The following is a 230,686-nucleotide window of genomic DNA, read 5'->3' on the forward strand; positions in this document are numbered from 1 at the left end:
CGGCTTGATGTCGGTGGTCCCGGTAGAGGTGTTCGTACCGGTCGTGCCGCCGGCCTCTCCCTCGCCGGTGATCACATTGGCCTCGCGGTCGGCCAGGCGGCGCTGCTCGTCCTTCTTGCAGGCCGATGCCTGGGTGGCGAGTTCCTCGATCTTGTCGCGTCCATTGCCCAGGCTGCCCTCGGCGATGGTGGCCTCCACCTGCTTGCGCTGGTAGGGCGGGAGGTACTTGAGTTCGATCTCGGGGTGGTCCTTCTCGACCTTCGAGAGGGAGACCCAGGCCAGATCCTGGCTGATGCCCCGGTAGAGGGCGACGTGCTTCTCGTTGGCGCCCACGTAGTACTGGGTCTGGGTCCAGCGGTAGCCGCCGTACAGACCGCCGCCGACGACGGCCAGCGCGAGGACGAGGTAGAACGACCTCTTGAGCCACTTGCGGCCCGGGCGCGGCTTGACGAAGTCCTCGTCGCTGTAGGCCCCGAAGCCGCCCTCGGGGGGCATGCCGCCGTAGCCGCCGTCGCCGCCGCTGCCGGGCGGGCCGAAGCCGCCGGCGCTCTGCTGCGGTACGGCGCGGCCGAGGCCGGCCGCGCGGCCCGCGGGGGTCTGCATCGCGGCGGCGTTCTCGGCGGAGCTCAGCGGGAGCTGGTTCTCGGCGACCGCGCCGACGACGACCGGGGTGTCGTTGAGCTGCCCGGCGAGGGTGTCGTTGGACTCGACGTCCAGGACGTCGGCCACGATGCAGGTGATGTTGTCGGGTCCGCCGCCGCGCAGGGCGAGCTGGATGAGCGCCTGGATGGTCTCCTGCGGGCCCTGGTAGCTGGCGAGCGTCTCTTCCATCGTCTGGTGGGAGACGACGCCGGAGAGGCCGTCCGAGCAGATCAAGTAGCGGTCGCCGACGCGGACTTCGCGGATCGAGAGGTCGGGCTCGACATGGTCGCCGCTGCCCAGCGCGCGCATCAGCAGGGAGCGCTGCGGGTGGGTGGTGGCTTCTTCCTCGGTGATCCGGCCCTCGTCGACCAGCCGCTGCACCCAGGTGTGGTCCTGGGTGATCTGGCTCAGTACGCCGTCGCGCAGCAAGTAGGCGCGGGAGTCGCCGACATGGACGAGGCCGAGCCGCTGGCCGGTCCAGAGAAGGGCGGTGAGCGTGGTGCCCATGCCCTCCAGCTGGGGGTCCTCCTCGACCATCAGCCGCAGTTGGTCGTTGGCGCGCTGGACGGTGGTTCCGAGCGAGGTGAGGATGTCCGATCCCGGCACGTCGTCGTCGAGCTGCACGAGGGTGGAGATCACCTCGGAGGAGGCGACCTCACCGGCGGCCTGGCCGCCCATGCCGTCGGCGATGGCCAGCAGCCGGGGGCCGGCGTAGCCGGAGTCCTCGTTTCCTTCCCGGATCATGCCCTTGTGCGATCCGGCGGCGAAACGCAGAGACAGACTCATGCGCACCTCACCCGTCGGCTCGGGGTACAGCCGGTCTCGAGCCACACTGCCCACCCTCCCGTCGGGAGCCTGCTCCGGTCCGCTGTCCGGACCGCTGCGGCTCGCTCGCTCCGCTCGCTCATTGTCGTACTACTTCCGCAGCTCGATGACGGTCTTGCCGATGCGAATCGGAGAGCCCAGCGGAATCGGTGTCGGGGTGGTGAGTCGGGTCCGGTCGAGATACGTGCCGTTGGTGGACCCGAGATCCTCGACGATCCACTGGCCGTCACGGTCCGGGTAGATCCTGGCATGCCTGCTGGACGCGTAGTCGTCGTCCAGCACGATCGTTGAATCGTGCGCGCGGCCCAGGGTGATGGTCTGTCCCTGGAGCGCCACCGTGGTGCCGGTGAGGGTGCCCTCGGAGACGACCAGCTTGGTGGGTGCCCCGCGGCGCTGGCGGCTTCCCTGCTGCTGGCGCTGGGCGGGCGGTGCCGCGTTCTGGCGGGCCTGCTGCGGGCGGGCCTCGCCGCTGCGGCGTGAGCCGCGCTGCGTGACGCGTGTTCCGAACAGATCGCTGCGGATGACCTGGACGGCCACGATCACGAACAGCCACAGAACGGCCAGAAAACCTAGCCGCATGACCGTCAGGGTCAGCTCTGACATTGCCCCCGCTTCACCCTTCGGCTTGCCTGTAAACGATGGTGGTATTGCCCACGACGATCCGCGAGCCGTCGCGGAGCGTAGCGCGGGTGGTGTGCTGTCCGTCTACCACGATGCCGTTGGTGGACCCGAGGTCCTGGATCGTCGAGGGCGTTCCGGTCCGGATCTCGCAGTGGCGGCGCGATACGCCGGGGTCGTCGATCCGGACGTCGGCGTCGGTGCTGCGCCCCATGACCAGCGTCGCACGGGAGATCTGGTGGCGGGTGCCGTTGATCTCGATCCAGCGGCGTACCTGGCCGTGTGTCATCGGGCCGGCGCCGTGGCCCGGGGGCGGTGTGTGGCCCGCGGAGGGCCCGTGGCCGCCGGGCGGCGGGGCGGCGGGCATGGGGGGTACCGCGGCGGGCGGGTAGCCGTATCCGTCGGGGGCACCGCCCCGGGGGGAAGCGGGTGCGGAGACAGGGCCGCGCTCGGGCGCCTGTGACGAACTCGACGCCAGGGTGCGGCTGCGCACCCGGTACAGACCGGTGTCGAGGTCCTCGGCCTTCTCCAGATGGACCTTGATCGGGCCCATGAACGTGTAGCGCTGCTGCTTCGCGTAATCGCGGACCAGCCCGGACAGTTCGTCGCCGAGTTGGCCGGAGTACGGGCTGAGGCGCTCGTAGTCGGGCGTGCTCAGCTCCACGATGAAGTCATTGGGGACGACGGTCCGCTCGCGGTTCCAGATCGTTGCGTTGTTGTCGCATTCACGCTGCAGGGCGCCCGCGATCTCGACGGGCTGGACCTCGGACTTGAACACCTTCGCGAAGGTGCCGTTGACCAGACCTTCGAGACGCTGCTCGAAACGCTTCATGACTCCCATGGGGCACCTCCTCCGTCGTTGCCGTCCTGGTACTGCTTACTGATCGTATCCACGCGTCGGGAAATCGGCTGGTTCCCCTTGTCTGCCCCGTCGATGAGTGTCCCCTCTCACAGGGATCGTAGAGGCGGCCTCATGACAGTGTCCCGCACGCCGGGTGCACTCAGGAGGAGTGGGGGGCGGCCGTTGTTCGTTCCCTGTTCCGCGGTCGGGTCGCCCAAACAACGGATGTGAATCCACCCTCCCCATCGTGCTAATCTTCTCGATGTCGCCAGGAGCACACACCAGCAGGTGAGGCACCGAACGGCACACCCAATGCGCGGGTGGCGGAATAGGCAGACGCGCTGGATTCAGGTTCCAGTGCCCGAAAGGGCGTGGGGGTTCAACTCCCCCCTCGCGCACAGATGGAAGCCCCGTAGGTCATCGACCTACGGGGCTTCTTCGTTGTGTCTTCGCGTCCGGATCGTGTCCTGATTGTGCCCTGCTGTCCGGAGCGCTGCGATGTGAGACATATCTCCCGTGAGGCCGGGCCTGCGGGGAGATATGCCTCTGCTCGCGAGGGTGTGTGAGGCTCAGGCGGCGAGGCGCGCGGCCAGGGCCTTGGCCTTCTGGGTGGCCTCTTCGCGGGCCTTGGTGCGGGACGCCTCGGCGAGCGGGATGAACTCGGCCATTTCCGGCCTGGAATGGGCCAGGGTCAGCTCGGGAACGATGAAGTCGATCTCGGTGGCGCCGAACATGCCCGTCAGCACCTTCTCCAGGTAGTTCTGGACGAACTCGAAGTCCTCGCGCGGGGTGCCGGGGGCGTACGAACCGCCGCGGCTGGCGACGATCGTGAACGGGGTGGCGCCCACCGTGCTGTCGGGGCCCGCGTTGTGGCCGACGATGATCACCTGGTCCAGCCATGCCTTCAGCGTGGACGGGATCGTGAAGTTGTACATCGGGGCGCCGATCAGTACGGCGTCCGCCTCCGCCAGCTCGGCCGCGAGTTCGGCGCGCAGCGCGTTCTCCGGGCCGGCGACGACGGCGGTGATGTCGAGGTGCGGCAGCGGGGTGGCGGCGAGATCGCGGTAGACGACCTTGCCCTCCGGGTGCTGCTCCAGCCAGGACTCGACGAACGCGGCGGTGATGTCGCGTGAGGCGGAGCCTTCGGGGAAGACGGCGGAGTCGATGTGCAGAAGCGTGGCCATGACGGTCTCCATAAGGGGGCGCTGGGACGGCGTAGGGGCGACGTAGGACGACGCGGGACGACGTATGGACGGAAGTTCCGTTCGTACCTATAGATAACATAGTCGCTTACTTTTTTTCATCCCTCCCTCGGAAACCAGTACTCTGTGGATATGGCGGACCCCGGCGAGCACGTGTGCAAGAAGGTCGACATCGGCATCACGCGCGTCTTCGAGCTGCTCGGCAAGCGGTGGACCGGCCTGATCATTTCCGTACTCATGGAACGGGCGGTCTACTTCGCGGAGCTGCGGCGGGCGATCCCGGGCATCAGCGAGCGCATGCTCTCGGACCGGCTGACCGAGCTGGCGGCGGCGGGCCTGGTCGTCCGCGAGGTCGACGAGGGGCCGCCACTGCGGGTCGCGTACCGGTTGACGGCGGCCGGGACGGCGATGGAGCCCGCGCTGAAGGAACTGTCCCTGTGGGCCGAGTCCCATCTGCGGGCGACGCCGGAAGACAGCTGCTAGCCAGGGCGTATCCGCAGTGGTCCAGTGGTCCAGTTGTTCACAGTTGTCCAGTTGTCCACAGGGGGAGACGGCTGTCCGGGCCCGGCGGTACCGTCGTCGGCAGTTGATGTTGCGCGAGTACGGGCGAGTACGGGGGAGGCAGCACGCCATGGGCGATGTCGGGTCGGTGGGGGCAGGGCGGCGGACGGATCCCGGAGCGGAGCGCGTTCCGGCGGTGCCGGGCTTCGCGCCGCGGGCGGCCATGGACGCTCCGGGGCGGACGCCCAAGGCGCTGGGGAAGGCACTGCGGGCCCGGGTGCCGCGTTCCTCGCACGACTCGCTGGTGCTCGCCGCGAGCCGGCCCGACGCCGTGCGGGCCGTCGAGGAGTCGAGCCGGGGCCGGGTGCCCGAGCTGACGCCGATCCGGGTGGGCCGGATGGCCGCGACCCCCTTCGCCTTTCTGCGCGGCGCTGCCGGGCTGATGGCCCAGGACCTCACGGGCACCCCGGTCACCGGGGTCGGCGCGCAGATCTGCGGGGACGCCCACGCGGCGAACTTCGGCCTGTACGGGGACGCGCGCGGCCGGCTCGTCATCGATCTGAACGACTTCGACGAGACCGTGGTCGGCCCCTGGGAGTGGGACGTCAAGCGGCTCGCCACCTCGCTGGTGCTGGCCGGCCGTGAGGCGGGCGCGGACGAGGACACCTGCCGGCGCGGGGCGTGCGACGCGGTGGGCGCCTACCGGCGCACGATGCGGCTGCTGGCGAAGCTTCCCGCGCTCGACGCGTGGAACGCGATTGCCGACGAGGAGCTCGTCTCGCACGCGGACGCCCGCGATCTGGCCGGCACGCTGGAGCGCGTCTCGGAGAAGGCCCGAAACAACACGAGCGCGCGGTTCGCGGCCAGGTCGACCGAGGCGGTGTCCGAGGAGGGCGGGGCCGGCGGGGGAGCCGCGCAGCGGCGCTTCGTCGACGCGCCGCCCGTTCTGCGGCGGGTGCCCGACGAGGAGGCGGCGGCGGTGGCCGCCTCGCTCGAGGAGTATCTGAGCACGCTCTCGGAGGACCGGCTGCCGCTGCTCGCGCGGTACGCGGTCCACGATGTGGCGTTCCGGGTGGTCGGCACCGGCAGCGTCGGGACGCGCTCGTATGTGGTGCTGCTGCTCGATCACCGGGGCGAGGCGCTGGTGCTGCAGGTGAAGGAGGCACGGGCCTCCGCCCTGCTGCCCCATCTGCCGGCCGTCGGCTTCGAGGAGCCCGCCGTGGTGCACGAGGGGCGCCGTGTGGTGCTCGGGCAGAAGCGGATGCAGGTGGTGAGCGACAACCTGCTGGGCTGGACGACGGTCCGGGGCAGGCCGTACCAGGTGCGTCAGTTCAGGAACCGCAAGGGGAGCGTGGATCCGGCGGCGCTGCCGGCCGACCAGATCGACGACTACGGCCGGATGACCGCCGCGCTGCTGGCCAGGGCCCACGCGCACAGCGTGGACCCGCGCCTGATCGCCGGATACTGCGGCAAGAACGAGGAGCTGGATGTGGCCGTGGCGGCCTTCGCCGTGGCGTACGCGGACCGTACGGAGGCGGACCACGCCGCGCTGGTGGCGGCCGTCAGGAGCGGGCGGATAGCGGCCGAGCTCGGGGTGTGACGGCCCGGGCCGGGGCGGAGGCCGCCGGTATCACCCGTACGCTGGACGGGTGATGCACGACGCCCCCGGGGAGCCGACGATCCGTAACGACGACGAGCAGGACGTACGAGACGTGCCTGATGCGACGGAAGCCACGGTGGCGTCGGGCGGGGGTGAGGCGGCGGACGCGCTGCGGCCCGAGGCGCGGCTGGACAAGGCCGTGCGCGCCGCTGAGCAGGCGCTGATCGAGTTCGAGATCGCGCTGGAGACCTTCCGGATCGAGGTGGAGAACTTCTCCCGGCTGCACCACCAGCGGCTCGGCCCGATGTACTCCCGGCTGGACGAGCTGGACGCGATGATCGCCGAGGCCCGGGCGGCGCGCACCGGCGACGCCGAGGATCTGCGCAAGGCGCGCGAGGCCCGCGCGCTGGTGCAGCCGATGCCGGGGGTGGAGGAGCTCTTCCACGACTGGCTCGACTCCGAGGGTCTGTCGCCGGAGGCGGCGGCGATGCTGACCGATCGGCCGGTCCGGCCGCCGAAGCGGGTGCGGCCGAGTGACGAGGCCCGCAAGCTCTACCGCGATCTGGTGCGCAAGGCGCATCCGGATCTGGCGCGGGACGACAAGGAGCGGGCGCGGCGTGAGGAGTTCCTCACGCGGGTCAATGCCGCGTACGGGCGCGGGGACGAGCCGCTGCTGCGGGAGCTGGTGGAGGAGTGGGCGGCCGGGCCCGCGCCGCAGGCGCCCCGGCTGAGCGAGAGCGAGGAGCTCTACGCCCGCCTGGAGTGGCTGTCGCAGCGCAAGGAAATGCTGGCGGTGGTCGCGCAGGAGCTGGAGGAGAGCGCGATCGGCGCGATGCTCAGGATGGCGCCCGAGGACCCGGACCGGCTGCTGGAGGAGATCGCCGAGCAGCTGCTCGCCGAGGTCTCCGAGCGTGAGACGGAACTGGCCAAGCTGGTGCAGTAGGTTTTCCGGAGTCCAGTCCGGCAGTCCTGCCGCGGTTCCGGTCACGGTTTCAGTCACGGTTTCGGTTCCGGCCAGGGCGCCGGCCCCGGTCCCGGTCGGCCCCCGGTCCGCCCGGTCACGTACGAGAGAAGGCACCACCCATGAACTTCGCCCCGCTGCCCTCGGTCGATGTCGCGGCGGTTCCGTCCGACGGCCTGGTGCTGGATGTCCGGGAGGACGACGAGTGGGCGGCCGGTCATGTCGAGGGCGCGCTGCATGTCCCGATGAGTGACTTCGTGGCGCGCTTCGCGGAGGTGACCGAGGCGGTGGCCGGGGGCCGGAAGGCCTATGTGATGTGCCGGGTCGGCGGCCGCTCCGCACAGGTCACCCAGTATCTGGTGCAGCAGGGCGTCGACGCGGTGAACGTGGAGGGCGGCATGCTCGCCTGGGACGGTGCCGGGCGTCCGATGGTCGCCGGCGACGGCACCGCGGCGTTCGTCCTCTGAGCCCCGGCCCGCGCCTCTGTCCGAGGCGCGGATCCGGGACCGGCTCAGCGGTCGAAGTCCAACTCCACTTCCGCGGTGGCCGGGTGGGACTGACAGGCCAGGACGTAGCCCGCGTCCGTCTCTTCCGGTTCGAGCGCGAAGTTACGGTCCATCCTGACCTCGCCCGAGACCAGGAACGCCCGACAGGTCCCGCACACCCCGCCCTTGCACGCGTACGGCGCGTCCGAGCGGCTGCGCAGCACGGTCTCCAGCAGTGATTCGCCTTCCTGGACCGGCCAGTTGCCGGACCGGCCGTCGAGGGTCGCGGTGAGGGTGCTGTGCGCGGGGGCGCGCGCGGCGGCCGTGGCAAAGGCAGCTGTCGCCGCGGGGTCGGCCACTCCGTCGTCGACGTGGAAGATCTCCTGGTGGATACGGCCACGGGGCACCCCGAGGCCGCGCAGCGCGCGGTCGGCGCCGACCACCAGACCCAGCGGGCCGCAGAGGAACCAGCCGTCGACCTCGGCCACCGGGAGAAGCGCGGGCAGCAGCCCGGTCAGCCGCTCCTGGTCCAGCCGCCCGGACGGCAGGCCCGCCTGCTGTTCCTCCCGGGAGACCACCGTGACCAGCTGAAAGCGGTCCGGATAGCGGTCCTTGAGGTCGGCGACCTCTTCCAGGAACATCGTCGAGGCCACGGTGCGGTCGCTGCGGATCAGACAGAACCGGGCGGCCGGCTCCCGCGCCAGCAGGGTGGCCGCGATCGACAGCACCGGGGTGATGCCGCTGCCGCCGACGACCGCCGCGAAATGTCCCGCGCGCGGTTCGAGCACGAAGCGGCCCGTCGGTTCCATGACGTCGACCGTGTCGCCCACGGCGAGTTCCTTGAGGGCGTACGTCGAGAACTCGCCGCCCTCGACCAGCCTGATGCCTACGCGCAGCACGGGATCGGCGCCGGCGGGCGCGCTGATCGAGTACGTACGCCTGATCTCCTCACCCTGTGCGGTGCGGCGCAGGGCGATGTGCTGGCCGGGGGTGTGCCGGAACGCCTCGCGGAGCTCGGGCGGCACGGCGAAGGTGACGGCCACCGCGTCGTCCGTGAGCCGCTCGACCTCGCTGACCCGGAGCGGATGGAACATCTACAACTCCTTGAAGTGGTCGAACGGTTCGCCGCAGGCTGCACAGCGGCGCAGCGCCTTGCACGCGGTGGAGGAGAACCTGCTCAGCAGCTCGGTGTCGGTCGAGTCGCAGTGCGGGCAGCGGATGGCGAGCGTGAGCGCCACCGGCCCGTCGGCGTGGTGCGGGCGGGGCGGGGCTATGCCGAACTCCGCGAGCTTGCGCCGGCCCTCGGCGCTGATGTCGTCCGTCGACCAGGCCGGGGAGAGGACCGTGACGACCGAGACCTCCGGGATGCCGCGCTCGTGCAGCACGCGCTCGATGTCCGAGGACATCGCCTCGATCGCCGGACAGCCGGTGTAGGTGGGGGTCAGTTCGACCCGGACCGTGCCGGGGCCCGACATCCGGACGGTGCGCAGCACGCCCAGCTCCTCCAGCGTCACCACCGGCAGCTCGGGGTCGGGCACGGCGCCGGCCAGGCCGCGCAGCTCCGCCTCCAGCGCCGTCGTGGGCACGGCGGCGGCCGGGGCGTCCGGAGCGCCTGTGCCGGTCACCATGACGCTCCCGGGTGGCTGCGGTGCAGATGCTGCATCTCGGCGAGCATCCGCCCGAACGGCTCGGTGTGCAGTCCCTGCCGGCCGGCGCCCGCCGCCCAGGCCCCGGACCGCGGTCCGTCCGGCACGGCCAGCGTCGCCTTCTCCAGCACGGAGGTGACGGAGTCGAGCCAACTGCTCTCCAGTCCCTGCCAGTCGACGTCGAGCCCTTCGACGGGCTGGAACATCTCGCCGGTGAAGCGCCAGAGCGCCCCGCAGGCCAGCCGCATCCGGTCATGGCTCTCGGCCGTGCCGTCGCCGAGCCGCAGTGTCCAGTGCTCGGCGTGGTCCTGGTGGTACGCGACCTCCTTGACCGCCTTGGCCGCGAGCCCGGTGAATTCGTTGTCCCCGGAGGCCAGTTGCCGGTAGAGGAACAGCTGGTAGGTGGAGAAGTAGAGCTGGCGGGCGATGGTGTGCGCGAAGTCGCCGTTCGGCTGCTCGACCAGCTGGAGATTGCGGAAGGACCGCTCCTCGCGGAGGTAGGCCAGCTCGTCCTCGTCCCCGACGAGGGACAGCAGGATCCGCGCCTGCCCGAGCAGATCCAGCGCGATATTGGCGAGCGCGACCTCTTCCTCCAGCACGGGGGCGTGGCCCGCCCACTCCCCCAGCCGGTGCGAGAGCACCAGGGCGTCGTCGCCCAGGGCCAGCGCTGCGGCGGTGGCGGGGGTGGGGGTGGTGGCGTGGGCGGAGAGCGTCACCGGTACGTCGTTCACAGGTGCTTCACCCCCTCCGGGATCTCGTAGAAGGTCGGGTGGCGGTACGGCTTGTCGGCGGCCGAAGCGAAGAAGGGGTCCTTCTCGTCGGGCGAGGAAGCGGTGATCGCCGAGGACGGCACCACCCAGATCGATACGCCCTCACTGCGCCGGGTGTAGAGATCGCGGGCATTGCGGAGCGCCATCTCCGCGTCGGGGGCGTGCAGGCTGCCCGCGTGGGTGTGGGACAGCCCACGGCGGGAGCGCACGAACACCTCCCACAGCGGCCAGTCGGTCGAGCTGCTCATGCCGTCGCCTCCCTGCGCGTCGTGTCTTCCCGCGTCCCGCTGTCGTGCGGTGCCCGGGCGGGGCTGTGCTTCGTCGCGTATGCGGCGGCCGCCTCCCGCACCCAGGCTCCTTCTTCGTGCGCCCTGCGGCGCTGGGTGATCCGCTGTTCGTTGCAGGGCCCGTTGCCCTTCAGCACATCCCGGAACTCGGCCCAGTCGATGGCTCCGAAGTCATGCCGGCCCCGCTCCTCGTTCCACCGGAGGTCCGGGTCGGGGAGGACCAGTCCGAGGGCCTCGGCCTGCGGGACACAGATGTCCACGAAGCGCTGGCGCAGCTCGTCGTTGGAATGCCGCTTGATGTTCCAGGCCATGGACTGCGCGGAGTGCGCCGACTCGTCGTCCGGCGGGCCGAACATCATCAGCGACGGCCACCACCAGCGGTTCACCGCGTCCTGCGCCATGTCGTGCTGGGCGGGCGTCCCGTTGCTGAGGGCGAGCAGCAGCTCGTACCCCTGCCGCTGGTGGAAGGACTCCTCCTTGCAGATCCTGACCATCGCCCGCGCGTACGGGCCGTAGGAGCAGCGGCACAGCGGGACCTGGTTGGTGATCGCCGCGCCGTCCACCAGCCAGCCGATCGCGCCGACGTCGGCCCAGGTCAGCGTCGGATAGTTGAAGATCGACGAATACTTCTGGCGGCCGGAGTGGAGCTTGTCCAGCAGCTCGTCGCGGCCGGTGCCCAGGGTCTCGGCCGCGCTGTACAGATACAGGCCGTGGCCGGCTTCGTCCTGCACCTTGGCGATCAGGATCGCCTTGCGGCGCAGCGACGGCGCGCGCGAGATCCAGTTCGCCTCGGGCTGCATGCCGATGATCTCGGAGTGGGCGTGCTGCGCCATCTGGCGGACCAGCGAGGCGCGGTACGCGTCCGGCATCCAGTCACGCGGCTCGATGCGCTCGTCGGCGGCCACAGCCGCGTCGAACGCCGCCTCGAACGCCTCCACCGTGGTCTCCATCGTCGCCTCCGCAGCTGTCCCCGCGGTCACTGCCGTCATCCGGGCCCCCTACCGACCGATCGTTCGGTTCATCGACTTCAATGGTGAGTCGGCGGCCCGTAGGGTGTCAACCCTGTGGATAACTGAGGCGCACCAACGGGGATCGGGGCGGGATGGATTCGTACGACGACAAGGGTGTGAAAGCCGGGCCGCCACCCGGCGCCGGGATATCCGGCCTCTCCCTCCCCTATCAGGTGGTGGCCGCGGTCGCCCTCGCCGTCATCGGGCTGCTGGCCTGCGGTCATGTGGCCATGGTGTTCCTGCATGTCGCCCCGTCCAACACGCTGACCAAGCTGCACGGCGAGGCCGTCGACGACTGGATATATCCCGAGTTCGAGCAGAACTGGAAGCTCTTCGCGCCCAACCCTCTCCAGCAGAATGCCGCCGTTCAGGTGCGCGCCCAGGTGGAGATGTCCGACGGCGTACGGAAGACCACCGGCTGGATCGATCTCTCCGCCGCGGACGGCGAAGCGATCCGGGGCAATCCGCTCCCCAGCCATGTCGACCAGAACGAACTGCGCCGCGGCTGGGACTTCTACCTCGGCTCGCATGACAGCGAGAACCGCCCCAACGGACTGCGCGGACAGCTCTCGGAAGGCTATGTCCGCCGCATAGTGATGCTGCGCCTGGAGCGCCACGACCTGGGCGGTCCCGTGGAACGCGTCCAGATCAGGTCCGCCACCAGCGCGGTCGCGGCGCCCGTGTGGAGCAAGGAGAAGATCAACACCCGGCCCGCCTACCGGCTCTTCCCCTGGTGGACGGTGAACGCCGGGGACCTTCCCCGGGGCGTACGGAACGGCCGCACGGAGGCGGGCGAGTGAGCGAGCAATCGGTCGAGCGGCCGAGCACGGACCGGCGGGCGGCACGGGCCATCGAGCGCGTGACATCCACGGCCCTCGGCCCGTACCAGAGCGCGGTCGTCCGGATCGGGTTCGCCGGCACCTGGCTGCTGTTCCTGCTGTGGGAGCTGCCCCACCGCCGTGAGCTGTACGGGCCCGAGGGCCCCTGGAGCTGGGACATGGCCCAGCAGCTGATCGCGAAGAACGGTGCCTTCACCGGACTGATGTGGTCGGACAGCATGGTGTGGTTCGAGATCGTGTTCGCCCTCGCCGTACTGTCCAGCGCCTTGCTGTTGCTGGGCTGGCGCACCCGCACGATGTCCGTGGTCTTCATGTTCGGTGTGCTGTCGCTGCAGAACCGCAGCATCTTCATGGGCGACGGCGGAGACAACGTCATCCATCTCATGGCGATCTATCTCGTGCTGACCCGCTGCGGCCAGGTCTGGTCGCTGGACGCCAGGCGCGCGGCGCGTGCCGCGGCCCAGACCGGGGCCGGCGCCGAGGCTCCGGACGGCGCCGGGGCTCCGGACGGCGCCGATACCGTCGGCGGGGTCATGCGGGACCGGGTCGGGCCCGTCCTGTGGGCCGTCCTGGGCGTTTTCCTGCTCATCGGTACGGTGACGGACCGGGTCCAGGTCGAGACCTGGCTGATGGTCCTGTTCTGGGGGCTGTGGATCGGGCAGGGGCTGTGGTGGGCGGCGAACCGCTTCGCGCCCGGCGGTGAGCCCCGCGCCCTGCTGAACGTTCTCGCCAACCTCATCCACAATGCCGGACTCGCGGTCATCATGGCCGAGGTCTGTCTCGTGTACGCCACCGCCGGCTGGTACAAGATCCAGGGCTCGCGCTGGCAGGACGGCACCGCCCTGTACTACCCGCTCAAGCTGGACTACTTCACCCCCTGGCCGGATCTCTCCGACCTTCTCGCGTCCAGCGCGATCATGGTGATGCTGCTGACCTACGGCACGGTCATCGTGCAGGTCGCCTTCCCGTTCACGCTGTTCAACCGGCGCGTCAAGAATGTCCTGCTGATCGCGATGATCCTGGAGCACGCCGGTATCGCCGTGCTGCTCGGGCTGCCGTTCTTCTCGCTCGCGATGATCGCCGCCGACGCGGTGTTCCTGCCGACGATCTTCCTGACCTGGCTCGGCGGCCAGGTCGCGCGCCGGTGGGAGAGGCTCCAGCCGCGTCGCCGGAAGGATGTGCCGAAGCAGCGGAGCGACAGTACGGAGCACCCCCCTGCCCTCGTCGGGTGAGCGGCGGGGCTCGGCCGAGACGCGGGGATCTGGCGCCCAGGGCGCGGGGCGCGCGGAATGCGCACCTGGATGCCGACGTTGTCGCAGCATGAACGATTCGTCACGGAACGCCGCTTTTCCGTCCGCCGAACATGAGTCCGTCCGTGAGCGGCTGGCGGACGAACGTGCCGGCACGCACGCGCAGATCGCGGCACTGAGCCGTGACTTCGACGCGATCGTCGAGGCGAACGCTCTGGTGGCGGTCGACGACGAGCACGACCCGGAGGGGTCGAGCACCGCCTTCGAGCGGGCCCATGTGGCCGCCATGCTCGGACAGGCACGTGACCATCTGGTCGAGCTGGACCGGACACTCGAACGGCTGGATCGAGGGGACTACGGGCGGTGCGAGGGGTGCGGCGAGCCGATCCCCGCGGAACGTCTGGAGGCGCGGCCGGCGGCGCGGACCTGCGTGCGCTGTGCCGCCATCCACCCCCGCTGACCGGGGGCCCGGAACGAAGTGCCTGGTGAACGCGGGCAAGCCGTACGCTGAGGCGATGAACGACGCTGATGCCGCCCTCGCCGTACGGCAGTGGCGCGAGGCCGGCCCCGACCTGGTGGTGCTCGACGGCTTCCACGCTCTGAAGCACGCGCTCCGGTTCGGCGCGGACGTACGGTCGGCTGTCACGAGCGACAAGGATTCCGCCCTGGCTCTGGCCGCGGAACTCGCAGACGACATGACCGACGCGATCAGGGAATCCGTCGTTGAGGTACCGGCCGAGGTCCTGCGCGAACTGGTGCCGAGAGTCCATGCCACCCGGATGGCCGCCCTGGCGGTCAGGCGTGGCCGGCGGACCAATCTGGACGCGCTGTCGGCGCAGCCGCGTCAGTCACCCGTCGTGGTCCTGGACAACCCGCGCAATCTGGGGAACGTCGGGGCTGTGGTGCGGCTGGCCGCCGGATTCGGGGCGACCGGTGTGATCACTACCGGCGACATGGACCCGTGGCACGCGAACGCCGTGCGCTCGGGGGCCGGTCTCCACTTCGCCACCGCCGTCGAGCGGCTGTCTCCCGAGGAGTTTCCGCCGGGGCCGCTGTACGCGCTGGACCCGGAGGGGGACGACATCAGGTCCGTGGACATCCCGGATGACGCGTTGCTCGCCTTCGGCTCCGAGCGGCACGGGCTCTCGGCGGAGATACGGAGCCGGGCCACCAAGCTGCTGTCGCTCCCGATGCGTCCCCAGGTGTCCAGCTACAACCTCGCGACCAGCGTGGCCATGACGTTGTTCCACTGGGGCGGCCCGGCCGGAACCCCGAGCGGGCCGGCCGAGGGCGGCTCCTCCGCGCGGTCCGCGGACATCCCGGCGCCGCCCGCCCTGTGACGAGAGGCGCCGGGGACTCGGTCCCGACAGGCTCTCAGGCCTGGCGCCGCACTTCCACCACCCGGAAGCGGTTCGCCACGAACGCCGCGTCGCACAGAGCGGCGTTCGCCGCGGGGTTGCCCCCGGAGCCGTGGAAGTCCGAGAAGGCCGCCGTCTGGTTCACGTACACCCCGCCCGTGAGATTCAGCGAGAGCTGAGCGGACTCCTCCAGGCAGACGTCCTCGATCGCGCGCTCCGTCTCCTGCGAGGTGGTGTACGCGCCGACGGTCATCGCGCCCTTGTCGCGCACGGTCCGCCGCAGCAGCTCCAGCGCTTCCGGAGTCGAGTCCACGGCCACCGCGAACGACACGGGGCCGAAGCACTCGGCGAGATACGGCACCTCGGTGTCGCTCGCCGCCCCGCCCTCCCAGGCCTTCTCCCAGACCTTGCGGGCGCCGTCAGCCTTCACGATCGCGGGCGTGCGGACCACGGCGTCCGGGAAGTCCGGGTTGGCCACCTCACGCGAGGGGAGCGCGACGTCCCCGAGCCCGGCGGCCGCCTCCAGGCGGGCCTTCACATCGGGGTTGACCAGCGCGCCCAGCAGCGCGTTGGCGCGGGCGTCGTCGCCCAGCAGCCCGGCCACCGAGGCCGCGAGATCGGCGACCACCTCGTCGTACGACTTCTCGCCGGCGTCCGTCGCGATGCCGTCCCGGGGGATGAGCAGATTCTGCGGGGTGGTGCACATCTGGCCGCTGTACAGCGAGAGCGAGAAGGCCAGGTTGGAGAGCATCCCCTTGTAGTTGTCGGTGGAGTCGATGACGACCGTGTTGACGCCGGCCTTCTCCGTGTACACCTGGGCCTGGCGGGCGTGGGTCTCCAGCCAGTCGCCGAAGGCGGTCGACCCGGTGTAGTCGATGATCCGGATCTCGGGGCGCACGGCCAGCGACTTGGCGATGCCCTCGCCCGGCCGTTCCACGGCCAGGGCGACCAGATTCTGGTCGAAGCCGGCCTCGGCGAGCACCTCACGGGCCACCCGTACCGTCAGGGCGAGCGGCAGGACCGCGCGCGGGTGCGGCTTGACCAGGACCGGGTTGCCGGTGGCCAGGGAGGCGAACAGGCCCGGGTAGCCGTTCCAGGTCGGGAAGGTGTTGCAGCCGATCAGCAGCGAGATGCCGCGCGGCGCGGCGGTGAAGGACTTCCGCAGGTCAAGAGGGTCGCGCTTGCCCTGCGGCTTGGACCAGTCGGCGACGGCGGGCGTACGGGTCTGTTCCTGGTACGCGTACGCCACGGCCTCCAGGCCGCGGTCCTGGGCGTGCGGCCCGCCCGCCTGGAACGCCATCATGAAGGCCTGGCCGCTGGTGTGCATGACCGCGTGCGCGAACTCGTGCGTACGGGCGCTGATCCGCGCCAGGATCTCCAGACAGACCAGGGCGCGGGCCTCGGGCCCCGCCTCGCGCCACGCGCCCATGCCGGCCCGCATGGCGGGCAGCAGGACGTCCATGTCCGCGTGCGGATACTCGATGTCGAGCGCCGGGCCGTAGGGCGAGATCTCGCCGCCCGTCCAGCCGTCGGCGCCGGGCTGGTCCAGCTCGAAGCGCGTCCCGCGCAGGGCCTGGAAGGCGCCGAGCCCATCGGCCGGCGCGCTCTCGCCGTACGCCTTGGGGTGCTCGGGATGCGGGGACCAGTAGGCGCGGGTGCGGATCGCGTCGAGGGCCTGGTCGAGCGTGGGCCGGTGCTTCTCGGAGAGCTGCTGGGGGCTGAGCTGGGCGGCCATCACGGACCAACTCCTCGGTCGGGCTGAGCATCGGGGGGCACAGGCAGGGACATGAACTGACAGACAGAGTTAGAGTAACCGAACGATCGGTCGGGACAAGAGGGCTCGGTCAACCTGTGCATAACTCACCCGTGCACGCTCACCTGTGGACAACTCATACGGGAGAATTGCGTCCATGACAGCAATCGAGCCGGACCGCGTCGTCGCGGTCGTCGGCACCGGCACGATGGGCCAGGGCATAGCCCAGGTGGCGCTGGTCGCCGGCCATCCCGTACGGCTCTACGACGCGGCGCCCGGCCGCGTGGAGCAGGCCGCCGCGTCCATCGGGGGGCGCCTCGACCGGCTGGTCGAGAAGGGCCGGCTCGACCCGGCGGAGCGCGACGCCGCGCTGGCCCGGCTGCACCCGGCGGCGGAACTCGCCGAGCTGGCCGACGCGGCGCTCGTGGTCGAAGCCGTTCTGGAGCGGCTCTCCGTCAAACAGGAACTGTTCGCGGCGCTGGAGGACATCGTCGCCGACGACTGTCTGCTGGCCACCAACACCTCCTCCCTGTCCGTCACCGCCGTCGCGGGCGCGCTGCGCCGCCCCGGCCGCTTCGTGGGACTGCACTTCTTCAATCCGGCGCCCCTCCTGCCGCTCGTCGAGGTCGTCAGCGGCTTCGCGACGGACGAGGCGGCCGCGGAGCGCGCGTACGGGACGGCGCGATCCTGGGGCAAGACACCGGTGCGCTGCGCCGACACCCCCGGCTTCGTCGTCAACCGCGTCGCGCGCCCCTTCTACGCCGAGGCGCTGCGGGTGTACGAGGAGCGGGCCGCCGACCCCGCCACCATCGACGCGGTCCTGCGTGAGTGCGGCGGCTTCCGGATGGGCCCCTTCGAGCTGACCGATCTGATCGGACAGGACGTCAACGAGGCCGTCACCCGGTCCGTCTGGGAGTCCTTCTTCCAGGATCCGAAGTTCACGCCGTCGCTCGCACAGCGCAGGCTGGTGGAGTCGGGGCGCCTGGGCCGCAAGTCGGGCCAGGGGTGGTTCCCGTACGGCGAGGGGCTCGAGGCGCCCTCGGCGCAGACCGCGGAGCCCTGCGAGGCACCCGACGCAGTCGGGCTGCACGCGGACCTCGGGGCCGGCCGCCGTGTTGCGCGAGATGATCGAGGAAGCGGGGATCAAGGTCACCCGCGACCGAACGCCGTACGTCTCCGGAGGCTTCATCGGGCTGCCGGCCGGCACGCGGCTGAGCCTGACCGACGGGATGACCGCCACGGGAGACTTCTCCGGGGCGTACATCCACTTCGATCTCGCCCTGGACTACCGCTCCTGCACCCGCATCGCGCTCGCGCCCGGAGCCGACGCGGACCCGGACGATGTGCGAGCGGCCATCGGCCTCTTCCAAAGGCTCGGCAAGCAGGTCAGCGTCATCGGCGAGACGCCCGGCATGATCGTCGGGCGTACGGTCGCCATGCTGATCGACTTCGCCGCCGACGCCGCCGGTCGCGGGGTGGCGAGCGCCGAGGACATCGACACCGCCATGAAGCTCGGCGTGAACTACCCCGGCGGCCCCGGCGAGTGGTGCGGCCGGCTCGGCGCCCTGTGGGCGTACCACTTCCTGTCCACCCTGGACGGTGCGTATCCGGGTGGCCGCTACGCCTCGTCCCCGGCGCTGCGACACCGTGCCGACCTCGAAGCCAAGGAGGTGCGTTCATGACGACCGCCAAGCGCGACACATACACGCCCGAGACCCTGCTGACCGTCGCGGTCCGCGTCTTCAACGAACGCGGCTACGACGGCACGTCCATGGAGCATCTCTCCAAGGCCGCCGGGATCTCCAAGTCCTCGATATACCACCATGTCGTCGGTAAGGAGGAGCTGCTGCGCCGGGCGGTCAGCCGCGCCCTGGACGGCCTGTTCGGGATCCTCGAAGAGGAGGGCGCGACGCGCGGACGGGCTGTCGAGCGGGTCGAGTATGTGACCCGCCGTACGGTCGAGGTGCTGATGGCCGAGCTGCCGTACGTGACGCTGCTGCTGCGGGTCAGGGGCAATACGCAGACCGAGCGCTGGGCGATGGAACGGCGCCGGGAGTTCGACCAGCGGGTCGCCGATCTGCTCAAGGCGGCCGCGGCGGACGGGGATCTGCGGGCCGACATGGACATCAGGCTGGCGACCCGGCTGCTCTTCGGCATGGTCAACTCCCTGGTGGAGTGGTACCGGCCGCTGGCGCCCGGCGGCTATGACCACGACCAGGTGGCGGAGGCGGTCGTACGGCTGGCCTTCGACGGCCTGCGTACGGACCCCCGGCACGCCGGGCAGGACGTTGAGCCGGAGGCGTTCTAGGTCCGCACACCCCCTAGACCGTCGGACCCACCGTCGGTCCCGCGGCCGGCCCCGGGGCGAGGTCCGTCTCCTCGAACACCAGCAGCGTGCGGGTCGAGAGCACCTCGGGAATGGCCTGAAGTCTGGTCAGGACCAGTTCGCGCAGGGAGCGGTTGTCCGGGGCGTGCACCAGCAGCAGGACATCGAAGTCGCCGCTGACGAGCGCGATATGGGTGGCCCCCGGCAGCTCCTGGAGCTGTTCGCGCACGGTGCGCCAGGAGTTCTGCACGATCTTCAGGGTGATATAGGCGGATGCGCCCTGACCTGCGCGTTCATGGTCGATCCTGGCGCTGAAACCGCGGATCACCCCGTCGTCGATCAGCCGGTTGATCCGGGCGTACGCGTTGGCGCGCGAGACATGGACCCGGTCGGCCACGGACCGTACCGAGGCGCGGCCGTCCGTCTGCAGGATGCGGAGGATGTCCCGGTCGATGGCGTCCAGAGGACGCGGCGGAGGAACCCGCTCCGCACCCTCGCCGCCGAAGCCGCCGGCCCAGCCGCTCTCCTCGGGCCCCCGGTCCGTTCCATCGGCCATTTGTTCAGCTCTCATGTCTCCCCGCCTCTCCGCCATGGACGACCTGCGTCCATCCCAGGCTGTGGAGAACCGTTTGTCCACAGGCTGGAGGCGCATGTAGCCAAAATGCCGCCGCGACCGAACAATCGGTAGGTGAGGCGTGCCACATCCGGGCACCCCGTTGCCCGCTCCCACGAGGAGGTGCACGCGTGAAGAAGAGCAGTACATCGGTCCAGGAGCTGCCTGGTGGCGCCTACCGGCCCACCCAGCCCCCGGCGTGGCAGCCGCGTACCGACCCCGCACCGCTGCTCCCCGACCCCGAGCCGTACCGCGTGCTGGGTACGGACGCCGCGGCGGGGGCCGATCCCGCGCTGATGCTGCGTTTGTACGCCGAGCTGGTCCGCGGCCGCAGGTACAACGCGCAGGCCACGGCCCTCACCAAGCAGGGCCGGCTCGCCGTCTACCCGTCGAGCACCGGTCAGGAGGCCTGCGAGGTCGCCGCCGCGCTCGTCCTGCGGGAGCAGGACTGGCTCTTCCCCAGCTATCGCGACACCCTCGCGGCCGTGGTGCGCGGGCTCGATCCCGTCCAGGCGCTCACGCTGCTGCGCGGCGACTGGCACACCGGCTACGACCCGCACGAGCACCGCATCGCGCCGCTGTCCACGCCGCTCGCCACCCAGCTGCCGCACGCCGTCGGCCTGGCGCACGCCGCCCGGCTCAAGGGCGACGACGTGGTCGCGCTCGCCCTGGTGGGCGACGGCGGCACCAGCGAGGGTGACTTCCACGAGGCGTTGAACTTCGCCGCCGTATGGCGGGCCCCGGTCGTCTTCCTGGTGCAGAACAACGGCTTCGCGATCTCCGTGCCGCTCGCCAAGCAGAGCGCGGCGCCCTCCCTCGCCCACAAGGCCGTCGGATACGGCATGCCGGGCCGGCTGGTCGACGGGAACGACGCGGTGGCCGTGCACTCGGTGCTCGGCGAGGCCATGGCACGGGCCAGGCGCGGCGAGGGGCCGACGCTGGTCGAGGCCGTCACGTACCGCATCGACGCCCACACGAACGCCGATGACGCGACGCGCTACCGCGTCGCGGACGAGGTCGAGGCATGGCGTGCGCACGACCCGGTCAAGCTGCTGGAGCGCGAGCTGACGGAGCGCGGGGTGCTGGACGAGGACGGCATCAGGAACGCCGCCGAGGCCGCCGAGACGATGGCCGCGCGACTGCGCGAACGGATGAACGCCGAGGCGGTGCTCGAACCCATGGATCTCTTCGCGCATGTCTATGCCGAGCAGACCCCCCAGCTGCGTGAGCAGGCGGCCCAGCTCCGTGCCGAGCTGGAGGCGTCGGCCGAGGAAGGACCGGGTGAGTCGCGATGACCACGGTCGCGGTGAAACCCGCCACCATGGCGCAGGCCCTCCAGCGTGCCCTGCGCGACGCGATGGCCGAGGATCCGACCGTCCATGTCCTCGGTGAGGACGTGGGCACGCTCGGCGGGGTCTTCCGGATCACCGACGGGCTCGCCGCGGAGTTCGGGGACGACCGCTGTACGGACACCCCGCTCGCCGAGGCGGGCATCCTGGGGGCGGCCGTCGGGATGGCGATGTACGGGCTGCGGCCCGTCGTGGAGATGCAGTTCGACGCCTTCGCCTACCCGTCGTTCGAGCAGCTGATCAGCCATGTGGCGAAGATGCGGAACCGCACGCGCGGTGCGATGCCGCTGCCGATCACCGTGCGGGTGCCGTACGGCGGCGGAATCGGCGGGGTCGAGCATCACAGTGACTCCTCCGAGGCCTACTACATGGCGACTCCCGGCCTTCATGTCGTCACGCCCGCGACCGTCGACGACGCGTACGGGCTGCTGCGGGCCGCCATCGCCTCCGACGACCCGGTGATCTTCCTGGAGCCGAAGCGGCTCTACTGGTCGAAGGCTCAGTGGTCGCCCGACGCGCCGGCCTCCGTGGAGCCGATCGGGCGGGCCGTCGTGCGGCGCCGGGGCAGCAGTGCCACCCTCATCACCTACGGTCCTTCCGTGCCGGTCTGTATGGAGGCGGCGGAGGCGGCCCGTGCCGAGGGCTGGGACCTGGAGGTCGTCGACCTGCGCTCGCTGGTGCCGTTCGACGACGAGACGGTCGCGGCATCCGTGCGGCGTACCGGCCGGGCGGTCGTCGTCCATGAGTCCACCGGCTTCGGCGGGCCCGGCGGGGAGATCGCCGCCCGGGTCACCGAGCGCTGCTTCCACCACCTGGAGGCACCGGTGCTGCGGGTAGCGGGATTTGATATTCCGTATCCACCGCCGATGCTGGAGAGGCACCATCTTCCAGGAGTGGACCGGGTGCTGGACGCGGTCGCGCGGCTCCAGTGGGAGACGGAGAGCTGATGGCCCAGGTGCTCGAATTCAAACTGCCCGACCTCGGTGAAGGGCTGACCGAGGCGGAGATCGTCCGCTGGCTGGTGTCGGTGGGGGATGTCGTCGCCATCGACCAGCCGGTGGTCGAGGTCGAGACGGCCAAGGCGTTGGTCGAAGTCCCCTGCCCCTACGGGGGTGTGGTGACGGCGCGCTATGGCGAGGAGGGCACTGAGCTGCCGGTCGGGGCGCCGCTGCTGACTGTGGCGGTGGGGGCGTCCGAGCCGGCCGACCTGCCGGCTTCGGGCACGTCGCCCGGCCTGTCCTCCCCGGCCGGGCCGGATGCGGCCCCGGGTCCGTCGGCGAGTTCGGCCTCGGACGAGGCGTCGGGCAATGTGCTGGTCGGGTACGGCACGGGTGCGCCGGCGGCGCGCAGGCGCCGGGTCCGCCGGGCGTCGGTGGCCGATCCCGTGGCGGTCGGCGCGGTCTCCGTGCCCGCTCCCGTCGTTCAGCCGGTGAACGGCACGCTCGGGCCGGTCCCGGTCGTCTCGCCACTGGTCCGCAGGCTGGCCCGGGAGAACGGTCTTGATCTGCGGGAGCTGACCGGCTCGGGACGGGACGGCCTGATCCTGCGGTCCGATGTCGAGCAGGCAATCCGGCAAGGGGTCACGCAGACGCAGCCCGCGACCCCCGCTCCCGCGGCCGCTCCGGTGGGCCTGTCCGCCTCTTCGACAGCGTCTTCGACCGCCTCTTCGTCCGCTTCTCCCTCCGCGTCCTCCCGGATCGGCGCCGAGCGGGTGCCGCTGCGGGGTGTACGGGGCGCGGTCGCGGACAAGCTCGCCCGCAGCCGGCACGAAATCCCGGACGCGACCTGCTGGGTCGACGCGGACGCGACGGAACTCATGGTCGCGCGGGCCGCGATGAACGCGGCAGGCGGCCCGAAGATCTCGCTTCTCGCCGTGCTCGCCCGGATCTGCACAGCGGCTCTCGCCCGCCATCCGGAGCTGAACTCCACGGTGGACATGGCCGCCAGGGAGATCGTGCGGCTGCCCGAGGTCCATCTGGGATTCGCCGCGCAGACCGACCGCGGTCTTGTCGTCCCGGTCGTCCGGGACGCGCACACCCGCTCCGCGGAGTCGCTGAGCGCCGAGCTCGCGCGTCTGACGGAGGCGGGCAGGTCCGGGAGGCTGACGCCGGGCGATCTGACCGGCGGGACGTTCACGCTCAACAACTACGGGGTGTTCGGCGTCGACGGTTCCACGCCGATCATCAACCACCCCGAGGCGGCGATGCTCGGCGTCGGCCGGATCATTCCCAAGCCATGGGTCCACCAGGGGGAGCTGGCCGTCCGGCAGGTCGTCCAGCTGTCGCTGACCTTCGATCACCGTGTCTGTGACGGCGGTACGGCGGGCGGCTTCCTGAGATTTGTGGCGGACTGCGTCGAACAGCCGGCGGTGCTGCTGCGCACGTTGTAGCGGGCGTTCCTCGCGCCGGGGAGCCGGGAGACAGCCGAGGAGTTCGAAGTGCGCGGGCACCCGGCGTGCTTCGAACGGCCGATCGCGGACCATACTTCAGCCATGACCGCGTATGACGCCATCGTGCTCGCCGGAGGAGCCGCCAAGCGGCTCGGTGGGGCCGACAAGCCAGGGGTGCGTGTCGGGGGCCGGGCGCTGATCGACCGGGTGCTGACGGCCTGCGAAGGGGCCGCCCGCACCGTTGTCGTGGGCGGCCGAAGGCCCACGGTGCGGCCGGTGCACTGGGCGCGCGAGGAGCCGCCGGGCGGCGGACCGCTCGCCGCGCTCGGCGCGGGTATGCGGTGCGTCGAAGCCGGCACCGTGCTCGTGCTCTCGGCGGATCTGCCGTTCCTGGGGGAGCCGACGGTGCGCAGACTGGTCGACGCGCTGGCCGACACCGGTCGGGAGGCGGCTCTGCTCATCGACGCGGACGGCCGTGACCAACCGCTGGTCGCCGCCTATCGCGCCGAGCCGCTGCGCCGTGAACTCGCCCTTCTCGCCACCGAGTACGGCAGTCTCGCCGGTCTGCCGCTGCGTCTGCTGTCACATGAACTCGACCTCGCCCGGGTCGATGCCGATCCCCTCGCCTCCTTCGACTGCGACACCTGGGAAGACATCTCCACAGCCCGGGCCCGTATCAGAGAGCATGGCACCGTGCTGGACGAATGGATCACCGCAGTCAAGGACGAACTCGGCATCGAGCTGGATGTCGACATCCATACCCTCCTCGATCTCGCTCGCGACGCCGCGCACGGCGTCGCCAGGCCCGCCGCACCGCTGACGACCTTCCTGGTCGGTTACGCGGCGGCCAAGGCCGGTGGCGACGGCCCCGAAGCCGTCGCCGAAGCGGCCCGCAAGGCCGCGGCGCTCGCCGTGCGCTGGGCGGAGGAGGCGGAGGGCACCGACGGAGCCGGGGCCAAGGGGGCCGACGCCGGATGACGGCCCAGGACCGCGAGGTCGACGGAGTCGAGGACGCACTGGCCCTGGTCGCCAGAGCGCCGGCCGCGACGCACGACCCGGGCGGGGAGCGCGGCGCCGGCCGGGGCCACGACGCGGGCGAGGGGCACGGAGCCGCCGCCGAGGAGGACCGGCACCGGGCCGAGCCATGGGCAGCGGCCCGGGCCCTCGCGGCACGTTCAGCGGCTTCCGCACGGTCGGCGGCTTCCGCACGTTCAGCGGGTTCCGCGCGCTCGACGGCTTCCGCACCGTCGGCGGCGGTTGCCCGGACTCACCGCGTGCCCCTCGGCAAGGCCTTGGGGCAGGCGCTCGCCGAGCCGCTGGCCGCACTCACCGATCTGCCGTCCTTCGACACCTCCGCCATGGACGGCTGGGCGGTCTCAGGACCGGGCCCCTGGTCCGTCCGGCACCCGCAGGGCGCCAGCGGCATCCTCGCCGGATACGGGGCGGCCGACCCGCTCCCCGACGGTGTGGCTGTCCGGATCGCGACCGGCGCGCGTGTCCCGCCCGACACGACCGCGGTGATCCGCAGCGAGCACGCCCGCACGGACGGCGTCGGCCACCTTCACGCCGAGCGCGAGGTCATCCCCGGACAGGACATCAGGCCGCGCGGCCAGGAATGCCGCGCCGGCGACCGGCTCCTGCCTGCCGGTTCGCTCGTGACCCCCGCCGTACTGGGCCTCGCGGCGGCGGCCGGGTACGACGAGCTGCCCACCGTCCCGCGCCCGCGCGTCGAGGTGCTTGTCCTCGGCGACGAACTGCTGGTCGAGGGAGTTCCCCACGACGGGCTGATCCGCGACGCGCTCGGGCCGATGCTCGCGCCCTGGCTGCGCACCCTCGGCGCCGAGGTGATCGCCACCCGCCGGATCGGCGACGACGCCGACGCTCTGTGCCGTGCCATCACCAAGTCGCGGGCGGATCTCGTCATCACCACGGGCGGTACGGCCGCCGGACCGGTCGACCATGTCCATCCGGTGCTCCGGAAGGTGGGCGCCGAGCTGCTGGTGGACGGTGTCGCCGTACGCCCCGGACATCCCATGCTGCTGGCCCGGCTGGCGTCAGGACGTCATCTGGTGGGGCTGCCCGGCAATCCGCTCGCGGCGGTCTCCGGGCTGCTGACGCTGGCCGAGCCGCTGCTGCGTACGCTGGCGGGGCGGGCGCCTCAGATCCCGTATCACGCGCCCCTGCGCGACGCCGTGCACGGCCATCCGCACGACACGCGTCTGGTGCCCGTCGTCCACCGCGACGAGGGGCTCGTACCACTGCACTTCAACGGCCCGGCCATGCTGCGCGGTATCGCCACCGCGGACGGGCTCGCCGTCGTGCCGCCGGGCGGCGCACGCTCCGGTGAAGAGCTGGAAGTTCTCGACCTGCCGTGGACGGCCTCGGACGAAGGAGGGTGTTTCACGTGAAACTTCCCGGTAGTGATGCGATGGCGAGACATGCCGACGAATATCTGGTCACCGCTCGGGTGAAGCTTCCGCGCCGCCAGGTCCAACGGCCACTGCGCCAGGTCAGCAGGCGGCTGTTGATGGCCCTGTTCGTCCTGGCCCTCACGGTGTTCATCGTCTATATCGACAGAGAGGGCTATCACGACAACGCGGATAATTCGGTCGATCTCCTCGACGCCGTCTACTACGCGACCGTCACGCTCTCCACGACGGGCTACGGCGACATCGTCCCGTACAGCGACAGCGCACGGCTCGTCAATGTGCTGCTGGTGACCCCGCTGCGGGTGCTCTTCCTCATCATCCTGGTCGGTACCACTCTCGAGGTGCTCACGGAGCGCACCCGGGAGGAGTGGCGGCTGAACCGCTGGAGGTCCAACTTGCGCGACCACACCGTCATCGTCGGCTACGGCACCAAGGGGCGATCGGCGATGCAGACCCTCTGCGCCACGGGCCTCGGGAAAGACCAGATCGTCATTGTCGACCCGTCCAGCAAGGTGATCGAAGCGGCCAACGCGGAAGGCTTCGTAGGGGTGGTCGGCGATGCGACCCGCAGTGATGTGCTGCTGCGAGCCGAGCTCCAGCGGGCACGCCAGATAGTTATCGCCACCCAGCGCGACGACACGGCGGTGCTGGTAGCGCTGACCGCGCGTCAGCTCAACCGCAAGGCGAAGATCGTCGCCGCGGTGCGTGAGGAGGAGAACGCGCCGCTGCTGCGCCAGTCCGGAGCCGACGCGGTCATCACCAGCGCCAGCGCGGCCGGCCGGCTGCTCGGACTCTCCGTACTCAGCCCGAGTGCCGGCACGGTGATGGAGGACCTGATCCAGCAGGGCAGCGGCCTCGACCTCATCGAGCGGCCGGTCATAAAGGCCGAGGTCGGCCGGAATGTGCGGGAGACGGACGATCTGGTGGTGAGCGTGCTGCGCGGGCACCGGCTGCTCGGTTACGACGATCCTGCCGCGAGCCCGCTCCAGCTGACCGACCGTCTGATCACCATCATCCGGGCCCAGAGCCCTTCGGACGCGGCCAACTCAAGCTGACGCGGGGATTGTTGGCATCAGGTTTGCGGACATCTCACCGAAGCCGCAGCGGACCCCCGCTGAAGGCGCCCCGGACGGCCGTCGCGGAGTAGCCTCGCGGCCATGCATGCGATCACGATTCCGGAACCCGGTGGCCCCGAGGCGCTTGTATGGGCCGAGGTGCCCGATCCCGTACCCGGCGAGGGGGAGGTGCTCGTCGAGGTCGTGGCGAGCGCCGTCAACCGCGCCGATCTGTTGCAGCGGCAGGGCTTCTACGATCCGCCGCCCGGCGCCTCCGTGTACCCCGGCCTGGAGTGCGCGGGCAGGATCACCGAGCTGGGCCCGGGGGTCTCGGGCTGGGCCGTCGGTGACGAGGTATGTGCGCTGCTGAGCGGCGGGGGGTACGCCGAGAAGGTCGCCGTACCGGCGGGGCAGCTGCTGCCCGTGCCGGAGGGGCTCGACCTGGCCGCGGCCGCGGCGCTCCCCGAGGTGGCCTGCACGGTCTGGTCGAACGTTTTCATGATCTCCCACCTGCGACCGGGCGAGACGCTGCTGGTGCACGGAGGGGCGAGCGGTATCGGCACGATGGCGATCCAGCTCGCCAAGGCGGTCGGCGCGCGGGTCGCGGTCACGGCGGGCGGTCCGGACAAGCTGGCGCGCTGCGCCGAGCTGGGCGCGGACATCCTGATCGACTACCGCGAGCAGGACTTCGTCGAGGAGATCCGTAAGGCCACCGACGGCGCCGGTGCGGACGTCATCCTCGACATCGTCGGCGCGAAGTATCTGGAACGGAATGTGAAGGCCCTGGCCGTGAACGGCCGGCTCGCGGTGATCGGTCTCCAGGGCGGGGTGAAGGCCGAGCTCAATCTGAACGCCCTGCTGCACAAGCGCGGCGCCATCACGGCGACCTCGCTGCGAGCCCGCCCGCTGAGTGAGAAGGCGTCGATCGTCGCGGCCGTACGGGAGCATGTCTGGCCGCTGGTCGCCAACGGCCAGGTCCGGCCGATCGTGGACCAGACGCTGCCGCTGCCGGAGGCGGCCGAGGCGCACCGCGCCCTGGAAGCGGGCGCTCATGTCGGCAAGCTGCTGCTGCTCGCGCCCGCGGCCGGCTGACCAGGACCGGATCAAGAGCCGGCTGACCAGGACCGGGCCAGGCCCGGACCACGACCGGACCAGGACCGGACGGTTCAAGGCCCGCGGCTCGGTACACCCCACGGTGTGCCGGGCCGCAGAGGGCGTCTACGGGGACCTACAGGTACGGGCCGGAGCGGATCGCGCCGTGCCCCTGGTCGCCCTCGTCATCCTGGACCGAGCCCGGCGGGAGCGCGCGGCGCATCTGTTCCAGCTGGGCCCTGGCCGCCATCTGCTGCGCGAACAGCGCCGTCTGGATCCCGTGGAAGAGGCCCTCCAGCCAGCCCACCAACTGGGCCTGCGCGATGCGCAGTTCCGCCTCGGAGGGGATCGTCTCGTCGGTGAAGGGGAGCGAGAGCCGCTCCAGTTCCTCGACCAGCTCGGGAGCGAGGCCGTCCTCCAGCTCCTTCACCGAGCTGGCGTGGATCTCCTTGAGCCGTACCCGGCTCGCCTCGTCCAGAGGGGCTGCCCGCACCTCCTCCAGAAGTTGCTTGATCATGCTGCCGATGCGCATGACTTTCGCGGGCTGTTCGACCATTTCCGTCACCGGGATCTCCCGCGCCTCGTCGTCGGCTGCACCGCCGCCGAGCGCCATCCCGTCCTGCCCCACCACCAGGACATGGGGGCTCTCCTGCGACCGTTCGTTCCTCGGCATCTCCATGCGGCCATTGTCTCGCACATGTACGTCACCACGTGGTGTGCCCCCGTATGAAGGTGATCCACCTTCGTACGGGGGCACGGATCCGCCGAGGACACCGGGCGCGGACGCGGACTACGTGGCCGCGCGGCGGCCCAGCGTCCGGTGCGAGCGGGTGACGAGGGCCGCCAGCACCGCGGCGCCGACCGGCACCGCGATCAGCAGGGCGGCCAGCGTTCCCCAGGGGACGACGATGGGCACGTACGGCAGTGATACGGCGCCCAGGCCCTCGTCGAGCGCCTCGCGGTACCAGGCCAGCTCCTCACGGCGCTGGGTCATCCGTAGCCCGATCGCGGGGAGCACGCCCGCCGCCGAGCCGAGCAGCACACCCATCACGGCCACCACCCCGCACTGGAATCCGCTGAGGGTCCTGCGGACCCGCTCAGGGGCGCCGACCGCGGCGAGCGTCTTGAGGTCGGCCTCCGCGTCCGCCTGGGCCAGACCCGTGGCGATACCGGCCGCGCCGATGGTGATCAGTCCGGCGAAGATCGTCAGCGCCAGCAGCATGATGTCGCTCTCGCTGACATAGCCCTTCTCGATATGAAGGCTGACGGCGGTGCCGGTCTTGTCGATCTCGGCGTCCAGCTTCTGCTGCTGCGCGCTGCTCGGCATGGCGCTGGTCGAGTAGTACGCGCCGAACGGGACGGTGCTGATGCCGGCGGCCTTGGCCGCGGCCGGCGTCAGGATCATCGAGAGGCCGTAGGCGTTCTGCTCCCCCGGGACCTGGTGCGCCGGGAGCGACTTGACGGTGCCCGGCGGCTCCTCGCCCTTCTCCGTGGCCTCGTCCGCCTTGGCGATGTCGGTGATCAGCCTGATGCCGATCTTCCCGTTCGTGTCGAGATTGCGCTTGTCGAACGAGACGATCCGGCCGTCCGCCAGAGCCTTCTCGGCCGCCGGATCCTTGATGCCGAGGACCGTCAGGACCTTGGCGTCACCGATCAGCACACCGCTTTCGACGCCGCTGTAGATGTTCTTCTCCTCGCAGCGCCAGTCCTTGACGAGCTTGCGGCGCTCGGCCTTGCTGAACCTCTCCGAGGGGTCTTCCTGGCTCGTGCTCCACAGCGGGCACCGGTTGGCCTTGGGCACGACGACTTCGAAACGGCCGCAGCCTTCCTCGCCGCCGTACATCGAGCAGCTGGCCTTCCCGACGGAGATACGGCCCACATCGGCCCGTACGTCGACGGGCAGATTCTGCTGGACCGCCGTGCGCACGGCCGGCACATCCCGGCCGCCCTCTTCGTCGATCATGACGGAGACCGCGCCGTGCGGCAGCTGGGGCTCGTAACTGGCCCGGCTCTGGGCATCGCTGCTCGCCGCGTACGTGGACACCGCCACCGTGCCCGCGACCGCGGCCAGCACCGCGGCCACGGCAGGGGCCGTGCGCCCCCGGTTGCGTACGGCGTCGCGCAGCGCGAGCCGGGGGGAGAGCGGCAGCCAGCGGCCGATCCGGCCGAACAGACCCACCAGGGCGGGGGTCAGCGCGACCACGCCCAGCTCGGCGATGGCGCTGCCGCCCGCGACGACCGCGAACTGATCGGTCAGCGTCGAGCCGTACAGCGCGATCACCGCACCCAGGGCGAACGCGATCAGCCCCAGGACCGGCAGCACCCTGCTGCCCTTGCGCACCCCGCGGCGGCCGGTGAGCGAGGCCAGGACGGTCTGGCGGGAGGCGGTGATCGCCGGGACGATCGCGGCCAGCAGCCCCGTGAGCACCGCGAGCAGCGCGATACCGAGCAGTTCCAGCGGCCGGACGTCGAAGCTGCCGAAGCGCTGCCCCATGTAGTCCTCGAGGAGGGGCCGCAGGGCGTAGGTGAGAGCGAGGCCGAGAACCGTACCGACGACGGCCGCCGCGACACCGATCACCAGACCGCCGCCGAGGACGATGGCCCGGATATGGCGCCGGTCGCCGCCATTGGCACCGACCAGGCCGAGCTGGCGGCGCGAGCGCCGGGCGCCGACGGCGAAGGCGGGTCCTGCCAGCAGGCAGATTTCCAGCATGGCGAGGCCGACGACGGTGCCGACCACCGCGAGCTCCGCGGTCTTGGAGGCAGCGCTCTGCTCGTAGACGCCCCAGCCGTCCTGCTGGTAGAGCGGAATGTCCGCCTGGGCGGGCGGGTTCAGGGCCACGGCGCGGGAAGCCACCGTGACGCCATGGGTGTTGGCCTGTTGGACCATGTTCCACGTGAAACCACCGCGAACGCTCACCAGCAGGGTGGTGGTCGTGTCGGAGCCGGCCAGTCCGTCGGCCTTCAGCGCCTTGTCGAGCGGGGCCAGAAACGCGCCGGGAAGCGCGGTGACCTGATCGGTCTTGAGCGAGTCGGGCAGTTCGTACGCACCGACGATCCGGTAGTCGGCGTCGAGTCCGCGGGCCGTGAGCTTCGATCCCACCCGCAGACCGCTGGCCTCCAGGAAGTGGGTGGTCGCGGCGACCTCGCCGGCCTTCTCGGGGAAGCGGCCGCGGTCGAGGCGCATGATGCCCCGGGCCATCGGGTCAGCGGCCTTCAGCTCGCGGATCTCGGTGTGCAGCAGTCCGTGCGTGGTGCGGAGCTTTCCGGACCCCAGGGTGTCTTCCAGGGAGGTCGCGCCCGCCGGTATGGCCTTCGTGAGGTCGGTGGCCCCCTCGGGCCAGGGCTCCTCGTCGAAGTTCCCCACCGGTGCGTAGCCCTCGCCCTGCGGGTCCTGGAGGAGGGGCACACCGCCCAGCGAGGGATCGGTGAGCCGCGCGTCGGCCTGCCCGAGGGTTCGGTCCAGGCTCTCCTCGGTGGAGAGGTCCGCGCTGCGCACGGTCAGGTCCGCGGCGCTCACGCCGAGGATGGGGAGCGCGATCATGGCCAGGACGAGGAAGCTGCGTCCCTTGAAGCGCCAGGCGTCGCGGCGGGCGATCCGCACCGCGGCCCGCCAGGAATGGAACCAGGTCTTCACAGCTCGGCCGCCTGGCCGGTGAGGAGCGAGTCCGCCTGGCTGCGGATGGTCTGGTCGACGACCGCGCCGTCACGCAGGAAGACCACCCGGTCCGCCCAGGCCGCGAAGCGCGGCTCATGGGTGACCAGGATGCCGGCCGCGCCCGCGTCGCAGCGGGTGCGCAGCAGGGCGAGCACGGACTCACCGGTCTCGGAGTCGAGGGCGCCGGTCGGTTCGTCCGCGAGCACCAGGCGCCGGTCGCCGATGAGCGCGCGGGCGATGGCCACGCGCTGCTGCTGGCCGCCGGACATCTCGTCGGGGAAGCGGTCGGCGAGCTGATCGAGGCCCATCTCCGTCAGCGCGGCCAGGGCCTCGACGCGTGCCTTACGGGCGGAGGTGCCGTCCAGTTCGCGGGGGAGGGCGATGTTCTCGGCGGCGGTGAGGGCGGGGATGAGGTTGTAGTCCTGGAAGACATAGCCGATGCTGCGGCGGCGCAGGGCCGCGAGCTGCTTGCGGTCGGCGGTGGTCATGTCGGTGCCTTCGACGATCGCTCGGCCCGAGGTGGGGTTGTCGAGGCCGCCCGCGATGGTGAGCAGTGTGGACTTGCCGGAGCCCGACGGACCCATGACGGCGACGAGCTCGCCGGGGAACACATCGAGATTGATGCCGCGCAGGGCGTGCACCTCGGTGGCGCCGCTGCCGTGCACCCGGGTGAGTTCCTGGAGCTGCAGCACGGGCTGCCGCTGTGACCGCTGTGGCGTGAGTGACTGATGTGGCTGGTGTGACTGATCGGGCATGAGAAGTCCCCCTTGGGCGTGCGCGCAGGCACGAGTGGATGTGCGGAAGAGTGAGGTGGGGCGGGAGCCGCCGCGGTCAGCGCCGTGGTGCCCGGCGGGCGCCGCCCCTCGGTCCTGGCGCCGACGCGGGTGCCGATACCGCGGCCGGGGCCCCCGGCCCGTCCGCCGTCGGTCCCCCAGCCGTCGGGCCGTCGGCCGAGTCGCCGGTCGGTGCTTCCGTGCTCGCCGCCGGCATCAGCGAGAGGCGGATCAGCCGGGACTCGCAGTGGTCGAGCCAGCGGGCCTCCGCCTCGGTCTGGAAGATGAGCTGTTCCAGGACGAGCAGCCAGGCCACCTCGTCCCGGTTGGCCGGGGCGACTTCGAGAGCCTGGGCCTTGAGCCGTGTGTAGTCCTGCATCGCCTGAATGGTGTGGCGCCGCTGCGACTGGATGACCTCCCGGATGTCGACCCCCGGCGCGCCCACCGCCATGGCGAGCTTGATCGCCAGCTCGTCCCGGGGCGGGCTGGTGCGGTCGACGGGCGTACGGAACCAGGACCGCAGTTCGGCACGGCCGGGCTCGGTGATCGCGTAGAGCGCATGGCCCGCGTCGTCCTCACCGTCCTGCGCGACCATGCCGTCGCGCTCCAGACGGCTCAGGGTCGTATAGACCTGCCCGACGTTGAGGGGCCAGGTGGCACCGGTGCGGGACTCGAACTCCGTACGGAGCTGAGAGCCGTAGCGCGGGCCACGTTCCAGCAGGGCGAGAAGCCCATGGCGAATCGACATACTCAGTATGTATACCGAGTAAGTCGTGTCCCGCAAGCGACCTGAGGCTGACCTGAAAAGTACGCCGTAAGGATGAGGGGGGGCCGTCAGCGGCGCCGGAGCCGCACTCCGAGGAACCCCAGCCCGAGGCCGATCAGCATGATTCCGGCGCCGAGCGTCAGTACGGGGACGGGCCGCGTGACGCCCTCCGAGAGGGCACGCGCGGCCGGTTTGCGGGCGGCGTCGGGCGGCTGATCCGCGGGCGCGGTGGGCGCTTCCGGGGTGTACGCGGGCTTTCCCGGCTCCTTCTCCGCGTCGCCCGTTCCCTCGTCCGTTCCCTCTCCTGTTCCCTCGCCCGTTGCTTCTCCCGTTCCTTCTGATGTGCCGTCTTTCGTTCCCCGCCTCGTCGCGTCTCTCCTTCCCTCGCCCGTGCCCTCGGTCTCGTCCCACTCGTCCGTGCTGTCGTCGGGCGACCAGTCGGGCGCGGACGGCTCCGTAAGGGAGTCGGAAGAGTCGGAAGAGGAAGGGGCATCGGAGACCGAGGGCGGCCGGCCGGGACGCGTGGAAGGGTGGTGGCCCGCCTCACCGCTCTCGTCAGGGGGCATCGCGTCCGGCCGGGGGGCGGACCCACGGGCCCGCTCCTGGGACGCCGTCGGAGCGGTGGAGGGGGGAGGGGGGTCCTCGGCATAGACGACAGGCGCGGCCAGCAACAGGGACGCGACCGCGGTGGCGCAGTGGATGCCGAGCGTTGGGCTCACCGACTCAGCGTCACATGGGGCGGCGACTCCGGCATCTCGGATGCCGCGGATGAGACCCGTACGAGGGACGCGAAAAAAGAGACCGGGTCCAGACCGGGTCCTACCTGAGGACTACGCACCCCTCAGGAGCAGGAGCAGGAGCAGGAGACAGGAGCAGCAGGACCGGAAGCAGGAGCAGGACCGGGCCTACTCCGGGTCACCCGTGGAGATCGTCAGCTCGAACCGCTGGTCCTTGGGCACGACGCCGGAGCCCTGACGCGGGTACTGGTCGATCACGGTGTCCTCCGCGTACTGCCCGTTGTCCACTTCCCGCACCTCCCAGGTCCACTGCGCGGCGTTGAGGCACTTCTTCACCGAGAGGACGTCCTTGTAGCGCAGGTCGGGAGCTTCCACCTTTGTCGGGTCGGAGGCGTCCTCAGAGGCCTCGGAGCACTCCGTGGACTCCATGGTGCGGTTCCGCTCCGGCGCCCGGTGACCCGCCACCGGGGAGTCGCTGGTACCCGGATCGGTGGTCCCGGGGCTGTCGTCCCCTCTCAGCGAGAGCGCGGTTATCAGACCGCCGATCGCCACGATCGCGATCACGATCGAGCCCACGATGACGGGCATGTTCCGCCTGCCGCCGCCACCGCGGCCGCTGCCCCGCCCGCCGTGGCCGCCATGGCCGCCGTGGGTGGGACCGGCCGCCGTCTGGGGCGAGAGGGAGTACGCGTTCGGCATCGGCATCGGAGCCGGGGTCTGGTATCCCGGAGGCGTCTGCGGATAGCCGTACCCGGGACCGGGCGTCTGCATCGGGGCGGACGTCGGCGGGCCGTACGGTCCCGGCTGGTACGGCGTCTGGACGCTCTGCGGCGCCGGGTGCGCCTGATCCACCGGCGGGAAGACTGCCGAGCCCACGCCCGTGCCGCTGTTGTGCGGAGCACCCTGCACGATCACCGGGGCGCCCGTCTGCCCGGCCGGCATCACACGCGCGCATTCGTCGCGCATGGCGGCCGCGCTCGGGAAGCGCTCGTTCGGGTTCTTCTTCAGCGCCCGCGCGACCAGCGCGTCCATCGCCGGGGTGACCGAGCGGTTGATGGAGGACGGAGCGACGGGCTCCTCCTGCACATGCGCGTACGCGATGGCCAGCGGCGAGTCCGCCTGGAACGGCAGCCGGCCGGTCAGCAACTGGAAGAGCATGATGCCGACCGAGTACAGGTCGGCGCGGGCATCGACGCCGCGCCCGAGTGCCTGCTCGGGCGACAGATACTGCGGCGTTCCGACGACCATGCCGGTCTGCGTCATCGACGTGACGCCCGACTGCATGGCGCGCGCGATGCCGAAGTCCATCACCTTGACGACGCCGCGCTTGGTCATCATCACGTTGCCGGGCTTGATGTCCCGGTGGACCAGGCCCATTTCATGGCTCGTCTCCAGGGCGGCCAGCACATCGGCCGTCACCTTGAGCGCCTTGTCGGCGGGCATCGCGCCGTACTGCCTGATGTCCGACTGCAGCACGGAGCCGAGCGGCTGCCCCTCGACGTACTCCATGACGATGTACGGCATCAGCGCGCCGTCCAGCTCGTCCTCGCCCGTGTCGAAGACGGAGACAATATTCGTGTGCGACAGTTTGGCGACGGCTTGGGCCTCGCGCCGGAACCGCTCGCGGAACGACTGCTCGCGCCCCAGCTCCGTGTGGAGGGTCTTGATCGCCACCTGCCGGTCGAGCGCCGCGTCGTACGCCAGATATACGGACGCCATACCGCCTTCGCCGAGCAGGTCGCGAAGTTGGTACCGGCCGCCCGCGACCGAACCGCCCGCATGGCGGCCCTGTGCGCCGTCCTGGCTCATGACTGTGCTTCCCCCTCGGCGCGCTGACGCGGTGCTGCTGACGCGGTCACGCTGACGCAGTGATCCCGTATTTACGCGCCAAGTCTGCCCCAGGGCACTGACACGTCAAGCCGGGTGCCCGTTCCGTGACCGTAAGCACAACAAGCGTCTCGGAAGCGTTACAGGAACACCATGGGATTTGCGTGCGTCCAGGGGCAGCCGGTTTGATGGCCGGTCCATCCTGGACCGGCGTGTCATACGAAGCCTGTAGCGTGACATGGCATAGCCACCCCTGAGACACACAGAGACACCGCGTACCGCGCCCGCGGTCATCACGCGGACAGAAACGACGGCGAGGACTGATGGCACCCGATCCCGAAGCTGCCGGCGGCGTGTCGGATGCTGCGGACTCCTGGGGCGACAACGGACTGGTCGGCGGGCTGGTCGGAGACGGCCGCTACCGGATGACCCACCGTCTCGGCCGCGGCGGTATGGCCGAGGTGTTCGCGGCCGAGGACGTACGGCTCGGACGCACCGTCGCCGTCAAGCTCCTCCGGGCCGATCTCGCCGAGGACCCGGTCTCCAAGGCCCGCTTCACCCGTGAGGCACAGTCGGTCGCCGGCCTCAACCACCACGCGGTGGTGGCGGTGTACGACTCCGGCGAGGACACCGTCAACGGCCGGACCGTGCCGTACATCGTCATGGAGCTGGTCGAGGGCCGCACCATCCGCGACCTGCTGGTCAGCGCCGAGGCACCGCCGCCCGAGCAGGCCCTGATCATCGTCTCCGGTGTGCTGGAGGCGCTCGCCTACTCGCACCAGCACGGCATCGTGCACCGTGACATCAAGCCCGCGAACGTGATCATCACCGACGCCGGCGCCGTGAAGGTGATGGACTTCGGCATCGCGCGCGCCCTGCACGGCGCGCAGTCGACGATGACCCAGACCGGCATGGTCATGGGCACGCCGCAGTACCTCTCCCCGGAGCAGGCGCTCGGCAAGGCCGTCGACCACCGCAGCGACCTGTACGCGACGGGCTGTCTGCTCTACGAGCTTCTTGCCCTGCGCCCGCCGTTCACCGGCGAGACCCCGCTCTCCGTCGTCTACCAGCATGTCCAGGACATCCCGGTCCCGCCGTCCGAGGTCTTGGACGCGGCGCCGCCGGAGCTGGACGGCCTGGTCATGCGCTCGCTCGCGAAGGAGCCCGACGACCGGTTCCAGAGCGCCGAGGAGATGCGCGGGCTGATCCAGTACGGCATGCAGATGCTGCAGCAGCAGGGCAGCCACACCGGCGTCTGGAACACCGGACCGGTCGAGGCGCACGCCGGGGGCAGCACCCCGGCGATGGGCATGGCCGCGACGACCGCGCTGGGGCACCCGCCGCACGGCGACACCTCGCAGGGCCCGATCCTGCCGCCGATGAACCCGGACGACGGCGGGTACGACGGCCATCATCAGGGCGGCGAGCGCGGCCGCGGCAAGATGTGGCTGTTCGTCGCGCTGGCCCTGATCGCGATAGTGGCAGGCGTGGCCTACGCGGTGCAGGGCATGGGCGGTGGCACCGGCGGCGGTACGACGGACGACAAGAAGTCCCAGTCCCCGAGCCAGCCGACGCCGAGCGACGATACGACGCCTTCGGACGAGCAGTCCTCGGAGGACGACCAGCCGGACACCTCCACCGGGGGCAACCAGCAGCCGGAGTTCCCGCCCAGCGAGACACCGTCCGAGACGCCGAGCCACTCCGAGGAGCCGTCCGAGACGCCGTCCACCTCCGACACGGGTACGACGGACGGTGGCGCGAACAACGGAGGGGGCAACGGCGACACGTCGGGCGATCCGTCCACCCCGCCGAGCGGCGGGGACGGCGACCCCACCGGCGGGACCGCCGACGGCGGTGCCAACGGTGAACCCGGCGGGGAACCCGCCGGGGGCGCGCTCGGTGGTGTTCCCGGCGGCAGCGGCTGAATCCCCGTACCGGGCGTCCCGCCGGTGAAGGTGATCAACCCGTGAAGGCGATCACCCCCTGACGGCGATCACCCCGTGAAGGCCTCGCACACCGCCTCGTACTCCCGCGTCCACCACACCGCCAGGGCCGACACCGCAGCGAACTGCGGGTCGGCCCTTCGGTCGTTCCGCTGGTAGCGCCAGCGCAGTATCCAGAAGTCGTTGAGCCGCTCCCACCACACCCGGTGCACCGCCGCGGCCAGTTCCGAGGGCTCCGCGCCGGCCGCGCGGCGGTAGGCGCGGGCGTACGCCCGTACCTTCGCCAGCTCCAGTTCGCCGGTCGGCCGGACGAAGAAGATCGCCGCGGCCCGTACCGCCTCCTCCGCGCGCGGCTGTACGGCGAGCCGGTCCCAGTCGACGATGGCGGCCGGCTCCGCGCCCCGGTAGAGCAGATTCAGCGGGTGGAAGTCGCCGTGCACCCAGCCGGTGGCGGGCTCGGCGCCCCGGGGCGGACGGCGGTGGGCATGGCGCTCCAGCAGGACACGGCGTTCCACGAGACGGTGCTCGGCCAGCGCGTCGAAGGTGGCCCGGGGGGTGTGGGCGCGGGCCAGGGCCAGCAGTTCGTCGATGAGCGCGAAGGTGTCCGCGGGGTCGGGGCTGTCGTACGCGAGGCCCGCGGGGTCCGGCGCCATCACGCGGTCCAGACAGACGTGCACGAGCCCGAGGAGCCCCCCGAGACGCCGGGATTCGAGGGTCGTCAGCTGCGCGCCGTCGCGGTGGCGCCCCTCGACCCAGGGGTGCAGGGCGTAGCAACGGCCGCCGATGACGGCGACGGTGTCGCCCGCGGTGTTCTCGACGGGCGGGGCGACGGGCAGACCGAGCGCCTGGAGCCGCTGGGTGGCCCGGTGCTGGCGAGAGATCGCCAGATGGTCGCCGTCGAGATGGTGCTTGAGGAAATATGAACCGCGGGTGGTGGCAAGCCGGTAGCCGCGGTTGAGCAGTCCTTGGGCGACGGGCTCGCAGGACAGCGGCTCGCCCGCGTTCCGGTAGCGGCGGAGCAGCGTGCGAACGGGTGGAGCGGACAGCGAAGCCGAAGCAGGCATCGAAGCCGAAGCAGACAGAGAAGCCGAAGCAGGCAGAGAAGCAGCACGCGAGGCGTGCGAAGGGGAGGTGGGCAGGGGGATCAGCGTAATCGCGGCAGGCGCAGCGAGTTCAGATGAGCGCGGCACCTGCCAGATGTTAGATCACGCAACGTGTTGGCTTTGTCGCTCTCGGGAGTGGTCGAGCATGTGTACGGTGACGAACTGCGGCACAAGCCGCATATAGACAGGATCGAACGGTTTTCCGTCCACGTGGCGGGGGCCGCGACCGAACAGATCCCGTTCGAACGGCGTCGGCTCGACGATCTCGGCCGTGCCGGTGCACTGGACGGACCAGAGGTCGTCCGCACCGCTGCTGAAGTTGTCCGCGCCATAGGCCACGACCCCGCCGCCGCATGCGCGGTGGTAGCCGAGACCCGCGTGCATCCGCAGCAGCACGTGGCCGTCCGTCACGACATGGCAGGCGGGTACGACGAAGGGCATCGCGCGCATACTGGTCGCCACCCGTCCGTATGACACGTGGCTGAGCAGTTCGATCGCGCGGCGCTCCTCGGAGAACATGCGTCCACTCTCCGTCGGCGCTGCCGCCCGCCACCAGAGGAGGCGGCCCCGGAATCAGGGGACGTTGGTCCCGATTAGAACCGGGCCCATCACGGTACGTATGCGGCCTCAGCGCTTCTCGGCCTGGCGCCGTGCCACATACGCGGCCGCCTGCGACCGGCGCTCCATCCCCAGCTTGGAGAGCAGGCTGGAGACATAGTTCTTGATCGTCTTCTCGGCGAGATGCAGTCGCTCGCCGATGGCGCGGTTGGTCATGCCCTCGCCGATCAGATCCAGGATCCTGCGCTCCTGGTCGGTGAGGCCGGCCAGCTTGTCGTCGGCCTTGGGGCCGGCGCCGTCACGCAGCCGCTCCAGCACCCGGGCCGTCGCCACCGGGTCGAGCAGCGACCGGCCGGCCGCCACGTCCCGTACCGCCGTCAGCAGCTCATTGCCGCGGATCGCTTTGAGCACATACCCGGAGGCCCCAGCCATGATCGCGTCGAAAAGCGCTTCGTCGTCGGCGAACGAGGTGAGCATCAGGCACTTGATGCTCTCGTCCCGCGAACGGATCTCCCGGCACACCTCGACCCCACTGCCGTCCGGCAGCCGGACGTCGAGCACGGCCACATCGGGGTGCGTCGCGGGGATCCTGGCCATAGCGTCCCCGGCCGTGCCCGCCTCTCCGACGACTTCGATGTCATCCTCGACAGAGAGCAGTTCGTACACGCCCCGGCGGACGACTTCATGGTCATCAACCAGAAATACCGTGATTTTTCCCTCTTCACGCACAGAATTCAGTCTCACACACTCACCCCTTCCCTGTCGCAGATCAGCGGGATAACGTGCCGTTGTTCCGGCGGCCTGCAAGGCTGTGACCAGTGGTTGTTCCCGACTTTGCCGATTTACTTGGAAATCCAAGCAAAATTGCAGGTCAAGTGGGGTTTCGCAGTAATGCGGTGCACTGGGTAACGTGCCTGTGACAGGGCGCTCGCCGGGGCACCTGTCACGCCTGTCCCGACCGTGTCGCACCCACCCCGTGCACGCGGCGGTAACAGGCGAGCCGCACTGGTTCCCGGCGGATCCCGGGGGCCGGACAGACGGAGGAGCACGCACGTGACCGTGGAGAGCACTGCAGCGCGCAAACCGCGACGCAGCAGCGGCGCCAAGCGCGCCAGCGCGAAGAGGACGCCGCAGCCGCAGAGTTCCGAGCCCCCGCTCGTACAACTGCTCAGCCCTGAGGGCGAGCGCGTCGAGCACCCGGACTACTCGATCGACCTGACCCCGGAGGAACTGCGCGGGCTGTACCGGGACATGGTCCTGACCCGCCGCTTCGACGCCGAGGCCACGGCGCTCCAGCGCCAGGGCGAGCTCGGGCTGTGGGCATCACTGCTGGGCCAGGAGGCCGCCCAGATCGGGTCGGGCCGCGCGCTGCGCGACGACGACTATGTCTTCCCGACCTACCGGGAGCACGGCGTCGCCTGGTGCCGCGGGGTCGACCCGACCAACCTGCTGGGCATGTTCCGCGGTGTGAACCACGGTGGCTGGGATCCCAACAGCAACAATTTCCATCTGTACACGATCGTCATCGGCTCGCAGACGCTGCACGCCACCGGCTACGCCATGGGCGTGGCCAAGGACGGCGCGGACTCCGCCGTGATCGCGTACTTCGGGGACGGCGCCTCCAGCCAGGGCGATGTCGCCGAGTCGTTCACCTTCTCCGCGGTCTACAACGCGCCGGTGGTCTTCTTCTGCCAGAACAACCAGTGGGCGATCTCCGAGCCGACCGAGAAGCAGACCCGGGTGCCGCTCTACCAGCGCGCCCAGGGCTTCGGCTTCCCGGGCGTCCGGGTCGACGGCAATGACGTCCTGGCCTGCCTGGCCGTGACCCGCTCCGCGCTGGAGCGGGCCCGCCGGGGCGAGGGACCGACGCTGGTCGAGGCGTTCACGTACCGGATGGGCGCGCACACCACCTCCGACGACCCGACCAAGTACCGCGCCGACGAGGAGCGGGAGGCCTGGGAGGCCAAGGACCCGATCCTGCGGCTGCGCAGGTATCTGGAGAACGAGGGCCAGGCCGACGAGGCGTACTTCACGGCCCTGGACGAGGAGAGCGAGACGCTCGGCAAGCGGGTGCGCGAGGCGGTACGGGCCATGCCCGACCCGGACCACATGGCGATCTTCGACCATGTCTACGCGGACGGGCACGCGCTCGTCGACGAGGAGCGCGCGCAGTTCGCCGCGTACCAGGCGTCGTTCGCCGACGCGGACGCTCAGACCGCGGAGGGCAAGTAGCCATGGCCGTACAGAAGCTCCCGCTCGCGAAGGCGATCAACGAATCGCTCCGCAAGGCCCTGGAGACCGACCCCAAGGTCCTGATCATGGGCGAGGACGTCGGCAAGCTCGGCGGCGTCTTCCGCGTCACGGACGGACTCCAGAAGGACTTCGGCGAGGACCGGGTCATCGACACCCCGCTCGCCGAGTCGGGCATCGTCGGCACGGCCATCGGTCTCGCGCTGCGCGGCTACCGGCCGGTCGTGGAGATCCAGTTCGACGGGTTCGTCTTCCCCGCGTACGACCAGATCGTCACGCAGCTCGCGAAGATGCACGCCCGTGCGCTCGGCAAGATCAAGATGCCCGTCGTGATCCGTATCCCGTACGGCGGCGGCATCGGCGCGGTCGAGCACCACAGCGAGTCCCCGGAGGCGCTCTTCGCGCATGTCGCGGGCCTCAAGATCGTCTCGCCGTCCACGCCGGCGGACGCGTACTGGATGATGCAGCAGGCCATCCAGAGCGACGACCCGGTGATCTTCTTCGAGCCCAAGCGGCGCTACTGGGACAAGGGCGAGGTCAACGACGAGGCCATCCCGGGACCGCTGCACAAGGCGCGGGTCGCCCGGGAGGGCTCCGACCTCACGCTCGCCGCGTACGGCCCGATGGTGAAGGTCTGTCTGGAGGCCGCCGCGGCGGCCGCCGAGGAGGGCAAGTCGCTGGAGGTCGTCGATCTCCGCTCGATGTCCCCGATCGACTTCGACACGATCCAGACGTCGGTGGAGAAGACGCGCCGGCTGGTCGTCGTGCACGAGGCGCCGGTCTTCTTCGGCTCCGGCGCGGAGATCGCCGCGCGCGTCACGGAGCGGTGCTTCTATCATCTGGAGGCCCCGGTGCTCCGGGTTGGCGGCTACCACGCGCCGTATCCGCCGGCCCGCCTGGAGGACGAATACCTCCCGGGCCTGGACCGAGTGCTCGACGCCGTCGACCGCTCGCTCGCGTACTGAGGAGTGCCGTGACCATGACTGCTGACACTTCCACTCGCTATCGAGAGTTCAAGATGCCCGATGTGGGCGAGGGACTCACCGAGGCCGAGATCCTCAAGTGGTACGTAAAGCCGGGCGATTCCGTCACCGACGGCCAGGTCGTGTGCGAGGTCGAGACCGCGAAGGCGGCCGTCGAGCTGCCCATTCCGTATGACGGGGTGGTGCACGAGCTGCGCTTCGGGGAGGGCACGACGGTCGATGTCGGCGTGTCCATCATCACGGTGGACGTGGCGCCGGGCAGCGCGGAGCCGGAGCCGCCGGCTGCGGCCGCGCCGGTCGCCCCCGCTGCCGGACCCTCCGAACCGACCGAACCCTCCGGACCCTCGGAACCGGCGACCCGTACGCCGGTCCTCGTCGGGTACGGAGTGGCCGAGGCGTCCACGAAGCGCCGCCCGCGCAGGGGTGCTTCGGTACCCGAGCAGGCGACGGCGCAGGTGGCCGCCGCGCTTCAGGGTGAGATGAACGGGCAGTCGGGCACGCTGCCCCCGTCCCAGCCCGCCGCGCAGTCCCAGCCCTCCGGACAGTCCGGACAGTCTGGGCAGTCCGCGCTGTCCCGGCCGCTGGCCAAGCCGCCGGTACGGAAGCTCGCCAAAGACCTCGGGGTGGATCTGACGACGATCACCCCGACCGGCCCCGACGGGATCATCACCCGCGAGGACGTCCACGCGGCGACGGCCCCGGCTCCGGCTCCCGCTGCCGCCGAGGCCGGGGCTCCGGCGCCGGCCGCGGCCGCTCCTGCCGCCGTCGCACCGGTGGCGGTCCAGGGCGACGGCCGGGAGACCCGTATCCCCGTCAAGGGCGTACGGAAGGCCACGGCCGCCGCGATGGTGGGCAGCGCCTTCACCGCGCCGCATGTCACGGAGTTCATCACCGTCGACGTGACGCGCACGATGAAGCTGGTCGAGGAGCTCAAGTCCGACAAGGACATGGCGGGCCAGCGGGTCAACCCGCTGCTCCTCATCGCCAAGGCGCTGCTGGTCGCCATCAAGCGCAACCCCGAGGTCAACGCGACCTGGGACGAGGCCAACCAGGAGATCGTGCTCAAGCACTACGTCAACCTGGGCATCGCGGCCGCGACCCCGCGCGGGCTGATCGTCCCGAACATCAAGGACGCGCACGACAAGACCCTGCCCCAACTGGCGGGAGCACTGGGAGAGCTGGTGTCCACGGCCCGCGAGGGCAGGACGACGCCGGCGGCCATGCAGGGCGGCACGGTGACCATCACCAACGTCGGCGTCTTCGGCGTCGACACCGGTACGCCGATCCTCAACCCGGGCGAGTCCGCGATCCTGGCGGTCGGCGCGATCAAGCTCCAGCCCTGGGTCCACAAGGGCAAGGTCAAGCCGCGTCAGGTCACCACCCTGGCGCTCTCCTTCGACCACCGGCTGGTCGACGGCGCGCTGGGCTCCAAGGTCCTGGCGGACATCGCCGCGGTCCTGGAACAGCCGAAGCGCCTGATCACCTGGGCGTAACAGCCCGACGTCACCTGGGCTTAACAGCCTGACGAGTGAGCCCCGCGACCATGCAGACGGTCGCGGGGCTCACTCATGAGCGAGTGCGAGCGGTACGGACGGGACGGCTTCGGGCCGCGCCGGGATGGCGAGCACCACCAGGGCCGCCAGGAGCGCCACCCCCGCGCCGATCATGAAGGTGGCCCGGAAGCCTGCCTCGGAGGGCACCGTGACCGCGCCCAGATCGGTGGTCATCCGTGCCAGGACCAGTCCCACGACCGCGCTGGCGGTGGCGGTACCGAGCGAACGCGACAGGCTGTTGAGACCGTTGGCCGCGGCGCTTTCGGAGGCGGGGACCGCGCCCATGATCAGCGCGGGCATGGCGGCGTACGCGAAACCGACGCCGGCGCTGATGACCGCCGCGAAGACCAGCACCCCCCAGACACTGCCCATCAGCGCGAGCGCCGCCCCGTACCCGCACGCGATGACGAGCGCGCCCACCAGCAGGGAGGTTCGGGGGCCATGGGCGGCGGAGAGCTTCGCCGCGAAGGGCGAGACGGCCATCATCACCAGCCCGGCGGGGACCATCCACAGCCCGGCCGCGAGCATCGACTGCCCCAGTCCGTAACCAGTGGTCGCGGGCGACTGGAGCAGCTGCGGGGCGACCAGGGACACCGCGTACATCGCGAAACCGATCACGACGGACGCGAGGTTGGTCATCAGGACCGGCCGGCGGGAGCCGGCGCGCAGGTCGACCAGGGGGGAGGGGTGCCGCAGTTCCCAGCCGCCCCACAGCAGCAGGATCACGGCGGACACGGTGAGCAGGCCGAGCGTGGTCCCGCTTCCCCAGCCCCAGTCGCCGCCCTTCGAGACGGGCAGCAGCAGGGTGATCAGACCGGCGGACAGACCGAGCGCACCGACGGCGTCGAACCGGCCGCCCGAGCCTGCCGACGGCTCGGGGACGTACCGCAGGATGAGCCCACCGAGCAGGAGCCCCATGCCCGCCGAGCCCCAGAACAGCACATGCCAGTCGGTGCTCTGCGCCACCGCGGCGGACAGCGGCAGGCCGACCGCGCCGCCCACGCCGAGCGAGGAACTCATCATGGCCACGCCCGAGCCGAGCCGCTCGGGCGGCAGCACCTCACGCATGATGCTGATGCCGAGCGGGATCACTCCCATGCCGAAGCCCTGGAGCGCCCGGCCGATCACCAGGGGAATGAGTGAGTCGGCGGGTGCGCACACGAGCGAGCCGAGGACCAGCAGCGCGGTGCTGACCAGCAGCAGGCGGCGCTTTCCGTAGAGGTCGCCGAGCCGTCCGATGACCGGTACGGCGACGGAGGCGCCGAGCAGGGTGGCGGTGACGGCCCATGAGGCGTTGGACGCGGAGGTGTTCAGCAGCCGCGGCAGGTCGGGTATCAGCGGTACGACCAGTGTCTGCATCACCGCCACCATGATCCCGGCGGCTGCCAGCACACCCGTGAGGGGACCGCTGCGCGGCCGCGGGGATATGGCGGTGTTCATGCCTTCATCTATTCCTTGCCGGAGAAGCCTGGGCCCGAGAGAACCTAGGACTGCTCCGCCATGTCGAGGACGAACCGGTAGCGGACGTCGTTGCGTGCGAGCCGGTCGAGGGCCTCGTTGACCTGGTCGGGCCGCATGTGTTCGACGTCGGCGGTGATGCCGTGCTCCGCGCAGAAGTCGAGCATCTCCCGGGTCTCCAGCGTCCCGCCGCTGCCGGCGCCCGCCAGGTTCTTCGCCCCCACGATCAGGCTGAGGGGGTCGACCGTCCAGTTGCCTTCGGGGATCCCCACCATGCAGAGCGTTCCGTCGATGGCGAGCGCGGCAAGGTAGGGCTCCAACGCGTGCGGTGCGCCGACCGTGTCGAGGATGAGGTCGAACCGGCCGGCCTGAGCGGCCATCTGCTTCTCGTCCGTGGACAGGACGACGTCGTCGGCGCCCAGCGCCCGAGCCTCCGCCGCCTTGTCCATCGTCCGGGTGAACTGGACGACCTCGGCCCCCAGCGCGTGGGCGATCTTCAGCGCGATGTGGCCCAGGCCGCCGAGTCCGACGATGCCGACCGTCTTGCCGGGGCCTGCTCCCCAGCGGCGGAGCGGCGCGTACGTCGTGATGCCGGCGCACATCAACGGCGCGGCCCCGGCCGGGTCGAGCCCTTCCGGCAGGGCGTAGACGAAGCGCTGGTCGAGGACGTACTCAGAGGAGAAGCCGCCACGGGTGGGGTTGCCGTCCTTCCGGTCGGCGCCGCCGTAGGTGAGGGTCGGGTACGCGAAGCACCAGTTCTCGCGGTCGGCCAGACAGGCCGGGCACTCCCGGCAGGAGTCGATGATGTTGCCCACCGCGACCTTGTCGCCGACGGCGAAGCGGGAAACCCGGTCGCCGACCGCCGTGACCTCCCCGGTCATCTCGTGGCCGGGCACCAGCGGGAATGCGCCGCCGTGGCGGATCGCGGAAATGTCGCTGGAGCAGACACCGCAGTACTCGATCCGGATGGCCACGTCCTCGCTGAGCACGTCGCGCCGCTGGAAGTCCCAGGGTTTCAGGGGGCCTCCCGGTTCGGTGGCCGCCCATCCACTGACATTCCGCATGGTCTTGTCCCTCTCGTTCACTGATCTTCTGGGTGCGGTCCGGTCCTTCAGAACTGGACCATGACGGTCTTGGTCTCCGTAAAGGCGTCGAGTCCGTCCATGCCGTGCTCGCGGCCGATGCCGGACTGCTTGAACCCGCCGAACGGGAGGATGCCCGCGGACATGTCGCCGTAGGTGTTGACCCAGACGGTGCCGGCCTCCAGCGCGGCGGCGACCCGGTGGGCGCGGGCGAGGTCCTTGGTCCATACCGCGGACGCGAGGCCGTATTCGGTGTCGTTGGCCGCGCGAATGACCTCGGCCTCGTCGCTGAAGGACATCAGGGCCGCGACCGGTCCGAAGATCTCCTCCTGGGCGACACGCATGTCATTGGTGACGTCGTCGATGAGCGTCGGTGACACGAACAGCCCGGTGTTGCCCTCCAGTTCACCGCCGACGCGCACGGTGGCACCCTCCTCGCGGGCGATGTCGAAGTACGAGGAGACACGCTCGAAGTGCTGACGGGAGGCGAGCGGGCCCATCCGGGTGTCGGGGTGGAACGGGTCGCCGACGGTCCACGTCGCCATCTCCTCGCGAAGCAGTCCGGCGAACTCCTCGCGGACGGACTCCTCGACGAAGATGCGGGTGCCCGCGACGCAGCCCTGACCGGCGCCCGCGAGGAAGCCGGTCGCGGAGGCGACAGCGGCGGCCTTCAGGTCGGCGTCGGCGAAGATGATGTTCGGGGACTTGCCGCCGAGCTCCAGCGTGACGCGCTTGAGGTTGCCGGTGGACGATTCCAGGATGTGCTTGCCCACGGCGGTCGAGCCGGTGAAGCTCACCTTGTTGACGCCCGGGTGGGTGATGACCGCCTCGCCCGCGGTGCGGCCGTCGCCGGTGATGATGTTGACGACGCCGCGCGGCAGGTCCGTCTCCTGCAGGAGTTCTCCCAGCCGCAGGACGCTGAGAGGCGACGTCTGGGCGGGCTTGAGGATCAGCGTGTTGCCGGTGGCGAGGGCGGGACCGAGCTTCCAGGCGGCCTGCAGCAGCGGGCCGTTCCAGGCGGTGATCCCCGCGACGACGCCCAGCGGCTGGCGCAGCGTGTAGCTGAACTGCGAGGGGTCCGACGGGGCGGTCTGGCCGTAGTGCTTGGTGGGCCAGCCGGCGTAGTGGCGGATGACGTCGACGGAGTGGTCGATCATCCAGCGGGTGAGCCCGATCGTGCCGCCCATGTCGAGGGAGTCCAGCGTCGCCAGCTCCTGGGCGTTCGCCTCCATGACATCGGCGATCTGGAGCAGGATGCGACTGCGCCGGTGGGGCGTGATGGCGGACCAGGACGGATCCTCGAACGCTCGCCGCGCTGCGGCCACCGCGAGATCGACGTCCTCGTAGCCGGCCAGGGCGACGCTGGTCAGCACCTGCTCCGTGGTCGGGTCGACCGTTTCGAGGGTCTTGCCGGACTGCGCGGGCACCCAGGCGCCGTCGATCAGCAGCTTCTTCGGACCGCCCTGGAGGAAGGCCGGGGCGGGGCGCGAGGCCGGGTCGAGCAGGAGAAGAGAAGACACGATGAACCTCCGTGGGAGAACAAACTAGTTTGTTTGTTCTTGTGTCACGAACGTAAGCCCTTCGTCGGTGGCTGTCAAACAAACTAGTTGGTTATAGTGGTGGCATGAATGCTGGAGAGGCTACGAAGCGCCGTTTGCTGGACGCCGCCACCGCTGAATTCGCCACTTACGGGATCGCCGGGGCGCGCGTGGACCGGATCTCGGCCGCGGCCCGGGCGAACAAGGCGCAGCTCTACGCGTACTTCAAGAGCAAGGAGGGGCTCTTCGACGCGGTCTTCGGCGAGCACCTCGACATGATCGTCAATACGGTGCCGCTGGACGCCCGGGATCTTCCCGGCTACGCCGTCGGTCTGTACGACGCGTACCTCGTACACCCGGAACTGGTCCGTCTCGCGACCTGGTCCCGGCTCGAGCGTGTCCCTGCCGGTGACCTGATCACCGACCTTCCGGGACACGACGCGCTCAAGCTCCAGGCCATCGCGGAGGCGCAGGGCGGCGGGCACATCAACCCCGCGTTCGCCCCCGACGACGTGCTGTCGCTCGTCACCGCGATGTCCATGACCTGGTCACCGGCGAGCGCCACCATCGCCGCCGCCAAGGACGACCCCGAAACCGAGCACACCCGGCGCCGCGAGGCACTGGCCGAGGTCGTACGCCGCGCGTTCACCCCCTGACCTGCGCGCTCAGGTGCGTACGGGGCCTTTCACGTGGACGGCACGGGCGGGCGCCAGGTCCCCGTCGTGAGCTGGTGCAGGAGTTCCCGGCTCGCCACGGTGAAGGGATGACCGACCCCCAGGCCGCGCGTCCGTCGCGCGACGACATCAGTCATGAGTTCGATTCCCACGTCGGTGCGGCCGAGCGCCGACTGCGTGCGGGCCAGTAACTGCTGAGCGGAGAGCGCGATCGGGTAGTCCGGGCCGAAGCGCAGCTGATACGCGTCGGCGACGAGCCGGATCGCTTCGTCGGCTTCCCCGAAACGCCCCTGTACGTACAGCGCCCAGGCGTAGTTGTGACGGGCCCCCAGCGTGACCGTGTGGTCGGGGCCGAGGTGACGGGCGCACTCCTCGGGCAGGGAGAGCAGCGCGACGTCATCCGCGCTGCTGATCTCGGAGGCGCGCAGCATGGCCAGCAGGCTGGCGCGCGAGCGCAGGGTCAGCGGATGCGTGGCCCCGAGCGCCGCCTCTCGGCCCGCGACGGTGGAGCGCAGGAGCGAGAGGGCTTCCTCGCGTCGGCCGAGGTTTCCGAGTACGAGCTGAAGCCCGTGGCACGTGTCCAGTACGTCAGGGTCGTGGGCCCCGTACAGGTGTTCCTGCGTGATGCGTACGCGCCGCAGCAGCTCCTCGGCCTCGGCGTACTGCCCCAGCCGGAACAGCGACCGGCCGGTACGCGACTGCGCGGCCAGGACGAGCCGGTGCTCGGAGCCCAGGGTTCGTTCGGCGAGGGCGGCTGCCGCCTGGGCGGTCTCCCAGGCGGAGAGGTAGTCGCCCGTACGGTGCAGAGCGACGGACAGCCGGGTCGCGGCGCTCAGCGCACCGGCCGCGGCAGCCGGGTCCGCGGCCCGCCGCAGTACAGCGAGGGCGTGGGGCGCGAGCAGGCGCAGCTGCGGGTCGTAGGGGCCGGCGTCCGGAAGGGCCGGGACTTCCGCGTCGAGCAACTCGATGGCCGTCGTGTCGAGGACGGCGAGCTTCTCCCGCGGCGTGGCCGCGGCGACACTGTCGAGCAGCACCCCGTGCGTCTGCGCACAGCGCACTCCAAGGTCGACCAGTTCGGTCAGTGACTGGTCGAGCAGCGCTCTCAGCGCCGTCTCGCAGCGGGCGTGGGGCAGGACGGCGTCGATTGCGCGATGGCTGAGGAGCGACAGGGGCAGTGGGTCGGGGGCGAAGCGGGCCAGCAGCCTCAGCAGCGCGGCCGCCTCCGGCAGCCCGCGTGCCTCGAACGCGTCGAGTGTCAGCTGCCAGGTCCTGCCCACCAGGTGGCGGGGATCCTCATCGGACAAGACGTCAGCTCCTCGGTCAATGAGTTCAACACGCTCGCCCTCGTCGAGGTGGCGTCCGTAGACGTCCATCGTCCAGGGGGCGATCACTTGGTGGGACAGGAAACCGCCGGCGAGAGTGAGGGCCAAGGGCAGCCGTCCGAGCCGGTCGGCGACCTCCGCGGCCTGTTCCATCGTCCCGCTGTGCGGTGCGAGATCGCACAGCACACGCGCGGCGTCCTCGCGCGGCAGCACTCCTATGTGCTGGAGTTCGGCGCCGGGCCACCAGCGAGCGGCCGACCGGCGGGTGGTGATGGCGACCGTGCCGCGGGGGCTGGTGCGCAACCAGCTCCCGTCGCGCAGGATCTCGGGCTCGTCGGCGTTGTCGAGCACGAGGAGCCAGGGCTCGGCGGAGCGGTCGAGATGGCCCCATACGAGATCGGCGGCAGGGCGCAGTCCGTTGCGCGCGGCCAGCAGTTCGCCGTCGTCGGCCCCTCGGTCCGCCGCGACGGCGAGCATGCCGGCGCGCAGGCTGGCCCGGTCCGAGGCGTTGACCCACAGGCCGACGCGGCGGCCCACGTCGGTGGCGAACTGGAAGAACGCATGGGCGACGGCTGTCTTGCCGCACCCGCCCATGCCGTGCAGGACGAAGACCTCGCCGCCGCGCCGCTGGGTGACGCTTGCCTGTAAGCGTCGCAGTACCTCGGCGCGGTCCCGCAGTACCGCGGGCGCTCTGCCGATCGCAGGCCGGCGGACGGAGTCCGGGCCGGCCGCCTCCGATGCACCGCCGTTGTGGTGGTGATGCTCACTGATGTGCTGGTCGCCCGATGCCTGGCGTCCGGACGCGGAACCGTGCTGGGTGACCGTGGGGGCGATGGCAGCGGCGGACGGGCGCAGCTCCTGGAGCCAGACTGCGCAGCTCGCCGGGGGCGTCGGGCTGAGCGGCCAACAGCCGTCGGAGTTGGCCCTGCCATTGCGTACGCAGCTCATTCAACGTCCCCTGGTCATCTACCGTAAGGGCGGCCGGCGCCTCTTCACGGCTGGTCTCCAATTCAGCGGCGAGTATTTCCGCCCGGTGCGGTTGCGATCGTTGCCATAGCTGAATGATGCCCTCGCGGGTGCGCTGCCAGACGTTGGTCGCCATGAGAGTTACCGAAGCGGCCCGAGCGAAGGCAACTCAGATTCCTGACAAGGGATCATACAATTGGAGTGTGTGATGATCCGATGTTCCGCGCATACGGCCAAGCAGGGCTGCACACAGCCCTGGTGCGCCTGTCTCCTCGGCTGCTACGCTCGTAAGATTGCGGGCCGACAAGGGGGCATGTCCATGATCAGGCCATGGGAAGCTGATCCTACGACGGGTTTCAAAAGGCGTCTGGGGAAATCGCCCCAGGAATTAGGAAACACCACCGACACCCCCGACTGCCCGGACATCTGGGAACTCGACAACGGGGATGTCGCGGTCATCGGCAGGGACCTGACGGACTCGCTGAGAAAATCTCTGCCGGCGGGAGTTTCCATCGGAGCAGATGAACGGCTCGTAGTTATTCCGAGAAACATGATGGTCGCGGCGAAACCGGATATCCCCAGTGTTTGACTTGTTCCACAGCGGTTCGTCCGAGCGCTTGAGCCGCCCTAAGTACCACGAGGATTTCCGGCGGATCTACGAGAGCGGCATCACGTTCGTGAACAAACTCGAACGCGGGCAGCACTTCCAAGAGCGGGGATTCGCCAGCTGGGAAGCCTTCGCCGCCGGAGAGTGGGATCGGGCGCTTTCCCTCGTCGAAGAGAAGCGCGACGTCTACGCCGGACAGTTCGAGAAGGCGGCCCGGCTCGGAGTCCACGAACGACGCCTGCGCGTCGTCGAGTTTCCGGTGACCCCGTACGTCCAGTGGGAGTTCTTCGTGCTCCGCCTGCGCGTGGAGCTGGGCGACGACATCACGGTGATGGACGCCCGCCAGATCTCGGACATCGAGAGCACAGGCCGCGCCCCCGAGGCCGTCATCCTCGGTGACACGGTCATGTACGAGGTCGTCTACGACGGCGACGGAAACGCGGACGGCGCGAACCGATTCGCCGATCCGGCGCTGATCAAGGAGACATCAGAGGGGTTCGACGCGCTGTATGCGCGGGCAGAGCCCTTCTCCGACTTCTTCGAACGAGAGATCGCCCCACTCCCCCCGCCCGCGTCGCCACGTAGCTGAAGACGATCGATCCGGCAGCCTTCGACGGCGACAGCCAGTGGTCCAGGACGTCGTCGTTGCCCGGGTGCGCGCGGTCCGGCCAAGCCGGTAGGTGGCCGGCACGGGGTACGACAAGCTCGCGGTCCGTGTCGGTGCTCTACGAGTTGGACCAGACACGGGTGGACAGCACCAGCCGATAGCCGTCCGGGTCCTGGAGAGTCACACCCCAGGTGTCCCAGTACGGATTATGAGCCGGTACCCGACTCCCGCCGTGCCGTGCGAGCCGTTCCACCAGGGAGTCGGGCACTGGTTCACCGAGGTAGATCACCAGCAGGTCTTCGGGGGTCGGGCGCGGATCCAGCGGAGCGGCGGGATCGTGAACGAGTTCCAGATGCCAGCCGGCACCGGGCCGGCCGACCATGAGAAGTGAGCTCCGGCCAGGGGTGCCATCCGCAGCATGCTGGTACAGGACATCCAGGCCGAGGCCCGAAACCCAGAAATGTTCTGCTGCTCGGAGGTCACGTGAGGGCCGGGCTATGCGGATGTGAGCTGTGGCATCAGCCGGCATCGTGCTACCTCCCGATGGGGACCTGCCCAGCAAGTGCCACTGGGTGGCACAGAGCCTAGATATCGAGCGACCAAGTGCCATCGGGCGCTGGTCCTAGGTCTGGCCACCGAGATAGCGCAGGGCCTGACCTGCACTTTCGATACACGCCCCAGTGCCGCATCAGGCGACGTTCGCCCGGTCGTGTTGCGCGGGCCGAGCTGCTCCGGACCCAACGGGCGTGGGCGGCAGCGTCGGCATGTCCCGGGGCCTGGGACAGGTTCGAGCATGCGATCTCGAACAGGCGGCATGCGGTAGTGAGCACGCGCGAGCTGCTACACGCTCCCCGCTCTTGGCGGGTTGAGTGGCTGGTCTGGCTGCCTGCCAGGGAGGCGCTGCGCGCTGCTAAACCGATCCGCAGGCGGTGGCGGCTACCGTCCATCCGGATGATCCCCCACCCGAGAACAGGACATCGCTTATGAGCACCGCCGACTCCCTGGTTGGTAAGCACGTTGTCGTGATTGGCGGCACCTCCGGTATCGGCCTCGCCATCGCCGAGCACGCCATGGCCGCCGGGGCCCGGGTCACGGCAGCCAGTCGCAATCCCGCGCGTCACGCGGGCAAGGTGCCCGCCGGTATAGCGACCGAGCAGGTCGACATCACCTCCCCGGCCTCGATCGAGGCCATGCTCGACCGCGTCGGCTCCTTCGACCACCTGGCAATATCGGCGGGTGCCACTGCCCTCGGCACTGTGCGGGAACTGGACTCCATCGCTGCCCGACGATTCATGGACACCAAGTTCTGGGGCGCTTACGACGGGGTGCGGGCCGCAGCCGACCGTATTGCGAAAGACGGCTCGATCGTCCTGATCGGAGGCATCGCGAGCCGCAAGCACGGCCCCGGGCGCCCGACGATGGCCGCGATCAATGCTGCCCTGGAGGCCTTCGGCAAGGCCAACGCCGTCGACCTGGCCCCGGTGCGGGTCAACATCATCGCCCCCGGCCTGGTCGAGACTCCCGCCTTCGACGACGTCCCGGTGGACGTGCGGACGCGCTTGCTGACCCAGTACGTCGCCAGCGTGCCCGTCGGACGCGTCGGCCTGCCCGAGGACATCGCTTCGACCGCCGTGTTCCTGATGACCAACGGCTACGCCACCGGATCCGTGGTCGACGTCGACGGCGGCGTCCAGCTGACCTGACCCGCGCGGCTGTCGCCGGTCGCGGACTTCCTGCTGCGGCCCGTCGTCTGCTCGCGCACGGGCTTGGCGCCCGGGCACCTGAGGTGCTTTCGCGACGGGTCCAGCCGGGACCGGCGCCGCGGGAGATTCGGCTCAGGCCCCACCGGTAGATCCAGTATCCCAGCGCGCGGACGGGCCTGTCGCCATTCTCCGGAATGATCTTTGTGTGCCGTATGCCCCTTTAGGGTTGCGTACGACCAGCACGACAGCCGGAACTGACCTGGGAGTTGAGAGTGGCGCACGACGTTGCCGCACTGGCGGCGGAGCTGTTGGGCATGGCCGCGGCGGATCAGCAGACCTCGGTGCACGCGAACAGCGATGACCCGACCGCGCAGTTGGCGTGGCGCCGGCTGACCGCGCGGCACGGTGACCGGCTGAACGAGATCATGGATGCGTTCGGCTGGCAGACGGCGGACCTGGTCGGAGAGGACGCCGCACGCGCGGCGTGGCTGGTCGCGCAGCACGCCGACCGGCAGCTCGATGTTCAGCGGCGCGCGCTTCAGCTGATGCGGCAGGCGGTGAAGGACGGTTCGGCCGGCCCGCGCGAGCTGGCGTTCCTTCGCGACCGCACGCTGGTCAACGAAGGACGCAAGCAGGTGTACGGCACGCAGATCGCCGGCGTGAAGGACGGTTCGCCCATCCCGTGGCCCTGTGAAGAACCGGAGCGGATGGACGAACTGCGCGTGGAAGTCGGCATCGAGCCCTTCGACGAGTACGTCGCCAAGTTCGCGGTGGCCTGACGCGCCTGCCCCGGCCCTCTCCGCCGTGATCAGCGCGTCGAATGTCCGAGTCAGGGCGAAAAGGTACATAAAATCCTTGGCGGACAGGTCGTCGAGGAAGGGCAGGACGTGCCATGAAGGTCGCAGTCATCGGCGGAACCGGGCTGATCGGGTCGCAGGTCGTCCAGAACCTGGCCGCGGCCGGGCATGAGGCGGTGCCGCACTCGCTGTCCACCGGGGTCGACGTCCTCACCGGTCAGGGTGTGGACGCGGCGCTGGCCGGCGCCGACGTGGTCGTCAACCTGACCAACTCCCCGACCTTCGACGACGCCTCCCCCGCGTTCTTCCAGACCTCGATGGACAACCTCCTGGCCGCGGCCCAGCGGGCAGGCGCCGGGCACTTCGTCATCCTGTCCATCGTCGGCGTCGACCACGTACCCGAGCTCGACTACTACCGCGCCAAGACCCTCCAGGAAGACATCCTCAAGGCCGGCCCCGTCCCCTACTCCATCGTCCGCGCCACCCAGTTCATGGAGTTCATGGACGCCGTCCTGTCCTTGACCGCCGACAGCCACACCGTCCGCCTGCCCCGCACGCCCCTCCAGCCGGTCGCCGCTGCGGACGTAGCCGCCACCGTCGCCGACGTCGCGGCCGGATCGCCCCTGGGCGGCACGCTCGACCTGGCCGGGCCCGACACGTACCCGCTGGACGAACTGGGCCGGATCACCCTCGCCTCCCAGGGCGACAAGCGCTCGGTGACCATCGACGACACCGCCGGAATGTTCGCCGTCGTCCACGGAGACGTCCTCACCGCCAAGAACGGCGCCCTCATCGCTCCCACCCGCTACACCGACTGGCTGAAGCTGAAGTAGAACCACCCCGGGCCGGCGGTCAGCCGCCGTACGTTGTGCCACCCCGGCCCCCGGTCGGCCGGACGGCGGAGAACCGTGGTGTCATGGCGCCGTGAGCCGCGCCGCAGAAGACACCAACCGCCGCATGCTTCGGGCCCGGGACGCGATGGACCGCGCCTACGCGCAGCCGCTGGACGTCCCCGCCCTGGCCCGGATCGCCCATGTGTCGCAGGCGCACTTCACACGCACCTTCCGGGCCACGTTCGGCGAGACGCCGCACCGCTACCTGCAGCGCCGCCGTGTCGAGCGCGCGATGTTCCTGCTGCGGGATACCGACCGCAGCGTGACGGACATCTGCTTCCAGGTCGGCTTCGGAAGTCCTGGAACCTTCAGCCGCACGTTCCGCGAGATCGTCGGCCGGTCGCCGAGGACGTACCGCAAGGAAGCCCCGGCCATGGACGTACCGACCTGCTTCGCGATGGCGTGGCTGCGGCCGAACGCCTGACCACCGACTGAGCAGTTTTGGACAAGTTTTCGTCCGGCTTGCCCAGTAACGTGACGCACATGTTCAACGCCATCACGCACTCACAGATGTACGTCCTCGACCAGGACGAAGCCCTCGACTTCTACGTAGGCAAGCTCGGCCTGGAGGTCAACGCCGACGTCGACATGGGCTTCATGCGCTGGCTGACCGTCAGCCTCCCTGGCCACCCGGAGCGCCAGATCATGCTGGAAAAGCCGGGCGGTCCGCAGATGTCCGAGGAGACGGTGCAGCAGGTCCGCGAGCTGGTGACCAAGGGCGCGATGGGCGGCTCGGTCATCTTCAGTACGGACAACTGCCGCCAGACGTACGAGACGCTGCTGTCCCGGGGCGTCGAGTTCACCGAGGAACCCACCGATCGTCCGTACGGAATCGACTGCGGCCTCCGCGACCCCTTCGGCAACAACATCCGCTTCACCCAGCTGAAAGCCTGAGCGTTACGCGCCTCGGTCGGCTTCCCGAGCCGCACGCTCCAGCCGGGCTCGATAGTCCTCCCACGACGCCGAGTCGCCCGTTCCCATGGCGTCGTTGCCCTTGTTCATCCCCACGGCGCCGTCAATGAGCTCCCGGACGATATCGGCGTGCCCGGCATGCCGGTGCGTGTCAGCGATCACGCGCACCACGGCATGGTTCAACGTCACCTCGTTTCGGCTGCTCGGCCACCACGGCACCGTGCCGACCGTGTCCAGCGCCAGCGCGTCGATCGTCGCGTCCGCGTGCGCCCAGGCCCGGCGGTAGAGCTCCACGATGTACTCGCGTGACTCGTCGGCGGTGGCCCACATGTCGTTGGACTCAGCCCCGTCCTCGAGCCACGCCAGCGACTCACCGGACGGCCGCCCGAAGGTGTCCCCGAGGTAGCCCAGCTCCACGCCGGCCACGTGTTTCACCAGGCCCAGGAGGTTGGTGCCGGTCGGCGTCAGCGGGCGGCGGACGTCGTACTCCGAGAGCCCTTCGAGCTTCCACAGCAGGGCGTCGCGGGCGGCCTGCAGATAAAAGTGCAGGTCAGTCTTGGGATCCGATGCGGTCATAGGGCCAGTCTGCCGTCGGCCGCTGAGCCGGTGGGGGTAGGGGTGCGGGTGCCGGGCCGGCCGTGCGGTCGTACGGCGATCTCGGCGAACACCGTCTTGCCGACGGTCCGCGGCTCGATGCCCCACCGGTCCGCCAGTTGCGTGACGATGAGCAGCCCGCGCCCGAAGCACTCGTCGTCATCGGCGACGCGCATGGCGGGCAGCCGTTCCCCGCGCGGATCCGTCACCTCGATACGGAGCACGGTGGTGGTGAGGACGATCCGTACCCGGAAGAGCCGATCCCGCAGACAGCCGTGCAGCAGCGCGTTCGTCGCGAGCTCGCTGACCAGGAGGGTCGCCGACCAGGCGAGTTCGGGATGCCCCCACTGGGTGACGAGGCGGCCGGTGCGGTGACGGGCGAGGGTGACGCTGCCGGCGGTGGGGGTGTAGTCGAGGCGGTCCTCCCGGATGACGGGCTCGGACGTGGATGCCTCTTGGGCTGCGGTCATGGACGCGCACCTCCGTGTGCGGTCGGGATGCCCGTACGGCGTGCGCTTGGCGTTGGCGGGGGCATGCCGCGGCCGCGCCTGTTTCGTCGCAGGGCGGGGCGGCGCACTTCCGCCAACTGGCGCCGCTGTGCGAGCGGTTGAATGCCGACCGTAGTGAGACAGTTTCTTGGGTGCAAGTGAAACGGAGCCAATTGTCCCCAACGGGTGAAGGCAGTCGACTGGTCGGCGCCATCGGGGCGACACTTGGGCCGTGAATGGATCGGCTCAACAAGGGAATCGGGCGTCAACCGTTCTGGGGCGCAGGCTCGGACGTGAGCTGCTACGCCTGCGCGAAACGGCGGACAAGACCCAGCAACAGGTCGCTCGAGTGATCAGCGCGACCAACTCGAAGATCGCGAAGATGGAGCGCGGCTGGGTTCCAATGAGGGATCCGGATATTCGGGCGATGTGCGAGTTCTACGGTGTGCACGACCCGAAGGTGCTGGGGCGTCTCCTGGAGCTGGCGCGGTTGGACCGGGAGCGTCGCAAGGCGAAGGGGTGGTGGCAGCACTCGCCGCAGGCGGGAGCTCTGGCGGAGTACATCGCCATGGAGGATGTGGCCCGCCGCCTGCGGACGTGGCAACTCTCCCTGATCCCGGGCCTGTTCCAGACGTCGGAGTATGCGCGATCACTTGCCGTCAGCGATGGAGTCTGGGAAGACCCGGACGATATCGAGCGGATCGTGGAAGTGCGGATGAAGCGACAGGCCCGGCTTGTCGGGGAGAATCCGCTGGAGGTGTACGCGGTGGTCTGGGAAGCCGCGCTTCGCCAGCAGGTGGGCGGCCCAAGGGTGATGCGAAACCAGCTGGAGCATCTGCTGGAGGTGGCTCAGCTGCCGAACGTACGGCTCCAGGTGATGCCGTTCCAGTCCGGAGGGCACCCGTGCGTGGTCGGTTCCTTCAACATCGTCTCGTTCGCAGAGACCGAGGCGGTGGACGTGGTTCATACCGACACGATCGTCTCTACTGTGTGGGTGGAGAACGACGAAGAGGGTGCTGTGTACAGCTCGTTCTTCGACCGAACGGCCCGGCTGAGTCTCGCCCCCAAGGATTCGGTAACCCTGATCGACAGCATCTGCAAGGGGATGTATCCGTGATCGATTTCGTCTTCGTGAAGTCCAGCTACAGCGGGTCCGGTGGTGAGTGCGTCGAGGTTGCCGTCAACGTGCCTCGCACCGTTGCTATACGCGACTCCAAGAACCTGACCGGCCCCGTCCTGCGCGTCGCCCCCGCCGCCTGGGGTGCCTTCCAGGCCGGTCTGCGGCGACCGTAAATGCGAAAAGCGGGGGTACGGCCACCACCTGTGGCCGTACCCCCGCCCGTACCCCGCGCCTGATCAGTCGCGCTGCGCGTCCGCCGGGAGCGGGCGCAGTTGCATCGTCTTCGCCGACGTGGAGCCGAAGCCGTAGTCCAGCACCTTCGCCGCGTCCTTGTAGCGGTCGGAGCCGTTCAGGATGACGCCCACGAGAGTCTTGCTGCCGCGGGTGGCGGCGAAGACCAGGCAAGGCCCCGCCGACGTACCCGTGCCGGTCTTGATGCCGATGGCGCCCTTGTAGGAGCCGAGCAGCTTGTTCGTGTTGTACCAGGTGTACGTGCGCTTGCCGCCCGTGCTGGTCGGCGCCGTGCCCTTGTAGCTCGTGGCCTTGACGACCGTGCGGAAGCTCGTGTTCTTCATGGCGTACTGGGCGATCTTCGCCAGGTCGCGCGGGGTCGTGTAGTTGTTGCCCGCCTTCGATATACCGTCGAAGGAGTCGAACTTGGTGTTCTTGAGCTTGAGTTCGCCGGCCTTCGCGTTCATCTTCGAGATGAACGACTTGGTGCGGGCAGCGCTGGTGGAGCCGGTGCCGAACGTGTCGGCCAAGGCGTACGCCGCGTCGCAGCCGGAGGGCAGCATCGTCCCGTACAGCAGTTGGCGGACGGTTACCTTGTCGCCGGTGCGCAGATCGGCGGTGCTCGCGCCCTGCTTGGCGACGTAGTCGCGGTAGGCCTGCTTGACGGTGACCTTGCGGTCGAGGTTCACGCCCTTGGTGCTGAGGACCACGGCGGCCGTCATGATCTTCGTCGTGCTGGCCATCTGGCGCCTGGTGTCAGCCGACTTGCTGTAGACCGTGGCGCCGGACGCGTTGTTCAGCAGGAACGCGCCCTTGCCGCTGACGGACGGAGCGGCGGCCGCCTGGGCGGGAGCGGCCAGGGCGGAGGCGGTCAGCAGGGTGCCGGCGGTGGCGAGGGCGACCACAGCCGCTCTTCGCGCGCCCGGGAGGGTAAGTGTCAAGGGAAACGCTCCGATTCGGCGAATGCATTGGTTTGTGTTGCGATGCGCCTAAATGAGACCACGTCGGGAAAGGCGTCTCCATATAGGACGCGCGAGCATACCCAAGGGATGTACGAGGAGTTAAGGGGTGCACGGCAAGCAGCGCCGCCATCGACGCGCGACGCGCGGCTCGGGAGGGGATCTCGTCCGACGGTGCTCAGGCGTAGGACGCGAGCAGTTCGTCGAGGGTCCAGATGGCCGCGGTCACGCCGGAGGTCCGCGCCAGGTAGCGGTCGCGTTCGACCAGGATGTTCAGGTCGCCGCAGCCGAGTCTGTTGCACGCGTGCTCGATCAGGCTGGCGCCGGTGCTCCCGCCGTCCACCAGTGCACGCAGATGGGCCGCGTTCCACTCGACCTCGTTGAGGGCCCAGGGCGCGGTTCCCTCGATCACGGTGACCAGCACCCCGGACAGGCGTTCAGCGCATAACCGCCGGTAGTAGCCGTCAGAGAGCTGGGCGATGTGGTTTCCCGTTTCGATGATCGCGGTGACAGGCAGCAGCAGATCGGCCTCCCGAAGCTCCCGCTTGCGCTTCAACTCCGCGATTGCCTTCTCGCGGTCCTGGGATTTTCCGGGGACTCCAGAAGGTTGCACAGGATTGACGTGTCGACGAACTCCACCCCACGCGCCACCGCTTCACCCGATCCCGAGAAGGCGGTCGAACTCCGAGTAGTCCTGCTTACCCGGACGTGAATCCATCAGACGGCCGTTGGTGACCACATCGCCCAGTGGCCCGGCGCTCATGGCTGTGGCGTAGCCGTCCAGCTCGGTGAGACGAGTCAGCGTGCTCGCGCCGGTCTCGCGGTCGCGCGAGCAGACGATCACGCCCCTGTGGTCGTCGCCGCTGAGTGCGGAGAGCAGGGCCGGGCTGTGTGTGGTGATCAGCACCTGGGTGCTGTTCTCGGCGGCCGACTGCCGGACGAGCCGCAGGACTTCCGATGCCTGTGAGGGGTGCAGGCCGTTCTCCAGTTCCTCGATGACCAGCATCAGCGAGCCGTTGGGAGTGCCCCAGCCGACGCGCCCCAGATCCAGCCCCTCGTCTCCGGTGAGCAGTGATGTGGTGATGGCGAGGAAGCGGAGCATTCCATCGCTCATCTCGCGGGCGGGTGTGAGTCCCAGCCGGCCTTCATCGAGGGCGAGCATCACATCGCCCAGCTCCGACTTGGTGACGGCGAGCCGCTCGATGTCATGGTCGGCCAGACCACGCAGCAGCGAGACAAGGTGGTGAAAAAGGTCTTCGTTGCTTCGCTGGATCCCGCCAATGGCGGCCGAGAGGTTCTCCGCCGTGCGCCGGAGACGGTCGTCGCGTGCGGGCACGTACTGCCGCATCAGATGCGGAACAGGATCGAGGTGGAATGAACCGGTGAGGGCGGAGAGCATGGCTTCTGCCGCCCACAGGGTGTCTTCCTCGCCGCCGGTCGCACTGGTGAGCCGTAGTGGCACCTGCGAGGTGAGTAGTCGGGTATTGCGGAAAGGGCCACTCGGATTGCGGCCAGGTCTGCCGTTGTGCCACGACGCGGTGATGTCTCCGACGTGCGGGCTGGCCTCACCACTGGTCAGAAGCGGCTTGTGGCCGCCCGCCGTGGGGCCGGTCAGGCGCTCATCGATGATCCGCAGTTCGGGTTCCACCAGGATGGTCACATCGAGGTCGACGGGGCCGTGCTCGGTGTTGACCGTACAGCCCAGTGAGAATCGGTCGGAGCCGTGCGGCACGCATCCGATCAGTCCGCCCCGCACCGGTCCCGAGGCGCTGCGCCGACTCTCGACAGCTTCACCGATGTCGTCTCCGCGAGCCAGCCGGGAGAGGACTTCCAGTCCGTCCAGGGCGTTGGACTTGCCGCTGCTGTTGCGTCCGATCAGCACCGTCAGCGGGGCCAGGCTGAGTGCCGCGTCGCGAAAGCTCTTGAACGCGGTGAGACGTACCTCTGCGATTGCGTGGCCGGTCACGCCCCACAACCTAGGCCCTGTCCGGGATGCGGACCGGGGATGCTGTTGTACCTCTGTTGTATCTAAGCTGTGCGCATGCCTTCCGCCCCCGCCCCCGCCATGAAGCAACCGCCTGCCGCGGACCGCGTGTACCGCCATATCAAGAAGGCCGTGCTCGACCGTGACTACGAGGGCGGCACGCTCCTCACCGAAGGGGAGTTGGCGGAGGCCGTGGGGGTGTCGCGTACGCCCGTGCGGGAGGCGTTGCTCAAGCTGGAGGTCGAGGGGCTGGTCAAGCTCTATCCGAAGAAGGGCGCGCTCGTGCTCGCCGTCTCCGCGCAGGAGATCGCGGATGTCGTCGAGACCCGGCTGCTGATCGAGGAGTTCGCCGTACGGAAGGTGATTCCGGCGTCCGGGCGGATGATAGAGCGGCTGGAAGAGCTGCTGGAGGAGCAGCGGCGGCGGGCCGGAGACGGGGATCTGGCCGCCGTCGCGGCGACCGACCGCTGCTTCCACGCCGAGATCGTGCGCAGCGCGGGCAACGAGATCCTCGCCAAGCTGTACGACCAGCTCAGGGACCGGCAGCTGCGGATGGGGGTCGCCGTGATGGAGGCGCACCCCGACCGGATCGCCGCGAACATCACCGAGCACGGCGAACTGCTCGAAGCCATCAGGACGGGCGACGCCGACGGCGCGGCCGCGTGCGTCCGCCGGCATGTCAGCCGCGTCAAAGTGCTGGTCAGGGGTGAGGACCGGTGAGCGCAGTCTCGATCACGCTGCCCGGTGATCCACCCGGCGGCCGCCGGGCCACCTGGGTCTGGGGCATCGGCGTCGCCGTGTACTTCGTGGCCGTCATCTTCCGTACGAGCCTGGGCGTGGCCGGTCTCGACGCCGCCGACCGCTTCGGTGTCAACGCCTCGGCCCTGTCGACGTTCTCGATACTCCAGCTGCTCGTCTACGCGGGCATGCAGATACCCGTCGGCCTGATGGTCGACCGGCTCGGCACGAAGAAGGTCCTCACCTTCGGCGTGGTGCTGTTCACCGTCGGGCAGCTGGGCTTCGCGTTCTCCCCTTCGTACGGCGCGGCCCTCGCCTCCCGTGCCCTGCTCGGCTGCGGCGACGCGATGACGTTCATCAGCGTGCTGCGGCTCGGCACCCGCTGGTTCCCGGCCCGGCGCGGGCCGATGATCGCGCAGATCGCCGCGCTCTTCGGAATGGCGGGCAACCTCGTCTCCACCATCTTCATCTCCCGCACCCTGCACAGCCTCGGCTGGACCGCGACCTTCGCGGGCAGCGCGATGGCCGGCGTCCTCGTACTCGTGCTGATGCTGCTCTTCCTCAAGGACCACCCGGAAGGCCATGAGCCGCCGCCCGCCGAGCACGCGGGCGCCGCCTACGTACGGAAGCAGCTCGCCGCGTCCTGGCGGGAACCCGGCACCAAGCTCGGTCTGTGGGTGCACTTCACCACGCAGTTCCCCGCGATGTTCTTCCTGCTGCTGTGGGGGCTGCCGTTCCTCGTCGAGGCGCAGGGCCTGTCCAGGGCCGTCGCGGGCGAGCTGCTCACCCTCGTCGTGCTCTCCAACATGGCCATCGGGCTGGTGTACGGGCAGGTCATCGGCCGCCATCACGCGGCCAGGGCCCCGCTGGCCCTCGGCACGGTCGGCGCGACGGCGCTGGTCTGGGCGGCGACGCTGGCGTACCCCGGCGACCGTGCCCCGATGTGGCTGCTGATCACGCTCTGCGCGGTTCTGGGCGCCTGCGGACCCGCGTCGATGATCGGCTTCGACTTCGCCAGGCCGGCGAACCCGCCCGAGCGTCAGGGCACGGCCTCCGGAATCGTCAACATGGGCGGTTTCACGGCCTCGATGACGACACTGCTCGCGGTCGGCGTCCTGCTGGACATGACCGGCGACAACTACCGGATCGCCTTCTCCTCCCTCTTCGTCCTCCAAGTGGTCGGGACCGTGCAGATCCTGCGGCTGCGGGCGCGCACGGCGCGGCGGGAGCGGGAGCGGCTGGTGGCGAGCCGGGTGGAGGCCGTGCACGTACCGGCGTGAGAGCCGGGGGCGTACGGACGTGAGAGCCGGGGGCGTACGGACGTGAGAGCCGGGGGCGTACGGACGTGAGGGTGGCAGCGTACGGATCGAGGCCGTGGAGCCTGGCGGGGCAGGGCGGCGTAACGAGGTCCGGCCTGTGCGGGTGTGCGGCCGGCCCCGGAGCGCCCTAGCGCCTAACGCGCCCGACGCGTCACGGCGTTACCGCGAACTCGCGCAGGATCGCCGTCCCCAGCTCCTGATCGCCGTCGAGCTTGATCCGGTCCGCGACCGCCGCGGGCCGCACCCGGCCGCAGGCCAGCCTGAAGTACGTCTCCCAGTCCATCGCCAGCGTCAGCAGGGGGCCGAGCGAGGGCGAGCCGTCGACCGAGCCGCGGCCGTCCGCGTTCACGCGGACCGTACGGAGGAACTCCACGGGGCCGTGCACATCGATGACGATCGCCGAGTTCGGCGGCGCGCCCGCGTCCTTGGCGACGACCTTCGGCAGGGCCGCCAGCAGCGCGTCGCGGGTGATCAGGGCGCCGGGGGAGTCGAGATTGCCGGGCTTGTTCAACGTCGTGCGCAGATCCTGCTCGTGCACCCATATGTCGAACGCGCGCGCCCGCATGGCGGCTTCGAGGGTCTGCTCGGTGCCGAGGGGGGCACGGACCATGGTGTCGGGGGAGCGGTTCTCGTTCCGCAGCTGACGGTTGCGGCGGATGATCGTGTACTCCAGCTCGGAGGTCATCTCCGGCGCGGTGTGGTGCCGCCGTACATCGACCTGCATCTCCATGTAGCGGGCGATCTCGCTCTGTACGTGGTAGAGATCACGCGGCAGTGAGTGGATCGGACGTGGATCCCCGAGCATCTCGCATTCCATGCCGATGACATGCGAGACGATGTCTCGTACGGACCAGCCTGGACACGGCGTGCGCCAACTCCACTCACCTTCGACGAGCGGCTGCACCAGCTCGGCTATGGCCTCGACGGAGTGGGTCCAGGCATCGGCGTAGTTTTGAAGGCTGGGATGGACGGTCACGGGACCCCTCGGCGGTTCTGCGGTACGCGGGCTGGCTTGCTGGCTGGCTGCGGGCTGCGTGGGAGGTTCGGCAGCTAAGTTACGCTGCCCGGTGGCACCCCGGCAGTGCTTTCGTGTGACGATCGTAGGCCCGTGTTGACGGCTCGAATGCCAGGACGGTGGTACTGTGCGCGCCTCTCTGATCCAGATCGCAGTAGAACCGGATGAATCGGTCGAAGCTCGCAGGGGGCGTGCCGCCGCGCTGGTACGGGAGCAGCGGGGCGCCGATCTGGTGGTCCTGCCGGAGCTGTGGCCGGTCGGGGCATTCGCGTACGAATCCTTCGCCGCCGAGGCGGAGACGACCGACGGCCCGACCTTCGAAGCGATGTCGGGGGCGGCGAGCGACGCCGGGGTCTGGCTGCACGCCGGCTCCATCGTGGAGCGCGACGCGGACGGGACGCTCTACAACACCTCGCTCGTCCTCTCCCCCGCCGGTGAGCTGGTCCGTACGTACCGCAAGATCCACCGCTTCGGCTTCGACCGGGGCGAGGCGACGCTGATGGGAGCGGGCGACGAACTCGTCACGGTCGCGCTCCCCGGGACCACCCTCGGGCTCGCCACCTGCTACGACCTGCGCTTCCCCGAGCTGTTCCGGGGGCTGATCGACGCGGGCGCGGAGCTGCTCGTCGTCCCGGCCGGCTGGCCGGCCCGCCGGCGCGCGCACTGGACGCTGCTCGCCCAGGCCCGCGCGGTGGAGAACCAGGCGTATGTCCTGGCGTGCTCCACCGCGGGCACCCACGCGGGGGTGGAGCAGTCGGGCCACAGCATCGTCGTGGACCCGTGGGGCGAGGTGCTCGCCGAGGCGGGCACGGCCGAGGAGGTTCTGACGGTCGATCTCGACCCGGGGAAGGTCGCGACGACGCGTGAGCAGTTCCCGGCGCTGAAGGACCGGCTGCTGGGGCTGGAGACGCCGCCGCGCCGCTGACGCCGATGCCGATGCCGCTGACGCCGCTGAATGTGCGCGTCGCGGCCAAGCGCCTGGTGCCGGGTGCCCATCCCTCGCGCGACCAGTGTCCCCGGCGCCCTCAGTCGTGGTCGCGCTCCTTCTCCGCCATCCGGATCACGCACACCGCCACGGCGATGAGCAGCGCGTGGTCCGTGTCCTCCCGTACGACGTCCACGCCGTACGTCTCCCGCACCCGCAGCCAGCGCCGTGAGATGTGCGCGAGCAGCTCGCCGTCGTACTCGATCGCGAACTCCCGGTCCAGGATCCGCCCGCTCACATCCAGCTCGGTGCCGTCGACCAGGGTCACCCGGTAGTGATTGCGCAGCAGCGAGAGCCGCTTCTTGCGAATGGTCGCCAGCGGCTGGTCACCGCGCTCGATGGTCATCGCGCCGCGCAGGCTCAGCAGCTTCTGGCGCAGCGTGATCAGCACCTGCCCGGTGGGATCCTTCAGCTCCAGGGTGTCGCGCAGCCGGAGCGCCTTGCCGTCGACGAGGAAGGCCTTCTTACGGTGTTCGTCCTCGATCCAGTAGTCGTCGCCGATCGCGAAGATCTTGTCGCGCACGAGATATTTCATGGAAAACGGGTACCCCGGCGGTCCGGCGGGCCGGCGGTCCGGACGTAGGTGCACGCGTACGGGTGGCGCTTTTCGGCCGATGCCCGGCCGGCCGGTGCCGACCCGAGTCGCCGCCCACCTCGCTACCCCTCCACCGGCCATCCCGGTCGATGGGGACGATCCCGCTGGTGGCACCCTTGATTCATGAACGATGCTTCTCCCGCGTCCCGCCGCGCCCGCGTCCGCGCCCCTGAGCTCGTCGGCAAGGGTGGCTGGATCAACACAGGCGGCAAGGAACTGAGCCTCGCGGATCTGCGCGGCAGTATCGCAATTGTCGATTTCTGGACCTTTTGCTGTGTGAACTGCCTGCATGTGCTGGACGAGTTGCGGGAGCTGGAGGAGAAGCACCGCGACACCGTGGTGATCATCGGCGTCCACTCGCCGAAGTTCGTGCACGAGGCCGAGCACCAGTCCGTCGTCGACGCCGTCGAGCGGTACGAGGTGCATCACCCCGTCCTGGACGACCCCGAGCTGGCGACCTGGAAGCAGTACGCCGTACGGGCCTGGCCCACGCTCGTCGTGATCGATCCCGAGGGGTATGTCGTCGCCCAGCACGCGGGCGAGGGGCATGCGCACGCCATCGAGAAGCTGGTCGAGGAGCTGGAGGCCGAGCACGCCGCGAAGGGCACGCTGCGGCGCGGGGACGGGCCGTACGTGCCGCCGGAGCCGGTCGCGACCGATCTGCGGTTCCCCGGCAAGGCGCTGGTGCTGGAGAACGGGCACTTCCTCGTCTCGGACTCCACCCGCCATCAGCTGGTCGAGCTGGCGGCGGACGGGGAGACGGTCGTCCGGCGGATCGGCTCCGGCGAGCGCGGCTTCGGCCGGGACTCCTTCAGCGAGCCGCAGGGGCTGGCGCTGCTGCCCGACGGCAAGGTGATCGTCGCGGACACCGTAAACCACGCGCTGCGGACGTACGACCCGGTCAGCGGCGCGATCGAGACCGTCGCCGGGACCGGCAGGCAGTGGTGGCAGGGCTCACCGGCCTCGGGGCCCGCCCTCGAAGTGGATCTCTCCTCGCCGTGGGACGTGGCGTGGTGGGCCGACCGGGTGTGGATCGCGATGGCCGGTGTCCACCAGCTCTGGACGTACGACCCGGCCACCGGCACGGTCGAGGCCGCGGCCGGCACCACCAACGAGGGCCTGGTGGACGGGCCCGCCGCGGAGGCGTGGTTCGCGCAGCCGTCGGGGCTCGCCGCGGCCGGGGACCGGCTCTGGGTCGCCGACTCGGAGACCAGTTCGCTGCGTTACGTGGAGAGGGACGCGAGGGACGGCGCCCAGCAGGACGGCGATCGTTTTGTCGTCCGTACGGCCGTCGGCACCGGGCTCTTCGACTTCGGGCACCGCGACGGCGCCGCCGGACAGGCCCTGCTCCAGCATCCGCTGGGTGTCACCGCGCTGCCCGACGGGTCCGTCGCCGTCTCGGACACGTACAACCACGCGCTGCGCCGCTACACGCCTCCGACGCACGAGGGCGCGACCGGTGAGGTGACCACCCTGGCCACGGATCTGCGGGAGCCGAGCGACGCCGTGCTCGTCGGTGAGGACATCGTCGTGGTCGAGTCCGCGCGCCACCGGCTGACCCGGCTGCGGCTGCCCGACGAGGCCGTGCGCGTCGAGGCCGTCGCCCACCGCACCCAGCGGGCCGCGACCGAGGTCGCCCCCGGCGCGCTCCGGCTGGACATCGTCTTCACCGCGCCGACCGGGCAGAAGCTCGACACCCGCTACGGCCCCTCGACCCGGCTGCTGGTCTCCGCCACCCCGCCGGAACTGCTGGCGGACGGCGGCGGCGCCGGCTCGGACCTGAGCCGTGAACTGGTGCTGGCCGACGGTGTCACGGAGGGCGTGCTGCATGTCTCCGCGATGGCGGCCTCCTGCGACGACGACCCGGCGAACGAGTACCCGGCCTGCCATGTGCATCAGCAGGACTGGGGCGTTCCCGTCCGTGTCACGGAGGCGGGAACGCCCCGGCTCGGGCTCGTACTCGCCGGGCTCGACGCGTAGACGTGTAACGACGCGTAGCCGACAAACAACGGTGCCGACGCGCGTGGACGCGCGCTGATCAGAAGCCCGTGCCCCGGTCGTTCCTGTCCACGACGGTCGGGGCGACCGGGGTGACGATCGCTCGCCGGCGACGGGCGATGCTGGTGAAGGTGGCGATGCCGATGATGCCGACCGCCATCATGATCAGACCGACCAGGTCGAGGTTGACGCTGTCGACTTCCCAGTCGGTCGCGAAGGTGAGGATCGCCCCCACCGCGATAAGAACGATGCATCCGCCTATGCCCATGAATCCCGCCTCCTGATACGAGTGGTGGCCGTTCCGGGCCATTGGGTCGGGTACCCCGGTCCGGAACAGCCATGCGGGCGGCGGAGGTTCGGCGGACCTGGGCCCGCCGAGGGCGGGTCGGGCCCCTCAGCCCTCCAGGAACGCCACCAGGGAGTTCGCCAGCAGGTACGGGTCGTCCGCGCCGCACAGCTCCCGCGCGCTGTGCATCGACAGGATCGCCACGCCGATGTCGACGGTCTGGATGCCGTGCCGCGCGGCGGTGATCGGGCCGATCGTCGTGCCGCAGGGCATCGAGTTGTTGGAGACGAACGACTGCCAGGGCACGCCGGCCTTCTCGCAGGCCGCGGCGAAGACGGCCCGGCCGCTGCCGTCCGTCGCGTACCGCATATTGACGTTGACCTTGAGGATCGGGCCGCCGTTGGCGCGCGGGTGGTGCGTCGGGTCGTGGCGGTCGCCGTAGTTCGGGTGCACGGCGTGGCCGGTGTCCGACGACAGACAGACCGTGCCCGCGAAGGCCCGCGCCCGGTCCTCGTACGTACCGCCACGGGAGAGCACCGAGCGCTCCAGCACCGTGCCGAGCAGCGGCCCGTCCGCGCCGGTGTCCGACTGCGAGCCGTTCTCCTCGTGGTCGAAGGCGGCGAGCACCGGGATGTACGGGAGGGGTCCGCCGGCGACCGCGGCCAGCGCGGCCGTGCCCGCGTGCACCGACAGCAGGTTGTCCATCCGGGGCCCGGCCAGCAGCTCGCGGTCCCGGCCCAGGTAGGAGGGCGCCTCGATGGCGTGCGGCATCAGGTCCCAGCCGGTGACATCCTCGGCCTCGACACCCGCCTCCTCGGCCACGAAGCGGATCAGATCGCCCTCCTCGGGCTCTCCGAGGCCCCAGATCGGCTGCATGTGCCGCTGCCGGTCCAGCTTGAGGCCGTCGGTGTTGACCGAGCGGTCGAGATGTACGGCCAGCTGCGGGACGCGCAGCAGCGCGCGGTCGATGTTGACCAGCCGGTTCGAGCCGTCGCGCAGGGTGATGCGGCCCGCGAGCCCCAGATCGCGGTCGAGCCAGGTGTTGAGCAGCGTCCCGCCGTAGATCTCGACGGCGATCTGCCGCCAGCCGTACGAGCCGGTGTCCGGCAGCGGCTTCACCCGCAGATTGGGCGAGTCCGTGTGCGCGCCGATGATCCGGAACGGGGTATGCGGCTCGGCGCCCTCAGGTACGTACCAGGCGATGATCGCCCCGCCGCGCAGCACGAACCGCCCACCCGCCGAACCGTCCCAGGCGTCCGTCTCCAGCACCTGCCGGAACCCCGCCTTCTCCAGGCGCTCCGCGGCATTTGCCACCGCGTGGTACGGCGATGGGCTGGCCGCGAGGAAGGACATGAGGTCGTCGGTGTGGCCGCGGTCGAAGCGGGCGGAAGTGCTCATGGGGTTCACCATAACGACGGGGCAGGACACCGGTCCCGTCACCGGTTGCAACGGCATGGGCCGGGTCGGGACAAGCTCCGCACATGGGTAGATCAGGCACGGGCGGCGGGGCGGAAGGCGAGGAGACGGCGGTCGGAAGGCGGAGGGACGGCGGGCGGACGGCGGGCGGACAAGCGGCAGGACACCTCTCCCCGAGAGATGCCCTGCCGATGCGGAAGCCGTGACGCGAGTGCCGCAGGCTAGAACGCGGCCTCGTCCAGCTCCATGAGGGAGTTGTCGACGGACTCGGCGAGCGCGCGCTGCGCCGAGACGTCCGGCAGCACGTTCGCCGCGAAGAACTTCGCGGCCGCGATCTTGCCCTGGTAGAACGCGACGTCCTTCGCGGCGGCCGTCTCCAGCTTCTCGGTGGCCACGGCGGCGCCGCGCAGCAGCAGGTAGCCGACGACCACATCGCCCGAGGCCATCAGCAGGCGCGTGGTGTTGAGGCCGACCTTGTAGATGTTCTTGACGTCCTCGCCGGTGGCCGTGAGGTCGGTCAGCATCCGGCCGACGATCGCCTCCAGGTCGACGGCGGCCTTGGCGAGCGCGTCGCGGGCCGGGGCCAGCTCCGTACCGCCGGTGCCGACCGCGAGGAACTGCTTGATCTCCTCGGCGAGGGTGTTCAGCGCCTGGCCCTGGTCGCGGACGATCTTCCGGAAGAAGTAGTCCTGGCCCTGGATGGCCGTGGTGCCCTCGTAGAGGGTGTCGATCTTGGCGTCCCTGATGTACTGCTCGATCGGGTACTCCTGCAGATAGCCGGAGCCGCCGAGGATCTGGAGCGACTGCGCCAGCTGCTCGTACGACCGCTCGGAGCCGTAGCCCTTCACTATCGGCAGCAGCAGGTCGTTCAGCCCGTTGAGCGCCTTGACGTCCTCGCCCCCGGCCTCCTTGACGGCGATCTCGTCCTGGACCGAGGCGGTGTACATGACGAGGGCGCGCATGCCCTCCGCGTACGCCTTCTGCGTCATCAGCGAGCGGCGCACGTCGGGGTGGTGCGTGATGGTGACCTTGGGCGCGGCCTTGTCCATGAACTGCGCCAGGTCGGGGCCCTGGACGCGCTCCTTGGCGTACTCCAGCGCGTTCAGATAGCCGGTGGAGAGGGTGGCGATGGCCTTCGTGCCGACCATCATCCGGGCGAACTCGATGATGCGGAACATCTGGCGGATGCCCTCGTGCTTGTCGCCGATCAGCCAGCCCTTGGCGGGGTGGCGGTCGCCGAAGGTCATCTCGCAGGTGTTGGACGCCTTGAGGCCCATCTTGTGCTCGACGTTCGTCGCGTAGACGCCGTTGCGCGCGCCCAGCTCGCCGGTCTCCCAGTCGAACTCGTACTTCGGCACGAGGAACAGGGACAGGCCCTTCGTGCCCGGTCCCGCGCCCTCGGGGCGGGCGAGGACGTAATGAAGGATGTTCTCCGACATGTCGTGCTCACCGGAGGTGATGAAGCGCTTCACGCCCTCGATGTGCCAGGTGCCGTCGGGCTGCTCGACCGCCTTCGTACGGCCCGCGCCGACATCCGAGCCGGCGTCCGGCTCGGTGAGGACCATCGTGGAGCCCCAGCGCTTCTCGACGGCTATCGCGGCGGCCTTCTTCTGCGCCTCGTTGCCCTCCTCATAGAGGATGCCGGCGAAGGCCGGACCCGAGGCATACATCCAGACGGCGGGGTTGGCGCCGAGGAGCAGCTCCGCGTAGGCCCAGATCAGGGAGCGGGGTGAGGTCGTGCCGCCGATCTCCTCGGGCAGGCCCAGACGCCAGTACTCGGAGTCCATGTAGGCCTGGAAGCTCTTCTTGAAGGCCGCGGGCACCGGCGCCGTGTTGGTCTCGGGGTCGAACACCGGCGGGGTGCGGTCGGCTTCCGTGAACGACTCGGCGAGGTCGGTCTCCGCGAGGCGGACCACCTCTTCGAGGATGCTCTTGGCGGTCTCCACGTCCATCTCCGCGAACGGACCCGTGCCGTAGAGCTTGTCGCGCCCGAGGACCTCGAAGAGGTTGAACTCGATGTCGCGGAGATTCGACTTGTAGTGCCCCATGGCGACGACTCCGTAAGGATCGGGGGAGGCAGATTCCTCATCCATTTACCGGTAAGTAGCTCCGATGATGCTACCCATGGGTAATAAGATGCAACCCCTTCCGGGCATCTGTGACGAGGCTCCCCCCGGCGGCATTCCTCAGTACTCTTGCGCTCATGTACGGCTACGACCAGAACCCGGGCGCTCAGCAGCAGTACCCGCACCCCCAGCAGCAGCCGCAGCAGCCGATGGGCGGCGTCGGCGCGGGCGGGTACGGAGAGCAGCCGCTGTACCCGGAGCCGTCGCCTCCGTCGCTCGGGGACGCCGTGCGGGCGTTCACGACGGGGTCGCTGGCGGCTGAGGACTTCCAGCAGATCTTCGCGACGTCGAAGGTCTACTGCCCGCGGGGCGACAACCCCGGATTCCTGGCGCTGCACAACACCCAGCAGCCGGTGATCCCCATGTTCAGCACGCTCAAGGAGCTTCGGCGGTACGCGGGCAAGGAGTCGAAGTACTTCGTGATCACGGGCGCGGAGGTGATCGACCTGCTGCCGACGGGGTACGGCTTCGTGCTCGACATGGAGGGCGACCACCGGATGGTGTTCGACGCGAAGGCGGTCGAGCAGATGGTGGACTTCGCGATGCGCCGTATGTACGGCTGACCTGTACGGCTGACCGTTTTCTCACAGCTGGGGCCCGTACCTGTCGTATCGGTACGGGCCCCGGAGCTGTGCCGGCGGGCGGATCTCAGGCGCAGTGCTCGGCCTTCTCCTGATCCGTCATCGCCCGGGTGTGCTGCGTCTTGGTGCTCGACGCGTCGGGCAGCGGACCGGTCGCGTCGAACGGCACGTACCAGTAGTAGTGGCCGTAGAAGCGGTCCGGGAAGTGCAGCTCGTACGTACCGCTGACGCGCTGCATCTGGGCCTCGCGGGTCACCCAGCCGACCTCACCGGGGCGCACGTCGACGTTCGTCTGCTCCGACTCGGTGTGTGAGCTCTCCCACGTGTGCTGGTAGCTGGTCTCGATGGTCATCTTGAAGACGAGCGAGAAGCCGTACTCCGCGCTCAGCGAGACCCCGACGCTGCTCGACTCGCCGGTGGTGTCGGACCAGCCGACGGTGGAGCGCTGGAGGTCCGCGGTGCAGTTGAAGGCGCTGTCGCCGACCTGGTGGGCCTCGCCCATGGACACCTGGGGCGGCCCGTCGGGATGGAAGACGCACACGTCGGTGCCGTTGTCGCACTTGTCGAGCAGCTCGCGGATGGTGGGCTGCTCCTCCGCCTGTGCGGCGGTGGGGGCCATGAGGACGGCGCTTCCCGCGGTGGCGAGAGCTGCCAGGAAGACGGGGAGCCGGACTCTTGTGGTCATGGCGACCTCCGAGGGGTGTGGGGGGATTCTTGTGGGGGGAAGCCGGCCGGGGCCGACGGTCAGCTGAAGCCGATGGACTGGGCGCGGTCGTTCATGAACGAGCCGACGTCCGGGCTGTTCTCCTTGAACGGGCCGTCCCTGTCGCCGCCGAGGCCGGGCTCCGGGTAGAGCCAGAGCCAGCAGTCGGCCCACGGCTGTACGGAGGAGACCCGGTTCTTCCAGTCGTCGGGAAGGTCGTACTGGTAGTTCACCCAGCCGTCCTTCTTGCACGGCTCGGCGCCGTAGATGGTCAGTGAGGACCCGCCGTACTGGCCGTCCTCGAAGAAGGTGCCCTGGACGACCTCATCGGCCTGGAGGGCCTTCATCTCCGTACGGAAGGCCCTGCCCAGGTCGCCCTGGGCGGCAGTCCGTGGGGAGGACGGCACGTCGGTGACCTGGCCGCCGGTGGCTGCCGCGATGGCCTGGGGGAAGCTCGCGAAGCAGCTCTCGGTGCCGGTGCGGGTGTCCATGACGCAGTGCGGGAGGTCCGCGGCGGCGCCTTCTATGTCTTCGGTGGCACCGGCCGAGGGTGCGGCCACGGCGCCGGCCAGTAGCAGTGCCGCAGTGAGGATCCCGCTGGTGCGGGCGGTTCTTGCAGCCATGCGCAACTCCACTTCCGGGAAAGGTAGTTGATCGCGACTCGCCTGCTCGAAACGAGCATGACAAAACCGGATGCCCGCGATTGCCCGCTATCCGGGGCGTCGCCGCTGGTGGCGCTCTCCGGCGTGCCCGGAACGGGCGGGGTTCCGGGCACGGGAATGGATGCCGCCTTGCAGGATGTTCACTGTTCAACTAAATTGAGAGCAGAACAATCCGAGGAGGCCCTCATGCCCGCAGTGACCGTCGAAAACCCGCTGACCCTGCCCCGGGTGGTGGCTCCGGCCGACGCCGTGGCCCGTCCCGTGCTCACCGTGACGACCGCGCCCAGCGGGTTCGAGGGCGAGGGCTTCCCGGTACGCCGCGCGTTCGCGGGGATCAACTACCAGCACCTCGACCCGTTCATCATGATGGACCAGATGGGTGAGGTGGAGTACGCGCCGGGCGAGCCCAAGGGCACGCCGTGGCACCCGCACCGCGGCTTCGAGACCGTCACGTACCTGATCGACGGAACCTTCATCCACCAGGACAGCAACGGTGGTGGCGGGACCATCCAGAACGGTGACACCCAGTGGATGACGGCCGGCTCCGGCCTGCTGCACATCGAGGCTCCGCCGGAGTCGCTGGTCACGTCCGGCGGGCTGTTCCACGGTCTGCAGCTGTGGGTGAACCTGCCGGCGTCCGACAAGATGATGGACCCCCGGTACCAGGACATCCGCGGCGGCCAGGTGCAGCTGCTGACGTCGCCGGACGGCGGTGCGCTGCTGCGGGTGATCGCGGGCGAGCTGGACGGGCACGAGGGTCCTGGCGTCACGCACACCCCGATCACGATGATCCACGCGACGCTGCGGCCGGGGGCCGAGATCACGCTGCCGTGGCGCGAGGACTTCAACGGCCTCGCGTACGTCCTGGCGGGACGCGGCTCGGTCGGTGCGGAGCGGCGGCCGGTGCGCATGGGGCAGACGGCGGTGTTCGGCGCGGGCGGCACGATGACCGTACGGGCGGACGAGTCCCAGGACTCGCACACGCCGGACCTGGAGGTCGTGCTGCTGGGCGGGCGCCCGATCCGTGAGCCGATGGCGCACTACGGTCCGTTCGTGATGAACAGCCACGCGGAGCTTCAGCAGGCGTTCGACGACTTCCAGGCGGGCCGCCTGGGCACGGTGCCGGCGTAGTCGCCGTCCGGCTAGGGGTACGGGTACGGGGTCGTTCGTCGTGGTGCGGGTGCGGGTCGCCGTCCGGCGGGGGGTGCGGGGTCGTTCGTCGTGGTGCGGGTGCCGGGGGTTCCGGAGGCGCGTGTCCGGACTGCATGATTTACGGCGCCCTGCGGGTGCGTTGCTGGGTGACAGGTGATCGTGCGCCACAAATCACGCTTTACGTCCGGACACGCACCTCCTGCACCCCCGCCCCCCTCCCGCCGGTGGCCCCGCGCCCGGCTTGGGGTGGGGTGGGGGTGGGGGGTCTGTGCGGGTGGTGGAGGGGGACGGGTAGGGGTGGTGTCCAGGACGTAGAGCGTGATTTGTGGCGCTCGACAATCCCGCACCCGGGATCCGGTCCGCACGCGCCGTAAATCATGCAGTCCAGGACACCACCCCTACCCGGCACCCGGCGACAACCCGCACTCGGACAAGACCACCGCACCCCGCCGGACGGCGCCCCGCACCCGGCGACAACCCGCACGCAAGCACCGGCCCCCGCCCAAGACAAGCCGTACCCCCCGCCGGACGGCGACCGCGCGAACAGACCACGCGCGCAAGACAAGCGTTCCGCCGCGTGGTCGGGTAAGAGCGTGCCGTCGACCGTCCTTCTTCCCGAGAGCGCTCGGCGCCTCGCCGCCTGGTGCGTGGTGGTGCTGCTCATCTCCGGCGTCGGCGCCGTCGCGATCTGGCTCTGCGTCACCTTCAAGCCCGCCGTCACCCCCGTACTGCTCGCCATCCTCGGCACCGCCCTGCTCGGCCCCCTGCACCGGCGGCTCGTCGCGATGAAGCTCAACCGGTCGCTCGCCGCCGCGCTGACCTGTGTCGCCGTCGTGGCCGTGGTCGGTGGCGCGGGGTACATCGTGGTCAACGCGCTGGTCGACTCCGGGGACCAGATCCTGGCCTCGCTGCGACAGGCGGCGAAGGATCTGACCAAGCACTTCGGCGCCGCCGGGACCTCGCTGGACGATCTGGCGAAGAACGCCAGGTCACTGATCGGGAAGTTCGGCGCCACCGCCGCGTCCGGGGTGATTACCGGACTGAGCGTCGTCGGCGAGCTGATCGCCACCGCCGTGCTCGCGCTGCTGCTGATGTTCTTCTTCCTGCGCGACTCGAACAGGGTGGCCGGCGGGCTCAGGTCGCTCGCGCCGCACGCGACCGGGGAGATCGTCGAGGCCATGGCGCGTCGCGCCTTCGGGGCCGTCGAGGGCTTCATGCGCGGCACCACGGTCATCGCCTTCATCGACGCGGTCTGCATCACCGTCGGCCTGCTGATCCTGCGGGTGCCCGGCGCCGTCGGGCTCGGCGCGCTGGTGTTCGTGGGCGCGTACATCCCGTACCTCGGCGCGTTCATCTCCGGCGCCGTCGCCGTGCTCGTCGCGCTCGCCGACCGGGGCTGGGTGATCGGGCTGTGGGCGCTCGGGGTGGTCCTTGCTGTGCAGGTACTGGAGGGACATGTGCTCCAGCCGGTGATCCAGAGCCGTACGGTCCAGATGCACCCGGCCGTGGTGATACTGGCGATCACGGCGGGGGCCAGCGTCGCCGGGATCCTGGGCATGCTGCTCGCCGTACCGCTGACGGCCGCCGCGTTCGGCGTGCTCTCCGAGCTGCGGCGCCGCTACGGTCACAACGACGACGCGTCCGGCTCCGGTCCCGGCCTCCCGCACTCGTAGAGCTCGAACCAGATCGACTTGCCGTCGCCACGGGGGTTCACCCCCCACGCGTCCGCCAGTACCTCCATCAGCACCAGCCCGCGCCCGCTGGACGCCAGCTCCCCCGGGCTGCGGCGGTGCGGCAGGTCGTCGCTGGTGTCCGCGACCTCGACCCGCAGCCGCCGGTTCCCGCGCTCGCCGCCCGCCTCCGCGACCAGCAGCGCGTCGCCGTCCGTGTGGACCAGCACATTGGTGACCATCTCCGAGACCATCAGCTCCGCGGAGTCGATCTGCTCCGCGTCCGACCAGTCGTGCAGCAGATCGCGCAGCTGCTGCCGGGCGCCCGCGAGCCGCTCCGGCTCGGCCTGGGCGACGGTCACCGCGGTGCGCCGCGTCGTGCGGCGGTCCGTACGGGCGGGCGCAGTGTCGCGGGCGAGCAGCAGGAGCGCGATGTCGTCCTCGCGGCGGTCCGCGAGCGGTCCTGTCGTGTAGTACGAGGAGGGCCCGTGCACGGCCTGCACCAGCGCGTCGGCGAGCTTCTCCAGCGATGCGCCGCCCTCCTTCTCCAGGACGGGCCGCAGCCGCTTCCAGCCGGACATGAGATCGTGCCCGCCGGTCTCGAGCAGCCCGTCCGTGAACAGCATCAGCGTCTCGCCGGGCCCCAGCTCCAGCCGGGTCGTCGGATAGTCGGAGTCGGCCTCGACGCCGAGCGGCAGCCCGCCCGCGGTCTGCCGGATCATCGCCGTCCCGTCGGCCGTACGGATCACCGGGTTGGGATGGCCCGCGCGGGCCATCTCGAGCGTTCCGCTCTCCGGGTCGACCTCCAGATAGAGGCAGGTCGCGAAGCGCGGACCGGACACGATGAAATCGTCGACGGCCCAGCCCGCCCGCGCCGCGGCCCCGCTCGGGGAGCCCGCGACCACACCGCCCACCGCGCCCGCGCCGGCCGCGGAGCCGTTCCCGCCGTCCCGCCCCGGGTAGTGCTGGAGCCCGGCAAGGAAGCGCGAGGCCCGCGAGAGCACCGCGTCCGGCCGGTGCCCCTCGGAGGCGTACGCGCGCAGGGCGATCCGCAGCTGCCCCATCAGGCCGGCCGCCCGTACGTCATGCCCCTGGACGTCCCCGATGACCAGCGCGAACCGTCCGCCCCCGGTGCCGTCCGCCTGGGCCGCGCCGCCCGGCAGCGGGATCATGTCGTACCAGTCGCCGCCGACCTGGAGGCCGCCGCCGGTCGGCACGTACCGCGCCGCCACCGTCATCCCCGGGATCCCGTGCCCGAGCTTGGGCATCATCCCGCGCCGCGGACCGAGGGACAGTTCGCGCTCGGACTCGGCGACCTCCGCGCGGTCCAGCGCCTGCGCCAGCATGCGCGCCACCGTCGTCAGCACGGACCGCTCGTCGGGGGAGAACGCGACCCGGTGCTTGAAGGCGGCCATCCAGGTGCCCAGCGTGCGGCCCGACACGGTCAGCGGGAGGAAGGCCCAGGAGTGGCGGTCGAAGCGCTGGACGTACTGCCAGGTGGAGGGGTAGCGGGCGTGGTAGGACTCCGGCGTCGGCAGATAGACGGCCTGGCCGGTCCGCACGACCTCGGCCGCCGGATAGTCGGTCTCGACCGCCATGTCCTCGAACGGACCCACGTCCCCGGCGTCGTGCCCGTGGTGCCCGATGATCCTGAGCCGCTCGCCGGTGAGGCTGAAGACCGCGAGTCCGTCGGGCGAGAAGCCGGGCATGGACAGGGACGCGGCGACCCGCAGCACCTCGGCGGTGGAGCGGGCCTCGGCCAGCGCCCGGCCCGCGTCGAGCAGGAAGGCCTCGCGGGAGCGGCGCCAGTCCCCGGTGATCGAGGTCCCCTCGACCACGGTCCCGGGGGGCGGCTCGGTGACCTCCTGGAGCGTGCCGAACAGCTCGTACTCCCGGTGTCCGCCGGGCCGGGACCTGATGACCGGCTTGGCTCGGGCCCGTACGGTACGGAGCACCCGGCCGTCCTCGTCCACGATCCGCAGCCGTGCCTCGGCGAGGGTGTCGTTGGTGAGCGCGAGCCGCACGACGCCGTCGATCTCGTTCCGGTCGACGGGGTGGAAACGGGCGCGCGCCGCGGCCTCGGTGACATTCACGGATCCGGCGGGCAGCCCGAGGAGCCGGGCCGCCTCCGTGTCGAGGGTGACCGTTCCGGACACGCTGTCCCAGCGCCACAGCCCGGTCGCGAGTGCGGCCAGGACATCCTCGGTGCGCATTTCCCCACCTTATGGATAGGCGAGGACCAATCGCCACCGAGAACGCGGCCACGGCCGGACGGTAGCCTTAGGCCGGACGACATAACCCCGACTTGCTAAGACTGGATGAACGACGATGCATCGGTACAGGTCTCACACCTGCGGCGAGCTCCGCGCCTCTGACGTCGGCGCCGACGTCCGACTGAGCGGCTGGCTGCACAATCGCAGGGACCTGGGCGGCATCCTCTTCATCGATCTGCGCGACCACTACGGTCTGGTCCAGCTTGTCGCCCGCCCCGGCACCGCCGCCAACGAGGCGCTCTCGAAGCTCACGAAGGAGACCGTCGTCCGTATCGACGGCACGGTCTCCGCGCGCGGTACGGAGAACGTCAACCCGGAGCTGCCGACCGGCGAGATCGAGATCGAGGTCTCCGAGGTCGAGGTCCTCGGCGCGGCCGGCCCGCTGCCGTTCACGATCAACGCCGAGGACGGCGTCAACGAGGAACGGCGCCTGGAGTACCGCTTCCTCGACCTGCGCCGTGAGCGCATGCACCGCAACATCATGCTGCGTACGGCCGTCATCTCCGCCATCCGGCACAAGATGACCGCGCTCGGCTTCAACGAGATGGCCACCCCGATCCTCACCGCGACCTCCCCCGAGGGCGCCCGTGACTTCGTGGTCCCCTCCCGCCTGAACCCCGGCAAGTTCTACGCGCTGCCGCAGGCGCCGCAGCAGTTCAAGCAGCTGCTGATGATCTCGGGCTTCGACCGCTACTTCCAGATCGCACCGTGCTTCCGCGACGAGGACGCCCGCGCCGACCGCTCGCCGGGCGAGTTCTACCAGCTCGACGTCGAGATGAGCTTCGTCGAGCAGGAGGACGTCTTCCGGCCGATCGAGAAGCTGATGACCGAGCTCTTCGAGGAGTTCGGCAACGGCCGCCATGTCACCTCCCCCTTCCCGCGCATTCCGTTCCGCGAGTCGATGCTGAAGTACGGCAACGACAAGCCGGACCTGCGGGCCAAGCTGGAACTGGTCGACATCTCGGACGTCTTCGCGGACTCCGAGTTCAAGGCGTTCGCCGGCAAGCACGTCCGCGCCCTGCCGGTGCCCGACACCGCGGGACAGTCGCGCAAGTTCTTCGACGGGCTCGGTGACTTCGCCGTCGAGCACGGCGCGAAGGGCCTGGCCTGGGTGCGGGTCGGCGAGGACGGGACGCTGAGCGGCCCGATCGCCAAGTTCCTCACCGAGGAGAACGTCAAGGACCTCACCGCGCGTCTCGCACTCGCCCCCGGCCACGCGATCTTCTTCGGCGCGGGCGAGTTCGACGAGGTCTCCAAGATCATGAGCGCGGTCCGCGTCGAAACCGCCAAGCGCGCGGGGCACTTCGAGGAAGGCGTCTTCCGGTTCTGCTGGATCGTCGACTTCCCGATGTACGAGAAGGACGAGGAGACCGGGAAGATCGACTTCTCGCACAACCCGTTCTCGATGCCCCAGGGCGGCCTTGACGACCTGGAGACCAAGGACCCGCTGGACATCCTCGCCTGGCAGTACGACATCGTCTGCAACGGCATCGAGCTGTCCTCCGGCGCGATCCGTAACCACGAGCCCGAGCTGATGCTCAAGGCGTTCGAGATCGCCGGATACGACCGCGAGACCGTCGAGCACGAATTCGCGGGCATGCTCCGCGCGTTCCGCCTCGGCGCCCCGCCGCACGGCGGTATCGCCCCGGGCGTCGACCGCATCGTGATGCTGCTGGCCGACGAGCCGAACATCCGCGAGACGATCGCCTTCCCGCTCAACGGCAACGCGCAGGACCTGATGATGGGCGCGCCGACCGAACTGGACGAGACCCGCCTGCGCGAACTGAACATCGCCCTCCGCAAGCCGGTAGCCAAATCCGGCGAATAACGACGCCGTTGGAGCCCCCAAGAGGCCCGTAACCGACAAGAGGCCCGCAACCAAAAGGTTCCGGGCCTCTTCTCGTGCGGCGCGGCTGAATCAGCTCAGCGTCCTTGCTAACGGGCTTTGAGGCGCTCCATGAATTCGGGTACGCCGGCGACTTGCCGGTAGGGCGTGAAGGCCGACGCGAGTTCGCGGACCAGGGTGACGCACCGCCCGGCACCAATCCGCTCGGCCAGGTCGAGCGACTCGGTGGTGACGGCGAGGGCTTGCTCAACCTCACGTGAGCGCAGGAGGCTGCGGGCCTCGTAGGTGAGGAAGATCCCTCGCGTCTTGTCCCGTGCGCGGGGCAGCAGGCCCATTCCCTCGTCGATACGGGCATGGGCCTCTTCGGTGCGGCCGAGGTCGAGCAGGCATTGGCCGGAGTCGACGGCCAGGTCCGCGGTGCTCATCCATGCGCACCACCCGGGCGCCGGGTCGGTGGCATCGGCCAGCAGCTCGGTCTCGGCGGCGGACAGGTCGCGGTAGCAGGCGGCGCGCTCGCCGAGCGCGGCGTGCGCGCGAGCCCGGCGAAGGAACAGGAGGGACCGGGCGGTCGGGTGCTGGGTGTGGATCAGAGCCTGGCTGAGTGGTTCGACCGCGGCGGAAGGCTCGCTGAGCCAGATGGACTGGTACGCGAAGTCGGACAGGACTCCGGCGCCCAGGTCACGGTCGCGGGCGGCGTGCGCGCTCGTCAGGGCGGCGTTCCAGAGTTTGCCCGCCGCGTAGTGCCGGCCTTGGTCAAAGCGGTGCCAGCCGCAGGTGCTGGCCAGCGATGCGGCCAGGAGGTGCAGCCGCCTGCCGGTGACCTCGGTGTAGTTGTCGCCGTCGATGAGATCGGTGACCGTCTCGAGGTGGGCGTCCATCAGCTTCGCAGTGTGCTGGCGCTGTTCGGTCGGCAGGGTGGTCAGCTTGGCACTGGTGTCCTCCAGCCAGTCGACCAGTTTCGTGTCGACGGTCTTGCCGTTCAGGGCGGTGGTGAGCCGTTCAGGCTCGATCGCGGCCCACTGGGCAGAGAGGCCGGCCAGCGCGATTGCGCTGTAGGCCATGAAATTGCGGCGGTCCATCGCGGTTCTCTGGGCCTCTCGAAGTGCTTGGACGGTGAACGCGGAGCCCAGGGGCAGCGGAGTGTCGTAGCCCGGGAGCCAGCAGGGCCAGCCCAGCAGCTCGACTTCCTCGATGGGGACTTCGAGGGCTTCGGCGATCCAGAACTGAGAGTCCTGGTTCGGCTCCTTGATCCAGTTCTCCCACTTGCTGATGGCCTGCTTGTCCGCGCCGGACCGGAGCCCGTGCCTGCGGGCGGCCTTGTCCATGCGTAGGGCCAGGCCGGTCTGGGACAGGTTGCCGCGCAGTTGCCGGGCGTACACGAGAGGGTGCCGGATCGGGTCGTCCACGCCTCAATTCCATCATCGACAGTAACCGAAAGCCTACTGCGCGCACAGGCAGACCACCCCGGGACTACAGACAATGCCTGTCCGACTACGGGCAGTTGGGCTGTACTCGACACGCATCGACAAGTCCCCTCACGAAGCGGAAGAAGTCTGCTCATGAAGCGACGCGCGGCAGTCATCGGCCTCGGCCACCAGGCACTCGAAGACCACCTGCCCGGCCTGCTCGGCTCCAGCAGGGCCGAGCTCGTCGCGGTCTGCGACAACGACCCGGGCGCCCTTCGCGCCCATCAGGAAGCCCACCAGGTCCCGGCCTTCGCCAGAGCCGCCGACCTGCTGGACGCTGTGGAGCCGGACTTCGTGATCGTCGCGGTCCCGCACCACGCGGGCCGGGCCGTGACCGAGGAGTGCGCGTCCCGGGGCGTGCACATCCTCAAGGAGAAGCCGTTCGCGACCTCCCCGGAGGAGGCCCGCGAGCTCGCGGCGATCTGCGAAACGGGCGGGGTGGAGCTGATGGTCACGCTCCAGCGGCGGTTCAACCCGATCTATACCTCCGTGGTGCAGTTCCTCGACCAGATCGGCACCCCATTCCTGATCGACGGTCAGTACACCTTCCACACGGATGACCCCGGCGCCGGGTGGCGCGGGGACGTGAAGCAGGCCGGCGGCGGCTGCATCATCGACATGGGCTACCACCTGGTCGACCTGCTGCTGTGGTACTTCGGCATGCCCAACCGCGTCATGGCCGACTTCTCCACGGCCGCGCTGCCCGACGGCGGCTACGACGCCGAGGACACCGCCGTCATCCAGCTTGGCTACGACTCCGACCTCTACGGCACGGTGCTGCTGTCGCGCTGGATGGCCCCGAAGACCGAGAGACTGCACGTCGTCGGTACGCGAGGCTCCGTGCTGCTGACGAAGGGCCAGGTCCAGCGGCTCGCCCTGGACGGCTCGGTGGTCGAGAAGCTGACCCGCCCGCAGGCGCCCGCGAGTGCTGCCACCGCCCAGATCGACTACTTCTGCCGGGTCCTGGACGGCGAACGCCCCAACACCTCCGGCCCTGAGCAGCACCTCGCCCATGCTGCCTTCATCGCCTCCTGCTACCGGTCCAAGGCGGTCGGGCGCTACATCGACCCGAAGGAGATGTTGTGACCAACACCCTCGCCCTGCTCGGTGGCGACGCCGTGGTGACTGCCGACGGCCCGCACTTCGAATGGCCGCCGATCGACGACACCACCCGGGCCAAGGTCGCCGCCCAGCTCGACACCGCGATCTCCATCCCCGGCCGGAGCGGCATCGTGGCCGAGCTGGAGGACGCCCTGCAGGAGTACTTCGGCGTCCGGCACGCGGTCACCACCAGCTCCGGCACCGCCGCCCTGCACGCTGCCTACTCGGCCGCGCGGATCACGGCCGGCGACGAGGTGATCGTCCCGGCCTGGACCTTCCACGCCACCGCCTCACCACTGTTCCACCTGTGCGCGGTGCCGGTGCTCTGCGAGACCGGCCCGGACGGCAACATCGACCCGACCCGGGTCGAAGAGCTGATCACCCGGCGCACCCGGGCCATCATGGTCACCCACCTGTGGGGCAGGCCGGCCGCCATGCTCTCCCTGCGGTCCATCGCCAAGGGCCACAATCTGGCCTTGCTGGAGGACTGCTCGCACGCCCACGGCGCGTCCCACGGCGGCCAGAAGGTCGGCACTTTCGGCCTTGCCGGTGCCTTCTCCCTCAACGGCCCCAAGCCGCTTTCCGGCGGTGAGGGCGGGTTTGTCCTCACCGATGACGACGACACGTACTACCGGTTGCTGACCTTCGCCCACTACAACAAGCGGGCCAAGTCCGAGATCCCGGCCGAGCACCCGCTGGCCAAGTACGCGGTCACCGGGTCCGGCCTCAAACTCCGCATTCACCCGCTGGCCGCAGCCCTTGCGCACGACCAGCTCAGCCGCCTCGACAGCTACCTCGCCGGCCGGGCCGAGATGGCCGCCTATCTCACCGCGGAGTTCGCGCGTATCCCCGGGTTCGAGGTCATGCCGATGCCCGACGGGGTGGTCTCGTCCTGGTATGGATTGACGCTCACCTACCACCCCGGCGAGCTCGACGGCTTGAGCATCGAACGCTTCCACCAGGCTCTGGTGGCCGAGGGCGCGACCGAGTTCGACCGGCCCGGCTCCACCTGTCCCATGAACCAGCTCCCGCTCTACCAGCACCCGGCGATGCTGTTCCCCGGCCATCCGCGCTCCCACCGCCGGTACGGGGCAGGGGACTTCCCGATCGCCGAGCGCGCCCACGCGCACACGATCAAGCTCCCGGTCTGGCATCGTGAGGAGGATCGTCCGCTGGCAGCGAGTTACGTCCGCGCGGCCCTCAAGGTGAGCGACCGCCACAAGGAGCTGTTGTGATCTCCCCCTTCTCCGATCCCGCCTTCGCCCCGGGCCTGCTGTTCGACGCCCAGGAGGCCGGGGTCACCCGATTCGTTGTTGCCGCAGTCATCACGGACGGGGCCCGCGTGCTCCTCCTGCGCAGGCCCGCCGACGACTTCATGCCGGGTCTGTGGGAGTTGCCGTCCGGGAAGGTCGAGCCGGGTGAGGAGTTCGAGAAGGCTTTGCCGCGGGAGACGCAGGAGGAGACCGGCCTCAGGATCGACCAGATCACCGCCTACCTCGGGTGTTTCGACTACACCTCCAAGAGTGGCGCTCTCACCCGCCAGCTCACCTTCGAGGTCACGGTCGAGAAGGCCGTGCTGGTCACCCTCACCGAGCACGACGACCACACCTGGGCCGACCGCAGCGAGCTACCCGGCGTCAGCGACGCGGTGCGGGAACTGATCACTCGCTGACCGGGCAGTTATACGGCGGTATCCGTCACCCGCTGCGTCGCCGGCGGCGCGCTCGCGTACGTACGCGGCTAAGGGCCCGGGACCGTGGCTGGGTCCGGGCCCTTTCCGTGGTGCTTCGTGCGCTCGCGCCTATGCGGTGGGCTTTTCCTCCAGGCGGGGGAACAGCACCGCGCCCTTCGTTACCGTCGCGCCTGCGGGGAGCTGGCCCCAGACGCCCGCGTTCTGGACCTTCTGGTCCGCGAGTGCGCCCAGCGACTCCGCCGCGCCCAGTGAGTCCCACAGCTTCTGCGAGGTCTCCGGCATCACCGCGTTGAGCAGGACGGCGACCGCGCGCAGCGACTCGGAGGCCGTGTAGAGGATCGTCGCCAGCCGTGCCTGGCCCTCGGCCGACTCGTCCTTCGCGACCTTCCAGGGCTCCTGCTCGGTCAGATAGCCGTTGACCCGCTTCACGAAGTCGAAGACCGCCGCGATACCGCCCGCGAAGTCCAGCTCCTCGCCGATCTTCCGGTCCGCCTCGGCGACCGCCGCGGCCAGTGCGTCCCGTACGGCCTGCTCGGCGTCGCCCGCCGCCGTGTCCGCGGGCAGCGCGCCGCCGAAGTACTTGCCGACCATCGCCGCGACGCGCGAGGCGAGGTTGCCGAAGTCGTTGGCCAGCTCGGAGGTGTAGCGGGCGCTGAAGTCCTCCCACGAGAACGAGCCGTCCTGCCCGAAGGCGATGGCCCGCAGGAAGTACCAGCGGTACGCGTCGACGCCGAAGTGCGAGGTCAGGTCCTGCGGCTTGATGCCGGTCAGATTCGACTTCGACATCTTCTCGCCGCCGACCATCAGCCAGCCGTTGGCGGCGACCCTGCCGGGCACGGGCAGACCCTGGGCCATCAGCATGGCGGGCCAGATGATCGTGTGGAAGCGCAGGATGTCCTTGCCGATGAGGTGGACGTCCGCGGGGAAGGTCGAGTCGAACTTCGCCTGGTTGGCGCCGTAGCCGACGGCCGTTGCGTAGTTGAGGAGCGCGTCGATCCACACATAGATGACGTGCTTCTCGTCCCACGGCACCGGGACGCCCCAGTCGAAGGTCGAGCGCGAGATCGACAGGTCCTGGAGGCCCTGCTTGACGAAGTTCACGACCTCGTTGCGGGCGGACTCGGGCTGGATGAAGCCGGGGTTGGCCTCGTAGTGCTCCAGCAGCTTCGTGGCGTACGCGCTGAGCTTGAAGAAGTAGTTCTCCTCCTTGAGGATCTCCACCGGCGTCTTGTGGATCGCGCACAGCTTGACGCCGTTGTCGTCCTCGATCAGCTCGCCGGGGAGTTTGTACTCCTCGCAGCCCACGCAGTACGGGCCTTCGTAGCCGCCCTTGTAGATCTCGTCCTTGTCGTACAGGTCCTGCACGAACTCCTGCACACGGTCGGTGTGCCGCTTCTCCGTCGTCCGGATGAAGTCGTCGTTCGCGATGTTCAGGTGCTCCCAGAGGGGCTTCCAGGACTCCTCGACGAGCTTGTCGCACCACTCCTGCGGGGTGACCCCGTTCGCTTCCGCGGTGCGCATGATCTTCTGACCGTGCTCGTCCGTGCCGGTGAGGTACCACACCTTCTCGCCGCGCTGGCGATGCCAGCGGGAGAGCACGTCGCCTGCGACGGTCGTGTAGGCGTGGCCCAGGTGAGGAGCGTCGTTGACGTAGTAAATGGGGGTGGTGACGTAGTACGCCTTCCCACCCTGCTCTTCGGATCCAGTGGCCGCCATGGTCGAAATGGTATAGGCCCGGCGATGGTCCCTTCACATCGATAAAGGGTGGTGGACGGCGGTGGGCAGCCTTCGACAGCGGTGAGGCCGGCGGCGGGGCCCGGGGGGTGGGGCGCGGTGCTGGAGAGCTTTGCGAAACACCCTTTGCCGTAGACAGGCCCATCCTGGGAGGAGAAGGGCATCATGAACGAAGAGGGACAGGGGCTCACGGTAGAGCGCCGGGCGGGGCACGAGGCGGGGGACGAGGGTATGCGGGTACTGGTCGCCGAGGACGAGGAGGTCCTGGCCGAGCTGGTGGCCACCGGGCTGCGGCGGGCGGGATTCGCCGTCGACACGGTGTACAGCGGTGACGCGGCCCTCGCCTATCTGGGACTGCACGACTACGACGTGGTCGTCCTCGACCGCGATCTGCCGCGCGTCCACGGCGACGACGTCGCGCGCAAGCTGGTCGCCGAGTCGTCCCGTACGCGCATTCTGATGCTCACCGCGTCCGCGTCCATGGAGGAGCGGGTCGCGGGCCTCGACCTGGGCGCGGACGACTATCTGGGCAAGCCCTTCGAGTTCCCCGAGCTGGTCTCCCGGGTGCGCGCCCTGCGGCGGCGCAGCGCCAGGCCCGTACCGCCGCAGCTGGAGCGGCACGGGGTGCGGCTCGATTCCGTACGGCGGACGGCTTCGCGGGACGGGCAGCCGCTGGATCTCTCGCCCAAGGAGTTCTCCGTCCTGCAGATCCTGCTGGAGGCGGACGGGGCGCCGGTCTCGGCGGAAGAGCTGCTGGAGCGGGCCTGGGACGCGCACGCGGATCCGTTCACGGGCGCCGTCCGGGTCTGTCTGAGCAAGCTGCGGGGCAAGCTCGGCGATCCGCCGCTGATCCGTACGGTGCAGGGCGTGGGATACGCCCTGTGATGCGGCCGATAGGCGCGATACGCGCGGGCACGTGGCCCGCGCCGATCGCCGGCTCCACCATCCGTACCCGCATCGCGCTCATCTACGGCGGGGTCTTCGTCGTGCTCGGCGGCTGTCTGCTGACCGTGGTCAATCTGCTCTCCAACGCCGGTACGGAGAACGAGGCCGCGGCCATCGCCGCCCGGGTGGCGCCGGTCCCGGTGGCGCCCGCGCTGCCCGCCGCATCGGTGCGCGGGCTGATCACCGGGCGGCAGATCGCGCCGGTCACGGTCTACCAGGTCACCGACAACGTCAGCGACGCCGCCTCCCACGAGATGCTGTTCTGGTCGATCGCCGCGCTGCTGGTGATGGCGGCGTGCGCGGTGGGGGTCGGCTGGTGGACGGCGGGGCGGGTGCTGCGGCCGGTGCACGCGATGACGGCCAAGGCCCGTCGGCTCTCCGAGCGCAATCTCCATGAGCGGATCGGGGCGAGCGGTCCCGACGACGAGCTGAAGGAACTGGGCGACACGCTGGACGCGCTGCTGGCGCGGCTGCAGAAGGCCTTCGACAGCCAGCGCAGGTTCATCGCGAACGCCTCGCACGAGCTGCGGACCCCGCTGGCGACGCAGCGCGCCGCGATCCAGGTCGGTCTTGAGGACCTCTGCTCACCGGAGGAGCTGGCCCGTACGAAGCAGACCCTGCTCGACAACAACCGGCGCAGTGAGCAGCTCATCGAGGGACTGCTCGTGCTGGCGCGGAGCGAGCGCGAGGTCGAGGACCAGGAGCTGGTCGATCTGGGCGAGACGGTGGCGGAGGAGGCGGCTCGGTACGGCCTGTCCGCGTCCGGCGTGGACGGGGGCGCCGGCGCCGGTGCGGACGCGGGTGCCGGTGGGGACGCGGACGCGGACGCGGGTGCGGGTGCAGGTGCTGGTGCCGGTGGTTGCGTGGTGCGGGGGAACCGGCTGTTAATCGGTCAGTTGGTGGGAAACCTGCTGGCCAACGCGGTCTCGTACAACGTGCCCGGCGGGGCGGTGGAGATCTCCGTCCGCGGGTGCGTGCTCGTGGTGCGTAACAACGGTCCCGAGGTCGCCGAGGCGGACATCCCCGCGCTGTTCGAACCGTTCAGACGGGGTGAGGGCCGCGATCGGATGGGCCCGGGGGCGGGGCTCGGTCTCTCCATCGTGCGCTCGATCGCGGTGGCGCACGGGGGGACGGTCACGGCGGCGCCGGGCGGGCCCGGCGGGGGTCTGACGGTGACAGTGACGCTGCCGCCGGCCGCGCGTGACTGACGCGGGCCGACGGCAGCGGTCGGTTCATCTCGGTGCTTGTCGTTTGGTGCGTTACGGCTTCCAGCCGGCGAGCAGCTCGCGGTAGAGATCGGCGTCCGCGACCTCGCGGGGCGCCGGTCCCGCGTGGGTGAACCCGACGTTGTCCATCCCCAGCTTGCGCAGGAAGTCGAACGCCTTGGAGTCGTGCTCCCCGAACGCCACGAACGACCAGTAGAACGGCTTGCCCGCCACATCGATGAGCGCCTGCTTCGCGGGCTGCTTGGCGTCGGGCGCCCCGTCCGTCTGGAAGACGACGAGCACCGGCCCTTCGGCCCCCGACTTCTCGTGGTGCTCGACGACCTCTTCGACGGCCCGGTGGTAGCTGGTACGGCCCATGCGCCCGAAGCCGGCGTGCGCCGTGTCCACGACGCTCTCGTACGCGGTGAGAGCGAGGTCGGCCGTGCCGTCGATGTCGGTGGAGAAGAACACCGTGTGGACGACGGCCTTCTCGTCGAGGTGGGCGGCGAGGGCGAGCGTCTGCTCGGCGAGGTGCTGGGCGCTGCCGTCCTTGTAGTACGGCCGCATGGAGCCCGACCGGTCGAGAACGAGATACACGCTGGCGCGCTGCCCGTCGATCCCCCGGCCCTTGAGCGCGTCCCCGGCGGCTGCGTAGTGGTCGACGAGCCCGGGGGCGATGGCCTCCGGGCTCGGGGTGGACAGGGGCGCGGTCGCGGCGGCGGTCGCCGCTACGGGTACGGGCTCGGGCGCGGGTACGGGCTCGGGCGTGGGTACCGGCGTGGGTACGGGCTCGGGTTCGGCCGCCTCCGTGGTGTCGTCCGCGATGACCGGCTCGGGTGCCGGCGTGGCCACGGGCTCGGGCGCGATCTCCCGAGCCGCGGCGTTGTCGGCCTCAGCCGCGGTCTCCGCCTCAGGCGCAGCCTCGTCCGTGTCAGCAGCCACGACCTCAGGCTCGGTCTCGGCCACGACCTCAGCCACGACCTCAGGCTCGGTCTCGGCCACGACCTCAGCCACGACCTCAGGCTCGGTCTCGGCCACGACCTCAGGCTCGGTCTCAGGCTCGGTCTCGGCCACGACCTCAGGCTCGGTCTCGGCCTCCGGCGTCGTGGGGGCCGGAACGGCCGCCTCTGACGTGGTGGTTGGCTCCGGCGTGCTCTCCGGCTCGTTCTCCGGCTCGCTCTCCGGCGCCGGGGCGACCGGGTCCTCGGCGTCCGCCGGGACGACCGGGTCGGCCTCCGCCTGCGGGTTGTTCCTCGGGGCCGTAACGTCCACCGGCGGTACGGGCGTTGCCTCCGGCTCGGCGTCCGTCGCCGTCGTGTCAGCGGCAGTGTCTGCGGCGGCGGCAGCAGCAGCGTCAGCGTCAGCGTCTGCGGCAGCGGCCGGTTCCGGCTCCGCCGTCGTCTGTGCCGGGACCGTCGCTGACGGTGCGTCGTCGGTCGAGCGCGTCGTCTGCGCCGGGACGGTTCCGTCCTGCGCGGCCGGGCGGGGGTTGTCGAACGCCGCGGCCACCAGGTCCGCGGCCCCCTCCGCCGAGGACGACGCGCGGGCCGGCGCCGGCACGGTCACGCCCGAGTCGGCCGCAGCCGTACCCGTAGCCGTCGCCGTAGCGGTGCCCGCCGTTGTCTTCGTCGTCGTCTCCGTGGCCGCGACCGTCTCCGTGCCCGTACCCGTCTCCGGGTCCTTGGGCGCCGGCTTCGCCGACTCCGTACGGTCGGCCTGGGGCGGTACGGAGGCTGCCACCGACTCGTTGCGGTCCTCCGCACGGTCGCGTCCGAACACCTTGCGCAGCAAGCTCCGAATGCCCATATGCGAGGCCTTTCAGATGAGTTGGGTGCGGTGTCCGCCCCGCCGCCGGAGAGTCACGAAAAACGCGGCATCCCTGGCCAGGGCGGATACGTAAGGTTAGCGGCCGCTCGGAGTGATCTCCGGCAGGGGCGGCCAACGCGCACCCGGGCAGGTCAAGGGCCGACGACCGCCCCGCCGTCGTACGAGCCCTGCCCCGCCGTCGTACGAGCCCCGCGCCGGCCGCCGTACGAGCCCCGCTCCCCGGTCGCCCCACATTCATCGCCCGTTCACCCGGACGCCTCCGCCGTGCTGGGATCTCCACCTAGCGTCACCGCCGAGACATCCCGACACCCTGTCGGCTGTGTCGGCGCGGGGCGCGCGCCGAAACCACCCCATTCTCGGAGGCGAAAGTGCGCAAACTGCTGCCGCTGCTCAACTCTCACCCAGGCGGACGCTCCGCTCTGACCTGCCGCTACCGCTGCGGCGATGCCTGTTTCCACGAAGTACCCAACAAGAGTGACAACGAGTACGTCGGCGACGTCATCGCCGGTGCGCTGTCCCGCCGTTCCATGATGCGAGCCGCCGCCGTCGTGACGGTCGCCGCCGCCGCGGGCACCGCCGTCATCGGTGGCCCCGGTGACTCCCCGGCCGTCGCCGCCCCGCTCGGCACAGACGCCCACGCCAAGGGCAAGACCCCCACGGTGGACGGCGCCCGCGGCCTCCGCTTCACCCCCGTCGCCCCCAACACCGCCGACCAGGTGACCATCCCCTCCGGCTACAGCCAGAACGTCGTCATCCGCTGGGGTGACCCCATCCTGCGCGGTGCGCCGGACTTCAACCCGGACAAGCAGACCGCCAAGGCGCAGGCCGGCCAGTTCGGCTACAACAACGACTTCCTGAGCCTGCTCCCCCTCAAGGGCGAGCGCGGCCGCCAGGTCCTCGTGGCCAACCACGAGTACACCGACGAAATCCTCATGTTCAAGGGGTACGACCCCGCGAAGCCGACCCGCGAGCAGGTGGAGATCGCCTGGGCCGCCCACGGCCTCTCCGTCGTCGTGGTCGAGGAGGACCGCAAGAGCGGCAAGCTCACCGCCGTCACCCGCCACCAGCTCAACCGCCGTCTGACCGTCACCAGTGAGTTCGTTCTCACCGGACCGGCCGCGGGCAGCGACCTGCTGCGCACCTCGGCGGACCGTACGGGCAGCAGGGTCCGCGGCACGCTCAACAACTGCGGCGGCGGTACGACCCCCTGGGGCACCACGCTGCACGGCGAGGAGAACTTCAACCAGTACTTCGCCAACGGATCGAGCGCGACGGACCTGCGTTACGGCATCGGCACCGCCGCCACCGAGCGCAAGTGGGAGCTGTTCGACAAGCGCTTCGACCTCAAGCAGGAGCCCAACGAGGCCCACCGCTTCGGCTGGATCGTCGAACTGGACCCGTACGACCCGGACTCCACGCCCAAGAAGCGCACCGCCCTCGGCCGCTTCAAGCACGAGGCCGCGCAGCCGCGTCTCACCGCCGACGGCCGCCCCGTCGTGTACATGGGTGACGACGAGCGCTTCGACTACCTGTACAAGTTCGTCTCGTCGAAGCAGATGAAGAAGGGCAGCGGCCGCGCCGCCCACGAGCACAACCTCACGCTGCTCGACGAGGGCACGCTGTATGTCGCCAAGCTCACCGGTGACAGCCCGGCCGGCGAGTTCGACGGCACCGGCAAGCTCCCGAACGACGGCGAGTTCGACGGTTCCGGCGTCTGGATCCCGCTCGCCACCGGCGATGTGTCGCACGTTCCCGGCATGACCGCCGACGAGGTGTACGTCTTCACGCGCCTCGCGGGCGACAAGGTCGGCGCCACCAAGATGGACCGTCCCGAGGACGTCGAGCCGTCGCCGCGCACCGGCCGGGTCTACGTCGCGCTGACGAACAACACCGACCGCGGCAAGGCGGGCAAGGCGGGCGCCGACGAGGCCAACCCCCGTAACGCCAACAAGCACGGCCACATCCTGGAGCTCGCCGAGAACTGGGACGACCCGGCCGGCGACGGCTTCGCCTGGCGGCTCTTCCTGGTCGCGGGCGACCCGAAGGACCCCGCCACCTACTTCGCGGGCTTCCCCAAGGAGAAGGTCAGCCCGATCTCCTGCCCCGACAACGTCGCCTTCGACCCGCACGGCAACCTGTGGATCTCGACGGACGGCAATCAGCTCGGCACGCACGACGGCCTGTTCGGTGTCGCAACGCAGGGTGACCGGCGTGGTGAGCTCAAGCAGTTCCTGACCATGCCGAACGGTGCGGAGACCTGCGGGCCGATCGTTCAGGACCGCCGGGTCCTGGTCGCCGTGCAGCACCCGGGTGAGATCGACGGCGCGACCGTCGAGAAGCCGGCGAGCGCGTGGCCGGACGGACCGGGGAAGATCGTCCGCCCGTCGGTGGTCTCGGTCTGGCGCAAGGACGGCAGCGACATCGGCGTCTGACGCGCGAGGGTCGCGGGGTGGCGCCGACTCGGACCGGCGTCACCCCCCGTTGCTCCGACTCGGACGGGCGTCACCCCCCCCGTTCCTCCGACTCGGACGGGCGTCACCCCGTTCCTCCGGCCGATTCGCGTCTACCCTCGATACATGGCTTCTGACGCTGAGGTTCCGGGCAGTGGGACGGTACGGGTCGACAGCTGGATCTGGTCCGTACGGCTCACCAAGACACGCTCCCAGGCGGCCGCCGCCTGCCGCGCGGGCCATGTCCGCGTCAACGGTGACCGGGTCAAGCCCGCGCACACGCTCAAGTCCGGCGACGAGGTGCGCCTGCGGCACGCGGGCCGGGACAGGATCGTGGTGGTCTCGCGCATCGTACGGAAGCGGGTGGGCCCGCCGGTGGCGGTGGAGTGCTACGTGGACAACAGTCCCCCGCCCCCGCCGCGCGAACTGGTGACCCCCATCGCCCTGCGCGACCGAGGGGCCGGCCGCCCGACCAAGCGCGACCGCAGGGACCTGGACCGATTGCAGGATCGCCTGCTGGGGAGGTCCGACTGACGGTCCGGCCGAGGGTCCGACTGACGGTCCGACTGAGGGGTGCTCTTAAATCGCTCACAGTCATCTCTGCTGTACGGACAGTAAAAGTCCGTGCGGCAGGGAAGGTCAGTTCCATGAGCCACGACGGTGAACAGTGCGACCGGTACGACCAGTATGACCAGCGGCAACAGCGCGAACAGCACCAGCAGAACCAGCAGCGTGACCAGGACGCGCGGCATGTGACGTTCCGGCTGCCCTGTCACCCCCGTAGCGTGGGACGGGCGCGTGAGGTCCTCTGCCGGGACATGGACCTGCCCGGGGACTCCGGCGCGACCGCCGCTCTTCTTCTGTCGGAGCTCGTCACCAACGCCCTGCGCCACGGCAGTCCGCCCGGCCGGGAGATCGCCGTCAGCCTGCACCGTGCCGACGGGCTCCTCCGGCTGGAGGTCGAGGACGCCGGGGACTATCTGCCGCGGCCGCGGACCCCCGGTCTGGACGAGGAGTGCGGGCGGGGCCTCGCTCTTGTCTCCGCGCTCGCCGACGACTGGGGGGTGGCGCCCCGTCAGGGGCCGGGGAAGCGGGTCTGGGTGACGCTCAAGGTGTTCGGCCGGTGAGTCCGGTGGGCCCGGTGGGCCCGGTGAGGCCGGTCCGCCGTTGCGGGGACGCGATGGCCCGCGCCGCTTTCACCTCCTGGCGCAGCGGAGCGAGTACGCCCTTCTCGTCGCCCGCCAGCTCCGTCCGTACCTCGACCAGGACCTCGCTCGACCGCAGCGCGGCCGCCATGTCGCGCAGTTGGCGTTCGATGTCGGCGATCTCCGCCGGGGCGGGCGGCGGGGCTCCGTGGTTGACGCGGACGCGGGCCGCCGTCGTCGTGTCGACGATGCGTTCCACCGCGACGACCAGTGGCCACCAGGCCGCCGCCCGCGCTCCCATGGGCGGCGGCTCGGTCAGGGCCCGCTGGAATTCGGTGCGTACGACCGACAGATCGCGGTAGATACGGCGGCGCCTGCGCACCCGTTCGGCCTGGTCCGCCCGTTCGGCCCGGCGTGCCCGCCCACTCGTGACGCCGTCACCCGTGACGCCGTCACCCGTGGTGCCGAACGCGTACCGCGCGTACTCCGCCGCGTCCTCGACCGCGTCCGCGAGCCGGTCCCCGATCCGGGTGTGCCAGCTCTCCGGCCAGAGCAGATAGCCCGCGATCAGTGCGATCCCGCAGCCGATCATGCTGTCGATGAACCGGGTGAGGATCAGGCCGACGCCCTGGTGGCTGAGGAAATCGGAGAGCAGCAGGATGACCGGTGTGACGGCCGCCGTCTGGAAGGCGTACCCCTTCGCGGACACGGCGGGGACGATCGCGGCGAGGACGAGCATGGCCGGCACGTCCCACCAGCCGAGCGGTACTTCCGCCAGGACCGCCGCGGCGACGACGAGCCCCGCCACCGTGCCCACCGCGCGCAGTACGGCGCGCGAGAAGACCGAACCGAAGTCCGGTTTGAGGACGAAGGTGACCGTGAGGGTGATCCAGTACGAGCGTGGCACCGGCACCAGCGACACCAGCGCCTGCGCCAGTCCGATGCAGAGCGCGAGGCGCAGCCCGTACCGCCAGGAAGCCTCGGAGAGCAGGACATTGCGCGCCGCGCGGCGGGCGCGGATCCGCAGGGCGGCGGGGCGGCCGAGCCGGTCGTCGACGTTGTTGGGGTCGGGTTCGGCCTGGTACACGACGGACGCGGCGTGCCGGATCGCGCTGTCGACGGCGCGTTCGGAAGGGGTGCCCGGCGCGGGCAGGTCCAGCGCGGGATCGCCCGTACGGCCCTCGGCGACCGCGTCCGCCAACTCCCGTACGGCGGCCGGGACCGCGGCGAGCAGCGGGCGGCCGCGCAGATGGGCGGCGGGTGCTGCCTCGACCAGCGGGATGATCACATTCAGCTGGGTGAGCAGCCGTACGAGAGAACTGCGCCGGCCGTGGTCGCGGGCGCGCCGGGCGAGGACGACGTCGTACGCCTCGTTGAGGGAGAGGGTGACGGCCTGCCTTTTGGTGTCGTAGTCCGGACCGCCGGCGGCCTCCAGCAGATCGGCCAGTGCGCGGTACGTCCCGGCGACGGCGGCCCGTTCCTGCATCCGGCCGCGCACCGGCCAGGCCAGCAGCGTCATGACGAGGACGAACAGCCCGCCGACGCCGAGCAGCAGCGGGGCCGTCCACCACGGCTTCGGCAACGGAAGTCCCGCGCCCAGTACGGCGGTGAGCAGGAGCAGCAGACCGGAGGACGAGGCCACCGCGCCGATCGAGGAGATCATCCCGGAGATGAGCGCGATCAGGGTCAGTACCGCCACGGTCAGCCAGCCCTGCCCGAAGACGAGCGTGCCGAGCGTGATGCCTAGGGCGCCGAAGAACTGGGAGACGGCGATGGTGAGGAGCCGCATCCGGTACGCGTCGGCGGTGTCGCTTATGACGCCGTACAGCGCGCCCATCGACACGAGCGCGCCGTAGGCGGGCCGGTCGACGGCGAGGCCGGCCGCGAGGGGTACGGCCAGGGCGACGGAGGCGCGGGCGGCGGCGGCCCAGGGGATGGGGGCGGGCTTCGGGCGCAGACTCGCGAGCAGCCACTCGGGCGGGGACAGCCGGCCCGCCTGCCGGCGCCGGCCTTTGTCGCGCGGCGATCGGTCGCCGTCGCGCGGGTCCTCAGGTTCTCCCATGGGCGACACACTGACGTATGGGGTGGAGAAACGTCAGCTCTGTCCGCCGTGGGTGACCGGGTCTGTCCGCCGTGGGTGACCGGGCGGCTCAGCCTTGGTATCCCTCGACCTCGCTCGGCGGGCGGACCGCCGCCTCGTCCGGGTTCTCGCCGAACTCCGACTTGGCGCGGCGCTGCCGCAGCAGGTCCCAGCACTGGTCGAGCCGGACTTCGACGGAGCGCAGCCGCGCCTGCTCCTCGTCCGCGAGGCCGAGATGCTGGGTCGAGCGTTCGCGCAGATGGCGTTCTTCGGCGACGAGGGCGCCGATGTCGTCGAGGATCTCGTCGTTGTTGCCGGTGGCGTTCATGACTGCTCGGCCTCCCTTGCGACGGTATGGGCCTTTGGGGACAGCAGCGGTGGCTGCTGTCCCCAAAGGCCCATAGCGTGTCGTCGGGTTGAACCCGTTCGTATGCGGATTGCGGTTCGGGACGTCTAGGTTCGGGCTGTATGGGACGTTACGCGGTCGGTGGTCAGCGCCCAGATCACGAACGCCGAGAGGGCCATGCCGACGACCGCCCAGACGGGCTGGTAGGGCAGGTAGAGGAACTGAGCCACGAGGTTCAGCGCCGCGAATGCGATACCTGCGTACCGTGCCCAGGGGACGCGCATGAGAATGGCCAGACCGGTGACGGCGACCAGGACGCCTATCGCCAGATGGATCCAGCCCCACGACGTCAGGTTGAAGGTGTAGGCGTAGCCGGTGACGCGGTTGAGGAAGGCGTCATGGCTGATGGCGACTATGCCCTGAAGGATGTTCGTGACCCCAGAGACCAGCATGAGGACACCGGCGAAGAACGCTCCGCCTGTGGCCCAGGCTGCCTTCTTTCCCATGTGAGCTCCGGTGCCTGCGCCAGTGCCGGTGCCCATGTTCATGCCTGCGCCGGCTCCTTGTCCGGTACCGCCGGTTCCTGCGCCTGTGCCCATGCCCGTTCCGGGGGGCCGATGTGTTGTGTTCTGGCTCATAACCCCATGGTGCTCCAAATGACACAAAAGGGACATTCGACCGGGTGGGATCGGTATAAAGATTCAGTAAAGTCCGGTGAGGGATGCCCGTGGCGCCGCGTTGAACCGGTCCGGATGTTCCAGGTGCGGCAGCTGGGCCGCCGTCAGGAGCGGTCCGGCGCACCCGCCCCCGCGGACACCGGGGTACGCCCCGGGGGAGCCGGCCGGCCCCGCCGCAGCAGGCCCGTGAGCCCGGCGGCCAGAGCGAGGACGAGCCCGACGGCGAGGACGATCCAGGCCGTCGCGCGGAGCGAGTCGGTCAGCGCGTTGTAGATCGCGGCGGCCGCCGACCGGTCACCGTTGTCCGGCAGTTCTTCGAGGATGGTCCCGCGCGCCACCATGACGACGACGGCCAGCAGAACCGCGCCGACCGCGAGGGCGAGCCCGACGCCGATCAGCGCCCGGCGCCGGCGCACCGCGAGCAGCACGGCGAGGGCCGTGAGCACCACCGTCCCCACGGCCAGCCAGATCCCGGCCGCGCGGAGCCCCTGGATGACATCGCGCCAGACCCCGAGCCCGTTGGCCTCCAGGACCGTGATGGTGCTGTGCCGCACGGGGATCCGGTTGGCGAACGGCACCGAGTCCTTGATCAGCTGCGCCTTCACCTGTTCGGTGATGGGCGCCAGATCGATGGTCACCCTGCTGCCGCCGCCGTTGGTCAGAACCTGCTCGGCGGCGGTGTGCGCGGCGCGGCTCGCGGTCTTCCACGCGGACTTGAATGCCTCGGTGGTGGAGAAGGACAGCACGGCCTCGTGCAGCAGAGTACGGACCTGGTCCTGGAGCGGCCCCAGGTCGATCTGCGTCATGACCCCGTCGGTGATCCGTTTGGCGACGGCGGTCTGTACGTCGGTGTCGGAGGCGAGCGGTGCCATGGCGGAGACGAAGCGGTCGGCGTTGTTGATCTCCAGATCGGCCCAGGCCGCGATGGCGCTCAACGGAGTGAGGACCGCCAGCAGGGCGATCAGCGCCGTGGAAAGGAAGGTCCGCACGTCTCCAGGGAACGCGGAGCGGGCGGTGGGCGCGAGCGGTGCGCCGCCGACCCGGTGAGGGGCCACGGGTTGCCGCGCGTGACGGGCGGGTGTGCCCTGGAGAAGAGGGGGATGTGAGGGAAGGAGTTCCCCGCCATGGCTACACATGCGCCGATGCCCGCGCGGCACCACGCCCCTCCACGCATCCGTCCACGCGCCTCACGGCCCGTCTCACGGCGCGCTTCTCCACTCACCTTGGGGCTGGCTGTCCTGCTGGGCCTCATCTACGGCGCGTACGCGGCCTTCATCGCCCGCGGCGGCGGAGCGGCCACGTACGGACAGCTCGCCCTGGGTCTGATCTCCGCGGCGGCGATGGGCATACTGATCTACGGCCTCGTCCAGATGGGCCGCATGCTGCCCAGGGAACTGCGCGCCGGAGCCTGGGGGCTCCTGGTCGGCGGGTCGATGGGGTTCCTCTACAGCCTCACCGGACACAGCGTGCTGCTGTCGTCGGGAATCGGCCTGGCCATCGGTGCCGGCGCCATCATCGTGACGTTCTACGTCTTCTACACGAGAGACACCTGACCAGACGCCCCCCGCCCCCCACCGTGCGGCCCGCCGGATCGTATCCCGCGGGCCGCTCCTCCGCGTGTGACCTCTCTCAGCCTCTGCGTAGAGTCGCCGATCGCGCTCGTGCTTGACCTTCCTCCCTGGGGAAGCGCCAGCATCGGTCGGGCCGGGCGAGGTGCCCGGCATGAGGAGGAAGCATGGGTTCGCTGACGATCGGTGCGTTCGCCCGTGCGTCCAGGCTGTCCGCGAAGGCGCTGCGCCGCTACGACGAGCTGGGGTTGCTGCGGCCGGCTCGCGTCGACCCGTACACCGGCTACCGGTACTACGACGAGACGCAGTTGGAGCGTGCCCGGCTGGTGGCGTGGCTCCGGCGCATCGGGATGCCGCTGGCCCGTATCGGCGACGTGTGCGATCTCTACGAGACGGACGCGGCCGCGGCGGGCCGGGATGTCCGGGCGTACTGGGCTCGGGTGGAGGCGGAGACCGCCGCCCGCCGGGACCTGGCGACCTTCCTCATCGACCATCTGTCGGGGCTTCCGGCAGGGAAGGACGCTGCTGCCATGTCATCTGATGGGAACGCTCCCCTCGGGATCCGTTACGCGGCTCGCTCGGACCGAGGTCTGGTCCGGGAGACCAACCAGGACGCGGCGTATGCCGGGTCGCGGCTGCTCGCCGTCGCGGACGGCTACGGGGGCGAGGGGGCGCACGCCAGTACGGCCGCGATCGAGGCGCTGAAGTCGCTGGCGGGTCCGTCGCCGGCGGGTCCGGATTGGGGCTCGGACACGGGGTCGTCGGGCTCGGGGCGGGGAGTGGGCCCGCTGCCGGGCGGGGATCTGCTCAACGCGCTGGCGGAGTCCGTGGAAGGGGTGAACCGAGCCGTGAACGGCCTGGCCGATTCCGGTACGACGCTCACCGCCATGCTGTGGACCGGCTCGCAGCTGGCGCTGGTCCATATCGGCGACACGCGCGCGTATCTGCTGCGGGACGGGGAGTTCTTCCAGATCACGCACGACCACTCGGTAGTGCAGTCGATGATCGACGAAGGCACTCTCAGCGCCGAGGAGGCAGCCTCGCACCCGCAGCGGGCCATGCTGCTGAGGGCGCTGGACGGCAGTGCGGGCCTCGCCCGCCCCGATCTGCGGCTGCATGACGCGCGGGCGGGCGACCGCTATCTGCTCTGCTCCGACGGACTCTTCGCGGCGGTGCCTCCGGAGGCGATCCGGGACGTCGTCACCACGGCCGACGGCCCCGAACCAGCGGTCCGGGACCTGATCGACCTGGCTCGACGCGCGGGCGGGCCGGACAATATCGCCTGCGTCGTCGCCGACGTGTCGGCGCTCTGACGGCGCCCCGCGGCGGGGTGCGGCCCCTGCTCCACCACGCCCACCCAGGAGCCGGTGTCAGTCTTCGGTGGCTTCTCCGCGGACCACGACCACCGGGCAGGTCGCGTGCTGGGTGACGTGGAGGCTGACCGAGCCCAGTAGGGCCGCGCGGAAGCCGCTGTAGCCGCGGTCGCCGACCACCAGGAGGGCCGCTCCCTCGGCGGTTTCCAGCAGGGCCTGGGCGGCGGGGCCGCCGACGACGTGGCGCTCGACCGCGGCCGCGACGTCCGGGGCCAGGGTCTTTTCCAGCGCCTCGTCCAGGATCTGCCGGGCCAGCTGCTCCGGGTCGAACTCCGGCGGGGTGCCCGGCATCATCGCCGCCCAGCCGGTCGCCGGGTACTCCCAGCCGATCACGGCGCTCACCTGGTCGCCGGTCAGCCTCGCCTGCCGTACGGCCCAGCGCAGCGCCTTCAGGGAAGGTTCCGAGCCGTCGACGCCGACCACGATCCTGCTGCTCATGACGCTCCTCCTGCTGATCGTTCATCTCGTGCCACTGCGGACAAACCTACGCAAGGTCCGCGAGGAGCCGTTCGAAGGGCACCACATCGTCCCCCTCTTCGCTCTCCTGTCCCTTCTGCCCCGTAGGGGTGGTCTCAGGCGCCCGCCCCCGCAGCAGCGCGGCGAACTCGCCGCCGGCCCGGTCGATCCTGGCCGGCAGCCCGCCCGCGTACGCGTCGGCGCCCGCGCCCCAGTCGTCGGTCGCGGCGAAGACTGCGGTCGGCAGCGTCAGCGCGTGCAGATACGAGAACAGCGGGCGCATCGCGTGCTCCACCGCGAGCGAGTGACGCGCGGTGCCGCCGGTCGCCGCGAGCAGTACGGGCGTACCGCGCAGCGCGTCCGGCTCGACCAGGTCGAAGAACGACTTGAACAGTCCGCTGTACGAAGCCGCGAAGACCGGGCTCACGACGATCAGGCCGTCCGCCCCGGTCACCGTCTCCAGCGCCGCGCGCAGCGCGGCCGCCGGGAAGCCGGTGACCAGGTTGTTCGCTATGTCGACGGCCAGATCGCGCAGTTCGACGACTGTGACCTCCGCCTTGCGGTCCTCGGCGGCCAGCTCCCGTACGGTCGCCTCCGCCAGCCGGCCGGCCAGCAGCCTGGTCGACGACGGCTTGCTCAGCCCGGCCGAGACGGCGACGAGCTTCAAGGGCTCCATGGTCAGACCTCCTTCGAGACGATGTCCGGCGTCGACGCGACCGCGGCCGGGTGGACAGGTCCTGCCGGGACTCCGGCCGGCCGCAGCGCCGCGAACTCCTTGCGCAGCACCGGTACGACCTCCTCGCCGAGCAGGTCCAGCTGCTCGAGCACGGTCTTCAGCGGCAGCCCCGCGTGGTCCATCAGGAACAGCTGGCGCTGGTAGTCGCCGAAGGAGTCACGGAAGGCCAGGGTCTTCTCGATGACCTCCTGCGGACTGCCCACGACCAGGGGCGTCTGCTCGGTGAACTCCTCCAGCGAGGGCCCGTGCCCGTACACCGGCGCGTTGTCGAAGTACGGACGGAATTCCCGTACCGCGTCCTGCGAGTTCTTACGGATGAACGCCTGGCCGCCCAGGCCGACGATCGCCTGCTCGGGCGTGCCGTGTCCGTAGTGCGCGTACCGCTTCCGGTAGAGGCGGATCAGCTTCTGGAAGTGCTCCTTGGGCCAGAAGATGTTGTTGGCGAAGAAGCCGTCTCCGTAGTACGCGGCCTGCTCGGCGATCTCGGGCGAGCGGATCGAGCCGTGCCAGACGAACGGCGGGGTGCCGTCCAGCGGCCGGGGCGTGGAGGTGAAGCCCTGGAGCGGCGTACGGAACTTGCCCTCCCAGTCGACGACGTCCTCCCGCCACAGCTTGTGCAGCAGCGCGTACTTCTCGATGGCGAGCGGTATGCCCTGGCGGATGTCCTCGCCGAACCACGGATAGACCGGCCCGGTGTTCCCGCGCCCCATCATCAGGTCGACGCGCCCGTCGGCCAGGTGCTGGAGCATCGCGAAGTCCTCGGCGATCTTCACCGGGTCGTTGGTGGTGATCAGCGTGGTGGAGGTGGAGAGGATCAGCCGCTCGGTGGTGGCCGCGATGTAGCCGAGCATGGTGGTGGGGGAGGAGGGGACGAAGGGCGGGTTGTGGTGCTCGCCGGTGGCGAAGACGTCCAGTCCGACTTCCTCCGCCTTCTGCGCGATGGCGACCATCGCCTTGATCCGCTCGTGCTCGGTCGGCGTACGTCCGGTGGTCGGGTCGGCCGTGACATCACCGACGCTGAAGATCCCGAACTGCATCGCGCTCACCCCTCGAATTCCAGATAGTTGAAACTTGAACTGTCCGCTACAACGGTAAGCCCCCGACCGCTATTCCCGGGCCCCGGGGCGTACGGGGAAACGACGAAGCGGCACTACCTCGCGCCAGTGGTTCATGGAGGCGCTGAACGAGGTAGTGCCGCGATATCGGAATCTGACAGGGCTCGAAGCCCGGGACAGGGGCCTGGGGCCCGGGACAGGGGCCCAGTACGGCAGGGCTTAGTACGGCTTGGCCCGCTTCGCGAAGGCCGGCGCCATATTGTCCTGCGAGGCGCGGGGGAAGGCGACCGTGTTCGGATCCCCGTCCGAGACGTACCAGCTCTTCCCGGCGGCGAGCTTGTCCAGCCACCGGGACGAACCGAACTCGGCGTCCGCGTCCTTCGGCCCCGCCGAGCGGATCCGCGGGATCGCGTCGGGCGTGAACGCCTTGGCGAACGGCGAGACCGAGGGGTTGGCCCCCACGAGGTACACCCCGTCGTAGCGGTAGCCCGTTCCCCGCGCGGCGACCTCGGCCGGCTGGGGCATGGCCCCGAAGGGCAGGGCGAGGGACGTGACCTGGTTTCCGGGCGCGGACTTCAGGATCGCCTGCTGTCCGGCAGCGATGGCCTGCGTGGCGCCCGCCTGGTCCAGGGAGCGCAGGTTCTGGTGGCGGTCGGTGTGGTTGCCGACCTCGCACCCGTGCTCCTTCAGCCAGGTCAGCGCCTTGGCGGAACCGGTGGCCGAGAAGGCGTCCGCGTTGACGAAGAAGGTCGCCACCGGCTTGAACGTGGGGTACTTCTTCGCCGTCTCCGTGAGGATGGCGATGGCCGTGTCCGGCGCCGGGGTGCCGTCCTGGGCCAGGCGCACCTGACTGTTGGTCGAGTCGTCGAACGTGAGGACCACCGGGTGTGTTCCGGCCGGGATGTCGATGCGGCCCGTCTGGAAGTCCCGGGCGGTGACCGGTACGTACTTCTCCCGGGCGAGGCGCTCCAGCTCGGCCCGGAAATCGGCCGGGGTGCGGTCATAGACGCTGGCCGGCTTCGCGGTGAGCTGGTGGTACATCAGCACCGGCACCTGGCCGAGCTCGTCGGCGCCGACCTCCGCCGGATCTTTCGCGGCGGCGGGGCTGGCGGCGGCCGAGGCGGCGGCCTGCCCTTCCCCGGCGGACGGTGACGACCCCGGGGAACAGCCCGAGGCGAGCAGGGCGGCGCCTGCCAGGGCGCAGAGCGGGACGAGCGGGTGGCGCATGAGGGACCTCCAAGGCGAACGTGTCGCGCCATCCCTACCGGCGGCGGGAGCCCCCGTACCGCACCGTCCCCTGGATGGCGCAGTCACCACGCCGGGGCCGCACGGGGCCGTTCGTGTGAAATCCGGTCAGAACAGGAGGACCGGCACGCCGTACGGCAATCAATGGAAGGACCCACCCGGCACAGCCCGAAGGACGTCATGATGGCCACGAGACACATATCGAACTACGCCTCCTCCTACCGTCCCCGCCGTCGTTCCCGCCAGCGCGCCCTGATAGTCACGGCCGGCGCGCTCGCACTGGCCGGAGTGGGCTGGACCTTCCTCGCGCCGGGACCGGGCGTGCAGGGTCTCACCGACGGCGCCGTCCTCGACGGGCGCAAGGCCGCCCAGGTCAGCGTCTACCTCAACGCCAAGGACGCCGGCAGTCCGGACAAGGTGCGCGCCACCTTCAACGGCGCGCGGGTTCCCGTCACAGCGGAGGGCGCCCGTCTGAAGGTCGCCCTCCCGCGGCTGGCCGAGGGCAAGCACTCCCTGGTGGTGGAGGGCGACAGCAGCCTCCCCTTCGCCTCCTACCGGGAGGTCGTGGACTTCACCGTGGACGCCACCGCTCCCGACCTGAAGGTGACCGACCCCGAGGTCAAGGACGCCGCCGGCCCCGTGACCATCGCCGGCAAGGCCGCCACCGACGCCCAGGTGACCGTCGACGGCAAGAAGGTCTCCGTCGACAAGGCCGGGGCCTTCAAGATCACGGTGCCCAAGGGCACCCCCCTCGTGACGGTCACCGCCGTGGACCGCGCCGGAAACACCACCACCAAGGCCGTGTCAGCCCGGGGCCGTCGCCCCATGATCCGTGCCGCGCACATCACCGCCATCGGCTGGGGCAACGACACCCTGCGCGGCAACATCCTCGCCCTGGTCCGCAGCGGCAAGCTCAACGCCGTACAGCTGGACGTCAAGGACGAGGACGGCGAGGTCGGTTACGCCTCCCAGGTGCCGCTGGCCCGTCAGATCGGCGCGGCCAAGGGCTACTACGACGCCCGCAAGGCGATAGCCGAAATCCACGCGGCCGGCGCCCAGGTCATCGGCCGCATCGTCGCCTTCCGCGACCACAAGCTCGCCGCGGCGGCCTGGAAGTCCGGCAAGCGCGACCAGATCGTGCTGACCCCCGCCGGAGAGCCCTACGGCGGCGGCCAGTACGGAGCCCTGTCCTTCACCAACTTCGCCAACCCCACGGTCCGCAAGTACAACCAGGACCTCGCCGTCGAAGCGTCTCAGCTCGGCTTCGACGACATCCTCTACGACTACGTGCGCCGCCCCGACGGCCCGCTGGCGCAGATGCGCTTCCCGGGCATCGGGTCCGCCACGCCCGAGCAGTCCATCACCTCGTTCGTCGCCGACACCCGGACCGCGATGCGCCCGCACGCCAAGTACCTCGGTGTCTCGGTCTTCGGCATAGCCGCCACCCGGCCCACCGAGATCGCCCAGGACATCGCGGCCCTGGTCAAGGTCAGCGACTACATCGCGCCGATGGTCTACCCGTCCCACTGGGGACCGGGGGAGTACGGCGTCGCCAACCCCGACACCGCCCCGTACGCGATCGTGCAGCGCTCGCTCGCCGACTTCGCCCGCCAGACGAAGGGCACCCAGACCGAGGTCGTCCCGTGGCTCCAGGACTTCTCGATGGGCAGCACCTACGGGCCGGCCCAGGTGGCCGAACAGATCAAGGGCGCGGCGGCCAACAAGATGAACTCCTTCATCCTCTGGAACGCCGGCGCCCGCTACCAGGGTGCGGCGCTCCAGCAGATCGCCGCGCGCTGACGCGGCGCGTCGAGGAGGTGTAGTTCCTGGTGGCAGAGGCGAACTGGCGGCAGACCGCCGGTTCGCCTCTGCCCGGTCGGCGGGGCGGGGGTTTTAACAGGTGATCGACCGACTGGATGACTATGACCCGTAAATATATGGTTGATAACGCTTTGTGCCTGATCATGGAGATTCCTTGCCATTCGTATGAGAGGGACATCCATGGCGGACAATCAGCTCGACCGGGCCAAGCAGGCCGTTGGACCGATCGGCCTCGTCACCCCGGTGGGCGCCACGGCCGCCACCCGGGCGCCGGCGCCGGACGAGGAGTGGGAGCTGCCGAACGGCAGTGCCAGGGTCTACTACGGCGAGGGAAGTGACGGGATCTCCGCCCCGGTCCTTCTGGCCGACGGGTTCAACCTGGGGCCGACCGACCACGACTGGCTGTGGGCCGGGCTGGAGAACGGGCAGTTCCCGTTCATCAGCCGGCTTCGGGCCCGGGGGCGGACCGTCGTCCTCCTGGGGTTCGACGAGCGCAGCGCGTCGATCCTGGACAACGCCCAGACCATGATCGCGGCCATCCAGCGCACCAACGCCGAGCAGCGCGGCGACACCCCGCTGCTGGTCGGCGGCTTCAGCATGGGCGGCATGGTCGCCCGGTACGCGCTCGCCAAGCTGGAGCACGAGGGAATCGACCACCGCACGCAGGTGTACCTCTCCTACGACACCCCGCACCGTGGTGCGTGGGTGCCGATCGGGCTCCAGGCGTTCGCGCAGTACGTGGCGCCGCTCGACGACACCTACGCCCGGCAGATCAACAGTGACGCCTCCCAGCAGATGCTGTGGCGTCATCTGGACGCGGTCGACGGCACCCCGCGGGAGAGCGTGAAGCGCACCGAATTCCTGCGCGCGCTCCATGATGTCGGCGGGTGGCCCCGCAGGCCGCGCACGCTGGGCATCGCCAACGGCGCCGGGAACGGGCAGGGCAACCAGGTCCCGGCCGGAAAGGACGCGCTCAGCTGCGCCGGGCCGTTCTTCGACCAGACACGGCTGATCACCCAGGCGCGTGGCAGCAAGGTGACGGTCGGGGAGCTGGCCGGCGTGCTGGGCGGCCCGCACACGGTGACCACCAGCGGATTCCCCGAGCTCGACGGTGCGCCGGGCGGCACGCTGGAGTCCTTCGGGATCCTCGGCGACACCCTGGAGTCCTTCGGGGAGAAGATCGACCTGCCCTACCGTTCGGCGTGCTTCGTGCCGTCCGTCAGCGCGGTCGCGGTACGCGATCTCGACCGGCAGGAGGACCTGTACGTCGACATCGACAGCCTGTCGCCGGAGGAGAGCGAGCTGGACGAGTTCGTCCTCTCCGCGACCAATGACCCGCACACCCTGATGACCGAAGAGCTCGGTAACTGGATCCTGGAGCGCCTGCCGAGCTGATTGTGTGATCCCGCGGGCTTGAAGCCGACGGCGTTCCTGGGGCGGGAGACCGGATTGACGGTCGTACCCAGGAACGTCCGGCCACTACCACCACCGCCGGTCCGGCATAAGCCATAAGCTCGCCGCATGGTGCGGAGCGAGGCAGAAGATGTCGACGGTTACCTGGCCGAGGTCCCGGAAGAACGCAAGGACGCGCTGACCGGGCTGCGGGCGCTGTGCCGCGCGGAGCTCAAGGGGTTCAGCGAGGTCATGGCGTACGGGATGCCCGCGTACGAGCGGGACGGAGTCACCGAGATCGCCTTCGCGAGCCAGAAGCAGTACGTCTCCTTCTACCTCATGCGGAGCGACGTCCGCGAGGCGTTCGACGAGCGGCTCGCCGGGCAGGACATGGGCAAGGGCTGTCTCCGTTTCCGTAAGCCGGAGAAGATCGACTTCGATCTGGTACGGGATCTGCTGAGGGCCACCGCGGCCCGCCCGGGCACGATCTGCTGAGATCATGAGCGGCAACACGCTTACAGACCAGCTGGAGTGATGCCGCCGTGAGCCCCGTTCCCCCCGACCCCTCCGTGCTCAACCCGATACCCGGACAGTCGCGTGTGGTGCTCCTGAAGCCTCTGGTGACGTCCCCGCTGATCGAGGTGGGTGAGTACTCCTACTACGACGATCCCGATGAGCCGACGGCTTTCGAGACCCGCAACGTGCTCTACCACTACGGTCCGGAAAAGCTGGTCATCGGGAAGTTCTGCGCGCTGGGCACCGGGGTGCGGTTCCTCATGAACGGCGCCAACCACCGTATGGACGGCCCCTCGACGTTCCCCTTCCCCATCATGGGCGGCGCCTGGGCCGAGCACGTCGACCTCATCACCGGCCTGCCCGGCCGCGGGGACACCGTGGTCGGCAACGACGTCTGGTTCGGCTACCGCGCCATGGTGATGCCGGGAGTCACCATCGGCCACGGCGCGATCATCGCCTCCGGCGCGGTCGTCGTCGACGACGTCCCCGACTACGGCATCGCCGGCGGCAACCCGGCCAAGCTCATCCGTACCCGCTACAGCGAGCAGGACATCGCCCGCCTGCTCGCTCTGGCCTGGTGGGACTGGCCCGCCGAGCACCTCACCACGCATCTGCGCACCCTCATGTCCGGCAGTGTCGACGCCCTCGAAGCCGCCGCCCCGGCCGGCAGGTGACAGCCCGGCACCCGTCCGGCCGGCGTCAGGGGCTGGTGAGGATGACGAGTTGCTGGGTCGCCCGGGTCATCGCGACATAGCGGTCGACCGCTCCTTCGACGCCCTCGCCGAACGCCTCCGGGTCGATGAGGACGACCAGGTCGAATTCGAGCCCCTTCGACAGTTCCGGGGTCAGCGACCGGACGCGGGACGTCGTCCGGAAGGTGGGATCGCCGATGACGCAGGCGATCCCGTCGGCATGTGCGGCGAGCCAGGTGTCGAGGACCGCGCTCAGATCCGCGGCGGATCCGTGGACGACGGGGACGCCGCCGCTGCGGATCGAGGTCGGCACGTTGGCGTCCGGGAGTACGGCCCGGATGACCGGCTCGGCCTCCGCCATGATCTCTTCCGGCGTCCGGTAGTTGATGCTCAGGGAGGCCAGGGTGATCCGGCCGAGCCCGATCCGTTCGAGCCGTTCCCGCCACGACTCCGTGAACCCGTGCCTGGCCTGGGCACGGTCCCCGACGATGGTGAAGCTCCGGGACGGGCACCGGAGCAGCAGCATCTGCCACTCCGCGTCGGTCAGTTCCTGGGCCTCATCCACGACGATGTGCGCGAACGGGCCGGCGAGCAGGTCCGGTTCGGCGCTGGGCGATGCGCTCTCGTCGACCAGGGAGTCCTTCATGTCCTGTCCGTGCAGCATCGTCAGCACACCTTCACCGTCGTCATCCGCCTGCAGCAGGACATCGACGACCTTGGCCATCTGCTCGCGTTCGGCGGCGACAAAGGCGTGATGCCGGCGCTTACGTCGTGACTCCTCCGGGTCGCCGAGCCGCTGCCGGGCCGCGTCCAGGAGCGGCAGGTCGGACACCGTCCAGGCCTGGGCGTCCGCGCGCCGCAGCAGCGCTACGTCATCGGGGCCGAGCCAGGGAGCGCACTTGCGCAGGTAGGCGGGTACCGACCACAGGTCTCCGACGAGGTCTGCCGCTTCGAGCAGCGGCCACGCGTGGTTGAAGGCCGTGAGCAGTTCCCTGTTCCGCGGCAGCGACTTACGGAGCGGGCCGGCCGAGGCGTCGTCGTCGTGCTTGTCCACCAGGATCGTGAGCAGCTCCTCCCAGACCTGGTCGCGCGCCTCGTTGTGCGGAGTACCGGCTTCCGCCGCTTCGAACGCCACGGCCCAGTCGTCGGCGCTCAGCCAGATGTCGGACCAGTGGGTCGTGACCGTCATCCCCTTGGTGGGCGGCTCCTCGTAGAACCTGACGGCCGTCTCGATCGCCTTCACCAGATTCGCGGACGACTTCAGGCGGGCCACGTCCGGGTCGGTCTCGACCGCTGCCGCCGCTCCCTCGGCGACGAGGTCCCGCAGGGTGCAGGTCTGCACGCCCTCCTCCCCGAGGCTGGGGAGCACGTCGGCGACATAGCCCAGGTAGGGCTGGTGCGGACCGACGAACAGCACGCCGCCCCGGCGGTGACCGAGACGGGGGTCGGAGTAGAGGAGGTAGGCGGAGCGGTGCAGAGCGACGACGGTCTTCCCCGTACCCGGACCGCCGTCGACGACGAGAGCGCCACGGGATCCCGCGCGGATGATGGCGTCCTGGTCGGCCTGGATGGTGCCGAGCACGTCTCGCATCCGCGGCGACCGGTTGCTGCCCAGGCCGGCGATGAAGGCGGACTGGTCGTCGAGCGCGGCGTGCCCGGCGAACCCGTCCGAGGTGAACACCTCGTCCCAGTAGTCGCTGATCTGGCCGCGGGTCCAGCGATACCTGCGGCGGCTCGCCAGCTCCATCGGGTTGGCGTGGGTGGCTCCGAAGAACGGCTCGGCCGCGGGGGAGCGCCAGTCGAGCAGCAGCCGGCGGCCCGTGCTGTCCGTAAGGCCGAGTCGTCCGACGTACACGGGCTCGGGGCTGTCCGCGCCGACCATGTGTCCGAGGCACAGGTCCAGACCGAAGCGACGCAGGGCGCGCAGGCGAGCGGTCAGCCGGTGGATCTCCACGTCCCGGTCCATCGCCTGCCGGCCTGCGCCGCCGGGCGCCCTGCGCTCGGCATCGAGGAGGTCGGACAGCTCGGCGATCGACTGTTCGAGGCACTCCGCGATGGCCGCGAAGTGCTGCTCGTCGCCGGCGATCAGTGTCGGGTCGGCCTTGGGGGAGAGGCGGTCGGGAAGGTCGAACGCGCTGGTGGTCAGGGGGTTCATGTCCAGTGGGTTCATGTCCTCAGCTCCGATTGACCGCAGCTCCGATTGACCGCGTCGAGCAGCAGCTTCGCAGCCACCGCCGCCCCGTCGGTGCGGATCGTGCCGGCCACGGCGGTCGCTCGTGCGCGGGTTTCCGGGGTCAGGGTCGTTCTGAGCGCGGCTGACAGGGACTCGGTGGTCGGAGTCGGACCGTCGTGTGCCGCGCCGATGCCCAGGTCGGCCACCCGGTCCGCCCAGTACAGCTGGTCCCCGGCCTGGGGTACCACCACCTGAGGAGCGCCGGCCCGGCCGGCCGTCGTGGTCGTCCCCGCGCCGCCGTGGTGCACGACGGCGGCCACCCGGCCGAACAGTGCCTGCTGGTTGACCTCGCCGACGACGAAGCAGTCGTCCTGGTTGTCGATCAGGGCCAGGCCCGCCCAGCCGCGCCCGACGAGTGCGCGGCGGCCCTGCGCGCGGATCGCCTCGACGGCCACCCGGGTGACCTCCTGCGAGACGAGGCACATGCTGCCGAAGCCGACGTACACCGGTGGGGCGCCGGCGTCCAGGAACGCCACCAGCTCGTCAGGGAGCGGGCGTTCGTCCGGCAGGATCCACGCACCGGTGTGTACGACATCGAGGTCCGAGGTCTCCGGCCACGGGCCCAGGGTCGGGTCCGCCACCAGCCACGGCTGGTCGGTGAGCATGAAGGTGCGGACGTCGTCCACCGGCGGCAGACCGATCGAGGCCCGGTGGGTGTTGAGCGCCGGGCCGTGCAGCGTGTTGAAGCTCTGGGCGTTCAGCTCCCACAGCGCCCGGTTGTCGGTCACCTCCGGCGGAAACGGCCCGTCCGGCAGCAGCCCCGCCGGCGGCGCGTGGTGCGGCGACGGCAGAATGAACGGGCAGAAGGTCGCGTACACATAAGGAATGCCCAGCTTCTCGGCCGCCGACCGCGAGGCGAAAAGCGCTAACCCGGTCGCCACGAGGGCGTCACATCCCTCGGCCGCCGCGGTGATGGGGTCGAACTGCGCGGCCAGCTCGGCCACGCGCCGGGAGGCGTCCGCCGCCGATGACGGTCGCACCATCGAGCCCATCGGCCGGCCGATCGGCACCAGCGGCACACCGGCACCGGCCAGCAGCTCCACGAACTCCTGGTCCGGCGGCGCGCACATCCGCGCCTCCGCGCCGAGCTCCCGCAACCGCACCGCGAGTCCCACCATCGGCTCGACGTCCCCGCGCGACCCGTACGTCGACAACAGCACACGCATTTCGCGATTCCCATTTCCGTAAATTCTGGCCTCGATGGGAGATTCTGCGGTACGACCAGGGTCTTGCCGCAAGCCCCCCGGTGCGCTATAAGTTAAGAGTGGAAAGGAGTGGGTACTCCTCTTTTCCCTCCTCGTCCGCTCTGGACGGCCACCTTCCTCGCGAATCGGCAGCGCGCCGCGTACGGCGGTTTTGCCCGCGCCGCAGCCGATATCGAGCGCGTCTATCCGCGATCGGTCAGGAATGGAGAAGCGAAAGCTGCCCCCCCGCCCGTAGCGTGAAACGCGTGCAATCAAGCTTTCCCAGTGCTTCGTCGCCGGCGACGACCACGACCAGGCGCTCTCAGATGGAGACACGATGAACAGGCCCACGAGGACGGACACGCCGTCGCCCGCGTCGCACGCTGCCGACCGCCACGATCTGATCCGCGTGCACGGCACGCGCGTGAACAACCTCAAGGACGTCAGCGTCGAGATCCCGAAGCGCCGGCTGACGGTGTTCACCGGTGTCTCCGGCTCGGGCAAGAGCTCGCTGGTCTTCAACACGATCGCCGCCGAGTCGCAGCGGCTGATCAACGAGACGTACAGCGCCTTCGTGCAGGGCTTCATGCCGACGCTGGCGCGGCCCGAGGTCGACGTACTCGAAGGGCTGACGACCGCGATCATCGTCGACCAGCAGCGGATGGCCGCCGACGCCCGCTCCACGGTCGGCACCGCCACCGACGCCAACGCGATGCTGCGCATCCTCTTCAGCCGGCTCGGGCAGCCGCACATCGGCTCGCCCAACGCGTTCGCCTTCAACGTCCCCTCGGTCCGGGCGAGCGGCGCGATCACGATCGAACGCGGCGCCGGCAAGACCGTGAAACAGACCTTCACCCGCACCGGCGGCATGTGTCCGCGCTGCGAGGGCCGGGGCACGGTCTCCGACATCGACCTCACCCAGCTCTTCGACGACTCCAAGTCGATCGCCGAGGGCGCCATCACCATCCCCGGCTACAAGGTGGACGGCTGGTGGACCGTGGGGATCTACATCGAGTCGGGCTTCCTCGACCCGGACAAGCCGATCCGCGACTACACCGAGACCGAGCTGTACGACTTCCTCCACAAGGAACCGGTCAAGGTGAAGGTCAACGGCGTCAACCTCACCTATGAGGGGCTGATCCCCAAGGTGCAGAAGTCGATGCTGTCCAAGGACCGGGAGGCGCTGCAGCCGCATATCCGGGCGTTCGTGGACCGGGCGGTCACCTTCACCGCCTGTCCCGAGTGCGGCGGCACCCGGCTCAGCGAGGCGGCCCGGTCGTCGCGGGTCGACGGGATCAGCATCGCCGACGCCTGCGCGATGCAGATCAGCGACCTGGCCGAATGGGTCCGCGGTCTCGACGAACCGTCGGTGGCGCCGCTGCTCTCCACGCTGCGACAGACCCTCGACTCCTTCGCGGAGATCGGTCTCGGCTACCTCTCGCTCGACCGGCCGTCGGGCACGCTGTCGGGCGGCGAGGCGCAGCGCGTCAAGATGATCCGCCACCTCGGCTCCTCGCTGACCGATGTCACCTATGTCTTCGACGAGCCCACCACGGGCCTGCACCCCCATGACATCCAGCGGATGAACGCCCTGCTGCTGCGGCTGCGGGACAAGGGCAACACGGTGCTCGTCGTGGAGCACAAGCCGGAGACGATCGCTATCGCCGACCACGTCGTCGACCTCGGCCCCGGCGCCGGTACGGCGGGCGGCACCGTCTGCTTCGAGGGCACCGTCGAGGGGCTGCGGGCCGGCGGCACCCTCACCGGCCGCCATTTCGACGACCGGGCCGTCCTCAAGGAGACGGTGCGGACGCCCACCGGCACGCTGGAGATCCGGGGCGCCACCGCGAACAACCTGCGCGACGTCGATGTCGACATCCCGCTCGGGGTGCTGGCCGTCGTCACCGGCGTCGCCGGTTCCGGCAAGAGCTCGCTCGTACACGGGTCACTGCCCCACCAGCCGGGGGCCGCCGGCGCGGGTGTGGTGTCGATCGACCAGGGCGCGATCCGCGGCTCGCGACGGAGCAACCCGGCGACGTACACCGGGCTGCTCGACCCGATCCGCAAGGCGTTCGCGAAGGTCAACGGCGTGAAGCCGGCGCTGTTCAGCGCCAACTCCGAGGGCGCCTGCCCCAATTGCAACGGCGCCGGTGTCGTCTTCACCGACCTGGCGATGATGGCCGGTGTCGCCAGCGTCTGCGAGGAGTGCGAGGGGAAGCGGTTCCAGGCAGCGGTGCTGGACCATCACCTCGGCGGCCGCGACATCAGCGAGGTGCTCGCGATGTCGGTGACCGAGGCCGAGGAGTTCTTCGGCGCGGGCGAGGCACGCACGCCGGCCGCGCACCGCATCCTCGACCGGCTCGCCGACGTCGGGCTCGGCTACCTCAGCCTCGGCCAGCCGCTCACCACGCTGTCCGGCGGCGAGCGGCAGCGGCTCAAGCTGGCCACCCACATGACCGACAAGGGCGGCGTCTACATCCTCGACGAGCCGACCACCGGCCTTCACCTCGCCGACGTCGAGCAGCTGCTCGGCCTGCTCGACCGGCTCGTCGACTCCGGCAAGTCGGTCATCGTCATCGAGCACCACCAGGCGGTCATGGCGCACGCCGACTGGATCATCGACCTCGGCCCCGGGGCCGGTCACGACGGCGGCCGGATCGTCTTCGAGGGCACCCCCACCGACCTCGTCGCCGCCCGCTCCACCCTCACCGGCGAGCACCTCGCGGCCTACGTCGGCACCTGACCGAGGCCCGTGTCCTGGTCCCAACTGAGGCCGGGGCCAGGGACGTTCGTGAGGAACCGCCGTCGGCGCCCGAGGCGTCTCCTGGTCATAGCGATTCCGATCGGGGGGAACCTTCATGCAGCGACGTCTCAGGTCTACGGCAGGTCTGGCACTGGTGATGACGGCCGCACTTGTGGCCTTGTCCGGGTGTTCGAAGGACTACAGCGACGAGCGCGGCAAGGGCGACGCTCCCGTCAAGGGCAAGCAGGGCGACAGCTCTCCCGCCGAGGTGTTCAACTTCCCCGACGGGTTCGGCAACATCGCCACCAAGTGCGTGGGCCATGGCAACCGGGCGTACGTCACGACGAATGCCACCGGCCCGTCCAACGTGCAGATAGTCCAGGACAGCACCTGCGGAGGGGGAGAGTGAGGCGGAAGGCCCTCGCCGCCGCTGTGCTTCTCTCCCTCGCGCTTACGGTCGGCTGCTCCCAGCAGCACTATGAGGAGCGGGGCAAGGCCGACTCACCGGTGAGTGGACGCAAGGGGGAGGACACCGCCGCCGAGGTCTACAACTTTCCCGACGGCTTCGGCAACCTCGCCACCAAATGCGTCGGCAAGGGCAAGCGCGGCTACGCCACCACGCGCTCCGACCAGAGCACCGACGACGAGGTGATCATCATCCCGGCCAACGCGGTCATTGTGGACGACCCGCGGTGCACGGCCGGTTCCTGACCATCGCCGTACGTGGCGTCGTCACCGTACGCCGGGCCGCTCGCGTCGTCCGTCAGATCTCGTCGTCGTGCAGCAGGGCCGAGCCCTGGCGCAGACCGCGGTTCGGGTTCGGCGACGCGGACGGGTGGCCGATATCCACGGTGAGGTGCAGCCTGGTCCCGCCCCGCCGCCGGTCGGCGGGGTAGCTGCGCGGCTCGGTGGCGGCGAAGACGGTACGGAGGACATCCGCGACGAGCTGCGCCGTGTCCGGGGACGCGGCGATGACGCGTACCTCCGCGAGATCCGGCGGCGGCAGGGTCCGTACGGACAGCCTCTTCGGCGCCACACGGGACGACGGCACCGAGTCCGCCGACGGTACGCGGTCCGACGGTGCGCGGTCGCCGGAGGGGAGATCCGAGCGGGAGCGCGAGCGCGTCATGGGCGCTCGCCCTGCCCCGCACCGGTCCCGGTCCCCGCTTCTGCCGCCGTCCGGGTTCCCGTATCGGTCCCCGTACCGGTTCCAGTTCCGCCGTGGCCTCTGCCCCGGCCCCGGATCCGCAGATGCTGCCGGAAGTGGCCGCGTCCCCAGGTCCGGTGATCATGGGGATCGCCGCGGTCACTGCGACGGACCACGCGGTTCCGCGGATCCCAGAGGGTCTTGCCGAAGGTGTACGTGGCCATGCGCCGCCGGTGCTGTCCGTTGACCAGGTGGATCAGCAGGACTCCCACCGCGATCATGCCCAGGATCACCACCACGCTGATCCAGCCGCCCATCACACGTTCGCCTCCTTCACTTCTCCCGTCTCGTCGGCCTCGCCGGCTTCCTCCACCAGGGCTTCCCGTGCCACCAGAGCGCTCGCGGTCAACAGGTTCCTCGGGTCGGCCGCCGCCTTCATCAGCCGGGCGGCCGCCGCCGCCGACGTCTCGGGCGGGATCACCAGCAGATCCCAGCGGCCCACCGAGTAGGAGAGCAGGATTACCTTGTGCGGGTCCTGCTCCGCCGCGAACCAGCCCACGTGCAGCACGCGGGCCGCCAACTGCACCTTGCGCGGAACCACCGGCCAGTGGGCGGGGTTCACCAGGGCCCGGGTGATCCGGCCCCAGGTGTCGTCCATGGCCGCCACCAGCGGGGGAAGTTCGAGCGCGAGATCACGGGACCTGGGCCACCAGGCGCCGTCCAGCGCCCCCGAACTCCGGCCTCCCGGCGCCAGCGTCAGCCGGACCGGCCGCGCCGACTCGTCAGGCTGTGCCGGGATCTTCCCCGCTTCTGATGCTGCTGCGAGGTCGAGAGTGGTCGTCATATGACTGACCCGCCTCCGGGCGCGTGTTTAGCCGCCCGGGTGTCGTGAGAATCCGGGAACGACACCGGCATGGAAGCGGGTGTACGAAATGCCCTCGGTTACTCCAGCCTACTCCGAAGCTGTCGGTGGCGTAGGGGCGTGCGCGGGCCCGGAAACGCGTGTACGGGCCCGGAAAAAACCAGTTGCCACACGAGGGCGTTGCCCGGAGGCTGGGTCGGGTGAGCGAGGACGAACACCGTGGATTCGATGATCAACCGGCTGCGCCGGCCTTCCCGACGATTGACGCGGCACTGGCCCGGCGATTGATCGACGCGCAGTTCCCGCAGTGGGCCGATCTCCCCGTGGGATCCGTCGCGGTCGGCGGAGTGGACAACCGGACCTTTCATCTCGGCGACGCCATGACGGTGCGGCTGCCCAGCGGCCCGGGGTACGACGGGCAGGTCGACAAGGAACAGCGGTGGCTGCCGTCCCTCGCCGCCCATCTGCCGCTCCCCATCCCCGCCCCTGTGGCGAAGGGGGTGCCCGGCGAGGGCTACCCCCTCAACTGGTCCGTCTACCGGTGGATCAAGGGGGAGACCGCGAGTGACGAGTCCATCGGCGACCTGACCGAGTTCGCCACCGACCTGGCCGGCTTCCTCGTAGCCCTGCAGCGGATCGACCCGGCCGACGGACCGCCGCCCGCGGGGCACGCCGGCTTCCGTGGCGGGCCGCTGACGACGTACGACGACGAGACCCGGCGCACGATCGAGGCGCTGGGCGACCGGATCGCGGGCGAGGCGGCGACCGAGGCGTGGGAGACGGCCCTCCGGGCCACCTGGAACGACAAGCCGGTCTGGTTCCATGGCGATATCGCCTCCGGGAACCTGCTGGTCAGGGACGGGCGGTTGGCCGCTGTCATCGATTTCGGCTGCTCGGGCGTCGGCGATCCCGCGTGTGACACGGTCATCGCGTGGACGCTCCTGTCGGGCGAGAGCCGGCACGCGTTCCGGGACGCGCTGTCCGTCGATCCCGCGACCTGGGCGCGTGGCCGCGGCTGGGCGCTGTGGAAGGCCCTCATCACCTACGCCGAGGGTCTCGACGGCGACCCGGGCAAGGCAGCCGCGGCGAAGCGGGTCCTCGACGAGGTCCTCCGCGAGTGCGGGCAGCCGGCCTGAAGCCGAGTGCGGGCAGCCGGCCTGACGCTCCTCCGGCCGGGCCGTGGAGGGAGCGGGTGCCGGCAGTAGGCTGGAAGAGGCACGAGAACCACGCATAACCATCCGAACTCCTTGCGCTCCTCGCGCGAGCACCACCCGAGGTCTCTCGTACGCCGGTAGTCGCATCGACGTCGCCCCGGACGATCAGCGGGCCCCGCTTCCACAGGACGTCCGCGGACGGGCGGCACGTCATGACGGCCGACTCCTCTTCCACCCACACTTCTTCCACCCACACGTCCACCCATCCGTTTTCCGTACTCACCGCGCATCCCGCGGGGCTGCTGCCGGACACCCTGCACCGCCGGGTGGCGCCGGGGACGGTGCTGCTGCGGCTACGGACCACCTCGGCCCGTGAGGGCCCGCTCGACGGCGCCTGGTGGCCGCACTCCCGGGAGACGGAGGTCGAACTCCCCGCCCTGGTCACGGCCCTGACGGAGCATCTCGGTCCGCTGACCCGGATCGGCCTCGACACGGTCGCCTGGGACGAAGCCCCGGGGCGGCTGATCATTGACGGCCGTGCGGTCCGTATCGACTGGTCGCCGACCGGCGACGACACGGTGCTCGTCACCCGTGGTGAGAACGATCACTTCGCGCTGCTCGTCGTGCCGCCCCGGGCGACCCGGGACGCCGCACGTGAGGCGATGGCGAAGGCCGTACTCGCGGGCAACAGCACGGAAGCGCGACAGATCCTCATCGACACCGGCATCAACCCCGAGCGCGCGGAACGGCGGGCCAAGTGGCACCCGCGTCCGTGAACACGTAATGGCCCCATGGTCGTTGTAGTGAGGGGCGGTAGGAAATGTTCCGCGGCCGTTCTGGCGCGTTTGGCGTTCGCACCGGAAATCATTTGGTTAGGCTCACCTAAGTATCTGGCCGGATCCGATGAGCCGGATCCGATGAGGTTGTCGACCGCTCTATCCATTCAGGGGGGATCATGCCGACACCCAACGCCGTCCTCACCGCCGCACTGGAGGGGGACGAGGTGGCCGGCTTCCGCTACGGCTGCACGCTGCCCGAGGACTCCCTGTGGTGGGACGGCCTGACGCCCGACCGGGGACCGGAGTAGCCGTGTCCGTCCGGTTTCCGCCCTCCGTCGCGCCGCGGTTCGGCGAACTGGCCGCGGAGATACAGTCCTCGGCCGGCGTGAAGGCCGTCCTCGAAGCCGGCCGGTTCCTTGTCGCGGACCACGCCTTTCTCGGCCACCCTGTCGCCGAGCGCCCTCTGCTCTGAGCCTCCCTCCTCATACTCCGGAGCCGCTTCATGACCGTGCCCCCCATTACCCTGCCCGCGCACGCGCGGTCCGCCGTGGACGCGACCGCCGACGCCGAAGGCATCCTGCGCCGGCAGCGTGCCAGGGAGTCCTCGGCACGCACCTACGCCCGTTCGTTCCCGATCGTCCCGGCCCGCGCCAAGGGCATGACGATCGAGGGGACGGACGGCCGCCGCTACCTCGACTGCCTCTCCGGGGCCGGGACGCTGGCACTTGGGCACAACCACCCCGTCGTGCTGGAGGCCGTGCGCCGCACGATGGACAGCGGGGCGCCGCTGCATGTCCTCGACCTGGCGACGCCGGAGAAGGACGACTTCACCGACGCGCTCTTCGCGACGCTCCCGAAGCCCTTCGCCGACCGCGCCAGGATCCACTTCTGCGGTCCCGCGGGCACGGACGCGGTGGAGGCGGCGCTGAAGCTGATGCAGACCGCGACCGGGCGGCGCGGCACGCTCGCGTTCACCGGCGCGTACCACGGCATGACCGCGGGCGCGCTGGCGGCGACCGGCAGTGTCGCGATCAGGGAGCAGGTCGCGGGGAGCGGGTCCGAGGTGACCCGGCTGCCCTATCCGTACGCGTACCGCTGCCCGTTCGGGGTCGGCGGCGAGCGGGGCGCCGAGCTGTCCGCGACGTACACCGAGCGGCTGCTCGACGATCCGTCGGGCGGGGTTGTACGGCCCGCCGCGATGATCCTCGAAGCGGTGCAGGGCGAGGGCGGCGCGGTGCCCGCGCCGGACGGCTGGCTGCGTGCGATGCGGCGGATCACCCGTGAGCGGGAGATCCCGCTGATCGTGGACGAGGTGCAGACGGGTGTCGGGCGCACCGGTGCGTTCTGGGCCATCGAGCACAGCGGGATCGTGCCGGACGCGATCGTGATGTCGAAGGCGATCGGCGGCAGTCTGCCGCTGGCCGTGATCGTCTACGACCAGGACTACGACGGGTGGCTGCCCGGCGCCCACACGGGCACGTTCCGCGGCAACACCCTGGCGATGGCCACGGGTGCGGCGACGCTGCGGTACGTGGCGGGTGAGGGCCTGGTCGAGCGCGCCGCGATTGTCGGCGCGCGGATGACCGCCCGGCTGGAGGGGCTGCGCTCCGAACTGCCGGTGATCGGTGACGTACGGGGCCGCGGCCTGATGATCGGCGTCGAACTGGTCGACCCGGAGGGGCCTTTGGACTCCTGCGGCGCCCACCCGGTCGCGCCGGAGCTGGCGGACCGGGTCCGCTCGGCGTGCCTCGACCGCGGCCTGATCGTCGAGCTGGGCGGCCGCTTCGGCTCCACGCTGCGCCTCCTTCCGCCGCTGGTCATCACGGACGAAGAGGCGGAAGCGGTCCTGGACCGTCTGACGGACGCGATCGTCGAGGCCGCGATCGTCGAGGCCGCGATCGTCGAGGCCGCGGCGGCCGGGCGGCGCTCATGACGACGGAGGCGGAAGCGCTGGTCACGGCGGTGGACGAGGCGCTGCGCGTGGCCGCTCCTCGCGGGATCGATGCCGGCACCGCGCTGTCCGGCGGGGTCGACGGGCCGCAGGCGCTGGAGCCGCTGGTAGCGACCGTCCTGGGCGCGCTCGCCGAGGGCGCCGGGCGGCGTGGCGGGCCCATCGCCGCCGGCCGGCCGGGCGAGACGGCGGCGGCGGTCGCCGAGGTGTTCGGCGGCGCGAGTGCCGTCACCGGCGCCGCCGCGCTCGACCGGCTCACCGTCCTGCTCGCCCAGGGCAGCGCCGATCCGGCCGACGCGTCCTGCGCGGCCCATCTGCACTGCCCGCCCCTCGCCGTCGCGGTCGCGGCCGATCTCGCCGTCTCCGCCCTCAACCCCTCCCAGGACTCCTGGGACCAGGCACCCGCCGCGACCGCCCTGGAGACCCTGCTGCTCCAGGAGCTGGCGCGGCTCGTCGGGTACGACTCCGAGCGGGCCGCGGGGGTGCTCACCTCCGGTGGTACGGAGTCCAATCTGATGGGCCTGATGCTGGCCAGGGACCGCGTGCTCGGCGCGGCGGCCGGGCGGCAGATCGAGCTGGCGGGCGTACCGGGCGCGGGTTCCGGAGCGGGTTCCGGTAGGGGCACCGGCCACGCGGCTCGGCCGCGCATCCTCGCATCCGCCGCCGGGCACTTCTCCGTACAGCGCGCGGCCGCGCTCCTCGGGCTCGGCGAGGACGCGGTGCTGCCGGTTCCCGTCGACCACCAACTGCGCATGGATCCCGAGGCGTTGGCGGCGGCGCTCGACGGCTGCGCCGAGCGCGGGGAACTGCCGCTCGCCATCGTGGCCACGGCGGGAAACACCGACACCGGTGCGATCGACCCGCTGCGCGCGTGCGCGGCGCTCGCCGCCGAGCACGGCGCCTGGCTGCACGTGGACGCCGCGTACGGCGGCGGGGCCCTGCTGTCCGACCGGCTCGCGCCGCTGCTCGACGGCCTCGGACTCGCCGACTCCGTCTCCCTCGACTGGCACAAGCTCGGCTGGCAGCCGGCCGCCGCAGGCATCTTCCTGGTGCGGCACTCGGAGACGTACGCCTCGCTCGCGCGGCGGGCGGTCTATCTCAACCCCGCCGACGACGAGGAGGCCGGTTATCCGAGCCTGCTCGGGCTGTCGCTGCGTACGACGCGCCGCGCCGACGCCTTCAAGATCGCGGTCACGCTGCGGACGCTGGGCCGGGAGGGCCTGGGCCGGCTCGTCGACGCCTGCCGTGAGCTGGCGGAGTCGGGGGCGCGGACCGTACGGGACCATCCGGGGCTGGAGCTGTACTCCGAACCGGTGCTGACGGCCTTCCTGTTCCGCTATCTGCCCGCCGACGAGGCGCGCAGCGACGAGATCAACGCCGAGCTGCGGCGCAGGCTGCTGCGCGAGGGCCGGGCCGTGGTGGGGCGTACGGAACTCCCCGGCGAAGGTCCGGGGCGCGTACGGCTCAAGCTCACCCTGCTCAACCCGCACACCACGCCCGCCGAGGTGGAGCGGCTGCTGCACGCCGTCGTGGCGGCGGGGCGCGCGGAGGAGGACGCGCTGTGACGCGGCCCGTATCGATCCCTGATTCGCCCGACCCGCCGGACCACCCGGACATGCGTCTCGGCGTGCGCGCCGCCCGGGTCGGGTACTACCTGGGCATCGACAGCCTTCTCGGCCTGGTGGGCGCGTTAGGCGCGCTCGGCCTCGCCGACGAGGGTGAGCCGCTGCGCGTCCCGCGCGCCCGTCTGGAGCGGCTGCGTGCCACCCCGTCTACATCGACCTTCCCCATCCCCTCGCGGAGGCCCAGCGGTGACCGAGCACAGCAAGCCCGACGAACGTCACGACTCCACCGGGTCCAGTGGGTCCAGTGGGTCCATGGGGTCCACGGGGTCCGCTGGGGTGTACGACCTGGTCGGCGTCGGCATCGGCCCGTTCAACCTCTCGCTGGCGGCGCTCTCCGACGGCGCTCCCGGTCTGCGCACGCTCTTCCTCGACGCCAAGCCCGCCTTCTCCTGGCACCCGGGGCTGCTGCTGGAAGGGACCGCCCTCCAAGTCCCCTTCCTCGCCGACCTGGTGACGATGGCGGACCCGACCAGCCCCTGGTCGTACCTGAACTATCTGCGGGAGCACGACCGGATGTTCCCGTTCTTCTTCTCGGAGCGCTTCCACATCCCGCGCCGTGAGTACGACCACTACTGCCGCTGGGTCGCCGAACACCTGCCGTCGTGCCGCTTCGACGCGCGCGTCATGGAGCTGGAGTGGGACGAGAGCGCCGACGCGTTCGCCGTCACCCACCGCTCGGCGGGGGGCGCGGTGGCGCGCGTGCTGGCGCGGCGGATCGTGCTGGGTGTCGGCACGCTCCCGGTCGTCCCGGAGCCGCTGCGCCCGCTGTTCGCCCCCGCGCACGCGGGGCGCGTCCTGCACAGCGCCGACTACCGCACGCACCGGGCGCGGCTGGCCGGGCTCGACGATGTCACGGTCGTCGGGGCCGGCCAGTCCGGCGCCGAGGTCGCCCTCGACCTGCTGCGCCACCAGGACGGCGACGGCGTGGGCGGCCCGTACGTCCGCTGGCTGGCCCGTACCCCCGCCTTCGCGCCGATGGAGTACTCCAAGATCGGCCTGGAGCACTTCACGCCCGACTACATCCGCTACTTCCGCGCCCTGCCCGAGGAGCGGCGCGAGCGGCTCGTACGGGAGCAGTGGCAGCTGTACAAGGGCGTGAGCGAGGAGACGCTCGGGGAGATCCACGACGAGCTGTACGAGCGGACGATAGGCGGCACGGAACCGCGCGCCGCGCTTCACCCGGGGGTGGCGATCGTGGGTGTGGAGTCCGACGGGGACGGCTATCTGCTGACGTGCCGGCACACGGAGCAGGACGAGCTGTTCGAGGTGCGTACGTCAGCGATCGTGTCGGCCACCGGGTACGCGGCGGCGCGTCCGGCCTTCCTGGACACCATGGCGGAGCTCGTGGACTGGGACGACAAGGGCCGCTACCAGATCGACGGGGACTACCGGGTCGCCCTCGACCCTCGGGTGTCGGGCGCGCTGTACGTCCAGAACGCCGAGCTGCACACGCACGGTATCGGCGCACCCGACCTCACGCTCGGCGCGTGGCGCGCGGCGACGATTCTCAACGCGGTCGCGGGGCGGACGGTGCTGCGGGTGCCGGAGCGGGCGGCCTGGACGACGTTCGGGGCGCCGGGGGTCACGGCGGCGGGCATGACGGACGCCGTCCCGGCGGTCGTGCACCCGTGACAACAGGGGACGCGCTGGGCGCTTGTGACGGGGCGTACGGCTTCGAGCCTGCCGCACGACCGGGCCCCGCACGGATATCCGTGCGGGGCCCGGTCGTTGTGCCGTAGGTCGCTGTGCCGTACGGGGTCCTACCGGGTGGCGGAGGAGTAGCTCTTCTCCATCGCGTCCAGCACCTGGCCCGCACCGGTGTAGCCGATGCCGAGCATCCACAGGTTGTCGTCGACCTTGAAGGTCATGCCCTTCTTCACCGCGGCGAGGTTCTTCCACAGCGGACCGCCGGTGGTGTCGGTCTCCTTGGCCTTCTTCGGGTCTCCGTAGGTGGAGTAGAAGATGACGTCCGCGTCGGCCTTGTCGATCTGCTCCGGGCTGACGTCGAGGGAGAAGCCGGTGGTGTCCTGGTTGGCGGGCCGGCCGACCTTGAGGTCCGTGAAGATGGACCCGACGAACGTGTCGTTCAGGTAGAGCCGGGTGTCCGCGCCCTCCACGAACCGTACGAAGCCGACCTTGGTCTTCTTCGCCGCCTCGGCTCCGCCCAGCGCCTCGGTCAGCCGGTTGACGTGCGCGTCGTAGTCGGCGACGACCTTCTTCGCCTCGTCCGCCTTGCCGAGGGCGTCGGCGTGCAGGCCGAAGTTCTTGCGCCAGGTCGGCCCGGTGGTGTCGGAGAACACGGTCGGGGCGATCTCGGAGAGCGCCTTGTAGTTCTTCTCGTCGCGGACCTTGCTGCTCAGGATCAGGTCGGGCTTGAGCGCGGCGATGGCTTCGAGGTTGGGCTCGGCGATCAGGCCGACGGGCTCGATGCCCTTGAGCTTGTCCTCGGGCAGGTAGGTGGAGAAGGGCGCCTTGTCGACAACGGTGGTGGCGCCGACCGGGGTTATCCCGAGGGTGACGGCCGAGTCGAGCGAATCCGTGTCCAGCACGACGACCCGCTTGGGGGCGTGCGTGACCTTCACATCACCCATGACCGTCGTGACCGTGTGCGTCGAGGCACCACCGTCGGACGCCTTGTCCACGGGCTCGTCGTTACCGCTGCCGCACGCCGTGAGCGAGACGGCGAACGCGGTGGCGGCGGCAGCCACGGTGATACGGCGAGTGAAGGTTCTGGACACGGTGAGGAGGCCTCCCTGACGGCAGCCCGGACTCTTCCCGGACCTAAGTAAGGCAAACCTATTCGGACGCCGAAGCCGACCCGCTCCGGGGATGGGGTGGGGTTGTCGTCTGCGGGTCAGAACCGAGAGGTACCCGGGGTGGTCCGGGTCGTTCGATGACGGGTGGGGCCGCCCCTTTCTGTGTGAGTGTCGCGGCTCCGGGCCGGGCGTCAAGGGCGCTCCTCCGTCGCGTCGGCTACGCCGATTCCGCTGCGCTCCACCCTTGACCCCCGTCCCTCCACCGCAAGTGAAGGCAGTGGGGGGCGGCCGGGGGGAGGGTTCCCCGGAGGGCTTGGTTCTGGGCCCGGGCCCTTTGCCGTCTTCGGGTCGGTGGTTGGTCTGCGCGGCAGTGGAATGGGGCGGCCCGGCAGGGCTTAGCGACTGACCCTTATCAGCTGTCTGAGGCACAAGCAGGTGTCTGAGCTGGGATTGTCGTCTGCGAGTCAGAAGCTGGCATTCGGGATGGGTCGGGTTGTGTGGTTCGGGTGGGGCCGCCCCTTTCTGTTTGAGTGTCGCGGTTGCGGGTCGGGCGTCAAGGGCGCTCCTGCGTCGCGTCGGCTACGCCGATTCCGCTGCGCTCCACCCTTGACCCCCGTCCCTCCACCGCAAGTGACTCTTTGAGGGGGGGCGGCCGGGGGAGGGGTTCCCCGGGAAGCCAGGATCGCGGCGGATGTCCTCTGCCGTCCTCGGGTCGGTGGGTGTGTGCGCGGCAGTGGAATGGGGCGGCCCGGCTCGGCTAAGCGACCGACCACCGTCCGTGGCCGAGGCACAAGCTGGTGTCTGAGCTGGGTGGGTGGTGGGGTGGGTGTGACCTGGGGGACGGAAGTGGGTCGGTAGAGGCCCCGTTAGTGTCTGGAAGTCCCCTCAATGCACTTCCTGACGCATGGTCGCCTTCCCGGGGCCCCAAATGGCCAGGTATATGGGGCATATCGGGCGCCTGGAGGGGGCTTGCCGCCTCGGTCGGATTTCCACTGCACATGCGGCCCGTCTTCACCCACCGGGCCGGGAGGTGGTGGGCGCGCGGGCGGGGGTGAGAGCGGCGGGTCGACATGATGCCCTGTATATCCCTATTTGCCTGGCCTTTCGGGCCCCTCGCTGATCGGCTATGCGTCAGGGGGTGCGTTAGGCGGGTTCCCGGGCACATGCGAGCCCTCACCGGCCCACTCCCGTCCCTCAGATCACACCCACCCCACCACCCACCCAGCTCAGACACCTGCTTGTGCCTCTGACAGCTGATGAGGGTTTGCCGCTTAGCCGGTGCCGGGCCGCCCCATTCCACTGCTGCGCACACCACCCACCCACCCCAGGACGGCAAAGCGCCCCGACTAATTGCGAACCTTCCCGGGGAACCCTCCCCCGGCCGCCCCCCACTGCCTTCACTTGCGGTGGAGGGGCGGGGGTCAAGGGTGGAGCGGAGCGGAATCGGCGTAGCCGACGCGACGCAGGAGCGCCCTTGATGCCCGGCCCGGAGCCGCGACACTCAAACAGAAAGGGGCGGCCCCACGGTGCTCAACACGACCCGGCCCACCCCGAATACCTCTCGGTCGTGGGCGGGGCGCCCGTCAGGGGCGCGGTGCCTTATCGCCGTGCACGGCTGTGTATTCGGCCGCGAGCCAAGGACCGAGGTCGTCGATGAGCATCCCGAGTACGGCCGGATCGGCCGAGGGTGCGCGGCCGGTGGCTGCGGCGATGCGCATCTGCTCAATGCGCTCGGGGTAGTAGCGGCCGAAGAGTTCGGCGCACTCGTTGAGGTCGCTGGTCCAGCCGCCCCATCGAGGCATGACCAGGGTGAATCCTGTGCGCACGATACGGCGGGCGACGACGCGGCTGAGGTTCTTGTGGTCGGCGTCCGTGACGGCTTCGGCGGCTCGGGTGCGCCAGCGCGGAAGCGCGAGGGCGAGATCGCCGTTCGTTTCGCGGGCGAGCAAGGCTGTTGGGCGGTAGCGGGGTAGTTGTTCCGCGAGGTCGGTGCCGAGGAGGGGTGTGCAGAGGCTGGCAAGGAAGAAGCCGAGATCGTGGCGTTCGAGGTCGCTGAGCACAGTGCGCGTGCCGACCAGCAGGATGCCGACGCCGTCGATCTGGGGGAATGAGTGGTCGAGCGTCGTCTCGATCGTCTTGGCGTCGGTGCGGTCGGCTTCGGTGGGCTCGTCGTGGAGGGCGAGCAGCAGGTCGAGGTCGGAGATGCCGGGAGTGGCGGTGCCACGGGGGATACTGCCGTAGAGGTAGGCACTGTGCAGCCGCGCGCTGCCGAAAGTCCCGGTGATTTGAGCGCGGGTGGCATCGACGACGGGGGCGAATGCTGCCGGAACACGGTCCAGTGCGCCTTCGCGAGTGATCGTTCCGTCGTCGTCCAGCCCTTGCCCGTTCATGGGGTCACTGTGCCGTGTGCTGCTGCGCGCTGCCGAGCGGATTTCCCGAGGCGGCATCCTCGAACCGCACCGCCCACACATCCGCAAGCGGGCGCCGCAGCTCAGACCCGCCAGGGCCTGCCGCCAACGAGTACATGGAGAACGGCCACACCCTGGACAAGCATGTCGGCAAGACGGACGAGCAGCTCGCGCAGCGCTTGCGTGACCAGCAGTCGAACGGCCCGACGCAGGCATGGCCGTACGGCAAGCCGATGCCCAGCGGCTCTTCGGCCTTCCCGAACTACCAGCGGGCGGAGGAGCTGACCGAGCACAACCTCAACAAGAACAAGGCCGCCATCGAGGCGTGGATCAAGGGCCCGCCCCCGCCGCCCGACGGTGATGTTAAGTCGTTCTACGCGACGGCGCCCAACGGCGAGACCAGCGGCCGCAGCGTGAGCAAGCAGCCGACGGACCCCAACGACCCGCTGTCGGGGTACAAGCAGGGCGGCCTGAACGCCAAGGCGTCCGACGTGAACGGCATCGACACGCGGATCCGGTACGACAGCAGCCGCACCCCGCCATTCACCGTCATGACGTCGATGCCCTCCAAGTCCTAGCACCCCGCCGAGAAAGGCCAGCACCACATGTCCGTCGACCAGACGTCCTGGGAAGCCGCGGTACGCCACCTGTACGAGGACGCGTACCCGTACGACGCCACGGGCCCGCGTCGCCACCAGGACTGGATCCTCGACGTCCTCGCGCTGATGGCCCGGATCCCGGACCCGCGGGGCTGGGCCGGTCTCGACGATGCGGCGCGGGATCCGGAACGCGAGGGGTTCCCCACGTATCCCTTCGCCGTCCACCCCCCGGAGTACGTCGCGGAGCGTCTCCAGGAGATCGACCGGAAGAGCGCCGAGAACCTGCTCCTGGCCCTCACGGACGACAGGTGCACCCTGTCCAACCTGGCGCGCTTCACGGAGAGCGAGGAGGAGCTGCGGGCGATGGCGCGCACGATCCTCGCGCGTTACGGGGACGGGGCCGGCTATCACACCAACATCAAGATGCCCGGCCACGTGCGCGGCACGCTCGACTTCACGACGTCCAGCTGGGCGTACAGCCCGCTGAGCGTCTACTCGGAGGACTGCGGCCTCGTCATCGTGTCGGACACCGAGGTGGGCATGTTCTGGAATTTCTCCGACTACTGATCCGCCTGCCGATCCGTACGAGCGCGGCTCCAGAGCAGGCGATTTGGGAGGATGCCCCCGTGCTGACCCGTTCCGCTTCCTATCCCGACCGGGAGACCGCCCAATGGGCCACCCAGCAGGTGGTGACCACCAACGAGCAGGTCATCCACCGTTGGCTCGCCCAGCACCGGGTACCCCTCGGTCCCGGCCCGCAGGCCCAGGACCTAGATGACCGGGGGGCGGCCCAGGGCTGTCATGCGGCGGACTGTGCGCCAGCGCATGGGGCGGCGGGAGCCGCAGGCTGTTCTTACGCCCTCGAAGAATCCGCCGAACCAGGCCCGTAGTCCGCTCGCCGAGCGCGTGCGGGCCACCGTGAGCAGGATCCAGGTGCCGAGGTAGACCGGCACGAGGAGCGCGGGGAGGTGGCGGCGGGCCAGCCAGACTCGGTTGCGGGCGGTCATCCGGTAGAACTCGGCGTGCCGGGCGGGGGAGGTCCTGGGGTGCTGGAGCACGAGCTCCGGCTCGTAACGGATCTTCCAGCCCGCGTCCAGCGCGCGCCACGCGAGGTCGGTCTCCTCGTGCGTGAAGAAGAACGCGTCGGGCCAGCCGCCGGTCTCTTCCAGCATCGGCATGGACAGCGCGTGTCCGCCGCCGAGGAAGGTCGTCACTTCCCCGCCGCGCATCGGGTCGTCGACGCGCAGCCGGGGTACGTGCCGCCGCTGGGTGAAGCCGGTCTCGTCGGCGATACGGAAGCTGACGATGCCGAGCCGGGGGTCGGCCTCGTACAGATCGGCGATCCGGCCGATGACGTCGGACTCGATGAGCAGGCCGTCGTCGTCCAGGTCCACGAGGATGTCCACGTCGCCGTACTCACGGAGCTTCTCCATGGCGACATTGCGCCCGCCGGAGACCCCGAGGTTCTTCTCCAGCTCCACCCCGATGACCCCGTCGGGCAGATTGGGCAGCGGCGAGCCGTTGCCGACCACCACGACGCGCGCGGCGGCCTCCTGCTGCCCGGCCACGGAGTCGAGCAGGGCTCGCAGCTCGACGGGCCGGGTTCCCATGGTCAGCACGGCCACACCCACACGCGGTCGGGACACGTCCAGAACACTCCAGCTCTCATCGGCGGCGGATGATCGATGCTAACCGGCGGTCGCCATCCGCTGGTCACTGGAAGGTATCCCTATAGATGCCATGGGTTCACCTTTACGCTCCGTAGTGGCGCGACCCCGGGGCCTGTCGTGCGCGGGAGCGTGGGGCGGGAGCGCTCCCGTACGGCGCGTGGCCGGAACGCATCGTGTGATCCAGAACTACCGGCTGCGGCGTACACGTGTCACAGCGCTTGTGGCAGACTGCCCGGATGGTGGTGCTCGGAGGTGGCGCGTGAGTGAGCCGCGTTCTGCTCCGACGATCGGTCAACTCGTCCTCAGCAGACAGCTCCAGGCCCTTCGCGAGCGCGCGGGCCTCAGCCGTGAGCAGGCGGGGAAGCTGCTCCGGGTGGCCGCCGCGACCGTCCGCCGGATGGAGATGGCCGAGGTCGGGCTGAAGATCCCGTACATACAGATACTTCTGCCCGCGTACGGCTTACCCGAGGACGAGGCCGCCACCTTCCTCGCCATGGCCGACGAGGCCCGTAAACCCGGCTGGTGGCAGAGCTATCACGACGTCCTGCCGGACTGGTTCGGCGGCCATGTCAGCCTCGAACAGGCCGCCAAGACCATCCGGGCCTACGAGCCGCACTTCGTGCCGGGACTGCTCCAGACCGAGGACTACGCCCACGCGATCCTCACCTTCGGCGAGGTCGGACGGCACGATCCCGCCCGGATCGACCGCTTGGTCGCGCTGCGGATGGAGCGTCAGGCGCTGCTCGTCCGCTCCAGACCTCCGGCCTTCTGGGCCGTGATCGACGAAACCGTGCTGCGCCGCCAGGCCGGCTCGACCGCCATCATGCGGGAGCAGATCGATCATCTGCTGAACATGACCGAACTGCCGAACGTGACGCTTCAGATCGCCGAGTTCGCCTCAGGCCATCACCCGGGCACCTACAGCCCGTTCGTCCTGTTCCGCTTCGCCGTCCCCGAACTGCCCGACATGGTCTATGTCGAATACCTGACGGGCGCGCTCTACCTCGACAACACGCGCGAGGTATGGGAGCACATGGAGGCGATGGACCGCATGGTGGCCCACGCGGAGACCGCACGCCGCACCCGAGAGATCCTCATCGACTTCCGTAAAGAGCTGTGAGTACACGCCCACGGCCGCTTACGGCGGTGCCCCACTTGTTCGGACACGCAACGGAGTTCCCCATGACGGCAGCCAGCCCCAAGCCCCAGGTCGACACCAGCAAGCCGCACCCGGCGCGGGTGTACGACTATCTCCTCGGCGGCAAGGACAACTACCCGGTCGACCACGAGGTGGCGCTGAAGCTGCCCGAGGCCTCCAAGATGGACGCCCGGCTGAACCGGGCCTTCATGCACCGCGCCGTCGCCTGGGTGGCGCGTAGCGGCATCGACCAGTACCTCGACATCGGTACGGGAATCCCCACCGAGCCGAACCTGCACCAGATCGTCCAGGGCATCGCACCCGCGTCCCGCGTGGTCTACACGGACAACGACCCCATCGTCCTGCGCCACGCGGAAGCCCTGCTGATCAGCACGCCGGAGGGCGTCACCGACTACATCGAGGCGGATGTACGCGCGCCGCAGGAGATCCTCGACCACGCCCGCGGCCTGCTGGACTTCGACCGGCCCATCGCGCTGTCCCTGATCGCCCTCATGCACTTCCTCCCCGACGACGACGACCCGTACACGATCACCCGCACCCTGGTGGACGCGCTGCCGTCCGGCAGCTGTCTGGTGTTCTCGCACGGGACCGCCGACTTCCAGCCGGAGAACCTGGTGGGCCGGGTCACCGGCGCGTACGGAAAGGGCGGCATATCGCTGCGGCTCCGTACCCGCGCCGAGGTCCAGCGGTTCTTCGAGGGCCTGGACATGGTCGACCCCGGGCTGGTGACGGCCCCGCGGTGGTACAAGGAGTCGCCGGCCCCCGCGAACGAGCACAGCTCCTTCTACGTGGGAGTGGGCCGCGTCCGCTGAGACCGGTCCCGGCCGCCCGGAGCGGTGCGCGCGGGGTCGAGAGCGGTGTGGTCCTGCGGCCGCTCCTTGACCAGTACGTCGAAGAGGGCGCGGCCGGCGACCATGGCGCTCCGCATGGTCTCGGCGTCGGCCGTGCCCGCCGCGGCCTGCTGGGCCGCCTCGTGCAGCCGGCGGCCGCCCTCCACCTGCTCCGGGTGGTGCACGGACAGGGCCTCGAACTGGAGGTCCCGGGACTCGGCCGGGAAACCGCGGCCGGTCGCCAGATGGCTCAGCAGCTGATTCGCCTTGGCCGCGACCGCGCCGGGGCAGTCGATGAACTGCTCCTGGAGGCCGTCCCACTGGGCCGCGTACTGCTCACGCTCCTGTACGGACAGGCTCTTGACGCGCAGACCACGGAAGCGCCGCAGGCGCCGGTTCAGCTCCCGCCCTGCCGCCTTGCTGTTCCCGCCGTGCCGGGCGGTGACCCGGTCGAACTCGGATCCGAAGCGGCGGCGTACGTCGCGGGTTCCGGCCTCCTTCACCGGTCGCGCGAGCAGCAGCGCGATGACGATCGCCACCGCCACTCCCAGGATGGCGAGGGTGGTCACGGACATGGTCCCGCCTTTCGCAGTGCCTTCCTCACGCGCGCTCACACGGCCTCACGCGAGGCTTCTGTCTGCTACAGCGGGTTACCGCCGGGCGGGATCGTAAACGCTTTCCGTGATCTCCGGTGTGACGAAGCGGTCCGCCCGGGTCGTGCCCGGGTGGGCCGCTTCGCCGTGCGGCGCGGGTACGGGTGTTACGCCCGGTGGAGCTTCCAGTCGGCCACGTTCTCCGCGCGGTTGTAGTACGCGTTGGTGCACACGTCGTACTTGCCGCCGGCCGGGCCGTGCCCGTTGGTCTCCAGGAAGCCGCCGTTGTCGGCGTACGTGTTCCACAGGTGGATCACGTCGCCGATGCGGATGTTCTGGTCGCCGGGGCTGGAGGTCTGGGCGAAGACCCGCCAGCGGCCGGTGCCGCTGCCGGGGGCGCGGTCCCTGTCCTTGGAGGTGGAGACGTTGTACTTGGCGCCCGCGGTCTTCTGGTCGGCGCCCGCGTGCCCGTTGGTGTCGAGGTACCCGCCGTCGCCGCCGTAGAGGTTGCGCAGCTGGATCAGGTCCCCGCTCGCCACGGGGGTGCCGGCGGCCTTGTCGGTGGCGGAGAGGACCTCCCAGGTGCCGGTGCCGGCTCCGCGGGTAGGTGAGTCCGCGGTGGAGACCGCGTACTTGCCGCCGGAGTCGCTGCTGTGCCCGTTGGTATCCAGATAGCCGCCTGCCCAGTTGTTGTACGCGTTCTGCAGGTGGATCCGGTCGCCGTACTTCAGCTCATTGGCCATCGATACTCCCCTTGATCAGTTGCAGCCGTGTGCGGGCAGCGGCAGACCGATTGCGCTGGTCAAAGCGCCGCTGCTGGTGATCCTCACGGTCCGCACCGGTGACACGCCCGGCCCGACGGCTCACACCGCCCGATCGGGTGGGCGTGGGAGCGGGAAGTTGACCTTCCACGCGCGCTCCTCGAAGGGCGACCCGGGAGACAGCACGGAGGGGGCCCGGCCGGCTCTTCGCCGACCGGGCCCCCTCCGTGCCACATACGTCTACGTCCCAGCGCGTCAGCGCGTCAGCGCGTCAGCGCGTCAGCGCGTCAGCGCATCAACGCGTCAGGCCGTTAGTCCGTGACCTCGACCCGGCCGTTGCCCACGCCGCCCTTGGGCTCCGGGGCCGCCACGGCCGCCGCCGCGGGTACGGCCGTCCTGCCCGCCGTCATGCCCTTCAGCAGCGCCGCGAGGTCGACTCCCGTGGTGGAGCTGAGGAGTTCGACGCCCTGGGCGACGTTGTCCGCGACGGTACGGGCCAGCTGCCCGGCGCCGTCCGTGGAGATCACCGTCATCTTGTCCACCGCGCTCAGCGGCTCGGACGCCTTCGCCACCACCTGCGGCAGCACCTCGACCAGCATCTGCAGCACGGCCGCGTCGCCGTACCGCGCGAACGCGTCGGCCTTCTTGTGCATCGCGTCCGCCTCGGCCGCACCCCTCGCGGCGATGGCGTCGGCCTCCGCCTCGCCCTCGATCCGTACCGCCTCGGCGAGCGCCGCGCGGTGCGCCTTCTCGCCCTCACCGGTCAGCCGGGACCGTTCCGCGTCGGCCTCGGCCTGCTTGACCAGCGCGATACGCCGGGCCTCGGCCTCCTGCTCGGCCTGGTAGCGCGCCGCGTCGGCGGGCTTACGGACCTTGGTGTCGAGCTCGCGGTCGGTCAGCGCGGCCTGGCGCTGGGCGACCTTCTCCTGCTCCATGAGCACGTCCTGCTCGCGCGCCGCCTGGGCCAGCGGCCCCGCGGCGGCCGCACGCGCCGCGGCCTCGTCCGTCTCGGCCTTGATCTCGGCCTGCTTCAGATAGAAGGTCCGCTGCGCGATGGCGATCTCTTCCTCGGCCTTCAGCCGGGCCTGCTCGGCGGCGCGGCGCGCCACCGCCTCGGCGATATCGGCTTCCTGCTTGGCCCGTGCGGCCTCGGGACGGCCGAGGTCCTCCAGATACGAGCCCTCGGTGGTGATGTCCTGGATCTGGAAGGCGTCCAGCACCAGCCCCTGCCCGGACAGGCTCGCCTCGGCCTCCTCCGCGACCTGCCCGGCGAAGGCCGCCCGGTCGCGGATGATGTCCTCGACCGACATACGGCCGACGATGGAGCGCAGCGCGCCCGACAGCACTTCCTGGGTGAAGCCGACGATGCCGCCCTGCTGCTGGAGGAACCGCTGGGCCGCGGCCCTGATGGAGTCCTCCGTGCCGCCGACCTTGACGATGGCGACGCCTTCGAGATTGGCCTTCACCCCGCGCAGCGTGACCGCGCCGCGCACGGCGACCGGAATGTGCCGGCTGGACAGGTCGAGCGTGAACTTCTGCTGGACGAAGGGCACGACGAAGACTCCGCCGCCCACCACGACCTTCTGGCCGCTGGTGTCCATGGACACCCGGCCGGTGGTCGGGTCGGTCGACTGCTTGCCGCGCCGGCCGGTGACGATGAACGCCTCGCTGGGCCCGGCGACCTTGTAGCGCGTGATGACGACGAGTGCCAGCAGGACGACGAGTACGACGACCCCCAGCACGGCTATGACGACTGGACTCATGGGCTCTCTCCTTTGCCTTCCGGCGGACGGCCGAATGCCTTCCGGGGGACGGCGGATCAAATGGTTCAGCGCTGGACGGGGCGCACCGAGACGGAGGTCGCCGACAGCGTGGCTTCCACCCAGATCTCGGCGCCGTACTCCACAGGCTGTGCGCACTTGGCGGCGAACTTCACCGGCTGGCCGCCGAGTCGCAGCAGCACCTCGCCGTACCCGACGGCCGGTATCGCGGTGACCACGGTGCCCGCGGTGCCCACGAGGTCGTCGCCCCGCGGTGTCGCCACGGTCTGGTCGCGCATCAGTGCCCGGCTGAACTTCCAGGTCAGCCACGCGGCCCCGGCACCGGCCGCCGCCCCCGTGACGGCGGCCGGTCCGGCGCCGAGATCCGTCGTACCCAGCACGATCGCTCCGCCGAAACCGAGCATCGAGACAAATCCGGCGATCACCGGCAGTGACAGCAGACCGTCGAAGAGCCCGTCCAGCACCCCTACCCCGTCGAAAAGCCCTTCGAGTATCCCGTCGAAGACCAGCGACAGGGCGAGCAAGACGATGCCCGCGATGCCGAGACCGAGAAACAAGGTCATCGGATCCCCCTCCCCCGCTGCGGCCGATCCCCTCGGCCAAGGTGATGATCCCACCCATATGCGTCATCGCACATTGCCGGTTTCCGGCAGTCTTAACGCGTTCTTAATGCCGACCCGCTGTCGGCCACCGGCACGGCAGCGGGCAGGTCAGAACGTGGTGGCGGGCCAGCCCAGCAGCCTGGCCCCGATCACCGCCGTCTGCAGGGTGTAGCGGTGTACGGGATCGGCGGGGTCGGCGCCGGTGAGCCGGTGGATTCTCTCCAGGCGGTACGTCAGGGCCCGTACGCTCAAGGACAGCCGCCGCGCGGCCTCCGCGGCCACACACCCCGCGTCGAAGTAGGTGGTGAGTGTGTCGATGAGCGGCTGGGCGCCGCCGCGCGCCGCCTCCAGCGGGCCGAGCGCGCTGAGCACCAGCTCCGTCATGGCCTGCCGGTCACGGGTGAGGACGGGGTAGACGAGCAGGTCGGAGGCGCGCAGTACGGGATCGTCCAGGTCCAGCCGCTCGGCGAGGTCGAGGACGTTCAGCGCCTCTTCGTACGACTGGACGACCCCGCCCACCCCGGGCCGCGGGCGGCCGATGGCGACCCGGCCGCCGTCGGTGGCGGCGAACGCCTGCTTGGCGAAGTAGCTGAGCACCTCGTCGTCCTGGTCCCCCGGCGCGACGCACACCAGCCGGCCGGTCTTGGTGGTGAGCAGAATGCTGCGGTCGCCGAACCTGCTGATCAGGGCCTGTTCCACGGCGCGCGGTACGGCGTCCCCCTCGTCGTACGCCGCCGCGCCCTCGGCCACCGCCACCGCATGCGTGTGGGCGAGCCGCAGCCCGAACCGCTCGGCACGCTCCGCCAGCCGTCCCAGATCACTGCGCCCGTACAACAGGTCGTCGATGAACTCCCGGCGCGCGGCCGCCTCCTGATGTACGGCCACGCGCTGCGCCCGCTCGTACCCTTCGGCGAACGCGTCGACGGCCTGCTCCATGGCGGCGAGCACGCTGTCGGCCGAGTCCGTGCCGGGCCAGTGGGCACGGGCCGCGGCGAGATGCGCGCCGACCAGGGCGCGCAGTCCGTAGCCGGCTTCCGCGGCCTGCTCGCCGAGTGTCCTGCGGTCCTGGATCTCGTCCCGGGTGAGCCGGCGGCCGGTGGCGGCGACGGCTTCGAGGAGGTGCGCGTACCCCGACAGATAGTCGTCGGGTATGCCGTGCCCGTGCCCGTGCCCCGTCATGCCCGCCCCCGGATTGCCGCCGAACCGATGGCTCATTTCTAACGTATGGCGTGCGCGCGACTGTCCCCGGCGGGCACCGCGGGTACGGGGGGTACGGCGGGCACCGCGACGGCGGTGACGGCGAGGCCGTCGCCGACCCGCCAGCGGCCGGTGAAACCGGTGAGCGGGATACCGGCCACGGTGGGTCCTGGGACCAGCAGGGCGGCGGTGAAGGTGCCGTCGGGGTCCAGGGCGACCCGGGCCTCATGGAAACCCAGCCACTGCCGGGTGAGCGGATACCAGGTCTTGTAGACGGACTCCTTGGCGCTGAACAGCAGCCGGTCCCAGGGGATGTCAGGATGCCCGGCCGCCAGCTCGTCGAGTGCGGCGCGTTCACCCGTGTCGGCGATCATCGCCAGCACATCGGGATCGCGCAGCGGCTCGGCCGGCTCGGCGTCGATTCCGAGGGCCGCCACCGCGCTGGTTTCGGCCACCGCCGCCGCGCGGTAGCCGACGCAGTGCGTGAGGCTGCCGACGATCCCTTCGGGCCAGCCCGGTGCGCCACGCGGGTCGGGCAGGATCGGCGCGGGCGGTAGGCCCAGCCGGGCCAGCGCGGCGCGGGCGCAGTGCCGCGCGGTGGTGAACTCCTGCCGCCGCTTGGGTACGGCCCTCGTCAGCAGGGCCTCCTCCGCCGGGAACAGGACGGCCCCGGCGCTGTCGTGGAAGGTGTCGACGACGGTGACCCGCGCGGGGAGCAGCGGTGCCAGCAGGCCCGCGCCGACCGGAGCAGGTGGGGGAAGCGAGGTCATGACCGCTCACCGTACCGGCGGTGAGGGGCTCCGCGACGGCCTTGCTGGAGACCGTATAGGCCACGTATAGCCGCCAAACGCACGCTCGACCCATTCGAACGAATGGAGGGCGGCATGTCCGACCAAGAGGCACAGGTCGCACTGGTGACCGGCGGCTCGCGCGGCATCGGCCGGGCGGTGGCGACCCGGCTCGCGCGAGACGGTTTCGACGTGGCGATCTGCTACCGGTCGGACGAAGCCGCCGCGGAGATGGTGGAGAAGGAGATCAGGGCCGTGGGGCGGCGGGCGCTGATCCGCCGGGTCGATGTCGGCGACCGGACCGAGGTCAGGGGCTTCGTGGCCGACACCGAGTCGGAGCTCGGCCCGGTGTCGGCGGTGGTGACCTCCGCCGGTATCACCCGTGACCGGCCGCTGGCACTGATGTCGGACGACGACTGGGACTCGGTGCTGCGTACCAATCTCGACGGTACGTACAACGTGCTCCGCTCCGTGGTCCGCGCGATGATCCGGCGCCGGTCGGGAACGGTGGTCACCCTCTCGTCCGTGGCCGGGGTCGTCGGGAACGCGGGACAGACCAACTACTCCGCCTCCAAGGCCGGGATCATCGGCCTGACCCAGGCGCTGGCCAAGGAGTTCGGCCGGTTCGGCGTGCGGGCCAACGCGGTGGCGCCCGGGTTCATCGACACCGAGATGGTGGCGGGCGTGCCGGAGGCGGTGGCGAAGGAGGCCCTGACCCGGATCCCGCTCGGGCGGTTCGGTACGCCCGGCGAGGTGGCCGCGCTCGTGTCCTATCTGGCCTCCCCGCAGGCCGAGTACATCACCGGCCAGGTCTTCCGTATCGACGGAGGCATGGCGCTGTGAGTGCTCCGGAGATCTGGTTCCGCAGGTACGCGCGGACGGACCGGCCGCGGCTGCGGCTGGTCTGCTTCCCGCACGCCGGCGGCAACGCCCAGCTCTTCCACGGCTGGCCCGCGCGGCTGCCCGCGGACATCGAGGTGCTCGCCGTCCGCTACCCGGGCCGGCAGGAGCGGCTGTCCGAGCCGTGCGTCGAGTCGATGGACGAGCTGGCCGGCCGGATCTCCGGGGCACTCACCCCGTACCGCGATCTGCCGCTGGTGTTCTTCGGGCACAGCATGGGCGCCGCGGTGGCCTACGAGGTGGCGGCGCGGCTGGAGGCGGGCGAGGGCGCGGCGCGGCTGGAGGCGGGCGAGGGCGCGGGCCCGGTCCTGGTCATGCTCTCCGGCCGTAACGCACCGCACCGCACGCCCCGTACGGCCCTGCACCGGGCCGCCGACGAGGTGCTGGTCGCCGGGGTGTCCCGGCTGGGCACCCTGGGGGGCGACCCGTACGCCGTCCCCGAACTGCGCGAACTGCTGCTGCCGGTGCTGCGCTCCGACTACCGGCTGATCGAGACGTACCACCCGGAGAACCCGGTGCGGCTGCGCGCTCCGGTCGTCGCGTACCAGGGGGACCGGGATTACGGCTGCTCCCGCGAACAGGTGCTGGCCTGGCGGGAGCTGACCACGGGCGGCTTCGCCCTGCGGTCCTTCCCGGGAGACCACTTCTATCTCGCCCCCCGGGAGGCGGAGCTGACCGCCGACATCGCCGGGCGGCTGGCGGACATCCCGTCCGGACTGACGATCTGACCACTGACGGCACGACCGAGAGGAGCAGCCCCGTGACGCATTCCGAGACATGGGCGCCACTGGAGATCGAGGCGAAGGGCGAGGGCGGGACAGCCGAGCTGCTGACCCGGCTGGCGGAACTGGAGCTCGGCCTGTCCGGGACTCTGGTGAAGGAGAAGGGGCTCGTCTTCCGCGGGTTCGGCATCACCCCGGACACCCTGGACGCGGCGCTGGACCGGCTGCTGCCGAACCGGCTCGCCTATGTGCACGGAAACTCCCCGCGCACCAAGGTCGGGGGCAACGTCTACACGTCGACGGAGTACCCGCGCGAGTTCACCATCTCCATGCACAACGAGATGAGCTACGCGCACGCCTGGCCGGCCCGGCTGGCGTTCTTCTGCCAGATACAGCCCGGTGGCGGCGGCGCCACCCCCGTGCTGGACGCCGCCCGCTGGCTGGCCGTACTGGACCAGGAGGTGCGCGACGCCTTCGCCGACGGCGTCCGCTACGTACAGAACCTGCACGACGGCTATGGCCTCGGCAAGAGCTGGCAGGACACCTTCGAGACCTCGGAGCGCGCGGAGGTCGAGGCCTTCCTGAAGAACGCCGGCGCGGAGTGGGCCTGGCGGCGCGACGGCAGTCTGCGCGTCGAGTCCCACCGCCCCTCCACCACCAGGCACCCGGTCACCGGCACCGAGGTCTGGTTCAACCAGGCCGATCAGTGGCACCCGGCGGGGCTCGGCGACGAGACCGCGGCCGAGCTCGCCACGATCCTGTCCGAGGACGAGCTGCCGCAGTCGGTGACCTTCGCCGACGGCAGCGCGATCCCCGCCGAGTACGTCGCTCAGATCCGCGACCGGGGCCTGGAGGCCGCTGTCGACGTCGACTGGCGAGCCGGCGATCTGCTGCTCATCGACAACGTGCTGCTGGCGCACGGCCGCCGGCCCTTCACCGGCGACCGCCGCGTCCTGGTGGCGATGTCCGACTAGGTCCTGTCCTGACTCGAGCCCCGCCCGCTGCGCCGACTCCCCGACGACACCCCGAGACTCCCCGACGACAGAGCGAGTTGATCATGACCATCACCTCGGAAGAGGTACCCGCCGGCTGGGCGGGGAGCGGCACCGTACCGGGAGTGCGCCGGCCCGACGCTCCCGGCACCGGGATCCACGGCTACATCGCCGAGCACCGCGCCGAGCTGCGCGAGCTGCTCGCCGCGCGCGGCGCGCTGCTGCTGCGCGGGTTCGGGGTCGGCGGCGTGGACGGCTTCGACGGAGTCGTCCGGGCCTACTCCGGTACGCCGCCGCTGGTCTACGCGGAGCGCTCGTCGCCCCGCAGCACCATCAAGGGACAGGTCTACACCTCGACCGACTATCCGCAGAACGAGGAGATCTTCCTCCACAACGAGAACTCCTACCAGGCGGTCTGGCCGCGGACGCTGTACTTCTACTGCGTCGAGCCGCCGGCCACCCGGGGCGCCACTCCGCTCGCCGACATCCGGCAGGTGCTCGGGGCCATCGACCCGCAGGTGCGCGAGGACTTCGAGCGGCGCGGGTGGCAGGTCGTACGGAACTTCCACGCCGGGTTCGGAGTGCCCTGGCAGGAGGCGTTCAACACCTCCGACAAGGACGCCGTGGTGGCGTACTGCAAAGAACGCAGGATCGAGGCCGAATGGCGGCCCGACGGCGGTCTGCGCACCACCGCGGTCCGGCAGGCGGTGCACCGCCACCCCGTCAGCGGCGAAGAGGTGTGGTTCAACCACGCCACCTTCTTCCACGTCAGCACGCTCGCCCCGGAGGTGGGTGCCGGGCTGCGCGCGATCTTCGCCGATGAGGACCTGCCCACGAACACCTTCTACGGCGACGGCGAGGCCATCCCGGACGAGGTGACGGACCATCTGCGCGCCACGTACCGGTCGGCGGCCGTCCGCTTCGACTGGCAGCGCGACGACGTGCTGGTCGTCGACAACATGCTGGCCGCGCACGCGCGCGAGCCGTACACCGGGCCGCGGCGGATCGCCGTGGCCATGGCGGAGCCGTCGGAGGCCTGACGGCTCAGGGAAGTTGAGGGAGACATGACCGAGATCTACGGATCACGTATCTCCGGAATCGCCGCCTACCGGCCCAGCCGGCTGGTGTCCAACGAGGAGCTGTCGCCGCTGACGACGGTCTCCCCGCAGTGGATCGAGGGGCGGACCGGCATCAAGACCCGGCACCACGCGAACGACCAGGAGGACCTGGTCACCATGTCGGTGGCCGCGGGCGAGAAGGCCCTCGTGACGGCCGATGTCGACCCGGCCGAGCTGGACCTGACGATCGTCGCCACCGCCACCCGCCGCCGCAGGATGCCCGGCATCGCCCCGGAGGTGGCCAGCCGTATCGGACTGCCCAACTCGGGTGCGTACGACCTGAACGCGGTCTGCGCCGGCTTCACCTACTCGCTGGCGATGGCCTCCAACGCCGTCCGGCTCGGCGAGGCACGCCATGTGCTCGTCATCGGCGCCGAGCGCACCAGTGACTGGATCGACCCCGAGGACCCCGACACCTTCGTCATCTTCGGCGACGGCGCCGGCGCCGCCGTGGTCTCCCGCTCGCAGGAGCCGGGCATCGGCCCGGCGGTCTGGGGCAGCGACGGCGCGCGGCACAACGTACTCGGCATCACCGAGAAGGCGGACGGCCGGGAGTACGTCGCGATGAACGGCCCGCTCGTCTACAAGTGGTCGACGGCCACCATGCCGGACGTCGCCCACCGCGCCTGCGCGGCCGCCGGGATCAGCCTGCAGGACATCGACTGGTTCGTTCCGCACCAGGCCAACAACCGCATCATCAAGACGCTCACCGAGAACCTGGGACTCCCGCCGGAGCGCGTGGTCAACGACGTCGTCGACACCGGCAACACCTCGGCGGCGTCCGTCCCGCTGGCACTGAGCCGGCTCCGCGAGAGCGGCCGCAGCACGCCCGGCGAGAAGGTGCTGCTCCTCGGATTCGGCGCCGGCCTGACGTACGCCGGCCAGGTCGTCCGTATGCCGTAGCCCGGCCGCCGCACAGCCGCACAGCCGCACCCCGATACACCCGCTCGCCCGCGCACCCGCGCACCCGCGCACCTTCCTTTCAGAAGAAACGGAACGTCATGACCAGAGACGAACTGACCGCCGAGATCATCAGCCTGACCGTCCGCACCGCGCCGGATCTGGAGGCCGAGGTCACCGCCGAGTCGAGCTTCGAGGAGCTCGGCATGGACTCCCTCACCCGGATCGACCTGCTGGCCGCCGTGGAGAAGAACTTCGGCCAGTCGGTGCCCGACGAGAAGGTCGGCGACCTGCTCCGCGTCACCGACGTCGTCGACTTCCTGACCGCGAGCAAGGCAGGAGTCTGACCCATGGACCACACGGATCCCGGAAGCGGGGCGATGCCCCTGTCGGTGGGCCAGGAGGGGCTATGGCTGCTCCACAAACTGGCCCCCGACAGCGCGACGTACAACCTCGCGGGCGGTGTCCGCATGGAGCCCGCGCCGGATCCCGAGGTCCTGGCGCGGGCGGTACGTGCGCTCACCGGACGGCACCCCATGCTGCGCTCGGTCTACGTCGAGGCCGACGGTCACCCCCGGAGGCTGCTCCGGAAGCCGGGGGAGATCGGCGAGCTGACCGTACGTGACGTACCGGACGTGGACGACGAGGAGCTGGAGCGGCTCACCGAGGCGGAGGCCGGCAAGCCCTTCCGGCTCTCGGAGGACGGACCGTTCCGCGCGGTGATGCTGCGCCGCCGTACCGACGCGGTGGTGGTGGTCATCACCCACCACATCGCCACCGACGCCATCTCGCAGTGGCTGCTCTGGCGCGACCTGCTGACCGCGTACCAGGCGTACGCCGACGGCAAGGAGCCCGGCTGGTGGCCGGTCACCGCCTCGTACGAGACCTTCGTCGAGACGGAGCGGGCGCTGCTCGACTCGCCCCGGGGAGAGCGGCAGGCGGAGTACTGGCGTGAGCAGTGCGCGGGTTCCGTACCCGCCGAACTGCCCACCGACCGGCCCCGGCCGCTCACACCGGCGAACACCGGCGCCAGCCTGCTGCGCCGGCTGCCCGATCAGCTCTCGGAACGGGTCAGGCGCACCGCGGCCGAACAGGGCGTGTCGCAGTTCGCCCTGGCGCTCGGCGCCCTCCAGGCGCTGCTGAACCGCTGCACCGGCCAGACCGACTTCCTGATCGCCTGCCCGGCCTCGGTCCGCCGGTCCGCGGCCGCCGATGTCGTCGGGTACTTCGTCAACCCGCTCATCATCAGGGGCCGGTTCGACCGGGACACCACCCTCAGCGACGCGATGAAGGCGGCCAACGAGCGGATCCGGCAGGCGACGGCACGGGCCACGTACCCGTTCCCGCTCGTCGCGCAGGACGCACCGGTCGCCGGGCCGCTGTTCCGGATCTCCATGACCATGGTCACCACGGACCGCTTCGGTCCCGGCCTGGAGGGGATGGTCTCCGGCGAGCCCATCGAGGTGGCCGGTCTGACCACCACCTATCTGGAGATCCCGCACCTCGAGGGGCAGTGCGATGTGGCGCTGGAGGTCACCCGCGATGTGTACGGGCTGACCATGGCCCTGCGCTACGACACGGCGCTCTTCGAACGGGACACCGTGGAGCGGCTGTTCGACCAGTTCATCCGCTTCCTGGAGGCGGCCGCCGACGCGCCGCACCGCCGGATCGCCCGGATCCCGCTGACGGACGACGCGGAGAAGCGTTCGCTGCTGGCCCTCAGCGGCAGTACCGGCGACGGCTCATGACGCGGCCGGTGCTCCCGGGGATCCTCGACGCCGTCGGCCACACCCATCTGGTGGAGCTGAGCGGGCTGCTGCCCCGCTTCCCCTCGCGGGTGTTCGCCAAGCTGGAGGCCTTCAACCCCGGCGGCAGCGTCAAGGACAGATCGGCGCTGTCGATGCTCCTCGGCAAGATCCGTAACGGCGAGCTGGTACCCGGCCGGTCCACGGTGGTGGAGTCCAGCTCCGGCAACCTGGCCATCGGAATCGCGCAGATCTGCCGCTACTTCGGGCTGGACTTCATCTGTGTGGTGGATCCCAAGACCACCCAGCAGAACCTGGCCATCCTGCGGGCCTACCAGGTCACGGTCGACATGGTGACCGCACTCGACCCGGACACCGGCGCGTATCTGCCCACGCGGGTCAAGCGGGTGCGCGAGCTGGTGGACTCCACACCCGGCGCGTACTGGCCCAACCAGTACGCGAACCCGCTCAATCCGCAGGCGCACGTACAGACCATGCGGGAGATCGACCAGGCGCTGGACGGCCGGGTGGACTATCTCTTCTGCTCCACCGGCACCGGCGGCACGATGACCGGCTGCGCCCGGTACATCCGTGAGCGCGGGCTCTCCACCACCCTGGTGGGGGTCGACGCGATGGGCAGTGTGCTGTTCGGCGGCCCGTCGGGACCACGGCTGCTCCCGGGGCACGGCGCGGCCGTACGCCCCGAGCTGTTCGATCCGACGCTGGCCGACGAGGTCGTACTCGTCTCCGACCTCGACTGCGTCGTGGGCTGCCGGACGCTGACGCAGCGCGAGGCGATCCTCGCCGGCGGCTCGTCCGGCGCGGTGACCGCCGCCCTGGGGAAGCTCGCCGACCGTATCCCGGCCGGGAGCAACTGCGTGCTGATCTTCCCCGACCGCGGTGACCGCTATCTCGACACGATCTACTCCGACGACTGGGTCCGCGCCCAGTTCGGGGAGGTTTCGCACCTTTGGAAAGAACCCGAACACACAGGGGCGGTGGGGGCATGCTGATCATCAGGCACCGTGAGGTGGCCGGAGTGCTGGCCGGACGCGAGAAGGAGGTCATCGATCTCGTCGCCGACGCCTACCAGCGGCACGACGAGGGACGCACCAGCCTTCCGCACTCCGTCTTCCTGCGCTTCCCCGGCCGGCCGAGGGACCGGATCATCGGGCTGCCCGGCTATCTCGGCGGAAAGACCGACGGCAGCCCCGACGAGGTCGCCGGCATGAAATGGATCTCCTCCTTCCCCGGCAATGTCGCGGCCGGCAGCCAGCGCGCCAGCGCCGCCATCCTGCTGAACTCGCTGGAGAACGGCCATCCCGAGGCGCTCATCGAGGGCTCGCTGATCTCGGCGCAGCGCACCGCCGCCTCGGCCGCGCTCGGCGCCCGGCTGCTCCTCGGCGGCCGCAGGCCGTCCGGGGTCACGCTCATCGGCTGCGGCGTCATCAACCGCGAGATCCTGCGCTTCCTCGCCGCCGAGCGGCCCGAGCTCGGTTCCCTCGCGGTGTACGACACCGACCCGGAGCGCGCCAGGCGCTTCACCGCCGAGCACGCGCGGCTGCTGCCGAACGCGGAGGTACGCCACTGCGCCTCCCTCGACGAGGCGCTCGGCGCCCACGACCTGGTGTCCTTCGCGACCACGGCCGCCACTCCGTACACCGGTCTCGGGGCCTGCCCGCCCGGCGCGGTCGTGCTGCACATCTCGCTGCGCGACCTCACCGTGCCGGCGGTCCTCAGCCAGCACAACGTCGTCGACGACCCCGGCCATGTCTGCCGTGAGAACACCTCGCTGCATCTCGCCGAGCGGGAGACGGGCGGGCGCGACTTCATCGACGCCGGTATCGGCGCGCTGCTGCGCGGCACCGCGCGGCTGAACCCGGAGCCCGGGAAGCCGCTGGTGTTCTCGCCGTTCGGCCTCGGCGTCCTCGACCTGGCACTGGCCCGCTTCGCCCGGGACGAGGCACGGCGCAGCGGCATGGGCACCTTGATCGACGGATTCCTGCCGGCGCCCGCTCCGTAGCCGAGCACGCCGGGCCACCACCCCTCACAGCCTGCGAAGTTCACCACTCTGGAGAAGAGATGTCTGTCCCGCTGCCCGAACTGATCGCCCGTCAGGCCGTCCGTACCCCCGAAGCCACCGCGGTCGACGACTCCCAGGGGGCGATGACGTACGCGCGGCTCGACCGGCGCGCGAACCAGATCGCGAGACTGCTCCTGGCCCGCGGCGCCGGCCCGGAGTCACGGGTGGCCGTGTGCCTGCCGCGCGGGCGCGAGCTCGTCGCGGCGCTGCTCGGGGTGTGGCGGGCCGGTGCGGCCTATGTGCCTCTGGACGCGGGACACCCCGCCGAGCGCATCGCCTGGGTCCTCGCGGACAGTGGCGCCCAGACGGTGCTGACCGTCGCCGCCACGGCCGCGGAGTTCGACAGCGCCGTGCCGGGCGACGGCGCGCTGCCGGGCGGGGTCGTCCTGCTGGACGGTCCCGACAGCGGGCTCGACACCATGCCGGAGAGCGCGCCGGAGCCGAGCGGTATCGGCCAGGACCACGCCGCGTATCTCGCCTACACCTCCGGCTCGACGGGCCGCCCCAAGGGCGTGCTCGTCCAGCACGGCGGAATAGCCAACCGGGTGGCCTGGACGCTGAACCGCCAGGAACTGAGCGCGGACGACCGGGTGTTGCAGAAGACCGTGCTCACCTTCGACGCGGCGGCGCTGGAGATCTTCGCGCCGCTGGCCGCCGGCGGCACCGTGGTGATGGCCCCTGAGGGCGCCGAGTCGGACCCCGCACTGCTGGTGCGGACCGTGGCCGAACAGCGCGTCTCCGTACTGCAGGGCGTGCCGTCCGTACTGCGGCTGCTGGTCGACGAGCCGGGCTGGGCCGAGTGCACCGGGCTGCGGCTGGTCTTCTCCGCCGGTGAGGCGCTGGACGCCGAGCTGTGCCGCCGGCTCAGCGAGCCCACCGGCGCCACGGTGTGGAACACCTACGGTCCCACCGAGTGCTCCATCGATGTCGCCGGCCAGGAATTCGACCCGGAGCGGCACACCGAGGCGGTGCCGATCGGCCGGCCGATCGACCACATGCGGGTGTACGTGCTGGACGAGGAGCTCGACCCGGTGCCGATCGGCGTGGTGGGCGAGCTGTACGCGGCGGGCATCGGCACCGCGCGCGGCTACGTCGGCAAGCCGGGCCAGACCGCCGAGCGCTTCATACCGGACCCGCACGGCCCCGCGGGCAGCCGGATGTACCGGACGGGCGACCTCGCCCGCTGGCGCTCCGACGGCACGCTGGGCTTCCTCGGCCGGGTGGACCACCAGGTCAAGGTGAACGGCGTACGGATCGAACCGGCCGAGGTGGAAGCCGCGTTGACCGCGCACCCCGATGTCCGGGGCGCCGTGGTCACCGCCGCGCGCGCCATCGGCGGCGGGAAGCGGCTGGTGGCCCATCTGACAGCCGCCAGGCGCATCCCCAGGGACGAGCTGCGCAGCTTCCTGCGCAAGCGGCTCCCCGAGCCGATGATCCCGGCCCTCTTCGTACCGCTGGACGCCTTCCCGCTGACCAGCAGCGGAAAGGTGGACCGCAACGCGCTGCCGGAACCAGTCGCGCCCGGCTCGGCGGAAGCGGCGACCGCCGAGGGGCCCGCGCACATCGGGCCCCGTACCCCCGCCGAGCGGCTGGTCGCGCAGGTGTGGGAGCAACTGCTCCAGGTGGAGCGGGTCGGCGCCCACGACGACTTCTTCGCCCTCGGCGGCTCCTCGTTGGTCCTCACCCGCCTCGCGGACGCGCTGCGCAAGGCGTCCGGGGACGACATCCAGCTGCGTGGACTCTTCGGCGCGTCCACCGTCGAGGCCCAGGCGCGGCTGCTGGAGGAGGCCAGGCCCGCCGTTCCCGAGGTGGTGCCCGTACGGCGCGACGGAGCGCTGCCGCTCTCCTTCGGACAGCACCGGCTGTGGTTCCTCGACCGGATGCACCCGGGCAGCGCGGAATGGGTGGCGCCGCTCTTCCTGCGGCTGCCCGCCGGCACGACCGGCGCCGCCGTGCAGGCCGCGCTGGACACGCTGGAGGCGCGGCACGAGGCGCTGCGCACCCGGTACGTACTGGAAGGGGACGAGCCCCGGCAGCTGATCGCCGAGCCGCGGCCGGTGGAGCTGCGGGTGGAGGACGCGAGCGAGGCGGACTTGGAGGAGCTGTTCGGCGAGCAGTTCGGCCGGGGATTCGACCTGGCAGGGGGACCGCTGTGGCGGGCCCTGCTGGTGCGGGTGCCGAAGGGCGGCCCCGTACTGCTCGTGACGACGCATCACATCGCCACCGACGGCTGGTCGACCGTGCTGCTGGAGCGGGAGCTGCGCGAGCTGTGCGCGGTGGCCCTGGAGGACCGCGCGCCGGACCTCGAACCGCTGCCGGTGCAGTACGCGGACTACGCCGCCTGGCAGGCGGCCCGCTCGGACGACACGGTCCTCGACCGCGAACTCGACTACTGGAAGGCCACGCTGGACGGACTGCCCGAGCTGCGGCTGCACACGGACCGAACCCGCCCCGCCCAGCGCGACGGGCGAGGCGCGGGCGTGCGGTTCTCCGTGCCGGCCGGTCTCGCCGACGCCCTCAGCGGCATCGGGCGGCAGCACGGCGCGACGCCGTACGTCACGCTGCTGGCCGGGCTCGCGGCGCTGCTCTCGCGCCACAGCGGCCAGGACGACTTCGGCATCGGCAGCCCGGTGACCGGCCGGCTCAGGCCGGAGACCCGGAACACGGTCGGCTTCTTCCTCAACTCGCTGGTCATGCGGTGCGATCTGACCGGTGACCCCACGTTCGCGGAGCTGCTGAAGCGCACCAAGAACACGGCGATGGCCGGCTTCGCGCACCAGGAGCTGCCGTTCGAGCGGCTGGTGGACGAGCTACAGCCGGTCCGTGACCTGTCGCGTACCCCGCTGTACCAGGTGGCATTCGACCTCCAGGACGAGGGAACGACGGCGGTGGCCGCCGACGGTGTGCTGATGGACGCCTTCCAGGGCGCCTGGCGGGTGGCCAAGACCGACCTGACGCTGTTCATCTGGCGCCAGGCGGACGGCTCGCTGGTCGGCGCGCTGGAGTACGCGACGTCGCTGTTCGACCAGGCCACCGTGGAGCGGCTGGCGGACCACTTCGTACGGCTGCTGAAAGGCGTCGCGGCCGAGCCGGAGGTCCCGCTGTCGGCCATCGACATCTCCTCGGTTCACGAGCGCCGGCTGCTGCGGGTCTGGAACGACTCTGCGGTGTTGGTGCCGGAGGTGTCGGTGCCGGAGTTGGTGGCGCGTCGGGTTGTGGAGTCGCCGGGTGCGGTGGCGGTGGAGTGCGGCGAGGAGCGGTTGTCGTTCGCGGAGTTGGATGTGCGGGCGAATCGGCTGGCGCGTCGGCTGCGTGAGGCGGGGGTGGGTCCTGGTTCGACGGTGGCGGTGTTGCTGGATCGTTCGGTTGATCTGGTGGCGGCGCTGTTGGGTGTGTGGCGTGCGGGTGCGGGGTTTGTTCCGATGGATCCGGTGCTGCCGGCCAACCGGATCGCGGGGATGGTCGCCGATGCCCGGGTGGGTGTGGCACTGACCTCCTCCGCCTATGCGGATCGTTTCCCTGAGGTGGAGAAGGTGCTGGTCGGGGAGGATCTGTCGTCGTTCCCGGCGGTCGCGCCCGCTGGTTCGGTGGATCTGGATTCGGTGGCGTACACGATCTTCACGTCGGGTTCGACGGGTCGGCCGAAGGGTGTGCAGGTCTCGCACCGCAGTCTGGTGAACCACATCGACTGGGCTGTAAGGGAGTTGGCCGGCTCCGGGCAGGGTGGTGTGCCGGTGTTCTCGTCGGTGGCCTTCGACCTGGTGGTCCCGAACGTCTGGGCGCCGCTCGCCGCCGGGCAGCGGACTTGGCTGTGGGACGGAGAGCTGACCGAGCTGGGTGAAAGCCTTGCCGCGGCAGGTCCGTTCTCCTTTATGAAGCTCACTCCGGGGCATCTGGAGGTGCTCTCCGGCCAGTTGTCCGACGCGCAGATCCAGGCGCTCACCTCGCGCGTGGTGGTGGCCGGTGAGGCGCTTCCGGGTGGGCTGGTGGAGCGCTGGCGCGCGCTGCTCGGCGCCGGTCGGGTGATGAATGAGTACGGTCCGACCGAGGCGACCGTGGGGACCTGCGTCTTCCCGCTGGAGGAAGCGTTCGAGGGTGTGGTGCCGATCGGGCGCCCGCTGCCGAACATGACCATGCGCGTCCTGGACGCGGGGATGCGGCCGGCTCCGGTGGGTGTGGTGGGTGAGCTGTTCGTGGGGGGCACGGGCGTCGCGCGAGGTTATGCGTACCGTCCGGCCGCCACGGCGGAGAAGTTCCTGCCCGACCCGTACGGCCCGGCGGGCGCCCGGCTCTATCGCACCGGTGATCTGGTGCGCTGGCGCGGCGACGGCGCGGTGGAGTTCGTGGGCCGTAGCGACGATCAGGTGAAGATCCGGGGCTACCGCATCGAGCTCGGTGAGATCCGCGCCGCGCTCATCGCTCATCCGCAGGTGACGGATGCCGCCGTCGTGGTCTCCGACGACCAGCGGCTGGTGGCCTATGTCGTCGGTGACGCGGAGGATCTGGCGGACCGGCTGGCCGGTTCACTGCCCGCGTACATGGTGCCTTCGGTGTTCGTGCGGATCGACAAGGTCCCGCTGACGGCGAACGGAAAGCTCGACCACCGCGCTCTGCCCGACCCGGACGAGTCCGCCGCGGACACCTTCGTAGCACCGCGCAATCCCACCGAGGAGCGCATCGCCGCCGTCTGGCAGGAGCTGCTGGGCAAGGAGGCGAGCATGCAGGACAGCTTCTTCGAGCTCGGTGGCCACTCGATCCTCGCCGTCCGGCTGATCTCCCGGCTGCAGAACGAGTTCGACCTCGACCTGCCGATGCGGATCGCCTTCGAGAGCCCGACGATCGCGCAGCTCGCCGTGGAGATCGAGGACCGGGTACGGGCCGAGGTCGACGCGCTGCTCAATGACGCGTACTGACTCCCACCGACGACAGGAAGGACAAGCCCATGCGACACCTCATCTCCATCAATGACCTGACCGACGACGACCTGCGCGGCATCGTCGAACGAGGGGCCGAGTTCGCCGCGGGGGCGCGGGAGAAGCCCCTGCGGGACGCGGTCGTCGGCGTCTACTTCCGCCGTACGTCCACCCGTACCCGTACCGCCTTCACCGTCGGCGCGCTGCGGCTCGGCGCGCAGACCGTCACCTTCGGGCCCGACGACCTCCAGCTGAACACGGGGGAGACCACCGAGGACACCGGCAGGGTGCTGGCCGGGATGCTGGACGTGCTGGTGGCCCGTACCGCGGATGCCACCGCGGAGCTGCGGACCTGGGCGGCCGGCGGACAGATGTCCGTCGTCAACGCGATGAGCGCCGAGGAGCACCCGACGCAGGGGCTCACCGATCTCACCACGCTGTACAGCCACTTCGGCCGGCTCGAAGGTCTCCGTCTGATGTATGTCGGCGAGGGCAACAACAGCGCGGCCGCGCTGGCCCTGGCCCTGACCCGGTTCCCCGGGACCGAGCTGGAGCTGCGCACGCCGGCCGGCTACGGGCTGGCCCCTGCCATCCTCGCCACCGCGGCGGAACAGGCCGCGCGCAGCGGCTCGAAGCTGACCGAGCGGCACGACATGACCGCACTGCCCACCGGGCTCGACGCCATCTACACCACCCGCTGGCAGACCACCGGAACCAGTAAGCCGACCGCCGACTGGCGGGACGTCTTCGCGCCGTTCCAGGTCACCGAGCGGCTGTGGCAGGACAGCCCGAAGGCCGTCTTCCTGCACGACCTGCCCGCGCACCGCGGGGAGGAGGTCACGGCCGAGGTGCTCGACGGCCCGGCGAGCATCGCGTTCACCCAGGCCACGCACAAGCTGCACAGCGCGATGGCCGTCCTGGAATGGTGCTGGGCCGACCGCCCATGAGTACCGACGGGCCGAGGCATGCGCTGCCGACGCTCCGCAGCTACCGCGACTTCCGGCTGTTGTGGACCGGTTCGGCGATGTCGGTCATGGCGGAGCGCTGCTCCGGCATGGCCTTCACGCTGCTCGTGCTGTGGCACACCGGATCGAAGAGCGCCGCCGGCCTGGTGGGCTTCGCCTCATTGCTGCCGGCGCTGCTGGTGCAGCTGCCGGCGGGGGTCCTGGTCGACCGCCTGAACCGGCGGCGGGTGATGATGACGTGCCTGATCGTCCGCATGCTGGCCGTCGCCACGGTCGTCGTCTCGCTCCTGGGGGACGAGGTGAGGGTCGCGCACATCGCCGCGGTCGCCTTCATCCAGAGCAGCATGACCGTCTTCTACCAGCTGTCCGAGCGCGCCATGGTCCGCAACGTGGTGCCGTCCAGACAGCTGGGCGCCGCGATGGCGTCGAACGAGGCCCGCTCCCGAGGGGTCAACTTCGTCGGGCATCCGGTGAGCGGGGCGCTGTTCGGACTCTCGGCGTGGGTGCCCTTTCTGTCCAGCGTCGGGCTCTATCTGCTCTCCCTGATCACGCTCGTACGGCTACGGGGGGAGAAGGAGCCGCCGCCCCGGAAGGACAAGAAGCGCCGCTCGATGCGCGCCGATATCGCCGTCGGGCTGCGCTGGGTGTGGGACCGGGCCTTCTTCCGTACGGCGCTGCTGATCATCGCGGGCAGCAACCTGGTCTTCCAGGGGCTCATCCTCACCGTGGCCGTGGTGGTCAGGGAGGACGGCGGAGCGGCGGGGACCGTGGGCCTGATCATGGCGGCCGGCGGTCTGGGCGGACTGCTGGGCGCGTTCACCGGCGGCTGGCTGAACAAGCGGCTGGCGATGCGCCACGTCATGATCCTCGCGCACACGGCATGGGCCTTGGTCATGCCCGCAACAGTCTTTTTCAGACATCCTTTGGCGCTTGGGGCGCTCTTCCTTATAACGTCTCATATAGGAGCCGCTGTTACCGTCTCAGGCATGTCCTACCAGGTGCGTATTACACCCAACAACATGCAGGGGCGGGTCGGCAGTGTCGTCATGCTCCTGGTGTCGGGTGCGAGTTCGCTCGGCGCGCTCGGTACCGGATATCTGCTGGAGGCGGTCGGCACCCGACAGGCGCTGATGGTCGTGTCGGGGGTGATGGCCGTACTCGCCGTCGTGGCGGCGGTTGTCTTCACCCGTCGCGGGGCAGCGCTAGAGGACCAGCAGGACAACGAGCCTCCCGCGAAGCCAGTGCCATCAGCGGCGGACAACGGGTCGCCCGGCGACTCCCTTACGACCATGAGATTGCGGAGAATCGATGGATGACGCGGTGCGGCTCGAGTCGCTGACCAAGACTTATGGCTCCGGCGACAGTGTGACGGTCGCTCTGCGCGAGATCGAGCTGTCCTTACCCAGAGGGAGCTTCACGGCGATCATGGGGCCTTCGGGCTCCGGGAAGTCGACTCTGCTCCAGTGCGCCGCGGGCCTCGACCGGCCCACGTCGGGCCGGGTCTTCATCGACGGTACGGACATCGTCGGACTGAGCGAGACCCAACTCACCGAATTACGCCGTGAGTCGACCGGCTTCATCTTTCAGTCGTTCAATCTGCTGCCGTCGCTGACCGCCGAGCAGAACGTGGCGCTGCCGATGCGGCTGGCCGGGCGCAAGCCCGACCGGCGAACCGTACAGCAGGCACTCGCCCAGGTGGGCCTTGAGAACAAGGCCGGCAGCCGTCCGAGCCAGCTCTCCGGGGGCCAGCAGCAGCGCGTCGCCATCGCCCGCGCACTGGTGACCCGGCCCGCCGTGCTCTTCGCCGACGAACCCACCGGCGCGCTCGACCTCAGTACCGGCCGGGAGCTCCTCGAGACCCTGCGGCAGCTGGCCGGCGGCGGCCCCGGGACGGAGCTGTACGAGACGCCCGCCGCCGCCCCCGCGGAGGCTGCGGCCCCGCCGACCACGATCGTGATGGTCACGCACGATCCGAACGTGGCCTCGTACGCGGACCGCGTGCTGTTCCTCGCCGACGGCAGCCTCGTCGGCGAACTGGTCTCGCCCACGCCGGAAGCGGTCGCCGCTCGGATGACGGACCTGGCGGTGTCCCGGTGATCAGGGTGGCTTTCCAGACCCTGCGGGCGCGTTGGGTGTCGTTCCTCGGCACGGTGGTGGCGCTGGTGCTCGGGGTCGCGCAGGTCGCGGCCATGGGCGTACTGCTGATGACCATGCTCGATCTGCCGGACCGGCCCGCTGAGCGGTTCGCGCGGGCGCCTGCGGTGGTGCTGCCCTCCGACCCGACCTGGAATCCCGCCCACCACGACCTCGGGATCCGTTCGCTGGCGGAGGCCAAGGGCGTCTCCCCGGAGCTGCGGCAGAAGGTCGAAGCCACCGGCGGGACCGTGGTGGACCGGTCCTTCTACGCCCAGCTCGAAGGCGGTTCCAAGGACCAGGTGGGCCATCCCTGGCCGGTGGCGCGGTTCGGCGGCTACGTGTTGGCGGACGGCAAGCAGCCGTCCTCCGACAAGGAGATCGTCGTCCCCTCCGACCAGGCGCGCACCGGCGACGAGGTGACCGTGCTGACCGCCGCCGGCGTCGCGCGGTACACCGTGAGCGGCACCGTCCCGCCGGTCGGCTGGGAGGACGCGGTCTTCTTCAGCGACACGGAAGCTGCCCGGCTGTCCCCGCGCGTCGAGGCCCTGGTGGCACTCGGCCCGGCCGACACGGTGCGCGAGGCCGTCGGCAGGGACGCCGAGGTGCTCACCGGCAAGGACCGCCACAAGGCGGACGCCAGTGAGGACCAGGACCGCGAGACGCTGGACAACACCATCACGCTGGTGCCGGTGATGGCCGGCGTGGCGGGCACCACCGCGATCTTCGTGGTGGCCTCCACCTTCGCGTTCGCGGTGATCCAGCGCCGCCGCGAGGTCGCTCTGCTCCGTGCCGTGGGCGCCACGCCCAAGCAGGCGCGGAAGATGGTACGGAACGAGGCGCTGCTCGTCGGCATCTTCGCGTCGGCCGTCGGCACGGTGCTCGGCCTGCTCGGTGCGCAGCTGCTCGCCGACATGCTCATCGCCATGGACATCTCACCGCCCTGGTTCACGGTCGAGCCCTCGCTGCACTGGACGGTGCTCGCCCCGCTCGCCGGCGCCTTCCTGGTCGGCATCCTGGTGGCGCTCGCGGGCGCGGCAGCCGCCGCACGGCGCGCCGGGAACATCCGGCCCATCGAGGCGCTGCGCGAGGCGGCGGTCGACGACACCGGCATGACGCGCGGCCGGTTCTGGCTCGGCGCGGCCGGGCTGGTCGGCGGCGTCGGATGGACCGCCTGGATCGCCGTCGGTTCCCCGGCCAGTGTCCTCTCGCCGAACACCTATGTTCTCTCGCTGATGGTTCCCGTGCTGGCCGCCGCGGTGCTCGCCCCGCTCGCCGTCGGACCGCTCGCCAAGCTGCTGATGGCGCCGTTCAGCCGCTCCTCGGGGCCCACCGCCATGCTCGTACGGGAGAGCGTGCTGACCTCGCGGCGGCGCACAGCCGCCACCGCGGCGCCGGTCCTGCTCACCGTCGGTCTCGCGTTCTCGCTGCTCGCCGCCACCGACTCGCTCGGTGCCGCACGCGACAACGGGCTGCAGAACCAGGTGCGGTCGGAGTACGCGCTCGCCCCCGACGGCACTCCCGGGATCAGCCCGCAGGTGATCGACCGGGTCGCCCGTATCGACGGAGTGCAGATCGCGGCGCCCATCCTGACCACCATCTACACCCATGACGAGGACCGTCTCGAAGAGAACGACGGGCTCGTCGTGGACCCCGCCGCGCTGAAGCGGACGATGGACCTGAAGGTGCTCGACGGCTCGCTGGACGACCTGGACGACAACAGCACCGCCGTGGCCGATCTGTGGGGCATGGACGTGGGCTCGACGCTCAAGGTGCTGATGGCGGACGGCCAGGAAGTCGACCTGCGGATCGCGGCGACCTACAAGGCGATGCGCGGCGAGGACGTCGCGTATCTGCCCCCGCGGTTCGCCAAGACCGCCGGCTACGCCCGCGACGGACTGGCGCGGCGGGCGTATATCTCGCTGGACCCCGGCACCGACCGGGCCGCCGCCACCGCGGCGATCCGCGAGGCGGTCGCCGGCACCGGCGCGAACTTCATGACGAGGGACCAACTGGTCGCCTCGGAGAGCGCGTATGCCCGTCATCTCATCGAGGTGCGGCAGCGCTCCACCGCCGTGATCATCCTGCTGTTCTGCTTCATCGCGATCCTCAACACCCTGCTCATGGCGACCTCCGACCGGAAGCGCGATCTGGCGGTGCTCCGGATGGCCGGGGCCACGCCGAGACAGGTCGTGCGGTTCTTCGTCGCGGAATCGGTGCTGGTGGCCGCCATCGGGGTGGTACTGGCGCTGGTGGCGACCGCGGTCAACCTGGCCGGGCTGTGGGGCGCGCTGCTCCAGCTGTTCGGTACGACGCCCATCGTGGTGCCGTACGCGGTGGTGGTCGTCGTCGCGGTCGTCTCCACGCTGCTCGCCGTGATCGGCACCGTGCTGCCCGTCGGCGCGGCGCTGCGCGCCAGGACGGTGCAGCTCGTCGGCGCCCGCGAATAGCGCGCCGGCGGCAGAGCCGCGGCTCCGCAGCAACACGGCTCCGCAGCAACACGGCTCCACAGCACCACCACTGAGACCCACGCGGTCCGGTCCCGCCCCCCGTCGGGACCGGGCCGCGTGCTGCGTTGTGCCAAAAGGGCCCTGGTAGAGGGCCGGTATAGACGCCCGCCCGAAGCTGAGTGCGAATCCGATCACCGAAGGGATACCGACATGGCTGACGAGCAGACCGACAACCGCGTCTACCGGGTCGTCCTCAACGACGAGGAGCAGTACTCGATCTGGGACGCGGACCGGGAGCTGCCGGCGGGCTGGCGCGCCGAGGGCACCGAAGGCGCCCGGCAGGCGTGCCTCGACCGGATCGACGAGGTGTGGACGGACATGCGGCCGGCGAGCCTGCGCCGCCGTATGGAGCAGACGAGCGCCTGAGCACCGGCCGCCGGCCGGCGGCCCGGATCGGCGGTAAGGGACAGGCGCGTGACATGCGGTCGACGTACGGAAACACAGGGTCGGGAGGAGCGCTCAGCATGAGCACTGGCGGAGTTCGGACGAACCGGCAGGCCGAGGAGAGCCGCGAGGAACTGGTGCGCGCCCGACTCGCCGGGGGCCGCGGCGGGCGGCGTGCCGCGGTGGTGCCGGTGGACCGGGACGGCCCGCAGGCGCTCTCCCACGGCCAGCAGCAGATGTGGTTCCTGAGTAGGCTGGACCCGGAGAGCTGGGAGTACAGCGTCCCGGTCGTGCTCCGGCTGCGCGGAGCGCTCGACGCGGACACGCTGCGCCGCGGCTTCGAGGAGCTGGTGGCCCGGCACGAGATCCTGCGTACCCGCTACCGCCTCGACGGCGCCGAGCCGGTCCAGCTGATCGACCCTCCCGGCCCGTTCGCGCTACCCGTGGACGACCTCACCGGGGTGGCGGACGCCGCGGAGCGGGAGCGGCGAGCCACCGCGCTGGCCGAGGCCGAGCCCGGCCGGCCCTTCGATCTGGAGAACGGGCTGCCGCTGCGCGCCCGGCTGATCCGGATCGCCGACGACCACCATCTGCTGGCCGTGGTCTTCCACCATGTGGCCTGTGACGAATGGTCCGTCGGACTGTTCCTGTCCGAACTCTCCGCTGTGTACGGTGCCTTCCTCGACGGCGAGCCGTCACCGCTGGCCCCGCTGCGGGTGCAGTACGCCGACTACGCGGCCTGGCAGCGCGAGCGGCTCTCCGGCGACGCGCTGGCCGGACAACTCGACTACTGGCGTGACCGGCTGGGCGGCAGCACCCCCCTTGAGGTGCCCACCGACCGGCGCCGTCCCGCCACCCGCAGCTGGGCCGGCGACGCGGTGCCGGTCGACCTGCCCGCCCCGCTGGCCGAGCGGCTGCGCGCCCTCGGCGCCGAGCACGGCGCCACCCCGTTCCAGACCCTGCTGGCCGGCTATCAGGCGCTGCTCGCCCGCTACACCGGGCGCAGCGACATCTCGGTCGGCACCGTGGTGTCGGGGCGCGGCCGCCCCGAGCTGGAACAGCTCATCGGCTACGGCATCAACACCCTGGTGATGCGTAGCCGCTGGGACGGCGATCCGTCGTTCCGCACGCTGCTCACCGGCGCCCGTGAGACCGTCCTGGACGCCTTCGACCACCAGGAATTCCCGTTCGCCAGGATCGTGGACGAACTCCAGCCGGAGCGGGACATGTCCCGTACCCCGCTGTGCCAGGTGGCCTTCACCATGCACCAGGAGCGCACCCGCGACGTCCGGCTGCCCGGCGTGGCCGCCGAAGCCCTCCGCGCGACCTCCAGGGTCTCCCGCTTCGATCTCACCCTCCAGCTCGGTGAGTACGGCGACGGTGCGGTGCGGGGCGCGCTGGAGTTCAGCACCGCGCTCTACGACCGGACGACGGTGGAGCGGCTGGTCCGGCACTTCGTACGACTCCTCGAATCCGCCGTGGCCGCCCCGGATCTGCCGCTCTCCCGGCTGGACCTGCTGGACGACGCCGATCTGGCCGTGCTCCTGCCCGCGCCGGCCGAGGCCGCCGCGGCGCCCGAGGGCCGTACGTCCCTGGCCCCCGGCCGCTGCCTCCACGAGGTCTTCGAGGACCGGGCCGCGGCCACCCCCGATGCGACAGCCCTGGTCTTCGGCGACCAGCGGCTCAGCTACGCCGAGCTCAACGCCCGCGCCAACCGGCTCGCCCACCATCTGCGCGCACTCGGCGCGGGCCCCGGCGAACTGGTCGGCGTCAGCATGGACCGCGATCTCGGCCTCGTACCCACCCTGCTGGGCGTGCTCAAGTCCGGAGCGGGCTATCTGCCGCTGGACCCGGAGCACCCGGCCGACCGGATCGGCTACACGCTGAAGGACGCCGGCGCCCGGCTCGTGGTCACCTCCACCGCGCATGTGGAACACCTGGCCGGCGTGGTCGAGGGCCGGCTCGTGGTCGCGGACGGCGAGTCCGACGCGGCGGCGCTGGCCGCGGCGCCCGACACCAACCCGGAGTCCGGCGCGGCGCCCGGCGACCTGATCTACACCATCTACACCTCGGGCTCCACCGGCCGCCCCAAGGGCGTGGCCCTGACCCACGCGAATGTGCTCCGGCTGCTCACCACGACCGAGGAGCACTTCGGCTTCGACGAGCAGGACGTCTGGACGCTCTTCCACTCGTACGCCTTCGACATGTCGGTCTGGGAGATGTGGGGCGCCCTGGCCTACGGCGGCCGGCTGGTCGTCGTCGCGCCGGACACCGCGCGCCTGCCCGAGGACTTCCTGCGGCTGCTCGTCGAGCAGCGCGTCACGGTGCTCAACCAGACCCCGTCCGCCTTCCGCAGCCTGGTCGCGCTGGCGGCCGACGGCGACCCGCTGATCGACGAACTGGCCCTGCGTGTCGTGACGTTCGGCGGTGAGCGACTGGACATTCCGGGGCTGAAGCCCTGGGCCGCACGCCGTGGCCTGGACCGTACGGCCCTGGTCAACATGTACGGCATCACCGAGACCACCGTGCACACCACCTACCACCGGCTCACCCAGGCCGACCTTGACGCGGAGACCGGCAACGCGATCGGCACGCCGCTGCGCGACCTCCGGGTCCATCTGCTCGGCGCCCACGGCGAGCTGGTGCCCATCGGGGTACCCGGCGAGATCCATGTCGGCGGTCCCGGCGTCGCCCTGATGTACCTCCACCGCCCGCGGCTGACCGCCGAACGGTTCATACCCGACCCGTACGGAGCGCCGGGCTCCCGGCTCTACCGCAGCGGTGACCTCGCGAGCAGACGGCCCGACGGCAGCCTGGACTACCTCGGCCGGATCGACCATCAGGTGAAGATCCGCGGCCATCGCATCGAACTGGGTGAGATCAAGGCCGCGTTGACCACACACCCCCGGGTGCGGGACGCGGTCGTCGTGGCCCGCGAGGACACCCCCGGTGACCGCAGGCTGGTGGCGTACATCGTGCCCACCAGCGAGGCGGTTGCCGCGCCCAGCGAACTGCGGACGCTGCTGGCCGGATCGCTGCCCGAGTACATGATCCCGACGGCCTTCCTGATCGTCGGCAGGATCCCGCTGACCGTGAACGGCAAGTTCGACCAGGCCGCGCTGCCCGCCCCCGACCGGGGCGCGCTCGGCATCGAGACCACCCATGTCGCGCCGCGCACCGCGGCCGAAGAGGAAATGACCGCGATCTGGCGCGAGGTACTCGGCGTCGAGCAGGTCGGCGTCGAGGACAACTTCTTCGACCTGGGTGGCGACTCGCTGCGCGCGGTGGCGCTGGTCGGCGCCCTGCGCGAGGCCGAGTACGACGTGACGGTCCGCGATGTCTTCGCCTACCGCACCCCCGCCGAGCTGGTCGAATTCCTCACCGGCCGGCCCGCCCCCGCCAAGGTCGAACCGGGCGTCGAGCCCTTCGCCCTGCTCGCGGACGAGGACCGCGCCCGGCTGCCGCAGGGCGTCGTGGACGCCTATCCGCTGGCTCAAGTCCAGCTGGGCATGGTCGTCGAAATGCTCGCCGACGACGGCCGCAACCACTACCACAACTCCACCTGCTTCCGGATCCTGGACGACCAGCCCTTCGAACAGGCGGCGCTGCAACAGGCCGTGGACCTCGTCATCGGCCGGCACGAGGTCCTGCGCACCTCCTTTGCCCTTGAGGGCTACTCGGTGCCGCTCCAGTTCGTCCACGATCCGTCCGAGGTCGAATCGCCGGTCGGCGCACGCGACCTCACCGGCCTCGACGGGGCCGCCGTCGAGCGGTCGCTGCGGGCCTTCATGGCCGACGAGCGCACGCGTCTCTTCGATCTGGCCAGGCCGCCGCTGATCCGGTTCACCGGACACGCCTGCGACGACGGCAGCTGGTGGCTCACCCTGACCGAGTGCCACGCCGTCCTGGAGGGCTGGAGCCACCACTCGCTGCTGATGGAGCTGGCGACCACCTACCGGGCGATACGGGACGGCCGTCCCCCGCAGGAGCCCGAGCCGGCGGCCGTACGGTACGCGGACTTCATCGCCGCCGAGCTGGTGTCCCTGGCCTCGGACGACGACCGTGACTACTGGCGGGGAATCCTCGACGGCCACGCGCCCTTCGAGCTGCCCGCCGGGTGGGGTGACGACCCGGCGGAGACACCGCGCGGACTGCACCGCGCCTGGGTGCCGTACCACGACCTGGACGCGGGACTGCGCGCCCTGGCCAGCCAGGCCAAGGTGCCGATCAAGAGCGTGCTGCACGCGGCGCATCTGAAGGTGATGAGCCAGCTCACCGCGGAGGAGTCCTTCTGCACCGGTCTGGTGACCAACGCCCGGCCGGAGGCCGTGGGCGCCGAGCGGGTGTACGGGGTCTACCTCAACCCGCTGCCGTTCGCCTTCACGCGGGGCGCCGCGACCTGGCGTGAGCTGGTGGCGGAGGTCTTCGCCCAGGAGATCGAGGTCTGGCCGCACCGCCGCTATCCGCTCGGTGCGATGCAGCGTGAACTCAGCGGCTCCGAGCGCCTGGTGAACGTCCGCTTCAGCTATCAGAACTTCCGGCAGGTCGACCAGGACGTCGTCGACTACCCCGCCACCCTTGATGACAGCCCCACCGAATTCCCGCTGGGTGTCTCCACTCGCGCCGGCTTCATGGTGATCACGGCGAACCGGCATGTCATCGGCCGGGTGGGGGTGGATCGTCTGGCGGCGATGTACCGGTCGGTGCTGGAGTCGATGGCCGGGGATGTGGACGGGGATGCTCGTGCGGTGTTCCTGCCGGGTGGTGAGCGTGAGCGTGTGCTGACCGCGTGGAACGACTCTGCGGTGTTGGTGCCTGAGGTGTCGGTGCCGGAGTTGGTGGCGCGTCGGGTCGCGGAGTCGCCGGGTGCGGTGGCGGTGGAGAGCGGTGGACGGACTCTGACGTTCGCGGAGTTGGATGTGCGGGCGAACCGGCTGGCGCATCGGCTGCGTGAGGCGGGGGTCGGTCCTGGTTCGACGGTTGCGGTGCTGCTGGATCGTTCGGTCGATCTGGTGGCGGCACTGCTCGGGGTGTGGCGTGCGGGTGCGGGGTTTGTTCCGATGGATCCGGTGCTGCCGGCCAACCGGATCGCGGGGATGGTCGCCGATGCCCGGGTGGGTGTGGCACTGACCTCCTCGGACTACGCGGACCCGTTCGACGTAGAGGTGGTGCGGATCGATGACACGCGCGTCGACGGCTACCCGGACTCGGCTCCGGATGGGGTGACGGACCTGGACTCGGTGGCGTACACGATCTTCACGTCGGGTTCGACGGGTCGGCCGAAGGGTGTGCAGGTCTCGCATCGCAGTCTGGTGAACCACGTCGACTGGGCGGTGCGGGAGTTGGCCGGCTCGGGTGTGGGTGGTGCGCCGGTATTTTCGTCGGTGGCCTTCGACCTGGTGGTGCCCAATGTGTGGGCGCCGTTGGCGGCGGGGCAGCGGACATGGCTGTGGGACGGAGAGCTGACCGAGCTGGGTGAAAGCCTGGTTCAGGCGGGTCCGTTCTCCTTCATGAAGCTCACTCCGGGGCATCTGGAGGTGCTGTCGGGGCAGTTGTCCGACGCGCAGATCCAGGGACTGACGTCGCGCGTGGTGGTGGCCGGTGAGGCGCTTCCCGGTGGGCTGGTGGAGCGCTGGCGCGCGCTGCTGGGAGCAGGCAGGGTGATGAATGAGTACGGTCCGACCGAGGCGACCGTGGGCACCTGTGTCTTCCCGCTGGAGGAAGCGTTCGAGGGTGTGGTGCCGATCGGGCGCCCGCTGCCGAACATGACCATGCGCGTCCTGGACGCCGAGCTTCAACCCGCGCCGGTGGGTGCGGTCGGCGAGCTCTATGTCGGTGGCACCGGAGTCGCTCAGGGGTATGCCTACCGTCCGGGCGCGACAGCGGAGAAGTTCCTTCCCGACCCGTACGGCCCGGCGGGCGCGCGGTTGTATCGCACGGGCGACCTGGTGCGCTGGCGCGGCGACGGCGCGGTGGAGTTCCTCGGCCGTATAGACGACCAGGTGAAGATCCGCGGCTATCGGATCGAGCTCGGTGAGATCCGCGCCGCGCTCATCGCCCATCCGCAGGTGACGGACGCGGCGGTGGTGGTCGCGGACGACCAGCGCCTGGTCGCGTACGTCGTCGGCGCCGCGGAGGAGCTGGCGGGGTGGCTGGCCGGTTCGCTGCCAGAGTACATGGTCCCGTCGGTGTTCGTACCGCTCGACACGATTCCCTTGACGGCGAACGGGAAGCTCGACCGGCGTGCTCTGCCTGCCCCGGACGAGTCCGCGACCGACACCTTCGTAGCGCCCCGCAATGCGACCGAGGGGCGCATCGCCGCGGTCTGGGGCCGGGTGCTGGGGCTGGAGAAGGTCGGCGTCGAGGACAACTTCTTCGACCTGGGTGGTCACTCCATCAAGGCCATCGCGCTGGTCGGCGCGCTACGTGCCGAGGGCTTCGAGGCCGGGGTCCGCGATGTGTTCCAGCACCGTACGGTCGCCGGACTGGCCGCCGAACTCGGCGGAGCCGAACCGGTCACCGAGTCCACGGTCGTCGCACCGTTCGCCCTGCTCGAAGCGGAGGACCGGGCCACGCTGCCCGAGGGCCTCGTCGATGCCTTCCCGCTGGCTCAGGTACAGCTCGGCATGCTGGTCGAGATGCTCGCGGACGATGGCCTGAACAAGTACCACAACACCACCACGTTCCGGATCAAGGACGGCCGGCCCTTCGACACCGAGGCCCTGCGGAGCGCCGCGCGGAACGTGGTGAACCGCCACGAGATGCTGCGCGCCTCGTTCGACCTGGAGAGCTACTCGGTACCGCTCCAGCTCATCCACGCGGCCGCCGACATCTCCGTCACCGTGCACGATCTGCGGGGGCAGGACGCCGAGCAGCAGGAGGCGGCACGCCGGGTGCACATCATCAGCGAGCGGGCCCAGGCGTTCGACCTCGACCGAGCACCGCTGCTGCGTATCTCCGCGCTCGTGGAGTCCGACGAGGCATGGTGGCTGTCGGTCAGCGTCTGCCACCCCATCACCGAGGGCTGGAGCCATCGCTCGCTGCTCAGCGAGATCGTCGAGGGCTACCTGCGGGTGCGCGGCGGTGAGCAGCTGCCCGTGGTCGACATCCCCGACGTGCGCTACGCGGACTTCGTCGCCGCCGAGTTGGCGTCACTGGCCTCGGACGAGGACCGCGACTACTGGCGGGGCGTCCTCGGGACGCATGCCACGTTCGAGCTGCCCGCCGGCTGGGGTGACGGTGAGCCCGGGCGCGCGAACACCGTGCGCGTACCGCTCACCGATCTGACCCCGGCTCTGCGCGCCGCCGCGAGCGAGACCGGCACCTCACTCAAGGCCGTGCTGCATGCGGCGCACCTGAAGGTGATGAGCCAGCTCACCCCGGAGGAGTCCTTCTGCACGGGGCTGGTGTCCAGTGGCCGCCCCGAGGTCGTGGGCGCCGAGCGGGTGTACGGCATGTACCTGAACACCGTGCCGTTCGCGTACGAGCGCGGCGCGCGGACCTGGCGCGAGCTGATCCGCCAGGTCTTCGACCAGGAGGGCACCCTCTGGCCGCACCGCCGCTTCCCGATGCCGGTGATGCAGCGGGAGTTGAGCGACGGAACACGCCTGCTGGATGTGCGCTTCAGCTATCTCGATCTACAGGACGCCCAGGCGGAGAGCGACATCGTCGACACCGATTCCGGGCTGGGCGAGGGCGCGACGGAGTTCGGCCTCGCGGTGGCCGCACGAGGGAGCGGTCTGCTGCTCACGACGGATCCCCAGGTGCTCGGCCGGGTGGGGGTGGATCGTCTGGCGGCGATGTACCGGTCGGTGCTGGAGTCGATGGCGGGGGATGTGGACGGGGATGCCCGCGCGGTGTTCCTGCCGGGTGGTGAGCGTGAGCGTGTGCTGACCGCGTGGAACGACTCTGCGGTGTTGGTGCCTGAGGTGTCGGTGCCGGAGTTGGTGGCGCGTCGGGTCGTGGAGTCGCCGGGTGCGGTGGCGGTGGAGAGTGGCGGACGGACGCTGACGTTCGCGGAGTTGGATGTGCGGGCGAACCGGCTGGCGCATCGGCTGCGTGAGGCGGGGGTCGGTCCTGGTTCGACGGTTGCGGTGCTGCTGGATCGTTCGGTCGATCTGGTGGCGGCACTGCTCGGGGTGTGGCGTGCGGGTGCGGGGTTTGTTCCGATGGATCCGGTGCTGCCGGCCAACCGGATCGCGGGGATGGTCGCCGATGCCAGGGTGACGGTCGCGGTGACGTCCTCCGCCTACGCGGATCGCTTCCCTGGGGTGGAGAAGGTGCTGGTCGAGGAGGATCTGTCGTCCTTCCCGACCGTCATACCTGCTGGCTCGGTGGATCTGGACTCGGTGGCGTACACGATCTTCACGTCGGGTTCGACGGGTCGGCCGAAGGGTGTGCAGGTCTCGCACCGCAGCTTGGTGAATCACATCGACTGGGCTGTAAGGGAGTTGGCCGGCTCCGGGCAGGGTGGTGCGCCGGTGTTCTCGTCGGTGGCCTTCGATCTGGTGGTGCCGAACGTCTGGGCGCCGCTGGCGGCTGGGCAGCGGACATGGCTGTGGGACGGCGAACTGACCGAGCTGGGCGAAAGCCTGGTTCAGGCAGGTCCGTTCTCCTTCATGAAGCTCACCCCAGGTCACCTGGAGGTGCTCTCCGGCCAGCTGTCCGACGTACAGATCCAGGACCTGACGACACGCGTCGTCGTGGCCGGTGAGGCGCTTCCCGGTGGGCTGGTGGAGCGCTGGCGCGCGCTGCTCGGCGCCGGTCGCGTGATGAATGAGTACGGTCCGACCGAGGCGACCGTCGGCACCTGCGTCTTCCCACTGGAGGAAGCCTTCGAGGGCGTGGTGCCGATCGGACGCCCCCTCCCCAACATGACCATGCGCGTCCTGGACGCCGAGCTTCAGCCTGTGCCGGTCGGTGCCGTGGGTGAGCTGTTCGTCGGCGGTGTCGGTGTGGCTCGTGGCTACGCCTACCGTCCGGCGGCCACGGCGGAGAAGTTCCTGCCCGATCCCTACGGGCCGGCGGGCGCCCGGCTTTATCGCACCGGTGACCTGGTGCGCTGGCGCGACGACGGCGCGGTGGAGTTCCTCGGTCGCATCGACGACCAGGTGAAGATCCGCGGCTATCGGATCGAGCTCGGCGAGATCCGGGCCGCCCTCATCGCCCACCCGCAGGTGACGGATGCCGCCGTCGTGGTCTCCGACGACCAGCGCCTGATCGCGTACGTCGTCGGCGAGGCCGACACCGTGGCCGAACGGCTCGCGGCGACGCTGCCGGAGTACATGGTCCCGTCGGCGTTCGTGCGGCTCGACACCATTCCGCTGACCGCCAACGGGAAGCTCGACCGGCGTGCCCTGCCTGCTCCGGACGAGTCCGCGCCCGACACCTTTGTGGCGCCCCGCAACCCCACCGAGGAGCGCATCGCGGCGGTCTGGGGCCGGGTGCTGGGGCTGGAGAAGGTCGGCGTCGAGGACAACTTCTTCGATCTCGGCGGTCATTCCATCAAGGCCATCGCGCTGGTCGGTGCCCTGCGCGCCGAGGGTTTCGAGGCCGGGGTCCGCGATGTGTTCCAGCACCGTACGGTCGCCGGGCTGGCTGCCGAACTGAGCGGAGCGGAACCGGTCACCGCGTCCACGTCCACCGCCGTCGCACCGTTCGCCCTGCTCTCCGAGCAGACCCGGGAGGCGCTGCCCGCAGGGCTGGTCGACGCGTATCCGCTCGCCAAGGTGCAGCTCGGCATGCTGGTCGAGATGCTCGCGGACGACGGGCTGAACAAGTACCACAACACCTCGACGTTCCGGATCAAGGACGGCCGGCCTTTCGACGCCGACGCCCTGCGCCGGGCCGGGCGGGCCGTGGTGGAACGCCACGAGATGCTGCGTACGTCCATCGCGCTCGAAGAGTTCGACCTTCCGCTCCAACTGGTCCACGCCACCGCCGACATCCCGGTCACCGTGCACGATCTGCGGGGCCGGGACGCCGAGGCGCAGGACGAGGCGCGCCGGGCGCACATCGCCCGGGAGCGGGCCGAGCTGTTCGACCTCTCCCGGCCCCCGCTGCTCCGTATCTCCGCGCTCGTCGAGTCGGACGAGGCGTGGCATCTGGGCTTCACGCACTGCCACGCCATCACGGAGGGCTGGAGCCAGCAGTCGCTGCTGATGGAGGTGCTCGGCCTCTACCGCGCCTACGCCACCGGCGAGGAGCCGGAGCAGCCGGAGCCGACGACCGTGCGCTACGCCGATTTCATCGCGGCGGAACTGGATTCCCTGGAGTCCGAGGAGGACCGCGGCTACTGGCAGGGGATCGTCGACGCGCACGCCATGTGCGTGCTCCCGCCCGACTGGGGCGACGGCACGGGCGCGCCCCGCGAGGACTTCAAGCTGTCCGTGGAGTTCCGCGACATCGAGCCCGCGCTGCGTGCGCTGGCCAAGTCCACCCGCACCTCCTTCAAGGCCGTCCTGCTGGCCACGCATCTGAAGGTGCTCTCCACCGTGACCAGTGAACCGGCCTTCCACACCGGCGTGCTGTACAGCGCGCGTCCGGAGGAGCCGGGCGCCGAGCGGGTGTACGGCATGTACCTCAACACCCTGCCGTTCGCCCACGATCGCGGTGCCAGGACCTGGAGCGAGCTGGTCCGCCAGGTCTTCGACCGCGAGGCGGAGGTGTACAGCCACCGCCGCTACCCGCTTCCCGCCGTACAGCGACTGGCTGGCGGGCGACGGCTGTTCGACATCATGTACCGCTACCAGGACTTCCATCAGGTGGACACCGGGTCGGTGGACGTAAGGGCCGGGGCCGGCGACAGCTCCAACGAGTTCACGATGTCGATCGCCAATGTGCCGGGACGGCTGGTCCTGCGGGCCGTCAGCACCGGACTGAACCGGGTGAACGCCGAGCGCCTGGCCGCCATGTACCGGGCGGTGCTGGAGGCCATGGCCGCCGATCCGGACGGCGACGTGAACGCGCCGCTGCTCTCGGCGACCGAACTCACCCAGGTCCTCGAGGACTGGAACGACACCGAGGTGGAGTGGGGATGAGCAGGTATGTGCACGAGGTGATCGAGGCGGCGGCCGCCGCCACCCCCGACGCCGTCGCCGTACAGGTGGGCCGGGACACCCTCACCTACCGTGAGCTGGACATACGGGCCAACCGGATCGCGCACCAGCTGCGCGCGTCCGGTGTGGGGCCCGAGTCGGTGGTCGGTGTGCTGCTGCGCCGTGGCCCCGAGATGCTGCCCTGGCTGCTCGGCATCTGGAAGGCGGGCGGCTCGCACCTTCCGCTGGACGCCTCACTGCCCGTGGACCGGCTGACCTACATACTCGGCGCGGCCGGCGCCCGGCTGGTCGTGACCGAGGGGGCGTTGGCCGACCCGCTGGGCGGTGGCTACGACGGTGAGTTCATCCATCTCGACCGGGTCCGCGCGGAGCTGGCGGGGCGGCCGGACACCGCCCCCGACGCCTCGTCCGACGCCTCCTCCACACCCGACCTGAAGGACGCCTCCCGCAGGCACCGTCTCGCGTACACCCTCTTCACCTCCGGCTCGACCGGACGCCCCAAGGGGGTGCAGATCGGCCAGTACGCGCTGCTGAACATGTTGTTCTCGATGCGTGAGCGCTTCGGCTCCGGGCCGGGGCACGCCTGGCTCGCGGCCACGTCGCTGTCCTTCGACATCTCGATGTCCGAGCTGTATCTGCCGCTGATCAGCGGTGGCCGCGTGGTGCTCGCGGACGACGACGAGGCGGGCGATCCCGCCGCGCTGCTGCGGCTGATCGAGGGGGCAGGGGTGACCCATGCCCAGGCCACTCCCGCGGGCTGGAAGCTGCTGGTCGCCGCCGGGCTCGGCCGCTGCCCTGTCATCGGGGTGACCGGTGGCGAGGAGTGCCCGCCGGCGCTGGCCCGGGAGCTGCGCGGCCGGCTCGACCGGCTGTTTAACCAGTACGGGCCGACCGAGACCACGGTCTGGGCCACCGCCTCCGAGGTGCTGCCGGACACCCGCACCGTGCTGCTCGGGCGGCCGATCCACAACTACCGCGTCTATGTGCTCGACGCCGGGGGGCAGCCCGTTCCGGTGGGCGTGGCAGGCGAGTTGCATCTCGCGGGTGCCGGGGTGGCGCGCGGCTATGTGGGCCGGCCGGGGCTGACCGGCGAGCGGTTCGTCCCGGAGCCGTTCGGCGGTCCGCCGGGCTCACGGATGTACCGCACGGGTGATCTGGCCCGCTTCCGGGCGGACGGAGAGCTGGAGTTCCTCGGCCGGATCGACCACCAGGTGAAGATCCGCGGTTACCGGATCGAGCTGGGCGAGATCGAGGAAGTGCTGCTGAAGCATCCGGCGGTACGGGACGCGGTGGTCATCGCCCGGGAGGACGGTGCGGGCGAGAAGTGGCTCGCCGCCTATCTGGTCGCGGACCGGGAGGACGGCGAACAGGAACCGGACCAGGGCGAGTTGCGTACGTTCCTGGCCGCGTCGCTGCCCTCGTACATGGTGCCCGCGGCGTTCGTGACGCTGGCCGCCATGCCGCTGAACGCCTCCGACAAGGTCGACCGCAGGGCCCTGCCCGCGCCCGGTCGTACGGCCCTGGTCGCCGACCGGGAGTACACGGCGCCACGGAACAGGACCGAGCGGCTGTTGGTGGAGACCTGCGTCGAGGTGCTCGGCGTGCCCGACGTGGGTGTACGGGACCGGCTGCTGGACCTCGGCGCCGACTCCATGCGCATCGTCCATGTGATGGCGGCCGCCCGGCGGGCCGGACTCGACCTCACGCTGCGGATGCTGCTGGACAGCGAGACCATCGAGGACCTCGCGGTAGCGCTCGACGGTGGACAGAGCGCCGGACAGAGCGCCGGACACAGCGGCGGAGAGGCCGGCGGTGAGAGCGGCGGAGAGACCGATGGGGGAGCGGACAAGGCCATGACGGTGCTCGGTGCGACGCGGGGCTCGCTGACGACGCCCGAGGTGTCGGAGGCGATGGAGAACCACCGGGTGCCCGGCGCGGCGGTCGCCGTGCTCAGGGACGGCCGGCTGGTCGGCGTGCACGCCTACGGCGTACGGTCCGCGGAGTCCGGTGCGCCGGTGACCCTGCGGACCCGCTTCCAGGCCGGCTCGATCAGCAAGCATGTCACCGCGTTCGCCGCGCTGCGGCTGGCCGACCGGGGCGTGCTCGATCTGGACGCGGACCTCGATCTCTTCCTCGCCGGCCGCAAGGCGCCGAGGGCGGCCGGCGGGCACCCGCTCACCCTGCGGCACTGCCTGTCCAACACCTCGGGTCTCTCGCAGACCCCCAGCACCTGGTGGCGGCCCGGAGAGGCGATGCCGAAGCTGTCCGCCGTACTGGACGACGTGGGGGCCGAGCACGAGCCCGGAGCGCTGTTCCGCAAGGCCGGCAGCCAGTGGGCCATGACCGAACAACTGCTCCTCGATGTGACCGGGCAGGAATTCGAGGAGCTGGCCGAGGAGTTGGTGTTCCGTCCGCTGGGCATGCGGGACAGCTCCTTCCTGTCGCCCGAGGAGACGGCCGGGCCCGACGAGGACGTGGCGGTCGGCCATGACCCGTACGGGCACGCGCTGTTCGGCGGCCACCGGGTGCGGCCGGTGCGGGCGGGAAGCGGACTGTGGTCCACCCCCGCCGACCTGGCGCAGCTGGCCGGTGAGATCCGCCGGGCCCACCTGGGCTTCTCGGACCTGCTGTCGGCGCGGGCCGCCGGTTTCATGCTCAAGGAGGCGTTCCCCGGCAGCTTCTACGGTCTGGGTACGGTGATCGACGGCTCGCTGGCCGACCCCGAGTTCGGGCACGGCGGGCAGACCGCGGGCTTCCGCGCGCTGACCTCGACGCGGCTGCGGTCCGGTACAGGCTGTGTGGTGATGACCAACTCGGACAACGGCAAACAGGTCCACAAGGCGGTCGCCGCGCTGCTCGGCCGCGACCTCGAAGTGGCCGCGGACTGATCCACGACGGAGCTCCGGTCGAACGGGCGTCGGCGCAGGCGCCCGGTTCGGCCGGAGCTCCGTCGCGTGGCCGTGGCCGGCGCCTTCGGCCGGGGCGGGGCACCTTCTGTTGCGTCTCCAGGCATAGGCCATTTCGATGCCGTTACCGAACGAATAACCCACGAATAGAGCCCCTGCATAGTTTCTGGAGCGAGCGAACGTTCGTATACGCCAGACGGGGGGTGCCGAATGGACTTCCGAGTCCTCGGCCCGGTTGAAGTTCACAAGGGTGGCGCAAGGGTCGCGCTGTCCGGCTCGAAGGTGCACACAGTCCTCGCGACCCTGCTGCTCGCCAGGGGACGCGTGGTGTCCGACGCGCGGTTGAATTCACTGCTGTGGGGGTGGGAGCCGCCGGCCACGTCCGGCGCGCAGATCTATACGTACATGTCGAGGCTGCGCAAGCTCCTCGGCGACGAGGTGAGCATCGAGCGCCGCCAGCCCGGCTATCTGCTCCAGGCGCCGGACAGCAGCGTCGACTTCCTGGAGTTCGAGCGGCTGGACAAGCTGGGCCGTGAGGCGCTGCGCAGACATCGGTACCGCGAGGCGGGCGCCCTCCTCACCGAGGCGCTCGGCCAGTGGCGCGGGCCCGCGCTCGCCAATGTCACAGAACACCTGGCCGACGCCGAGCTGCCGCAGCTGGAAGAGGCGCGGATGCACGCGCTGGAGAGCCGTATCGACGCGGACCTGGCGCTCGGCAGACACGAGCAGCTGACCGCCGAACTCACCGGTCTTGTCGCTCAGTTCCCGCTGCGGGAGAAGCTGCGGGCCCAGCTGATGACGGCGTTCTACCGCTGCGGGCGGCAGGGCGACGCGCTGCAGAGCTACTACGACGGTCGCGGCGTGCTCGCCGACCAGCTGGGCATAGACCCGGGCGAGGCGCTGGGCTCGACGTACCAGGCGGTGCTGGTCGGCAGTCTCGGACCGGGGCCGGGGGGCGAGGTCCGGCAGGGCGAGCCGACGGAGTACGACGGCGGCGGCCCGCCCATGATGCTGCCGCCGGACACCGACGACTTCATCGGACGCCAGGGCGAACTGACGGCTCTGCGCACCCAGCTGGCCCCCGCCGGGACCGGGCGCGGGCCGCGCTATCTGCTGGTCACGGGAATGACGGGGGTGGGCAAGACCGCCCTGGCGGTGCACGCCGCGCACACGAGCGCCGTGCACTTCCCCGACGGTCAGCTCTTCGCCGAGCTGGCGCGGCCGGACGGGGCGCCGAAGAGCCCTCGCGAGGTCCTCGTCGGGCTGCTGCGCGGTCTGGGCGCCCTCGGCGCCGACGCCACCGGGAGCGCGGCGTACGACCGCAAGGACCTGGACGAACTGGTCCGTCTCTACCGCGCGCGGACCGCGGGCAAGCGGCTGCTGGTCGTGCTCGACGGAGCGGTCACCAGCCGGCAGCTGGACCCGCTGCTGCCGGGATCGCCCGAGGCTGTCGTGCTGATCACCAGCCGCGCGCGGCTGACCCGGGTGACGGGAGCGCGGACCACCGCACTCGCCCCGCTCGGGGACAGTCAGGCGTTCGACCTGCTGGCCTCCTTCGCCGGCGGCGCCCGGCTGCTGGCCGAGCCCGACGCGACGGACGACCTGCTCGCGTACTGCGCGGGACTGCCGCTCGCGCTGCGCATCACGGGCAGCAGGCTCGCGGCGCGCCCCTACTGGCCGGTGGCGCGGCTGGCGGCCAGGCTGGCCGACCCGGAGACCCGGCTGTCGGAGCTGTCCTTCGGCGGGCTCGACCTGCTCGGGTCGCTGCTGCCGTCGCTGCGACAGCTGCCGGAGCACACGGGGACCACGCTGATCCGGCTGGCCGGGATCGGCTCGGCCGCCTTCCCGGCGCAGCGCGCCGCGCGGTATCTCGGTATGCCGGAGGCGGCGGCGGAACAGCGCCTCGAACAGCTGGTGGACGGGGCGCTGCTCGACATCTGCGGCGTGGACCGGCAGGGGCGTCCGCTCTACCGCTTCCATGAACTGGTGCTGCTCTTCGGCGCGTCACTGGCGCGCGCGCAGTGCGAGCGGGCGGAGCCGTCGGCCGCTCGGTGAATCCGCCGGACGAATCCGCCGGACGAATCCGCCGGACGAATCCGCAGGACCACTGGTCACCGCGCGCCGGGAGAGTTCCGGCGCGCGGTGGAGCCGGCGGGGAGGTGCAGCCGCACGGGACCGTACGCCGCCGCGGTGTCCTCGGGCTGGGCGACTGCCGCCGCCATACGGTCGGACAGCTCCAGGTCCCGCACGATCCAGGTGTCCGTACGGCTCGCGTCCGTATCCGTCTCCTCGGGGCCGTGCCGCTCGGCGGTGTCCCGGCCGTCGGCGCCCCGGCCGGGGGCGGGGCCCGGCTGATCGGGACAGTGCATCCGTACCGTGCCGGACGTGGCCGGATAGGACTCGATCCGGTCCAGCTGGATGCCCTTGAGCCCGCGCCCCCTGGCCTTCACGACCGCTTCCTTCCGGGTCCAGCAGCGGTAGAACACCGCGTCGCGGGCGGGCCCGCGGGGGAGGGTCAGCAGATGGAGGCCCTCGTCCGCGGTGAGCCACGATTCGCTCAGCACATCCCGGCGTACGGGACGCAGCACCTCCGCGTCCACGCCGATCGCGGAGCCGGTGCCGGCGGCGAAGACTCCATGGCCCGCGGTACGCGCCAGGCTGATCGCCAGCGGCAGATCGGGCCGGCCCAGCCGGGGCGGACCGTGGCCGGGGTCGCCGCAGGCCGGACAGGTGCGCTGGTCGAGGTCGATCTCCTCGGGCCCGACGCCGAGGAGCTTGCCCACCGCTCTGCGGGCCGCCGCCCTGGCGTGCACATAGGCCGCGGCGTCCAGCTCGGAGCGCAGACACAGGGCCTGCCGGAACTCCTCGGTGTTCAGCAGCGGGAGATCGGCGGGGTCGGTGCGCAGCGGCGGCCGCCACCACCAGATATTCGTCTCGCCGCAGGAGCGGAGCGCGCGGAACGCGGCCGCGGGGCTGTGCTCAGCCCCGCGGCCGCGGGCGTTTCGGGACAAGTTGTATGGCGGCGCCATGTGCCCTCTCTGTCCTCCGGACGGCAGGCTGCGTGGCGCGGACCGTACCGCTTTCCCATATCGCGGTTCTATTTTTCTGCGCCGGTGGTCAGTGCCAGCCCTCGTCACTGGCACCTAATACGGTGAGTCCGACGCGGCGGACGGTGACGGTATGAAGCGCGACGGTGTTGCGGACGTTCGGCATTGCGGCCCCCATGGTGGTGAAGTGTTCGCGATTGAAACTAGGCCGTGGGGGCTTCGGCCCATTATCGATCCGTTTTCGCTTCGCTGAGATGGTGATATCCGCGATACAGGTGGGGCAGCGCGGGGATCGTCATCCGGTCATTTTCCGTTGCTATCGCACGGCCCCGCCGTCGACCGGGCCCCCTGACGGGCCCTCCTCCCGGTTCAGCAGCGAGAGCGCCACGGCCGCCCGCTCCACCCATTTCTGTACACCGATCCGGGTGAAGTCCCCCTGGGCGTCGTGAAGATGCTGCCGGGCGAGGGAGTGCTCGCCGCACTGCCTGCGGGCCTCCCCGAGGGCCAGTTTGATCTTTCCTTCCACCAGCGGGCTGTTGACCAGCGCGGCGACGTCGAGCGCGCGTACGAGCGTGGCGCGGGCCAGTCCCCAGGTGCCCGCGCCGAGCTGGGCCTCGCCGAGACCGAGGAGGCCGTGGGCCAGCCCGATCATGTCCGACTTGGCGCGGACGATCCGGATCATCCGCAGGAACGCCTCCTCGGCCAGGTCGTGCCGGTCCTGCGCGAGATACACCCGGCCCAGCCGGTGCGTGCCCAGGGCGACGCTGCGGGCGCCGCCTTCGCCGATCGCCTCGGAGACCCGGATCGACTCCTCGCTCAGCTTCCGTGCCGTGTCCGTACTGCCGCGGTCCAGCTCGATCTGCGCCATGTTGTTCAGCACATGGGCCTCCGAGGAGAGATCACCCACGGCGCGGAAGATCTCCAGGGCCTCGGCACTGCGTTCGGTGGCGGTCGTGAGCTCACCGCGCATCTCGTCGAGCATCGCCATGTTGCGCAGCACCAGGGCGCGGCCGTGCTCCTCGCCGGCCTGTTCGTGGAGCGCGAGCGCCGCCGCGAAGCGGTCGTAGGCCGCCGAGAAGCTGCGCAGCCGCATCTCCAGCGCGCCCAGATTGTGCAGCATGGCGGCCTGGCCGCGGGCGTTGCCCGCCGCCCGGGTCGCGGCGAGCGCCCGCTCGCAGCACTCCCGCCAGTCGGCCAGGTAGTTGCGGGTCTCGAAGAGCACCACGACGGACGTGGTGAGATCCCAGGCGAGATCGTCCATGCCCAGCTCGGCGGCCTGGTCGACCACGGCGACCAGCGAGAGGCGCTCGGTCTCCAGCCAGTCCAGCGGGCCGGCCAGCAGCCCGGTGCTGAGCTCCGCCGGCAGGACATGGCGGGGGACCGCGCTGTGGATGATGCTGAAGTCACCGCCGTAGGCGCGCTGGTGGGCCAGCTCCGCCAGACCGAGGTAGGCCCGGAAGGCGCGTTCGCACGCGGCCCGCCGGTCGGCGGCCGTCTCCTCCTCCTCGGCGCGCTCACGGGCGAACAGCCGCAGCAGATTCTGGAACCGGTAGCGGGGGTGCCCGGTCGCGTCCAGTCCGACCACATCCAGGAACTGGGCGTCGACCAACTGCTCGATGAGCCGCTCCGCGTCGAGCAGATCGGTGTCCAGCAGCGCGGCGCCGATCCACGCGGAGAAGTCCGGTACGTCGAGCAGCCCCAGCCGCCGGTACAGCCGCGCCGTGTCCGGCGAGAGGCAGCGGTAACTCAGCGCGAAGCTGGCCCGTACCTGCGACTCGCCCTGGCTGAGCTCGTCCAGCCGCAGCCTCTCGTCGCTCAGCCGCCGCACCAGATGGGCCACCGTCCAGTGCGGCTTGGCGGCGAGCCGCGCCCCGGCGATCCGCAGGGCGAGCGGCAGCAGATCGCACAGCTCCACGAGCCGGGCCACGGAGGGCGGGTCGGCGGCGATGCGCTGTTCGCCGACGATCCGGCCGAGCAGCTCCACCGCCTCCGCCGCGGGCAGCCGCCCCAGGCGCACCCGGGCCCGCGGCGGCCAGGCGACCAGTTCGGACAGCTGCTCCCGGCTGGTGACCAGCACGCAGCAGCCTTCGCTGCTCGGCAGTAACGGCCGGACCTGGGCGTACGTACGCACATTGTCCAGCACGATCAGCACCCGCCGGTCGGCGAGCATGCTCCGGTAGAGGGCGGCCCGCTCCTCCGGCTCGGCGGGTATCTGCCCGGTGGGTACAGAGAGCGAGCGCAGGAAGCGGCCGAGGATCTCATCCGCGGTGGTCGGCTCAAGATGTTCGTCGTAGCCGCGGAGATCCGCGAAGAGCTGACCGTCGGGGAACCGCTCGGCGACGCTGTGCGCCCAGCGGATGGCCAGGCATGTCTTGCCGACCCCCGCCACTCCGGTGATCAGCCCCGTCGCCGGGCCGCGCAGCTCGGAACTCAGCCCCAGCAGCGCGCCGAGCTGCGCGAGTTCCTCCGTACGGCCGGCCAGTCCCGGCACGTCCGGGGGCAGTTCGAAGGGCTCTCCCACGGGCTTCGCGAGCAGCCGCGCGGCGGCGCCCGCACCCTCCTGCTCGCCCCGGGCCAGCGACGGTTCGTCCTGGAGGATCGCGTTGTGCAGCTCGCACAGCGCGGGGCCCGGCTCGAGACCGAGCTCGTCGATGAACCACCGGCGCCCCTCCCGGAACGTCTCCAGCGCCTCGGCCCGCCGCCCGGACCGGTACTGGGCCGTGATCAGGTGATGGCGTGCCCGCTCGCGCAGCGGATGGTCGCGGACCATCGCGGCCAGGTCCGGGAGGATCTTCTGGTGGTTGCCGAGCTCCAGCTGCACGGAGGTCGCGTCCTCGTACGTGTTGAGCCTCAGCTCCTCCAGCCGGCGGGCCTCGTCCTCCACCGACTGGCCGGTCACCCCCGCCAGCGGCGGTCCCGTCCACAGCCGCAGCGCCTCCGTGTAGCAACGGGCCGCTTCGGTGTACCTGTTGTGCTGGACGGCGGACTCGGCCGCGGAGACGAGCTCCGCGAACTCCGCCGAGTCGAGCCGGTGTGCGCCGATGTTGAGCAGATAACCCGGATGCGCCGTCGCGATGACTTCCTCGGTGATTCCCGCGGCCTTGAATGTCTTGCGCAGGGCCGCGATACAGATCGACACCTGCGTGCGCGCCGTGGCGGGTGGACGCCCGTCCCACACCGCGTCGATAAGCGTGTTGACCGAGACGATCCGGCCCGGGTTGAGCAGCAATAACACCAGGATGGTCCGGTGCCGAGGCCCCCCGATATGCGCCTCCTCGGTTCCGGAGGACACGGCCAGGGGTCCTAAAATCCGGAAGCTCAACCGCTTCTCCATATCCCCCCTTGATCCCCCGTCGGTGAAGCGATTGATCGTTATTCCGTATGCCTGGGGCATCGTCCCCGCCGTCCGCTGAGCGCTCCCGACCGGGAATGATCTCCCGGGGGATCGCTGAAGGGCAGTGCAGGAAAAGACATCGCGAACCGGTCGACGTCCCCGATGTCCGTCATGAATCGCACGATACGGCGGCAGCGAGCGCTACCGTGCAGTAAAGGCCAACTAAGGGCTGCCCCGTAATCCCTGGCGGGCGCACGACGACAGCTACGGCACCTCGCTGCGTTGTCGGAACGCCCGAATACATCCAGTATGCAGACGTCCCTCCGCCTTGCGATGCACCGTATCTGACGCCGTGCGCTGATCCGCCACGGATGACGGGACAGCCCTTAGCCCGCCGGTGGCCGATTATGAGCGTTCGCGCAGCGGATGACCGGTCGTGCCACCCGTCTCGCGGTCCGTCCCGTCCTGACAACGGGACTCTCCGCACCCGGCTTCAAACCGAGGAACTCAACGCCCGGCCCCCGCCGCCCGCTGAGCCGCCTTGCCCCGCCCCGGACTACTCCTGAAAACAACACGCGCCGGTGGCGGACCGCTCCCCTGAATTCGCGGCCGGCCGGCCGGTCAGTGGCCCCATGTGAAACTTGCTCATCTTTTCCCCCTGCGCTGAGTGGTCAACACTTCATCGCGTGATCAGAACCAACCATGCTATGAGGAAGTGAAGAAGCGGGGGAGATTTGAACGGAATGTGGCGCAGGTCACTTTTGAGGTACTAGGCAGGGAAAGCGGAGCAAAAAGTTCCCTGATACCGGTCGCATTGCCCCGCCCACCCCCTCATGAATTCCCGTTTCGGAACCATGGGGGCCGGTGACGGCGCATCATGCTGGTGGTCGTGTTGGGGGTGGAGATGCCGGAACAGCGGGTGTCGCGGCAGGAGATGATCCGCCGGCGGCGCAGAACAGGTTTCGTGGGGCGCCGGGGAGAGCTGGCGGTGTTCCGGGAGAACTTCGGCCGGGATCCGGAGGATCAGGCGTACCAGTTCCTGTTTCATGTGCACGGCAACGCCGGGGTGGGCAAGACGTCTCTGGTGCGGCAGTGGGAGAGCGTCGCGCGGGAGCAGCGGGCGGTCACGGCGTATGTGGGGGACGAGGTCCACAGTGTGCTGGAGGGGATGGAGGCCGTCAGCGTTCAGCTGGGCCAGCAGGGCAGTGCGCTGAAGGAGTTCGACAAGCTGCTGGCCACGTACCGGCAGCGGCGGCACGAGGCCGAAGTCGCGTCGGTCGTCCAGGCCGCGGGGGAAACGGCGACCGAGCGTGGAGCCGCGGCGCCGGGAGCGTCGCAGGCGCCGGCGCCCGCGTCGGCGTCCAGCAGTGTGGCCGCTCAGGTGGGCCTGGTCGCGCTGGGCCTGGTGCCGGGGGTGGGAGCGCTCGCGGGCGCGGTCGACGGGCAGCAGGTCGCGTTGGGCGCGGACCGGTTGCGAGCGCTGTTGAACGCCCGGCTCCGCAGCCATGACGACGTCCAGCTCGTCCTGTCACCCATGCGGGTCCTCACCCCGGTCTTCCTGAAGGACCTGGCCGAGGTGGCGCGGCGTCATCCATGGGTCGTGGTGTTCTTCGACACCTACGAGCGGATCGGTCCCATGCTGGACACCTGGCTGCGGGATGTCCTGGTCACCGAGCGGTACGGCGCGCTGCCGGTCAATGTCCAGGTCGTGCTCTCCGGTCAGGGCCGGCTCGCCGCCCGCTGCTGGGGAGACTGGCTCGACCTCGTCACGGAGATCCCGCTGCACGTCTTCACGGAGGAGGAAGCCCGGGCGCTCCTCGCCGCCAAGGGGGTCGCCGACGAGCGGGTGATCGAGGTGGTGCTGCGGCTGTCGGGGCGGCTGCCCGTGCTGGTCGACACCCTCGCCCAGACCCGTCCCGACGCACCGGACGGGGTCGGAGACCCGTCCGACACCGCGGTGGACCGCTTCCTGAAGTGGGAGACCGAGCCGCGGCGCAGGGCCGCCGCGCTGGCCTGCGCCCTGCCGCTCCATCTCGACGAGGACGTCTACCGCGCCGTCGTACCGGAAGCCGCGGCGGACGAGTACACCTGGCTCCGGGGGCTGGCCTTCGTCGCCGATCAGGCGGGACGCTGCCGCTACCACGATGTCGTCCGCGCCCCCATGCTGCGGCTGCAGCGCACGCAGTCGCCCAGCCAATGGCGGGAGCAGCACACCCATCTCGCCGGCACGTTCACACGCTGGCGCGAGACGCTGGAGGGCACGCTCGCGCCGGACGAGTACTGGGACGACACCCTGTGGCGGGAGCACCGGCTGCACGAGACGTACCACGAACTGTGCGCACACCCCCGACAGGCCATGCCCGGCGCTCTTCTGACGGTGGTGCACGCGTGTACCGACAGCGTGGCCACCCTCCGCCGCTGGGCACAGATGCTGATCCAGGCGGGTCAGGACAGCGGCACCACGTCACTCACCGGCCTGGGGCACAGTCTCAACGCCTCCGCCGACGACGACACCGCCGGCGTCATCGCCGCCCTCACCACACTTCTCACCGCCACGGAACTGAGCCCGGACGGACAGGCCCTCGCGCACGTCGTCCGCGGCCTCCAACACCGTGAGGCCGAGCAGTACGACCAAGCGCTGCATGATTACGCGAGCGCCCTCGCCATGGCACCGGATCTCGCCCGCGCCCATTTCGGCCGGGGTGAGACGTACCGCCTCATGGAGCGGTACGAACAGGCCGTGGCCTCCCTCGACCGCGCCATCGAACTGGAGCCCGGCGACAGCATCAATCTCGCCACCCGTGGACAGGCCTACCAGAGCATGGGCCGCCGCGAGGAGGCGCTGGCCGACTTCACGCGCGCCATCGACCTCGATCCCCACCTGCTGTGGGTCCTGGCCAGTCGCGGCGTCGCCCACCGTCACCTGGAGCGGTACGACGAAGCCCTCGCCGATTTCACCCGCGTCATAGAAGCCGATCCCCAATTCCACTGGGCCCTGGCTCAGCGCGGCGAAACCTACCGCCTCATGGAGCGGTACGAGGACGCGTTGGCCGACTTGACCCGCGCCGGCGAGATCAGCCCCAGCACAGCCTGGGCCGTGGCCACCAGAGGACAGACCTACCAGGCCATGGGGCGCCTCGACGAGGCTCTGGCCGACTTGACCCGCGCCATCGAGATCGATCCCGGATTCGAGTGGGCCATGGACAACCGCGGCCAGGTCCAGCAGGCCCTGGGACGTCATGAGGAGGCGGTGGCCGACTTCACCGGTGCCCTTGAGGCGGATCCCCGGTACGACTGGGCCTGGGCCCATCGGGGTGAGGCTCATCGCTTCTTGGAACGGTACGAAGACGCGGTGGCCGACCTCACGCGCGCCATCGAGATCGATCCCGAATTCGCCTGGGCCCTGGGCAGTCGGGGGCACGCCTTCCATTCGATGGACCGGTACGAAGACGCGGTGGCCGACCTGACCCGAGCCGTCGAGATCGATCCCGCATATGGCTGGGCCTGGTCCCGTCGCGGTGAGGCCCACCGTTTCCTGGACCGGTACGAGGAGGCGCTGGCCGACTTCACGCGCGCTCTGGAGATCAGCCCCGACCACGCCTGGGTCGTGGCCAGCCGCGGGCAGACCTACCAGGCGATGGAGCGGTACGACGAGGCGCTGGCCGACTTCGCCCGCGCCTTCGAGCTCACCCCCGACCTCGCCTGGGCCTTGATCAGCCGTGGGCAGACCTACCGTCTGGTGGGACGCCATCAGGAAGCCGTGGCCGACTTCACCCGCGCCCTGGAACTCGACCCCGACGGCTGGACGCGTTACGAACTGGCCCTCACGCTGCGCCTGATGGGGGATCCCGGGGCGGACGAGCACTGGCGCGCGGCGGTGGAGATCTTCGAGGCCCAGCAGAGCGCGGACGGCGACGACACGACGTGGGCCTGCGGCAATCTGTTCATCGCCCACTGCGCGCTGCCGGACCTGACCAAGGCCGCCGACCGGCTGGAATCCTTCTTGAACCGCACACCGAGCCCCCGGCTGCTCCGAGAGGTGCTCTGGGACCTGAACGACCTGCGCCGCACCGGGTTCGTGGAGGCGAGCCTGCTGGCCCCGTTCGGCCGCAGACTGGACGAGGCCATCGCGCACCGGAGCCCCTGACGCGGAGCCCTCGTACGCGCGGCGGGGCAGACGCATCAGACGAACAGGAACGCCGTCGCGGTGGCGGCGCCGAGGGTGGCTCCGGCGATGGTCTGGGCGACGGTGTGGTACGTCAGCGCGACGCGGGACCAGCAGACCGCGGCGGTCAGGGCGTAGGCGAGCAGCCACCAGGGGGAGTGCACCGCGGCGAGCTGGGCCACGACGGCCGAGGCGACCGCGGCGTCGACCGAGATCTTCCAGACGGTGTTGACGGTCAGGAGGAGGACGGTCATCGCCCAGAGGGCGAGCATCGTGACGAGGATGCCCGTGGGGGCATGGCCGAGGACCATGATGACGGAGCCGGCGCCGATGGAACCGAGGATGACGAAGAAGATCGGTGCCCGCTTGGCGCGGTCGACGACGTGCCGGTCGCCCCACGTTCCGCGCTTGCGCTCCCATTCGATGTAGCCGGCGGGGATGATCCCGGCGCACAGGGCGGCGAGAAGGCCCCACGGCAGACCGGTCCAGTCGCCCGCGGCGGCCAGGCCGATGCCGAGCATGCCGAGCAGCAGGACGTTGCGGGGCTGGAGGACATCGGTGGTGACACGGGCCACCGTGGTGGCGCGGGCCGGCGCGCCGGCGGGGTCGGCGGTGGAGTCGGTGGGGGTGGGGTTGGTGGTGCTCACGCTGTCTTCTCCATGGACTTCAGGACGTCCAGGACGTGCCGGGTCCGGTCGTCGGTGATCGTCTTGTACGCGGCCGCCACCCGTACCAGCCAGGCGACCTCGTCGTCCTGGTCGGTGGCGTGCTGCGGCTCGATGGCCGCGGCCTTGCCGGCGGGCGTGCCGTCGGCCTTGGCGGTCAGGGCGGCCTTGATCCAGTAGGCGTCGGCGAGCGGTCCCGCCTTCGCGGGATCCGGGGCGTCCGCCGCCGCGGCTCTCTTGGCCGCCGTGAGCAGGCTGTCGGGCACGTAGTGCCGCAGCTTCTCGACCGCGTCGGCGATATCGGCGGTCCACCGGTCGACGGCGAGGTCGGCGGGGGTGTCGAAGCGGGTCAGTTCACGGGGCAGCGAAGCCGGCGGCTCGAAGGGCTGGTCGGGGAAGGCCGTCATCAACTCGCGCCACAGGTGGTGAAGTTCCGCCTGAGCCCGCCACAGTTTCGCGCGGCGCCAGCCCTTCTGGAAGGCGGGGATGGACGCGCCGACCGCGAAGAAGGCGAACAGCACGAGCTGCGCGACCTCGGTGATCTCGTCGAAGGTGCGCGCGAAGGTCCTGCTGGGCTGGTCGACGACGCTGACCCACATGAACAGGGTCCGGCTGACGGTGTAGCCGACGCCGATGAACATGGCGAAGGTCATCATGCCGAGGCCCACGCGCAGATGACGGAGTTCGGCGTCGGCGGTGGCCAGGGCCCACTGGTAGGCGCAGACGGCGGAGGCGGCGCCCAAGTAGAGGTAGAACACGCTCATGTAGAGGGTGGCGCCCCATTGACCCGCGTGGTCGGAGACGAAGCGGTCCGAGGGGACGGAGCGGTCGACCACGGTGAAGAAGAGCACGGTCAGCAGGATCAGCGTGGCGACGGACGCCTTGGCCGCCACCTGCTGGATCACGCGGGCGAACCGGACGTGTCGGGGCACGTTCCCGTCGTCGGGGTACTGGCCGTAGATGGCGACGATGTAGCTGAGGATCGCCAGGATCGCGATGGTCGCCGTGTAGTGCTTGATCAGCACGGAAAGGTCGGTGACGGGGCTGTTGTTGAGCCCTGTCCGTACGATCCGGGTCTTCGTCCACAGGGCGACGGCGAATCCCGCGTAGCAGCCCCAGAGGGCTCGGCGACGCTTGTCTTCTTCATCGCCCCAGAGCGCGTCCGGCATCCGCCACAGGGCGACAGCGGTCATCAGGGCGGCTATGAGGTAGCCGGCGAGGTCGAGGGGGGTCACGGGGAGATTCCTTGGGGTGGGGGGATTCCTTGCGGAATGTCGTGGGGGATCTCTGGGGATCTATAAGGGGCTACGAACGGCGGAAGAAGCCGCGACGCCGGTGAGCGACGGGGCGCGAGAGGGAGTTGACCAGGCGTCCGACCATGTCGTCGCTGGTCATGTCCCTGGCCATACGGGGAATGAGTGAGGCGCCGAACTCGGCCACCCGCTCGTCGTGGGTGTCGTACTGCGCGCGGGCCTGGATCGTGCCGCCGGACGCGAGCACCCGGGTGATCAGCGAGGTGTCGAAGACGGGCAGCAGGCGCCGGAGCTGGTCCCCGTCGAGGGTGGTGCCGTGGTCGAACCACTCGTGGCACAGCTCGTGCAGGATGACGTGCTGGGTCTGGTACGCGGTCGGGCGCCGGCGGTAGAGGACGATGCTGGTGTCGCCGGACGCGAGGCGCAGGCCGCAGGCGGCGTTGACGCGGGCCAGTTCGTCGGGCAGTTCGTGCAGGACGATCGTCCGGCCACGGGCCGCTTCCATGTTCGCCACCAGCCCCGCGATGTCGAACGGGGCGGGGATGGGCAGGTCGGCCAGTCCGGCTTCGCACTCTCTCCGCAGCTCGCGCAGGGACATGGAGACCTCTTGATCGTCTAGATCGTCGTCATGCGTGCGGTGATGCGTGCGGTGACATGCCGTCAGTGGATTCTACCCAACAGTGACGAACGCGCGTTCGCTACGGTCCCGGTTCCGGTTCCGCCTCGGATTCCGGCTCCCCGCCGTCGGCGTTCTTCCCGGTGCTCTTCCCGGCCTTGGCGTCCTCCAGCAGGGAGAGCGCGAACTTCAGTAGCTCCGGGGGGAGTCCGTTGTCGTCGAGGCCACGGCCGGCCACGCCGCTGATCTCTCCCGTACGCCGCTTCGCGAGGAACTGAAGCCCGGCGACGACATCGTCGACGACCTCGGACTCCTCCTTGAAGAAGCGCCAGTCCACGCCGAAGCCCAGGCCGAGGGCGCGGAGGATGTCCTCCGACGGATGGGTGACCTTCCCGGCGAGGATGTTCGAGAAGTAGCTGTGCGAGAGGGAGCCGCCCCGCTCCTTGACCAGGTCGGCGAAGACCCGTCCCGAGATCTTCTGGCCGGGGAAGGTCTTCTCCACCATGTACTCGACCTTCTGCTGCAAGGTCTTCAGCTCTGGCGTGCGCTCTTCGCCGTTGTCCATCCAGGCCCCCACGTTCACGTCCGCCGCAGGCGTACTCGTCCGAGCTGCGCGGTGTTCGACTAGGTCAACGGACCCGTACTGTAACCGGCCCTGACGCGGAAGCCCCGGTGCCGGCCCCGAAACGGAGCATCCTGCCGCGAGGTCAGGCTTGGGCTTGCGTAAACACTCTACGTCACTGTTAACTCGAAAAAACACGGGCAGGGGGCCACGAGGGGAGTCCCCTGCCCGTGTGGGAAGTGATCAGTGCTGCCTGGAGGAGTAGCCCTTCGCGACGGGGGATGCGCGAAGGGCTACCCCCACATTATGACCCCTGCGGGATCGGGCGGCGGAGCGTAGCGTGCGAAGGAGGAGGCCTTCGGCAGCACAGGGGCGGGAGAAGCGGCGGTCGGCGATGGACATCCTGGTGCGCACGGCCGCGCGGCGCCCCCGCGGAACGGCGCTCCCCGGCGAGGACGCGAGCCGCCGCCGATGACGGGCGGCGACCGGGAAGGCGACCGCGAAGAGGCGCCGGTCCCGGATCGGTCGGCCTTCCTGGAGCAGGCGGGCCGGCGGCTGGGGGCATCCCTCCACCACGGCCGGACGCTGCGCACCGTGGCGCGGCTCGTGCTGCCGCTCCTGGCGGACCTGGCCGTCGTCGTCCTGCCGGCGCGTGGCCGGCGTACATCCTGGCACCGGTCCGGGCCCGGCGACACGGAGGAGTCGGGGCAGGTACCGGCGGAAGCGCTGGAGCGTGCGCCGCAGGTCGCGGACGCGGTCTCCGGCGTGCAGGCGCGCGCGGCCGTCCTGCCCGCGCGCGAACTGGACGGACTCGACGGCGCCCTGCCACCGGACCTGGGCCCGGGCGCGCAGGCGCTGGTGATCCAGCTCTCCGGCAACGGAGTGTCGGCCGGTGCGCTGATCCTGGTCCGGGGGCCCGAGCGGCCCGGCTTCCGTGATCCCGACATCGAGCTGGCGCGGCAGTACGCCGCCCGGGCCGGCCTCGCGCTCGCCACCGCCACCCTCTACTCCCAGCAGGCGGAGACCACCGCCGTCCTCCAGGCGAACCTGGCGCCCGCGCCGCTGCCCGCCGTCGACGGCGTCAGGCTCGGAGCCGCCTACCGGCCCGCCGCACTCGCGCTGCGCATCAGCGGCGACTTCTACCACGTCGCCGCGCGCCCCGATGACGGCGTGTCGTTCTTCTTCGGAGACGTGTGCGGGAAGGGCGCCGAGGCGGCGGTGCTGGCCGGGCTGGTGCAGCAGACCTTGCGCACGCTGGCGCTGACGGACTCCGAACCCGTACGCGACCTGAGGCTGCTCAATCAGCTGCTGCTCGGCGAGGAAAGCCGCTTCACGACCCTGGTGACCGGCTCCGCCCGGCCGGCCCCCGACGGCGGCCTGACCGTGGTGACCGCGGGCGGTGGGCACCTTCCCCCGCTGATCCTGCGCCACGACGGCCGGGTCGAAGAGGTGACGATCGACGGCACCCTGGTCGGCGTCCTGCCGGAGCCGGTCTTCGACCGGACGGAGTCCCACCTCGCCCACGGAGAGCTGATGCTGCTCTACAGCGACGGGGTCACCGAGGCGCGCGGCGGTCCGTCCGGGTACGAGTGGTACGGCGACGAACGCCTGGCCCGCACACTGGCCACCTGCTGGGGCATGCCGGCCGGCGCGGTCGCCGAGCGCGTGGAACTCCTCACCACTCAGTGGCTGGGCGGCCGCCCGCACGACGACATCGCCGTACTGGCTCTCCAGGCCCCGCCGTGCCCGCGCCGCCGGGAGGACGCCCCATGAGCGAGGCCCGCACCGCGATCACCGATGACGTCCGCGCCGCCTTCGACGCTCACCTCGGCCGCGCCGACGAGGAGGCCGCCGTCGCCCTGACCCTGCGTCTGCTGCGGGCGGGCGTGAGTCCGGAGGAGGTACTGCTCGGGCTGGTGGCCCCCGCTCAAGTGGCGGTCGGTGCCCGGTGGGCGTCCGGCGAATGGAGCGTTATGCGGGAGCACGCGGCCACCCATATCAGCGAGCGGGCCGTCGACGCCCTCGCCGCCGCGACCCGCCGCCCGGCCCCGACGGCTTCGAGCGGGGCCGCGAGCGCCGGCGACGTGGTGGTGACCTGCAGCGACGGCGAATGGCACACCCTGCCCGCCCGCATCCTCGCCGAGGTGCTGCGGCTGCGCGGCCACCGCGTGCGATTCCTCGGCGGCCACGTCCCCGCCGCCCGGCTCGTCTCCGACCTCCACCAGCACGGTCCTGACGTGGTCGCACTCTCGTGCACCCTGCCGATGTGGCTGCCGCTCGCGTACCGCCTCATCCAGGTGTGCCGCCGGCCCGGCGTCCCCGTCCTCTGCGGCGGCTCCGGCTTCGGGCCTGACGGCGTGTGGGCCCGCGCCCTGGGTGCGGACCTGTACGCGCCCGACCCCCCGAGCGCCGACACGCTGCTGCGCCGGCGCCTTCCACCACCTCTGACCGGCGAGTCGTCCGTCGACGCCCGCTCCACCGAGGCGTACGCGGAACTCGCCCGGCACCGCTCCGAGCTGCTCCGACAGGTGGTGGCCCGCGTGCAGGACCGCTTCCCCGCCCTGCGCGACCCCACCGACCAGCGGTACGAGGCCACCACCGAGACCCTCGGTCATCTCCTGGACTCCCTGGCCGCGGGCGTCTTCGTCGACGACCCACGCGTCCTCACCGGCTACCTCTCCTTCAGCGTCGACTTCCTCGCCGCCCGCTCTGTGGACCCCGAGTGCCTCCGCACGGTGCTGGAAACCCTCTCCGAGCTGCTGCCCGACCGCCCGCTGATCCTCAGCCACCTGGCGGTGGGACAACGGTGGCTGGACGCCTCGGCCGAAGGCACCGTGAACTGACCGGCGTAGGTACGAAGGGATCCGCCCGGCGTGCTGTTACATCTCTCGAAGCGGAATGATTTCTTCCCCTTGGGAGGTGGCGCCTTGTCCGACAGCCCCGGCGTTACCGCGCCTCCTCCCGGCCGACGCGCCGAGCCCTTGCAGCGGCTGCTGTTCGGCGGTGTGTACGGAACAGTGCTCGCCAGTGGGCTGGCGGCCGCCCTGGATCACAACAACGGGCGGCCGGATCCCGGCTACGACGCGGTGTGGGTGCTGGTCACGGCGCTGGCGTCGGCGGCGGCACACGGCTACGCCCATGCCATCGCGCACCGTACGGCCGGCGAGGCGACGGTCACCGCCAGCACCGCGCGGTCGGTGCTGACCGAATGGCCCCTGGTGGCCGCGGCGCTGCCGACGGTGGCGGCGCTGCTCGGCGCGTACGCGGGGTGGTGGGGGGAGAACGGCGCGATCAACGTCGTCCTGACCATCAACACCGTGGCGCTGTTCGGCTGGGGGCTGTGGGCGGCGCGGGTGGCGGGACGGCGCTGGCCGGCGGCGTGCCGGGCCGGCGGCGTGGACGTGCTGCTCGGGCTGTTCATCGTCGGAGCGAACGTACTGAGCAAGTGACTTCCCGTACCCGAGGAGCTTCCCCCATGGCGTCACCCGACCGCACCGACGACGCGTACCGGTTCGACGAGCTGCGCGCGCTGTACATCAACTGCACGCTCAAGCGCTCCCCGGACGTGAGCAACACGGAGGGGCTGCTCGACAGGAGCCGCTCGCTGATGGAGGCGCGCGGTGTCGCCACCGAGGTCGTCCGGGCGGTCGACCTGGACATCGCGACCGGTGTGTGGCCGGACATGAGGGAGCACGGCTGGGAGACGGACGCCTGGCCCGAGCTGTACGGGAAGGTGATGGCCGCCGACATCCTCGTGCTGTGCGGGCCGATCTGGCTGGGGGACAACAGCTCCGTGATGAAGCGGGTCGTAGAGCGGCTCTACGCCTGCTCCAGCCTCCTCAACGAGCAGGACCAGTACGCGTACTACGGCCGGGCCGGGGGCTGTCTGATCACCGGAAACGAGGACGGGGTCAAGCACTGCGCCATGAACGTGCTCTACAGCCTCCAGCACCTGGGCTACACGATCCCGCCGCAGGCCGACGCGGGCTGGATCGGCGAGGCGGGTCCTGGCCCCTCGTATCTGGACCCCGGCTCCGGGGGCCCGGAGAACGACTTCACCAACCGCAACACGGCCTTCATGACCTGGAATCTGATGCATGTCGCCGCGATGCTCAAGCGCGCGGGCGGCATCCCGGCCCACGGCAACCGGCGCTCCGAATGGGACGCGGGCTGCCGCGCGGACTCCGCCAACCCGGAGCACCGCTGACCGCGGGCGCGCTCCCGGCGGTCCGGGTCCGGTGAATCAGGGTCCGGTGATCAGGGTTCGGTGATCAGGGGCGGCGCTCAGAAGGGGCCGTGGAGCGCGCCGAGCCGGTCGGTCAGCCGGAGGTTCTCGGAGTAGTCGACCGGGCAGGCGATCACGGACACCGCGTCCTCGTCCAGCGCGCGGCGCAGTACGGGCAGCAGCTCGCCGGCCGCCTTGATCCGGTAGCCGCGTGCGCCGAAGCTCTCGGCGTAGGCGAGCAGGTCCGGGTTGGTGAAGCGGGTGTGGCTGTGGCGGCCGAGTTCGAGCTCCATCTTCCAGGTGATCAGCCCGTACTCCTCGTCGACCAGGACGAGTACGACCAGCGGGACGCGTTCGCGTACGGCCGTCTCCAGCTCCTGGGAGTTCATCAGGAACGAGCCGTCGCCCATCATCGCCAGCACCCGCCGTCCTGGGCGGGCGAAGGCGGCGCCGATCGCGCCGGGGAGCGCGAATCCCATGGTGGACAGGCCGTTGGAGAGCAGACAGGTGTCCGGCTCGTACGCCGGGTAGAGACGTGCCATCCACATCTTCCCCGCGCCGGTGTCGGCGAGCACGATGTCGTGACGGTCCAGCGCGGCGCGCACATCGGCCACCACCCGCTGCGGCACCAGCGGGCACGCTTCGCTGCGTCTGCCGTACGCCAGCTCCTCCGTAAGCAGCGCGCGGACGCGGTCGCCGGTTCCCCGGGACGGGAAGCTGTGCGGCACCGCGTCCGCCAGCGTGTCGAGCGCCTGCGACAGATCGCCCTCGACGCCCACGGTGACGGCGTAGTGGGCATCCACCTCGGCGGGGAACCGGTGCAGGTGCACGATGCGTTTGTCGCCGGCCGGATTGATCTTTACGGGGTCGAACTCCTGGAGTTCGTATCCGACGCAGATCAGGACGTCGGCCGTGTCGAAGCCGAAGTTGGTGTAGTCGTGGCGCATGAACCCGACCGCGCCGAGCGCCTGCGCGTGGTCGTCGGGGAAGACGCCCTTGCCGTGGAAGGTGGTCGCCACCGGCACGTTCAGCCGTTCGGCGAAGCGCACCAGGGCGGCTGAGGCGCCGGCCCTGGCCGCGCCGTGGCCGGCCAGCACGATCGGGCGGCGAGCCGTCGCGAGCACGTCCGCGGCGCGTGCGATCTGCGTGGGGGACGGCGCGTCGGCGTGCACCGCGTCGATCTGCAAAGGAGAGAGCGACGCCGTCGGGTGTGCTCCTTCGATGTCCTCGGGGACGGCGAGGAAGACGGCCCCGGGGCGCTCGCTCTGCGCGGTCTTGAACGCCTTGCGCAGCATCTCGGGCACCGCGTCGGGACACTGGATCCGCGCCGCCCACCGGGTGACGGGAGCGAACATCGACACCAGGTCGATCACCTGGTGGGACTCCTTGTGGAGCCGGCTCAGGGAGCCTTGCGCGGCCAGGGCGACGACCGGCGTGCTGTTGGTCGTCGCGTCCGCCGTGCCCAGCAGCAGATTGATCGCGCCGGGCCCCAGCGTGGCCGAGCACACCCCGGCCCGGCCGGTCAGCCTGCCGTAGATCTCGGCCATGAACGAGGCGCCCTGCTCGTGGCGGACGAGGACGTACCGGATGCCGGAGCGGTCCAGCGCGTCGACGAGGCGGACGTTCTCCTCACCGGGGATCCCGAAGACGTACTCCACACCCTCGGCCTGAAGACAGCGCACCAGCAGGTGCGCCACATCCTCCGTCACAGGAGACCCGCGGTCGTGCCCGTCCGGAGTCTGCTGAGGGTCCATGGGCCGAGCGTAGGCAGGAGCGCTCGGCCCGGCCAGGCACAGGCCCCCGGTCGGGTGAGCCCGAAGCCGACGAGCCGCCAGTGGGCCCAAAGTTGGGCCCTGGAGCCCACGACGCCGCATGGGGCCCAGCCCTAGAGTGAATGGCTTTCACTTTGCTTACCGGCAAGGCTGGTTGGGGGACCACATGTCAGCGTTCGGTGGGATATCCGCTTACGGGGGCGCCGTTCCGGCGCGGGGTGGCGGGCGGCGGCCGTTGCCGCGTCCGCTCGCCGTGGCGCGGGTATTGCTGCATGTCCTGTTCGGGGTCACGGTGGTGGGCGGGCTCGGCCTGTTCGGCTCCGCGCTCGCCGCGGGTGCGATGGGTGGCCGGCTCCTCGGCCTCGCGCTGTACGCCGCCGCGCCCGGAGTCGTGGCCTGGCTGCTCGCGCGCCGCGTATGGACCGGGGGCACGGGCGTCTGGTGGAGCCTGATCGCCGTACAGGTATGGCTGATCCTCGGTGGTCTGTCCAACATCGGTGACGGGTCCGGGCACGGCTTCACCCAGCTGTTCCTGCCGGTGCTGATCCTGCTGTTCCTCACCCGGGCCGCGAGCCGCGAGTGGTTCCGGCTGCCGCGCGGCGAGCGGGAGGAGAAGCCCGCCTTCTCCCTTCCTCACATGATCACCTGGCGGCGCGACCGGGGACAGACGGCCGTCGAGTACGTGGGGATGATCACGATCGTCGCGGCGATCATCGTGGCGCTGGTCGCGGGCGGCATCGGCGGTCGTATCGGGGACGGCATCCGCTCCGCGATCTGCTCCGCCACGGGGACGGCCTGCCCGTCGCCCGGTGACGACAGCGGAACGGTCGAGGCGGGCGGGGAGCAGGACCCGGGCGGGGCGGACGCGGGTGGCGCGGACGCGGGCGGTACGGACGCGGGCTCCAGCGGCACGGGCGGCACGGACGGATCCGGCGGTACGGACGGCGACACCACCGGGGGGACCGACGGCGGTACCGCCAGCATCGGCGGCGCTACCGGCAGCGGCGGTACGAACGGACCCGGCGACACCGCGGATACGGGCGATTCCACCGGCACCGGCACCGGCGACGCGACCGGGGCGGGCGGCTCCGTCGGCGGACCCGGTGACCCCACCAACGGTGACCCCACCACCGGTGGTTCCACCGGCGGGAGCGACACCTACCCCGAGACCGGCGTCGAGCCCGAGGCCGAGTACGACGACACCCCCTCGGCGACCGAGGAAGAGTCCGGCGAGTCCGGCGGCGGTGACGGCGGGACCGAGGGCGGCGGCGGGGGAGAGAAGGCCGACAAGGAGGACTGCGGCGGCTGGGGCTTTGTCGGCTGTGCCTGGGACCGCGGCACCCAGGTCGTCAAGGGCGTCTTCGTCGACGGCATCTGGGGTGATGTCACCGGGATCGTCGACCTCGTCAAGCCCGAGACCTGGTCCGGCATGGCCGACTACGGCGGCCAGCTCGGGGACCAGTGGATGGAGGACTCCAAGGGCGCCGTCGACAAGTTCAAGGACGGCGACTACCTTGGCGCCCTCGGCGACTGGGGCGGCGCCTCGGTCAACACCGTGGTGAAGGTCGGCGACGACGTGTTCGTCGGCGACGAGGTGCGCGAACGCTGGGACAACGGGGAGAAGACCCGCGCCGCCACCGACGTCGTCTGGAACATCGGATCCCTCTTCATCCCCGGCTACGACGTCGCGAAGGTCGTCGGCAAGGTCGGCAAACTCGGCAAGCTGGGCAAGATCGCCGAAGAGGTGGCCGAAGCCGCGGCGGACGCGGGCGACGCCGCGCGCCGGGCCCGTAAGGCCGCGGAAGCCGGCGACGTCGACGGCGCCAGGAAGGCGGCGAAGGAGGCCGACGAGGCGGCGGACAAGGCCGAGGATCAGGCCCGTAAGACCGGCTGCGCCATCGCCTCGGGACCGGTCCCGCGCCATGGGTTCACCGGCGTCGGCGGATCCGGGACCGGGGTGCTCGCCGGAGGATCCCCCGGCCGGGTGATCCTCGCCGAGGACGGCTGCGACACGGAGGCCGCGGCCAAGGCGAAGGAGGCCCGCGAGCAGGAACGGGCCGCCCATCTGGAGCAGAAGCGGGCCGAGGAGCCCGATCGCGCGGCCAAGGCCGAGCTGGAGAAGAAGAAGTGGCCCACGCCCGAGCACGGCGATACCTCCGACCCGCGCAACTACAACGCCCCCGACTGGGCCGACGACCTGAACTCCCCGGATCTCGGCTCCGCCGACAAGGGCGACGGCTTCTGGGCCGGCCGCGACCGTAACCCCAAGCCCAACTGGAAGAACGAGTCCTGGCTCCGCTATCAGGAGCAGGTCACCGGCACCGTGCGCGGCAAGGAGTACGTCGTCCCGCACCCGAAGGAGGGCAAGCCGGCCGTGGAGTACGACGGCTGGGACTCGAACCGGCAGACGTTCCTGGAAGCCAAGAACGGCTACGAGAGCTACCTCTCCAAGACGGAAAAGGGCGCGCTCACCGACTCCGGGAAGCAGAAGTTCATCGACGAGGCGACGCGGCAGGTCGAGGCGTCCGGCGGCCGTGCCATCGAATGGCACTTCTCCAACCCGGAGGTGGCCAAGGCCGCCCGCAAGGCGTTCCGCGAGAAGGAGCTGCCGATCAAGGTGGTCGAAACCCCGCAGAAGCCGGCCGGCGGTTCCAGGAAGCCCGAGGCGTTCGACTAGAGCGCGCGACTCGGGCTTGTCCGCCGGACACACCTGGGCCCGGTAGTGGCTGGACAGCCCTTAGGGTGACAGCGGGCCGGGCCGTACCGGAGGACGAGAGGCTACGGAGGCAGGACATGCGACGTGTGGTGCGGGGCTTCTGGGGCCCCCGGCAGGAGTCGGTCGAGACGCTGGCCGGACGCTGGAAGCTGACTCTGGACCAGCTCGCCGAGCTTCTCCCGGCGGCCGGCTCCGGTGCGGGTTCCGGTTCCGGCTCCCGGGCCGGGGCCGGGGCGGGCGAGGCCTGGACGTGGCGGAACGTACCCGCGCCCGGGCCCGCCGCCGATCTGCGGACGGACGAGGCGTCGCTCCTCGCCGCCCTCCGCGCCGCGCAGGCGGCCGACGACTGGTCGGACCGTACCGGCTGCGGACTGCGGCTCGTCGCCGCGGGCGCGCCTGGCTGGAAGATCGAGGTCAGCGGCCGGGCGGGCGGCACCCCGGAGATCCTGCTCCAGTCGATGGTGATCGGCATCAGCTCGCCGGACGGAGCCGAGATCCCCGACGCCGAACTCCTCACCGTCCTCGCCGACGTGTGGGAGCCCGACTTCGGCGGCGTGACCGACGACGACGTGCTCGACGCCCTGGAGGACGACGCCGGGTTCGTCGTCGGCGAGCCGTCCGTCGGCTGGGTCGGCTATCTCTCCCCGGCGCGCGCCGCCCTGCTGCCCGACGGCATGACGGCCGCCCGCAAGGAGCTGCGCGGCGGCGGCGTACTCCTCGACATCGCGCGGCGCGGCGACGTCGACGGCGTGGTCCAGGCATATCTGCGGCTGCGGGAGGCCGGGGCGCTGCGGCCGTTGCCGCGCCCGATGGACCGGGCCACGCTGTGACCGCCAGGGCCGGGGAGACCTTCGAGACCGGCCGGGCCGTATCCGACATCGAGGCGCTGCTCGCCGGGCCCCTGCCGGCGACCGGGCCGACGGTCGGCGAGGGCGAGCCGGACACGGGCGAGTGGACCGCGACCAGCGGCGAGGGCTTCCGGATCATCCCGCTCTGGGAGAACGACGGCCTTGTAGGGGTGTACGGGCCCGAGTGGGAGGCGGCGGAGGAAGCCGCCGACGGCCATCTCGCCGCTCTCGTCAAGGAATTGGACCGCCGGTGGGGTGCCCACCGGCGGGTGTCCATGCGGGTGCCGCTCTTCCGGAAACTGGCGGGCGAGTCCATGCCGCCGCTGTTCCAGGCGCTGTGCGACGAGGACTGCTACGGCGATCTGGCGGTGTGGGGCCCGGTGGCCGGCGGCGGCCGGTGGGTCGCGGTCTCCGTCAACCAGAGCGAGGGCGACGCCCCGATGATCCTGACCGCCGTCGCCGGCGACCGGCCGATCACCGAACTGGACGATCAGTCATGAGCCTGTAGCACCCGAAGTCTGTAGCACCCGATCAATCCTGTAGCTGTGGTTAAAGGTATGTGCAGCACTTTTCGCTTGTCCTGTCAGTTCGTTGCCCGGCACTGTTCATACCGGACGGCGAAGAGGGAGGCGCGGAGTGATCGGTGGCGGACGCGGGTCTCTGATACGCATGGGCGTCCTCGCCCTGCTGTGGGGATCGACCTTTCTGTGGATCAAACTGGCCCTCAACCACGGCCTGTCACCGCTGCACATCACCGTCGTCCGCTGCGCGCTGGGCGCGGGTGTACTGCTGGCCCTGAGTTACGCCGCGCGTAAGCGCCTCCCGCGCGACCGTACGACCTGGCTCCAGCTCGTCGTGGCCGCTTTCTTCTGCAACGCCCTGCCGTTCTTCCTGTTCAGCGTCGGCCAGCGGACCGTCGACTCCGGAGTGGCCGGCGCCCTGAACGCCACAACTCCCCTGTGGTCGCTTGTAATCGGCGTCGCGATCGGCACGGAACGCGGGCTTCGTCCGGTCCGGGCGGCCGGACTCCTGCTCGGATTCGCGGGTACGTTGCTGATCTTCGCGCCGTGGCAGCGGACCGTACTGCTGGGCTGGGGTGCCCTCGCGCTCCTCGGGGCGGCGGTGAGCTACGCCGTGGCCTTCGCCTATATGGGACGTACGCTCACGGGGAAGAGCACGGCCCCTCTCGCACTCTCCGCGGCCCAGCTCGTCACCGCGACGGGGTTGAGCGCGCTGGCCCTGCCCGCCGGCGGCCCGGTGCTGGTACCTCTCACCGTGACGGCGGTGGCCGCCGTTGCCGTCCTGGGGATCTTCTGCACCGGATTCACCTTCTACCTCAACTACCGGCTCATCGCGGACGAAGGGCCGACCAACGCCGCCACCGTCGGATACCTGCTGCCGGTGGTCTCGGTGGCGCTGGGCGCGCTCGTGCTCGGCGAGAAGGTCGGCCTCCGTGTTGTCGCGGGGATGGTTGTGGTGCTGGTCGGTGTGGGGATGACGCAGTGGCGGAAGCGGACACCGACGCCGTTGGCTGCCGAGGGCCCGGCACCGGCCGCCCTGGCACCCCGACTGACGGAGCCGTAGCCATGCCGTAGCCACACCCACACTCACTGCCGTAGCCACGCCCACCGCCGCAGCCATGCTCACCGCCGCACAACGTCGGCGCTTCGGATCAACCACCGGATGAACGGACCATGCAGCCCGACTCCCCTTGGCGGATACCCGACTTCCGCATCCTGTTCACCGCGTCGGCCCTCAGTCAGCTCGGCACCAACGTCAGTTACGTCGCGGTGCCGCTCATCGCCGTATCCGCACTCGACGCGAGTCCCGGCCAGGTCGGTGCTCTCGCCACCCTGAGCACGGTGGCCTTTCTGCTCATCGGGCTGCCCGCAGGGGCGTGGGTGGACCGGATGCGCCATCGGCGGGTCCTGATCCTCGCGGACCTGACGCGGGCACTGCTCTTCGCCACCGTCCCGGTGGCCTGGTGGCTGGACGGCCTCACGCTCGGGCAGTTGTACGCGGTCGTCCTGCTGAACGGCTGCGCCACCGTGTTCTCCGATGTCGGCGCGCAGAGCGTGCTGCCCCAACTGGTCGCGCGCGACAGCCTCGTCCAGGCCAACGCCGATGTGAATACGCTCATGGCCGCGGGCAATGTCGCCGGGCGCGGCGCGGGCGGCGGGCTCGTCGCGCTGCTCACGGCGCCGGTGGCCGTGCTCTTCACCGCCCTGACCTTTCTGGGCTCGGCCCTCAGGCTCACCGGCATGCGCGCCACCCCGGCGCCGCCCGCGCCGCCCCCCGGCCGGGCCACCCGGATGGGGGCGCGGATCGCGGAAGGGGTGCGGCATGTCCTCGGCAACACCGAACTGAGGGCGCTCGCGCTCACCGCGGCCCTCGGGAATTTCGGCTCCCAGATCATCAACACCATGCTCCCGGTCGTGTTCGTCCGCGAACTCGGCTTCTCCGGGGGCGCGTTGGGGCTGTTCTGGGCGGTCGGCGGCGCGGGCCTGCTGCTCGGAGCGCGCTGCGCCCGGCCCGTGGCCGTGCGTCTGGGCTATGGGCGCACCCTCGGTCTGGCCGGCCTGTGCCTGGCGCCCGCCGGGCTGCTCGTGCCGCTCGTCGACCGGGGCCCCTGGCTCGTCCTGGCCGGGGCCGGCTGGCTGGTGGCCATGTTCAAGGTGGGCATGGACAACGTGCTCGGCGTCAGCCTGCGGCAGCGGATGACGGCGCACTCCCTCCTGGGCCGTATGAACGCCACCTTCCGTTTCCTGCTCACCGGAGCGCTCGCCATCGGCGCGGCGGTGTCCGGGGTGATCGGTGAGCTGACGACCGTCCACACCGCGCTCTGGGTGGGCGGTGCCTTCCTGTCGACCGCCTTCCTGCCGGTCTTCCTCTCCCCGGTCCGTACGCGGCGCGAACTGCCGGAGCAGCGGACTCAGGAGACGCCGGCTTCTCCGGCTTCTCCGGCTTCTCCGGCGGCTCCGGCGGGGACGCCGTAGGAACGGCAGGTCCGCCGCGCGCGGACGTCCCGTACCATCGCGGCCGTGCACCGGCCTGTCCACGGCGGTGCCGGCGGCGGGGAGGCGGAGGCGCGGATGGACGGTGCGGGCGGGCGGGCGCTGGTGGTCGACGACGACGCGGCCATCCGGCGTTCGCTGGAGCGCGGGCTGCGGCTCAACGGCTTCTCCGTGGCCCTGGCCGACGGCGGCCTGGCGGCTCTCGCCTCGGTACGTGACCGGTCGCCGGACGTGGTGGTGCTGGACATCTCCATGCCGGATCTGAGCGGCATCGAGGTCTGCCGGGCGCTGCGGGCGGACGGGAACGACGTGCCCGTCCTGATGCTCTCGGCCCTGGACGAGGTGTCGGACCGGGTCGCCGGGCTGCAGGCCGGCGGCGACGACTATCTCGTCAAACCCTTCGCCCTGCAGGAACTGGTCCTGCGGCTGCACGCCCTGCTGCGCCGCCGCCCGCCCGCCGCCACCGACCGGGTGCGGGTCGGCGGCCTGGTGATCAGTCCGGCGGCCCGCGAGGCCCGGCTCGACGGCGAGGCGCTGACGCTCACCCGGCGTGAGTTCGAGCTGCTGGAGGTGCTGGCGCGCAACGCGGGGATCGTCCTCAGCCGCGATCAGCTGCTGGACCGGGTGTGGGGGTACGACTTCGAGGTACGCACCGACGCGGTGGACACCTTCGTCAGCTATCTGCGGCGCAAGCTGGAGGCGCGAGGGCGGCCCAGGATTCTGCACACCGTACGCGGAATCGGCTTCGTCCTCCGGGACGGCGAGGACGCGGATGGCGGGGACGCCGGCCGTCGGGACGGCGGAGGCTTCGGCCGCCGGGGCCACCGGGACAGGGGCGCGTCGTGAGGCTCTCCACCCGGATCGCCCTCGCGGTGGGCGCGACCGTCCCGGTGCTGGTGCTCGCCTCGGGCGGGCTCCTGCTCCGGCTGGTGGAGAACGACCTGCACCGGGAACAGGACACCCATCTGCGGGAGCGCGCCACAGCGGTGGCCCAGGACGCCAAGGCGCTGCTGCGGGCGACCGGGGCCGACCGGCCGGAGGCCGTCGAACAGGCCCGTGAACGGCGGCTGTTCACCTCCGCGCTGGACGTGGGCATCCGGCTGACCGGCCCCGGCGGTACGTTCACCGGCGGGCCTCAGCCCGATCCGTCGGCGCCGCTGCCGGCCGTCGCGGACGTACCCGTCACCGTGCGCGCCGACGGGGCGAGCTGGCGGGTGCTCTCCGTACCGGTGTCGGTCAAACGGCCGGCCGGTGACGCCACCCTGTGGCTGTTCTATCCGGACAGCGCGAGCCAGGCTCAGCTCAAGCTCGTCCGCAGGCGGGTGGTGGGCGTGGCGCTCTTCGGCGCCCCGCTCGCCGGAGCCGTCGCCTGGGCGGCGGCGGCCGGCGCCGCGCGGCCGCTCCGGCGACTCCAGCGCCGTACCAGCGGCCTCGACCCCCGGACGAGCACCGCCCGCCTGGACCACGCGCCGACCGGGATCGCCGAGATCGACGACCTGACCGGCACGCTGCAGACCGTGCTCGCCCGGTACGACCAGCAGGCGGCCCGTACCGCGGAGGCGCTGGAGACCGCCCGCTCCTTCTCGGCGGCCGCCTCGCACGAGCTGCGTACTCCGCTGATGAGTATGCGGACCAATCTGGACATCCTCACCGAACACCCCACCCTGGCGGGCACCGACCGGGCGGAGGTGCTGGCGGACCTGCGGCACGAGCACGGCAGGCTGCTGGGACTGCTGGTCATGCTCAGGGCCCTGGCCCAGGGTGACCTGGTCGAGGCGGACGCGTTCGGACCCGTCGAGCTCGCGGAGGTGGTGGACGCGTCGGTCGCCGACCTGCGCCGCAGGCACCCCGGCGCGGCGGTGGTGGTCCGGGGCGTCCCGGGCCTGCGGGTGTACGGATGGGGACACGGGCTGCGTCTGGTGGTGGACAACCTCCTGAGCAACGCGTGGGCGCACGGCCGGTCCACCTCCGAGGGTGAACCGGTCCGCGTCGAAGTGACGTTGCGCGCCGACCGGTCGCCGGGTGGCGGGCCGGTCGCGGTGCTCACCGTGGACGACCGGGGGCCGGGTGTCCCGCCCGCCCAGCGGCAGGCCGTCTTCCAGCGGTTCCATCGACGTCAGGACAGCCCCGGGTCGGGCCTCGGCCTCACCCTCGTCGCCCAGCAGATCGCCCTGCACCGCGGCGCTCTGGCCGTACGGGACCGCCCCGACGGACACCACGGCGCGCGCTTCGAGATACGCCTGCCGGTGGCAGGGGGTACGGGGGCCGACAGCACCGGGGCCGACGCCACGCTGCCGCTGCTGCGCAGGGACTGGCTGGCCGGGGCGGGGAAGCCACAAGAATTCCACAAAGACGGCTCCTAGGTTTCTCACCGACAGGCACCGACAGGCACCGACGGGCCCGACAGGCACCAACAGGCACCGAGGCGCTGACAGGTACCGACAGGCATCGCGCCGCATCGGAAGGAAACACGCCATGCACCGTACGAAGACCGTCGTTGTGGCACTCGCCGCCGCAGCCGCCCTGCTCACGGCATCGGGGATCGCCGCCGCGGACGGCTCCACACCGGCGCCGAGCGCGAGCGCGCCGGGGGACGGCGCCCAGGCGCTGTGCAAGCGGGTTCCGAAGATCGACAAGCGGATCGACCGCGCACTGAAGCGGCTGAACGGCACGAACAAGACGCGCGGCTCCGTCGCCCGCCTCGAACAGCGGGTCGCCGCGGCCAGGACCGCCGGCCACGACACGATCGAGACCTACCTCACCAACAAGCTCACCTTCCGCAAGACCCTCGCCCCCACGCTCGAGCAGCGCAAGACGGACCTGGCCGAGGTCAAGAAGTGGTGCGCGGCTCACGACAACGGAGCCTCGGCGTGACCCGCGGAACCCGCGCCCTGGCCCTGCTCGCCGTGTCGGTGATCTGCGCCGCGTCGGTCACCGGCTGCGCCGGTTCCGACAAGACGGCCGGCACCGCCGAATCACCCCCGGCCACCCCGCCCGCGGCTACGGCCCCAGCCTCGTCGTCCGCCGAGATCAACCGGCTCACCGGGCTCGCGGACGCAGCCGAGTCCGCGGCGAACGAGGCGGACTCCGACGCCGCGGCGGACGACTGACCCACGGGTCTTCGACCCAAGAGCCCCGGGCCGTCGGCGGTTTCTAGGGGCCCTTGCGCGTGGGGCGGGGCTAGGCCCTGCCCCGTCGCAGAGCTGGAAGGCGGATCGGTCCGCATGGAAACGCTCGGTTGGGCTACCGCGACGGTCGCCGTGATCGGTGGCGACGTCGGCGCAGGTGCGGGGGGTGAGGAGATAGCCCTCGGCCGGGCCGTCGACGGCCCGGCAGCCGATGCCCTTGTCAGGGACGCGGTGGGAGGGAGCGCGGGGCGCTGGGCGTCCCGGGCAACGGCCGTGTCGAAGCCCATGCATGGGGTGGCCTCAGGAGGTGATGTGGCGATAGCCGGTGGTCCGGGACAACGGAGGCAGGGGCGCGACGGTGACGGTGGTGCCGGGCCGGGGGGCGTGGATGACCTTGCCGTGACCGATGTAGAGGGCGATGTGGCCGTCACCGTAGGACAGGACCAGGTCGCCCGGGACGAGCAAGGCGCGGGTGGTGGCCTTCCCCGCGTGCTTCTGGTTCCAGGTGGTGCGCGGGAGTTTCACTCCGGCTTTCGCCCAGGCCCGCATCACCAGTCCGGAGCAGTCGTAACCGCGCGGGCCGGCGCCGCCCCACACGTACGGCTTGCCTATCTGCGCTCTGGCGTAGCCGATGGCCTCGGCGGCCCCTGCGCGGCCCGGGACCTCTGCCGTCGGTGCGGGAGCGGTCCGCTTCGGAGCAGCCGACGGGCCGGTCGTCCCGTGCTCGGAGCCGGAGCCGGAGCCGGAGCCGGTGCGGGCTTTGGGCGCGTGGCTTTCCGCGCCGTCGGCCAGGCGCAAGGTGTCGCCCGCGTAGATGAGGGTGGAGTCACCCAGGCTGTTGAGGCGTTGCAGGGCGGGCACCGTGGTGCCGTACATCTCGGAGAGGCCGTACAGGGTGTCGCCGGGGACCAGCCGAACTGTCTTCGGCCGGACGGCGCGGCTGTCCTTCCCCTCGGACGGGGCGATACGGCCGCCCCTGTCCTGCGCCCGGGCACTGGCGTCGCGCTGCTGCGAGTTCGGGCGTGCGGCCTCGCCCTCGCCCTTGCTCTTGGCCGGTGCGGGGACCGTGGGCCCGTATGACGGTTCGAGAACGACCGGCCCGGACGGGGAGGAGGCAGGGCCGGCCGCGGCCGGGCCGTGGACGGCCAGCACCGCGCCCGCCAGGGTGGCCAACACGCCCAGCACGGCCAAGGCGCAGGTGCCGAGTGCCGCCCGGCCCAGAGCCCCCCGCCTCCGGCTGGTCGGCCGCTCGCGGTGAAGTCCGCGCGGCGCGGACCGGGTTCCGGTACGGCTCCCGATGACCCGCAGGTGCTTTCTCATTGCATCCCCCTCTACGACCCCTCCGATGCGGGGCACGAGAACGAGACTCTTGCGGCCTGGAGATGTCCGGCAACGCCTTCGCCGTCCGGGACAGTCCGGATGCGTCCTAGCAGCTCAGAGCACCCGCAGACACGCTCCGGCACCGCTGTTCCCCGGACGCGGGACGGGGGCCGGCGGAGTCGAAGACGCCCGACCGGGCTCGACCGCACGGCCCGGCTGGAAGTACGGCCGGCTCTCACCGTTCGTGCCCTGGCGAAAGCCCTCTCGCGGGAAATCGGCTTGCGGGTGCTTCTGCTGGTGAGCCCGTCCGAACAGGGCGTTTGGCCTGTTCGGACAGTCCCGGACTGTCCCGGCCGCCGGAATCCGTTGCCCGCAGGAGCGACAGCCCACGAGGCTTCTGTCACCGCCCCGTGCCGGCCGCCGACGCTCTGATGCGCCGGTATCCCCGCCGATGCCCGGGCTGCGGAACACACCCAGCAGACGTCAGGAGAATCATCGTGAACGTTGCCTGGCACGAACCCAGTTCCCCCCAGCACGGCGACACCGCCTCGTCGGCGGGACGCGTATCCAGCCGCTGGCCCACGCTTCTGCGGATGGCGCTCGTGGCACTGTTCGCGGCAGTCGGCTTCATCCTGGCCGGGCCTCTCACGGAAGCCTCGGCCGCGCCACCGCCGCCGAGCCCCACGGCGGGCGCTTCCGACGAGGGCCCCGCCCGCCCCGGCATCGTGAGCAGGGCGCAGTGGAGGCTTCTTGAGAGCCTGGCCGCCGAGACGCTCGATCCTCATGACCCGCAGTACAAGACGAAGACCGCCGCACAGGTCGTCGTCAAACGGCTCATCAAGCTGGCGGGAAAGGGCGGCAGCGTCTCATGGGGGACGGTGCCGGATTTCGTCGAGGACGCCATGGAGATACACCGGCGTTCGCAGCAGACCCTCGACGGAATGAAGAAGCAGGTCGCCAAAGCCGGGGACAAGATCAGTGCGCTGAAGCGGGAGCAGGGCGACGCCGTGACACCGGCCGAGCGGACGCGCGCCGAGGAGAAGCTGAAGACGGCACGGCGGGAGTACCAACAGGTGGCCGGCGAGCTCCGGAAACTCAAGGAGAGCCGACCGGCCGACACCAGAACTCAGATCAAGCGGCTTGACGCCGATATTGACAAGCTCCAGAACAAGATCCGCGATCTCGAACAGAAGGCGGAGAAGCACCCTCTGCCCGGCGGCCGCCAGCAGGTACTGGACCAGATCCCCACGCTTCGCGACGAGCTCGAACAGGCCCGGGCCGAGCGGGACGAGCTCAGGGGAGGGCCGGACAACGGCAGCGACGGCACTGGCGGAACACGTCCGGCGAAGTCCGGCCCGAAGAACCCGCCGGCCGGCCCCGGGACCGGCGCTGCCAAGCCCCTCCCGGCCGGACCGGTGACCAGCGGCACCAAGACCTCCACCACGGGACCGGCGCCTGTCAGGCCCGGCTTGACCGGACCTGTTGAGCCCGGGGCGAAGCTGCCGCGTGGCGGCGGCCAGGCTACCGCCTGGGCGGCCGTTGGAGAACTGCTCAGCCAGGCATACGCGGACGCGGAACAGACGAACCGCGAGCGCGAACACCAGGAGCTGCTGCAGGAGGCACTCCAGGACCCTGACCTGCGGGCGCGCATCCTCAACGAAAACCGCACGTACACCGACAACAGCCCGTTTGAGGACCTCGTGCGTCCCTTCACCGGACCGGAGTTCACACCCGGCACCCTGCGCGATATCGGCCCGACCCTGACCGAGCTGCAGAAGACACTCGATACCACCGAGGCAAAGGCGGCTGAGTCGAACGCGGACCCGCTGTACCAGCAGGCTCGTACGGAGTGTGGTGGCTACGACACCTGCGTCACTGAACGTGTGGACAAGCTCCGGGACGTGAACGCCAAGGCGGTTGCCGCGTCGACGAAGAAGGCGGCTGAGTCGAACGCGGACCCGCTGTACCAGCAGGCTCGTACGGAGTGTGGTGGCTACGACACCTGCGTCACTGAACGTGTGGACAAGCTCCGGGACGTGAACGCCAAGGCGGTTGCCGCGTCGACGAAGAAGGCGGCTGAGTCGAACGCGGACCCGCTGTACCAGCAGGCCCGTACGGAGTGTGGTGGCTACGACACCTGCGTCACCGAACGCGTGGACAAGCTCCGCGACCAGGCCGCCGCGGAGAAGGAGAAGGCCGCGAAGAAGAAGGAAACCACCACCAAGACGCGCACCACGCGAGAGGAGCAGCCCCGGAACCAGGACTCGCAGAAGGCCGGCCCGGTCCGATCGACCAAGACCGCGGACGCGAAGAAGAAGGGGACAGCGGAAACTCCCGGCGCCCAGAGGGAATCTGCCAAGGAGAAGAACTCCAAGGCGGTTGCCGAGTCGACGAAGAAGGCGGCTCAGTCGAATGCGGACCCGCTCTACCAGCAGGCCCGTACGGAGTGTGGTGGCTACGACACCTGTGTCACCGAACGCGTGAAGAAGCTCCGCGACCAGGCCGCCGCGGAGAAGGAGAAGACCGTGAAGAAGGAAACCACCACCAAGACGCGCACCACACAAGCCCGCTAAGGGTTGTCCCAACCGGCCCCACCCGCCACGGCACCGCCACCGCCAGCAGTTGGGATCGCACATCCGCCCGGCTGCCGCCCAACCCACCAGTGCACCGAAACCCGGCAAGCCTCATCATTCTCGCGAGAGCACTGTGGCCTGGGGGAGGGCTGGCATCGATCCTGTCCGTTGGGCTACGTTATGCCGCGATGACTACCGGGACGGCATCGCGCCACACACGGATTGATGACCCGGCGCTCCTCTGAGCGCCGTGCGGGTCGGTGCCGGCCCGCTGTTGGACCGAGGATCTGGCGCTGCTGCGCGGGCTCCGCCTCCTGTCGTGTTGATCACAGCTCGACACGTCAACCACGACAGGAGAACTCATGCCCACCAAGCTGTTGCAGATTCCCACCACGGACGGCCAGGCCGACGCCTTCGCCGCCTTCCCCGACCACGGCGAGCGGCACCCAGGTGTGCTGATGTACGCGGACGCCTTCGGTATCCGGCCCGTGCTGCGGGAGATGGCCCGCGAACTGGCCGGGCACGGGTACTACGTGCTCGTCCCCAACTTCTTCTACCGGCACGGCCCGGCACCGCTGATCGAACTTCCCGAGCACATCGGAGAAGAGGTCCGGTCCGCGGCCGTCGCCCGGCTGATGCCCTTGATCGAGGCGCACACCGCCGAACGTGTCCTGAGCGACGCCGACGCCTACCTCAGGTTCCTCACGACCCAGCCCGAGGTCGGCGCCGGACCGGTCGCGGTGACCGGCTACTGCATAGGCGGCCTCCTGGCGATGCGCACCGCCGCGGCCCACCCCGGCCAGGTGGCCGCCGTCGCCGGATTCCACGGCCCCGTGGGCGCCGACGGGCCCGACAGCCTGCACCGCCTCACCGGCGAGGTCCACTTCGGCCACGCCGAAACCGACATGACGCCCGAGGCCCTCGGCGAGCTCAACCAGGCCCTGGACGCCGCAGGGGTCGGCTACACCTCCGAGATCTACCCCGGCACCCTCCACGGCTTCACCATGTCCGACACCGACGCCTTCAACCCCGCCGCACTGCAGCGCCACTGGGACCGCCTGCTGCCCCTCCTCGACCGCACCCTGGCCACCACCTGAGGCTCCGGCCCGGAACGAGGGCCGTCGTCGAACGCTGCTTCGGCCGCCTCAAACAAAACAGAGCGCTCGCCACCCGCTATGACGAACGAGCCATTCACTACCAAGCCATGGTCACCCTCGCCTGCCTGAAACTCTGGCTTCCATGACGTTGCGGACACCCGCTAGCCCCACCACGGGCGTCATGGCTGCCGGATGGGCGGGAGGGGCGCGCTCAACAACCCTTGTCTCATGCCTACTTACGCCCGCAGGGCCCTCCTTCTCGCACTCTCCACCACAGTTGTCGCCTCGACCCTGACCGCCACCGCCACCGCTACCGCCACCACCGCCACCCCGGCCCCCGGCCTCACCTGGCGGTCCTGCGTCCAGCCCGGCGGGCCCGCCGAGCAGGAGTGCGCCGAGTTGCCCGTACCGCTCGACTACCGCGACCCGGACGGCCCGCGGCTCACCGTCGCCGTGTCCCGCCTCCGCAGCGCGCGGCCCGAGGCGCGGCGCGGGACGCTGCTGCTGATCCCCGGGGGTCCTGGCGGGTCCGGGGTGCAGCGGCTGGGGCAGAAGGGGGTCGCGCTGCGTAACGAGATGGCCGGTGCGTACGACATCGTCAGCCTCGATCCGCGCGGGGTGGGCGGCAGTACGAGGGCGAGTTGCGGGCTCAGCGAGGACGACCGCCACCTGGTGAACCTCCGGTCCTGGCCGGGGCCGAACGGCGAGATCGCGGAGAACGTCGCCCGGTCCCGGCGTATCGCCGACGCGTGCGATCGTCAGGGGGGCGCCGTGCTGCGCAGCTTCACCACCGCCAACGAGGTGCGTGACATCGACCGCTTCCGGCGGGCGCTGGGCGAGGAGAAGCTGTCCGCCTGGGGGATCTCGTACGGGACGTACGTAGGGGCCGTATACGCGCAGAAGTACCCTCAGCACACGGACCGTTGGGTGCTGGACAGCAGCGGCGACCCCGACCCGGCCCGCGTCGCGCGGGGCTGGCAGGCGAACATGGCGGCGGCCGCGGACGACAGGTTCCCCGACTTCGCCGCCTGGGCCGCGGACCCGGCCAGGGAGAGCGAGGGGCTGCGGCTCGGGGAACGGCCCGAGGACATCAGGCCGTTGTTCCTCGCGCTGGCGTCGGGGCTGGACCGCCGGCCGAAGGAGTCGACCACGCCGGGCGTCCCGCTGACCGGCAACCGGCTGCGGCAGGCGCTCCAGAACGCCCTGTACAGCGACGCCTCCTTCCCCCAGCTGGCCCGGCTCATCCGGACGGCCCAGAACCCGGCCGAGACGCCCGCCCTGCCCGCCGACCTCGCCCAGCCCGTGCCGGACCAGGACGCGGCGGTGATAGCCGGGGTCATCTGCAACGACGTGCGCTGGCCGGCGTCGATTCCCGCGTTCGAACGTGCGGTCGCCGCCGACCGGGTCCGTCACCCGCTCACGGCCGGAACGCCGGCGAACATCTTCCCCTGCGCGTTCTGGAAGGACGCCCCGGTGGAGAAGCCCACCCGGATCACCGCCGAGGGCCCGTCCAACATCCTGATGATCCAGAACCTCCGCGACCCCTCCACCCCGTACTTCGGCGCCCAGAAGATGCGCCAGGCCCTCGGCGGCCGGGCCCGGCTCGTCGCGACCGGCCACGGCGGCCACGGCGCCTACCTGGCCAACGGCAACGCCTGCGGCGACCGCGCGGTCACCGACTTCCTCACCACGGGCCACCGCCCGAAGCGGGACACGTACTGCGCGGACTGAACCGACGCGCGACCTCGCTCGCGCGACCTCCGCCCGCGCGACGCCCGCTCGCGCGACCTCACCCGTGCCGCCGCCGTGTCCGGCGGCGGCACGGTTTTTCCCTTTGTAACGCGTTTCGCGAAGGGCCAGGTCAGACGCTATGGGCGACATATCTGACAAGTAGTTGTTCAGTCTGGTTTACATGACGTCGGCGTCAAAAATAGGAAACTTCTGGGTTTCCTCGCCCCACAGGGTTAGTTGAGATGTGAACGTTCGTCCGGCTGTCGATCAATTGCTGCCGCCGCGTCCTCGGACGCGTCGCGCCCGGGCGGTTGTCGCTCGTGCGCTCGAAAGTGAGGCCAGGCACACGTGGACATATCAAGACCCATGCGGGCGCGGCTGCGTCCGCTCGCTGGAGGAGTCGCGGGGCTGATGGCGCTGAGCGCGCTGTCGCTGGCCGGGGCTCCGGTGGCTTCCGCCGCGGCGGAAGCCGATTCCCCGGTGGTCCGTTCCGGCGACGGATGGACGGTGACCCAGGCCGCCGGCGGTTACGTCGTGTCGCTGGACCTGGACACGGCCCTCCCCGTCAAGAGCGACCTGCCCGAACTGGTCGCCGACGGCACGGACCTCGGCCCCGCCACGGAGTCCGTCGACGGGCGCACCCTGACGGTCACCACGGCCGACGCCTCGGTGGCCACGGCCAAGAACATCAGCTGGCAGTGGTCCACCGGCGGCAACAGCACCGCCACCGGGCCGACCTCCCTGCTGTCGGGATCCGCTCAGGCCAAGGCGCGGAAGCTGACCGAGGCCAACGATGTCCCGACCGAGATCGGCGGCTCAGGAACGACGCCCGACGACCCGACGACCGTCGGCAAGGGCTCCTACACGATCGCCGACTACGACTTCGGCCCGCAGTCGATTCCGCTCAGCGCCATCGGCGGCATCCGGGGCGAGGCCCAGGGCCGTATCTACCTGCCGACCGACGGCAAGGCGCATCCGGTGGTGATCTTCCTGCACGGCCGGCACAGCTCGTGCTACAACACCACGACCCTGCGGGGCGCGAGCGGTTGGCCCTGCGCGGCGGGTACGGCGCCGATCATCAGTTACGCCGGATACGACGGCGCCGCCGAGGCGCTGGCGGCGGACGGCAACACGGTGGTGTCGATCTCGGCGAACGCGATCAACGCCAACGACAACCAGCTCGCGCCGGACAACGGCGCCATCGCCCGAGGTCAGCTCGTCCTCGACACGCTGACCATGCTGAAGAAGGCCAACGCGGGCGAGTCCGTCGCGTACCACGACGCGGCGGCCGGCCGGGACGTCACGCTGGAGCAGGCGCTGAGCGCCGGTGACGCCACCTACCCCGGTGGCACGGTGACACCGTCGCAGCTGGTCGGCTCCATGGACTTCGGCTCGATCGGGCTGATGGGCCACTCGCGCGGCGGCGAAGGTGTCGTGGCGTCCGGTGTCCTCAACGCGGCCCTGCCCCAGCCGTGGAACATCAAGTCCGTCCTGCCGCTGGCCCCGGTCGACTTCACCCGCACCACGCTGCCCGACGTGGTCACCACCACGATGCTGCCGTACTGCGACGGTGACGTGTCCGACCAGCAGGGCCAGCACTTCTACGCGGACTCTCGGGACGCGTTCTCCGACGACGTACTGCGCTCCGATCTCTGGATCATGGGCGCCGACCACAACTTCTTCAACTCGCGGTGGACCCCGCCCTTCCCGGGCGGCTCCGACGACTGGTCGAACACCGGCGACGCCGTGTGCGGTACGAGCGCCGCGGCGCTGGCCTCCGGCAAGAACATCCGGCTCACCGCGGAGCAGCAGTACCAGGTGGGCGCCGCGTACATCTCCGGGTTCTTCGAGGCGACCCTCGGCGGCCGTACCCAGTTCCAGGGCCTCTTCGACGGCTCGCAGATGACACCGCCGTCGGTCTCCGGCTTCGCCGACGTCCGTACGGTGGCGCAGCAGCCGTCCTCGACGCGGCGGGACATCACCTCGTTCAAGACCACCGGCCCGCTGATCGGCACGTCCACGACGGCGACGGCCACGGTCTGCGCCAACAAGTACGGGCGCACCGTTCCGGAGCCGTACCCGGTCTGCACCAACCCGGGGAGCACGCTCACCAACCAGCAGGTGCCCTACTGGACTCCGGCCTCCTTCGCGCCGAACGTACCGCTGAACATCATGACCCACCTGACCTGGACGGCCACGACCGGCGCCCTCGGCGTGACACTCCCGTCCGCCCAGCAGAACGTGTCGCGGTACGACGAGATGACGGTCAGCCTCTCGCCGGACGAGAGCGTCACCACCGGCACCGATATGACGCTGAGCGTGACGGACTCCTCCGGGCGTACCTGGAGCAGCCTGGTGTCCAGCCTCAATCCATGGGGCGTGACCAGGATGCCGGCCAGCGGATCGACGACCCTGGGCAAGATCGTGCTCCAGCAGGTGCGGGTGCCCACCGCGACGCTCGCCGAGGCGGGGCTCGATCTGACGCACCTCACCAAGGTCGCCTTCACCGCGGCGGTCGGGGCCGACGGGGTGACGACCGGCGGCGTGTACCTCTCCGACCTCGTCTTCGCCGACAAGAGCATGGGCACGCCGAACGCGCGGACCCGGACCACCGTCAACGTGGCGTCGACCGCCACCGAGGAGGGCAACGGTCCCGGCGCGGCCCAGACCGCCGTCTATCTGTCGAAGCCGAGCTCGTCCCCGGTCACCGCGTATCTCACGGTGGTCGGTTCGGCGACCGGCAAGGTCGGCCTCGCCATGCAGAAGGTCACCTTCGCCCCGGACACCACCTGCCAGGTGGTCGACATCCCGGTGGTGGGTGACACGGTCGCGGGAGCGGCCGCCACCACGTCCTACAAGCTCGGGGTGTCCAACTCCACCCAGGCGGTCCTGGGCAGCCAGGACTTCGGCACCATCAAGGTGCGCGAGGACGACGGCGTGACCGGGACGGTGACCGCCGCACCGTCGGTCGGCGTCCAGGGCGACGTCTGCGCCGAGTACGAGGCGCTCTCCCGGCCCGGCGCGCTGACCGTCGGCGACGTACGGCCCGAACCGGGAGCCACCGTCACGGCCGGCGGGTCCGGCTACCGCGACGGGGAGAGCGTGGCGTTCACGCTCGGCTCGACGGCGCTCGGCAGCGCCGTCGCCGGCAGCGACGGGACGGTGTCCTTCCAGGCCGTCGTACCCGCGGACCAGCCGTACGGGAGCGTGGCACTCAGCGCGGTCGGCGCGGGCTCCGGCTATACGAGTACGGCGGGTATCGACGTCCTCGCGACCACCGCGACGGCGCTCACCCTCACTCCGGCCGCGCCGCAGATCAGCGAGTCGGTCACGCTGAAGGCGGCGGTGACCGGCGTGGGGACGGACGGCGGAACGGTGACCTTCCGGAACGGAAGCACCGTCCTCGGTACGGCCGTGGCAGCCGGCGGAACGGCTTCTCTGAAGATTGCGGCCGGCTTCAAGGCCGGTACGCACACCTTCACCGCGGCCTTCGGCGGCACCGCGTCCGCGGACACCTCGGCCTCGGACCCGGTGCAGCTGGTGCTGACGAAGGGCCAGAGCTCCATCGCCATGGCGCTGCTGACGAAGTCGACCACCTACGGCCACGCGGTCTCGGGCGTCTTCTCGGTGGCCGGAGCGAAGAACGGCACGGTGACCGTCACGTACGGGACCGGGTCGCTCACGGCGAAGGTCGGTACGACGGGAGCGGGCGAGTTCAAGCTGCCCGCGTCGCTCTCCGTCGGTACGCACACGGTGTCCGTACGGTACGAGGGCACCGATTTCGTGGCCCCCAGCGGCGTCGCGTCGCAGAAGCTCACGGTCGCGAAGGCGAAGACGACCACGTCTCTCACGCTCTCCAAGACCACGCTGGCCCGAGGAAAGTCCGAGACCGTCAAGATCACGGTCGGCGGCCACAGCGCCGCGGACTATCCGACCGGCACGGTCACGGTCACGGCCAAGGTGGGCGGCAAGACCACGACCACCAAGGTCAGTCTGCCGGCGGCCAAGAAGGGCGTGATCAGCTTCTCCATCACCCTGCCGAAGGTGAAGGGCACGGCGACGGTCACGGCTGTCTACGCGGGGAACGGGAACTTCCTTCCCAGTACCGCGGCGCGCAAGCAGGTGAAGCTCACCTGACGCTCGCGCGCTGAAAGGGGCGGTGGAAGGGCCGGACGGGCCCTTCCACCGCCCCTGCGGTGTGTAGGGGTGGTGCGGGTCAGCAGACGGTCAGAAGCTCAGACTCCAGCGGTCAGAGGCTCAGACTCCAGCGGTCAGAAGGTCAGGCTCCAGCGGTCCAGGTAGCCGGGGTCAAAGGTGAAGATGCCCGGGGTGTTGTCCTGGACCCTCAGCTTCCAGGTGCCGTTGGCGGGTACCGCCGAGGCGTCGACGGTGTACGTCGCGTGCAGCTCCGGGCCGGGGGCGTAGACGAAGTCCTTCACCCGGATCACCGTGCCGTCCTCGCTGATCAGGTCGATCACCTGGCCACCGGCGAAGCCGTGGAAGAGATCGACCGTGACCTTGAGGTCGTCGGAGGCGTTGCCTTCCCGGCCGGCGATGATGAGCGGGGATTCGACGGTGCCCCAGGTAGGGATCACGTATTTGGCGGGGTTGACGAAGAAGTCGCCGCCGGAGGCGAGGACGGTCCAGACGAAGGGAACGGTGAGCGTTTCCGCCGCGGAGTTTCTGAGGGTGATCCTCGGCGTGAAGTCGCCGGCCGCCGTCGGGCTGCCGGTGATCAGGCCGGTGGCGGTGTCGAGTGACAGACCGTCGGGCAGACCGGTGGCGGAGTACGTGAGACTGCCGGGACGGGAGGTCGCCGCCTCGATGCGCAGACTGGTCGGCTGGCCGACCGCCGCGTCCCGGGGGGACGGTGTCTGCGCGGCGATGTGGTTGACGTAGGCGGCACCGACGTTGACAGCCGCCCAGGCGTTGCCGACGGCTTCGTACGCGTCGCTGGACCTGCCGAACAGATCGGCCGCCGCCTGGAGGGTGGCGGTGCGGGCGCCCGCGTAGTCGGTGGTGCTGGTCATGTAGACGGTCAGCGCGCGGTACCAGACGTTGGTGGCGTTGTGCAGGCCGAGACCGGAGACCGGCTTGCCGTCCTGGGTGGGGCTGTCGTAGTCGACGCCCTTGATGGTCTTCTTCCCACTGCCCTCGGCGAGCAGGTAGAAGAAGTGGTTCGCCACGCCGGAGCTGAAGTGCGGGTCGAGCGAGTCGGTTTCCGAGGTCCAGTAGTCCTGGGAGGTGCCCTTCGCGGAGGCGTCCCGGGAGGGGTGGTCCAGGTAGCGCAGCGGTTTGCCGGTGCCGCGGACGTCGACCAGCTCGCCCATCCAGTAGTCGGGCACGTCGCTCGGGTTGTCCGCGAAGAACTCCGCGGCGGCGGCCATGATGTCGCTGGTGGCCTCGTTCAGGCCGCCGGACTCACCTTCGTACTCCAGGTCGGCGGTGGCGTAGGTGACGCCGTGGGTCATCTCGTGGGCGGCGATGTCGAGCGCCGTCAGGGGTCTGGCGTTCTCGATCCCGTCGCCGTAGGTCATGCAGAAGCAGTTGTCGTCCCAGAAGGCGTTGGCGTATCCGTCGCCGAAGTGCACCCGCGAGTACGCGCCGACGCCGTCGTTGGCTATGCCGTTGCGGCCGAACCTGTCGTGGTAGAAGTCCCAGGTCTTCCGCGCGCCGTAGGCGGCGTCCACGGCAGCCGTCTGGCGGTCGGCCGGCGTTCCGTCACCCCAGACGTCGTCATCGTCCGTCAGGAGTGTGCCGGACCCGCCCAGGGTCAGGTCGTACGTGGAGTGGCCACCGCGCTGAGGATCGGTCAGTTCGAAGGTGCCACCCTCGCGCACGGAGCCGATCTGGACCTGGCCGCTGTACTGGCTCCGGCCCACGCCCGCGTGGATCTGCTCGACATTCCCGAGCCGCTCACCGCTGCCGGCGTCGGTCAGGACGCGCAGGCTGCTCGGAGTCCCGTCCTCCTGCACACCGGCGACGACGGTTTCCCAGGCCAGAGTGGGTTCACCGGCCTCGATCGAGACCACCAGCCGCGGCGCTCCGTCCGGTGCGGCCTCCTCGGTCCTCTCGGTCTCCGCGACGGCCAGGGCCGACTTCTTCGCCGTCGCGGCCGTGACCCGCGCCTCGGTCGTCGGCACCGAGATCGCCGCGTCCGACGCCTTGGTGACGGTACGGGCCCCGGCCCGCTCATGGACCACCAGATCGCCGCCACGGACGGGAAGCCCGGCGTACGTACGCTCGTAACGGGTGTGGACGGTACCGTCGGCGTCCTCGATGACGTCCTTGGGAACGAGCTTCTCCCGAGCGCCCAACTTCAGCGACCGAGCGGTGGCGGCACCCGCGGCGGCCGCCGCCTTGAGCCTCTTCTCCCGCTGCGCGGGGGTGAGTTCGACGGCCTCAGCATCGGGTCTGGCCTCCGCCGCTATCTGCCGCGGCGCTCGATCCGCGCCGACGGCGGCGGGGGCCGCGCCCACGGCGGGGAGAACCGAAACGAGGAGCGCGGCCATGGTGCCGGCCGCGATCACCGCCACGTATGGCAACGTTGTCTTATTCGTAGGGAAGTTGTCCGTCACTCCTGCAGCTCCTTCTGTCCGGCCGCGTGATGACGGCCGGTGGGCATGGAAACCGGATGTGACGCCCGTGCGGTACGTAGATCGTTCCAGCGGAATATGCCATTGTCATCAAAGCGGATGATCATTGTCCGAAACCCAACCACCCCCAACCCCCCACCCCCCTCACCCACCCCACCCCACAAGCACCTTTACACCCCAGCAACCCCCGCGAACCCCCCACTTTGGCCCGTTCCCACCCACAGGCCGGCGCGCGGACGGTGTCGGGTAGTGCCAGCCCGGACATTGGGCTCTGCGGCATCCCGTGCTGACGTGGACGCCGTCCCCGACAGCACGGTCCTTGTCCGCTGCCCACTTGCGTCGCTTGCAGGAGCAATCGCATAAATCGGGGGCTTATCACGGCGAGGCCCGGCGACTGAAACGGCTCAGACATCTCGAAGCAAGCCCGATCGGTTTAACCATCCGCGCTGTCCGCCGCGCTTCTGTCAGACTCTGTTCGCACAAGCATTCCGCGAACACGGGTGCGGGTACGGGGGGTTGGGTTCGTGGCTGTCACGGTGCCGGAGTGGGCCGACGTTCTGTTGGATCTGATCGGGGTGTCCTGGCCGAACGTGGATGAGGACGCCTATCGGGACATGGCGGACGCTCTGCGGGAGTTCGCGGAGGATCTGGAGGATGACGGGCAGCTCGCCAACAACCATGTCCAGCGGCTGATCTCGTCCGGGTATGGCGAGGCTCTTGATGCGCTGAACGGGCATTGGGGCAAGGTCAAGGACAAGCACATCAAGGACATCGCGTCGGCGGCGCGGACGATCGCCGGGGCGTTGGACACGGCGGCGACCGCCATCGAGGGCATGAAGCTGGCCGCGATCGTCCAGCTGGGCTATCTGGCCGGTGAGGCCGGTATCGCGCTGTCGTTGATTCCGGTGACCGGTGGTCTGTCGATGTTGTTCGGTGCCGCGGCGATGCGGGCGACGCAGGAGGTCGTCAAGCGGTTGATCAAGGAGGGCGCGGAGGAGGCGGTGGGGTACATCGTCTCGGCGATGACCGAGCCGGCCGTCGCCGCTCTCGAAAGCCTCGCTGCTGACCTTGTGGTCCAACTCGGCGCGACCGCGCTGGGGGTGCAGGACGGGGTCGACCTCGACCAGGCCAAACAGGCTGGTGCGGACGGCTTCAAGGAAGGCGTGCAGGGCTCCAAGGACGCCATGAACCTGGCCTCAGCGGGTGGCAGTGGCGGTGGTGGCGGCGGAGGCGGTGGCGCAGGCGCAGGCGGCGCGGCTGGGCCGGGCAAGGGTTTTCATATCGAGCACGGTGAGCACGACTTCGCCTTCACTCAGCTCAACGGTGTCAGCGTCAACATGCACGGCAAGACCGCGGGCAAGCTGTCCAAGGCGAAGACGGCGCACGGCCGCACCCGTGGCCGGGACTCCATCGCCGAGGTGATCGATCCGGTCGCGGACAAGGCGATGGACGCGCTGGAGAAGGCCGTCAAGACGATGGGCGACCACGTCGGCCAGACCCTGCCCAAGGCCGTCAAGCAGATATCCACCGACCACAAGAGCAACGACGACGACATCCGCGCGCGCCTCGCCAAGGAGCGGGGCCAGGTGAGCGACGGCGGCCAGGACAAGGGCGGGGGGCCGAACGGCAAACGTCGTCCCGAGCAGGACACCCGGACCAAGCCGAACTCCGCACAGGACGCGAAGGACGACCCTCGCCGTCATGGTGTCTCTCTCGACAAGACGGTCTGCGAGGGCGACCCGGTCGACATCGCCACCGGCGAGATGCTGCTGCCGCTGACCGATCTGGCCCTGCCCGGGGTACTTCCGCTCGTCCTGCGCCGCACCCACGCGTCCGAGTACCGCTACGGCCACTGGTTCGGCCGCAGTTGGGCCTCGACCCTCGACGAGCGCATCGAGCTGGACCCCGTCGCGGGCGGTGCGGTCTGGGCGCGCGAGGACGGTTCGCTCCTGGTCTACCCGCGGCTGCCGCTTCCGGACGGTGAAACGGTTCTCCCGCTGGAGGGCGACCGCCTGCCGCTCGTCCACGGCGGACAGGACGGGGACGAGACGACCTATCTCGTCCTGGACCCGCACACCGGCCTGACCCGTTCGTTCACCGGCAGTCCGTACCGCACCTCGCCCGCCTTCTGGCTGGGCGAGTTGAGCGACCGTAACGACAACCGCGTCAGCTTCGCCCGCCGTCCCGACGGCGCGCCGACGACGGTGACGCACAGCGGCGGGTACACCGTCCAGCTGACCGCCGACGTCTCCCGGGTCACCGCGCTCGTCCTCCGTACCCCCGAAGGCCCGGTCACCGTCCTCACCTACGGCTACGACGACCAGGGCGATCTGGACGCCGTCACCAACTCCTCAGGCCTGCCACTGCGGTTCACCTACGACCCCGACGGCCGCATCACCTCCTGGACCGACCGCAACGACTCCAATTTCCGATACGTCTACGACGCGGCCGGACGCGTCGTCCGCACCATCGGCCCCGACGGCTACCTGTCCTCCAGCTTCGCCTATGACGTCCACCGCGAGACCGGCGACCGGATCACCCGCTACACCAACTCCCTTGGCGCCACCACCGTCTACCACCTCAACAACCACCTTCAAGTCACCTCTAAAACAGATCCTCTCGGCAGTACCACCCGTCAAACGTGGGACACCCACGACCGTCTCCTGTCGCGCACCGACCCTCTCGGTCATACGACGATGTATGAATACGGCACGTCGGGGAATCGGACCGCGATCAGCCTGCCTGACGGACACCGCTCCCTCGTCCAGTACGACGACGCCGGTCTGCCGATCACAGTGACCGGCCATGAAGGGGCTGTTTGGCGTCTGGCCCACGACGAGTGCGGTAATCGCACCTCGGTCGCAGACCCTGCCGGCGTGGTCACTTCATACACGTACGACGCCGGAGGCGGGCTCACGGCCGTCACCGACGGACTGGGCCGGACCATGCATGTCGCGTGCAATCCGGCGGGTCTGCCCGTCGCGCTCACCCAGCCGTCGGGCGTCGTCGCCCGCAACGAACGCGATGCATTCGGCCGTCCGGTAGTCGTGACCGATGAGCAGGGCCGTACTACACGCCTGCGGTGGACGACCGAAGGGAAGCTCGCTGGCCGTATCGGGCCGGACGGCGCCGAGGAGGCCTGGGTCTACGACGGCGAAGGCAATTGCACGTCTCACAGGGACGCGTCAGGTGCCGTCTCCCGTTTCGAGTACACCCACTTCGAGCTGCCGGCGGTCCGCGTCGAGCCGGACGGTGCCCGTTACGAGTTCCACTACGACACTGAACGTCGGCTTGTCCGCGTCGACAACCCGCAGGGGCACTCGTGGGCGTACGAGCACGATGCGGCGGGTCGTCTCATTTCCGAGACGGACTTCGACGCGCGGAGCATCGGATACACGTATGACAAGGCGGGGCGGCTGTCCAGTCGCACGAACGGTGCTGGACAGACCATCCGCTTCGACCGTGACCTCCTCGGCCGCGTGGTCGGTAAGGACGTCGAGGGAGCTGTCACTCGCTTCTCCTACGATCTTGCCGGCCGCCTCGCCCGTGCCGCAGGTCCCGGCGCCGAACTCAGCTATCGCCGTGATGTGATGGGACGGGTCCTCGCGGAGACGTGCAACGGCCGGACTCTCACATTCGGTTACGACGAGTTGGGGCGCCCCACCCAGCGGACCACTCCCACCGGCATGACCAGTACGTGGGAACACGGACCAGCCGGCTGGAGCAGGCTCACAGCCGCCTCCGGCCACAGCGTCGTCTTTGAGCACGACACGGCCGGGCGCGAAACTTCGCGTCACATCGAGGGCGTAGCCACCCTCGACCATGTCTGGGACGCGGCCGACCGTCTGCTCGGGCAACGGGCGGTCACCCGTGCCGGAACCGTTCAGTCCCGCAGGTACGGCTACCGGGCGGGCGGAGGCGTCACCTCCGTCGAAGACCAGTTCTCCGGCACTCGACGGTTCGATCTGGATCCGGTCGGCCGGGTCACCGCCGTACACGCGCGGGGCTGGACCGAGCGGTACACCTACGATGAATCCGGCAATCTGACGGAGGCATCCTGGCCCGCGAGGCACCCGGGGAGAGAGGTCTCCGGGGCGCGTCGGTACGACGGTACGCGCGTCGACCGAGCCGGCGACGTCCACTACGAGTACGACGCGCAGGGGCGCACAGTTCTGCGGCGGCTGAGCCGCACGGCCGAGCCCGGCGGTGATGTCTGGCGTTATGAGTGGGACGCCGAAGACCGGCTGACCGTCGCCGTCACACCCGACGGAAGCCGGTGGCAATACCGCTACGATCCGCTCGGCCGCCGTGTGTCCAAGCGGGGTCTCACCGCGGACGGTGACCGGATCCTGGAACAGACGGACTTCACCTGGGACGGTGACACACTCGTCGAACAGGTGTCGTGCGGTCCTGCGAACAGTACGCAGACTTCGATCACCTGGGACTACCGGGGTTTCCACCCCATCGCCCAGACCGAGCGCAAATGCCTGGTCGGCGCGCCGCAGGAGGAAATCGACCGCCGCTTCTTCGCCGTCGTCACCGATCTGGTGGGTACGCCGACCGAACTCGTCGGTGAGGATGGAACCATTGCGTGGCGGGCGCGCGGAACTCTCTGGGGCATCACCGCCTGGAACGCGGATGCGACCGCGTGCACTCCACTGCGTTTCCCGGGCCAGTATTTTGATGCGGAAAGCGGGCTTCATTACAACGTCCACCGATACTACGATCCCGGGACCGCTCGATATTTGACGTCCGATCCGCTCGGGATCGTTCCAACGCCGAACCCCAACACGTACGTGACCAATCCCCATATCTTGGTCGATCCGCTCGGACTCGCTCCCTGCGAGGAGCGAGGAGATCCTGCCGGGAGGCCGCCGGAATATCCCAGTGTCGTCCTGGGGGTCAATCCGCCTTCCGGTATCCTGATGGAATACCTGAATGACCACGGTCATCCGGCGGCCACCACGTTCAATGGCCGGCAATTCGCGAACGTGGAGGCCGGAACGCCGGTTTGGATGACCAATGTGATGGGAGCGGTAGCCGACCCCCGGGTGGACCTTCACATTACTCTGGATGGCATGCCGGGTGCGGAAAATACTCCGGAATCAATCGCGAAGGCGTTCGATACGGCAGTCGAAAGAGGAAAGCCATACGGCACCGGTGAAGGGCAGAAGAATCCGCCGGAGGGATATGGTACAGCCTGGGAAATGAGTGTCGTGGCAAGGAATGTCGCGGCTTTCAAGGCTGGTCAGGAGGACGGAATAGATTACGGGGGAAGGTCATGGGATTCGATCTCCTGGTACTCCGATAATGAGAAGATAGAAAACGTTCCGGAGCCCAAGTCGGTTCAGCCGCCTGAGCCCCCGGGCAAGAATTCCAGACGCTGATTCTTCGCCGATCGACAGAGCCCCGGTCAGGCGGATAATAAGGCCAGAAGTAGAGGGAATGGATGATCTTTCAAGAGCCCGGTCGCCTTTTTAAGGTCTGGAGTTACACGGTTTCTCATAAGACGATGCTGATTCGCAGCGATACCGACGTGAAGCTCTCCCCGGCGCCCCGCATCGAAATTTATATCGGCCATGTGGACAGCATGTTCGTCAATTCCCTGATGTATGGGCTGACGATCCGAAAGGCCAACGAAGGGGAGGCGGCCGACATTTCTTCCCGGCATGGAGTCGAGAATGATCCGACAGCTACCTATCTGCTGAGATCGGGTGACTGGGAAGGCTTTCTCATCTCAGGGCGCCCTTCCTGGAGGAAGGCCGTTCGTGAGATAGACGCGCCGACACTGTTCGACTTCTCCCAGTCTTGGCCCCCCGGACCCGACGTGACGTGGGGTGACGTGGACTGACACGCGGTATGGATCGGGGCTTCGTCGGTGCGTGCAACTTTTCGGGGCCACCGGCGAACAGAGGGTGGCACCCTCGCAGTCCGTCCCAAGGAGCCGATGTGGCCGGACCGCCGGCCATCTCCGATGATGCCGAGTTCATCCCCCCGCACCCGTTGTCGCTACGACACCGCACGCGGCAGCGCCCGGCCGTGGCTGTCGTCACCGAGGACCACACCAGGGAGTTCCCCGGCGAACTGAGCCCCCCCGGGCGAGAAGTACCAGGCGGGGGACGTCCTCTGCGGCGTGGCCAGGGCACGGGCCGCCGTGGTTGACGCGGAGGGCCTGATCCGCTGAACCCCGTCCCCCGTTCGGCGGGGCTCAGCAGAGGCAGCCCGTGGCGTGTGGGCGGGGGTCGTGCCAGCCGTATTGGTGCTCCGTCTCCGGGGATACCAGTGAGCGGACCGTCGGGTTGCCGGCGGTCTCGCGTGATGTCGTGGAGGGGGAGACGGGGGCGAAAGGCTCCAGTAGTGACGACACCGTCCGTACCGTGCCGCCCGTCACCACCGTCCGGACCGCCGCCGCCGCGTTGATGTCCGTGAGGGGGTCGCCCTCGACGAAGACCAGGTCGGCCAGGTGCCCCGGGGTGACCGTACCGAGCAGGGAGTCCACGCCCATCCGTCGCGCGGGGTGGACCGTGGCGGTGCGTAGTGCCTCGTACGGGGCGAAGCCGCCCTGGACCAGCGCGCGCAGGTTCTGGTGCAGGGAGATGGCGGGGTCGTCGAGCGGTGCGTCGGAACCGGCGATGACGGTGCCGCCCGCGCGGTGGATGCGCAGCAGCATGTCGACGCCGCCCGCCAGCAGGGCCCGGTTCAGCTCGGCGGTCGGGCCGCCCGCCGCGTCGGCCTTGGCCAGCAGGACGGTGTAGTCCCACGGCGGATAGAGCCGTCGGGTGCGTTCGTCGGTGACGAGTGACCGGTCGTCGGCGAGCAGTACGGAGGAGTTCAGCAGCGTGGAGGTGACGGGCATCCCCGCCGCCGTGAGGACGGCGACGGCGTCCTGGTACGCCCTGCCCAGCCGGGTCTGCGTCTGCGAGTAGCCGACGCGGTTGCCGCCGCCCGTGTGCTCCATGGCGTCCATGCCGTAGCCGGCCTGGGGGTAGGCGTAGTGCGAGGTGACCGGCAGACCGCGGTCGTGGGCCTGCCGGGTGACCGCCCGCTCCAAGGGGGCGGGCAGCCGGATGTAGGACTTGACGAGGTCGTACGAGAGCGCCGTGGCGCGCTCCATCTCCAGCCCCAGCTGCTCGGCGCTGACGACGGGCCGGGCGAAGTTGTAGAAGACCCGTGCCCCGTCCAGGGCGTCGCCCGTACCGAAGAAGCGCGGGCCGAGGCGTGCGCCCGACTCGATGGACTCCCTCGTCTCCACCATCTGGTAGGCGGGGTCGCCCGGGGAGAGGACGGTGGTGATGCCGTACGAGAGGAGGAGGCGCCCCGTGCGGTCGCCCCACTGCCGGCCGCGCAGATGCCAGTGCAGATGGGCGTCGATCAGCCCCGGCATCGCGGTCAGTCCCGAGAGGTCCACGACCTCGTCGCCGCGGCCCCGGCCCGCAGGGCGGATCTCCGCGATCCGGTCGCCCTTCACGACGATGTCCACGTTCTCGCGCAGCCGGTCGCCGCGGCCGTCCCAGAGGGCGCCGGTGCGCAGCACCACGGTGCGGGTGGCGGCAGGCCGGCGGAAGGTGAGCGGGACGGCGACGGTCCGCGGGGTGCCGCCGGCGACGGGGACGGTGCGCAGGGTGCCGTTGCTCAAGTAGTACAGACGGCCGAGTGAGTCCACGGACACGGAGTCGGTGACCTCGGTGGTGATCTGCTCGGGCGCGCCGACGATCTTCCCGGTGCCGTCGACCGGCACGCGCCAGGCCGTGCTCTCCATGACGAAGACGAGGTGCCGGCCGTCGGCGGTCCATACGGGTCCGTCGTCGCCGCGGGTGGCGATCGACCGGTGCGCGGCGACGGGTTCCGAGCGGGTCGCGCCGGTGGCCAGGTCCACGGAGAGGACTTCACTGAGTCCGGCCCGGTTCCGCTTGGAGTACGCCTTGTTGGCGGCGACGGCGATCCGCGTGCCGTCCGGGGACCAGGCGGGCCGGCCGGGCTGGAAGACGACGGGCAGTACTTGGCGTACGGTCCCGGAGTCCAGCTCCAGCACCCAGGTGCCGCCGTTCTCGTCCTGGTAGGCGATCTTCGTGCCGTCCGGGGACCAGCGGGGGGTCAGCTGGGCGCCCGCCAGCCGGGTCAGCCGGACCGGCTCGCCCCCGGCGAGGTCCTGCCGCCACAGCGCGGCCGTTCCCGACCGGTCGCTCGCGTACACGACAGCCGTGCCGTCCGGGGACCAGTCCGGGTCGGAGTTGAAGAATCCGTCGTCCACCAGCTTGACGGGGGCCTGGCCGAGCTTCATCACCCAGAGGGCGTTCAGGGCTCGGAAGGCGACGCGTCGGCCGTCGCGGGAGACGACCGGACCCGCGATTCCCTTGACCGGCTGCGGAGTTGTCGAGGTGAAGTCTCTGACCTGGTGTTTCCAGGGAGTACGGGAGAAGGGGAGCGGCGCGGTGAAGTGCACCGTCCGCGGGGTGCCGTCGAGGCGCAGCCGCTGTATGCGGCCGTTCGCCGTGTAGAGCAGTTCCTCGGCCGAGATCCAGGAGGTGCGCAGGGCGTGGACGTCCTGGCCGGAGACGACGGCCCGGCCGTCGACGATGACCTCGGCGCGGGTGCCCATGAACTGTACGTAGCTCAGGCGGCGGCCGTCGGGGCTCAGCGCCGGGCCGAAGATCTTGGCGCCGGCGCTCGCGGTGACCAGCCGGGTGCGCGCTCCGGTCGCGAGGTCCACGGAGTCCACGGCCGCGTCGTTGACCGTACAGACGACGCGGGTGCCGTCCGGCGACCAGGCGGGCATTCCCTCTTCGTCGTCGCCGGAGGTCAGTTGGGTCCGCGCGCCGGTGGCCGGGTCGAGCAGCCACAGGTCGTTGCTGCCCGAGCGGTCGGAGGTGAAGACGACGCGGCTGCCGTCGGGCGAGTACTGCGGTTCGCGGTTGTCGAAGTCGTCGTCGGTCAGCCGGGTGAGCCCGGTGCCGTCGGGCCGCACCGACCACAGTTGGTAGGTCCCGTCACGGAAGGACTGGAACACGATGCGGCTGCCGTCCGGGGCCCACTGCGGCTGGGTGGCGTCCTGGAGGTCACCGGTGAGCCGTACGGCTTCGCCGCGGTCGCCCGGGACCAGCCAGATCGCGCTGAGCAGGTCGATGGCGAAGCCGGCGCCGTCCGGGGAGAGCGCGGCGGCCATATTGGTGCCCTCGGAGAGCGTGAGCGTACGGGTCACCCGGGCGTCCGCGTCGCCGGACGGGCCGGGGACCGCCGCGGTCGCCCGGCCCGCGCCGGCCCCCGTGGTGGCCAGCGCTCCGGCGGCCAGGACCCCGCCCCCCACCAGGACGCGGCGCCTGCTCGGGCGGGAGGAGACGGGCAGGGCCTGGGACGGGGAGCCGTCCGCGTTGATGTCGTCCATGAAGTCTTTCTGGTTCCTTCTCGGAGGTGCGGGAGATACGGGAGATACGGGCACAAAGGGCTTGTGGTTTCGGTTTCGCTGACTTACGGGCACACGGCGTGCAGGAACCGGGTCAGCCGGCCGATGCCTTCCTCGATCGTGTCCGGGTCCAGATAGCTGCACGCGAGCCGGAGTTGCCGGTCCCCGCCGTCGCCCAGATAGAAGTGCGACATCGGCGTCCACAGCACGCCGAATTCGCGGGCGGACCGTTCGAGCAGCCGCTCGTCCGCCGGGACGGGAAGCCGTACGCGTACGAAGAACCCTCCCCGGGGCCGGTTCCAGGACACCCCGGCGGGCGCGCCCGTGCCGGGACCGAGCGAGCGGTCCAGCGCGTCCAGCAGCAGCCGCAGATTCCGCTGGTACAGCGCGGCCTTGGCGCTGACGACCGAGGCCAGCGATCCCTGGTGCTCCAGCAGGATGCCGCCGATGACGGCCTGCGAGAGGGGTGAGGTGTTGACGGTCACCATGCTCTTGAGGGTGGCGAGTTCGTCGGCGAGCAGTCCGGTACGGCCCGAGGCGTGGCGTACCCGCTGGTCGGCGACGACATACCCGACCCGGGCGCCCGGCATGCACACCTTGGCGAACGTGCCCAGATGGACGACCCGTTCGCCGCCCGGCAGTGCCTTGAGCGGCGGCAGCGCGCCCGGCTGGTCGGCCGTGAACGCGTACGCGTTGTCCTCCAGCAGCAGGAAGTCCTCCCGTGCGGCGACGGCGAGCAGCCGGTGCCGGGCCTCCAGGCTCAGGAAGCCGCCGGACGGGTTGGAGAAGTCGGGTGCGACATACAGGGCCCGGATACGACGGCCCGCTGTCCTGGCGGCCCGGCACACCTCGTCCAGCTGGCCGAAGTCGATGCCGTCGTCGGTGTCGTCGACCGCGACCAGGTCCACGCCGAGCACCGCGGCCGCCCCGGACAGGCCGACGAAGCAGGGATTGACGACTGCCACGAGGTCCGTCGGCGAGGCCACGAGCGCGCGCAGCGTCAGCAGCATCGCCTCTTGGCAGCCCACGGTGATGACGACGGAGTCCTGCGGCACATCGATGCCCTGGTCGGTGCGCAGGGCGTGGGTCACCAGATCGTTGATCAGGCCCCGGCTCGGCCCGTACTGGTAGAGCAGCCGCTCGGCCTGCTCGGGCTTCAGACCCCGCTCCTCCTCCAGATGGCGGAGGTAGCGGGCGGTATGACGGGCTACGTCGATCTCGCCGAAGAAGCTGGTGTGCGGGGCGCCGGGCGCGAAGGAGATCGCGTCCGGGAAGCGGCTCATCACCTCGTTGAGGAAGTTGATCGACCCCATGGCGGGGGAGCCGAGTGAGCCGTGCAGGTCGTCGCGGTGCAGAACGGTCTCGGCGGGGACGCTCACCGTACGGTCTCCGCTCCGGCGGGCATACCCGTCCCGGCGGGCATACCCGTCCCGGCTACGGTCCCCGATCCCGTGGCGAACCGGCCGACCTTGTCCAACACGTCCTCCCCGTACAGCCGCTGTGCCTGGGCGAGCGAGAACTCCGCCATATAGGAACGGAACGCGTCGACGGGCTCCTCCGAGAGATGCAGCATCCGCCGGTTCGCGACCACGGCGGGCGCGGCCAGCTGGGCCACCGCCTCGTCCACCGCGCGGTCCATCGTCCTGGGGTCGACGACCTCGTCGATCAGCAGGCGCGCGTCCTGCTCGCCGGCCCAGATCTTCCGTCCGCCCAGCACCAGTTGGCGGGCGACCCGGTCGCCGGTCAGCCGGCCCAGCCGGAAGTTCGCGGCGCCGGGCACGATGCCCTCCTGGGCCGCGGGCAGGCTGAGATAGGAGTCGGCGGCGGCGATCACCTTGTCCATCACCAGCAGAAGCTGGGTTCCGCCGCCGATCGCGAAGGTCTCCACCGCCGCCACCCAGGGCTTCTCCGTGCCGTGGGCCGGGAAGGTGTCCGGTCGCCCCTCGGTGGACAGGCCCCGGTACATCTTGCTGATGTAGCCGAGCTCGCGCTGCAGCAGGAAACCGGTGAACGAGATCCGCCCGTGGTGCAGTTCGGCGAGATTGACGCCCGCGCTGAAGACGCGGCGGCCCTGGTAGCGCGGATGGGTCATGGGTCCGCCGCGCAGGACTCCCACCCGGATGTCGTCGTCCAGGAGCACGAGGTCGACGGCCACTTCGAGCTGGGCGATCAGTTCGTTGTCCTCGGCGTTGAGACAGGACTCGTTGTGGAAGGTGACATGGCCCCCGTCGCCGCGGCGTTCCACCGTGACCTTGCCCAGTTCGGCCCGGCCGGTGGCCCGGAAGTCCGGCAGCAGTGCGCGTGCCTCGGGCGTCGGGTCGCGCAGGACGTCGACCAGATGCCCGCCCGCTTCCGGCAGCCGCAGGATCTCCCGGAAGAAGATGCCCTGGTCGATCTCCCGGCCTTCCTTCTCCGCCTGCGCGTGGCGCAGCTCCTCGTCCAACTGGGCGCGGGTCGGCACAAGGTGCGGAAACGCCTCGGCCGCCGCCTCGGCCAGCGCGGTGAGCCCGAGCCGCCTGGTGCGTCCCTCGGTCAGTTGGTCGTAGACACGCGCGGCATGGCTACGGAGGAAGGAGGCGCGCAGGCCACGGCAGGTCCGGTGAAGCTCGGTGGCCAGGCGCTGCTGTTCCTCGGAGCGTGCGGCGCGGGGCGGAAGGGCGGACAGTACGGCTTCGTGGGTACGGATCTCCGTGGCCAGGGCCGCGGCGGAAGCGGTGAGGTCACCGTCGCTCACCGGGCCGGGGGCGAAGCCGGAGTCCGGGGCGAGCCCGGAGTCCGGGGCGAAACTGGGATCCGGATCCGGGTCCGGGGCGGGGCCTGGGGGAGAGTCTGTCGTCGACACACGGTTCCTTCGGAGGTGGGAGGGGACGGTGCGCGGGTGGTCAGCGGGCGTCGGCGAGTGGCCGGGCGCTCGCCGGCGCCGCGGCCGGGATACGCCGGCGCAGGCTCCGGTCGCAGGCGGCCAAGTGGGCGCCCAGCGCCTCCTCGTAGCTGAGGGTGGCGTCGAACAGGAGCCTGCGCCGGATCGACCACTCACGGCCGGGCACGGCCGACAGCTCCTCGGCGATCTCCGCCGTACGCTCCAGGGCTTCCTGGGCGCCGGCCACCGTCTCGTCCACCAGGTCCAGTTCGGCGGCGCGCTCCGAGTCCAGCCAGGGACGGCGCAGCAGCAGCCGGCGGGCCCTGGCGGTGCCGATCTGCTGGGCCAGCCGGTGCACGGCGGTGCTCGGCCAGGCGCCGTCCTCGGCGCCGGCGAGCCGGAGCCGGGCGTCACCGGCGGCGATGCGGTAGTCGGCGGTGAGCAGCGCCTCCAGCGCGGGTCCTGTGCACGCGCCTGCCACGAGGGCGAGCGTGGGGCGGTCGGCCGTCTCCAGCCGTCGCAGCGCCCGCTCCCAGGTGTTGACGAGATGGATGCCCGTACCGGCGGACGCGGCGTCGGACCGGGCGCCGGACCCCGCTCCGGACCGAGCGCCGGACCCCGCTCCGGAACCGGCTTCGGACCGTGCTTCGGCACCGGCTTCGGACTCCGCCCCGGAACCGGCTCCCGCGCCCAGCAGGAGCAATACGACTCCACCCTCGGCGCCCTCCGCCTCCTCGGCCGCCGTCTTCACCCGGGCCACCAGTTCGGGGGTGAGCTCCTCGTCCCCGCCGATGGTCAGGACCGCGGCGGCCCCCTCGCGGAGCTTCCCGGCGAGAGCGGGGTCGGTAGGGGACACCGTCGTCGTGCCGGTACGGGACACAGTCATGGTTCCTTCATCCTTCGCGTCGGGGGTCACCACTGGACGAGCGCCGTCTCGATCGTGGAGCCCGGGCCCATCGTCATCAGCACGCCGTAGTCACCGCGACGCACCCGCCCTTCCTCCATCAGGCGCTCGTAGGAGAACAGGAAGGATCCGCTCGACAGGTTTCCGTAGTCGCGCAGTACCCCGGTGGTGTGGCGTACGGCGTGCGGGCTGAGCCCGAGGTTGACCTTGACCGAGTCGATGACCTTCTTGCCGCCCGAGTGCACCAGCCAGTGGTCGATGTCCGCGCGCCCCAGGCCGGTGCCGGCCAGCAGCCGGTCGACCACCTCCTCGGCGTGCGCGCCGACCACATAGGGGACGTCGCGGTCGAGGAAGAAGCTGAACTTGCCCTGGTCGTCGTCCCAGTCGTAGCGCATGGCCGCCACCGCCTCGGGGATGATGCGGCTGGCGAACTTCAGCAGGGTGCCCGCGGGCGCCGCGTCCTCGTCCTGCGCCGGCCCGGACGGGTCCGTGACCATCGCGACCGCCGCGGCGCCGTCACCGAACAGGCTGTTCACGACCGAGGTGCGCATCGTGCCGTCGAAGACGTACGCGGCGGAGCAGACCTCCGCGCAGACCATGACCGCTGCTTGTCCGGGGTTGGCCGCCGACCAGGCGGCCACGGCGTTGAGCCCGTTGAGCCCGGCGTTGCAGCCCATCCCCACGACATCGAGCCGACTGGCCGAGACCGGCAGCCCCAACTCCCTGATCAGATGGGCGGAGAAGCCGGGGGTGAGCAGTCCCGTGGTGGTGACGCAGCACAGATAGCCGACGTCGGCGAGGGCGAGCCCGGCGCGTTTGAGCGCCGTCTCCAGCGCTTCGGCGCCGGTCCTGATGCCCTGCTCCTTGTGCTTGGCGAGCAGTTCGCCCTGGGTCTCGGTCTTCCGTGTGCCGTCGCCGAGTTCCGGCGGCAGCGTCAGATAGCGGCGCTCGATGGCGCTGTTGAGGAAGACGGACCGGATACGGGGGTCCTCGATCCGGAAGAGCTCCAGCATCTCCCGCTGTGTGTACGAGTTGGCCGGGGTGGCCGTGCCGAAGCCGACGACGGCGGGCCGGGGGCCGGCGTTCGCCGTGCTGAGCCGGCGGCCGTACGGCGTCCTCGGCTCCGCACCGGTCCGCTCGTGCGGCCGCGCCGCACGCGTGGCGCCCGTGGTCACGCTCCCACCCCCAGCTCGTTGGTGGCCAGTTCGATCTGCTCGGCGGTGTGGGCGGCCGAGACGGCCATCCGGATCAGGCCGCTGCCCTTCGCCACGGTCGGGAAGAACGCCGGGGTGACGATGACGCCCGCCTTGCGCAGCCGCCCGGCGGCCAGCAGCGCGTCGTCCTCGCGGTCGAAGAGCGCTCCGCGAATGGGGGAGCGGGTGCCCGCGTTGAACAGGGCGCCGCCCGTGCGGGAGTCGAAGAGTTCGGTGTTGCGCCACAGGTCCTGCTGGAGCCGCGCGACCGTGCCGTCCACATGCAGTTCGGCCGAGACCCGGCAGGCGCTGACGACGGGCAGGGCGATGGGGCCGCCGAAGATCAGCGGGTTGCCGAACTTGCGCAGCTGTACGGTGTCTTCCTCGCTGTTCAGCACGACGAAGCCGCCGTTGCTCCCGCCGAAGGCCTTCGCGAGAGAGCCGACGATGATCACCGAGTCGGGCAGTCCGCCCGGCAGGTCGCGGAACTCCTCGTACGCGAAGCCCGCGCCCTGCGCTCCGGTGATCGACACCCCGTGCGCGTCGTCCACGTACAGATATCCGTCGGCCGCCGCGCACAGTTCGTACAGCGCGCGTACGTCGATCAGACCGCCCATGGATCCCACACCGTCGACGAGGACGACCGGCGTGCGCCCGGCGCCGTGGATCACGGCCAGCTTGGCCGCCAGGTCGTCCGGGTTCTCGCAGTCGAACCGGTCCACGGTGCCGATCTGTTCCAGCACGCCGCGCAGCACCTGGAGGGAGGCGTGCGCGGTACGTTCGACGAGGAACGCGACTCCGTTCGCGGCGACCGGGTAGCTGGGCAGCACCCCGCTGCCCAGCAGCGGGAGCACGCCGAGGTGGACGCTGCCGACGGCGGTGAAGCACGTGGCGTGCCGGCCGCCGTAGATGGTGCCGAGCAGGCTTTCGAGCGCCTCCAGATCCTCGTAGCGCATCCGGGTGCGGGACGAGGAGAACTGCACGCCGACCCGGCGGAGGGTGGCGACGGCGGCCTCCACCAGAGCCGGGTGGGTGTCCAGTCCGAGGTAGGAGCAGGAGATGAACTCGACCGCGCGTCCGCCGTCGGCGAGGATCACTTCCTTTCCCTCGCGCGCGGCGAAGACATGGCTGGTCAGGTCGGTGGCGATGGCCCGGGTCAGCGCGTCCGACGTCTTGTCGACGCGTGCGGCCACCCAATTGCTGCGTTCGGTCGTACGAGGCATCGGAGTATCTCCAGGCATGTTTCTGGGGATGTTTCGGGAAGCGTGCGGTTCGGGGAGCGTGCGGCGGCCGGCGCGGGCCGGTCAGCCCGCGGTCCGCTCGACGAAGAACGGTGTCTTGCCTCGTACGGTGTGGTGGAACGCCGAGCTGTCGACCCGCTCCAGCGTCAGACCGCGGTAGGACGGGGCGGTGAAGACCCTTCCCATGTGGTAGGCGCCGTACAGGGCGGCTACGGCGTCCTCGGCGGTGACCCCCGACGGCGTGCGTTCGGAGAGCAGCAGCCGGATCGAGAAGCCGGGATCGTGCAGCGTCACCTGGAACTGGCAGTCGGCCGGGTCGGTGATGCCCAGGGTCGCGAGCTGTTCCATCACGAGGTCACGGGAGATGGTGGTGCTGTCCACGTTCATGGACTGGCCGACGCGCCCGGTGAGGGTCAACTGCCGCGCGGCGCTGCCGCACAGACAGGGCTCGGTCTCGATGAACCCTTCGTCACCGACCTGGTAGCGCAGCAACGGCATCCCGGAGTCGGTGAGCATCGTGACGACGACCTCGCCGACGCGCCCGTCCGGCTGGATCCGCTCGGCGTCCGTGTCGATGACCTCGACGACGAGTACGTCCTCGTGCAGATGGTGGGTCGAGCCGCTCTGGTAGGCGCACTGGTAGCCGATGGGGCCGGTCTCGCTGGTGGAGTAGGAGAAGGAGCGCACCGTGAGATCGGGCCGGGCGTCGGCGAGCTGGCGCTCCCTGCTCTCGCCCATGATCTCCCCGATGTACAGGAAGTTGGTGACGCAGCGCAGCAGTTCGCGGGTGGCGTCGCCGGTCAGCAGCTGAGTGCCCGCGGAGGGGGAGCAGATGACGGTGTCCACCTGGTGATCGCGCAGCACCTCGGGCGTCTCCGGGGAGGCGAGGGCGCTGCTGCCCATGGGGAACGCCATGGCGGGCAGCAGCTGGGCGACTTCCTGCGCGAAGCCGAACGCGCCGTTCAGCTCGGCGGGGTAGAGGAAGTTGGCGATGCGCCGGGGACGCGGCCTGAGCGCGCTGCGGACGCCGCGGGCACCGAGGTAGGAGACCCGCCAGCTGAACTCCCAGGAGTGGTAGATCATCTTGCGGAGCCCGGACGTGCCGCTGGAGCGCAGGACGAGGCCCGAGCTGCCGTCGCCGAGCACCAGGTTCTCCGTGGTGGGCGGGCACGTCTGCTGAAGGTCGGCGGGCGAGAACAGGGGCAGCTTCAGCAGATCGCGGGCCACCCGGAGATCGAGCGCTCCCGGCCAGCTGGCGGCCACGTCCGGATGGTCGCGCAGCGCGCTCACGGTCAGGGCGAGATTCCGTTGCTGGATTTCTTCCAGCTGGGCCCGCGATAACGTGTCGAGATTCTCGGCCAATATGATTCTGGATGGCTCGCCGGAAGCCCCGTCGCGATATCTCAGTGATGGATTGGTTTCTCGCAGCACAATTCCCCCGCAATGATGAGTGTGTCCGGA

General features: G+C 70.5%; 183 protein-coding genes, 1 tRNA gene and 3 pseudogenes (1 of these 187 cut by a window edge). 108 read left to right on the forward strand and 79 right to left on the reverse strand.

Annotated features, from left to right (window positions below; translation table 11 throughout):
• From ACZ6MZ_RS01485 to ACZ6MZ_RS01495, 3 genes are all read right to left on the reverse strand, one after another.
• Positions 1 to 1,428: the 5' portion of a PP2C family protein-serine/threonine phosphatase gene (locus ACZ6MZ_RS01485; RefSeq protein WP_384178404.1), read on the reverse strand. The gene continues 81 nt to the left of window position 1, outside the view; only the first 1,428 of its 1,509 coding nucleotides appear in the window; the start codon lies at positions 1,426 to 1,428; its stop codon lies off the left edge, out of view.
• A gap of 129 nt (positions 1,429 to 1,557) precedes the next feature.
• On the reverse strand, positions 1,558 to 2,070 hold the full coding sequence (locus ACZ6MZ_RS01490) for an FHA domain-containing protein FhaB/FipA (RefSeq protein ID WP_384328831.1): 513 nt from the start codon (positions 2,068 to 2,070) through the stop codon (positions 1,558 to 1,560).
• 10 nt (positions 2,071 to 2,080) lie between these two features.
• Entirely contained in the window at positions 2,081 to 2,926 is an 846-nt protein-coding gene (locus ACZ6MZ_RS01495; RefSeq protein ID WP_469349097.1) for an FhaA domain-containing protein, read from the reverse strand.
• Positions 2,927 to 3,240: 314 nt separating this feature from the next.
• On the opposite strand from ACZ6MZ_RS01495, the gene ACZ6MZ_RS01500 reads away from it, so the two are divergent.
• Positions 3,241 to 3,324, forward strand: a tRNA-Leu gene (locus tag ACZ6MZ_RS01500).
• Positions 3,325 to 3,495: 171 nt separating this feature from the next.
• Here the strand turns inward: ACZ6MZ_RS01500 and ACZ6MZ_RS01505 are convergent.
• Positions 3,496 to 4,110: an FMN-dependent NADH-azoreductase gene (locus ACZ6MZ_RS01505; protein ID WP_469349099.1), complete on the reverse strand. Its 615-nt coding sequence runs from the start codon at positions 4,108 to 4,110 to the stop codon at positions 3,496 to 3,498.
• Between the two features lie 150 nt (positions 4,111 to 4,260).
• Here ACZ6MZ_RS01505 and ACZ6MZ_RS01510 point away from each other — a divergent pair, with 150 nt between their 5' ends.
• From ACZ6MZ_RS01510 to ACZ6MZ_RS01525, 4 genes are all read left to right on the forward strand, one after another.
• Complete coding sequence (locus ACZ6MZ_RS01510) at positions 4,261 to 4,611, forward strand: winged helix-turn-helix transcriptional regulator (RefSeq protein WP_469349101.1); 351 nt, start codon at positions 4,261 to 4,263, stop codon at positions 4,609 to 4,611.
• Between the two features lie 148 nt (positions 4,612 to 4,759).
• Entirely contained in the window at positions 4,760 to 6,229 is a 1,470-nt protein-coding gene (locus ACZ6MZ_RS01515; RefSeq protein WP_469349103.1) for a DUF2252 domain-containing protein, read from the forward strand.
• A gap of 49 nt (positions 6,230 to 6,278) precedes the next feature.
• On the forward strand, positions 6,279 to 7,172 hold the full coding sequence (locus ACZ6MZ_RS01520) for a J domain-containing protein (protein WP_389782692.1): 894 nt from the start codon (positions 6,279 to 6,281) through the stop codon (positions 7,170 to 7,172).
• 140 nt (positions 7,173 to 7,312) lie between these two features.
• Positions 7,313 to 7,657, forward strand: a complete 345-nt coding sequence (locus ACZ6MZ_RS01525; protein ID WP_384178424.1) for a rhodanese-like domain-containing protein — start codon at positions 7,313 to 7,315, stop codon at positions 7,655 to 7,657.
• Positions 7,658 to 7,701: 44 nt separating this feature from the next.
• Here ACZ6MZ_RS01525 and ACZ6MZ_RS01530 read toward each other — a convergent pair whose 3' ends face one another.
• The 5 genes from ACZ6MZ_RS01530 to paaA are packed head-to-tail and all read right to left on the reverse strand — an operon-like array spanning position 7,702 to position 11,367.
• On the reverse strand, positions 7,702 to 8,769 hold the full coding sequence (locus tag ACZ6MZ_RS01530; protein ID WP_469349105.1) for a 2Fe-2S iron-sulfur cluster-binding protein: 1,068 nt from the start codon (positions 8,767 to 8,769) through the stop codon (positions 7,702 to 7,704).
• Positions 8,770 to 9,303, reverse strand: coding sequence for a 1,2-phenylacetyl-CoA epoxidase subunit PaaD (gene paaD, locus ACZ6MZ_RS01535; RefSeq protein ID WP_469349107.1), 534 nt, complete (start codon positions 9,301 to 9,303; stop codon positions 8,770 to 8,772).
• Entirely contained in the window at positions 9,297 to 10,052 is a 756-nt protein-coding gene (gene paaC / locus ACZ6MZ_RS01540; protein ID WP_469349109.1) for a 1,2-phenylacetyl-CoA epoxidase subunit PaaC, read from the reverse strand. Before paaC ends, paaD begins: the two co-directional genes overlap by 7 nt.
• Entirely contained in the window at positions 10,049 to 10,339 is a 291-nt protein-coding gene (gene paaB, locus ACZ6MZ_RS01545; RefSeq protein ID WP_383914018.1) for a 1,2-phenylacetyl-CoA epoxidase subunit PaaB, read from the reverse strand. Before paaB ends, paaC begins: the two co-directional genes overlap by 4 nt.
• The gene (gene paaA / locus ACZ6MZ_RS01550) at positions 10,336 to 11,367 is read right to left on the reverse strand and encodes a 1,2-phenylacetyl-CoA epoxidase subunit PaaA (RefSeq protein ID WP_469349112.1); all 1,032 of its coding nucleotides are present in this window, start codon (positions 11,365 to 11,367) and stop codon (positions 10,336 to 10,338) included. Before paaA ends, paaB begins: the two co-directional genes overlap by 4 nt.
• A 113-nt stretch (positions 11,368 to 11,480) precedes the next feature.
• Between paaA and ACZ6MZ_RS01555 the strand changes: the two genes are divergently transcribed.
• From ACZ6MZ_RS01555 to ACZ6MZ_RS01570, 4 genes are all read left to right on the forward strand, one after another.
• Entirely contained in the window at positions 11,481 to 12,188 is a 708-nt protein-coding gene (locus ACZ6MZ_RS01555; RefSeq protein WP_469349113.1) for a DUF5819 family protein, read from the forward strand.
• Entirely contained in the window at positions 12,185 to 13,459 is a 1,275-nt protein-coding gene (locus ACZ6MZ_RS01560) for an HTTM domain-containing protein (RefSeq protein ID WP_469349115.1), read from the forward strand. Before ACZ6MZ_RS01555 ends, ACZ6MZ_RS01560 begins: the two co-directional genes overlap by 4 nt.
• Positions 13,460 to 13,547: 88 nt before the next feature.
• A complete protein-coding gene (locus ACZ6MZ_RS01565) occupies positions 13,548 to 13,937 on the forward strand; it encodes a TraR/DksA family transcriptional regulator (RefSeq protein WP_469349117.1) in 390 nt (129 codons plus the stop codon).
• Between the two features lie 55 nt (positions 13,938 to 13,992).
• A complete protein-coding gene (locus ACZ6MZ_RS01570) occupies positions 13,993 to 14,817 on the forward strand; it encodes a TrmH family RNA methyltransferase (RefSeq protein ID WP_469349119.1) in 825 nt (274 codons plus the stop codon).
• A gap of 34 nt (positions 14,818 to 14,851) precedes the next feature.
• Here ACZ6MZ_RS01570 and paaN read toward each other — a convergent pair whose 3' ends face one another.
• Complete coding sequence (paaN, locus tag ACZ6MZ_RS01575; RefSeq protein ID WP_469349120.1) at positions 14,852 to 16,570, reverse strand: phenylacetic acid degradation protein PaaN; 1,719 nt, start codon at positions 16,568 to 16,570, stop codon at positions 14,852 to 14,854.
• 175 nt (positions 16,571 to 16,745) lie between these two features.
• On the opposite strand from paaN, the pseudogene ACZ6MZ_RS01580 reads away from it, so the two are divergent.
• Positions 16,746 to 18,270: pseudogene (locus ACZ6MZ_RS01580) on the forward strand (3-hydroxyacyl-CoA dehydrogenase).
• A complete protein-coding gene (locus ACZ6MZ_RS01585; protein WP_469349122.1) occupies positions 18,267 to 18,896 on the forward strand; it encodes a TetR/AcrR family transcriptional regulator in 630 nt (209 codons plus the stop codon). The pseudogene ACZ6MZ_RS01580 and the gene ACZ6MZ_RS01585 overlap by 4 nt, the downstream one beginning before the upstream one ends.
• 13 nt (positions 18,897 to 18,909) lie before the next feature.
• Here ACZ6MZ_RS01585 and ACZ6MZ_RS01590 read toward each other — a convergent pair whose 3' ends face one another.
• The gene (locus ACZ6MZ_RS01590; RefSeq protein ID WP_469349623.1) at positions 18,910 to 19,470 is read right to left on the reverse strand and encodes an Lrp/AsnC family transcriptional regulator; all 561 of its coding nucleotides are present in this window, start codon (positions 19,468 to 19,470) and stop codon (positions 18,910 to 18,912) included.
• Between the two features lie 188 nt (positions 19,471 to 19,658).
• Between ACZ6MZ_RS01590 and pdhA (ACZ6MZ_RS01595) the strand changes: the two genes are divergently transcribed.
• From pdhA (ACZ6MZ_RS01595) to ACZ6MZ_RS01625, 7 genes are all read left to right on the forward strand, one after another.
• Positions 19,659 to 20,822 (forward strand): pyruvate dehydrogenase (acetyl-transferring) E1 component subunit alpha, encoded by a 1,164-nt coding sequence (pdhA, locus tag ACZ6MZ_RS01595; protein ID WP_469349123.1) that lies wholly within the window; start codon positions 19,659 to 19,661, stop codon positions 20,820 to 20,822.
• Positions 20,819 to 21,823 carry an alpha-ketoacid dehydrogenase subunit beta gene (locus ACZ6MZ_RS01600; RefSeq protein ID WP_384178468.1) on the forward strand — a complete coding sequence of 335 codons (1,005 nt, stop codon included), beginning with the start codon at positions 20,819 to 20,821 and terminating at the stop codon, positions 21,821 to 21,823. The genes pdhA (ACZ6MZ_RS01595) and ACZ6MZ_RS01600 overlap by 4 nt, the downstream gene beginning before the upstream one ends.
• Positions 21,823 to 23,265, forward strand: coding sequence for a dihydrolipoamide acetyltransferase family protein (locus ACZ6MZ_RS01605; RefSeq protein WP_469349125.1), 1,443 nt, complete (start codon positions 21,823 to 21,825; stop codon positions 23,263 to 23,265). Before ACZ6MZ_RS01600 ends, ACZ6MZ_RS01605 begins: the two co-directional genes overlap by 1 nt.
• 102 nt (positions 23,266 to 23,367) lie before the next feature.
• Positions 23,368 to 24,243, forward strand: coding sequence for an NTP transferase domain-containing protein (locus tag ACZ6MZ_RS01610; RefSeq protein ID WP_384178474.1), 876 nt, complete (start codon positions 23,368 to 23,370; stop codon positions 24,241 to 24,243).
• The gene (locus ACZ6MZ_RS01615; RefSeq protein WP_469349128.1) at positions 24,240 to 25,673 is read left to right on the forward strand and encodes a molybdopterin molybdotransferase MoeA; all 1,434 of its coding nucleotides are present in this window, start codon (positions 24,240 to 24,242) and stop codon (positions 25,671 to 25,673) included. The genes ACZ6MZ_RS01610 and ACZ6MZ_RS01615 overlap by 4 nt, the downstream gene beginning before the upstream one ends.
• Positions 25,674 to 25,693: 20 nt before the next feature.
• Positions 25,694 to 26,749, forward strand: coding sequence for a potassium channel family protein (locus ACZ6MZ_RS01620; protein WP_384178614.1), 1,056 nt, complete (start codon positions 25,694 to 25,696; stop codon positions 26,747 to 26,749).
• Between the two features lie 102 nt (positions 26,750 to 26,851).
• A complete protein-coding gene (locus ACZ6MZ_RS01625) occupies positions 26,852 to 27,841 on the forward strand; it encodes an NAD(P)H-quinone oxidoreductase (protein ID WP_384328784.1) in 990 nt (329 codons plus the stop codon).
• 136 nt (positions 27,842 to 27,977) lie between these two features.
• Here the strand turns inward: ACZ6MZ_RS01625 and ACZ6MZ_RS01630 are convergent, their stop codons facing one another.
• The 6 genes from ACZ6MZ_RS01630 to ACZ6MZ_RS01655 all read right to left on the reverse strand — a co-directional run bounded on the left by ACZ6MZ_RS01630 (position 27,978) and on the right by ACZ6MZ_RS01655 (position 35,584).
• The gene (locus ACZ6MZ_RS01630; RefSeq protein ID WP_469349129.1) at positions 27,978 to 28,520 is read right to left on the reverse strand and encodes a bacterial proteasome activator family protein; all 543 of its coding nucleotides are present in this window, start codon (positions 28,518 to 28,520) and stop codon (positions 27,978 to 27,980) included.
• 111 nt (positions 28,521 to 28,631) lie between these two features.
• Positions 28,632 to 31,478: an ABC transporter permease gene (locus tag ACZ6MZ_RS01635; RefSeq protein ID WP_469349130.1), complete on the reverse strand. Its 2,847-nt coding sequence runs from the start codon at positions 31,476 to 31,478 to the stop codon at positions 28,632 to 28,634.
• Positions 31,475 to 32,254: an ABC transporter ATP-binding protein gene (locus tag ACZ6MZ_RS01640; RefSeq protein WP_469349132.1), complete on the reverse strand. Its 780-nt coding sequence runs from the start codon at positions 32,252 to 32,254 to the stop codon at positions 31,475 to 31,477. Before ACZ6MZ_RS01640 ends, ACZ6MZ_RS01635 begins: the two co-directional genes overlap by 4 nt.
• A gap of 76 nt (positions 32,255 to 32,330) precedes the next feature.
• Positions 32,331 to 33,020 carry a PadR family transcriptional regulator gene (locus ACZ6MZ_RS01645; protein ID WP_384328775.1) on the reverse strand — a complete coding sequence of 230 codons (690 nt, stop codon included), beginning with the start codon at positions 33,018 to 33,020 and terminating at the stop codon, positions 32,331 to 32,333.
• 86 nt (positions 33,021 to 33,106) lie between these two features.
• A complete protein-coding gene (locus ACZ6MZ_RS01650) occupies positions 33,107 to 33,757 on the reverse strand; it encodes a hypothetical protein (protein WP_469349134.1) in 651 nt (216 codons plus the stop codon).
• Positions 33,758 to 33,943: 186 nt separating this feature from the next.
• On the reverse strand, positions 33,944 to 35,584 hold the full coding sequence (locus tag ACZ6MZ_RS01655) for a protein kinase domain-containing protein (RefSeq protein ID WP_469349135.1): 1,641 nt from the start codon (positions 35,582 to 35,584) through the stop codon (positions 33,944 to 33,946).
• Between the two features lie 341 nt (positions 35,585 to 35,925).
• Here ACZ6MZ_RS01655 and ACZ6MZ_RS01660 point away from each other — a divergent pair, with 341 nt between their 5' ends.
• A complete protein-coding gene (locus tag ACZ6MZ_RS01660) occupies positions 35,926 to 37,527 on the forward strand; it encodes a protein kinase domain-containing protein (RefSeq protein ID WP_469349136.1) in 1,602 nt (533 codons plus the stop codon).
• Between the two features lie 68 nt (positions 37,528 to 37,595).
• Here ACZ6MZ_RS01660 and ACZ6MZ_RS01665 read toward each other — a convergent pair whose 3' ends face one another.
• The 3 genes from ACZ6MZ_RS01665 to ACZ6MZ_RS01675 all read right to left on the reverse strand — a co-directional run bounded on the left by ACZ6MZ_RS01665 (position 37,596) and on the right by ACZ6MZ_RS01675 (position 39,935).
• Complete coding sequence (locus ACZ6MZ_RS01665) at positions 37,596 to 38,609, reverse strand: phosphotransferase (protein ID WP_384178617.1); 1,014 nt, start codon at positions 38,607 to 38,609, stop codon at positions 37,596 to 37,598.
• A gap of 141 nt (positions 38,610 to 38,750) precedes the next feature.
• Positions 38,751 to 39,167 (reverse strand): pyridoxamine 5'-phosphate oxidase family protein, encoded by a 417-nt coding sequence (locus ACZ6MZ_RS01670; RefSeq protein WP_469349138.1) that lies wholly within the window; start codon positions 39,165 to 39,167, stop codon positions 38,751 to 38,753.
• Between the two features lie 108 nt (positions 39,168 to 39,275).
• The gene (locus tag ACZ6MZ_RS01675; protein WP_384329070.1) at positions 39,276 to 39,935 is read right to left on the reverse strand and encodes a response regulator; all 660 of its coding nucleotides are present in this window, start codon (positions 39,933 to 39,935) and stop codon (positions 39,276 to 39,278) included.
• Positions 39,936 to 40,259: 324 nt separating this feature from the next.
• On the opposite strand from ACZ6MZ_RS01675, the gene pdhA (ACZ6MZ_RS01680) reads away from it, so the two are divergent.
• From pdhA (ACZ6MZ_RS01680) to ACZ6MZ_RS01690, 3 genes are read left to right on the forward strand one after another with little or no spacing between them, the layout of a single operon-like run.
• On the forward strand, positions 40,260 to 41,438 hold the full coding sequence (pdhA, locus tag ACZ6MZ_RS01680) for a pyruvate dehydrogenase (acetyl-transferring) E1 component subunit alpha (RefSeq protein WP_389782653.1): 1,179 nt from the start codon (positions 40,260 to 40,262) through the stop codon (positions 41,436 to 41,438).
• Positions 41,439 to 41,440: 2 nt separating this feature from the next.
• A complete protein-coding gene (locus ACZ6MZ_RS01685) occupies positions 41,441 to 42,421 on the forward strand; it encodes an alpha-ketoacid dehydrogenase subunit beta (RefSeq protein WP_384178509.1) in 981 nt (326 codons plus the stop codon).
• Positions 42,422 to 42,435: 14 nt separating this feature from the next.
• Positions 42,436 to 43,932: a dihydrolipoamide acetyltransferase family protein gene (locus ACZ6MZ_RS01690; RefSeq protein WP_469349142.1), complete on the forward strand. Its 1,497-nt coding sequence runs from the start codon at positions 42,436 to 42,438 to the stop codon at positions 43,930 to 43,932.
• A 69-nt stretch (positions 43,933 to 44,001) separates the two neighbouring features.
• On the opposite strand, the gene ACZ6MZ_RS01695 is transcribed toward ACZ6MZ_RS01690, so the two are convergent.
• The 3 genes from ACZ6MZ_RS01695 to ACZ6MZ_RS01705 are packed head-to-tail and all read right to left on the reverse strand — an operon-like array spanning position 44,002 to position 48,052.
• Complete coding sequence (locus tag ACZ6MZ_RS01695; RefSeq protein WP_469349144.1) at positions 44,002 to 45,432, reverse strand: MFS transporter; 1,431 nt, start codon at positions 45,430 to 45,432, stop codon at positions 44,002 to 44,004.
• Between the two features lie 44 nt (positions 45,433 to 45,476).
• A complete protein-coding gene (locus ACZ6MZ_RS01700; RefSeq protein WP_469349145.1) occupies positions 45,477 to 46,514 on the reverse strand; it encodes an NAD(P)-dependent alcohol dehydrogenase in 1,038 nt (345 codons plus the stop codon).
• A 47-nt stretch (positions 46,515 to 46,561) separates the two neighbouring features.
• Complete coding sequence (locus ACZ6MZ_RS01705; protein WP_389782646.1) at positions 46,562 to 48,052, reverse strand: aldehyde dehydrogenase family protein; 1,491 nt, start codon at positions 48,050 to 48,052, stop codon at positions 46,562 to 46,564.
• A gap of 104 nt (positions 48,053 to 48,156) precedes the next feature.
• Here ACZ6MZ_RS01705 and ACZ6MZ_RS01710 point away from each other — a divergent pair, with 104 nt between their 5' ends.
• The gene (locus ACZ6MZ_RS01710; RefSeq protein ID WP_469349146.1) at positions 48,157 to 48,726 is read left to right on the forward strand and encodes a TetR/AcrR family transcriptional regulator; all 570 of its coding nucleotides are present in this window, start codon (positions 48,157 to 48,159) and stop codon (positions 48,724 to 48,726) included.
• Positions 48,727 to 48,755: 29 nt separating this feature from the next.
• Here ACZ6MZ_RS01710 and ACZ6MZ_RS01715 read toward each other — a convergent pair whose 3' ends face one another.
• The gene (locus ACZ6MZ_RS01715) at positions 48,756 to 51,014 is read right to left on the reverse strand and encodes a tetratricopeptide repeat protein (protein ID WP_469349148.1); all 2,259 of its coding nucleotides are present in this window, start codon (positions 51,012 to 51,014) and stop codon (positions 48,756 to 48,758) included.
• A 337-nt stretch (positions 51,015 to 51,351) separates the two neighbouring features.
• On the opposite strand from ACZ6MZ_RS01715, the gene ACZ6MZ_RS01720 reads away from it, so the two are divergent.
• Both ACZ6MZ_RS01720 and ACZ6MZ_RS01725 read left to right on the forward strand, forming a co-directional pair.
• A complete protein-coding gene (locus ACZ6MZ_RS01720) occupies positions 51,352 to 51,621 on the forward strand; it encodes a hypothetical protein (RefSeq protein ID WP_469349627.1) in 270 nt (89 codons plus the stop codon).
• On the forward strand, positions 51,614 to 52,228 hold the full coding sequence (locus ACZ6MZ_RS01725) for a DUF6879 family protein (protein WP_469349150.1): 615 nt from the start codon (positions 51,614 to 51,616) through the stop codon (positions 52,226 to 52,228). Before ACZ6MZ_RS01720 ends, ACZ6MZ_RS01725 begins: the two co-directional genes overlap by 8 nt.
• A gap of 136 nt (positions 52,229 to 52,364) precedes the next feature.
• Here the strand turns inward: ACZ6MZ_RS01725 and ACZ6MZ_RS01730 are convergent, their stop codons facing one another.
• Positions 52,365 to 52,775 (reverse strand): VOC family protein, encoded by a 411-nt coding sequence (locus tag ACZ6MZ_RS01730; RefSeq protein ID WP_469349151.1) that lies wholly within the window; start codon positions 52,773 to 52,775, stop codon positions 52,365 to 52,367.
• Between the two features lie 454 nt (positions 52,776 to 53,229).
• Between ACZ6MZ_RS01730 and ACZ6MZ_RS01735 the strand changes: the two genes are divergently transcribed.
• The 5 genes from ACZ6MZ_RS01735 to ACZ6MZ_RS01755 all read left to right on the forward strand — a co-directional run bounded on the left by ACZ6MZ_RS01735 (position 53,230) and on the right by ACZ6MZ_RS01755 (position 56,533).
• Positions 53,230 to 53,949, forward strand: a complete 720-nt coding sequence (locus ACZ6MZ_RS01735; RefSeq protein WP_469349153.1) for an SDR family oxidoreductase — start codon at positions 53,230 to 53,232, stop codon at positions 53,947 to 53,949.
• A gap of 272 nt (positions 53,950 to 54,221) precedes the next feature.
• Positions 54,222 to 54,728 carry a DUF6624 domain-containing protein gene (locus ACZ6MZ_RS01740; RefSeq protein ID WP_469349155.1) on the forward strand — a complete coding sequence of 169 codons (507 nt, stop codon included), beginning with the start codon at positions 54,222 to 54,224 and terminating at the stop codon, positions 54,726 to 54,728.
• A gap of 113 nt (positions 54,729 to 54,841) precedes the next feature.
• Positions 54,842 to 55,579: an SDR family oxidoreductase gene (locus ACZ6MZ_RS01745; protein WP_469349157.1), complete on the forward strand. Its 738-nt coding sequence runs from the start codon at positions 54,842 to 54,844 to the stop codon at positions 55,577 to 55,579.
• Between the two features lie 91 nt (positions 55,580 to 55,670).
• Positions 55,671 to 56,063 (forward strand): helix-turn-helix domain-containing protein, encoded by a 393-nt coding sequence (locus ACZ6MZ_RS01750; protein ID WP_469349159.1) that lies wholly within the window; start codon positions 55,671 to 55,673, stop codon positions 56,061 to 56,063.
• Positions 56,064 to 56,122: 59 nt separating this feature from the next.
• Entirely contained in the window at positions 56,123 to 56,533 is a 411-nt protein-coding gene (locus ACZ6MZ_RS01755) for a VOC family protein (RefSeq protein ID WP_469349161.1), read from the forward strand.
• A gap of 3 nt (positions 56,534 to 56,536) precedes the next feature.
• On the opposite strand, the gene ACZ6MZ_RS01760 is transcribed toward ACZ6MZ_RS01755, so the two are convergent.
• Both ACZ6MZ_RS01760 and ACZ6MZ_RS01765 read right to left on the reverse strand, forming a co-directional pair.
• Positions 56,537 to 57,127: a DinB family protein gene (locus ACZ6MZ_RS01760; protein WP_469349163.1), complete on the reverse strand. Its 591-nt coding sequence runs from the start codon at positions 57,125 to 57,127 to the stop codon at positions 56,537 to 56,539.
• Complete coding sequence (locus ACZ6MZ_RS01765; protein ID WP_469349164.1) at positions 57,124 to 57,615, reverse strand: ATP-binding protein; 492 nt, start codon at positions 57,613 to 57,615, stop codon at positions 57,124 to 57,126. Before ACZ6MZ_RS01765 ends, ACZ6MZ_RS01760 begins: the two co-directional genes overlap by 4 nt.
• A gap of 250 nt (positions 57,616 to 57,865) precedes the next feature.
• Between ACZ6MZ_RS01765 and ACZ6MZ_RS01770 the strand changes: the two genes are divergently transcribed.
• Both ACZ6MZ_RS01770 and ACZ6MZ_RS01775 read left to right on the forward strand, forming a co-directional pair.
• On the forward strand, positions 57,866 to 58,750 hold the full coding sequence (locus tag ACZ6MZ_RS01770) for a DUF5753 domain-containing protein (protein WP_469349165.1): 885 nt from the start codon (positions 57,866 to 57,868) through the stop codon (positions 58,748 to 58,750).
• Positions 58,747 to 58,926: a DUF397 domain-containing protein gene (locus tag ACZ6MZ_RS01775; RefSeq protein WP_386877092.1), complete on the forward strand. Its 180-nt coding sequence runs from the start codon at positions 58,747 to 58,749 to the stop codon at positions 58,924 to 58,926. The genes ACZ6MZ_RS01770 and ACZ6MZ_RS01775 overlap by 4 nt, the downstream gene beginning before the upstream one ends.
• 63 nt (positions 58,927 to 58,989) lie before the next feature.
• Here the strand turns inward: ACZ6MZ_RS01775 and ACZ6MZ_RS01780 are convergent, their stop codons facing one another.
• The 3 genes from ACZ6MZ_RS01780 to ACZ6MZ_RS01790 form a co-directional block, all read right to left on the reverse strand.
• Positions 58,990 to 59,925 carry a D-alanyl-D-alanine carboxypeptidase family protein gene (locus tag ACZ6MZ_RS01780; protein ID WP_389782619.1) on the reverse strand — a complete coding sequence of 312 codons (936 nt, stop codon included), beginning with the start codon at positions 59,923 to 59,925 and terminating at the stop codon, positions 58,990 to 58,992.
• A gap of 196 nt (positions 59,926 to 60,121) precedes the next feature.
• Complete coding sequence (locus tag ACZ6MZ_RS01785) at positions 60,122 to 60,499, reverse strand: hypothetical protein (protein WP_469349167.1); 378 nt, start codon at positions 60,497 to 60,499, stop codon at positions 60,122 to 60,124.
• Between the two features lie 99 nt (positions 60,500 to 60,598).
• Positions 60,599 to 61,909, reverse strand: coding sequence for an AAA family ATPase (locus ACZ6MZ_RS01790; protein ID WP_469349169.1), 1,311 nt, complete (start codon positions 61,907 to 61,909; stop codon positions 60,599 to 60,601).
• Between the two features lie 75 nt (positions 61,910 to 61,984).
• On the opposite strand from ACZ6MZ_RS01790, the gene ACZ6MZ_RS01795 reads away from it, so the two are divergent.
• Both ACZ6MZ_RS01795 and ACZ6MZ_RS01800 read left to right on the forward strand, forming a co-directional pair.
• On the forward strand, positions 61,985 to 62,647 hold the full coding sequence (locus tag ACZ6MZ_RS01795; protein WP_384178554.1) for a GntR family transcriptional regulator: 663 nt from the start codon (positions 61,985 to 61,987) through the stop codon (positions 62,645 to 62,647).
• Positions 62,644 to 63,945, forward strand: coding sequence for an MFS transporter (locus ACZ6MZ_RS01800; protein WP_384178557.1), 1,302 nt, complete (start codon positions 62,644 to 62,646; stop codon positions 63,943 to 63,945). Before ACZ6MZ_RS01795 ends, ACZ6MZ_RS01800 begins: the two co-directional genes overlap by 4 nt.
• Positions 63,946 to 64,135: 190 nt before the next feature.
• Here the strand turns inward: ACZ6MZ_RS01800 and ACZ6MZ_RS01805 are convergent, their stop codons facing one another.
• The gene (locus ACZ6MZ_RS01805) at positions 64,136 to 64,960 is read right to left on the reverse strand and encodes a maleylpyruvate isomerase family mycothiol-dependent enzyme (protein ID WP_384178560.1); all 825 of its coding nucleotides are present in this window, start codon (positions 64,958 to 64,960) and stop codon (positions 64,136 to 64,138) included.
• Positions 64,961 to 65,126: 166 nt separating this feature from the next.
• On the opposite strand from ACZ6MZ_RS01805, the gene ACZ6MZ_RS01810 reads away from it, so the two are divergent.
• Positions 65,127 to 65,924 (forward strand): carbon-nitrogen family hydrolase, encoded by a 798-nt coding sequence (locus ACZ6MZ_RS01810; RefSeq protein WP_469349173.1) that lies wholly within the window; start codon positions 65,127 to 65,129, stop codon positions 65,922 to 65,924.
• A gap of 100 nt (positions 65,925 to 66,024) precedes the next feature.
• Here ACZ6MZ_RS01810 and ACZ6MZ_RS01815 read toward each other — a convergent pair whose 3' ends face one another.
• Positions 66,025 to 66,519: an LURP-one-related/scramblase family protein gene (locus tag ACZ6MZ_RS01815; protein WP_384178565.1), complete on the reverse strand. Its 495-nt coding sequence runs from the start codon at positions 66,517 to 66,519 to the stop codon at positions 66,025 to 66,027.
• Positions 66,520 to 66,702: 183 nt separating this feature from the next.
• Here ACZ6MZ_RS01815 and ACZ6MZ_RS01820 point away from each other — a divergent pair, with 183 nt between their 5' ends.
• Positions 66,703 to 68,559 (forward strand): NHL domain-containing thioredoxin family protein, encoded by a 1,857-nt coding sequence (locus ACZ6MZ_RS01820; protein ID WP_386877099.1) that lies wholly within the window; start codon positions 66,703 to 66,705, stop codon positions 68,557 to 68,559.
• Between the two features lie 58 nt (positions 68,560 to 68,617).
• On the opposite strand, the gene ACZ6MZ_RS01825 is transcribed toward ACZ6MZ_RS01820, so the two are convergent.
• From ACZ6MZ_RS01825 to ACZ6MZ_RS01835, 3 genes are all read right to left on the reverse strand, one after another.
• A complete protein-coding gene (locus tag ACZ6MZ_RS01825) occupies positions 68,618 to 68,845 on the reverse strand; it encodes a DUF6458 family protein (RefSeq protein ID WP_389782605.1) in 228 nt (75 codons plus the stop codon).
• 126 nt (positions 68,846 to 68,971) lie between these two features.
• Positions 68,972 to 70,261 (reverse strand): M18 family aminopeptidase, encoded by a 1,290-nt coding sequence (locus ACZ6MZ_RS01830; RefSeq protein WP_384178574.1) that lies wholly within the window; start codon positions 70,259 to 70,261, stop codon positions 68,972 to 68,974.
• Between the two features lie 239 nt (positions 70,262 to 70,500).
• Positions 70,501 to 72,327: an acyl-CoA dehydrogenase gene (locus ACZ6MZ_RS01835; protein ID WP_384178577.1), complete on the reverse strand. Its 1,827-nt coding sequence runs from the start codon at positions 72,325 to 72,327 to the stop codon at positions 70,501 to 70,503.
• Positions 72,328 to 72,482: 155 nt separating this feature from the next.
• Between ACZ6MZ_RS01835 and ACZ6MZ_RS01840 the strand changes: the two genes are divergently transcribed.
• Complete coding sequence (locus ACZ6MZ_RS01840; RefSeq protein WP_384178580.1) at positions 72,483 to 72,968, forward strand: SseB family protein; 486 nt, start codon at positions 72,483 to 72,485, stop codon at positions 72,966 to 72,968.
• Positions 72,969 to 73,053: 85 nt separating this feature from the next.
• Here the strand turns inward: ACZ6MZ_RS01840 and ACZ6MZ_RS01845 are convergent, their stop codons facing one another.
• Both ACZ6MZ_RS01845 and ACZ6MZ_RS01850 read right to left on the reverse strand, forming a co-directional pair.
• Entirely contained in the window at positions 73,054 to 73,671 is a 618-nt protein-coding gene (locus ACZ6MZ_RS01845; protein WP_469349176.1) for a hypothetical protein, read from the reverse strand.
• 59 nt (positions 73,672 to 73,730) lie between these two features.
• On the reverse strand, positions 73,731 to 74,312 hold the full coding sequence (locus tag ACZ6MZ_RS01850) for a hypothetical protein (protein WP_389782599.1): 582 nt from the start codon (positions 74,310 to 74,312) through the stop codon (positions 73,731 to 73,733).
• 225 nt (positions 74,313 to 74,537) lie between these two features.
• Between ACZ6MZ_RS01850 and ACZ6MZ_RS01855 the strand changes: the two genes are divergently transcribed.
• On the forward strand, positions 74,538 to 75,482 hold the full coding sequence (locus ACZ6MZ_RS01855; protein ID WP_384178589.1) for a pirin family protein: 945 nt from the start codon (positions 74,538 to 74,540) through the stop codon (positions 75,480 to 75,482).
• A gap of 614 nt (positions 75,483 to 76,096) precedes the next feature.
• Positions 76,097 to 77,176, forward strand: a complete 1,080-nt coding sequence (locus ACZ6MZ_RS01860; protein WP_469349178.1) for an AI-2E family transporter — start codon at positions 76,097 to 76,099, stop codon at positions 77,174 to 77,176.
• On the opposite strand, the gene ACZ6MZ_RS01865 is transcribed toward ACZ6MZ_RS01860, so the two are convergent.
• Positions 77,128 to 79,386 (reverse strand): ATP-binding SpoIIE family protein phosphatase, encoded by a 2,259-nt coding sequence (locus tag ACZ6MZ_RS01865; RefSeq protein ID WP_469349179.1) that lies wholly within the window; start codon positions 79,384 to 79,386, stop codon positions 77,128 to 77,130. The two genes, ACZ6MZ_RS01860 and ACZ6MZ_RS01865, sit on opposite strands and share 49 nt — an antisense overlap.
• 115 nt (positions 79,387 to 79,501) lie before the next feature.
• On the opposite strand from ACZ6MZ_RS01865, the gene aspS reads away from it, so the two are divergent.
• The gene (gene aspS / locus ACZ6MZ_RS01870) at positions 79,502 to 81,274 is read left to right on the forward strand and encodes an aspartate--tRNA ligase (RefSeq protein WP_469349180.1); all 1,773 of its coding nucleotides are present in this window, start codon (positions 79,502 to 79,504) and stop codon (positions 81,272 to 81,274) included.
• Between the two features lie 107 nt (positions 81,275 to 81,381).
• Here the strand turns inward: aspS and ACZ6MZ_RS01875 are convergent, their stop codons facing one another.
• A complete protein-coding gene (locus tag ACZ6MZ_RS01875; RefSeq protein WP_469349182.1) occupies positions 81,382 to 82,698 on the reverse strand; it encodes an XRE family transcriptional regulator in 1,317 nt (438 codons plus the stop codon).
• Between the two features lie 153 nt (positions 82,699 to 82,851).
• Here ACZ6MZ_RS01875 and ACZ6MZ_RS01880 point away from each other — a divergent pair, with 153 nt between their 5' ends.
• Genes ACZ6MZ_RS01880 through ACZ6MZ_RS01890 form a run of 3 tightly spaced genes read left to right on the forward strand, consistent with a single transcriptional unit; the run spans position 82,852 to position 85,531 of the window.
• Positions 82,852 to 83,844 (forward strand): Gfo/Idh/MocA family protein, encoded by a 993-nt coding sequence (locus tag ACZ6MZ_RS01880; RefSeq protein WP_469349185.1) that lies wholly within the window; start codon positions 82,852 to 82,854, stop codon positions 83,842 to 83,844.
• Positions 83,841 to 85,094 (forward strand): DegT/DnrJ/EryC1/StrS family aminotransferase, encoded by a 1,254-nt coding sequence (locus ACZ6MZ_RS01885; RefSeq protein ID WP_469349186.1) that lies wholly within the window; start codon positions 83,841 to 83,843, stop codon positions 85,092 to 85,094. Before ACZ6MZ_RS01880 ends, ACZ6MZ_RS01885 begins: the two co-directional genes overlap by 4 nt.
• Positions 85,091 to 85,531 carry an NUDIX domain-containing protein gene (locus tag ACZ6MZ_RS01890; RefSeq protein ID WP_469349188.1) on the forward strand — a complete coding sequence of 147 codons (441 nt, stop codon included), beginning with the start codon at positions 85,091 to 85,093 and terminating at the stop codon, positions 85,529 to 85,531. Before ACZ6MZ_RS01885 ends, ACZ6MZ_RS01890 begins: the two co-directional genes overlap by 4 nt.
• Positions 85,532 to 85,660: 129 nt before the next feature.
• On the opposite strand, the gene metG is transcribed toward ACZ6MZ_RS01890, so the two are convergent.
• Positions 85,661 to 87,268 carry a methionine--tRNA ligase gene (gene metG / locus ACZ6MZ_RS01895; RefSeq protein WP_384179102.1) on the reverse strand — a complete coding sequence of 536 codons (1,608 nt, stop codon included), beginning with the start codon at positions 87,266 to 87,268 and terminating at the stop codon, positions 85,661 to 85,663.
• Positions 87,269 to 87,517: 249 nt separating this feature from the next.
• Between metG and ACZ6MZ_RS01900 the strand changes: the two genes are divergently transcribed.
• Complete coding sequence (locus ACZ6MZ_RS01900; protein WP_384179432.1) at positions 87,518 to 88,171, forward strand: response regulator transcription factor; 654 nt, start codon at positions 87,518 to 87,520, stop codon at positions 88,169 to 88,171.
• Entirely contained in the window at positions 88,171 to 89,439 is a 1,269-nt protein-coding gene (locus tag ACZ6MZ_RS01905) for a HAMP domain-containing sensor histidine kinase (RefSeq protein WP_469349629.1), read from the forward strand. Before ACZ6MZ_RS01900 ends, ACZ6MZ_RS01905 begins: the two co-directional genes overlap by 1 nt.
• 51 nt (positions 89,440 to 89,490) lie before the next feature.
• On the opposite strand, the gene ACZ6MZ_RS01910 is transcribed toward ACZ6MZ_RS01905, so the two are convergent.
• Complete coding sequence (locus ACZ6MZ_RS01910) at positions 89,491 to 91,242, reverse strand: VWA domain-containing protein (protein ID WP_469349191.1); 1,752 nt, start codon at positions 91,240 to 91,242, stop codon at positions 89,491 to 89,493.
• A 389-nt stretch (positions 91,243 to 91,631) separates the two neighbouring features.
• Between ACZ6MZ_RS01910 and ACZ6MZ_RS01915 the strand changes: the two genes are divergently transcribed.
• The 3 genes from ACZ6MZ_RS01915 (at position 91,632) to ACZ6MZ_RS01925 (ending at position 94,840) form a co-directional block, all read left to right on the forward strand.
• Positions 91,632 to 93,695: a PhoX family protein gene (locus tag ACZ6MZ_RS01915; protein ID WP_469349193.1), complete on the forward strand. Its 2,064-nt coding sequence runs from the start codon at positions 91,632 to 91,634 to the stop codon at positions 93,693 to 93,695.
• A gap of 144 nt (positions 93,696 to 93,839) precedes the next feature.
• On the forward strand, positions 93,840 to 94,247 hold the full coding sequence (locus tag ACZ6MZ_RS01920) for an RNA-binding S4 domain-containing protein (protein WP_469349194.1): 408 nt from the start codon (positions 93,840 to 93,842) through the stop codon (positions 94,245 to 94,247).
• A 113-nt stretch (positions 94,248 to 94,360) separates the two neighbouring features.
• On the forward strand, positions 94,361 to 94,840 hold the full coding sequence (locus tag ACZ6MZ_RS01925; RefSeq protein WP_469349196.1) for an ATP-binding protein: 480 nt from the start codon (positions 94,361 to 94,363) through the stop codon (positions 94,838 to 94,840).
• On the opposite strand, the gene ACZ6MZ_RS01930 is transcribed toward ACZ6MZ_RS01925, so the two are convergent.
• The 4 genes from ACZ6MZ_RS01930 to ACZ6MZ_RS01945 all read right to left on the reverse strand — a co-directional run bounded on the left by ACZ6MZ_RS01930 (position 94,821) and on the right by ACZ6MZ_RS01945 (position 98,950).
• Positions 94,821 to 96,920 (reverse strand): FUSC family protein, encoded by a 2,100-nt coding sequence (locus ACZ6MZ_RS01930; RefSeq protein ID WP_469349198.1) that lies wholly within the window; start codon positions 96,918 to 96,920, stop codon positions 94,821 to 94,823. The genes ACZ6MZ_RS01925 and ACZ6MZ_RS01930 overlap by 20 nt on opposite strands.
• Before the next feature lie 88 nt (positions 96,921 to 97,008).
• Positions 97,009 to 97,266, reverse strand: a complete 258-nt coding sequence (locus ACZ6MZ_RS01935; RefSeq protein WP_384179113.1) for a DUF2630 family protein — start codon at positions 97,264 to 97,266, stop codon at positions 97,009 to 97,011.
• Positions 97,267 to 97,391: 125 nt separating this feature from the next.
• Entirely contained in the window at positions 97,392 to 97,790 is a 399-nt protein-coding gene (locus tag ACZ6MZ_RS01940) for a DUF7144 family membrane protein (protein ID WP_384179115.1), read from the reverse strand.
• 275 nt (positions 97,791 to 98,065) lie between these two features.
• A complete protein-coding gene (locus ACZ6MZ_RS01945) occupies positions 98,066 to 98,950 on the reverse strand; it encodes a hypothetical protein (RefSeq protein ID WP_469349201.1) in 885 nt (294 codons plus the stop codon).
• A gap of 234 nt (positions 98,951 to 99,184) precedes the next feature.
• Here ACZ6MZ_RS01945 and ACZ6MZ_RS01950 point away from each other — a divergent pair, with 234 nt between their 5' ends.
• Both ACZ6MZ_RS01950 and ACZ6MZ_RS01955 read left to right on the forward strand, forming a co-directional pair.
• Positions 99,185 to 99,514, forward strand: a complete 330-nt coding sequence (locus tag ACZ6MZ_RS01950) for a hypothetical protein (RefSeq protein WP_469349203.1) — start codon at positions 99,185 to 99,187, stop codon at positions 99,512 to 99,514.
• A 182-nt stretch (positions 99,515 to 99,696) separates the two neighbouring features.
• Positions 99,697 to 100,842, forward strand: coding sequence for a MerR family transcriptional regulator (locus tag ACZ6MZ_RS01955; RefSeq protein WP_469349205.1), 1,146 nt, complete (start codon positions 99,697 to 99,699; stop codon positions 100,840 to 100,842).
• Between the two features lie 57 nt (positions 100,843 to 100,899).
• On the opposite strand, the gene ACZ6MZ_RS01960 is transcribed toward ACZ6MZ_RS01955, so the two are convergent.
• From ACZ6MZ_RS01960 to ACZ6MZ_RS01975, 4 genes are all read right to left on the reverse strand, one after another.
• Positions 100,900 to 101,340, reverse strand: coding sequence for a universal stress protein (locus ACZ6MZ_RS01960; RefSeq protein WP_469349207.1), 441 nt, complete (start codon positions 101,338 to 101,340; stop codon positions 100,900 to 100,902).
• Between the two features lie 46 nt (positions 101,341 to 101,386).
• Positions 101,387 to 102,034, reverse strand: a complete 648-nt coding sequence (locus ACZ6MZ_RS01965) for an FMN reductase (protein ID WP_389782298.1) — start codon at positions 102,032 to 102,034, stop codon at positions 101,387 to 101,389.
• Positions 102,035 to 102,036: 2 nt separating this feature from the next.
• Positions 102,037 to 103,131, reverse strand: coding sequence for an LLM class flavin-dependent oxidoreductase (locus ACZ6MZ_RS01970; RefSeq protein ID WP_469349630.1), 1,095 nt, complete (start codon positions 103,129 to 103,131; stop codon positions 102,037 to 102,039).
• Between the two features lie 237 nt (positions 103,132 to 103,368).
• The gene (locus tag ACZ6MZ_RS01975; RefSeq protein WP_469349209.1) at positions 103,369 to 104,376 is read right to left on the reverse strand and encodes a polysaccharide deacetylase family protein; all 1,008 of its coding nucleotides are present in this window, start codon (positions 104,374 to 104,376) and stop codon (positions 103,369 to 103,371) included.
• A gap of 201 nt (positions 104,377 to 104,577) precedes the next feature.
• Between ACZ6MZ_RS01975 and ACZ6MZ_RS01980 the strand changes: the two genes are divergently transcribed.
• The 4 genes from ACZ6MZ_RS01980 to ACZ6MZ_RS01995 all read left to right on the forward strand — a co-directional run bounded on the left by ACZ6MZ_RS01980 (position 104,578) and on the right by ACZ6MZ_RS01995 (position 108,797).
• Positions 104,578 to 106,194 (forward strand): putative glycoside hydrolase, encoded by a 1,617-nt coding sequence (locus ACZ6MZ_RS01980; RefSeq protein WP_389782294.1) that lies wholly within the window; start codon positions 104,578 to 104,580, stop codon positions 106,192 to 106,194.
• A gap of 201 nt (positions 106,195 to 106,395) precedes the next feature.
• Entirely contained in the window at positions 106,396 to 107,610 is a 1,215-nt protein-coding gene (locus ACZ6MZ_RS01985; RefSeq protein ID WP_469349212.1) for an esterase/lipase family protein, read from the forward strand.
• Positions 107,611 to 107,736: 126 nt separating this feature from the next.
• Positions 107,737 to 108,102 carry an iron chaperone gene (locus ACZ6MZ_RS01990; RefSeq protein ID WP_389782289.1) on the forward strand — a complete coding sequence of 122 codons (366 nt, stop codon included), beginning with the start codon at positions 107,737 to 107,739 and terminating at the stop codon, positions 108,100 to 108,102.
• A gap of 47 nt (positions 108,103 to 108,149) precedes the next feature.
• Positions 108,150 to 108,797, forward strand: coding sequence for a CatB-related O-acetyltransferase (locus ACZ6MZ_RS01995; protein WP_469349214.1), 648 nt, complete (start codon positions 108,150 to 108,152; stop codon positions 108,795 to 108,797).
• A 25-nt stretch (positions 108,798 to 108,822) separates the two neighbouring features.
• On the opposite strand, the gene helR is transcribed toward ACZ6MZ_RS01995, so the two are convergent.
• Both helR and ACZ6MZ_RS02005 read right to left on the reverse strand, forming a co-directional pair.
• Positions 108,823 to 110,970: an RNA polymerase recycling motor ATPase HelR gene (helR, locus tag ACZ6MZ_RS02000; RefSeq protein WP_389782318.1), complete on the reverse strand. Its 2,148-nt coding sequence runs from the start codon at positions 110,968 to 110,970 to the stop codon at positions 108,823 to 108,825.
• Positions 110,971 to 110,981: 11 nt separating this feature from the next.
• The gene (locus tag ACZ6MZ_RS02005) at positions 110,982 to 112,214 is read right to left on the reverse strand and encodes a glycosyltransferase (RefSeq protein WP_469349215.1); all 1,233 of its coding nucleotides are present in this window, start codon (positions 112,212 to 112,214) and stop codon (positions 110,982 to 110,984) included.
• A gap of 355 nt (positions 112,215 to 112,569) precedes the next feature.
• On the opposite strand from ACZ6MZ_RS02005, the gene ACZ6MZ_RS02010 reads away from it, so the two are divergent.
• The 3 genes from ACZ6MZ_RS02010 to ACZ6MZ_RS02020 all read left to right on the forward strand — a co-directional run bounded on the left by ACZ6MZ_RS02010 (position 112,570) and on the right by ACZ6MZ_RS02020 (position 115,686).
• Positions 112,570 to 114,975 (forward strand): ATP-binding cassette domain-containing protein, encoded by a 2,406-nt coding sequence (locus ACZ6MZ_RS02010; protein ID WP_469349217.1) that lies wholly within the window; start codon positions 112,570 to 112,572, stop codon positions 114,973 to 114,975.
• 115 nt (positions 114,976 to 115,090) lie between these two features.
• Positions 115,091 to 115,384: a hypothetical protein gene (locus tag ACZ6MZ_RS02015; protein WP_469349218.1), complete on the forward strand. Its 294-nt coding sequence runs from the start codon at positions 115,091 to 115,093 to the stop codon at positions 115,382 to 115,384.
• Positions 115,381 to 115,686, forward strand: coding sequence for a hypothetical protein (locus tag ACZ6MZ_RS02020; protein WP_469349220.1), 306 nt, complete (start codon positions 115,381 to 115,383; stop codon positions 115,684 to 115,686). The genes ACZ6MZ_RS02015 and ACZ6MZ_RS02020 overlap by 4 nt, the downstream gene beginning before the upstream one ends.
• Positions 115,687 to 115,738: 52 nt before the next feature.
• Here ACZ6MZ_RS02020 and ACZ6MZ_RS02025 read toward each other — a convergent pair whose 3' ends face one another.
• The 3 genes from ACZ6MZ_RS02025 to ACZ6MZ_RS02035 are packed head-to-tail and all read right to left on the reverse strand — an operon-like array spanning position 115,739 to position 116,966.
• Complete coding sequence (locus tag ACZ6MZ_RS02025; protein ID WP_384179142.1) at positions 115,739 to 116,104, reverse strand: hypothetical protein; 366 nt, start codon at positions 116,102 to 116,104, stop codon at positions 115,739 to 115,741.
• A complete protein-coding gene (locus ACZ6MZ_RS02030; protein WP_384328637.1) occupies positions 116,101 to 116,439 on the reverse strand; it encodes a hypothetical protein in 339 nt (112 codons plus the stop codon). The genes ACZ6MZ_RS02025 and ACZ6MZ_RS02030 overlap by 4 nt, the downstream gene beginning before the upstream one ends.
• The gene (locus tag ACZ6MZ_RS02035; RefSeq protein WP_469349221.1) at positions 116,439 to 116,966 is read right to left on the reverse strand and encodes a DUF5994 family protein; all 528 of its coding nucleotides are present in this window, start codon (positions 116,964 to 116,966) and stop codon (positions 116,439 to 116,441) included. Before ACZ6MZ_RS02035 ends, ACZ6MZ_RS02030 begins: the two co-directional genes overlap by 1 nt.
• A gap of 218 nt (positions 116,967 to 117,184) precedes the next feature.
• On the opposite strand from ACZ6MZ_RS02035, the gene ACZ6MZ_RS02040 reads away from it, so the two are divergent.
• From ACZ6MZ_RS02040 to ACZ6MZ_RS02070, 7 genes are all read left to right on the forward strand, one after another.
• On the forward strand, positions 117,185 to 118,120 hold the full coding sequence (locus tag ACZ6MZ_RS02040; RefSeq protein WP_469349222.1) for an aminoglycoside phosphotransferase family protein: 936 nt from the start codon (positions 117,185 to 117,187) through the stop codon (positions 118,118 to 118,120).
• 230 nt (positions 118,121 to 118,350) lie between these two features.
• Complete coding sequence (locus ACZ6MZ_RS02045; RefSeq protein WP_389782267.1) at positions 118,351 to 118,914, forward strand: DUF5994 family protein; 564 nt, start codon at positions 118,351 to 118,353, stop codon at positions 118,912 to 118,914.
• A gap of 179 nt (positions 118,915 to 119,093) precedes the next feature.
• Complete coding sequence (locus tag ACZ6MZ_RS02050) at positions 119,094 to 119,225, forward strand: hypothetical protein (protein ID WP_384179152.1); 132 nt, start codon at positions 119,094 to 119,096, stop codon at positions 119,223 to 119,225.
• Between the two features lie 2 nt (positions 119,226 to 119,227).
• Positions 119,228 to 119,389 (forward strand): hypothetical protein, encoded by a 162-nt coding sequence (locus tag ACZ6MZ_RS02055; RefSeq protein WP_469349223.1) that lies wholly within the window; start codon positions 119,228 to 119,230, stop codon positions 119,387 to 119,389.
• A gap of 30 nt (positions 119,390 to 119,419) precedes the next feature.
• On the forward strand, positions 119,420 to 120,850 hold the full coding sequence (locus ACZ6MZ_RS02060; RefSeq protein WP_469349225.1) for a diaminobutyrate--2-oxoglutarate transaminase: 1,431 nt from the start codon (positions 119,420 to 119,422) through the stop codon (positions 120,848 to 120,850).
• Positions 120,847 to 122,433 (forward strand): pyridoxal phosphate-dependent decarboxylase family protein, encoded by a 1,587-nt coding sequence (locus tag ACZ6MZ_RS02065; protein WP_469349227.1) that lies wholly within the window; start codon positions 120,847 to 120,849, stop codon positions 122,431 to 122,433. The genes ACZ6MZ_RS02060 and ACZ6MZ_RS02065 overlap by 4 nt, the downstream gene beginning before the upstream one ends.
• Before the next feature lie 312 nt (positions 122,434 to 122,745).
• Positions 122,746 to 124,125 carry a lysine N(6)-hydroxylase/L-ornithine N(5)-oxygenase family protein gene (locus ACZ6MZ_RS02070; protein ID WP_469349228.1) on the forward strand — a complete coding sequence of 460 codons (1,380 nt, stop codon included), beginning with the start codon at positions 122,746 to 122,748 and terminating at the stop codon, positions 124,123 to 124,125.
• 128 nt (positions 124,126 to 124,253) lie between these two features.
• Here the strand turns inward: ACZ6MZ_RS02070 and ACZ6MZ_RS02075 are convergent, their stop codons facing one another.
• Together ACZ6MZ_RS02075 and ACZ6MZ_RS02080 are read right to left on the reverse strand one after the other, a co-directional pair.
• Positions 124,254 to 125,231, reverse strand: a complete 978-nt coding sequence (locus ACZ6MZ_RS02075; protein ID WP_469349230.1) for an ABC transporter substrate-binding protein — start codon at positions 125,229 to 125,231, stop codon at positions 124,254 to 124,256.
• A 1,601-nt stretch (positions 125,232 to 126,832) separates the two neighbouring features.
• Complete coding sequence (locus ACZ6MZ_RS02080) at positions 126,833 to 127,639, reverse strand: nucleotidyltransferase domain-containing protein (protein WP_469349231.1); 807 nt, start codon at positions 127,637 to 127,639, stop codon at positions 126,833 to 126,835.
• Positions 127,640 to 127,773: 134 nt separating this feature from the next.
• Here ACZ6MZ_RS02080 and ACZ6MZ_RS02085 point away from each other — a divergent pair, with 134 nt between their 5' ends.
• From ACZ6MZ_RS02085 to ACZ6MZ_RS02095, 3 genes and pseudogenes are all read left to right on the forward strand, one after another.
• Complete coding sequence (locus ACZ6MZ_RS02085; RefSeq protein ID WP_469349232.1) at positions 127,774 to 128,235, forward strand: RNase A-like domain-containing protein; 462 nt, start codon at positions 127,774 to 127,776, stop codon at positions 128,233 to 128,235.
• 27 nt (positions 128,236 to 128,262) lie between these two features.
• Positions 128,263 to 128,823: a hypothetical protein gene (locus ACZ6MZ_RS02090; RefSeq protein ID WP_469349234.1), complete on the forward strand. Its 561-nt coding sequence runs from the start codon at positions 128,263 to 128,265 to the stop codon at positions 128,821 to 128,823.
• Between the two features lie 59 nt (positions 128,824 to 128,882).
• Positions 128,883 to 128,987, forward strand: a pseudogene (locus tag ACZ6MZ_RS02095) (RNase A-like domain-containing protein); the annotation flags it as partial.
• 39 nt (positions 128,988 to 129,026) lie between these two features.
• Here the strand turns inward: ACZ6MZ_RS02095 and ACZ6MZ_RS02100 are convergent.
• Complete coding sequence (locus ACZ6MZ_RS02100; RefSeq protein WP_469349236.1) at positions 129,027 to 129,902, reverse strand: glycosyltransferase family 2 protein; 876 nt, start codon at positions 129,900 to 129,902, stop codon at positions 129,027 to 129,029.
• A gap of 283 nt (positions 129,903 to 130,185) precedes the next feature.
• Here ACZ6MZ_RS02100 and ACZ6MZ_RS02105 point away from each other — a divergent pair, with 283 nt between their 5' ends.
• Together ACZ6MZ_RS02105 and ACZ6MZ_RS02110 are read left to right on the forward strand one after the other, a co-directional pair.
• Positions 130,186 to 131,046, forward strand: coding sequence for a helix-turn-helix domain-containing protein (locus tag ACZ6MZ_RS02105; protein WP_384179169.1), 861 nt, complete (start codon positions 130,186 to 130,188; stop codon positions 131,044 to 131,046).
• Between the two features lie 62 nt (positions 131,047 to 131,108).
• Positions 131,109 to 131,897, forward strand: a complete 789-nt coding sequence (locus tag ACZ6MZ_RS02110) for an SAM-dependent methyltransferase (RefSeq protein ID WP_384179171.1) — start codon at positions 131,109 to 131,111, stop codon at positions 131,895 to 131,897.
• Here the strand turns inward: ACZ6MZ_RS02110 and ACZ6MZ_RS02115 are convergent.
• From ACZ6MZ_RS02115 to ACZ6MZ_RS02140, 6 genes are all read right to left on the reverse strand, one after another.
• Positions 131,870 to 132,490 carry a hypothetical protein gene (locus tag ACZ6MZ_RS02115; RefSeq protein ID WP_469349238.1) on the reverse strand — a complete coding sequence of 207 codons (621 nt, stop codon included), beginning with the start codon at positions 132,488 to 132,490 and terminating at the stop codon, positions 131,870 to 131,872. The two genes, ACZ6MZ_RS02110 and ACZ6MZ_RS02115, sit on opposite strands and share 28 nt — an antisense overlap.
• A gap of 185 nt (positions 132,491 to 132,675) precedes the next feature.
• The gene (locus tag ACZ6MZ_RS02120; RefSeq protein ID WP_389782246.1) at positions 132,676 to 133,251 is read right to left on the reverse strand and encodes a hypothetical protein; all 576 of its coding nucleotides are present in this window, start codon (positions 133,249 to 133,251) and stop codon (positions 132,676 to 132,678) included.
• Positions 133,252 to 133,580: 329 nt separating this feature from the next.
• The gene (locus ACZ6MZ_RS02125) at positions 133,581 to 135,032 is read right to left on the reverse strand and encodes a flotillin family protein (protein ID WP_384179176.1); all 1,452 of its coding nucleotides are present in this window, start codon (positions 135,030 to 135,032) and stop codon (positions 133,581 to 133,583) included.
• A 65-nt stretch (positions 135,033 to 135,097) separates the two neighbouring features.
• On the reverse strand, positions 135,098 to 135,613 hold the full coding sequence (locus tag ACZ6MZ_RS02130; RefSeq protein ID WP_469349243.1) for a hypothetical protein: 516 nt from the start codon (positions 135,611 to 135,613) through the stop codon (positions 135,098 to 135,100).
• 147 nt (positions 135,614 to 135,760) lie between these two features.
• A complete protein-coding gene (locus ACZ6MZ_RS02135) occupies positions 135,761 to 136,831 on the reverse strand; it encodes a PucR family transcriptional regulator (protein WP_469349632.1) in 1,071 nt (356 codons plus the stop codon).
• A gap of 38 nt (positions 136,832 to 136,869) precedes the next feature.
• The gene (locus tag ACZ6MZ_RS02140; RefSeq protein ID WP_469349245.1) at positions 136,870 to 137,619 is read right to left on the reverse strand and encodes a 4'-phosphopantetheinyl transferase family protein; all 750 of its coding nucleotides are present in this window, start codon (positions 137,617 to 137,619) and stop codon (positions 136,870 to 136,872) included.
• Positions 137,620 to 137,733: 114 nt separating this feature from the next.
• Between ACZ6MZ_RS02140 and fabG the strand changes: the two genes are divergently transcribed.
• From fabG to ACZ6MZ_RS02230, 18 genes are all read left to right on the forward strand, one after another.
• Complete coding sequence (fabG, locus tag ACZ6MZ_RS02145; RefSeq protein ID WP_384179182.1) at positions 137,734 to 138,480, forward strand: 3-oxoacyl-[acyl-carrier-protein] reductase; 747 nt, start codon at positions 137,734 to 137,736, stop codon at positions 138,478 to 138,480.
• On the forward strand, positions 138,477 to 139,265 hold the full coding sequence (locus ACZ6MZ_RS02150) for a thioesterase II family protein (RefSeq protein WP_469349247.1): 789 nt from the start codon (positions 138,477 to 138,479) through the stop codon (positions 139,263 to 139,265). Before fabG ends, ACZ6MZ_RS02150 begins: the two co-directional genes overlap by 4 nt.
• Positions 139,266 to 139,297: 32 nt before the next feature.
• Complete coding sequence (locus ACZ6MZ_RS02155) at positions 139,298 to 140,233, forward strand: TauD/TfdA family dioxygenase (RefSeq protein WP_469349248.1); 936 nt, start codon at positions 139,298 to 139,300, stop codon at positions 140,231 to 140,233.
• An 83-nt stretch (positions 140,234 to 140,316) separates the two neighbouring features.
• A complete protein-coding gene (locus tag ACZ6MZ_RS02160) occupies positions 140,317 to 141,291 on the forward strand; it encodes a TauD/TfdA family dioxygenase (protein ID WP_469349249.1) in 975 nt (324 codons plus the stop codon).
• Between the two features lie 24 nt (positions 141,292 to 141,315).
• Positions 141,316 to 142,272, forward strand: a complete 957-nt coding sequence (locus ACZ6MZ_RS02165) for a beta-ketoacyl-ACP synthase III (protein ID WP_469349250.1) — start codon at positions 141,316 to 141,318, stop codon at positions 142,270 to 142,272.
• Positions 142,273 to 142,370: 98 nt separating this feature from the next.
• On the forward strand, positions 142,371 to 142,616 hold the full coding sequence (locus tag ACZ6MZ_RS02170) for an acyl carrier protein (protein ID WP_384179191.1): 246 nt from the start codon (positions 142,371 to 142,373) through the stop codon (positions 142,614 to 142,616).
• 3 nt (positions 142,617 to 142,619) lie between these two features.
• Positions 142,620 to 144,017: a condensation domain-containing protein gene (locus ACZ6MZ_RS02175; protein WP_469349253.1), complete on the forward strand. Its 1,398-nt coding sequence runs from the start codon at positions 142,620 to 142,622 to the stop codon at positions 144,015 to 144,017.
• Entirely contained in the window at positions 144,014 to 145,027 is a 1,014-nt protein-coding gene (sbnA, locus tag ACZ6MZ_RS02180; protein WP_384179195.1) for a 2,3-diaminopropionate biosynthesis protein SbnA, read from the forward strand. The genes ACZ6MZ_RS02175 and sbnA overlap by 4 nt, the downstream gene beginning before the upstream one ends.
• Entirely contained in the window at positions 145,021 to 146,037 is a 1,017-nt protein-coding gene (sbnB, locus tag ACZ6MZ_RS02185; RefSeq protein WP_389782221.1) for a 2,3-diaminopropionate biosynthesis protein SbnB, read from the forward strand. The genes sbnA and sbnB overlap by 7 nt, the downstream gene beginning before the upstream one ends.
• Before the next feature lie 59 nt (positions 146,038 to 146,096).
• Entirely contained in the window at positions 146,097 to 151,010 is a 4,914-nt protein-coding gene (locus ACZ6MZ_RS02190) for an amino acid adenylation domain-containing protein (protein WP_469349255.1), read from the forward strand.
• A gap of 29 nt (positions 151,011 to 151,039) precedes the next feature.
• Positions 151,040 to 151,957 carry an ornithine carbamoyltransferase gene (locus ACZ6MZ_RS02195; protein ID WP_469349257.1) on the forward strand — a complete coding sequence of 306 codons (918 nt, stop codon included), beginning with the start codon at positions 151,040 to 151,042 and terminating at the stop codon, positions 151,955 to 151,957.
• Positions 151,954 to 153,291 (forward strand): MFS transporter, encoded by a 1,338-nt coding sequence (locus ACZ6MZ_RS02200; protein ID WP_389782212.1) that lies wholly within the window; start codon positions 151,954 to 151,956, stop codon positions 153,289 to 153,291. Before ACZ6MZ_RS02195 ends, ACZ6MZ_RS02200 begins: the two co-directional genes overlap by 4 nt.
• The gene (locus ACZ6MZ_RS02205) at positions 153,284 to 154,072 is read left to right on the forward strand and encodes an ABC transporter ATP-binding protein (protein WP_469349259.1); all 789 of its coding nucleotides are present in this window, start codon (positions 153,284 to 153,286) and stop codon (positions 154,070 to 154,072) included. Before ACZ6MZ_RS02200 ends, ACZ6MZ_RS02205 begins: the two co-directional genes overlap by 8 nt.
• 5 nt (positions 154,073 to 154,077) lie before the next feature.
• On the forward strand, positions 154,078 to 156,558 hold the full coding sequence (locus ACZ6MZ_RS02210; RefSeq protein WP_469349261.1) for an ABC transporter permease: 2,481 nt from the start codon (positions 154,078 to 154,080) through the stop codon (positions 156,556 to 156,558).
• A gap of 210 nt (positions 156,559 to 156,768) precedes the next feature.
• A complete protein-coding gene (locus ACZ6MZ_RS02215; RefSeq protein ID WP_384179207.1) occupies positions 156,769 to 156,984 on the forward strand; it encodes an MbtH family protein in 216 nt (71 codons plus the stop codon).
• Between the two features lie 98 nt (positions 156,985 to 157,082).
• Complete coding sequence (locus tag ACZ6MZ_RS02220) at positions 157,083 to 168,041, forward strand: amino acid adenylation domain-containing protein (RefSeq protein WP_469349264.1); 10,959 nt, start codon at positions 157,083 to 157,085, stop codon at positions 168,039 to 168,041.
• Positions 168,038 to 170,947 carry a non-ribosomal peptide synthetase gene (locus ACZ6MZ_RS02225; RefSeq protein WP_469349266.1) on the forward strand — a complete coding sequence of 970 codons (2,910 nt, stop codon included), beginning with the start codon at positions 168,038 to 168,040 and terminating at the stop codon, positions 170,945 to 170,947. The genes ACZ6MZ_RS02220 and ACZ6MZ_RS02225 overlap by 4 nt, the downstream gene beginning before the upstream one ends.
• A gap of 300 nt (positions 170,948 to 171,247) precedes the next feature.
• Positions 171,248 to 173,020: an AfsR/SARP family transcriptional regulator gene (locus tag ACZ6MZ_RS02230; protein ID WP_469349268.1), complete on the forward strand. Its 1,773-nt coding sequence runs from the start codon at positions 171,248 to 171,250 to the stop codon at positions 173,018 to 173,020.
• A gap of 56 nt (positions 173,021 to 173,076) precedes the next feature.
• Here ACZ6MZ_RS02230 and ACZ6MZ_RS02235 read toward each other — a convergent pair whose 3' ends face one another.
• Positions 173,077 to 173,994 carry a 4'-phosphopantetheinyl transferase family protein gene (locus ACZ6MZ_RS02235; protein ID WP_389782198.1) on the reverse strand — a complete coding sequence of 306 codons (918 nt, stop codon included), beginning with the start codon at positions 173,992 to 173,994 and terminating at the stop codon, positions 173,077 to 173,079.
• A 334-nt stretch (positions 173,995 to 174,328) separates the two neighbouring features.
• On the reverse strand, positions 174,329 to 177,304 hold the full coding sequence (locus tag ACZ6MZ_RS02240) for an AfsR/SARP family transcriptional regulator (RefSeq protein ID WP_469349270.1): 2,976 nt from the start codon (positions 177,302 to 177,304) through the stop codon (positions 174,329 to 174,331).
• 931 nt (positions 177,305 to 178,235) lie between these two features.
• Here ACZ6MZ_RS02240 and ACZ6MZ_RS02245 point away from each other — a divergent pair.
• A complete protein-coding gene (locus tag ACZ6MZ_RS02245) occupies positions 178,236 to 181,493 on the forward strand; it encodes a tetratricopeptide repeat protein (RefSeq protein WP_469349272.1) in 3,258 nt (1,085 codons plus the stop codon).
• A 35-nt stretch (positions 181,494 to 181,528) separates the two neighbouring features.
• Here ACZ6MZ_RS02245 and ACZ6MZ_RS02250 read toward each other — a convergent pair whose 3' ends face one another.
• The 4 genes from ACZ6MZ_RS02250 to ACZ6MZ_RS02265 form a co-directional block, all read right to left on the reverse strand.
• Entirely contained in the window at positions 181,529 to 182,158 is a 630-nt protein-coding gene (locus ACZ6MZ_RS02250; RefSeq protein ID WP_389782190.1) for a hypothetical protein, read from the reverse strand.
• Positions 182,155 to 183,411, reverse strand: coding sequence for an MAB_1171c family putative transporter (locus ACZ6MZ_RS02255; protein WP_469349274.1), 1,257 nt, complete (start codon positions 183,409 to 183,411; stop codon positions 182,155 to 182,157). The genes ACZ6MZ_RS02250 and ACZ6MZ_RS02255 overlap by 4 nt, the downstream gene beginning before the upstream one ends.
• A gap of 70 nt (positions 183,412 to 183,481) precedes the next feature.
• Positions 183,482 to 184,027, reverse strand: a complete 546-nt coding sequence (locus tag ACZ6MZ_RS02260; protein ID WP_384179222.1) for a toxin — start codon at positions 184,025 to 184,027, stop codon at positions 183,482 to 183,484.
• Positions 184,028 to 184,127: 100 nt separating this feature from the next.
• The gene (locus ACZ6MZ_RS02265) at positions 184,128 to 184,610 is read right to left on the reverse strand and encodes a hypothetical protein (RefSeq protein WP_469349276.1); all 483 of its coding nucleotides are present in this window, start codon (positions 184,608 to 184,610) and stop codon (positions 184,128 to 184,130) included.
• 468 nt (positions 184,611 to 185,078) lie between these two features.
• Between ACZ6MZ_RS02265 and ACZ6MZ_RS02270 the strand changes: the two genes are divergently transcribed.
• The 4 genes from ACZ6MZ_RS02270 to ACZ6MZ_RS02285 all read left to right on the forward strand — a co-directional run bounded on the left by ACZ6MZ_RS02270 (position 185,079) and on the right by ACZ6MZ_RS02285 (position 188,814).
• Positions 185,079 to 186,380 (forward strand): PP2C family protein-serine/threonine phosphatase, encoded by a 1,302-nt coding sequence (locus tag ACZ6MZ_RS02270; RefSeq protein ID WP_469349278.1) that lies wholly within the window; start codon positions 185,079 to 185,081, stop codon positions 186,378 to 186,380.
• Positions 186,377 to 187,450: a cobalamin B12-binding domain-containing protein gene (locus ACZ6MZ_RS02275; RefSeq protein WP_469349279.1), complete on the forward strand. Its 1,074-nt coding sequence runs from the start codon at positions 186,377 to 186,379 to the stop codon at positions 187,448 to 187,450. The genes ACZ6MZ_RS02270 and ACZ6MZ_RS02275 overlap by 4 nt, the downstream gene beginning before the upstream one ends.
• 84 nt (positions 187,451 to 187,534) lie before the next feature.
• Complete coding sequence (locus ACZ6MZ_RS02280) at positions 187,535 to 188,056, forward strand: hypothetical protein (RefSeq protein WP_469349280.1); 522 nt, start codon at positions 187,535 to 187,537, stop codon at positions 188,054 to 188,056.
• Between the two features lie 26 nt (positions 188,057 to 188,082).
• The gene (locus tag ACZ6MZ_RS02285) at positions 188,083 to 188,814 is read left to right on the forward strand and encodes a flavodoxin family protein (protein WP_469349282.1); all 732 of its coding nucleotides are present in this window, start codon (positions 188,083 to 188,085) and stop codon (positions 188,812 to 188,814) included.
• A 77-nt stretch (positions 188,815 to 188,891) separates the two neighbouring features.
• Here the strand turns inward: ACZ6MZ_RS02285 and ACZ6MZ_RS02290 are convergent, their stop codons facing one another.
• Complete coding sequence (locus ACZ6MZ_RS02290; RefSeq protein ID WP_469349283.1) at positions 188,892 to 190,586, reverse strand: acetolactate synthase large subunit; 1,695 nt, start codon at positions 190,584 to 190,586, stop codon at positions 188,892 to 188,894.
• 184 nt (positions 190,587 to 190,770) lie between these two features.
• Here ACZ6MZ_RS02290 and ACZ6MZ_RS02295 point away from each other — a divergent pair, with 184 nt between their 5' ends.
• The 9 genes from ACZ6MZ_RS02295 to ACZ6MZ_RS02335 all read left to right on the forward strand — a co-directional run bounded on the left by ACZ6MZ_RS02295 (position 190,771) and on the right by ACZ6MZ_RS02335 (position 200,292).
• Complete coding sequence (locus ACZ6MZ_RS02295; protein ID WP_469349285.1) at positions 190,771 to 193,281, forward strand: Tox-REase-5 domain-containing protein; 2,511 nt, start codon at positions 190,771 to 190,773, stop codon at positions 193,279 to 193,281.
• 116 nt (positions 193,282 to 193,397) lie between these two features.
• Positions 193,398 to 194,150 (forward strand): hypothetical protein, encoded by a 753-nt coding sequence (locus tag ACZ6MZ_RS02300; protein WP_389782167.1) that lies wholly within the window; start codon positions 193,398 to 193,400, stop codon positions 194,148 to 194,150.
• Positions 194,147 to 194,668 carry a hypothetical protein gene (locus ACZ6MZ_RS02305; protein WP_469349288.1) on the forward strand — a complete coding sequence of 174 codons (522 nt, stop codon included), beginning with the start codon at positions 194,147 to 194,149 and terminating at the stop codon, positions 194,666 to 194,668. The genes ACZ6MZ_RS02300 and ACZ6MZ_RS02305 overlap by 4 nt, the downstream gene beginning before the upstream one ends.
• A 169-nt stretch (positions 194,669 to 194,837) precedes the next feature.
• Positions 194,838 to 195,752: a DMT family transporter gene (locus ACZ6MZ_RS02310; protein ID WP_469349289.1), complete on the forward strand. Its 915-nt coding sequence runs from the start codon at positions 194,838 to 194,840 to the stop codon at positions 195,750 to 195,752.
• Positions 195,753 to 195,862: 110 nt separating this feature from the next.
• On the forward strand, positions 195,863 to 197,164 hold the full coding sequence (locus ACZ6MZ_RS02315) for an MFS transporter (RefSeq protein ID WP_469349290.1): 1,302 nt from the start codon (positions 195,863 to 195,865) through the stop codon (positions 197,162 to 197,164).
• Between the two features lie 96 nt (positions 197,165 to 197,260).
• Positions 197,261 to 198,028, forward strand: a complete 768-nt coding sequence (locus ACZ6MZ_RS02320) for a response regulator transcription factor (RefSeq protein WP_469349633.1) — start codon at positions 197,261 to 197,263, stop codon at positions 198,026 to 198,028.
• Complete coding sequence (locus tag ACZ6MZ_RS02325; RefSeq protein ID WP_469349291.1) at positions 198,025 to 199,545, forward strand: sensor histidine kinase; 1,521 nt, start codon at positions 198,025 to 198,027, stop codon at positions 199,543 to 199,545. Before ACZ6MZ_RS02320 ends, ACZ6MZ_RS02325 begins: the two co-directional genes overlap by 4 nt.
• 112 nt (positions 199,546 to 199,657) lie before the next feature.
• On the forward strand, positions 199,658 to 200,056 hold the full coding sequence (locus tag ACZ6MZ_RS02330) for a hypothetical protein (RefSeq protein ID WP_469349292.1): 399 nt from the start codon (positions 199,658 to 199,660) through the stop codon (positions 200,054 to 200,056).
• Positions 200,053 to 200,292 carry a hypothetical protein gene (locus ACZ6MZ_RS02335; protein WP_469349293.1) on the forward strand — a complete coding sequence of 80 codons (240 nt, stop codon included), beginning with the start codon at positions 200,053 to 200,055 and terminating at the stop codon, positions 200,290 to 200,292. Before ACZ6MZ_RS02330 ends, ACZ6MZ_RS02335 begins: the two co-directional genes overlap by 4 nt.
• A gap of 318 nt (positions 200,293 to 200,610) precedes the next feature.
• On the opposite strand, the gene ACZ6MZ_RS02340 is transcribed toward ACZ6MZ_RS02335, so the two are convergent.
• Entirely contained in the window at positions 200,611 to 201,630 is a 1,020-nt protein-coding gene (locus ACZ6MZ_RS02340) for a C40 family peptidase (protein WP_469349294.1), read from the reverse strand.
• Positions 201,631 to 202,127: 497 nt separating this feature from the next.
• On the opposite strand from ACZ6MZ_RS02340, the gene ACZ6MZ_RS02345 reads away from it, so the two are divergent.
• From ACZ6MZ_RS02345 to ACZ6MZ_RS02365, 5 genes and pseudogenes are all read left to right on the forward strand, one after another.
• Positions 202,128 to 204,203, forward strand: coding sequence for a hypothetical protein (locus tag ACZ6MZ_RS02345; RefSeq protein ID WP_469349296.1), 2,076 nt, complete (start codon positions 202,128 to 202,130; stop codon positions 204,201 to 204,203).
• A 362-nt stretch (positions 204,204 to 204,565) separates the two neighbouring features.
• The gene (locus ACZ6MZ_RS02350; protein ID WP_469349297.1) at positions 204,566 to 205,300 is read left to right on the forward strand and encodes a dienelactone hydrolase family protein; all 735 of its coding nucleotides are present in this window, start codon (positions 204,566 to 204,568) and stop codon (positions 205,298 to 205,300) included.
• Positions 205,301 to 205,317: 17 nt separating this feature from the next.
• Positions 205,318 to 205,446 (forward strand): annotated as a pseudogene (locus tag ACZ6MZ_RS02355) (IS5/IS1182 family transposase); the annotation flags it as partial.
• 82 nt (positions 205,447 to 205,528) lie between these two features.
• The gene (locus ACZ6MZ_RS02360) at positions 205,529 to 207,031 is read left to right on the forward strand and encodes an alpha/beta hydrolase (protein ID WP_469349299.1); all 1,503 of its coding nucleotides are present in this window, start codon (positions 205,529 to 205,531) and stop codon (positions 207,029 to 207,031) included.
• A gap of 411 nt (positions 207,032 to 207,442) precedes the next feature.
• Positions 207,443 to 211,168: an Ig-like domain repeat protein gene (locus tag ACZ6MZ_RS02365; RefSeq protein WP_469349301.1), complete on the forward strand. Its 3,726-nt coding sequence runs from the start codon at positions 207,443 to 207,445 to the stop codon at positions 211,166 to 211,168.
• Positions 211,169 to 211,302: 134 nt separating this feature from the next.
• Here the strand turns inward: ACZ6MZ_RS02365 and ACZ6MZ_RS02370 are convergent, their stop codons facing one another.
• The gene (locus ACZ6MZ_RS02370) at positions 211,303 to 213,543 is read right to left on the reverse strand and encodes a M4 family metallopeptidase (RefSeq protein WP_469349636.1); all 2,241 of its coding nucleotides are present in this window, start codon (positions 213,541 to 213,543) and stop codon (positions 211,303 to 211,305) included.
• Between the two features lie 608 nt (positions 213,544 to 214,151).
• Between ACZ6MZ_RS02370 and ACZ6MZ_RS02375 the strand changes: the two genes are divergently transcribed.
• Entirely contained in the window at positions 214,152 to 219,014 is a 4,863-nt protein-coding gene (locus ACZ6MZ_RS02375) for a DUF6531 domain-containing protein (RefSeq protein WP_469349302.1), read from the forward strand.
• Positions 219,015 to 219,139: 125 nt separating this feature from the next.
• Positions 219,140 to 219,478, forward strand: coding sequence for a hypothetical protein (locus ACZ6MZ_RS02380; RefSeq protein WP_469349303.1), 339 nt, complete (start codon positions 219,140 to 219,142; stop codon positions 219,476 to 219,478).
• A 357-nt stretch (positions 219,479 to 219,835) separates the two neighbouring features.
• Here the strand turns inward: ACZ6MZ_RS02380 and ACZ6MZ_RS02385 are convergent, their stop codons facing one another.
• The 7 genes from ACZ6MZ_RS02385 to ACZ6MZ_RS02415 all read right to left on the reverse strand — a co-directional run bounded on the left by ACZ6MZ_RS02385 (position 219,836) and on the right by ACZ6MZ_RS02415 (position 230,587).
• Positions 219,836 to 223,009, reverse strand: a complete 3,174-nt coding sequence (locus ACZ6MZ_RS02385) for an amidohydrolase family protein (RefSeq protein WP_469349304.1) — start codon at positions 223,007 to 223,009, stop codon at positions 219,836 to 219,838.
• Positions 223,010 to 223,092: 83 nt separating this feature from the next.
• On the reverse strand, positions 223,093 to 224,406 hold the full coding sequence (locus ACZ6MZ_RS02390) for an aminotransferase-like domain-containing protein (RefSeq protein WP_384328469.1): 1,314 nt from the start codon (positions 224,404 to 224,406) through the stop codon (positions 223,093 to 223,095).
• Positions 224,403 to 225,869, reverse strand: coding sequence for a (3,5-dihydroxyphenyl)acetyl-CoA 1,2-dioxygenase DpgC (gene dpgC / locus ACZ6MZ_RS02395; RefSeq protein ID WP_469349307.1), 1,467 nt, complete (start codon positions 225,867 to 225,869; stop codon positions 224,403 to 224,405). The genes ACZ6MZ_RS02390 and dpgC overlap by 4 nt, the downstream gene beginning before the upstream one ends.
• 40 nt (positions 225,870 to 225,909) lie before the next feature.
• Positions 225,910 to 226,773: an enoyl-CoA-hydratase DpgB gene (gene dpgB, locus ACZ6MZ_RS02400; protein ID WP_469349309.1), complete on the reverse strand. Its 864-nt coding sequence runs from the start codon at positions 226,771 to 226,773 to the stop codon at positions 225,910 to 225,912.
• A gap of 26 nt (positions 226,774 to 226,799) precedes the next feature.
• Positions 226,800 to 227,966 (reverse strand): 3,5-dihydroxyphenylacetyl-CoA synthase DpgA, encoded by a 1,167-nt coding sequence (gene dpgA / locus ACZ6MZ_RS02405; RefSeq protein WP_469349311.1) that lies wholly within the window; start codon positions 227,964 to 227,966, stop codon positions 226,800 to 226,802.
• A complete protein-coding gene (locus ACZ6MZ_RS02410; protein ID WP_384179271.1) occupies positions 227,963 to 229,207 on the reverse strand; it encodes an aminotransferase class I/II-fold pyridoxal phosphate-dependent enzyme in 1,245 nt (414 codons plus the stop codon). Before ACZ6MZ_RS02410 ends, dpgA begins: the two co-directional genes overlap by 4 nt.
• Before the next feature lie 81 nt (positions 229,208 to 229,288).
• Positions 229,289 to 230,587, reverse strand: a complete 1,299-nt coding sequence (locus ACZ6MZ_RS02415; RefSeq protein WP_384328455.1) for a phenylacetate--CoA ligase family protein — start codon at positions 230,585 to 230,587, stop codon at positions 229,289 to 229,291.
• Positions 230,588 to 230,686 lie beyond the last annotated feature (99 nt).

The sequence above is a fragment of the Streptomyces sp. NPDC042201 genome (assembly GCF_055582185.1).

Bases quoted from the DNA above. Each gene is read 5' to 3' on its own strand.
- ACZ6MZ_RS02235 (WP_389782198.1), bottom strand. From the start codon at position 173,994: ATGGCGCCGCCATACAACTTGTCCCGAAACGCCCGCGGCCGCGGGGCT.
- ACZ6MZ_RS01840 (WP_384178580.1), top strand. From the start codon at position 72,483: ATGTACGGCTACGACCAGAACCCGGGCGCTCAGCAGCAGTACCCGCAC.
- ACZ6MZ_RS01985 (WP_469349212.1), top strand. From the start codon at position 106,396: ATGGCGGACAATCAGCTCGACCGGGCCAAGCAGGCCGTTGGACCGATC.
- ACZ6MZ_RS02125 (WP_384179176.1), bottom strand. From the start codon at position 135,032: ATGAGTCCAGTCGTCATAGCCGTGCTGGGGGTCGTCGTACTCGTCGTC.
- ACZ6MZ_RS01610 (WP_384178474.1), top strand. From the start codon at position 23,368: ATGACCGCGTATGACGCCATCGTGCTCGCCGGAGGAGCCGCCAAGCGG.
- ACZ6MZ_RS01670 (WP_469349138.1), bottom strand. From the start codon at position 39,167: ATGTTCTCCGAGGAGCGCCGCGCGATCGAACTGCTCAGCCACGTGTCA.
- ACZ6MZ_RS01930 (WP_469349198.1), bottom strand. From the start codon at position 96,920: ATGGGAGAACCTGAGGACCCGCGCGACGGCGACCGATCGCCGCGCGAC.
- ACZ6MZ_RS02265 (WP_469349276.1), bottom strand. From the start codon at position 184,610: ATGGACAACGGCGAAGAGCGCACGCCAGAGCTGAAGACCTTGCAGCAG.
- helR (WP_389782318.1), bottom strand. From the start codon at position 110,970: ATGAACCCCCTGACCACCAGCGCGTTCGACCTTCCCGACCGCCTCTCC.
- ACZ6MZ_RS01525 (WP_384178424.1), top strand. From the start codon at position 7,313: ATGAACTTCGCCCCGCTGCCCTCGGTCGATGTCGCGGCGGTTCCGTCC.
- ACZ6MZ_RS02005 (WP_469349215.1), bottom strand. From the start codon at position 112,214: ATGCGTGTGCTGTTGTCGACGTACGGGTCGCGCGGGGACGTCGAGCCG.
- ACZ6MZ_RS01905 (WP_469349629.1), top strand. From the start codon at position 88,171: ATGCGGCCGATAGGCGCGATACGCGCGGGCACGTGGCCCGCGCCGATC.
- ACZ6MZ_RS01695 (WP_469349144.1), bottom strand. From the start codon at position 45,432: ATGAACACCGCCATATCCCCGCGGCCGCGCAGCGGTCCCCTCACGGGT.
- ACZ6MZ_RS02070 (WP_469349228.1), top strand. From the start codon at position 122,746: ATGGGGTCCACGGGGTCCGCTGGGGTGTACGACCTGGTCGGCGTCGGC.
- ACZ6MZ_RS02330 (WP_469349292.1), top strand. From the start codon at position 199,658: ATGCACCGTACGAAGACCGTCGTTGTGGCACTCGCCGCCGCAGCCGCC.
- ACZ6MZ_RS01605 (WP_469349125.1), top strand. From the start codon at position 21,823: ATGGCCCAGGTGCTCGAATTCAAACTGCCCGACCTCGGTGAAGGGCTG.
- ACZ6MZ_RS02270 (WP_469349278.1), top strand. From the start codon at position 185,079: ATGACGGGCGGCGACCGGGAAGGCGACCGCGAAGAGGCGCCGGTCCCG.
- ACZ6MZ_RS01510 (WP_469349101.1), top strand. From the start codon at position 4,261: ATGGCGGACCCCGGCGAGCACGTGTGCAAGAAGGTCGACATCGGCATC.
- ACZ6MZ_RS01880 (WP_469349185.1), top strand. From the start codon at position 82,852: ATGAAGCGACGCGCGGCAGTCATCGGCCTCGGCCACCAGGCACTCGAA.
- aspS (WP_469349180.1), top strand. From the start codon at position 79,502: ATGCATCGGTACAGGTCTCACACCTGCGGCGAGCTCCGCGCCTCTGAC.
- ACZ6MZ_RS01530 (WP_469349105.1), bottom strand. From the start codon at position 8,769: ATGTTCCATCCGCTCCGGGTCAGCGAGGTCGAGCGGCTCACGGACGAC.
- ACZ6MZ_RS02360 (WP_469349299.1), top strand. From the start codon at position 205,529: ATGCCTACTTACGCCCGCAGGGCCCTCCTTCTCGCACTCTCCACCACA.
- ACZ6MZ_RS02370 (WP_469349636.1), bottom strand. From the start codon at position 213,543: ATGGCCGCGCTCCTCGTTTCGGTTCTCCCCGCCGTGGGCGCGGCCCCC.
- ACZ6MZ_RS01830 (WP_384178574.1), bottom strand. From the start codon at position 70,261: ATGAGCACTTCCGCCCGCTTCGACCGCGGCCACACCGACGACCTCATG.
- ACZ6MZ_RS01760 (WP_469349163.1), bottom strand. From the start codon at position 57,127: ATGACCGCATCGGATCCCAAGACTGACCTGCACTTTTATCTGCAGGCC.
- ACZ6MZ_RS02165 (WP_469349250.1), top strand. From the start codon at position 141,316: ATGACCGAGATCTACGGATCACGTATCTCCGGAATCGCCGCCTACCGG.
- paaD (WP_469349107.1), bottom strand. From the start codon at position 9,303: ATGGTGACCGGCACAGGCGCTCCGGACGCCCCGGCCGCCGCCGTGCCC.
- ACZ6MZ_RS01955 (WP_469349205.1), top strand. From the start codon at position 99,697: ATGGGTTCGCTGACGATCGGTGCGTTCGCCCGTGCGTCCAGGCTGTCC.
- ACZ6MZ_RS01490 (WP_384328831.1), bottom strand. From the start codon at position 2,070: ATGTCAGAGCTGACCCTGACGGTCATGCGGCTAGGTTTTCTGGCCGTT.
- ACZ6MZ_RS02045 (WP_389782267.1), top strand. From the start codon at position 118,351: ATGACGGCCGACTCCTCTTCCACCCACACTTCTTCCACCCACACGTCC.
- ACZ6MZ_RS02315 (WP_469349290.1), top strand. From the start codon at position 195,863: ATGCAGCCCGACTCCCCTTGGCGGATACCCGACTTCCGCATCCTGTTC.
- ACZ6MZ_RS01990 (WP_389782289.1), top strand. From the start codon at position 107,737: ATGGTGCGGAGCGAGGCAGAAGATGTCGACGGTTACCTGGCCGAGGTC.
- ACZ6MZ_RS02320 (WP_469349633.1), top strand. From the start codon at position 197,261: ATGGACGGTGCGGGCGGGCGGGCGCTGGTGGTCGACGACGACGCGGCC.
- ACZ6MZ_RS02060 (WP_469349225.1), top strand. From the start codon at position 119,420: ATGACCGTGCCCCCCATTACCCTGCCCGCGCACGCGCGGTCCGCCGTG.
- ACZ6MZ_RS01855 (WP_384178589.1), top strand. From the start codon at position 74,538: ATGCCCGCAGTGACCGTCGAAAACCCGCTGACCCTGCCCCGGGTGGTG.
- ACZ6MZ_RS02290 (WP_469349283.1), bottom strand. From the start codon at position 190,586: ATGGACCCTCAGCAGACTCCGGACGGGCACGACCGCGGGTCTCCTGTG.
- ACZ6MZ_RS01660 (WP_469349136.1), top strand. From the start codon at position 35,926: ATGGCACCCGATCCCGAAGCTGCCGGCGGCGTGTCGGATGCTGCGGAC.
- ACZ6MZ_RS01585 (WP_469349122.1), top strand. From the start codon at position 18,267: ATGACGACCGCCAAGCGCGACACATACACGCCCGAGACCCTGCTGACC.
- ACZ6MZ_RS01700 (WP_469349145.1), bottom strand. From the start codon at position 46,514: ATGCGGAATGTCAGTGGATGGGCGGCCACCGAACCGGGAGGCCCCCTG.
- sbnA (WP_384179195.1), top strand. From the start codon at position 144,014: ATGACGCGGCCGGTGCTCCCGGGGATCCTCGACGCCGTCGGCCACACC.
- ACZ6MZ_RS01495 (WP_469349097.1), bottom strand. From the start codon at position 2,926: ATGGGAGTCATGAAGCGTTTCGAGCAGCGTCTCGAAGGTCTGGTCAAC.
- ACZ6MZ_RS01615 (WP_469349128.1), top strand. From the start codon at position 24,240: ATGACGGCCCAGGACCGCGAGGTCGACGGAGTCGAGGACGCACTGGCC.
- ACZ6MZ_RS02090 (WP_469349234.1), top strand. From the start codon at position 128,263: ATGTCCGTCGACCAGACGTCCTGGGAAGCCGCGGTACGCCACCTGTAC.
- ACZ6MZ_RS02035 (WP_469349221.1), bottom strand. From the start codon at position 116,966: ATGACGACCACTCTCGACCTCGCAGCAGCATCAGAAGCGGGGAAGATC.
- ACZ6MZ_RS02170 (WP_384179191.1), top strand. From the start codon at position 142,371: ATGACCAGAGACGAACTGACCGCCGAGATCATCAGCCTGACCGTCCGC.
- ACZ6MZ_RS01735 (WP_469349153.1), top strand. From the start codon at position 53,230: ATGAGCACCGCCGACTCCCTGGTTGGTAAGCACGTTGTCGTGATTGGC.
- ACZ6MZ_RS02410 (WP_384179271.1), bottom strand. From the start codon at position 229,207: ATGCCTCGTACGACCGAACGCAGCAATTGGGTGGCCGCACGCGTCGAC.
- ACZ6MZ_RS02030 (WP_384328637.1), bottom strand. From the start codon at position 116,439: ATGGGCGGCTGGATCAGCGTGGTGGTGATCCTGGGCATGATCGCGGTG.
- ACZ6MZ_RS02350 (WP_469349297.1), top strand. From the start codon at position 204,566: ATGCCCACCAAGCTGTTGCAGATTCCCACCACGGACGGCCAGGCCGAC.
- ACZ6MZ_RS02310 (WP_469349289.1), top strand. From the start codon at position 194,838: ATGGGCGTCCTCGCCCTGCTGTGGGGATCGACCTTTCTGTGGATCAAA.
- ACZ6MZ_RS01765 (WP_469349164.1), bottom strand. From the start codon at position 57,615: ATGACCGCAGCCCAAGAGGCATCCACGTCCGAGCCCGTCATCCGGGAG.
- metG (WP_384179102.1), bottom strand. From the start codon at position 87,268: ATGGCGGCCACTGGATCCGAAGAGCAGGGTGGGAAGGCGTACTACGTC.
- ACZ6MZ_RS01755 (WP_469349161.1), top strand. From the start codon at position 56,123: ATGTTCAACGCCATCACGCACTCACAGATGTACGTCCTCGACCAGGAC.
- ACZ6MZ_RS02110 (WP_384179171.1), top strand. From the start codon at position 131,109: ATGACGGCAGCCAGCCCCAAGCCCCAGGTCGACACCAGCAAGCCGCAC.
- ACZ6MZ_RS02295 (WP_469349285.1), top strand. From the start codon at position 190,771: ATGTCAGCGTTCGGTGGGATATCCGCTTACGGGGGCGCCGTTCCGGCG.
- ACZ6MZ_RS01980 (WP_389782294.1), top strand. From the start codon at position 104,578: ATGGCCACGAGACACATATCGAACTACGCCTCCTCCTACCGTCCCCGC.
- ACZ6MZ_RS02225 (WP_469349266.1), top strand. From the start codon at position 168,038: ATGAGCAGGTATGTGCACGAGGTGATCGAGGCGGCGGCCGCCGCCACC.
- ACZ6MZ_RS02365 (WP_469349301.1), top strand. From the start codon at position 207,443: ATGGCGCTGAGCGCGCTGTCGCTGGCCGGGGCTCCGGTGGCTTCCGCC.
- ACZ6MZ_RS02130 (WP_469349243.1), bottom strand. From the start codon at position 135,613: ATGACCTTGTTTCTCGGTCTCGGCATCGCGGGCATCGTCTTGCTCGCC.
- paaB (WP_383914018.1), bottom strand. From the start codon at position 10,339: ATGAGCAGCTCGACCGACTGGCCGCTGTGGGAGGTGTTCGTGCGCTCC.
- ACZ6MZ_RS02080 (WP_469349231.1), bottom strand. From the start codon at position 127,639: ATGAACGGGCAAGGGCTGGACGACGACGGAACGATCACTCGCGAAGGC.
- ACZ6MZ_RS01570 (WP_469349119.1), top strand. From the start codon at position 13,993: ATGAACGACGCTGATGCCGCCCTCGCCGTACGGCAGTGGCGCGAGGCC.
- ACZ6MZ_RS02140 (WP_469349245.1), bottom strand. From the start codon at position 137,619: ATGACCTCGCTTCCCCCACCTGCTCCGGTCGGCGCGGGCCTGCTGGCA.
- ACZ6MZ_RS01665 (WP_384178617.1), bottom strand. From the start codon at position 38,609: ATGCCTGCTTCGGCTTCGCTGTCCGCTCCACCCGTTCGCACGCTGCTC.
- ACZ6MZ_RS01620 (WP_384178614.1), top strand. From the start codon at position 25,694: ATGGCGAGACATGCCGACGAATATCTGGTCACCGCTCGGGTGAAGCTT.
- ACZ6MZ_RS01820 (WP_386877099.1), top strand. From the start codon at position 66,703: ATGAACGATGCTTCTCCCGCGTCCCGCCGCGCCCGCGTCCGCGCCCCT.
- ACZ6MZ_RS01645 (WP_384328775.1), bottom strand. From the start codon at position 33,020: ATGTCGATTCGCCATGGGCTTCTCGCCCTGCTGGAACGTGGCCCGCGC.
- ACZ6MZ_RS01935 (WP_384179113.1), bottom strand. From the start codon at position 97,266: ATGAACGCCACCGGCAACAACGACGAGATCCTCGACGACATCGGCGCC.
- ACZ6MZ_RS02275 (WP_469349279.1), top strand. From the start codon at position 186,377: ATGAGCGAGGCCCGCACCGCGATCACCGATGACGTCCGCGCCGCCTTC.
- dpgB (WP_469349309.1), bottom strand. From the start codon at position 226,773: ATGACTGTGTCCCGTACCGGCACGACGACGGTGTCCCCTACCGACCCC.
- ACZ6MZ_RS01960 (WP_469349207.1), bottom strand. From the start codon at position 101,340: ATGAGCAGCAGGATCGTGGTCGGCGTCGACGGCTCGGAACCTTCCCTG.
- ACZ6MZ_RS01845 (WP_469349176.1), bottom strand. From the start codon at position 73,671: ATGACCACAAGAGTCCGGCTCCCCGTCTTCCTGGCAGCTCTCGCCACC.
- ACZ6MZ_RS01690 (WP_469349142.1), top strand. From the start codon at position 42,436: ATGACTGCTGACACTTCCACTCGCTATCGAGAGTTCAAGATGCCCGAT.
- ACZ6MZ_RS01505 (WP_469349099.1), bottom strand. From the start codon at position 4,110: ATGGCCACGCTTCTGCACATCGACTCCGCCGTCTTCCCCGAAGGCTCC.
- ACZ6MZ_RS02050 (WP_384179152.1), top strand. From the start codon at position 119,094: ATGCCGACACCCAACGCCGTCCTCACCGCCGCACTGGAGGGGGACGAG.
- ACZ6MZ_RS01815 (WP_384178565.1), bottom strand. From the start codon at position 66,519: ATGAAATATCTCGTGCGCGACAAGATCTTCGCGATCGGCGACGACTAC.
- ACZ6MZ_RS02160 (WP_469349249.1), top strand. From the start codon at position 140,317: ATGACCATCACCTCGGAAGAGGTACCCGCCGGCTGGGCGGGGAGCGGC.
- ACZ6MZ_RS02200 (WP_389782212.1), top strand. From the start codon at position 151,954: ATGAGTACCGACGGGCCGAGGCATGCGCTGCCGACGCTCCGCAGCTAC.
- ACZ6MZ_RS01910 (WP_469349191.1), bottom strand. From the start codon at position 91,242: ATGGGCATTCGGAGCTTGCTGCGCAAGGTGTTCGGACGCGACCGTGCG.
- sbnB (WP_389782221.1), top strand. From the start codon at position 145,021: ATGCTGATCATCAGGCACCGTGAGGTGGCCGGAGTGCTGGCCGGACGC.
- paaN (WP_469349120.1), bottom strand. From the start codon at position 16,570: ATGGCCGCCCAGCTCAGCCCCCAGCAGCTCTCCGAGAAGCACCGGCCC.
- ACZ6MZ_RS01940 (WP_384179115.1), bottom strand. From the start codon at position 97,790: ATGGGAAAGAAGGCAGCCTGGGCCACAGGCGGAGCGTTCTTCGCCGGT.
- ACZ6MZ_RS01685 (WP_384178509.1), top strand. From the start codon at position 41,441: ATGGCCGTACAGAAGCTCCCGCTCGCGAAGGCGATCAACGAATCGCTC.
- ACZ6MZ_RS01970 (WP_469349630.1), bottom strand. From the start codon at position 103,131: ATGCAGTTCGGGATCTTCAGCGTCGGTGATGTCACGGCCGACCCGACC.
- ACZ6MZ_RS02385 (WP_469349304.1), bottom strand. From the start codon at position 223,009: ATGGACGACATCAACGCGGACGGCTCCCCGTCCCAGGCCCTGCCCGTC.
- ACZ6MZ_RS01515 (WP_469349103.1), top strand. From the start codon at position 4,760: ATGGGCGATGTCGGGTCGGTGGGGGCAGGGCGGCGGACGGATCCCGGA.
- ACZ6MZ_RS01715 (WP_469349148.1), bottom strand. From the start codon at position 51,014: ATGAGCTGCGTACGCAATGGCAGGGCCAACTCCGACGGCTGTTGGCCG.
- ACZ6MZ_RS02260 (WP_384179222.1), bottom strand. From the start codon at position 184,027: ATGTCCCTGCGCGAGCTGCGGAGAGAGTGCGAAGCCGGACTGGCCGAC.
- ACZ6MZ_RS01710 (WP_469349146.1), top strand. From the start codon at position 48,157: ATGAATGCTGGAGAGGCTACGAAGCGCCGTTTGCTGGACGCCGCCACC.
- ACZ6MZ_RS02085 (WP_469349232.1), top strand. From the start codon at position 127,774: ATGGAGAACGGCCACACCCTGGACAAGCATGTCGGCAAGACGGACGAG.
- ACZ6MZ_RS01655 (WP_469349135.1), bottom strand. From the start codon at position 35,584: ATGAGCCAGGACGGCGCACAGGGCCGCCATGCGGGCGGTTCGGTCGCG.
- paaA (WP_469349112.1), bottom strand. From the start codon at position 11,367: ATGACGGCAGTGACCGCGGGGACAGCTGCGGAGGCGACGATGGAGACC.
- ACZ6MZ_RS02220 (WP_469349264.1), top strand. From the start codon at position 157,083: ATGAGCACTGGCGGAGTTCGGACGAACCGGCAGGCCGAGGAGAGCCGC.
- ACZ6MZ_RS01600 (WP_384178468.1), top strand. From the start codon at position 20,819: ATGACCACGGTCGCGGTGAAACCCGCCACCATGGCGCAGGCCCTCCAG.
- ACZ6MZ_RS02380 (WP_469349303.1), top strand. From the start codon at position 219,140: ATGCTGATTCGCAGCGATACCGACGTGAAGCTCTCCCCGGCGCCCCGC.
- ACZ6MZ_RS02285 (WP_469349282.1), top strand. From the start codon at position 188,083: ATGGCGTCACCCGACCGCACCGACGACGCGTACCGGTTCGACGAGCTG.
- ACZ6MZ_RS02025 (WP_384179142.1), bottom strand. From the start codon at position 116,104: ATGACGCGCTCGCGCTCCCGCTCGGATCTCCCCTCCGGCGACCGCGCA.
- ACZ6MZ_RS02300 (WP_389782167.1), top strand. From the start codon at position 193,398: ATGCGACGTGTGGTGCGGGGCTTCTGGGGCCCCCGGCAGGAGTCGGTC.
- ACZ6MZ_RS01555 (WP_469349113.1), top strand. From the start codon at position 11,481: ATGGATTCGTACGACGACAAGGGTGTGAAAGCCGGGCCGCCACCCGGC.
- ACZ6MZ_RS02215 (WP_384179207.1), top strand. From the start codon at position 156,769: ATGGCTGACGAGCAGACCGACAACCGCGTCTACCGGGTCGTCCTCAAC.
- ACZ6MZ_RS01900 (WP_384179432.1), top strand. From the start codon at position 87,518: ATGCGGGTACTGGTCGCCGAGGACGAGGAGGTCCTGGCCGAGCTGGTG.
- ACZ6MZ_RS01745 (WP_469349157.1), top strand. From the start codon at position 54,842: ATGAAGGTCGCAGTCATCGGCGGAACCGGGCTGATCGGGTCGCAGGTC.
- ACZ6MZ_RS01965 (WP_389782298.1), bottom strand. From the start codon at position 102,034: ATGGAGCCCTTGAAGCTCGTCGCCGTCTCGGCCGGGCTGAGCAAGCCG.
- ACZ6MZ_RS02135 (WP_469349632.1), bottom strand. From the start codon at position 136,831: ATGACGGGGCACGGGCACGGGCACGGCATACCCGACGACTATCTGTCG.
- ACZ6MZ_RS02065 (WP_469349227.1), top strand. From the start codon at position 120,847: ATGACGACGGAGGCGGAAGCGCTGGTCACGGCGGTGGACGAGGCGCTG.
- ACZ6MZ_RS01565 (WP_469349117.1), top strand. From the start codon at position 13,548: ATGAACGATTCGTCACGGAACGCCGCTTTTCCGTCCGCCGAACATGAG.
- ACZ6MZ_RS01825 (WP_389782605.1), bottom strand. From the start codon at position 68,845: ATGGGCATAGGCGGATGCATCGTTCTTATCGCGGTGGGGGCGATCCTC.
- fabG (WP_384179182.1), top strand. From the start codon at position 137,734: ATGTCCGACCAAGAGGCACAGGTCGCACTGGTGACCGGCGGCTCGCGC.
- ACZ6MZ_RS02015 (WP_469349218.1), top strand. From the start codon at position 115,091: ATGCAGCGACGTCTCAGGTCTACGGCAGGTCTGGCACTGGTGATGACG.
- ACZ6MZ_RS01975 (WP_469349209.1), bottom strand. From the start codon at position 104,376: ATGCGCCACCCGCTCGTCCCGCTCTGCGCCCTGGCAGGCGCCGCCCTG.
- ACZ6MZ_RS02205 (WP_469349259.1), top strand. From the start codon at position 153,284: ATGGATGACGCGGTGCGGCTCGAGTCGCTGACCAAGACTTATGGCTCC.
- ACZ6MZ_RS01640 (WP_469349132.1), bottom strand. From the start codon at position 32,254: ATGCCCGATCAGTCACACCAGCCACATCAGTCACTCACGCCACAGCGG.
- ACZ6MZ_RS02190 (WP_469349255.1), top strand. From the start codon at position 146,097: ATGTCTGTCCCGCTGCCCGAACTGATCGCCCGTCAGGCCGTCCGTACC.
- ACZ6MZ_RS02340 (WP_469349294.1), bottom strand. From the start codon at position 201,630: ATGAGAAAGCACCTGCGGGTCATCGGGAGCCGTACCGGAACCCGGTCC.
- ACZ6MZ_RS02120 (WP_389782246.1), bottom strand. From the start codon at position 133,251: ATGGCCAATGAGCTGAAGTACGGCGACCGGATCCACCTGCAGAACGCG.
- ACZ6MZ_RS01730 (WP_469349151.1), bottom strand. From the start codon at position 52,775: ATGCCGGCTGATGCCACAGCTCACATCCGCATAGCCCGGCCCTCACGT.
- ACZ6MZ_RS01865 (WP_469349179.1), bottom strand. From the start codon at position 79,386: ATGCGCACCGAGGATGTCCTGGCCGCACTCGCGACCGGGCTGTGGCGC.
- ACZ6MZ_RS01835 (WP_384178577.1), bottom strand. From the start codon at position 72,327: ATGGGGCACTACAAGTCGAATCTCCGCGACATCGAGTTCAACCTCTTC.
- ACZ6MZ_RS02010 (WP_469349217.1), top strand. From the start codon at position 112,570: ATGAACAGGCCCACGAGGACGGACACGCCGTCGCCCGCGTCGCACGCT.
- ACZ6MZ_RS01625 (WP_384328784.1), top strand. From the start codon at position 26,852: ATGCATGCGATCACGATTCCGGAACCCGGTGGCCCCGAGGCGCTTGTA.
- ACZ6MZ_RS02115 (WP_469349238.1), bottom strand. From the start codon at position 132,490: ATGTCCGTGACCACCCTCGCCATCCTGGGAGTGGCGGTGGCGATCGTC.
- ACZ6MZ_RS01925 (WP_469349196.1), top strand. From the start codon at position 94,361: ATGAGCCACGACGGTGAACAGTGCGACCGGTACGACCAGTATGACCAG.
- ACZ6MZ_RS01720 (WP_469349627.1), top strand. From the start codon at position 51,352: ATGATCAGGCCATGGGAAGCTGATCCTACGACGGGTTTCAAAAGGCGT.
- ACZ6MZ_RS01795 (WP_384178554.1), top strand. From the start codon at position 61,985: ATGCCTTCCGCCCCCGCCCCCGCCATGAAGCAACCGCCTGCCGCGGAC.
- ACZ6MZ_RS01590 (WP_469349623.1), bottom strand. From the start codon at position 19,470: ATGGCCGATGGAACGGACCGGGGGCCCGAGGAGAGCGGCTGGGCCGGC.
- ACZ6MZ_RS01630 (WP_469349129.1), bottom strand. From the start codon at position 28,520: ATGGAGATGCCGAGGAACGAACGGTCGCAGGAGAGCCCCCATGTCCTG.
- ACZ6MZ_RS02195 (WP_469349257.1), top strand. From the start codon at position 151,040: ATGCGACACCTCATCTCCATCAATGACCTGACCGACGACGACCTGCGC.
- ACZ6MZ_RS01850 (WP_389782599.1), bottom strand. From the start codon at position 74,312: ATGGCTGCAAGAACCGCCCGCACCAGCGGGATCCTCACTGCGGCACTG.
- ACZ6MZ_RS01920 (WP_469349194.1), top strand. From the start codon at position 93,840: ATGGCTTCTGACGCTGAGGTTCCGGGCAGTGGGACGGTACGGGTCGAC.
- ACZ6MZ_RS02175 (WP_469349253.1), top strand. From the start codon at position 142,620: ATGGACCACACGGATCCCGGAAGCGGGGCGATGCCCCTGTCGGTGGGC.